Below are 224513 nucleotides of genomic sequence, written 5' to 3'. Positions count from 1 at the left end.
GGCTGGACGCTGTCCGGGCGCTGGCCCTACATCAGCGCTGTGGCGTACGCGGACTGGCTGCTGCTGTGCGGCACGCTGCCGGACGGAGCTGGGCCCCGGGTCTTCGCGGTGCCCCGGGACGCGGTGGAGGTCGTGGAGAGCTGGGAGAGCGTCGGCATGCGGGCCACCGGCAGCCACACGGTGGTCGCGTCCGACGTGTTCGTTCCCGAGCGGCGCGGCTTCGCCCGCGCCGACCTGCTGACGGGCCGCCCCACGGCGTCCGCGGCACCCTGTCACACCGTGCCGCTGGAAGCGGCCAACGGCCTCTCCTTCGCCGGGCCGCTGCTGGGCGCCGCCGAGGGCGCACTCGCCCAGTGGTCCACCTACGCGGAGGCCAAGGCACGCGCCGCGCTCGCGCGGCCCCAGGCGCCCGGCCCCAGCCGTGAGGCGCTCGCGGGCGTGCTGGCCCACTCGGCCGGGGAGACGGACGCCGCGCGGCTGCTGCTCGAACGGTGCGCGCGCGTCGCCGACCTGGGTGCCGAGGTGACGCCCGAGCAGACCCGGCGCAATCTGCGCGACACCGCCCTGTCGGTGCGGATGCTGGCCTCCGCGGTCAACCGGCTCGCGGCGAACGGCGGGACCACGGGTTACGGGGAAGGCGCCCCGTTGCAGCGCTACTGGCGGGATGTCAACACCTCGGCCACCCACGTCGCGCTCCAGTTCGAATCGGCGGCACTGGCCTACGCCGAGGGCCGGCTGTGGACCACGGAGACCGGCAGTTCGGCGGTGGCGGCGCGGTAGCGACCACGCACCGCGGAAGAGCCGGCCGGGCCCTGGAGGGCTCGGCCGGCTCTTCCGTCGGAGGGCTCTTGGACGAAGCGGCGCTCAGGCGTGCGAGAGGGGAAGTACACCGCCGTTGTACGCGACCATCTCGCCGAAGACCGACACCACGTCGAGGGCGCTGCCGAGCGCTTCGCCGGCCAGTTCCGCGTAGGCGCGGTGCAGGTTGGCCACGAGCCGCTCCGGATCGCGCAGGTCGCCGAAGGGGCCGGGCCCCGTCTCGCGGGCGAGCTGGAGCGGCGTCAGCCCCGCCGCCCTGCCCTCGGTGGCCCGCTCCGTCAGCCAGCGGAAGTACTCCTCGGTCTGCGTCAGCGACTCGGGGCCGCTGACGGGTCCGTGGCCGCCGACGACGGTCCGTGGCTCCAGCTTCCGTATGAGCTCCAGGGTGGCGAGGGACCCGGCGACGGAGCCCATCAGCACGAAGGGCGTACAGCCGGGAAGCACGACGTCGCCGGCGAACAGCACGCGTTCCTCGGGCAGCCACACCAGCGTGTCGTTGGTGGTGTGCGCGGGGCCCGGATGGATCAGCTCGATCCGGCGCTCGCCCTGATGGAGGGTCAACGACTGACGGTACGTCAGGTCGGGGAGCCGCAACTGGATGCCACCCCACTCGACGTCGGGCCACAGTCCGGTCAGTCCGAGTCCGGCGGCCTCCATCTCGGTACGGGTGTCCTCGTGGGCGACGACGACGGTCCCCGGGCCCGCCAGTGCGGCGTTGCCGAAGGTGTGGTCGCCGTGGAAGTGGGTGTTGACGATCAGCCGGGGAGACTCGGGCGTGAGCCCGCCGAGGGCGGCCCGCATGGCACTCGCCCGAGCCTGGGTGGCGGCCGTGTCCACCAGCACGGGCCCACCTCCCCGCCCCGGTTCCAGCAGGATGCCCGCGTTGCTGACGCACCAGCCGCCGTCGGGCTGTATGTACGCGAACACGCCGTCGGCCAGCTCTTCCAGCCTTGCCGGGGCAAAGGGCCGGGTTGCCCCGGTCACGGTGTGACCGCTCACTCGGCGGCCCCCTGCTCGAGATGGCTGCGGGCCGCCCGAAGGGTGCCCCGGCTGTTGGCGCCGATGATGTCCCGGGCCTTGCGGAGCGCCTCGGCCAGGGTGGTGCCCGGTCCGAACACGCTCTCCACCGCGGTGGGGTCGAGGGCCACCGTGTGCCAGGCGGTGACCCGGGTGCCCTCCGGCCGGCTACTGAAGAGCCACTCGCCGGAGTGCGCCAGCAGTCCGCGCGGCGGGGTGGTCTGCTTGTAGACGATCCGCTCGTCCGTGAAGCACAGCCGTACCGACTGGGTCAGGTGCGTACTGCCGTCCGCGGCGGAGGTCTCCATGTCCATGGTCTGCACCTCCGCGCCCGCGGTGGCGGCGTCGGCCGGGGTGGTCTCCACGTCGAGCCCGGCGACATGCGGCAGCCGCTTCGGCCACAGGTCGGCGCGGTACAGGAAGTCGTAGACCTCCGCGACCGGTGCGGCCACGAGCTCGTGGTCGCTGAAGCTGAGGATCAGCTCGTCCGGCCCCTCGGGGCGCTCCGCCCAGGTGCGGAGGGCGCCGATCTCCGCGGTGCTGTTGGAGTCCAGCGCGGCGGCGATGCGGTCGGCCGCGTGCGGATCGCCGGCGGTGGTCCAGCGGTGCCCGAGTTCCAGTCGGCCGGGGTTGTCGGGCGAGGGGTCCTCGAACCGCCAGTGACCGGTCATCTCCGTGAGCGGCGCGGCCGGGTTCTCCTGTGCGAAGTCGATGCGGTTGCTCGCCGGGTCGAGCACCCGCCGCGAGGTCCAGCTGCGTACCTCGTTGCCGACCACCGCCCACAGCCGGATGCGTTGGACATTCCCGGTGCGGTCCAGCTGCTGGGACCAGATGCAGGGCGCGAAGAGCAGCGGCCAGCGGCCGACGTCCTCGATGAGCCCGTAGGCGCGGCGGGCCGACGCGGCCAGCTCGGTCACGTGCTCGGCGGACCGGGTGGGGCCCTCCGCGGTCCTTACGTGCGTCTGCGTGTCCACGCGGTGGTTCTCCTCCATGTCGGTGATGGCCGAGGCGTCTCGGTGATGGCCTGGGCGAATCAGTAGTTCCCGAGGCCGCCGCAGACGTTGATCGCCTGTGCGGTGACGGCCGCCGCAGCGTCCGAGACCAGATACGCCACCATCGCGGCGACCTCGTCGGGGTCGGTGTAGCGGCCGAGGGGGATCTTGGCGTTGAACCGCTCGAGGACCTCGGCCTCGGTGGTGTTCCAGATGTGGGCGTAGTGCTCGCGCACGTTGCCCGCCATGGGCGTCTCCACATAGCCGGGGCAGACCGCGTTGACGGTGATGCCGCTCTTGGCCAGCTCGAGGCCCAGGGCCTTGGTGAACCCGACCACGCCGTGCTTGGAGGCCGAGTAGGGCGCCCCGAACACGACGCCCTGCTTGCCGCCCGTGGAGGCGATGCTGACGATCCTGGCCTTCTTGAGCTCACGCATCCGGCCCGTGGTCAGCACCTGCTTGGTGACCAGGAAGACGCTGTTGAGGTTGGTGTTGATGACGTCGAACCAGAGTTCGTCGGAGACCTCGGCGGTGACGCCGCCGCCGCTGCGCCCGGCGTTGTTCACCAGAACCTCCACCGGACCGAAGCGGTCGACGGCGGACTGGACGAACTGCCGCACGCTGTCGGCCGAGGTCACGTCGCACACGGTTCCGTCGGCCGTCACCCCGCTTTCCCGGAGCTCCTTGACGGTCTGGGCGAGGGCCTCCCCGTCCCGGGCGCAGAGATAGACGGGATGCCCGAGCGCGCCCAGGGAGGCCGCGACGGATCGTCCGATGCCCCGGGTCGCTCCGGTGACGACGGCGGTGCCCCGGGGGGCCTGTATCTGCTCCATGGTGTCGGCCCGCTCTCTCAGGCGGCCTGGGCCGCGGCGTGGTTGACCCGGTCGAGGAACTCCCGGGGCGTCTCGATCTCGGTGACGTCCTCGTCGGTGAGCGTGGCCCCGAACCGCTGCTTCATCAGGGCCGCCGTCTCCAGCAGCGCCAGCGAGTCGTAGCCGAGGTCGGTGAAGGGGACGTCCAGCTTCTGGGCGGTGAGCGCGACGTCCTCGTCGGCGCCGGCGCACTCGGTGAGCACACGGACCAGGTCGTTGAGGGTGATGGTCATGAGGTGAACTCCTCGCTTGTGAAAATGAGTTGGGGTCAGGTCGGGAGTGGGCGGGAGTGGGTCGGGAGTGGGGCGGGGATCGGACGTCAGGCGGCCCGGGCCGAGCGGACCACCACTGCGGCGTTGAAACCGCCGTGCCCCCGCGCCAGCACCAGGGCGGTGCGCAGCGGTGCGTCGCGGGGTGCGCCGCGCACCAGGTCGAGACGGTGCTCGGGCACCGGCCGGTCGATTCCCGCGGTGGGCGGGATGACGCCGTCGCGCAGGGCGAGCAGGGCCGCGGCCACGTCGAGCGGGGCCCCACCGCCGTAGAGCCGGCCGGTGAGGGTCTTCGGGGCGGTGACCGGCACGCCGTAGGGGCCGAACAGGGAGCGCAGTGCCGCGGCCTCTTCGTCGTCGGCGACGGGCAGCCCCGCGGCGTCGGCGAAGACCACGTCCACGGCCTCGACGGGCAGCCCGCTGTCGGCGAGGGCGAGCCGTGCGGCGCGTTCGAGACCGGGAGGGCGTCCCGAACCCGGCCGGGGGGAGAAGGTGGCGGCGTACCCGGCGATCTCGCCGTACACCCGGGCGCCGCGCGCGCGGGCCGCCGTCTCCTCTTCGAGGACGAGCATCGCGCCGCCTTCGCCGGGCACCTGGCCCGCGGCGCGGGTGTCGAAGGGCAGGTAGGCGGTGGCGGGGTCGTCGGAGCGGGAGAGCCGGCCGCTCGCGAGGTGGGAGACCAGGCCCCAGGGGTCGAGGGAGGAGTCCATGCCGCCGGTCAGGGACAGCTTGACGCCCTGGCGCAGGGTACGGCGGGACTGGCCGATGGCATCGAGGCCGCCCGCCTGTTCGGAGACGAGGACGCCACTGGGTCCGCGCAGTTTGTGGCGGATGGACAGCTGGCCGGTGTTGACCGCGTAGAACCAGGCGAACGACTCGTAGACGCTGACCTGTTGCGGGCCCTGGGTCCACAGTTTGCGGATCTCCCGGTGGGTGAACTCGAATCCACCGGTGGCGTTGGAGGTGACCACCCCGCAGCCGTACTCGCCGTATCCGTCCTGTCCGGCCAGTTCGGCGGGGTCCGCGTCGGCGTCGGACAGCGCCTCGGCCCCCGCGACGAGGGCCAGCCGGGTCACCCGGTCGGTCTGCGGCAGCAGCCGGCCCGGGATGTGTTCGGCCGCGTCGAAGCCCGCGATCCGCCCGACCAGCCGGGACGGGTAGCGCGAGGCGTCGTAGTCGACGACCGGTCCGATACCGCTCGCGCCGCTCAGCGTGGCCTGCCACCACTGTTCGGTGCCCAGGCCGTTGGGGGCGGCGACGCCGATGCCGGTGATGACGGCGGTCGGCCGTTCGGTGCGCTCGGGGGTCTCCTGGGCCGCGGAGGTGGCGAGTGTCATCGCGCGGTCTCCTCTCGGGTGAGGACCATGGCGGACTGGAAGCCGCCGAAACCGCTGCCCACGCTGAGGACGGCGTCCACGCCGTGCTCCCGGGCCTCGTTCGGCACGTAGTCCAGGTCGCATTCGGGGTCGGCTTCGTGGAGGTTGGCGGTGGGCGGGACGACGCCGTTCTCCATGGCGAGCGCGCAGGCGGCGATCTCTATGGAGCCGATGGCGCCCAGCGAGTGCCCGACCATGGACTTGATGGAGCTGATCGGCACCTCGTAGGCGTGCTGCCCGAGGGTCTCCTTGAAGGCGGCCGTCTCGTGCCGGTCGTTCTGCTTGGTGCCCGAGCCGTGCGCGTTGACGTAGTCGACGAGAGAGGGGTCGAGCCGCGCCTGGTCGAGTGAGTGCCGGATGGCCTCGGCCATCTCGTGGCCGTCCGGCCGCAGGCCCGTCATGTGGTAGGCGTTGCAGCGGGTGGCGTAGCCGCCGATCACCCCGTAGACATGGGCGCCTCGGGCCCGTGCGTGCTCCAGCTCCTCCAGGACGAACATGGCGGCGCCCTCGGCGAGTACGAAGCCGTTGCGGGTGCGGTCGAAGGGCCGGGAGGCGTGCTCGGGGTCGTCGTTGCGGGGGGTGGTGGCCTTGATCGCGTCGAAGCAGGCGACGGCGATCGGGGAGATCGGGGTGTCGGCCGCCCCGGCGATCATGACGTCGACGGTGCCCTCGGCGATGAGGTCCCGCGCGTAGCCCACGGAGTCCAGCCCGGAGGTGCAGCCGGTGGAGACCACCGTGGCGGGGCCTTCGGCGCCCACGGTCCAGGCCACCTCGGCCGCCAGGGAACTGGGCACGAAGGCGTCGAAGAGGTGCGGCGACACGTAGTCGCTGTCCACCTCCCACAGCCGGCCGCTGTCGCTGAGGACGAGGTACTCGCGTTCGAGTCCCGTGGTGCCGCCGACCGCGCTGCCGACGCTCACCCCGGTGCGGTGCGGATCGAGTTGGACGAATTCGAGGCCGCTGTCCGCCATGCACTCCCGGGCGCTGGCCACGGCGAACTGTGCGGCCCGGTCCAGCCGCCTGATCTCCCGCGGGCTGAGTCCGCTCCGCCGGGGATCGAAGTCGACTTCGGCGGCGACCTGGGAGCGGAAACGGGAGGGGTCGAAGAAGGAGATGGTGCGGGTGGCGGTACGGCCCGAGACCAGGAGGTCCCAGAAGGCCTTCTTGCCCACCCCGCCCGGCGCGACGACGCCTATCCCGGTGATTGCGACACTTCGGTTCACTGTCCTGCCCCTCGTTCGGCTGCCTCCGACTGTCGGCGCAGCTCCTCGACCACCGCTCGAATTCGGCTGGCGGCCCCATGGCGCCGGTCCAGCGGCGGTCCACTCCAGGTCGAGACGGGACGGACAGGCTCGGCCCGCCCGCCGGAGGTGCCGGCGGCCGAGGCGAGGAGGGTTCCGTGGAGCACCGTCGAAGTGTGCTGCTGCTGCCCGGACAGGGCGCGCAGCGGGAACGCATGGCCGCCGGACTGTACGGGGTGGAGGAGGAATTCACCGCGCCCATGGAGGAGTTCTTCGGCCGGCTCGGCGCGGCGGGGGCCCGGCTGCGGTCGGCGTGGCTGCGCCCGGCGCCCAATCCGGAGCTGGACGAGTCCGCGGTGGCGCAGCCGCTGCTGCTCGCCGTGGGACACGCACTGGGACGTGCGGTGGGGGCGGCGGCGGGACCTCCCGGGCTGCTGCTCGGCCACAGTGTGGGCGAGTTGGCGGCGGCCTGCCTGGTGGGCGTCTTCGATCCGGCGGACGTCGGCGCGCTGGCCGCCGCCCGCTCCCGGGCGCTGGAGGACAGCGGGCACGGCGGGATGCTCGCGGTGGCGGCGCCGGAGGGGGAACTGCCCGGGGATCTGGGCCCTGATGTGGCCGTCGCCGCGCTCAACGGACCGCGTCAGACGGTGCTGGCGGGACCCGCAAAGGCGCTGGCCGCCTTGGAGCGACGGCTGCGGGACGGCGGGTTCCTGGTGCGCGCGCTGCGTTCGGGGCACGCCTTCCACAGCCCTGTCATGGCAGGGGCCGCGCTGCGTTTCGGTGCGGCGCTGGCGGAATTCGGGCCGCGTGCTCCGCGGCCGGGCAGCACCGTGGTGTCCACCCGTACGGGGGTCGCGGTGACCTCGGAGCAGGCGCGGGATCCGCACTTCTGGGGCGGGCAACTGGCCGCCCCGGTGCGGTATTGGCCGGCTCTGCGCGCACTGCTGGACGCCTGGGGAAGGCGGCCGGGGCTGGTGCTGCTCGACGGCTCCGCGGACCGGAGCCTGAGCGCCCCGGCGCGGCACCACCCCGCGGTGCGGGATGGCGCCAGCGAGGTCGTCCCCCTGCTGGCCGCCGGCCGGGACGCCGGTGGCCCGGCCGACGCGACGGTCTTCGCCGAGGCGGTGCACCGGTTGGGGGACCAGCGCGATCACACGGCGGTGAGCTGACCTTGGACGTACTGGATGAGGGCGGCGGGGGTGGTGAGTTCGTCGAGCTGTTCGTCGGGCACGGTGACCGCGTAGTCGTCCTGAATGCGGGTCACGATCTCGTAGACGGTGAGCGAGTCGAAACCCAGGTCGGTGAACTCGGTGTGCAGCGTGGAATCCTTGATCTCCTCAGCTGTGGTTCCGTCGAAGCAGGCGTTCACGATGCCCTGGAACTCGGTGATGGTGAAGGTGGCCATGCGGCACACACTGTGCGGTCGCACTCGACGGGGGCTGGAGACCGGCTCGACGGCAGCCGGACGCCGTCGGCTCCGGCACCGCTCGATCCTGCCTCCAGTCGGCGACCGCAGCATCGGGCCATGACCACTGACGAGTTGGTGAACGGTCCCAAGCTTCCCTCCGCCGAGCTGTACGTGGAGGTGACACAGTTCTACGCCCGGCAGATGCACCGGATGGACACAGACGACTTCGGCGGTTTCGCCGCCACGTTCGTCGCGGACGCGGTGTTCGCTCTCGCGGGCGGCACCGAGCTGGTCGGCCCGGAGGCGATCGAGGCAGGCGCGCGGGCGGCGGCGGGCCGGTTCGACGGCGCGCAGCCCCGGCACTGGTTCGACATGATGACGGTCGAGGAAGCCGACGACGGCACGGTGTCGACCAGCTACTACGCGACGGTGACGGTCACTTCCGTGCAGGGTTCCGTGCTGGTGGAGCCGACCTGCTTCGTCCGGGACACCCTGGTCCGGGTGGGCGGGGTGCTGCGCAACCGCTCCCGGGTCATCGAGCGGGACGACCTCGTGCTGCGCGCCCGGGCGCAGGGCTGAGCACGTGTGGTCGGTGGTGATCCCGGTCAAGCCGTTCAGCAGGGCCAAGTCCCGGCTCGCGGCGGGGCTGGGCCCGTGGCGCCACGAACTGGCCCACGCCTTCTTCCTGGACACACTGTGGGCGGTACGCAACACCGAAGGGGTCCGTACGGTCGTGGTGGTGACGGCCGATCCGCTGGCCGCCGCGCAGACCCGCACCCTGGGAGCGGTGGTCTGCCCGGACGCACCCGGTGTCGGCCTGAACGCCGCCGTGCGCCTCGGGGCCGCCAAGTGCCGTGCGGTGGGCCCGGAAGGCCCGGTGGCGGTGCTCACCGCCGACCTGCCGGGCCTGCGTCCGCAGGAGCTGGACCAGGTCCTGCGGGAGGCACGCCACCATCGGCGGGCCTTCGTCGCCGACCACACCGGTGAGGGAACCACCGTCCTGACGGCGCTCACCACCGCCGGTCTCGCGCCCGCCTTCGGTTCCGGCTCCGGACACCGGCACGCCCTGAGCGGGGCGTTCCCCGTCGAGATGCCGAGCGACTGCGGTATCCGGCTCGATGTGGACACCCCGGAGGACCTGGCACGCGTGGCGCTGCGAGGGGTGGGGCCGTACACGGCGGCGCTGTTCCGTCTGCGGAAGGCGCGGTACCCGGTGGCCGATCCCGTTCAGGGTGCTTCCTCGACCGCTTCCTCGTAGCTCTGGATGGCGCGTACGAAGGTCGCGCGATCCTGCGGGCTGAGATCGTCGAAGACCTTGTGCCAGGCCCTGGCCCCGCTGGCCAGCCAGGCGTCGACGGCCGCGCGGGTGCCGGGGTCCTCGGAGAGCGAGACGATGCTGCGCCTGCGGTCGCCGGGATCGGAGTGCCGCTCCACGACGCCCTGGCGCTGGAGGTCGCTGACCATCAGGCTGACCGTGGTCGGCGCGACCTCTAGCCGGGCGGCGAGGTCCTTGACGGACGTGGGTCCGTCGAAGAGCAGACAGGACAGCAACGACAGGTGCCTGGGCGCCAGCCGCAGGGAGCGGAGCTGTTCGGGCACGGGGGCCCGTTTGGCGCGGGACACCAGCCGGGGCAGGCTGACCAGCATCGCCCGTACCGCCTCTTCGGTGGTGAGGCGGTTCCCCGCGTCCGGCTCCTCTGACATCGCTTCGACCTCCAGGTCAGCCACGGTACCGGACCCTGGTGCGGCGCCGTCCTACGAGGTGGGGCCGGGCGCGGTCACCCCCAGGGCGGGCAGCAGGTACGTCTCCTCGTAGACGAAGTGCTCCTCGAGGCCGGCCACCGTTCGCTCCAACTCCGCGCGCAGCCACGTCAGGTCCTGGCCGTCGTCGTTCTCCACGAGCTTGCTGAGCCGGTCGAGGCCCGCGGCCACCTGCCGGTGCTCCTCGCGCAGCCGCTCGATGACGGGGGCGATCTCGGGATAGCGCTGCTCGAAGACGGGGAAGGCGCCGTCCTCCATGGTGTGGTGGTGGTGCAGTCCCACGCAGTATTCCAGGCAGCGGGCCCGTAACTGCTGGACGAGGGAGGCGCCCTCGCCGGTGCCGCTCACGGCCGCCGTGAGCCCGTCCTCCTCGTCGAGCGCGGCCCGCAGCGCCGCGAGCTGCGCGCGCAGTTCCCGGTGTCCGATGAGCAGCTGCCGGCCGGCGGCACGGCTGTCGATGTCCTGAGGAACGGGCATGGAGACCTCCGAGAAAAGTTTGTTTTCAAAGCAAACTCATCTGTGAGGCTACAGACGTCCGCGGACTCCCGTCAATCACGTGCTGTCCCCGCCGCGGGGCTGCACGCGGGCGGTCAGTCGTGCGGGAACGAGTGGTGCTCGTGGGCGACCAGCCAGCGGCCCCGCTCCTTGCGCAGGCCGAAGGTCAGTCTCAGGCGCAGGGTGGGCTGTGCCGCGAGTTCCTCCGGTGAGGCGCAGCGCAGCAGCGCGTGGGCGTAGGCGACGTCGGTGCCGGCCGTGATGTCGAGGGTCTCGATGTCGAAGCAGGCTCCCTGGGCCTGCCACGCGAAGAACGGCGGCCAGGTCGCACGGTAGGCGGCCAGACCATGGATGCCCTCGTGGGGCGGCGGTACGTCGAACATCACGAGGTCCTCGGCATGGTCCGCGAGGACGCCCTCGAGGTCGCCCCGGTGGACGGCTTCGGCCCACTTGGTGATCAGCGTGCGGATCTGCGCCTGGTCGTCGGACATGGAGTCGGCTCCTTACTCCCCCTGGGTCCAGACTGCCCCGCACCTCCGGAGTCATCGACTCGACGCCGGGTGACACACTCGGACACGTGCCGCTGCCCTTCGACGACCTCCTCATCCGTGCCCGGGCCCTCACCCGCCGCGGCCGCCGTGCGCTCCTCGGCATCGCGGGCAGTCCGGGCGCGGGCAAGACCACGCTCGCCGAGCGCCTCGTACGGGCGCTCAACGCGGACGGTGACCCCTGGGTGGCGCACGTTCCGATGGACGGCTTCCACCTCGCCGACGCCGAACTCGACCGGCTCGGTCGACGTGACCGCAAGGGTGCCCCCGACACCTTCGACGCGGCGGGGTACGCGGCGCTGCTGCGGCGGCTGCGCTCGCCGGAGTCGGACGGCGAGGTCGTGTACGCGCCCGGCTTCGAACGGGTGCTGGAGCAGCCGATCGCGGGGGCGATCCCGGTGCCGCCGGCCGCCCGGCTGGTCGTGACGGAGGGGAACTATCTGCTCCTGGACACGGGCGTGTGGGCGCGCGTCCGGGCCGAGCTGGACGAGGTGTGGTTCTGCGACCTCGACGAGGACGAGCGCGTGCGCCGACTGGTCGCCCGGCACGAGGAGTTCGGCAAGGGGCACGACGAGGCGGTGGCGTGGGTGCTCGGCAGCGATCAGCGCAACGCCGAGCTGGTCGCCGCGACACGGGAGCGGGCGGATCTGGTGGTGCGGGGCGTCGTAGGGTGGCCGGATGGGGCTGGACATCACCGTGCTGGCGGTGGACTGGGGGCTGTTGGAGCGGACGCCGGCGGGTGAGCGGGAGGGCCTGTTGTACGAGGCCATGGACCCCGACGACGAGCCCGGCCCGCGGCCCGAGCCCGAGGCGGGCTGGGTGTTTCCCGCCTCGCCGAAGGTGCCGTGGAGCGGACGGTACGAGTTCCGCCTCACTCTTGGCTCGTACAAGCCGCATTTCTGGGCGGCGGACGGCTGGGACAAAGCCCGGGAGTTCGCGGACCCCGCCCTGCGCGAGCCCCTGGACGGCTTCCTCCGCGGCCTGATCTGGTGGGGACCGGACCCGGACGACGAGGACGACGAGGACGACGGCCGCCTCTTCCCCTCGGATCCCGAGCCCTCTGGGCCACGCCGACTGCTCGTCCGCCCGCCGGCCTCGGTACGGGCGCTCGCCGCCCACTGGACCCGGGCCGAACCGCTGGTGGCCGCGCTCCGCGAGACCTACGACGCCCACGCCTCGCACCCAGCGGGGTGGATCCCGGACTTCGACGCGTTCGACGCCCTGGTGCGCCAGTGGGCCGAGGTGGTCGCCGAGACCGCCCGGCGCGAATGGGGCCTGCTCGGTCTGACCGCCTGACGTCCAACCCCGTGGTCAGCGCCGCAGCGTCAGTTCCGGCTCCGCGTGGGCGTCCCCGGCCAGGTCCCCGATAACGGCGGTGAAGGCGTCCGTCCGCACGGTCAGCCCTTCCCCGCCGCGCTCGACCGACACCGTCGCCTCGGTCAGCCGGCGCCAGTAGCCGTGCGCCAACTCCAGGAGCTGGGTGCGCTGTTCATCGTCGACCAGGCCGTCCGCCGCGTCCAGCACGTTGACCGCGGCGAGGCTGCGGCGTACCGCCTCCGGCAGCCGCGGGTCCTTGGTGCGCTGCCAGGCGAGGGCCAGCAGGGAGGTGATGCCGAGTGAGGTGTCGCCGATGTCGTCGACGCAGTCGGGGTGTTCGAGGTTGCCCTCCGGAGTGATCCGCCGCAGGGCCTGGTCCACGACGTCCGCGAGGACGGCGTCGTACGCCTCCGGAGTGTCCGGCAGGTCGTGCAGCGGGCCGCGCTGGTGCGCAAGGTGCACGGGAGGGGGCGTGTGCACGGGGATCAGCCCTTCATGCCGGAGGTGGCCATGGTGTGGGTCGTCAGGGTCACCCGACAGGTACGGTCCGGCGGGCGTGCAGTGCGACGGTCAGTGTGTGCGGGCCGTGTCCACCGATGTAGACGCGGTTCCCGGTCGTCGCGTCGGTGCCGCCCACCACGGTGTAGTCCTGACCCGGGTCGTAGCGCAGTACGTCGCTCCGGTCCGGCCCGGCGAGCGGTTCGCCTGCCTCGACGTCGGCCTCGACCCGGATCTCGTCGTCACCGACCCGGTAGGTCATCGGCCCGTTCGTCAGGCACCAGCGTCCGTCGCCGATCGGTACGGCGCCCTCTGTCACGCCGCCCGGCCGGAAGGTCAGTTCGAGGGCCCAGGGGACCGGTGGTCCGCTGATGTCGATCCGCAGGTCGGCACCGTCTTCCCGCAGGTCCACTTCGACGCGGGTCGTCTGGGAGACCTCGTCCCGAGGCCGGTCCGGGAAGGCCATCGCGGCCGAGAAGCGTCCCTCGTCCGCCATCCGGTAGGCGCCGTCGTCCCGTCGCCGGTCCGGCGGGAGCGGCTGGTAGTACGCGGCCGTGAGGGTTTCGGTGAGCCGGTACCGGTTGTCGGCGAGCTGTTGCATGCCGGCGGCGCGGAACGGGCCCAGGTCGAAGAACCCCCGGGAGAGGCGGACCGCGTCGAGGACGGCGTCGCCGGCGAACAGGCGCAGGAAGGTGGGGTTGCAGGCGAGGCCCGAGCGGATGCGCCGGTGCCCGGGCACGTCGGAACCGCCGTACACCACCGTGTGCGCGGTGGCCGAGGCGCGTACGGCGAGGCGTGCGGTGGTGAGGTACCGGTCGCGTCGAAGGGTCTGAGCAGTCGGGGCCGGCAGGGCGCGGCACAGGTCCGGGGTGAGGAGGGTCTCGGCGAGCAGGTCGGGGTCGTCGATACCGCCGGCGGCCGCCAGCCGCGCCACCCGGGCGAAGTCGCCCCGGCCGGTGCGGATCGCGAGCAGCCGGTAGTGCGGCAGGTAGGGCGCCAGCGGGAACGGGTGGTTCTGGTCCTGCCGTCGCGAGTGGACGGTCTCCACCGTGCCGTCCGGCCTGATCAGGTCCAGGGTCGTGGCGAGATTGCGTTCGACGGCGTACAGCAGGTCGGCGCGGCCGAGCACTTCGGCCAGCAGCAGCAGAGACGGGTTGGACACGTGGGCCGCGTAGTTGGCGCTCCGTTCCGAGTACTGGCCCTCCGCGTCGATGTCGACGCCCTCGGCGAGCCACTCCTCGACGCGGTCGCGCAGCCGGTCGTCCGGGAACGACCGGTGCAGCCGGGCCAGCGCCGCGCACAGCTCCCAGCGGTGGTTCGGGGTGTGCACCCCACCGGTCAGGAGACTGCCACAGACGGCGCCGGCGATCTCGGCGAGCGCGGCCGTGACGTCCCCCAGTTCCGGCCCCGCGCCGGCGGCGAGGACGTGCGCGTCGCACACGTCGTTGACGGTGAACGCGGAGTCCGGCGGTGACTGCACGTTGTCGCCGCCGGCGAAGAGGCCGGTGGGTGTCTGTACTGCCCGCAGGGCACGGAGGTGGGTCATCGCGGCGGCGACGGCCTGCCCGCTGCCGTGCAGTGCCGAGTCCGGGGAACGGTATGCCGCGACCAGGGTCTTCACCCGGCGGGCCAGACCGCGGTGCGGCACTCCGGTGGGTTCCTCGTCGGGGCGGGCCGCAAGCGGGGCGGCCAGCCGGTCGGCGGCGCGGGCCGCCGCGCGGACGAACTCGTGGTCGAGCGGGATGGGCAAGGTCAGTCCTTCAGTCCGGCATTGATGTCGGCGTTCATGACGTAACGCTGGAACACCAGGAAGACGACGATCAGCGGAACCATGGAGATGACCGATCCTCCGAGCAGCACCGACCAGTTGATGTTCTGCGCCCCGACGAGGCTCTGGATGCCGATCTGCACGGTGAACTTCTCGGGGTCGTTGAGCATCAGCAGCGGCCAGATGTAGTCGTTCCACCGCCACTGGAACGACAGGATGGCGAGCGTCAGCATGATGGGCCGGGAGATCGGCACCATGATCCTCAGGAAGATCGACAGCTCGGGCGCTCCGTCGATCCGGGCGGCCTCGATGAGCTCGTCGGGGACCGTCAGGAAGAACTGGCGGAACATGAAGCAGCCGGTCGCGGTGAGCACGGCCGGGAGGATGATGCCGGCGAGCGAGTTGTAGAGGCCGAGGTCGCGGACCACCAGGAACTGCGGGGCGAGCATGACCTCGGACGGCAGCATCGTGGTGGCCAGGATGCCGACGAAGAAGACCTTGAGCCACTTGTTGTCGTACTTGGCCAGCGCGTACCCCGTGCAGCAGCTGACTCCCACCGTGAGGATCGTCGCGATCACACACACGATGGTGGTGTTGATGAAGTACTGGGCGAAGTTGGCGCTGCGCCACGCTTCCGTATAACCCGACAGCGTGGGGTTCTGCGGAAACAGCGTCAGCGGAAGGGAGAACAGGTCTCCCGCCGGTTTGAAGGAGCTGAGGACGAACCACAGCACCGGCACCGCGTAGAGGGCCGCCAGGACCCACAGCAGAGTCGTCGCGGGCACCGCGCGCCGAAACCCACCGCCGACCGCGCTGCGGGGCCGCTTCTTGGGAACAGCCCGTCCGGGCTCGGCGTCGACCGGGCGTGGCATGTCTGTGGTTGTCATCGGTTCTCCACCCGCCGGTTGACCATCAGCTGGATGAGCGCGACGCCCATCAGGAAGAGCATGAGCACGAACGACGCGGCGCTCGCGTAGCCGATCTGGCCTGATTTGAAGCCGGTTTGGTAGATGTACTGGACGAGCAGGTTGTTCGATGTTCCGGGTCCGCCGTTGTTGAGGGAGGCGAACAGCGGGTATTCCTTCATCCCGTGGATCGTGTTGAGCAGGATGACGATGAAGGAAGTGGGCGCGATGCTCGGCAGTGTGATGCTGATGAACTGGCGCCACGGACCGGCGCCGTCGAGCGCGGCCGCCTCGTAGTACGACGTCGGTACGTTCTTGATCGCCGCGATGAACAGCAGCATGGAGAAGCCCGTCCAGGCCCAGGATGCCGCCACCACGACCACCATCAGCGACAGGTCCGCGTTCGACTGCCACGGCACGGCGCTTCCGCCGAGCTTCTCGATGAGGTAGTTGACCAGTCCGAAGTTCTCGCCGAACAGCCACCGCCACAGGACACCCACGACGATGGGCGACAGAAGCCACGGGATGAAGAAGAAGACGCGGGCGACCGACACGCCCTTGGCGTGCTTGCTCACCAGCACGTTGGCGATGAGCAGCGAGAACACGAAGTTCAGCGGAACGAAGAGCACGGTGTACAGCAGCGTCCGGGTCCCCGCGTCGTAGAACGTGGAGTCCCCGAGCAGCTTGCTGTAGTTGTCCAGTCCGATGTACTGGAACGCCCCCACGCCCGTGTAGTTCGTGAACGAGTAGACGAGCCCGATCACCGCCGGCCAGACGAAGAACAGTGCGAAGAGCACAACATTGGCCGCGATGAGAACGAGCGGCGCAAGGGTGTACTTACTGCGTCTCCTGGGCGGGCTCACGGACACGGCGGACACGTCCGAGGCGCGTTTTGTCATCTTCCTGACTCCGTGCTGGGGGGATGGATTGCGGTGGGCTCACGCCATGAGCCCGGCATGACGTGGGCTCCCAGGTCCGGGCGGCGGAGTCTCGACCCGCCGCCCGGCCCGCCGGCCTGCGCTCAGCCGCCGACCTGCTGGTTGTAGCCGTCCACGATGTTCTGCAGGGCCTTGTCGGCCGACTGCTGGCCGTTGATCGCCTTGCCGAGCTCCGTCTTGGTCGGGTCCTCGGTGAGGCTCTTGCCCTTCAGCACCCAGTTCGTCTGCGCGCTGTTGAAGTAGCCGGAGATCGGGGCGTAGAGCGGGATCGACTCGTTGTACAGCTTGAACGCCGCCTGCGCCGCCTCGGACTTGAAGGGGTACTGCGGGTTCAGACCGCTCTCGACCGGCAGGAACCCGGACGCCTCACACAGCGCCTGGTAGTGGGCCGGCTCGTACAGCCAGGTCAGGAACTTCGTCGCGGCGGTGGCCGCGTCGGCGTTGTTGTTGAAGCCCACCGTCATGCCGCCGCTGTTGACGTCGCTGGCCTGCACCGGCTGGGCGGGAGTCGGGACGCTCGCCCACTCGAACTTCTTGATGCTCTCCGCGAAGGCAGGCACCTGCCACACGCCGGACCAGTAGGCGACGACGTCACCGCTCTGGAACATGGCCGACGGGTCGGCGCCGCTGGTCCACACCGACTTCGGCATGGTCTTGTCGTCGTTCAGTCCGACGAAGTAGTCCACGGCCTTCTTGGTCGCCGCGTCCACCGAGAACTTGCCGGAGGAGTCCGCGTGGACGTACTTCCCGCCCATCTCGTACACCATGGCGCGGAGCCGGGACGGCGACTGGTCGAACGTCAGGGAGTACTTGGCCTTGGTCTTCTCCCGGACCTCGTTCGCCGCCTTGATGAAGTCGGTCCAGGTCCAGGTCGTCTGGGGCGAGGTCGGGAAGGAGACGCCGGCCTTCTCGAAGAGTGACTTGTTGATGAACATGCCGGACGCGGTGACGTCCGAGGGGATGGACAGCACCTTCCCGGACGAGTCCTTGGCGAGGAAGTTGGCGTTGATCTTGTTGGTCTTGTTGTTGGCGATGGAGCTGAGGTCGAGCAGCTTGTTCGACCAGATCGGGTCCAGCTTCGGCACGGCCGCCACGTCGGGCAGGGAGTTCGCCTGCGCGGCGTTGCGCAGTTTCGCGTCGTAGCCGTCGTAGGGGATGTTGACCAGCTTGACGTCGACGCCGGTTTCCTTCTTGTACTGCGCCACCATCTTCTTCCAGCCCGCGTCCTGTCCCGGAACCGTGGAGATCCAGAACGTCAGCGACTTGGAGTTCCCGCCCGAGTCGGATCCCGACCCACCGCAGGCGGAGAGCAGAAGGGCACCTGCCGTGGCCACGGCAGCGAGGGGAACCAGGCGGCGTATACCGCCGCGGCCGAGTCGGCGGGAGCGCCGCACACCCACACTGGTCATGTTCGATCCCTTTTCGTCGTAGCAGAAGAAGCACGGCGCCAGCCGAGGCGGCACGGGTGCATTGTGCAGGGGATTTCGCTTCCCGGGGGCACGGCCTCGCCCGGCCGCGTCGCCTTGACGGGTGGGGTCCCCGGCCATGACGGCCGACGTCGCACAAGCACGCCCTCGTGCGGCTGCCGTACTTCGCGTACGGGCGGGAGGCTCACCCCGAGTCGGCGTCCCGGCCGACTTAGAAAGCGCTTGTCCGGACATTGGCAGACCGAGTCGGAAGCCGTCAATCCTTCGCCCGCGCGGGCTCGGTCACGGTTTGGACTCCCCGGGCGACGGCGAGCCTGGAGGCGCCGACGACCGTGCCGAGTTCCCCGACCGTGCTGCTGACCACTTCGGTGGGCCAGCTCAGCCGGTCCAGTTCGGCCCGTACACCGGGCAGGAGCTGCGGGTACGCGCCGGTGCTGCCGCCCAGCACGATCAGTCCCGGGTCCAGCACGGCGGTCACCGCGGCGGTGAGGCGGCCCACGTCCGTGGCGTGCCGGCCGACGACGGCGCGGGCCGGGGCCCGGCCCTCGGCGGCGAGGGCGAAAAGCTGCTCGGCGGTGCGGGGGCACGGTCCGTCGGTGCCCTGCCAGGCTTCCGCGGCCCGGCGCAGCAGCGAGCGGGCGCCGATGTACTCCTCCAGGGCCTCCTGGCGCGGCTCGCTGCCGTCGTCCCAGGGGTAGGGCAGCCGGGCCAGCTCTCCGGCGGCGCCGTTGGCTCCCCGCAGCACCTGGCCGCCGATCACGATGCCGAGGCCGATGCCCACGCCGATGCGCAGGTAGCCGAAGGTGTGGTGACCGCGCGCGGCGCCTTCGTGCAGCTCGGCGAGGGCGGCGCAGTTGACGTTGTTCTCGAGGTGGAGGGGAACACCGGACGGCAGTGCGACGGCCATGGCGTCGAAGACGGGGCCGGCCTTGGCGGTCGCCGGGCGCATACCGGCGCCTTCCTTCTCCCGCGCGGTGACATCGCCGACGGCGACGACGACCGTGCGCAGCGGGGCGTCGGCGGGCAGCGCGAAGAGGGCCTCACGCACGACGTCGGCGGCCTCCGCGCGGGAGCCGGTGGCCTGGGTGAGCAGGCTGCCGTCCAGGGCACAGCCGCGCACCCGGGTGAGGGCGGGTCCGAGGTCGACGGCGAGCACGGCGCCGGCCGCCGGGCCGAGACCGTATACGGCGGCGGAGCGGCCCGCGCCGCTGGAGGAGGTGCCCGAGCAGGCCGCGAGCCGGGCGCCCTCCAGTTCCGCCACGGCGGAGGACACCGTCGGCTTGGACAGTCCCGCCAGGCTCGCGAGCTGCGGCCGGGTCGCGCTGCCCGCCCCGGCGAGCACGGCGAACACCGCGCTCGCGCTCTCGGTCAGGCGGGGCGCTTTCGCCACGTCGTGTTCCACAGTTCTCCCACACAGGTCAAGGCCGCGCTCCCGGGTCGATCGTCTTCGCGGGAAGCGGCGATGGGACGCCCTGGCGTCGCGGATTTCCCCACCGCGCCGGCCGGGCGGGCCCTTGGGTGGTCGAGTGTGCGATGCCTATTGACACGCACTGTACTTCGTTAGTTAACTTCCTAACGAATGTCACGGTACTCGCCTGCCGTGGTCCGTCAGAGGCCCGTCCCGGGGCTTCCCTAGCTTTTCGATTTCCCCAACTCCCCCTGCCCCAGGCACGGTTCGCCCACCGTCGCAGCCAAGCGCAACGACGAAAGAGGATCCGTGCAGGACTCCCCCTCGTGCCCTCTCGTGGTCGGCATCGACGTGGGCGGCACCAAGACGCACCTGCGCGCCTTCGCGGGCGAGCGGGCCGTCGCCGATCACGTCCGGCCGAGCAGCGGCTGGCGGCCGCACGACCCCGTGGCCGCGGCCGGCTGGCTGGCCGCGCTGGTCGCCGAGGCGCTGCCGGCGGGCGCACGCCCGTCGGCCGTCGCCGTGGGCGGGCACGCCTGCGAGACGCCCCGGCAGTGCGCTCAGATCCGCACCGCGCTGCAACTCCACTTCGACGCGCCCGCGAAGGTTCTGGGCGACGCCGAACTCCTCGTACCCGCCGCCGGGCTGGACCGTGGTGTCGGCCTGGTCGCCGGCACCGGTTCGGTCGCGGTCGGCCGGCTCGACGACGGCAGCCCCGTCCAGGTCGGCGGCTGGGGTGCGTTGCTCGGCGACGAGGGCGGCTCGGCCGGTCTGGTCCGTGAGGCCGCGCGGGCCGTGTGGGCGGCGCACGACCGCGGCGAGGATCCCGATGCACTGGCCAAGGGCCTCATCGCCGCGTTCGGCGTCGCCGAGGTACCGGCGCTCGGGGCGGCGCTGGAGAGCGCCACGGACGTCTCCGCCGAGTGGGGCCGCCACGCACCCGTGCTGTTCGCCGCCGCCGAGGCGGGCTCATCGCTCGCCCGTAGGGTCATCGCCGAGGGCGGCCGCGCGCTGGCCTCGCTCGTCGGACGACTCGCGGCACGCGGGGTCGCCGTCGACGACGTGGTGGTCGCGGGCAGTACCGTCCTGGCCCAACCCGCCCTGTACGACGCCTTCGTGTCGTCCCTGGCCGCGGGGGTGCCGGGGGCCCGGCCGAGGCCGCTGACGGTGGCGCCGGTCGAGGGGGCGGTGGCGATGGCCCGTTCACTCGTATGACAGGTGACGGACGCCGGATCATCCCCGATCCGACACAACTCGCCCGTAGATCTTCGCTCGTACGGCTCGGGAAAGCGCATTCGGCCCTCATGTCACGCGTCGCACCGCGAGCCGCCGTCGATCGCACCACCTTCTTCCCGCGGCCGCAGGGCCGATGAACTCAAGAGAGGCAGACGCATGCCGTCACCAGCCGGGCACCCCTCCCCCTCGTCGGTCCGTGACCGCGCCGTGAACCGAAGGGGGTTCCTCAAGACGTCCCTCGGTGCCTCGGCCGGTGTGCTGGCCGCGCCCACGCTCGCCACCTGGCTGGCCGCCACGGACGCGAAAGCGGCCACCGCCTTCGCCGCGTTCGTCGACGACTACAAGACCAACATCGTCGCGAACACGACGCCCGAGACCAACGCCGTGGTCCGCGCCCTCGGCGGCTTCGCCAAGGTGTGGAAGACGGGCGACGCCTGGAACACCGGCACGCCGCTGATGCCCGAGGTGCTGCGCGCCAACATGCGCTACTGCGCCCGCGTCACGGCCGCGCGCACGGAGGAGCAGGCGAAGGAGGCGTTCGTCTACGACCGCCAGCACCAGAGCTACGCGATGATCGGGGCCCTCGGCCCGCTGGCCGACCTGTACCGGGCGGGCGCCAAGGCGGTCACCTCGATCACCAGCGCCCCCGAGGGCACGCCGGCCACCACGATCAGCGACGCCGTCCCGGCCGGCGCCCCCGCGGGCTCCGCGGTCGGCGCGGGCTCCTACGACTCGGCGCTCGGCCAGGTCGCCAAGCTGGTCGACACCGTGCGCGGACCGTTCGCCTCGGGCAACCCCGCCAAGTTCACGTTCCAGTACCCGCGCCCGTGGCGCATGAACGAGGACAGCGAGGTCGTCGACACCGGCGCGAAGGACGCACTCGGCTACCCGGTGTACGACTCCGAGGTCGTCGTCGTCACGCAGCTGCTGCGGCAGCGCAGCACCAACGCGGCGGATGACGGCGGTTTCCCCAGCGGTCACACCAACGCCTTCCACCTGGCGGCCCTGGCCTTCGCGTACGCGGTGCCCGAGCGGTTCCAGGAGCTGGTGACCCGCGCCTTCGAGCTGAGCCACACCCGGATCATGTCGGGCATGCACTCCACCGTCGACGTCCTCGGCGGCCGGATCATGGCCACCGCCCTGGCCGCCGCGGCGCTGGCCGACCCGGCGAACGCCGGCCTGAAGGCCGCGGCCCGCGCCCAGGCCCTGGCGTACTTCCAGGAGAAGACCGGTACGACGCCGGCCACGCTGTACGCGTACGCCCACTCGGACGGCTCCGACCCGTACGCCGACCGGGACGACAACGAGCGTGCCGTGGGGCCCCGGTTGACCTACGTGCTCACCCGGCGCGGCCGCAACGAACCGCTGACCGTGCCGAAGGGCGCCGAGGTGCTGCTGGAGACGCGGCTGCCGTACCTGGACGTGGCCCAGCGCCGCGAGGTGCTGCGGACCACCGCGCTGCCCTCCGGGTACGTCCTGCTGGACGGCTTCGAGCAGTGGGGGCGCCTGAACCTGTTCGCCGCGGCCGACGGTTACGGCTCCTTCGACGCCGACGTGAGTGTCACGCTCGACGCGGCGGCCGGCGGTTTCCGGGCGGCCGACAGCTGGCGCAACGACATCGACGGCGACGGCGGTCTGACCAAGGACGGCACCGGCACGCTGACCCTGACGGGCCACAACCGGTACACGGGCGGCACCGTGCTCGAGGACGGCGTGCTGGTCGCCGGTTCGGCGCACGCGCTGGGTCACGGTGATGTGCGGGTGACCGGCGGGACGCTGAGGCTGGGCAAGTCGCTGCAGGTGCACGGCACGTACGCGCAGGAGTCCGGCACGCTGGAGGTGACGCTGCGTTCGGGTCAGGAGCCGGTCCTGGAGGTGACGCGCCGGGCGGTGCTCGGCCGGGGCAGCACGCTGTCGCTGAGCCTCGACGCGAAGCGTCCGCCGGTCGCGGGCAGCACGGTCCGGGTGCTCGGCGCCCCGGTGCTGCGCGGCCAGTTCGACCGCGTCGAGCTGAACTCCGACACGCTGCGGGCCGTACCCGTCCACACGGCGGAAGGTCTGTCGGTACGACTCCTGAAGCGGTAACGCCCCCGGTGGCGGGAGCTGATGCAGAGTAGGCGCATGAGACGCCCCTGTTTCGCTCCCGCCATCGCCCGCCCGGTGTCACCGCGGGGCGGATGATGACGCGCGAACGGCACCCGGTCCTGACGCCGGCCCCTGGGGCGCCCGACGTCCGGCCGGCGTGGCGTTCACGGTCCCGCACCCGGTGGCTGGTGCCGCTCCTCGTGGTCGTGCTGCTCGCCCAGATGGCCGCCGCGATGGTGACCACCGCCGTCCAGCAGACCCCGACCATCGACGAGCCGGTGTACGTGGGGACGGCCGCCGACTATCTGCACGAGCACCGCCTGCGCTTGAACCCCGAGCACCCGCCGCTGGGCAAACTGGTCATCGCCGTCGGCGTGGCACTGGCCGACCCGCACGTCGATCCGTCCTTCACCGGCGGCCAGGGCCGCTTCGGGCAGCACCTCCTGTACGAGTCCGGCAACGACCCCTGGCAGCTGATGCTCTGGGCCCGCCTTCCGGTGATCGCGCTGACGTTGCTGTTCGGTCTGGTCGTCTTCGCCTTCGCTCGTGAACTCGCCGGTCCGGTGGGCGCGTTGGCGGCGCTCGCCCTGTACGCCTTCTCCCCCGACGTCATCGCCCACGGCTCGCTGGCCACGCTCGACGTGCCGATGGCCGGGTTCCTGCTGACGTCGGTGTGGCTGCTGTGGCGTGCGCGCCGCCGGCCTCGGCTGTATCTGCCGCTCGCCTCAGTGGCGCTCGGGGCGGCTCTGGCCACGAAGATGAGCGCGCTGGCGGCGTTTCCGGTGCTGCTGGTGCTGGCCGCCGTGTCGATGTGGTGCGCGAGTGCGGGTTCGGGCTCGGCGGATCGGCGGATACGGCTGCTGCGGGCGGCCGGGGGCGCCGCCGTCGTGGCGCTGGTCGCCGTGGCCGTCGTATGGGCGTCGTATCTGGCCGTCGATCCGCTGCTGCGCTGGTCGCCGCAGCAGTATGTGCCCGTCGTGCGCGGGCGGCGGGGGCTGCTGGTGGAGCTGCTGCCGTTCCCGGAGGCGTTCCGGGACGGGATGCGGATCCAGTTCGCTCTGGAGAACCGGCCGTGGGAGGGCTTCCTGTTCGGCCGGGTGTACACCGGGTCCCTCTGGTACTACCTGCCAGTCGCGTTGCTGGTGAAGACGCCGCTCGGGATGCTCGCGCTGTGGGCGGCCGGTGCCGTCGTGGTGGTGGCGGTACGGCGGCTGCGGCCCGTGGCGCCGTACCTGCTGCTGCCGTCCGCGGTGCTGCTGGCGGCCTCCATGGAAGGGGCGCGGGACTTCGGCACCCGGTACGCCCTGTTCCTGCCGATGTTCCTGGCGGTGGCGGCGGGCTGTGTCCTGGTCCTGCGGTGGCGGTGGGCGCCGGTGCTGACGGCGGCGCTGGTGCTGTTCGTCGCGGTCAGCTCCGTGCGGACGTTCCCCTCCTATCTGCCGTACTGCAACGAGGCGTTCGGCGGGCCGTCGAAGACCCGGCTCAGGCTGCACGACTCCAACGTCGACTGGGGCCAGGACCTCGGCCGGCTCGCCGACCGGCTGCACGAGCGGTACCGGGGCGAACGGGTCTGGCTGGTGTACAAGGGCAGCGGGGTGCCGTCGTACTACGGTATCGACGCGTCCGATCCGCTTGCGGTACCCCGCGGTGCGGTGCGCGGACTGCTGGTCGTGTCGGACTCCTCGGTTGCCAAAGCGAAGGGCCGGCTGGCCGAGTTGATCGAGAGCAGCCGTCCGATCGACCAGGTCGGCCATTCGATCACCATCTATCGCCGCTGACCTGCGCTCCTAGTGGGCCGCGTACTGGAAACCGTCGGCGCTGACATGCGACATCACGCTGCTGGCCACGCGGTAACGGCCGTTGGGCACGTACGCCGACCTCGTGATGTGCACGGCGAGCGGGCCCGCCCACTCGTAGCCCTTGTGTTCGGCGTGCCGCATCAGGCTGTCGGTGAGCGCCTGGCCCACGTTGGTGCCCCGGCGCGTGAGTTCGTCGTGGACGGAGTCGGCGAGTTCGATGTCGTAGGCGTTGGGGACCACGACCCTGCTCTCGCTGCACACGACCACGTTGCTGTCGCACTCGCGTCGCAGCGCGTCGACGAGTTCGACGGGTTCCTTGTCGAAGACCCGCGCCCACAGCGCCTCCCACCGGTTCTCCAGGGCCTGTTCCACCGCGCTGAGTGCACTCATTCGCCTCTCACCTGCCGAAGGGTCTGGTTGCGGGGTGCCGCCGGTTTCGAAGCTCGTCGCCGGTCGTCACCGAATGGCTTTCGCGGGGGGCGGGTTCCCGTACGGAACGCGCGTATCCGTCCTTTCGGCGGGTCGGTCCGTCGCCCGGGCCGGTCGTCGGGCCCTTGCGCGCAAGCCCTGGTCGCCACGGTGCGTGAGCTATGTTGAGGCACTGTGGGAGACAAAGGAGGCGCAGACGTGCCATCGCCGCAGCAGGCACGCGCCCAGGCGTCCGCGATCACCTCGGGGAAGACCGCACCGGAAGCGGAGGCCTCCCCGACTTCCCAGCTCAGGGGCCTGTTCGACCGGCCACGGCTGTCCCCCGGGCAGCGTCGCATCGCCCAGTACCTGATCGAGCACATCACCGAGGCGGCCTTCCTTTCGATCACCGATCTCGCGGAACGCGTCGGTGTGAGCCAGCCGTCGGTGACGCGTTTCGCCGCGGCGGTGGGCTTCAGCGGTTACCCCGCGCTACGGGAGAAGCTCCAGACGATCGCCCTCGGCACCCTCGCGGGCGGTCCCCCCGCGGCGGAGGAGAACGGCAGCAACGAACTCCAGGCGGCGGTCGACGCCGAGATCGACAACCTGGAGAACCTGCGACGCGACTTCGCCGACCCCGACCAGGTGATCGACATCGGCCACAAGCTGTCCCGGTCGACCCCGCTGACCATCCTGGGCCTGCGCATCTCGGCGTCCCTGGCCGAGTACTTCGCGTACGCCGCGCGCCGGGTCCACCCGGACGTGCGGCTGGTGACCCGGGGCGGCAGCGTCGCCTACGACGCCCTGCTCCAGTCCCGCGAGGCGGGCGGCACCTGGGTCCTGGCGTTCTCGATGCCCCGGCACGCCCAGGAGACCCTGACCGCCGTACGGGTCGCGCGCAGCGCCGGACTCCAGGTCGCCCTGATCACCGACCTGGCACTCGGGCCGGTGGCCGACGAGGCGGATGTCGTCTTCGCCACCGGCACCGGGTCCCGTCTGGTCTTCGACTCCTACGCCGCGCCCGGCGTGATGGCCGCCGCGCTGCTCCAGGCCATGACCGACGCCGACCCGGAACGCACCCAGGCCCGGCTCGAGGACTACGAGCACATCTCCGACCAGCACCAGTTCTTCCTGCGGGACTGAAACCCACTTCCCTCACGTGAGGGCACAAGGGGGTCATCCGTCACATATCCCGCATGAATGTTTTCATGCGTCTTGCAAACCGGACGGCATATATAAATACTGCTCAGGGATCACACCCCGGCCATTCCGGGACACACGTTCCACTACCCCGCATCCGCCCGCACAGAGACGACGGTCCGCCCATGCGCACGCTGCATCACACCTCGCGCGGGCACCGTCTGACGCCACGGGCTCCTGCACGGACACCTGAAGCCGCCGTCTCCTACCCGCGTCGGCGCCCAGGGTGTTCGGTCGGGCATCGCCTGCGCGAGCGCCCGTGGCGGCCCCGGTCATCCCCTAGACCGGGGCCGCACCAAACCGTCGGCCCCCCCCCCACGACGCCGCACACCCGGGAGCGATGACCATGCCCCTGACGACCACGCGAACCACCACGCGGATCAGCCCGGACTGGCCGTGCCAGGTCAAGAACCCCGGCAGCTACGACTGGGAGCGCTCGGCGGCCAAGTGGCTGCGCGAGCTGGTGCCGGCCCGCTACGGCAGCTACCCGGCCCTGATCCGCCACCCCGTGCTGCTCGCCCGGCACGCGCAGATCCAGGTCCAGCAGGAGGTCCGGGTCGCCCGCACCGCCCTGCAGACCGCCCGGGCCGACCTACCCGGTCTCGGCATGCCCGAGTCGGTCATCGAACACACGATCAAGCTGTACGCGGCGGAGGTCCTGCAACTGCAGCACATCGCCCGCAGCGTGCGGGCGGTCACTCAGGCCCTCATCGAGCACGGGCACGGACGCTGACCCCTCCAGGGGCATGAGGCGCGTCCGCCGTGGCACACGTGGTGAGCATGAGCACCACCGATGTACGGCATGGCGATCCGGTCACCACGGTCCTCACCTGGCGGGTGCGCCCCGGCCACGAGCACGAGTTCGAGCACTGGACGCACGGGATCACCCGCTGCGCCAGAGCCTTCCCCGGCAACGAGGGCGTCTCCTGGCTGCGGCCGGAGGACGGTCACCTCTTCCACGCGGTGCTGCGCTGGTCCGATCCGCACCGGCTGGCCGCCTGGCTGGAGTCCGAGGAGCGGGCCACGTGGCACGCACGGATCGAGGGCATCGCGACCGAGATCAGCAGTGAACGGCAGTCGACGACGGGACTGGAGACCTGGTTCGCCCTGCCCGGCACCACCGCGCAGGCCCCGCCCCGGTGGAAGATGGTGCTCACCACCTTCCTCGGCGCCTATCCGCTCACGTTCCTGATCCAGTGGCTGGCGGCACCCCACACGATGACCTGGGCCCTGCCGCTGCGCGCCGCGGTGTTCCCGGTCGTGCTGCTGCCGACCCTGACCTACCTCGTCATGCCTCGGCTGAGCCGCCTGCTGCGGCTGTGGCTGTACCCGCCGCCGGACCACTGACGGGTGCACGGGAGGACGGTGCGGCAGCGGGGGTCAACGAGCCCGCCGACGCCCGGCCTCACCGGTGCGTGCGATCTCCCTCCACAAGGCCACGATCGAAGCACGCCTGATGTGCGATGCTCAACGCGTGACGAGCGAGCCCGCCAGCCCCGCCGAGTCCGGCGCCGCGCCCGACATGGCAGCGCTGGCCAAGGTCGTCGCCCGGCAGCGTGCCGAGATGGACCGGCTGCGTGACCAGGCGGCGACATCGGCCGTCCTGGAGCGGGCCAAGGGTGCCCTGATGGCGTTGACCGGCTGCACGCCGGACGCCGCGGGCGAGGAACTGCGACAGCGCGCCAAGGCCGGGAACCGCACGCTGCTGGAGGAGTGCTGGATCACCCTCGGCTGTCTGGTGCCCCCGCTGCACCAGTCCCCACCACGGCCCGAGCCCGCCCTCTCCGAGTCCGGCGATGTTCCCGGGCCCGGCGTGCCCGCCACCCGGGACGCCCTCGAGGCGGACGGCACCGACGGACCGGGCGACGCCTTCGCCGCACTCGGCCGGCTCGGCGAGGCCCTGGTCCGCGTCGGCACCCCGCAGGACCTCGCCCGGTGCCTGCTGGACCACCTGGCGCCCGAGGCGGGCGCCGAAGCGGTCATGATCTTCCGGCGCCTGCGCGCAGGCGGGCTGGAACTCGTCGGGCACGCCGGCATCGAGGACACCCTGGCCGCCCAGTGGCGTCAGGTGCCGCCGCTGACCGGGATCGCCGCCCTGGAAGCGCTGCTGGCGCGGGAACCGCGCTGGCTGGAGGACATCGACTCGGACCGGGAGCGGTACCTGCTCATCGGGGACCCGCCCGGGCGCTGGCGCTCGCGCGCCTGGCTGCCGGTGCCGGCCGGGGACACCGCCGAGTGGTCCATCGGCGTCCTGCGCGGCCACGGCGGGCCGTTCACCCCGCCGGTCCGGCAGCTCCTGTGCGCCGTCGCCCGGCTGTGCGCGGGCCGGCTCCGGGCGTTCGGCGCCCGGCAGGAGTACGCCGCGGACGGTGCCGCCCAGGCGGTGTTCGACGCGCTGCCGGGCGCGGCGATGCTGCTCTCCCCGCTGACGGCGCCCTCGGGGCAGGTCGAGGACTACCGCATCGACGCGGCGACGGCGGACGCGGTCGACATCGTCGGCCGTACCGGCCGCGAGCTGGTCGGGCACCGGATCCTGGAGTGCTTCCCCGGCATGGCGGGCGAGGAGCTGTGGCACGGGTGCCTGCGCACGCTGCGGACCGGGGAGCCGTTCGAGGGTCCGCCGTTCGCCCACCAGGAGGTCGTGGCCGGTTCCGCGGAGCTCTCGACGTACTCGGTGCGGGTGGCGCGGCTGGGAGGCGGGCTGGTGCTCGCCTGGGTCCGGCAGGACTCCTCGGACCGGCAGGAGCAGCGGCTGGCGGACGTGCAGCGGCTGGGCAACCTGGGCTGGGCGACCTGGAACCTGGTCACCCACGAGGTCAACTGGTCGTCCCAGGTCTTCGACATCCTGGACCGGGACCCCGCACACGGCCCGGTCCAGCTCGCCGGCCTCCCGGGTCTCGCGCTGCCCGAGGACGTGCCGGCGCTGGCCCGCGCCGTCCCGGAACTCGTGCGCGACGGGCGTCCGTTCGACGTCCCGTTCCGGATCAGGACGGCGGACGGGGTCCGGCATCTGCGGGCCGTGGCCGAGGCGGTGCCGGCCGCCGACGGCACGCCCGTCGAGGTGCACGGCTTCGTCCAGGACCTCACCGCACAGCGCAGCGCGGAACTCGCCCTCGTCAAGAGCGAGCAGGAGATCCTGACCCAGCACGTCGTGCTGCGCGCCGAGCGGACGCTCGTCGCCCGGCTCCAGCACGCGCTGCTGCCGCTGCCCACCCGGCCGGTGCGGCTGGCCGGCCTGCGCGTCGAAGTGGCCTACCTGCCCGCCCAGTCGGGGATCCATGTCGGCGGCGACTGGTTCAGCGCCATCGAACTCCCCGACGGCGACGCCCTGTTCGTGGTCGGCGACGTCGCCGGGCACGGCATCGACGCCGTCGCCACGATGGCGCAGCTGCGCTTCACCGCGAAGGGCATGGTCATCACCGGCTCGTCACTGACCGGTGCGCTCGCCCGTCTCAACGCGCTGCTGCTGCACTCCCGCGACTCCCACGGCACCGCGACCATGGTCCTGGCCCGCTACACCCCCGGCGCGCGCCGGCTGGTCTGGGCGCAGGCGGGCCATCCGCCGCCGTTGCTGCTGCGCGACGGCGAGGTGCGCTATCTGGGCCGCCCGGGCGGGATGCTGCTCGGGGCGAGCTCCTCGCCGGTGTACCAGGAGGCGGAGTGCCGCCTGGAGCCCGGAGACCGGCTCATGCTGTACACGGACGGGCTGGTCGAGCGGCCCACCGAGGGCATCGACCTGGGTCTTGCGCGGCTCGCCGAGGCGGTCGTCGCCCACCACACGGACGAGCCCGGCTCTTTGAACCCGTTGCTCGCGGCGCTGCTGGAGGGCGAGCGGCGGGACGACGTCTGCGTGGTCGACGTCCGGGTGCCCACCGAGCCGGAGTGACACGCGGCGAGGGAGCGGGGAGGGGGTAGCGGCCCCGTCGTCTTTCAGCCGTGCCGCGGTGCCGGTCCTCAGTCGTCGCCGCGATGGCGCCAGTACCAGAACGCGCCCACGACGAGGGCCAGCAGGAACACCGCGGGCAGTACCAGGCCCGGGATACGGGAGGCGCTCATCGGCGTGGCCTTCGGCTCGGGGAGTGCGGGGTCCCTCGCTCAGGGAGCTGCCCATGCTGACGGCAGCCAGGCCATGGGCGCTGCCACTTTCCCGATGCGTTGCCGGGTGTTCGAGCAGCGGGGCGGAACCTCAGTCCACCGGGTGACCTGGTGCGATGGTGCGGGCGTCGTCGAGCCGCAGCAGCGGTCCGTCGGCGGCCTGCTCACGCTCGCCGCCGGCCACCGGTTCGAGGACGAAGCCGACGTGGTCGCCCCCGTCGGCGCGCAGCACGACCGCGCCCACGAACCAGGCCGCCGCGTCCTCCAGTACGAGCGCCCCGCCGTGCTCCTCCCGCACGCCGACATGCTGGAACTTGTCCGTCGTGTCGCCGGTGCGCCCGCCGAACAGCTCGGCCAGCTCCCGCTGTCCGGGGGTGAGCAGATGCACGGCGAGAAACGGAGCGTCCTGTGCGACGCGGTAGGTGTGGTTCACCTTGGACAGCCATACGACGAAGCGCACCGGCCGGATGGAGCACTGCGAGGCGAAGCCGACCAGACAGCCCGCCCGCTCCCCGTTCGCCGTGGCGGTGACCACGCACATGTCCGGGTCCAACCGGTCGATGAACGCGTCGACGCCCGCCATGCTCACCTCGCTCCCGTTCGCCGGATGTCCCGCGACGGGTACCCCGGTTTCGGACGGCCTCCCGTCAGCCGCCCGTACGGGATTCCAGTGCGAGCCGGGTGTCGTCGCCGTAGACGCCGGTCTCGTCGCCGCGGATGCCGTACCAGACCTGGAAGCGGGCCACCGCCTCGGTCAGGGTGGCGTCGTAGCTGCCGTTGGTCGAGCCGTGGTCATACACGTTCGGGATGCGCAGCAGGCGTTGCTGGAGGTCGGTCACCTCGGCGCCGGCGGCTCCTTCGCGGAGGGTGCCCGGGCCGTCGGGGTCGGTGGCGGCCGAGGAGGTGGGCGTGGGCGTGGCGGAGGTGGGCGCGGACGGGAGGGCCGGTTGGCCCGCCGCACTGGCGTCGCTGCGGTCGGGCAGCAGGAAGGCGCAGCCAAAGCCGAACAGGGCCGCCGCTGCGACGGCGCCCACGACGGCGGTGCGACGCAGGCCGGGCACACGGCCGACGGGAACGGCGCCCCGTGCGGGGTGGTGGTCGCTCGCAGTCGGGTGGCCGACGGAGGTCACCTTCCCGTTGTCCGCGACAGGAGGCAGTTCCTGCGTCTCCGCCTCGACACGAGGCAGCGGCACCACTTCATAGTCCCCGGTAGGGTCCCGGCGTTCCTGATACGCCCCGGTCTGCTCCCGGAACTCCCTGATCAGCTCCGCGAGGGCGTCGGTGTTGCGCGGGCGCAGCACCCGGACCGGTTCGAGGGGCGGGCCGTCGGGTCGCTCGGGCGGCTGCCCGCGATCGGTCGGCTTCGGCATACAGCGTCTCCTCCCGTCCCCTCCGCAGGGACCTCCGGCATCCCCCGGGGAGTGATACGCACCTGCCGCACGAGGAGTTCAGTCCGTGCGCGGTTCCGCGGCGAGGAACCGGTGCAGGGATGCCTTCATCGCCGTGACGAAGGTGTCCCTTTCCTTGTCGCTCAGGGCGTCCAGGGACAGGTAGGGGTTGAGATCCTCCAGCTCGACGAGCAGGAGCTGCCCGTCCGGGGCACGGCAGGCGTCGACCCGCTGGATGCCGTGGTCGATGCTGTTCCAGTCGATGAACCGCCGGGCGAAGGCCAGGTCCTCGGCGGTGGGTTCGTACGGTTCCAGCTGCCAGCGCCGGTCGGGGTGCGGAGCGTAGAGGGCGTACTGGACGGCGTCGTCGACGAAGTAGAAGGACACCTCGTAGGCGAAGTCGACGCACGGCTGCACCAGGACCTCCCCGTCGACCAGGTCGCGCACACCGTCCGCGGACACGATCCGCAGACCCACGGAGTCGGCACCGAGCTTCGGCTTGACGACGTACCGGTCCGTTTCGGGCAGCCGGTGCAGATCCTCCGGGCGGTCGACGGTGGGGATGACCGGGTACCCGGCGGCGCTCAGGTCGAGCAGGTACTGCTTGCCGGCCATGTCGGCCTTGCCGGAGAGCGGGTTGTAGACGCGGGTGCCGTCGGCGACCGCCCGCTCGCGGAACGCCTCGTACGCCTCCTGGTGGCCCAGGACCGGACCGCTGTTGCGGACGACGACGCCGTCGAAGGCGCCCATCAGCGCGGCCGCGTCCCGCGGATGGCACAGGGCGAGGTCGAAGTCCTCGCGCAGGCGGGAGGTGAGGAAGATGTCCTCGTCGCAGTAGCGCCGCCCGCGCGCCTGGTAGGCCAGGTCGGTGACGTACAGAAGGCGGGGACGGGCGAGTGACACGCGGGCTCCTCGGCAGTGCGGAATGCCGATCGTATGCGACGCGCGTTCGACGAATGTACGGAGGACACCGTAAGCGCAGAGAGCACTGAGTTCCCCCCAAATGATGCACTGAGTGCCATCAGCCCCGGTCAGATGCTACTTTCCCGTCCATGAGCTCCAGCAGCGCAGCGCCCACGCCCCGTCGCGGTGACAAGGCGCAGGCGGCGGCCGCTAAGCCGCCCATGCGGGACGCGCTGGTCGCGGCGGCCTTCCAGCTGTTCCTGGAGCGGGGATACGAGCAGACCACGGTCGACGACATCGTGGCGCTGGCCGGGGTCGGACGGCGGTCCTTCTTCCGCTACTTCCCCTCGAAGGAGGACGTGGTCTTTCCCGACCACGAGCGGTGCCTGGCCGACATGACGGAGTTCCTCGCGGCCGGCGACGACGGGGACGAACCGGTGGGCCGGGTCTGCGACGCGGCCCGGCTGGTGCTCCGGATGTACGCCGAGAACCCGACGTTCTCCGTGCAGCGCTACCGACTCACCAAGAAGGTGCCCGGCCTGCGCGCGTACGAACTGTCCGTGGTGTGGCGCTACGAGCGGGCCCTCGCCGAGTATCTGCGGGGCCGGTTCGCCGGCCGGCGCGACGGGACCCTGCGGGCCGACGTGATCGCCGCCGCCGTGGTCGCGGCGCACAACAACGCGCTGCGCTCCTGGCTGCGTTCGGACGGACAGGGCGACGCCGACACCACGGTCGACCACGCCCTCGGATACGTCCGGTCCGCCTTCGGCGACCCGCCCGCGTGCCCCGGCCCCGGCGGCGAGCGGCCCGAAGACGTGGTGGTCGTGGTCTCCCGGCGCGGGGCGCCGCTGTGGCGGGTCGTCCAGGAGATAGAGACCACGCTCGGTCGCGACTGAACCCGGCACCCGGACGCGCACACCCACTCGATGTTCCGAGATGAGGGGTACGGAGTGCCTTTACGAGTGGCACTGAGTGCCATACCCTGAGGGCGTGCACGGTGGCACGGCCAACCGGGCACGTGCGTGCACGGTAACCCGCGCACGCGGATTCCGGCCGAGTGCAGGGAGTTGACCAGCGTGTACCACCCCTCAGGAAGCGTTGTTCGTCAGACAGCCGGCTCCGCGACGGGCCTCCTGGATCCCGGAGTTCCGGATCGCAGGAGCGAGGACACGGACGCCATCCTCTTCCAGCGCTGCACCTGGTGCGGCACCGCCATGTACCACCGGCTGCTGTGTCCGGTCTGCCAGGGCAGCGACCTGCGCACGGAGCGCAGTGAGGGCGCCGGAACGGTCCGGCACTCCTCGGTGGTGCACCGCAACACCCCTGCTGCGCGGAACGTGTCCCTGATCGAGATGGCCGAGGGCTTCGTCGTGCGCGGCCGCGTCATGGGCCCGCCGATCGGCATCCACAGCGGGGACCGGGTCCGGCTGTCCACCGCGAAGGACCCGGTCCGGGGCGAGCCGGTCTTCCAGCTGGTCGACGAGCCCTACCGGGCCTGGAGCTGACGAGGACCGCACCTCCCCGCCTCACTCCTCCCCCACCCCGGGCACCAGCTCCCGCACCGCCACCGGCCGCCCCGTCTCGAAGCACCGGTTGGCGGCCAACCCGACCGCCAGCGCGAGCGCCCCGTCGCGCTCGGTGGCCGTCGGATGCCCCTCGGCGCCGAGGTCGGCAGGCGCACCCCCGTCCACGCTCCCGAACAGCGCGTCGAGCATGCGCGGGTCACCCCCGCCGTGGGCCTCGTGGGCGGTCTCGAGCGGGACGTCGACCGGGGGCCGCCACAGTGGGCGCAGGGTGAGGCGGGCCCCGCCCGCGTGTTCGGCGGCGGTGTCGCCGTGCAGCGCACCACTGCCGGAGGTGATCCGGATCCGGGGCGGCTGCCAGCGGCTCTCCTCCACCTCGAGTTCCAGGCGGCCGGCGCTGCCGTTGAACATGACCCGGTAGCCCTCCCACGGGGAGTAGGCGGTCAGGTGGTACGTCATGGTCGCGCCGCGGGTGTAGCGGACGAGGACCGCCATGTCGTCCTCGATGGTGACGGGGCCGTCGAAGACGTTGCGGTCGCGGAGGTAGCCGTCGTCCTGCTCGGCGTCCAGGTAGAGAGCGCGCAGGGTGTCGTCGGCCGCGAGGTCCAGGGCGAAGGGGTCGTCGGCGGCGGGGGCGGCGCCGTGGGCGCGGTCGTAGGCGCGGCGCAGTCCGTGGCGTTCGCCCGCCTCACGGCCGTAGAAGCCGAGCCGTCCGTAGCCGAAGACCTCCTGCGGCCGGTCGGCGAGCCACCAGTTGACCAGGTCGAAGTGGTGGCTCGACTTGTGCACCATGAGGCCGCCGCTGTGCTGTTTCTCCCGGTGCCAGCGGCGGAAGTAGTCCGCCCCGTGCCCTACGTCGAGCAGCCACTCGAAGTGCACGGACAGCACCTCGCCGATCGCGCCCTCGGCGAGCAGGGCCCGGACCTTCTCGTGCACCGGGTTGAAGCGGTAGTTGAAGGCGACGGTCAGGGTGTTGCCGGTCTCCCGGACCGTGTCGAGGATGCGGGCGCAGCGCTCGGCGTCGACGGTCATCGGCTTCTCGGTGACCACCCGGCAGCCGGCTTTCAGGGCCGGGACGACGTAGCGGTCGTGTGCGGCGTCGATGGTGGTGACGACGACCTCGTCGATGTCCTCCTCGGCGAGCAGGTCGGCGAAGCGGCCGGGTTCCCACTGGGTGGCGGCGGGTTCACCGGCCTCGGTGAGCAGCCGGTTGTGGAAGGCCATCCGGGTCGGGCTGGGGTCGCAGAGGGCGGCTACGCGGTGGCCGGGGCGTTCGGCGAGGGCGCGGGTGAACATCTGGGCGCGGTGGCCGGTCCCGACGACGGCCGCGCGGTGGTGGGCGGTTCGGCTCATGGAAAGCGCTTCCCCCACCACGGTCCCGACTAGTCCTGCGCGCCCTGCTGGCTTGATCGCATCGCTCGGCTCCGGTCATTTCCCCTTCACAGACAACCCACAGCCCCCTCCCTCCCGTCCTTTGTGACGCGAGAGGCGCCCGGGACCAACGAGACGCCTGCGCTTGGGTTTTGAGGAGGGGAACCATTGATCCGTGCCCGGCGAATATGTGTGACCGCCGTGGCGGTGCTGGCGGCCCTGGCGAGCTCGCCAGGACTGGTACAGGCCCAACAGCCGCCCGAGGCGGGGCGGCCGACCGCGCAAGCCGAGAACGGGCTGCCGCCGGGCTGGCGGCTCACCGGTCAGGGCGAGGCGCGTGAGCTGGTCTGGCGTGCGCCGAAGACCGTGCCCATGGGGGACGCGCGCGTCGAGTTCCATGCCGAGGGCCGGCTGCTCGGGGTGCCGCAGGCCGGGAAGGACGGCCGGACGTTCCGGCTGGACCTCGGCGAGGCCCGCTCGGAGGAACTGACCGACCTTCAAGTCCTGGCCGGAGGAAGACGGTTGGACGCGAAGGAGACCGACGGGGCCGCTCGGCCGCGGGAGCGGGACTCCCGTGCCGCCGAAGAGCCGCCAGCCCCGCTGCCGGCCGGCGGTGTCGACCCCGGCAAGCCCGGCTCGTACCGCACGGTCACCGGCGAGTACGACCTCGACCCGGTGAAACTGCCCGGGTTCCCCGCCCCGGTCGAGATGCGTGCCGAAGTGGTGGCCCCGCAGGGCGCCACCGGCAGCCGCCCGCTCGCACTGTTCCTGCACGGCCGGCACTCCACCTGCTACAAGCCGGGCGCCGAGGACGACGTGACCGGCGACTGGCCCTGCCCGGCCGGTACGAAGCCGATCCCCAGTCACAAGGGATACCTGCGCGACCAGCAGCTCCTGGCCTCCCAGGGCTATGTCACGGTGTCGATCTCGGCGAACGGCATCAACGCCCAGGACTCGGACGCCGAGGACGCCGGTGCGCAGGCGCGCTCGTCGCTGGTACGGCAGCATCTCGCCCGCTGGGCCGACTGGTCGGCCCGCCCGTCCACCGCCCCGGCCGTCGTACGCGAGGCGCCGAAGGCGGACCTCTCGCGCGTCCTGCTCGTCGGCCACTCGCGTGGCGGGGAGGGCGTGAACCGGGCAGCCATGGACAGCCTCTACCCGCCGCCCGCCGCCCAGGACGGCTATCGGGGCCCGGTGCGCTGGAAGGTGCGCGGCACCGTGCTCATCGGACCGACCATCTTCGGCCAGAATCCGGTCGCGGACGTGCCGTCGGTGACGATCCTGCCGGGCTGCGACGGCGACGTGTCCGACCTCCAGGGCGAGGTCTACGTCGACGGAACACGCGGCGTCAGCAAGGGCACCGCGCTGCACAGCGCCGTCTACATGGTCGGCGCCAACCACAACTACTTCAACAGCGAGTGGACCCCGGGCCAGGCCGAGGCGCCCGCCTGGGACGACTTCTCGGACGACGAGGAGGCGCCCGACCCGGTGTGCTCACCGAGCGCCGCGACCCGGCTGACCGCCGACCAGCAGCATCAGGCGGGGGCCACCTACATCGCCGCCGCGGCCCGGCTGTTCGTCGGCGGCGACGACCGGGTGCTCCCGTTGCTCGACGGCTCGGGCAGGCGGGCGCCCTCGGCGGACCCCGCCCGTGTCCTGACCCACGCGGTCGGTGCGCGCCGCGGTGCCGGACTCCTGCCGGACGGCCCGGTGACGGTGACCGGCGCCGAGCTGTGTTCGGCGATCGACCCCGACCCGGCCGTCGCCTGTCTGGACCCCGAGGCCGCCGGGTCCTCGCCGCACTTCGCATGGTGGGAGACGCAACGGGAGACCGGCCGCCGCGCGGTCGCGCTGAAGTGGTCGACGCCGGGTACGGCGGCGCGCGTCAGCCCCGCCGAGCCGCTCTCCCTCGCCGCTTCCAAGGACCTGGCGCTGCGGGTCTTCGTGCCGCCGAACACGACCGGCACGAAGCTCGACGTCGCCGTCACCGACGCCTCGGGACGCCGGGCCGCACTCGGGCAGGTACAGGTGGACGGGCTGCCCGGCAGCGACCGCACCTCCTCGTACTGGGCGCGCGAGGTCCGCGTCCCGCTGACCGCCGCCGCCCGGGCCGGTCTCGACCTGAAGCACGTCAAGTCCCTTGAGCTGAACCCGCGTTCGCAGTCGGGGCAGGCCTGGCTCATGGACGCCTGGGGCTGGGCCCCCGGCACTCCGGCGGTGAAGCCGGCGGCGCTGCCACGCGTCGACATCGGCCGCACGATCGTCCAGGAGGGCGACTCCGGCACCCGCACCTACCGGGTCCCGGTCGAGATCTCCGGGCGCGGCAGCGGCCAGGTCCGCGTGTACGTCCTGGACCCGGACACCGGTCTCGGCACGGACAAGCTGGTGACGGTCCGGCCGGGCAGCAACGCCATCGACGTACCGGTCGAGGTGAAGGGCGACACGCGCTTCTCCTACGACGTGCAGCACGACATCGTCGTCAAGGCGGTGCGCAACGCGGTGGTCGGCTCCCACCGGGGCGGGGTCACCGCGCAGAACGACGACCCCGAGCCCGTGGTCACCCTGACGCCGGTGACGGACCGGGTGGCCGAAGGGGAGACGCTGACCTGGCGGATGTCCGTGGCCGAGGCGGCGGACGTGGAGATCTGGCAGCCGGTGCGGGTGCTCGGTGTCCTGGAGGGCGCCGAGTTGTCCACCAAGGACGTGGATCCGCAGTGGCTCCTGGACTACTCCGGTGACTCGCCCGACCCGGAGCGCCCGCTGTCCGAGGCGAACCTGTGGGTGTGGATGGAGATCCCGGCCGGGACCACCAGCGTCGAATTCACCGTGCCGACGGTGCGGGACCAGGTGGCCGAGCCGACCGAGTCGATGCGCCTGGCGCTGACCGACTGGGACGCCGAGCCGCTGCCGGACCGTCCGGTGCTGACGGGCACGGTGCTGGACGCGTCGTAACCCGCTCACGTGCGGGGGCACGGGCCGCCCGGCCCGTGCCCCCATACGTCACAGCGTCACGCGGATCCCGACGGTCCCGTCCAGTCCCCGGCGCAGTCGGCTGCCGAGCAGGCTGAGGCGGCCGACGATGCCGTACTTGCGTGCGAGGAGCCTGCGGTAGCGGGCGGTGGTCTCCGCGTCGGTGATCTCGGCGGTGGCGGGCACCTGGTCGCCGGTCGGGTTGCCGCGCAGGTCGCAGGGGCCGACCAGGACGTCACCGCGCGCCCGGATCCGCTTCACCTTCCAGGCGTCGGCTGCCGACCAGGCGCCGAGCGTGTCCCCGTCCCGTACCACCCACACCGGGGTGGCGACCGGTGTGCCGTTCTTGCGGTAGCTGGTGAGCAGCAGGTACTTGCCCGCGCCGAGCCGCTCCAGCGGCGTGTCGTCCATGGCGGGCAGTCTAGGCAGCCCACAGCACTCCGGGGAGGGCGGGGCACAGCCCGAAATACCGCGCCGCCCCGCCGCCGAGCGTGCACGCATCAGCGCAGCGCCGCCGCCATCCGCCGTACGCCCTCCTCGATGATCTCCGACGAAGTCGCCAGATTCAGGCGTACGTGTCCGGCGCCGCCGGCGCCGAACGGGAGACCGGAGTTGAGCGCGACCCGGCCGCGCCGCAGGAAGACGTCCGCCGGGTCGTCGCCGAGATCCAGTGCACGGCAGTCGAGCCAGGCCAGGTACGTGGCCTCGCCGGGGCGGTACCCGATCGCGGGCAGGTGCTCGGCCAGCAGGCCGGCGAGCAGGCGTCGGTTGTCGTCGAGGCCGGTGAGCAGGGCGTCCAGCCAGGCGGTCCCGTCGCTGAGGGCGGCGGTGTGGGCGATGACGCCGACGTGGCTGGGGCCGTGCCCGACCTCCTCGGGCAGCCGGGCGAGGTCGGCGGCGGCCGCGGGGCCCGCGACGGCGAGCGCGGCCTTGAGACCGGCGAGGTTCCACGCCTTGGACGCCGACATCAGGGACAGGCCGCTCTCGCCGCCCGGCACGCTCAGGTACGGCACGAAGTCCACGCCCTGCGTGACGAGCGGCGCGTGGATCTCGTCGGCGACGACCCGCACGCCGTACCGGTCGGCGAGGGCCGCCACTGCGGTCAGTTCGCCGGCGGTGTGCACGGCGCCGGTCGGGTTGTGCGGGCTGCACAGGAGGTGGGCGGCCCGGCGGCCGCCCTCGACCGCCTGCCGGAAGCTGTCCTCCAGGATGCCGAGGTCGAGGCGCCCGTCCGGGCCGAGCGGGGCTTCGACGACCTGTCGGTCCATGTGGTCGACGAACTGGAAGAACGGCGGATAGACGGGCGGGTTCACGACGACCGGGTCGCCGGGTCCGGTGACCAGCTTGATCATTTCGACCACGCCGAGCATCACGTCCGGAACGATCGCGGTGCGTTCCACCGCGAGCCCGTCCCAGCCCCACCGTTTGCCGGCGAAGGCGGCGAGCGCCTCGGCGTACGCGGTACCCGCGGGGTAGCCGGTGTCCCCGAGTTCGAGGGCGTCGGTGACCGCGCGGACCACGGGCCGGGCGAGCGGGACGTCCATCTCGGCGACCCACAGGGGAAGGACGTCCTCGGGGTAGGTGCGCCATTTCATGCTCGTACGGCGTCGGAGGCGGTCGAGGGTGAGCGCGCGCAGGGGATTCGGTTCACCGGACGTTTCGTGCGGGATCCTGGTCATGGGGCACAAGATAGGGGGCTTTGGTGTGACCTGGAATCGTGAGGTGGCCTGCGACGAGTCGGGGTCGGACGGCGAGAACCTCACCGGCGGGAACACCGACGTGTTCGCGCACGCGAGTGTGCGGCTGTCCGTGGAGTCGGCCGCCGGGTATGTGGAGGAGATACGGGACCGGATCCGCTCGCCCGCCGAGGAGTACAAGGCGAACCATCTGCTGCGGGAGAAGCACCGGGCCGTACTGGAGTGGCTGCTCGCGCCCGTCGGCCCGATCCACGGCCACGCGCACGTGCATCTCACCGAGAAGACGTTCTTCGTCGTGGACCGGGCCGTCGACCTGCTGCTCGGCGAAGGCGAAGGCGAAGGCGACGGCGACGGCGACGCGTCAGGCGAGGCCGTCACGCTGTTCCGGGAGGGGCGGCGGACCTTCGGGGCCGAGCGGTGGCGCGAGTTCCTCGCGGCGGCCAACCAATTGCTGCGGGTCAGGAACGACGGCGCGCCCCAGGAGCCCGTGGACACCTTCTTCCGGAGCGTGGACGGCCTGCGGCGCGCGGAACCCCGTCCGCCCGTGGCGGGCATCCTCGACCGTCTCGCCGCGACCCGCTCCCGCGCCGACGCCTACCGGGCGGTCGTCACCGGCGGCCCCACGCTGATCCCGGTCCTCAATCCCCTGCTGCCGGCCATCGTCGCCACGGCCGCGCACTGGAGCGCGGACGGCCGGCCCGTCCGGCTGGTGCACGACCGCCAGAACATGCTGACGCCGGAGCGCATCGCGTGGATCGAGGAGACGGCCCGGCGGGCCGGGGCCGGCCTCGACGGGTTTCGGCTCGTGGTCGCGCGGGAGGATCCGCGGGTGCAGTTCGCCGACTTCCTCGCCGGTGTCGCCCGCAGGATCGCCTCGGACGAGTTGAACGGACGCGGCGATCCCGTGCTCACCGCGCTGCTGCGCCCCTACGTCGACACGGCGTCCGTGTGGGGCGACGCGCCCAGCTGGGCGCGGCTCGGGCCGGCGCCGGGTGGCGCACCGGTCGACTCCGGCGTCCGGTCCGCCGGATGACGCCTGTCCACGCGCCTGTCGACGCGTCGGTCGGCGCGCCTGTCGACGCCGGTCGGGCAGGGACCCGGCCTCGGCGGATTCGGAGAGATCGCCCGTGCCGTGAACATGCCGGTCCCCGGCCACGTATGGATGGTGGGCGCTCAACGACCGGAGGGCCCCGCGGTGTTCACACCGCGAGTTCGGGTTCGGGAGCCATGCATGAGGCACGCACGACGACGGGTCGTCCGGCGAGTGACACGGCTGGCGGCCGTCGGCGGACTCCTCCTGGGAGGCACGATGGTGACGCGGGCCATGGCGAGCGAGCCGCCCGCCGCCTCGGCCGTCCCGCGGACGTACGCCCAGGAGTCCACGGACACCGGGGCCGGGCTCGTCTCGCGGCTCGGCAGTTCCCGTACGGCGGGCACCTGGATCGGTGACGACGGCCGGCCGGTCGTCGCGGTCACCGACAAGGAGGCCGCCGCCGAGGTCCGGCGGGCGGGCGCCGAGGCCAAGGTCGTCTCGCACAGCATGAACGAGCTCAAGTCGGCGACGACGACGCTGCGTTCGGCACCCCGGGTGACCGGCACGGCCTGGGCGATGGACTACCGGACCAACCAGATCGTGGTACGAGGGGACAGCACCGTCTCGGCCGACGACTGGTCCCGGATGACGCAGGTCGCGGACGGCATCGGCACGTTCGTCCGCATGGAACGCACCGAGGGCACGTTCACCCCACGGCTCAACGGCGCGCTGCCGCTCCTGTCGACCGCCGGACGCTGTTCGGCCGGCTTCAACGTGACCGACGGGCAACGCGACTTCATCCTCACCGCCGGGCACTGCGGACCCACCGGTTCCGTCTGGTTCTCGGACACCGGCGGCAGGGAGCAGGTGGGCAAGACGGTCACGCAGAGCTTCCCGGGCAATGACTTCTCCCTGGTGCAGTACGCGAACGGCAAGGCCGGCGACGGTGCCGCCGTGGTGGCCATCGGTGACGGCAAGGGCGTGCAGATCACGGGCGCGGCCGATCCGTCCGTCGGCCAGCGGGTGTTCCGCAGCGGCAGTACGAGCGGGCTGCGCGACGGCCAGGTGACGGCGCTGAACGCGACGGTGAACTATCCCGAGGGAACGGTCACCGGCCTGATCGAGACGAACGTGTGCGCCGAACCCGGCGACAGCGGGGGGCCGTTGTTCTCCGAGGGCGTCGCGCTCGGCGTGACCTCGGGCGGCAGCGGGGACTGCCAGTCGGGCGGTACGACGTTCTTCCAGCCGATCACCAAGGCCCTGACCGACCTCGACGTCCAGTTGCTCGTGGCGGCCCCTGCCGCGGGCGGCAGCGCGGCACCCTCGCCGACACCGTCGGCCTCGGCCACGCAGAGCGCGATCGCGCCCGGTGCGGCCACCCCCGGGGCGTCGGCTCCGGTGGCGGGCGGTACGGCGGGCGAGCCGCTGCTGTCCCGGCTCACCGACCCCAGGAATGTCGGTCCCGGGCTGCTGGTCATCGCGGGCAGCCTGGTCGCGTTGGTGGCCACCCGGTACATCCGGGCGGAGCAGGACCGCAAGGCGTATCGGCGGTACTACTCGGCGACGTGGGGCTGACCGGCCGGGACTCCCGAGGGGGCTCATCCGAGGGTCAGCAGCACCGTGGCCACGGCTGCCCCCAGCAGACCGGCCGTCTGTCTCCGGGTGACCTTCTCGTGCAGCAGGGCGAGGCCGAGGACGACCGGGAGGGCCGGATAGAGGGAGGCGAGCACCACGGCGACGGCCAGCAACTGCCGTTGGGCGGCGAGCAGATACAGCACGAGTCCAAGGGCCGCCCCCGCCCCGACCAACAGCGCCTCGGCGCATCGCCCCGGCGGTATCCGCAGGCGCCCGGCATGCCGTACCGCGCCGGGCAGCAGGACGAGGACGGCGGCGACCCGGCCCGCGGCCACCGGCCACAGCCCGCTCGTCGCGTCCGCCTGGGCGAGGGCGATGTACTGCACGGCGACGCCCGCACTGGCGAGCAGGCCGTCCGCCACTCCCCCGCCGCCGTCCCCGTCACCCCCGGCCACCAACCAGAGCGCGGGCACCGTCACGGCGATGCCCACCCAGGCAAGCGGCGTCGGCCGGTCGCCGAGAAGCAGCACCCCGCACAGCACGGACAGCGCGACCCCCGTGACCGCGCTCACCGGCACCACGACGCTCATCGCGCCGCGGCTGAGCCCCCTGTTGAGGCAGTGCATGGCGGTGCCGCTGCCCACGCCGGACAGCGCACCCCACAGGAGATCCGCCGACCGGACGCCGTCGGCGGGAAGCAGGAGGGCTGCCGCGAGGGCCAGCAGCAGGCCGCCGATCTGGCCGAGGAAGGTGACCGCGGCGAAGTGGGTACGCCGGGACAGCAGCCCGCCGGCGAAGTCGACGATGCCGTAGCAGACGGCCGAGGCCAGTGCCAGAAGAGGGCCCATCCTGTCGGGGGTGCCCCCGGACGGCGCCATGAGTCATGGCGGGCTGCGTCGGGATGCCGGGCCCAGCGGCCCGGCTCGGAACGTAGCGGCAGGATTTCGGAAGGCAGCGGTGGTACTCGGGAAACGGCGGTGGGATTCAGGAGGTGACGGCGGGGTCTTCGAGGAGCGCTCAGGCTGCTTCCGCCGACTGCGGGGCCGCGGCGGCCCACTCCATGACGAGCCGCCGGTACTCCTCGCGCTGCTCGCCGTTCAGTGTCCCGCCCGACCGGAGCCACAGGGCCCTGATCTCCTCGTTGACCTCGTCAGCCGATCGTTCGGTAGCGGGTTCAACACTGGTGGACATGATGTGAAGCATACGGCTCCGGACGTGAAGGCCACGTGAGTAATCGTGAGCTAAGTGGACATTCCGGACCGTGTTGCTGATCACGTCCATCCGTCAAAACCCGTGTCCCAGTTCACACTTCGCCCGCTCCCAGCACCAGCACCTGGATCGCCAGTACGGCGGCGCCTCGTGCCCAGTCGTGAAAGTCGGACACCTTGGTCTCCAGGCCGATCGGGGCGGCGAGCGGGTGGCGGTGGGCGCGGATCGTGTCGTCGACCGTCTTGCCGGCCACGTCCATCAGTCCGACGCCCTCGCCGGCGAGCAGGATCTTCTGGGGCATGGCGAAGTTGGCGATCTGGGCGACCAGGGTGCCCAGGGCACGCGCAGCCTCGTCGATGACGCGGGCGGGCATGGACTCCCCGGCGGCGGCGAGGGCGAGGATCTCCTCGTAGGTGTGGTCGCGGCCGGTGGCGGCCTGGACCTGGTAGCGGATGTTGGGGATGGTCAGCAGGGAGACGGCGCTGCCGCGTTCGCCGTCGAGGGTGAGAGGGCCGTAGGGGTTCACGATCCAGTGCCGGCCGAAGCCGCGGTCCTCCTCGGCGTTCGGCACGCGCCTGCCGCCCAGGACGAGGCCGTAGCCGATGCCGGCGCCGATGGTGAGGACGACGAACCGGTCGAGGCCGCGTCCGGCGCCGAACCAGGTCTCGGCCTCGACGAAGGCGGCGACGTCGTTCTCGACGACCACCGGCAGACCGGTGCGCTCCTCGACGAGCTCGGCCAGCGGTACCTCGCGCCAGTGCAGGTACGGGGACTCCCCCACCACGACCCGGTCCTGGACCAGGCCACCGACTCCGATGCCGACGCCCGCGATCCGGGGGTGGACCCGGGCGAGCTCGCCGGTCATCTCGGCCAGCAGGTCGGCGACCCGGGCGGGGTCGTGGGTGGTGAGCGGCCGGTCGTGGCGGGCGACGATGTCGCTGCGGAGGGTGGTGACGACGCCGTAGACCATGTCCTCGGTGATCTTGAAGCCGAGGAAGGAGCGGGACTCGGCGACGATGCCGAGGGGTTGCGAGGGGCGCCCCTGGCGGACCTCCACCGAGGTGCCCGCCTCGGGGACCTCGACCAGCAGGCCGGACTCGATGAGCGGCTTGGTCAGCCGGGTGAGGCTGCCCGCCGAGAGGTCGAGGCGCCGGGCGAGCTCGGTGCGCGACAAGGGGCCGTGAACGAGCACCTCGATCGCCACCGAGCGTTCGCCGGAGCTCAGAGGAAGCCAGCTGGCGGCACCTGCGGTCATGTAGGTAAGACTCCCACAGAGATTTCTTTCGCCGTAAAAGCAATGGGGCCACTCTACGGCGTTCCGGGCGTCTTGGAAAAGATGTTTGCACGGCTCTTGACGGCTGGATTCTTCCGCAACAAAAGTAAGTGGCCCGAGGACGAGCCGCCGCAGACGAGGGAGTCTCCCGATGACTATCGCCTCCAGCAGCCCTCCGTCGCGCCTGCCAGTGGGCAGCGTCGAGGGGGCACGGACCAAGCCGAGGACAAAACGAGCGGGGGCCGGTGAGAACCGGGGCGACGGGCGTCTGGCCGCGGTGTTCATCGCGCCGGCGCTCCTGGGTTTCGTGGTCTTCCTGCTCTGGCCGACGCTGCGGGGCATCTACCTGAGCTTCACGCGCTACAACCTGCTCACGCCGGCGGAGTGGGTGGGCCTGGACAACTACACGCGGATGGTCCAGGACCCGATCTTCTGGGACTCCCTGACGGTCACCGTCGAGTACGTGATCATCAACATCGGTGTGCAGACGGTCTCGGCCCTCGCCATCGCCGTACTGCTCCAGCGGCTGACGCAGTCGGCACTGCTGCGCGGCATCGTGCTCACGCCGTATCTGATGTCGAACGTGGTCGCGGGCATCGTCTGGCTCTGGATCCTGGACACCCAGCTCGGCATCGGCAACGAGATCATCGCGGCGGTCGGTGCTGACCGGATCCCGTTCCTGGCGGACGAGACGTGGGCGATCCCGACGATCGCCCTGATCAATGTGTGGCGGCACGTCGGCTACACCGCGCTGCTGCTGTTCGCGGGGCTGCAGGCCATCCCCGGCGACATGTACGAGGCCGCGCGGGTGGACGGCGCGAGCGAGTGGCGGATGTTCTGGCGGATCACGATGCCGCTGCTGCGGCCGGTCCTGGCGGTCGTGCTGATCATGACGGTGATCGGATCGTTCCAGGTGTTCGACACGGTCGCCGTGACGACCGGCGGCGGACCGGCGAACGCCACCAACGTGCTCCAGTTCTACATCTACGGCGCCGCCTTCGGCCGCTTCCAGTTCGGCTACGCGTCCGCGATGTCCGTGGCCCTGCTCGTGGTCCTGAGCGCGATCACCGTCATCCAGTACCGGCTCACCCGGGCCGGCCAGTCCGACCTCGGCTGAGCGGAAGGAGTCCGACATGGCCACAGTGACCGCCCCGACGACACAGACACTGGAACGACCCCTCAGGCGCCGGCCCTCCCCCGGGCGGATCGCGGCCTGGGCGGTGATGGCCGCGATCGTGCTCATCACCCTGCTGCCGTTCTACTGGATCCTGCGCACCGCGCTGTCCTCGAACCCCGGGCTCGCCGCCAACCCGACCGACCCGCTGCCGGTCGACGTGACCACCGGCGGTTTCGAGCGAGCGCTCGGCCTGCAGTCGACCCAGGAGGCGATCGCCCAAGGCGGTGCGGGCGGCGGGCTGAAGTTCTGGCGCTATCTGCTCAACTCGCTGATCGTCTCGACCCTTGTCACCGTCTGCCAGATCTTCTTCTCCGCCATGGCCGCCTACGCCTTCGCGCGGTTGCGCTGGCGCGGCCGGGACAAGGTGTTCGCGCTGTTCCTCGCCGGGCTGATGGTGCCGACCATCTTCACGCTGCTGCCGAACTTCGTACTCATCAAGGAACTCGGCCTGGTGGACACGCTGCTCGGGATCTCCCTGCCGACGATGTTCATGACGCCGTTCGCGGTGTTCTTCCTGAGGCAGTTCTTCATGAACATTCCGAGGGAGGTCGAGGAGGCCGCCCTCCTCGACGGCGCCGGGAAGGTGCGGATCTTCTTCCGGGTGCTGCTGCCGATGGCGTCCACACCGGTCCTGACCCTGGCCGTACTGACGTACATCACCTCTTGGAACGACTACTTCTGGCCACTGATGGTGTCCTACAGCGACAGCTCTCGCGTGCTGACCGTGGCCCTGGCCATCTTCCGGGCGCAGACCCCGCAGACCGGCATCGACTGGTCGGGCCTGATGGCGGCCACGCTCATCGCCGCCCTGCCGATGCTCGTGCTGTTCGGGTTCTTCGCGCGCCGCATCGTCGGGTCCATCAGCTTCACCGGAATCAAGTAAGGGGACCGGCATGCGAATTCGTACGGTCGCGGCACTGACCGGAGCACTGGCGCTCTCCCTGGTGAGCGGATGCGCCCAGGGCGCCGGCACGGGGGCGTCGGCGAACACGGTGACGTACTGGCTGTGGGACGCCAACCAGCTGCCCGCCTACCAGGCGTGCGCCAAGGGTTTCGAGAAGCAGAATCCCGGGCTGAAGGTGAAGCTCACCCAGCTGGGCTGGGACGACTACTGGACGAAGCTGACCGCGGGCTTCATCGCCGGCACCCAGCCGGACGTGTTCACCGACCACATCCAGAAGTTCGGCCAGTTCGCCGACCTCAAGGTCCTGGAGCCGCTCGACGATCTCGGTATCAAGGACGCCGACTACCAGCCGGGCCTCGCCGCCAACTGGATGGGCCAGGACGGCCACCGCTACGGCGCCCCAAAGGACTGGGACACCGTCGCCCTCTTCTACAACCGGAAGATGGCGAACGACGCGGGCCTCACCGCCGGCCAGCTCAACGACCTGGCCTGGAACCCGAAGGACGGCGGCACCTTCGAGAAGGCCATCGCCCACCTGACGATCGACAACAAGGGCAGGCGGGGCGACGAGCCCGGCTTCGACAAGAACAACGTCAAGGTGTACGGCCTGGCCACCAACGGCGGCGGGGACGGCGACGGCCAGACCCAGTGGAGCACCTTCACCGCCTCCGCCGGCTGGTCCTACACCGACAAGAAGCGCTGGGGCACCGACTACCAGTACGACAGCGACACCTTCCAGTCGGTCATCAAGTGGTACTTCGGCCTGGCGAAGAAGGGCTACCTGGCCCCCTTCACCGACTACAACTCCCAGTCCAACCAGGCCAACACGCAGGTCGCCGCGGGCAAGGCGGCCGCCGCCTTCGACGGGGCCTGGATGGTCTCGTCGTACGACGGCTTCAAGGGGCTGGACATCGCCACCGCCGTCACCCCCGTCGGCCCGACCGGCAAGCGGGCCACCATGATGAACGGCCTCGCGGACTCCGTCACCAAGAACGCCCATAACAAGCAGGGCGCGAAGAAGTGGGTGACGTACCTGGCGTCGAACGAGTGCCAGAAGACGGTGGGGAGTTACGGCATCGTCTTCCCGGCCACGCCCGACGGCACGAAGGCGGCGGTGGCGGCGTACAAGAAGAAGGGCATCGACGTCTCGGCGTTCACCGAGCCGGTCGCCGACAAGAAGAACTTCACGACCTTCTCCTATCCGATCACCAACTACGCGGCCGACGTGTACGCGTTGATGCACCCGGCCATGCAGGACGTCTACGGCAACGGCAAGCCCGTGAGCAGCCTCGACGAGACCAACGACCAGATCAATCTGATTCTCGACCAGTGAATCGACCAGTCAATCGACCAGTGAAGGGCACGCCATCCATGACGTTCTCCCTCGGCATCGTCGGCGCCGGACAGTTCTCGGGCCAGTTCGCCAAGCTGTTCCTGGCCCACCCCGGCGTCCGCGACGTCTACGTCACCGACCTGCTCCCCGAACGGGCCGAGCAACTCGCCGCCGCCGAAGGCCTCACCGGCACCTTCCCCTCGTACGAGGCCATGCTGGAGTCGCAGGCCGTCGACGCGGTCGCGATCTTCACCCAGCGCTGGACGCACGGACCGCTGGTCGTCCAGGGTCTGAACGCCGGCAAGCACGTGTACTCCGCGGTCCCGATGGCGATCACTGCCGCGGAGATCGCGGCGATCATCGACGCGGTCAAGGCGACCGGGCTGACGTACATGATGGGTGAGACCAGCCAGTACAACCCGGCGACCGTGCACGCCCGCAACCAGATCGCCGAGGGCGCCTTCGGGCGGATCTTCTACGCCGAGGGCGACTACGTCCACGACATGGATCTCGGGTTCTACGAGGCATACCAGTACAGCGGCGGGGAGGGCTGGAAGGCGACCGCCAGCTACCCCCCGCTGCTGTACCCGACGCACTCGATCGGCGGCGTGCTGGGCGCCTGGCAGACGCACGCGGTGAGCGTGTCGGCGATCGGGGTGGTCGACGACCGCGGTGACGGGGTGTTCGACAAGGACGTCAGCCAGTTCGGCAACGACGTCTCCAACGCGACCGCGCTGTTCGAGGTGGCGGGCGGCGGGTCGTTCCGTACCAACGAGTTCCGGCGGGTCGGCTATCCCTCCCACATAAGGGAGTCGCGTTTCCGGTTCTTCGGGACGGAGGGGAGCATGGAGCAGCTCGCCACGGTCGCCCTGTGGCAGGACAAGAACGGGGTGAAGGACATCAGTGAGCTGCTCGAGCCCAAGCCGACCATGTCTCCTGACGATCCGTCACTTCAGCACATCGCGCCGGACCTGCGGGCCGCGTTCACCTCGGGATCGGCGCCGGTGCACGACCGGGCGCGGCTGCCGCGCGAGTTCGACAACCTGCACAACGGTCACGAGGGCAGCCACCACTTCCTGGTGGACGACTTCGTGACCGCCGTGAACACGCGGACGCTGCCGTCGGTGAACGCGTGGGTGGCCGCCCGCTACACCCTGCCGGGCATCGTCGCGCACGACTCCGCGCGGCAGGGCGGGGCGAGGCTGGAGATCCCGGACTTCGGGGACGCGCCGGGGGCCTGAGCGTCCCGTGCCGGCCGGGTACCTGTGCTGCGTCAGGTGCCCGGCTTGCGGCCGTACACGAAGACGTCGTCGCCCTTCTTCAGCAGCGACCAGTACTTCTTGGCGGAGGTCTTCGTCATGTTGACGCAGCCGTGCGAGCCGGGCGGGTTCCACATGCTGACGCCGACCGAGTGGAAGGCCTGGCCGCCGTCGAAGAACTGGCTGTAGGGCATCGGCACGTCGTAGATGCTGGAGACGTGGTCGATGTTCCGCCAGTAGATCTTCTTCAGGCCGGTGCGGGTCTCGTAGCCGTTGCGGCCGGTGCGGACCGGGACGGGGCCGTAGACGAGCTTCTTGCCGTCCTGGATCCAGCTCAGCTGGAGGGTCAGGTTCACGCAGGCAATGCGGCCCTTGTTGACCGGGCACTTGCCGGCCTTGTTGGGGTTGGTCCCGACGGCCTTCTGCTTCAGCATCAGGTCCATCACGCCCCAGGTGACGGGGCCCGCGTAGCCGGCGTTCGGTGTGATGCCGTGCTTGTTCTGGAAGCCCTGGATGGCCTTGCAGTCGGCGGCGGACTGCTTGCCGTCGACCGGCCGGCCGAGGAACTTCTCCACCTGCTTCTGGTAAGGGCCGGTCTGTGTGGTGCAGCTCGCCGCCTGCGCGGGCGTGGCGCCCAGCGCGAGCGTGAGCGGTACCACCAGTCCGGTGATCCCGAGTGCGACGGCGCCCCGTCTGCGTATGTCCCCCATGGCCTGGCCTCTCCCTGCGTGTGACGTTTCTTCGACTGCTAGACCGGTGTGCGGGGGTGTCGGTTGTAGGGCTGGTCAGGCTGTGACAAAACGGTGAAGTTTCGCGTCCCTTGCCCGACGCCCTCATTTCGGCTCCGGTTCTCTCAGCTTCGGCTCTGGTTCGCCGGCCCTCGGCTCCGGCTCCGTGTGCTGACGCGGGAGTTCCCGGCGGGTGCGGACCGGCGAGAGGAAGACCGGCAGGAAGGCCACCGCCAGGAAGGCTCCGCCCACCCAGAGCGTCGCCCGTACACCGGCCAGTTCACCGAGCAGGCCCGACACGGCGGCACCGATGGCCAGCGCGCCGGTCAGCAGGAAGCGGAACGTGGCGTTCATACGGCCGAGGAGGTTGTCGGGCGTCATCCTCTGGCGCAGGCTCACGCCGAGGACGTTGTCCACGCCGGTCTTGAACATGGCCAGCGTCCAGCCCGCCCCGGCGATCCACAGCCAGGGGCCGGGGCCGATCAGCGGGACCAGGAGTCCGGCGGGCGCCAGGACGAGGCCTCCGAGGCCCAGCGTTCGGCCGTGGCCGAGGCGGGCGGCGAGGGGGCGGGCACACCGGGCGCCGAGCAGGAGGCCGACGCCGCCTGCCGCCCAGTACAGGCCCAACGCGCCTGCGGAGAGGCCGAGTTCCTGCACGAACAGGATCGGCAGCATGGTGTTGACCAGCTGGGAACCGTGGTTGGTGAGGGCCCCGGTGAGAGCGAGCGCGCACAGTTCCCGGTCACCGAGGACGTGCCGCAGGCCCTCGGCGATCTGCGCGGCCAGCCCCGTGTCCCGTGCCGGGCCGGACGGGGCCTCCTTGCCCCGGACGAAGACGAGTTGGACGGCCGAGGCGAGATGGGCGACCGCGTACAGCTGGCCGAGCGTGAGCGCGTCCAGCCACCAGGCGAGCGGTATCGAGGCGAACAGCACGGTACGCGCGAGATCCGCCGCGATCAGCACCCGGCGATGCCGCATCCGGTCCACCCACGCCCCGGCCGGCAGCCCGATGAGCAGGAACGCCAGGGTGCCGAGCGTCGCCAGGGCACCGACCTGTCCCGGGCCCGCGTCCAGTGCGGCGACGGCCGACAGGGGCAGGGCGACGTAGCCGATGTTCGTGCCGAGCTGGCTGAGCGCGGTCGCGGCGAACAAGGCGCGGAAGTCGGCGGTACGCCAAGGGGATTCGGGCTGCACACGAGAACGCTGCCCCGCACGAGGCGTAAGGACAAGTGAAAAGATCTACATGGACACTTAAGCATCTCTACCTAAATGTTCTCACCTCCTTGAACAGCGCGACGGAATCCCGTGTTGACCGCCATGAGTCCGCCGTCGACCGTGAGGGTGGTGCCGGTGATCCAGGACGCGTCGCGCGAGGCGAGGAAGGCGACGGCCGCCGCGATGTCCTCGGGCTCGCCGACCCGGCCCAGGGGGTAGAGGCCGCGCACCGCTTCCAGGTCGTCGTCGCGGCCCTCCCAGGCCGAGGTGCGTACGGTGCCGGGTGCCACCAGGTTGACGCGGACGCCCCGCGCGGCCGCGTGTCCGGCGAGGGTGCGGGTCAGGGACACCAGTCCTGCCTTGGCGGCGCTGTAGGCGTGGTTGCCGAAGTCCTGGAGGCCGTTGACGGAGCCGACGCTGACGATGGCGCCGCGGCCGGAGGCGACCAGATGCGGGAGCGCCGCACGGCAGCAGCGGTAGGCGCCGGTCAGCGTGATGTCGAGGTCGCGCGCCCACTCCTCGTCCGGCTCGTCCTCGAAGAGCGGGACGTCGGGCGTGCAGCAGGCGGCGCTGTTGACGAGGACGTCGAGTGCGCCGAAGGTCCGGACGGCGTACGCGACGGCCGCCTCGACCGCGTCCCGGTCGGCCACGTCACACGGGTGGGCCTCGACGGTGAGCCCTTGTCGGCGCAGGGCGGCGGCGGTCTGCTCCGCCGCGGGCGCGTCCACGTCGGTGACCAGGACCTGTGCCCCTTCCTCGGCGAACCGCCGGGCGATGGCCGCGCCGATGCCGCGGGCCGCGCCGGTGACGAGAACGCCGTATCCCTCGAAGCGCTGTGTGTGCGTCATGGTGCCGAAGGTAGTGCCGGAACGATCAACCGGGCAGGTACCGTGCCGCCATGTCCGCGTTCCTGCGGCAACCACCGGGTCGCCGCCCACCTCGGCAACGACCCGCACCTGCATCCGATGTCCCCGCAGCAGGCGGCTCCGCTGATGGCCGAGGCGACGCAGGCCCGGGATCCGTCCGGGGAGGTGCTGATGGAACGGCAGCGCATCGGACGCGAGGGCTGTTACGCGGCCGTGCGGGAGGATCTGGCGCTGCCGCCGGGGCATGCGGCGCGCCGGCCGCTGCCCTCGGGTGACGCAACACTTCAGCGGTAACCGGTCGTGTCCGCCGGCTTGTCCGCGTCCTGCACCTCGACGAGGTAGCGCCAGGCGTCCGGGCGGCTGCCGTCGAGGTCGGTGAAGCCGTACACCTGGGCGAGCCCGCCGCTGGAGAGGGACTGGCCGTTCCATCGCGCCACGTCGGGGTCTGCGGCGAGGGCGGCCACGGCCCGGCCCACGTAGCGGGGTGTCTCGGAGATGGCGAAGTGCGGGACGCGGGTGGTGGCCTCGCGCCAGTTGTCCTCCCGTACGCCGAAGTTGTCGAGCATCATCTCGGACCGCAGCCAGCCGGGGGTGAGGGCGACGGCGGTGGCGCCGCGAGGTCCGAGTTCGTGGGCGAGGGCGAAGGCCATCCGCAGGACGGACGCCTTGGCGAGGTCGTAGAAGAAGTTGACGCGGTAGGTGTCGCGGTTGTAGTCGGCGGTGCCGTCGGTCATCTCGACCACCAGCCCGCCGGGGTGGCGCAGGAGCAGCGGCAGGGCGCGGTGGCTGGTGATCGCGTGCGTCTCGACGGCGAGCCGGAGCAGTCTCAGGCCCTTGTCGAGGTCGTGCTCCCAGACGGGGGTGTCCCAGGCGAAGAGGGTCTCGCCGCCCCAGATGTCGTTGACGAGGACGTCGAGGCGGCCCTGTTCGCCCGCGATGCGGTCGACGAGGGTGCGGACCTGTGCCGGGTCGAGGTGGTCGGTGGGTACGGCGATGCCGTGGCCGCCGGCCTCGGTGACGAGGTCGGCGGTGTCCTCGATGGTCTCGGGGCGGTCGTACTCGGAGCGGTGGGTGCGGGTGCTGCGGCCGGTGACGTACACCGTGGCGCCGGCCGCCCCGAGTTCCACGGCGATCCCCCGCCCGGCTCCCCGGGTCGCCCCGGCGACCAGTGCGACCCTGTCCTTCAGCTGTTCCGGCATGTCCGGCCTCCCGTTTCCCTGTCCCTGCGATCGCTCTCGGTACGAGGGTGTCGGGTAAGCCGGACATCTTCTGTCGTCTTTCCGGGCGAGGTCACCCGGCTTTCAGGGCGACGTCACCCAGCCGCGCGGAGCGTGGACGAAGTCCCGCAGAGCCGTGCTGCCGGAGACGTACGTCCGAACGCGTCGCCGACGAGGTCGAGCGCCGCCCGTTCGCCGTCGAGGGACGGGCCGGCGGGGGCGCAGCGCGCTTCGTCAGTGGCCACGGGCGATCCACTCCTGAAGGTGCGGGGCCTCCGCCCCGATGGTCGTCGGGTCGCCGTGGCCGGTGAGGACCTTCGTCTCGGGCGGGAGCGCCAGCAGGCGGTCGCGGATCGAGTCGATGATCGTCGGGAAGTGGGAGTAGGAGCGGCCGGTGGCGCCGGGGCCGCCCTGGAAGAGGGTGTCGCCGGTGAAGACGGTGGCGAGGCCCGGGTCGTGGAGGCAGACCGCGCCGGGCGCGTGCCCGGGGGTGTGCAGGACGCGCAGGTCGGCGCCGGCGGCCTCGATGACCTGGCCGTCCTGGAGCCAGGCATCGGGGTCCCGGTCCGGGTGGGTCTGCTTCCACAGCGGCAGGTCGTCGTGGTGGAGCCAGATGGTGGCTCCGGTGCGCTCGGCGAGGGCGGGCGCGGCGTCGATGTGGTCGTTGTGGGCGTGGGTGCACACGATGGCGGTCAGCCGGCGGTCGCCGACGGCCTCGGCGATGGCGTCGGCGTCGTGGGCGGCGTCGATGACGATCACTTCGTGGTCGTCGCCGACGATCCACACGTTGTTGTCGACGTCCCAGGTGCCGCCGTCGAGCGTGAACTGCCCGGAGGTGACGAGGCGTTCGATGCGGGCGGCCATCACAGCACCACCACCGAGCGCAGGACGTCGCCGCCGTGCATCCGCTCGAAGGCCTTCTCCACGTCGGTGAGTCCGATCGTCTCGGTGACGAACGCGCCCAGGTCCAGGCGGCCTTGGAGGTGCAGGTCGATCAGCATGGGGAAGTCGCGGGAGGGCAGGCAGTCGCCGTACCAGGACGACTTCAGCGCACCACCGCGCCCGAACACGTCCAGCAACGGCAGTTCGAGCTTCATCTCCGGGGTGGGCACGCCCACCAGGACGACCGTCCCGGCCAGGTCGCGGGCGTAGAACGCCTGCTTGTAGGTTTCCGGGCGGCCGACCGCCTCGATGACCACGTCCGCGCCGAACCCGCCGGTCAGCTCACGGATCGCCTCCACCGGATCGGTCTCGCGGGAGTTGACCGTGTGGGTGGCGCCCATCGAGCGCGCGGTCTCCAGCTTGCGGTCGTCGATGTCGACGGCGATGATCTTCGCCGCGCCCGCCAGGTTCGCCCCGGCGATCGCCGCGTCGCCGACGCCGCCGCAGCCGATGACGGCGACCGTGTCCCCGCGGCCGACCTGGCCGGTGTTGATCGCGGCACCGATTCCGGCCATCACGCCACAGCCGAGCAGGCCCGCCACCTGTGCCGAGACCGACGGGTCCACCTTCGTGCACTGGCCGGCAGCCACCAGGGTCTTCTCGGCGAACGCGCCGATCCCGAGCGCCGGGGACAGTTCCTGGCCGGTCGAGGCGAGGGTCATCTTCTGGTCGGCGTTGTGGGTGTCGAAGCAGTACCACGGCCGGCCGCGCAGACAGGCCCGGCACTGCCCGCACACCGCACGCCAGTTGAGGATCACGAAGTCGCCGGGAGCGACATCGGTCACCCCCTCGCCGACCGACTCGACGACACCCGCCGCCTCGTGCCCGAGCAGGAAGGGATAGTCGTCGCTGATGCCGCCCTGCTTGTAGTGCAGGTCGGTGTGACAGACCCCACAGGCCTGGACCTGCACCACGGCCTCACCGGGGCCCGGGTCCGGCACCACGATCGTCTCCACTCGCACCGGCTCGTCCTTGCCCGGTGCGATCACGCCGCGTACTTCCTGCGCCATGGTGCCGGCCCCTTCCATCGACTCGTGTCCGTCCCTGCTCCGACCCTACGCACAACTGATCAGTAACGGCACGACATCCTTACAAAGCAGCTGCCGGTCTCGTGCCGGGAATCCGTCCGGGGCGCCGACGTAGCCTGAATGCCCCGCCCGCCGCAGGCCAGAAGGAGTGCCGTGAGCATTGCAGAGACCGAGACCGGACCGCCCGCGTGGCGGCTGATCCTCGGATACGTACGGCCGCACCGGTGGGCGCTGCTGGCGGGCGCCGCGCTCTCGCTCGTCACGGGGGCCACGGGGCTGATGCTGCCGCTGGTGGCACGGGAGTTGATCGACGACCTGTCGCACGACCGGGCCATCACCGGCTGGCTGGTCCTCATGTCGGGGTTGGTGATCGCCAACGCGGCGCTGGGAGCGCTGGGTTCGTTCGTGCTGCGCCGTACCGCCGAGTCGGTGGTGCTCGGCGCGCGGCGCAGCCTGTCGTCGTATCTGCTGCGGCTGCGGATCACGGCCGTGGACCGCAGCGAACCGGGCGACCTGATGGCCAGGATCACCTCGGACACCACGCTGCTGCGCGAGGTCACCACGGACTCGCTGGTGGGCCTGGGCACCGGCGGGCTCACGCTGGTCGCGACGGTGGTCATGATGGGCCTGGTGGATCCGGTACTGCTCGGCGTGACGATGGCGGTGATCGCGGGCGCGGGCACGGTTCTCGGGGTGATCGTGCCGCACATCAACCGGGCGAGCCGGCAGGCGCAGGACGCGGTCGGCGTGATGGGGGCATCGCTGGAGCGGATACTCGGCGCGCTGCGCACGGTGAAGGCGTCCGGCGCCGAGCACCGGGAGGAGCGGACGCTGCACGAGGCGGCCGAGGAGTCGTGGCGGCAGAGCGTGCGGGCCGCCAAGTGGTCGGCGGCGGCGGGCAACACGGCGGGGCTGGCCATGCAGATCGCGTTCATCACGGTGCTCGCGGCCGGCGGGGCGCGGGTGGCGACCGGGGCGATCGACGTGGGCACGCTGGTGGCGTTCCTGCTGTTCGTGTTCTATCTCATGTCGCCGATCCAGCAGGTCGTCGGCGCCATCACGCAGTACCAGACGGGCGCCGCCGCCCTCACGCGCATCCAGGAGGCGATGCGGCTGCCCGCCGAACCGGCGGCCGAGCCCGCGCCGCTGCCGTCCACGGGCGCGGAACCCGCGTCCGTCGCCTTCGAGGACGTCCGGTTCCGGTACGCCGATGACCTGCCGTACGTCCATCACGGGGTGACCTTCGACGTGCCCGCGCAGGGCATGACGGCGTTCGTCGGGCCGTCCGGGGCGGGCAAGACCACCGTCTTCTCGCTCATCGAGCGGTTCTACGACCCGGAGTCCGGGACCGTGACGCTGGACGGCCGGGACCTCGCGGACTGGGATCTGCCCCGACTCCGTTCCGCCATCGGCTATGTGGAGCAGGACGCCCCCGTCCTGTCGGGTTCGCTGCGGGACAATCTGCTGCTGGGCAACCCGGAAGCCGACGCGGACGCGGTCGCCCGGGTGGTGAAGACGACCCGGCTCGACGCGATGGTCGCCAGGCTGCCCGCCGGTCTCGACACGCTGGTCGGACATCGCGGGACCAGGCTGTCGGGCGGCGAACGCCAGCGGGTCGCCATCGCCCGCGCCCTGCTGCGGCGCCCGCGGCTGCTCCTCCTGGACGAGGCCACCTCGCAGCTGGACGCGGTGAACGAGGCGGCGCTGCGCGACACCGTCGCGGACGTCGCCCGTACGACGACGGTGCTGGTGGTCGCGCACCGGCTGTCGACAGTGACGATGGCGGACCGGATCGTCGTGATGGACGCGGGGCGGGTGCGGGCCGTGGGGACCCATCGTGAGCTGGTCGCCGCCGACCCGCTGTACGCGGAGCTGGCCGCCACGCAGTTCCTGGCGACGGCCGGGTGAGAGGTCCGGTCGCTCAGCTCTCGAGTCGGCGCAGCCGTTCCGCGTCGCCGGTGCGGGGGCAGGTCACGCAGGCCTCGGCCGGGCGGATCGCGTAGAACATGCAGCAGCCGGCGCGGGTGCGGGTGACGTGCCGTCGGCCGGCGTCGCCGACCAGCTGGCGGAAGTCGGCGCCGGAGGGGTACGGCGGCACGGGGGCCGGCAGGACATCGGTGGCGGCCCGCAGGGCGTCGTCCTCCTGGCCGAGCATCCGGCCGAGGTACCAGATGCCGGAGACGAGGTCGTCGGAGACCATGCCCCACAGGGTGCGCGCGCCGCGTCGTACGGTCGGGCCGATCGCGGCCAGCAGCGGGCGCATGTGATCGGCGACCGCCATCCTCAACGCGGCCCGCAGCTGCTCCTCCTGAGGGAGCGTCAGCACGCCGGGCAGAGCGGCCACGGGGTCGCCGGCGAGACAGGCGAGCTCGCCGCCGGGGGTGATCACGAAGCTGCCGGAGGCGAGGTCCAGGCGGAGATCCTCGGGGCGGATCCGGGGCACCCGCCGGTCGAGATACCAGACCCCGCCCATCAGCAGCCCGACGGACCAGGCGTAGTCGTGCAGGGCGCGGGAGGCGGCGACATGGCGGCGCGGGACGATCCCGTAGCGGTCCTCGATCCGGGCGGCCTCGGCGTCGACGAAGGCGTCCAGCGCGCTGGGATCCGACGTCAGTTCCGCTGCGGACACGCCTACTCGAGCGGTCTCGTCGCCCGGTTCCCCGATCCGTACGGCGAGCGCCTCGCAGACGTCGGACAGTCGCCGGTACGCGTCGGCGAGGGCGTGGGAGACGGCACGGTCCGGCGGGGTCTTCAGGGCCACGGACATCGGCGCTCCAGAGCAGGAAATAGGCGGATCAAGGTAGGGAAGCCTTACCTTACCCATAAGATCATGGTGGGCCGATCAAGGGGGTTCTCCTGCCGCGACAGCAGAACCCGCACGTCACAAGGGCGCCATGGCCATTTGAGAACTAAAGCAAGCCTCACCTAAGCTCACGCCTCGTGACTGCGACCCACCCGGGCGCACCCGACACAGGTGTGCCCTTTCGTGCCCTCAGGCACATGCCTCTCTTCCCGGCCGGTTTCGGAGCCCTTGCGCGGGGTGCGGATCAGATGCTCGCGGACGCGGCTCGCCCCGGCCCCCGCCCGCTAGCGGAAGTTGTTCCTCAGTCATGCGTCTGTACCTCCTCGCCCTCAACCCGACCGACTCCGTCACCGAGGGCTTTCTGCCCGCCGCCGCCCGGCTGGGCCTGGACGTCACCGTCCTCACCGACCAGCCCGCGGCGCACCGTGCCGCGTATCCGGACGTCGAGATCCTGGAGTGCGAGGTCCGTGACTTCCGGGCCGTGACCACCCGGATCTCCCCGCACCACCGGCCCGACGCCGTCTTCACCAACAGCGACCACCTCCAGACCCAGGCCGCCCTGGCCGCCGCCTACTTCGGCCTCCCCGGCAAGGACTGGCGGGCCACGCTGCGCACCAAGGACAAGGCCGAGATGCGCCGCCGGCTCGCCGCGGCCGGCGTGGACCGCATGTGGTCGGCCGAGCTCACCGAACCCGCCGCGCTCGACGCGCCGTACCCCTGTGTGCTCAAGCCGCGCGAGGGCGTGGCCAGCGAGGACGTCGTCCTCGTCGAGAACGCCGAGGAACTGGTCGCCTGCTCCAAGGAGATCCTGGACCGGCGCCCGGGTGCCGTCCTGGTCGTGGAGGAGTACCTCCCCGGCGAGCTGTACACCCTGGAGACCCTCGGCGACGGCGCCGTCCGCCATGTCCTGGGCGGCTTCCACACCCAGCTGTCGGCGCCGCCGTACTTCGTCGAGGAGAGCATGACCTTCCTCCCGGCACACCCCGAGCCGGTCGTCACGCAGGTCCTGGCACAACTGGACGCGCTCGGCGTCGGGTTCGGGGCCTGTCACACCGAGTTCGTGAGGCACGCGGGCCGGGCGCGGATCATCGAGGTCAACTACCGTGCCATCGGCGACCAGTGCGATCTGCTGCTGGCCCGGCTGCTGGAGGTACCGCTCTTCGAGCACATCCTGCGCACCCACCTGGGCGAGCCGCTCCCCACTGACCTGGGCGCCCGCCGTGACGGGGCCGCGCGCGTGGAGTACCCGTGCGCCGACCGCGCCGGAACCCTCGTCGGGGCCCCCGCCGCCACCGAACTCACCGTCGGTGGCGTGCATCTGACGTATCGTCCGCTGCGTGCGGTGGGCGAGCGGCACGAGCTGTACCGCACCAACCGAGACTATCTCGGTGTCCTGCGGGCCACCGGCACCGACCAGTCGACGGTGGACCGCGTCTCGGCCGAGTTTATGGCCGCCCGGCACTGGGAGATCCAGCCGTGACCGCGCCGACGGCCGGTCCGGCCGCGACCGCTACGCCCCCTACGACCGCTGCGGCTTCTGCGACCGCCGATCCGCCCGTAGCTGCGCCGGCCGCCACAGACCCCTGCGCTGCGGAGCTGCTCGTCCGCGTACTGAGCGCCCTTCTGCGCGAGGACGTGGTCGGGCTGCGCACCCGGAGCACGCTCGCGCACCGGCCGGACGGCGACTGGCTGCGCCTGGCGACTCCGGAGGGCGACGCCCTGCTGCTGCCGGTCGCCGAGGACGGCTACCAGTGCGTGTACGCCGCCCGGCTGCCGCTCCTCGTGCGCGAGTCGGACGGCGGCGAGCTGACCTCGTACGACAGCGTGCTCGGCGCGCTGCGTGCCCTCGCCGAGCCCGAGGACCGGGGCGGCTTCGACGCGTTCGTCGAGGAGTGCCGGCAGACGCTGGCCACACTGCGGCTGCACGCGGCGACGCGGACGCGGGTGGCCGGGCTGCTGACCGCCCGGCACGGCGCCGACCCGGCACGCTGGACCGGCCTGACCGCCGGCCTGGCGTACGACACGCTCGCCGCCCGGCTCGACCACCCCGTCTACCCGACGGCACGCGGACGTGCGGGGCTCACCGATGCCCAACTGCGCGCGTACGCACCCGAGTTCCATCCCCGGTTCGCGTTGCGCTGGCTCGCCGTGCCCCGGGCCGCGGTCACCCTGACGGGGGCGCTTCCGGAGGTCTGGCCGTCGCCGGCGGTGCTCGGCCTGCCCGAACTGCAGAGCACCCATGTGACGTTACCGGTCCACCCGTTGACGCTCGGCGCCCCGCTCGACGAGGCGCTGCGGACCACCGGCCTCGCGGACAGCGCCGTGCTCGTCGGCCGGCCCCACCTCGACGTCGTCCCGACGCTGTCGATGCGTACCGTGGCTACGGTCGCGGATCCGGCCCTGCATCTCAAACTGCCCCTGGCCACCGCCACGTTGGGCCTGCGCAACAAGCGGTCCGTGAAACCCGGGACGCTCGTGGACGGTGCGGTGGGGCAGCGGCTGCTGGAGGCGGTGATCGCCCGTGAACCCCGTTTCCGGGACACCATCCTGCACGCCGACGAGACGACGTACGCACACGCCGGGCACGAGCTGCTCGCCGTCCTGTGCCGCCGGTACCCGGCCGGGCTCGACGACTCGGTGGTCGTACCGATGGCGGCACTCCTCGCCGAGGCCCCCGACGGACGGCCGGTCGTCGACCACCTCGCCGACCGCTTCCACGACGGGGACCCCCTCGCTCTCCTCGACGCCTGTCTCACGCTGCTGTTCGACTGGCAGACGACCCTGTTCGGGTACGGGATCGCGCTGGAGTCGCATCAGCAGAACGTCTCGCTGGTGCTGCGACCGGGCAGTGTGCGGATGCTGTTCAAGGACAACGACGGTCCCCGGGTCAACACCGAGCGGCTGGACGCCGTACTCCCCGGGCCGTGGGGCTTCGACGACGTACGGACCCTCGGCCGGGGCGACGGGCCGGTCGCCGACCTCTTCGCCACCGTCACCGTCCATCTGTGCGCGGGCGCCTACGCGTTCGGGCTCGCCCGGCGGGGTCGCGCCCCACTGACCACGCTGCTGGGGCTGGTGCGGGAGCGGCTGACGGAGGCGGTCGACAGGCTCACGGCAGAGGCAGGGGAGGCCGGGGCGGTGCTGCGCGCCCGCGTGCTGGACGCGCCGACGCTGCCGGTGAAGGCGATGGTCACGGCCGGGACCCTGCTGTCCAAGGAGCGGTCGGGCGCCGCCGACATCAACAAGCACTACACCACCGGCCCCAACTACCTGCTGACAGCCGGGGATCCGGCATGACCGCCGAGGCCCTGCACCTGCCACGGCCCTCGTTCGGCCGGGGCCAGGCGCACGAGGTGGCGGGCTGCTGCTTCGTGGCGTCCTTCGCGGCGCTGGGGCCGCCGGCCGGCGTGGCCGCGGCGGTGGGCAGTGCCCGCTTCGGTCCGGCCGCACCCGTACTGACCGGCGGTGCCGCTGCCGCCGTCACCGTCCTCGCCGTCACCTTCCCCCCGCTGAAGTTCCGCACCCGCTGGAGCCGTTGATGCCCTCGCTGACCCACTCGCCCGCGAGCTCCCCGAAGCTCTCGACCTCGTTCGAGCCCGGGGGGACGCCCGTCGCTCCCGCCGCACTGCCCACCGCCGACGAGGCGGTGGCCCACACGCTCCTCAACTGTCTGCTGCGCGAGGTGTCCGGCCCCGAACGCCAGTCCGTCGTGACCGACGGCCGGCTGCTGCTGCGGCTGCCGCGCCGCGGGGTCCTGCTGCGCGTCGCCCTGCGCCGCACCTCACTGCTGGGCGCACACCGGTTCACCGGCCCGGTGAGCGAGCAGAGCGAGGGCGGCTGGGCGGAGATGGACTGGCGACGCCTGGCCGAGTACACCCACGACGAGCTGTGGCTGCGCACCGGCGTGCGCAACGAGGAGTTCCTGGAGCAGATCGCCTTCAGCCACTCGGCGATCGCGGCCGCCCTGACCGCCGTACGGGCCGACACCGCCGTACGGGCCGACCGAGCCCCGGGGGACCGGCTGTCGGCCTACCTCGCCTCCGAGCAGTCGCTGCTGTTCGGGCACCGCTTCCACCCCACGCCCAAGGCCCGCACCGGCGACCCGCGCGCCTGGTCCGCGTACGCCCCGGAGACGGGCGCCGCCTTCCCGCTGCGCCACCTCGCGGTCCGCAGCCACCTGATCGCCGAGGAGTACGCCGACCCCGCGGCCGTCGCCCCCTTGGACCGGCAGCGCGAGGACGTCCCGGACGGCTACCGGCTGCTGCCCGCCCACCCCTGGCAGTACGAGACACTCGGCGAGCACCCCGCGCTGCGCGCCGCCCTCGCGGCCGGTGACATCCTCGACCTCGGACCCGGCGGACAGCCCTTCGCCGCCACCGCCTCCGTGCGCACCCTGTACGACGGCGAGACGTTCCTGAAGTTCAGCCTCAACGTGCGGATCACCAACTGCCTGCGCAAGAACAGCAGTTACGAGCTGTCCGGCGCGGTCGCCCTCACCCGCGCCCTGGCCCCGGCACTCGCCGACCTCGCCGAGCGTTTCCCCGGCAGCGCCGTGCTCCGCGAGCCCGCGTACCGCTCGCTCGCCCTCCCGGGTCCCGACGGGACACCGGACCGCGCCCTGTTGGAGGGCTTCGGCGTCATCGTCCGCGAAGGCCTGCCGCGCCGGCTCGCGCCCGGCACCACTCCCCTGCTCGCCGCCGCGGTCGCCGACGAGTACCCGACCGGCGCCGCCCACATCTCCCGCCTCCTGGCCGGCGCGGACGAGCGGCGGGCCCTGGACTGGTGGTCGGCGTACCTCGGCCTCCTCGTCCCGCCGGTGCTGGCCGCCTACTTCGACCACGGGCTGGTCCTGGAACCGCACCTGCAGAACGTCCTCATCGGCGTCGACGGCGACGGCATGCCCGTCCAGGTCCTCTTCCGCGACCTGGAGGGCGCCAAGCTGGTCCCCGAGCATCACGCGGACACGCTCGCCGCGTTGCCGCCCGAGGTCGCGGGTCCGATGACGTACGACGCACAGCGCGGCTGGGACCGGGTGGTGTACTGCCTGTTGGTCAACCATGCCGCCGAGCTGCTCGCCGCCCTCGCCGACCTGCACCCGCGGGCGGAGGCCGCGCTGTGGGGCCGGATGCGGGACACCCTGCGGGCGTACGCCGACCGGAGCGGCTGTCCGCCGCGCCTGGCCGCCCTGCTCGCCGGGGTGCCGCTGCCCGCCAAGGCCAACCTGCTCACCCGCTGGGAGCGCAAGGCCGACCGCGCGGCCGGATACGTCCGGCTGCCGTCCCCTCTCGCCGAGGGCATCCTGCGCGACACGACCGGGAGCATCCGATGACCGATCCGACGCCCGCGGTCCGCGACCGCGTCCTGTCCCTGCCTTCCAGTGAACTTCCCGCGTACGTCTACGATCTGGCCGCACTGCGCCCCCACGTCGCCGCCGTGCGGGCCGCGCTCCCGGAGCGGGTCGAGCTGTACTACGCCGCGAAGGCCAACCCCGAGCCGGAGATCCTCGGCGCGCTCGGTCCGTACGTCGACGGCTACGAGGTCTCCTCGGGCGGCGAACTCGCCCACGTGGCCGGGGCGGTACCGGGTCGGCCGCTCGCCTTCGGGGGTCCCGGCAAGACGCCGGACGAGGTGACGGCCGCGCTGGAGCAGGGAGTCGAACGCTTCCACGTGGAGAGCGCCTACGAGCTGCGCATGCTGGCCGAGTTGGCGCGGCGCGTCGCTCCGGGACGACGGGTGCCGGTGCTGCCCCGCGTCAACCTGCCGGTCGCCGACGGCTCGTTGGCGGGCAGCTCGCTGGCGATGGGCGGCAGGCCCACACCCTTCGGGATGGACCCCGCCCAGGCTCTCGAGGCCGTCCGCGCGCTCACCGGCGGCACCTACCCGCACCTCGAACTGCGGGGCGTCCACGCCCACTTGGCGAGCGGCCTGGAGGCGGCCGAGCAGCTGGCGGTGGCCGAGTCCGTCGTCTCGTGGGCGACGGACCTCGGTGTGCCGCTCGCCGAGGTGAACGTCGGCGGCGGCATGACCGTCGACTACACCCCGTCCCGGGCACCGCTTCGACTGGGCCGCGTACGGCAAGGGCCTCGCCCGCCTGACCGAGGCGCACCCCGAACTCACCCTGCGCGTCGAGCCGGGGCGGGCCCTGACGGCGTACTGCGGCTGGTACGCCACGGAGGTACTGGACGTGAAGCGCAGCCACGGCGAGGAGTTCGCCGTCGTCCGGGGCGGCACCCACCATCTGCGCACCCCGGCGACGAAGGGGCACGACCAGCCGTGTTCCGTACTTCCGGTGGACACCTGGCCGCATCCGTGGCCGCGATCCGAGTCCGTGGGCGACCGGATCACCCTGGCCGGACAGCTGTGCACACCGAAGGACGTGCTGGCCCGACGCGTACCCGCGCCCGGGCTGAAGGCCGGTGACCGGGTGGCGTTCTCGCTGACAGGTGCCTACGCGTGGAACATCTCCCACCACGACTTCCTGATGCACCCCCGGCCCGGCTTCCACTTCCTGGACGCCGCTCCCGCGCGATGAGACGCAGGCACGCGTCGAGGGCCGCCCGGAGAGATCCGGGCGGCCCTCGGGGAGCAGGCGGGAACGGTCAGGCCTGGACAGCGGGCAGCAGCCCGGTGACGGGGGCGACGAGGTCGGTGACCTGGTGCAGCTCGTTCAGCTTGTTCAGCTCGTTGACCCGGTTGAGCGCGGCCAGCTGCTCCGAGATCCGCGGGACCTCGCCCTTGTGCTCCGCGGGCAGGTCGCTCACGACGAGCGAGTCGAGCGTGGCGATGGGGTTCAGCTGACCGGCACCCGGGGCAGCCGCGTCGGCCGCGTTCGCGAGGGGAGCGGCGAGGCCGGTGACCCCGACGGCGAGACCCACGGCGGCGACGATACGTCGTGTTGAGACCATGCCCTCAGCAACGCGGGAGGAGCCCTGCCGGACACGAGCGGCCGCTGCCGCTCACCCGTGAGGCGCAGCGCGCGGACTGCGCTTGCCGAGCCCGCCGAGGCGGAGGAGCCTCGAAGGGAGAGGCCCCTCGCGGCCCGCACCTCGCCGGGCCGCGGCCTTTTGAAGGAGGTCACACCATGGGCAGTGCGGCACGCTCCGGCTTCGACGCCGAAACCCTGCGTCAGGCCATCGAAGGACACACCGCGGCGAATCTTCTGTCGCTCTACGCGGACGACGCGGAGATACGCGTCGTGGACCGCAACACCCAGCCCAGCCACCCCAAGGTCCTGCACGGCCGGAACGAGATCGGCGCGATGCTCGAGGACGTGTACAGCCGCGACATCAAGACGCACAAGCTTGAGCAGTGTGTCGTCCAGGAAGACCGCGTCGCCTTCACCGAGAGCTGCGAGTACTCCGACGGAGTGCGCGTGTTCTCCGAGTCGATGATGTCGCTGCGGGACGGGAAGATCGCCGACCAGACCATGGTCCAGGCCTGGGACGAGTAGTCGGAAGCAGGAGGTTAGGCTGTCGGTGGGCCGTGACTGGCGCTGAGGTGGAGCACCACCGGGGAGCGGCCCGCCGTGAACGAATGCCGTGCGCCTGGGCGATCCCGTGGACTCAGCTCAGGAGTGGATCATGTCTCAGGCCCGGCTCATGGACGGCACCGCGCTCGCCCGGCGCACCCTGGAGGACACCGCCAAGCGGGCGGCCGACCTTACGGAGCGCACGGGAGAGGCTCCTTGCCTGGCGACCGTCCTTGTGGGTGAGGACCCCGCGTCCGTCACCTACGTCCGGATGAAGCGGAATCGCTGCCGCACGGCCGGCATCGAGTCGCGGCACGTGGCGCTGCCCGCCGCCACCACCACCGAGGAACTGGTCGGCACCCTGCGGACCCTGTCCGAGGACGCCGGTGTGCACGGCATCCTGCTCCAGCATCCGGTGGGCGCCCACATCGACGAGCGGGCCGCGTTCGAGGCCGTCGCTCCCGAGAAGGACGTCGACGGCGTCACCTTCGCCTCCTTCGCCACGATGAGCTTCGGCCTGCCGGGCTTCGTGTCCTGCACTCCGGGCGGGATCATGCGGCTCCTCGACGAGTACGACGTCGACCCGGCCGGCAAGCGGGCCGTGGTCGTGGGCCGCAGCGCGATCCTCGGCAAGCCGGTCGGCATGCTGCTGCTCGCCCGGGACGCGACCGTCACCTACTGCCACTCCCGCACCCGGGACCTGTCCGCGGCCGTCCGCGAGGCGGACATCGTGGTCGCCGCCGTGGGCCGGCCGCGGCTGATCCGGGGCCAGGACGTCAAGCCCGGCGCCGTGGTGATCGACGCCGGGTACAACGCCGGGAACGTCGGCGACGTCGACTTCGACTCCGCCGTGGAACGGGCCTCTCTGATCACGCCGGTGCCGGGCGGCGTCGGTCCGATGACGATCGCCACGCTGCTGGAGCAGACCGTGGACGCGGCCACCCGGCAACTCGGGGTGTGATCAGCGCATCCAGGCGCTGTACTGCATGACGTCGCCGGCCCTGAGGCCCCACTCGGGTTCGGCGACGGTGGCGGTGCTCTCCAGCCCGAGGACGGCCCCCGTGGCCGGGTCCATGATCAGCATCCGGCCGGCGCCGGAACCGTCGTAGACATACGCCTGACCACGCCGGCCGAGGCGGTCGGTCACCTGACCGACCGGCCGCAGCCCCTCGGCGTCCGCGAGGAGCCGGACGAGTGCCGCGTTCTCGCGGGCGCCGAGGGTCCAGTGATCGAGCAACACGTCGACGGAGTCGAGCAGTTGGGGCGTGCTGAGCGGCGTATCGCTGTACCCCGCCTCCTGCAGATAGGCGCGCAGCCGCGTCGGGTCGTGCGGCGGCGCCGACTCGGGTGGCGCGTCGCTCCGGCTCGGCCCGAAGGTCTGCCTGCTGATGACGTGCCCGTCCGCCACCAGGCGGGGCTCGCCGTCCTCGTCGGACAGGACTGGCCGGCCGGGATGCCTCGGGTCGGTCGCCACGACCAGTTCCGTGTGCGTGTCGTCGGCCTTCCAGCGCACGATCCGCTCCTCGGCGAACGTGACCGGGGGCTTGTCCTCCGCCATTCCCATGCTCCACGTCAGGACGTGCGTGCCCTTGCGCAGCCGGGGCGAACCGTCTGCCGCGTCCTGCCCGGCACGCTCGGCCAGCAACTGGAGGGGTACGGGGGTGGAGTCGGCCCGCACGACCAGCGGGCGGGGGGCCGCGACCGCGGGGGGCGTGTTCGGGCCGCCGAGTACGAGGGCCAGCGCGAGGGCGGCCACGACGGCGGTGGCGACCAGGCCCCAGGCCAGCCGGGCGCGGCTGCGGGAGCCGGGGGTCTGCCCGTGCAGCAGCCGGTTCAGCTGCCGCTCGGCGTGATGGTCCAGGGGCCCGTCGCCGAAGTGGGGGGCGTCGACCGGGACCGGGTTGGCGCGGCGCAGGAGTTCCAGTTCGTCAGCCATGGCCGTGCTCCTTCGACGGGTTGGACGGGTGTGCGCCGGCGGCGAGCGCGGGGTGGACACGGTCGATCTCGGCTCTCAGCCGGCGGCGGGCCCGGTGCAGCCGCATCGACGCGGCCCGTCGGCCGCAGCCGAGGGCGACGGCCACCTCGTCGATGCCGAGTTCCTCCCAGGCCGTCAGGCGCAGTACCTCCTGGTCGGCCGCGGAGAGCCGGGCGAGCGCGTCGTGCACCCAGCCGCCCGGTGTCTCCTGGTCGGGGCCTGCCGCGATGTGCCGCCCGTGCACGGTGTCGTCGTTGCCGAGCCGGTCGACGAGCCGGCGGCGGCGTCCGTGGCCGCGTACCGCGTTGGCCAGGCAGTTGCGTGCCACGCCGTACAGCCAGGGCAGGGGGGACGCCGGAAGGTCGGCCCGGCGGCGCCAGGCGACCGTGAACACCTCCGCCACCACTTCCTCCACCTCGCTGGTACGCCCGTCCAACCGCCGCGCGACGTAGCGGCTGACCGCCCAGTAGTGCTCGCGATAGGCAGCGGCGAAGTCCTCGTCGTTGCTCATGTTCCGTTCGTGTCCGGCACCTTCGTGATCGTCACACCCGTCCTGGGTGACGCTCGTCGCTCCCGTCCCGGGGGCGAGCGCGGTCGTCAAGTTATCTTGCTCGGACACAGGCCCGTCTCTTCGGCCCGACCGGGGCGCCGCAGGCAAGGAGTTGACCATGGACGCGCAGGACACGGCCAAGAGACTGCGGGCGATCTGCGACGAGTTGTCGGACCGTTTCTACGAGCGGGCCGACGTGGTGCGGACGCTGGTGGTGACGCTGCTGGCCGGACAGCACTCGCTGGTGCTCGGCCCGCCCGGAACGGCGAAGTCCGAGTTGGCCCGGGAGCTCACGGGCCGGGTCGAGGGGGCGTCGTACTGGGAGATCCTGCTGTCCAAGTTCACCGCGCCGACCAGGATGTTCGGTCCCGTCGATGTCGCCGCGCTGGCCCGGGGCGAGTACCGCCAGGTCTACGAGGGCCGCGCCACGACCGCGCATGTCGCGTTCATCGACGAGATCTTCAAGTGCTCCACGGCGGCGCTGAACGAGACGCTGGGCTTCCTCAACGAGCGGATCTATCACCCGGAGAGCGGCGGCGAGCCGATCCGCTGCCCTCTGATCGGGGCCATCACGGCGAGCAACGAGCTGCCGAGCGGAGAGGACACGGCCGCGATCTACGACCGGCTGCTGGTGCGGATCGAGGTCGGGTACCTGGCAGACCCCTCGAACTTCGCCGCGCTGGTCCGCTCCGCCGTCAGCCGCCCCGTGGCACCGACCCGGACCACCGTCGAGCTGGCCGCGTTGCAGCACGCCGTGACCGAAGCCGTCCCGGCCGTGGACGTCCCCGAGGTGATCGTGGACGCGGTGTGTACGCTGCGGGCCGCCCTGCGCCGCAAGGAACTCGTCGCCTCCGACCGCCGCTGGCGGCAGGCGGTGGGCCTGCTCCAGGCGTCCGCGTTCCTCGACGGCCGCCCGGCGGTCGCCGAGACCGACCTGTCGGTGCTGACCCACGTGTTGTGGGACTCCCCCGCCGAGCGCCCGACCGTCGAGCGCGAGGTGCTGCACCTGGTCAACCCCGACGCCAAGGAGGCGCTCGACCTGGCCGACGCCATCGAGGAGCTGGAGGCCCAGCTCGACGCCATGGCCGGGCAGTCCCGCGAGGCGCTGAGCGACTGGGTCATCAAGAAGGCCCACAACCAGCTCGCCATGGCGGGCAAGCGGCTGGAAAAGCTGCGCGAGGAGGCGGCGGGCGCCGGCCGCTCCACCGCCGCCATCGACCGGGTCACCGGCCGCCAGCGCGCCGTCCGCGCCCGCGTTCTCACCGAGGCCCTCGGCCTGGACGCGAGCATGGTGCAGGCACAGATCTGAACACGGGGGATCAGGGCGATGGGCGGGACGGGCAGCACACCGAGCACGCTCGACGGGCCGGCGAGCCGGGCCGGGACATGGCTGAGCCTGTCCGCCGCCGCTCCCGAGCGGCACACCGGGGCCGTGGTCGCGGACCGGTTCGAACAGATCGCCTGGCGCGACACCTCCGAGCAGTCGGCCGCACTGCGCGAGCTGGCCGAGGAGCTGAACGAGCGCCACGACCACACCACCGACCTACTGACCGATGCGTTCCTGGCCGCCTACAAGGTCAGCCCGCGGTTGCGCGAGCGCGCGGAGATGGATCCCTCCCGGCTGGTCAACCACCAGGTCATCACCGCGCTGGTGGAGTCACCGGAGTTCGCCGAGCTGCACCGCGAGACGGCCGGCGACCCCTACGCCGCCGCCATGGCCGTGCTCGCCCAGGCCGCCGCCCTGCGCCGGATGCTGGAGCGCTCCCGGCATGCCCAGGAACAGGCCGAGCGGGCGAAGAAGGCCCAGCAGGACACCGAAGGCGCGGCGACCGCCGTGGGCGAGGCGCTCCAGCAGGCCGCTGACGGGGCGGACCGGTCCGACGGGGAGGGCGCCGTGCCGGCCCCGGCCGCCGACGCCGTGCAGCAGGCGATCGAGGCCGCGGAAGCCGCCGAGGCCGCTGCGCGGGAGCCGCCCAGGACGCCGCGCAGGCCCTCGCGGTGGCGGCCCCCGGCATCCGTGTCGCCGCGCGGAACGCGGCGGCGAAGGCCGCCGAGGCCGTGCGGGAGGAGGCCGCGCTGATGCGGGCCTGGGGCGTGGGTCCCGGCGAGCTGGAGCGGCTGCCGTTCGACCAGCGCGCCCGCCTCGCCGAGCGGCTGCGCACCGGCCGTCTCGCCCAGTGGGCCGAACTGATCGGCCGTTTCCGGCAGATGGCCGGCGGTGAGCGCGCCCGCAGGATGGAGAACGCCACCGGGGAGCTGGTCGGCGTCACCCTCGGCGATGACCTCTCCCGCGTGATCCCCTCCGAGCTGGCCAACCTCGGCCTGCCCGAGCTGCGTGCGGTGTTCGCGGCGCGCTACGCCGCCGGGGAGCTGATGCTCTACGACAGCCAGGGAGAGCAGACCACCGGCCGGGGTGCCATCATCGCGTGCGTCGACACCTCGCACTCCATGTACGAGGCGGGGCCCGGCGGAGTCACCCGGGAGGCGTGGGCCAAGGCGTGCGCCCTGGCGCTGCTGGATCAGGCCCGCCACGCGGGGCGTGACTTCGTCGGCATCCTGTTCTCCGCCGCCGACAAGCTCCAGGTCTTCCGTTTCCCGGCCGGCCAGCCGGCCGGCATCGCCCGGGCCCTCGAATTCGCGGAGACCTTCCTCGGCGGCGGCACCAGCTACCAGCGGCCGCTGTCTGCGGCCTGTGAACTGCTGGAGGAGGAGTTCAACGACGCCGCCCGCATGCGCGGCGACATCGTGATGCTCACCGACGACGACTGCGGCGTCACCGAGCAGTGGATGCGCGGCTGGAACGACGCCAAGCACCGGCTGGGCTTCCGTGTCTTCGGCGTGGCCGTCGGCGCCCCGCGGGTCGCCGAGGCCGATTCGGTCCTGGACGCCCTGTGCGACAACCTGCGCTGCGTCGAGGACCTCACCGACGTCCACGCGGCCGCCGATCTCTTCCGCGTGATCTGAGCAGGCGGCGCCGCCTGTTGGGCGGCGCCGCGGTGGCCGAGCTGGTGTGTCTCGTCCGGGGCGGACGTTACGTCAGCGTCCACTTCTGGTTGGCGCCGCCGTTGCACGTCCACAGCACGAGCAGGGAGCCGTTGGCCGTGCCGTTGTTGTTCGCGTCGAGGCAGAGACCGGCGTTGACGTTGACGAGGGTGCCGTCGCTGCCCACGTTCCACTGCTGGTTGGCCTGGCCGTTGCAGTCCCAGATGACGACCTTGGTGCCGTTGGTGGTGCCGAGGTTGTAGGCGTCGAGGCACTTGTTGCCGTACACCACGAGTTCCTTGCGGGAGGTGTACGTCCAGGACTGGTTCTGGCCGCCGTTGCAGTCCCACAGCTCGGCCTGGGTGCCGTTGGTGATGGTGTTGTCGTAGATGTCGAGGCAGCGCCCGGACTCCTGGCCGACGGCCAGTGTGCCGTTCGTGCCGGGCAGGGGTCTGACGGTGATCGAGTCGATGCCGGACGCCCCCGAGAAGGCGAGTGTGTTGGCGGAGCCCTTGGACAGGGAGGCCGCGACGGAGATCGTGCCCGGGCTGGATCCGGTCGGCGGGAAGGAGACCTTGGTGGGCGTCTGGCCGTTGACCTGGAGGGTGGCCGTCTGGGCGGTGGAGGTGTTGTTGGTGTAGGAGACGTCGACCGTCTTCAGGCCGGTGCTCCCGGCGACCACACCGGTGAAGCTCGACGTGCCGGTGTACGTGCTGCTCGCCGCCTCGGTGCCGCCGCTGATCTTGAGCATCACCGAGCCGCCGGCCGGGACGCTCGCCGTGTAACTCGTGCCGTACGTACCGATGTTGGACCGCGTCCACAGGTCACGGACGGTGGCGTTGGCGTTGGTCAGGCCGAGGTCCGACCAGCGCACGGTGATGTTCTTGGCGGCGGAGGTGCGGTTGAGCAGGACGACCGCGCGGTTGCCGGCGCCGGACAGGACCTTGCCGTAGACCTGCGCCCCGGTGGCGTCCTCGGCGACCTCGACACCCTGGAGGCCGCGCGGGTCCTGGTCGACCGCGATGACCTCGGGGTTCTTCAGGATCGCGGCGGTCTCCGCGGTCATGGTGGTCAGGTTGTTGCCGGCCAGGAGCGGGGCGCCGGAGATCGCCCACAGGTTCATGTGGGTGCGGTTCTGGGCGGCGGTGAAGCCGTCCATGCCGACCATCAGCATGTCGGGGTCGTTGTAGTAGCCGGTGTGCTGGGCCGTGGGGTGCAGGTTGGTGTCGTAGTTGGTCAGCAGGCTCGACATGGAGGGCTGGTTGCCCCAGTAGATGATGTCGGTGTTGGTCCGCCACATCGCGCCCTGGCCGGGGGCCCAGTTCCACGGGTTCTGGTAGCCCCAGTTGCAGAGCGAGAGGGTGAGCGGGCGGCCCGTGGTGGCGGTGGCCTTCGTGATCGCGTCGCTGATGGCCTGGTACGTGGTCTTCGCGTCGAGGCCCTCGGCGTCGCCGCCGCACCAGTCCACCTTCACGAAGTCGAAGCCCCACTTCGAGAACTGGAGCATGTCCTGGTCGTAGTGGCCCTCACTGCCCGAGCCCGGCGCGGCGGGCCGGCCCGTCGGGTAGTAGTAGCCGCAGCCGTCCTTGCCGGCGTCGGTGTAGATGCCCGCCTTCAGGCCCTTGCTGTGGATGTAGTCGGCGATGGCCTTCATCCCGCCGGGCCACTCCGTCTCGTCGATCGTGATGTTGCCGGCGCTGTCCCGGGTGCCCTGCCACCAGCCCTCGTCGATGTTGATGTACTTGTACCCGGCTGCGGGCAGGCCCGCGGCGACGAACGCGTCGACCTGCTGCTTGATCACGTTGTAGTCGATCTTCGCGGCGAAGCTGTTCCAGGAGGCCCAGCCCATCGGGGCGGTGGGCACCGGTATCTGACGGGCCGTCGCCGCGAGCGCCGGAGCCGGCTGGACGAACAGCAGGGCGGCCGTCGCGGTCAGGGCGAGGACAAGGGCGCGTACGGCCGTGGCTCTGCAGCGCTGCATCAGGCCTCTGACGGCCGATCGGGGGGAACGCGGTGGGGGGTACATGCGGCTCCTTCGTGCGGGAAGAACACCCGAGACAGTCGGGATTTCGAACGCAGATCGGTTCTTCGAACGGTGTGCGCGCCGAACGTAGAGCCACCGGAGGGGCAAGTCAACGGATGTGACAAGGGTGAACTCGCCGTCGGGCACGGGCCGTTCGCCCGGGATGGCGTGTCCCGCCGCCATACTGGCCGTCGTGCGCGTAGCGATCACGACGGCGGGATCCCGGGGCGACGTGGCCCCCTACACCGGCCTGGGGCACGGCCTGGCCCGTGCCGGACACGAGGTCACCCTGGTCACCCATGCCCGGTTCGAGCCGCTGGCGGCGCGGGCGGGGCTGCGGTTCCACCCGCTGCCGGTGGACCCACGGGCGGAGCTGGAGTCGGCTCGCGGGCGGGGACTGCACCGCAGCGCGACCGGCGTGGGCAAGCTGGTGCGGGTGGTGGCGATGGCGCGGGCGCTGGCCGGGCGGATGGCCGACGATCTGGTGGCGGCGGCCCGCACGAGCGACGCGTTGCTCCTCGCCTCCTCCCTCGGCCCGCTGGGGCACACCATCGCCGAGGGGCTGTCCCTGCCGAGCATGGGCGTCCACCTCCAACCGCTCTCTCCCACCCGGGAGTTCGCGCCGCCGATGCTGGGCGTCGGCTCCTGGGGGCCTCTCGGTAACCGGGTCGCCGGGGTGGGTGTGAGCCTGGCCGTCGAGCAGGTCTTCGCCGCGGCCGTACCGCCCGTGCGGGCCCGGCTGGGGCTGCCTCGCGCAGGTACCACCGCGGGGCTGCGGACCCGGGAGCGGCAGGGCTGGCGGGTGCTGCACGGTTTCAGTCCGCTGGTGGTCGCCCGGCCGCGCGACTGGCGGGCCGGGCTCGACGTGACGGGCTACTGGTGGCCGTACGACGGCCAGACCCGGCTCCCGTCCCGGCTGGAGGAGTTCGTCGACGCCGGACCGCCGCCGGTCTTCGTCGGGCCGGGCAGCGCGACCGTGCCCGATCCGCGGCGGCTCGGCGCCGAGATCGTACGCGCCCTGCGGGCGGCCGGACTGCGCGGGGTGATCCAGCGGGGCTGGGCCGGGCTGGAGGCGTCCGGCGACGACATGCTGACCATCGACGAGGTCCCGCACTCCCTGCTCTTCCCGCGGATGGCGGCGGTCGTCCACCACGCGGGGGCCGGCACCACCGCGGCCGGGCTGCGGGCGGGAGTGCCGGCCGTTCCGGTGCCGATCCAGTTCGACGAAGGGTTCTGGGCGGCGCGGCTGGTCGGCCTGGGCGTGGCCCCGCGCACGCTGCCGCTGCGCCGCCTCACGGCCGACGCGCTGGCCTCTGCGCTCGTACGGGCCACGCGTGAACCCGGGTACGGGGAGCGGGCGCGGGCGCTGGGGGTGCGCATCCGGAGCGAGGACGGGGTGACGCCGGTGCTCGACGCTGTGAACCGGCTGGCCGGCTAGGCGGGCTGCTGCAAGGAGCCGCCCGGCACCCACCCCGGCGGCTGCAGAATCCCCAGCAGTTGCCGGACCAGTTCGTCGACCACCTCGTCCAGGGTGGCCTCCACCCATCCCGCGTTCCAGTCGTGCAGCAGGCCGTTGACGCTGCCGATGAACGCCGTCGCGGCGAGCCGGTAGTCACGGGGCGCCGCCTCCCCCCGCGCGACGAACGCCTCCGCCTCGGCACACACGAGGTCGACCCAGCGGGCGCGGCGGGCCAGGCGCTGCTCCTCCATGCGGGGACTGACGCCGATGATCTCGACGAAGGTGATGCGTACGCGGCGCGGGTCGGCGGTGACGTTCGCGGCGTACGCGCGGAAGACGGCGGCGGCTCGTTCGGCGAGGGGCAGGTGCTGCGCGCCGGGCACCGCGGCGAGGACGGCCTCCTCGGCCCAGTCGTTGACCTGGAGGTGCAGCGCGGCCAGGACGTCCTCGAGGGTGCGGAACTCCTCGTAGAACTGGCGCGTGGAGAGCCCGGCGGCCTCGCTGAGCGCGGCGACGGTGGTGCCGCGGTATCCGGGGATGTCACCGAAGAGCTGGAGTGCGGCGTCCAGGAAACGGCGGCGCCGCTCGGCCTGCCGTTCCTCGGCCGATTTGCCGCCATAACGGCCGCTCGGCGCCTTGAGCCTGCCCGCCACCGTGCCCTCCTCACTGCCTCGCCCGTCGTGGACACCAAGTTTGTCGTGTACGCGGTCTTGCCGAGAAGGCCGCCCCCTCCTTACTTTCGAGTAAGTCAACTCTGAATGCACCCGTGTTCAGATTCGTCGCCGCTCCCGGCACCCGCCCACCCCAGAGGAGAGAGCACTCATGCCTGCTTTCAGACCCAGGCACCTTTGCTCCATGGCCGCCGCCCTGGTCCTTGCCGTCACGGCCCCCGCGACCGTCGCAGGTGCCGCCCCGGACTCCTCGGCCGCGGCCCTGCGCGAGGTGATGTTCGTGGGCAACAACTGGGAGGGCACCGCCGACGTCATCACGTCGTCCGGGGACTTCGCGAAGGTCGGCCGGATCAACGTGATTCCCGACAAGGACCAGCGGATGGCGGAGATCAACGCCGATCCGATCCGCTGGATCGCCTTCATGACCATCCGCAACAGCGTCGGCGAGGGCCACGACCAGTTCGTCGACGACATGTACTCCACGCCGGACGGCAGGTCGGTGGTGGTCTCGCGGCCCAGCTTCGCCGACGTCGTCTCGATCGACCTGGCCACCGGGAGCATCAACTGGCGTTTCCCCGTGTCGGGTTACCGTTCGGACCACATGGCGGTCTCCCCCGACGGCAAGCGGGTCGCGGTGTCGGCGTCGACCGGGAACACCGTGCACGTGCTGGACATCGTCACCGGCAAGCAGCTCGGCTCCTTCGCCACGGGCGACAAGCCGCACGAGAACATCTTCAGCAACGACGGCAAGTACATCTGGAACATGTCCATCGGCGACGTGAACACCGCGACCGACGCGCCGTGGCTGGACTGGACGAAGGGCAACCGGCTCATCACCGTCGTCGACGCGACCACGTACAAGCAGGTCAAGGTCATCGACATGCGGCAGCGGCTGGACGCCATCGGCCTCAAGGACTACTCCGACGCGGTGCGGCCCACCGTCTTCTCGCCGGACGAGTCCAAGCTGTACTTCCAGGTGTCGTTCTTCCACGGGTTCTTCGAGTACGACATCGCCACCGACAAGATCACCCGGACGAAGACCCTGCCGAAGAACCCGGCCACCAGCGACGACCGCACCACGTTCGTCAACGACTCGCGCCACCACGGCATTTCGATGAAGCCGGACGGCTCCAAGCTGTGCGTGGCGGGCACGATGGACGACTACGCGACCGTCGTGGACCGGGCCACGCTCCAGGAGGGCCCGCTCGTGCCCGTCGCCAAGCCCTACTGGGCGACCGTCAGCGGCGACGGCAAGAGCTGCGTCGTCTCGGAGAGCGGCGCCGACCAGATCACGGCCATCGACTTCGCCACCGGCAAGAAGACGGTGTCGGTCCCGGTGGGCGACCACCCGCAGCGCGTACGCCTCGGCCACGTGACCGCGGGCTGGACGGGCACGGCCTCCTGAGGCTCAACCCGTCAGCCGCTCAAGTGCCTTGACCGCCATGCCCGCCCCGTCCTCGGTCGCCATGTGCCGCGCGGCGACCGAGGCGGCGCGCGCGTAGGCCTGCCGCCTCACGACCTGGCCGAGGGCGTCGGCGAGCCGTTCGGCGCTGAGGGACGTGAAGGGGATCGGCGCGGTGGCGGCGCCGATCGCGGCCAGCCTGGCCGCCCAGAACGGCTGGTCCGCCGCCACCGGCACGGGCACCGCGGGCACCCCGGCCCGCAGCCCGGCCGCCGCGGTGCCCGCACCGGCGTGGTGCACGACGGCTGCGACCCGCGGGAACAGCAGGGCGTGCGGTACGTCCCCGATCGTCAGGACGTCATCCCCGTCGGCCTCGAGCCCGGCGCTGCCCGTCTGGAGGATCCCGCGCAGTCCGGCCGCCCGCAGCGCCCGTACGGCGACCTCGCTCAGCCGCTCACCCTGACCGCCCGCCATGCTGCCGAACCCGATGAACACCGGCCTGGGTCCGGCGGCGAGGAAGTCCTCCAGGTCCACGGTAAGCCGACGGTCCGCGTCGACGTACGGCCACCACGTGCCGACGACGTCGAGACCCGGCCGCCAGTCGGACGGACGCGGCACGAGCGCCGTACTGAAACCGTGCAGCACGGGCCAGCCGGCGCGCTCCTGGCGTCGGCGCATCACGTGCGGCGCGAGCGGCGGGAGGTCCAGACGGCGACGCAGCTCGGTGACCGCCCGGTCGTAGACACGGTCGGCCATCCGCAGGGCGAAGCGGCCGGCCATACGGTTGCCCAGGCGGCCCAGCGAGCGGGAACCCATGACCACGGGCGGGAAGTCGCCGGTCGGCGCGGTGGGCTGGAGGTAGGCGCCGACGGCCGGGGTGCCGGTGGCCTCGGCCAGGTGCCAGCCGAGCGGAGCCGTGGTGGTCGACAGGAGCAGCAGATCCGTGCCCCGGTCCACCGCGTCCACGAATCCCTGCCCCAGCTCGGTGACGAACGCGGCCGCGGTCCGCATGAGTTCCCGCTTGTCCGGCGCCCCGCCGCCCCCGGTCTCCGCGCGGGCGGGCAGACCACGGAACTCCAGTCCGGCCTCCCGCGCCGACGGTGCGAAGGCGTCCGTCGTGGCGAGGGTGACCTCGTGCCCGGCCCGGCGCAGTTCGGCGCCGAGCCCCGTGTAGGGCGCGATGTCGCCGCGCGAGCCGGCGGCGGCGATCAGGATTCTCATCTCGTCTCCGGGGAGTCGGTACGGTCGCTGTCACGACGGGACGCGTTGGCATGGACGGCCTTGCCCACGTACGCGGCGAGGCCCGGCTGTTGCTGCGACGGCGGGACGACCAGGGCGAAGGCGCGCGGGTCGGCGACGAAGTCGTCCGCGATGCGCCGGTGCATGTCCGGTGGGCAGGTGGTGAACCAGCGGGTGATGTGCTGCCGGTGCTCCTCGGCCAGGTCCATGGCCCGCTCGCCGTCGGCCGGCTCCCCCGCGTCGAAGGCCGCGAGCAGCCGTACGCGCCAGGCGGCAGCCTCGCCCATGAGCTGCCGCCAGTCCTCCTTGCTGTGCGCGGCCGCGCGGGCCATCGACTCGCGCTGCCCCTCCGAGTCGGCCCACTTGAGCTGGGCCTCGGTGGCGTAGCTGAGGTCGAAGCTGATCTCGCCGAACACCTCGAAGCGTTCCTGCGGGGTCAGGGACACTCCGGTCTGCTGGACCTCGATGGCCCGCTCGGCGACTTCGGCGAGCCGCTGGAGCCGGGCGATCTCCTCGCTCAGCTGCCGTTGCCTGGCCCGCAGCTGGTTCAGGGCGTTGGCCTGCGGATCCTTGAGGATGTCGGCGATCTCGTCGAGGGAGAAGCCGAGTTCACGGTAGAAGAGGATCTGCTGCAGCCGGGCCAGATCGGCCTCGTCGTAGAGGCGGTATCCGGCCCGGCTGCGTGCGCTCGGCATGAGCAGGCCGGCCTTGTCGTAGTGGTGCAGCGTGCGCACCGTCACTCCGGCGAAGGACGCGACCTGCCTCACGGAGTAGCTCATTCACCTGCCCTTTCGTCAGGGTCCAGCCTGAACCCTGACGTAAGGGGAGGGTCAAGCGCGGTCAGCGGACACGCTGTGCCGCCCACGCCGACAGCTCGGACCGGGCCGCCGCGAGCAGGTCCGCCGGGGGCGAGGTCGTCCCGTTGGTCACCAGCGCGTAGTGCAGAACGCCGTTGTCGGGTGCGGTGAGCAGGAGGCGGCGGCTGCCCGTGCCGCCCGGTTCGGGGGCCGCCGCGATCGGGGTCGTCCGGGTGTACGCCGGCGGGGCGTAGGACGTGCCCAGGTCGGAGACGACCGTGGTGGTCGCGGTCGGGAAGGTCGCCGGCAGGTGCAGTTCGGTGGGCGCGGACGTGCCGTCGGAGCGCCACAGCAGCAGTCCGTACTGTCCCGATCCCACCAGCCGGGAGACGTTCGGGAGCGAGCTCGGTACCGGGTTCCACGTCAGGGTCGTGGAGCCGTCGCGGGAGCGGTCCTCGTAGGTGAAGGCGACGGTCGTACCCGCGGTGGCGCTCGGGTAGAGGCGGTCGAGCAGCCGGGCGTCCTGGCGCAGCACGGCCGTCCCCGAGTCGTTCAGGCGTACGGCAGACAGGTCCTCGTCGTTCCAGGCGTCGCCGGCGGTGAGCACCTTGTCGGGGTTGCCGTTCATCAACTCGTGGTGACGTCCGTTGTAGATGTCCCACTGCCACTGCGAACCGGAGAGCACCGGGCCGGACGCCGTCGGGTTCGACCACCAACTCGACCCCGGCAGGCGGGAGTCGAGGGCCTGGTACATCGCCTTGAGGACGGTGGGTGCCTTGTCGGAGACGTTGCCCGCCAAGGGGTGGCCGAACTCGCTGATGATTCCGGCCGCGTTGGTGGCCGCGGCGCGGTCGCGGACCGTGCCGAAGTCGGTCGAATACTGACCGTCCCCGGCCTTGCCGGGCATGAAGATGCCGGAGATGGCCTTCTGGTCGTAGAAGTGGGTGTTGAACACGTAGTCCGGGCCGAGGGTGCCGGCGTCCAGCAGTCCGCCCTCCTGCTTCTGGAAGCTGATGTTGGCGTTCCAGAACAGGTTCGGCTCGACGAAGGCGGGCTTGTACTGCCAGCCCGCCGTGTCCATACGGGCGCGGAACTTCTCGTAGAACGGCCACAGCACGTCGCGTTCCCAGGCGCGGCTGGTCTGCCCGGAGTCGTACACGCCGGCGTGCGGCTCGTTGTAGGGGTCGAAGCCGACGACACCGGCGAACTGGGCGGCGCCGACGTGCTGTTTGACGTACGCCATCGTCTTCTGGGCGGTGGTGAGGAACGCGTCCTGGAGGCCGTACGCGTTGTGCCAGAAGTCGTACGACGCCTGCTTCACGGCCTCGTTCTGGGTGATGTTCTGGCCCCAGAACAGACAGATCCCACAGTTCTCGTCCGGGTAGTTCCCGGCGTCCACGGCCCACTTGGGGGCGCCGTCGCCCGTGTACCAGCTGTCGGGGTCGAAGAGGTGGCGGGAGTAGAGGTCCTGGTGGAAGTCGGGGTAGACGCGGATACCGGCGTCGAGGAAGGCCCGCATCTGGGCGGTGGCGGCGGCCAGGTAGGCCTCGTCGACCTGGCCGCGCACGGGTTCGGCATAGGCCCAGGAGAGCAGGAAGCGGACCGTGTTGCCGCCGCCGAGGGCGCGCAGTGCGGTCGCGGACTTCTTCGCGTCGGCGACGGAGGCGAAGGGCAGGCCGTTGTTCTCGGCCAGTTTCGTCTCGCCGGAGACGTTGTAGCCGCGCAGGACGACCTCGCGGCCGAGGCCGTCGGCGAAGCGGCCGTCCTGCACGGTGACGGGGGTGTCGTCGAACCAGAGGGATTCGGGGAGGGCTTCGGCGGTGGCGGGTCTCACGCCCGTCGCCGTCAGGAATCCGGAGAGGACCACCAGAACAACGAGCAGACGCGCGCGTATATTCGGCATGTCCATTACAGTCCGGTGATTTCGTGACAACGTCAACAGTTCTGACTGTTGAGTAAGTTTCTACTTTGGCGGCCGACTTGGCGACCGGCCCCTCACCCGCCGACCCGGCGCGTCACGTTCAGCAGGTACTCCTTGCGGTTCAGCGGGTTGCCGTCCGTGCGTGGCCTGCACGGCAACGTGCCCTGGGTGACGGGCGCGTAGTGCTCGAAGGCGCTCTCCAGTTCTCCCTCGCCCCGGGTGAGACCCGGAAGCCGCTGCTCCAGTTCATGTACCCGGTCAGCCGGAACGACACCCTCCAGTACGCAGGTGTCGCCGCGTGTCTCGGTGGTCTGCGGTACGGCCCGCAGGGCCGCCAGCACCGGCAGCAGGGCGCCGAGCGTGTCTGCCGGGGCCTCGACGCGGAAGCGGTGCATCGGCTCGTGCACCTGGCTGCCCGCCCGCCTGAGCGCCTCGACGAGGACCAGTGGGGTCAGCCCGCGGAAGTCGGCGCCGGTGCTCGACATGCTCTTGTCGAAGCCCTGGTGGGAGTGGCTCTGCCGGGGCCAGTAGCCGCAGTGGGTCATCGTGACCGTGCAGTCGGTGACCTGCCAGCCGTGCAGACCCTGGCCGAGGGTGTCGCGCACGGTGTCCTCGACGGCCTTGAAGAAGGCGTACGGCATGGAGCCGAGCTCCACCTCGAGGCGAAATCCGACCCCCGTGCCCGGCGACGCCGGGTCGACGCGCAGTCCGACGGTCGCGAGGAAGGGGTTGGCGTCCTTGTTGATGAACTCGGCCGCCGCCCCGGTGCCGGCCGGCCGCTCGACGCACAGGGGCGTGGTCTCGCGGAAGGTGACGTCGAGTCCGAACTCGTCGGCGAGGGTGGCCTGGATGACCTCCTTCTGCACCTCGCCGTACAGGGACACGGAGGTCTCCCGCCGTACCTCGTCGTGCCGCAGGCCGATCAGCGGGTCCTGTTCGGCGAGTCGGGTGAGCGCGAGGTGGAGGGCTCTGCCGTCGGTGCCCGGCCCGGGGACGACGACGGTTTCGAGGGTCGGCGGGGCGAAGACGTGGCCGTGGGCCTTGCGGGGTTCGCCGAGGGAGTCGCCGATCCTGATGTCGGCGAGTCCCCGGAGCTTGGCGATCCGGCCCGCGGGAACGGTGTCCCGGCGGACGTCGGTACCGTGCTCGAAGACGCTGATCGCGGTGATCCTGGCGTCCTCGCGGGCGTCGCCGAAGGGGATCCGGTCGCGGGTGCGCAGGGTTCCGGAGAACATCCGCGCGTAGGCGACCTTCTCCCCCGCCGGGCCCCGTTCGACCTTGAAGACGGTGCCGGAGAGCGGGCCGTCCGGGTCGCCGTCGGCGGCGGGCAGCAACTCCTTGATGCCCTCGATCAGTTCGTCCACTCCCGTGCCCGTGACGGCGGAGCCGAAGTACACCGGGTGGACCAGGGCCTGCCGGGTCCCGTCGACGAGAGCGGCCCGCAGCCGGGCGTCACAGACGGTGCCCTCGACATAAGCGGCGAGCAGGCCGTCGTCATGGTCGGCGAGGACGTCGAGCGCGGCCGGGCGGAGACCAGGGACGAAGTGGGCGCCGGGGGTGCCGAGTCCGCCGGCGGTGCCCATCGGTACGGCTGAGGGCGTGAGCCGTTCCGAGATCGCCCGCAGCACGCCCTCCTGATCGGCGCCCCGCCGGTCGATCTTGTTGACGAAGACGAGGGTGGGAATGCGCAGGCGCTGCAGGGTCCGCATCAGCACCCGGGTCTGCGCCTGGACGCCCTCGACGGCCGAGACGAGGAGCACGGCGCCGTCGAGGACACCGAGGACCCGCTCCACCTCGGCGATGAAGTCGGGGTGGCCGGGGGTGTCGATGAGGTTGACGGTCACGTCGTCGATCGCGAAGGAGACGACGGCGGACTTGATGGTGATGCCGCGCCGGCGCTCCAGCGCGAGGGTGTCGGTCTGGGTGTTCCCGTCGTCGACACGGCCGATCTCGTCGATCACCCCTACCGAGTGCAGCAGCCGCTCGGTCAGGCTGGTCTTACCAGCGTCGACGTGCGCGAGGATTCCGAGGTTGAGCAGGTGCACGAAGCGTCATGTCCTTTGAAGAGGAGGTCATTCCTTCCGGGGCGGACATGAACGGTGCGCGCATGGGTGCTCCTGGCTCGTGCGGTGACGCGTGACAAGGTCACCTGAAGTGCAGCAGGTCCGGGGCCGCGGCCGCAACGGATTAACGCTCAACCAGTGGCGTCCGGGAGGTTCTCGATCAGCGCCCGGCTCACCCGGGTGACAGGGTGAGAGGAGCCGACGCGGCTTGCGTGGAAGGAGCGGATCGTGCGTGACATTCTCCCGGCGCTGAGCGGCTGGTACGCGGCCCGCGCTCCGTTCGGCCTGGCCACGGTGGTGGCGGTCAGCCGCAGCGCGCCCCGCGATCCCGGTGCGGCCATGGCCGTGGGTCCCGGCGACGAGGTCGTGGGCAGTGTGTCCGGCGGCTGTGTGGAAGGGGCCGTCTTCGAACTCGCCCAGGAGGTGGTGGCAAGCGGGGAGGCCCGCCTGGAGACCTTCGGGTACAGCGACGCGGACGCCTTCGCGGTCGGGCTCACCTGCGGCGGCGAGATCACGCTGCTGGTCCGGCCCGTCACCCCGGAGTCGGATCCGTCCTTCGGCGCGGTCGCCGAATCGGTCGCCGCCGGCCGTCCGGTGACCGTGGCCACGGTGACCGACGGGCCGGCGCCACGCGGAGCCACCCTCGCGGTGTGGCCCGACCGGGTCGCCGGCACGCTCGGCACGCCGGGCCTGGACGTGGCGGTCACGGCCGACGCGCGCGGCGAACTCGCGCTGGGCGCCACGGGACTCAGACACTACGGCCCGCACGGCGAACGCCGTGAGGACGCGGTCACCGTCTTCCTGCACTCCTTCGCGCCCCCGCCACGCATGCTGGTCTTCGGCGCCATCGACTACGCCGCGTCGGTCGCCCGCATCGGCGACTTCCTCGGCTACCGGGTCACGGTGTGCGACGCCCGCCCCCTCTTCGCCACGCCGAAGCGCTTCCCCGAGGGCGTCGAAGTCGTCGTCGACTGGCCGCATCGCTACCTCCGAGCCACCGACACCGACGACCGCACAGTGATCTGCGTCCTCACCCACGACCCGAAGTTCGACGTGCCGCTGCTGGAGGAGGCGCTGCGCCGGCCGGCCGCGTACATCGGGGCGATGGGCAGCCGCCGCACCCACGACGACCGGATGCGACGGCTGACGGAGGCCGGCCTCACCCCGGGCGAGCTGTCCCGGCTGCGCTCCCCCGTGGGCCTCGACCTGGGCGCCCGTACGCCCGAGGAGGTGGCCGTGTCCGTCGCCGCGGAGATCGTCGCGCTGCGCTGGGGCGGCAGCGGCGCCCCGCTGACGGCGACGGCGGGGGCGATCCATCCGAACGAGTCATGAGCATGGCCCTACGACGGCAAGACCGTGACCGGCACGCTCGAAAGCCTCTTGACCCGGTCCGCACGGCCGGCGCACCGGTCACCGAGCGGGCGGCCGGCGTGGTGGCGGCGCAGCCGTCGTGGTGCTCGCCGTCGTGCGGATATGGCGGTGGGAGGGGCCTGAGCCGTCAGGAGCCGTGGCGGCGGTGGTCCTCGACGACCGCGTCGAGGTGACGCAGGGCGGCCGTCACCCGGGCGGGGTCCGCCTGGAAGAACGGGTCGTCCGGCACCGGCAGCGAGCCCGCGACGGCCCAGCCGCGGCCCCGTGCCCAGGTGGCGTCGTCAAGGTCGACCGCCTCCCGGAAGGCGTTCCGCGCCGGGCCCGGCAAGACCTTCCAGGCGGGCAGCAGGTCCACCGCCGGGTCGGCCACGGCCAGCGTCCCGAAGTCGATGACCGCGCTGAGCCTGCCCTCCAAGGTCAGCAGGTTGCCCGCGTCGAGGTCGCCGTGGATCCACACCGGCGGCCGGTCCCAGGCAGGGGCCGCGAGGGCGGCCTCCCAGACCTCCGTCACCGCGTCCGTGTCAACCAGGCGTGTTCTCTCCAGGGCGTCGATCCTGCCCCGTACGAGTGAATCCGCGGCCAGAGAGTCCGACGCGTCGCCCATCGGTACGCCGCGGAAGGCGTTGCTCGGCTCGGGCCCGGGACCGCCGGTGGCATCGATGGACCGCAGAGCCTTGATGAACCCGGCGAGGTCACGTGCGGTCCCGACGGGATCGACCAGTCCCTCGGTCGTCGCCGTGTCCCCCTCGATCCACCGGTACACCGACCACGGGTACGGGTAGTCCTCGCCCGGTTCGCCCACCGCCACCGGCTCGGAGACGGGCAGGGGCAGGTGCGGGGCGAGGCGCGGCAGCCAGCGGTGTTCGCGCTCCACCTGGCCCGCCCAGTGGGCGTAGCGCGGCAGCCGCACGGACAGGTCGGTGCCGAGCCGGAAGGTGGCGTTGTCCATGCCGGACTGCCGAACCGGGGACACGGGAAGACTCGCCCACCGCGGGAACTGGGCGGCGAGCAGACGGCGTACGAGGGTGGCGTCGATCAGCACACCGTCCAGTCCAGCGGGGCGAGGGCGCGGATGTCCAACGAATTGGCGGTGTGGAGCCGCTGCCCAGGGGTAGGCGCGGCCCGACGGATGACGGATGACGGAACGGTTGCCCGGTTCCTTACCGCGGGGGCAGGCGGTGCAGATGTACGTCCATGAGGCGGCCGTCGGCCACCGTGGCGGTCATGTAGGTGCAGTGCGGCTGGCGGCGGCGGTCGGTCGGCGAGCCGGGGTTGAGCAGGCGCAGCCCCGTGGGGGCGGTGGTGTCCCAGGGGATGTGGCTGTGCCCGAAGACCAGGACGTCGGTGTCGGGGAAGCGGGCGGCGCAGCGTGCCTCACGGCCCTGGGCGGCGCCCGTCTCGTGGACGACGGCGAAGCGCAGGCCGCCGAGTTCGGCGTACGCCACCTCGGGGAGCCGGGCGCGCAGCTGAGGTCCGTCGTTGTTGCCGTACACGGCGACGAGCCGGGCGCTGCGGGCCTCCAGCAGGTCGAGGGTGGCCGTATCGACCCAGTCCCCGGCGTGGAACACGACGTCGGCGCGCGGGAGTTCGGCGAGCAGCGGCGCGGGAAGCTCCTTGGCCCGCCGTGGGAGGTGGGTGTCGGACATCAACAGCAGGCGCACCGCGCCAGGTTACCCGCGCGACGACGACGGGATCCGCAGGCCCGCCGCGACCCCGCCGCCGGGACACGCCACGCGTCCTCGACGGGGGCCGGAGATGGACAAAGGGCTCGGTGGCGTTAGCATCTGCCAACGCGTACCAGCGACACCCACGGCAAGCGAACTGAGGGGGCCTGGAGCCCGATGCCGGTGAAGGTCAGCGTCATCGTTCCCGTCTACAACCCCGGGGCCTACATCGAGGACTGCATCGCCTCGTTGCTGAGACAGTCACTGCCTCCCGACGAGTACGAGGTGCTCTTCGTCGACGACGGTTCCACCGACGGCACGCCCGCCCGGCTCGACGCGGTGGCCGCCGAGCACCCCCGGGTGACGGTCGTCCACCAGGAGAACTCCGGCTGGTCCGGCAAGCCCCGCAATGTGGGCATCGCCGCAGCCGAGGGCGAATATGTGATGTTCGTCGACAACGACGACTACCTCGGCGACGAGGCCCTTGAACGGATGTACGACTACGGGGTGGCCAACGACGCCGACGTCGTCGTCGGCAAGATGGCCGGCAAGGGCCGGGGGGTTCCGGTGGAGTTGTTCCGCCGCAACCATCCGCGCGCCACCGTCGAGAACGCCCCCCTGATCGACAGCCTCACCCCGCACAAGATGTTCCGCCGGAAGTTCCTCGACGACATCGGACTGAGGTTCCCGGAAGGCAGGCGGCGCCTCGAGGACCATGTGTTCGTCACAGAAGCGTATTTGCGCGCGAGTAACGTTTCCGTGCTCAGCGACTACGTCTGCTACTACCACGTCAGACGGGACGACGCGTCCAACGCCGGGTTCCAGCGCTTCGATCCCGGCGGGTACTTCAAGAACCTCCGCGAGGCCCTCGACGTCGTCGAGGAGTACACCGAGCCGGGACCGCTGCGCGACCGGCTCCTGCGGCGCTGGCTGCGCAACGAGATGGTCGAGCGCATGCGCGGCCGACGACTGCTCAAGCTGCCCGTGGACTACCGCAGGGAGCTGTTCGACGAGATCCACAAAGTCGTCGTCGAGCGCTTCGGGCCCGGCGTCGTGGCGGGGCTCCCGCCGACGCAGCGGATCGTCGCCGCGCTGATCGCCGCCGACCGGTACGACGACGTGGTGGCGTTCGCCGAGTGGGAGGCCTCCGTCGCCCTCAGGGCCGAGCCCGCGGGCGTGCGGTGGGAGGACGGGACGCTGCGTGTCGACTTCGCCGTCGAATACACGGTCGGCGGTGAGCCGATGACGTTTCCGTCCGACCCGGCCGGTACCCCGTCGGCCGGTCCGCCCCGGGACGTCGCCGACGCCATCTCACGGGTGGCGGCCGACAGCGTCGCCCGTTTCCACACGGCCACGGCGGACCTGCTGCTGCGGGAACGTGCCACCTCCGCACAGTACTTCCAGCCGGGCGAGGTCACCCGGGAGATCGTCCCGGTCGGGGACAACGGCGAGCGCGTCCGCCTGGTGCTGCGCAACTCGGCCGTCGTCGACCCGGCGACCGCCGCCGACGGCGTCCCGGCGGGCGCCGGGCTGTGGGACTTCTTCCTCCGGGTGAAGCTGGGCGGCTGGACCAAGGACTGCCGTCTGGGTCCGGTCCGTCCGGTCCTCCGCAGGGACCGGACGGCCGCGTCCGCCGGTGTGGTGGCCGGCCGGGTCGTGCTGCCGTACTGGACCGACCCGCACGCCAACCTGGCCCTGGCCGTCGACAACGCGGACAAGCGGGTGGGTCTCGGGGGCGTGTCCGCCGAAGACGTCACCGTCACCCGCGACCGGCTGCGCGCGCCCCTGCCGCTGCACCTGCCCGGCAACACCGATGTGCTGCTGCGGCTCACCGGCCCGGCCCGCCACGAAATCCCCGGCACGCTGTCGCCGTCCCGGGACGGCTCCGGGGCGCTGCTGGAGGCCGTACTGCCCGTCGCCGACCTCCAGCGCGGGCTCTGGCGGATCGCGCTGAGCCCGGCCCCGCCCGCCAACGCCGAGCCGCGCTTCCTGGCACTCCCGCCGGCTCTGCGCGTGGGCGGAGGCGGAGTACAAGTGGTTCGCCCGGCCGGTCCCAGTGCCGTCCAGCGGCTGTCACGCGGGGCACGGCGCGTGCTGGGGCGGGTCCGCAGGAAAGCCGCCTCCCAGGTCAGGGCCTGGAGGACCTGACAGCGCACGAACACCGAAGACCGAGGGCTCCCGGAAGTCGGGGCCCTCGGTCTTCGTCTTCCCGCACAACATCGCCGAGGCGGAGCGATCCGGTCCTGCGCCCGCACGGTCCCATCGCCGTACAGCGACCGCCACGCGGGGCACGGCGCGTGCCGGGGCGGGTCCCTGGAGGGCCCGAGAACGCACGATCACTGAAGACCGAGGTTCCCAGGAGTCGGGACCCTCGGTCTTCGCCTGCCCGCACGGGCATCGCCGGGAGGGGGTCGCTCGCGGAGGCGGAGCGGTCCGGGCCGTTGACTGTCGTACCGGACCTGCTCCGCTTTCTACGAGGGCCCGTGCGGTCCGGGCGTCAGCGGCTGACGGCGACCTTCTCCAGGGCCGTGCGCAGCGGCTCCCAGCCGCGGGAGCGGCCGACGCCGAGGTTGCGGGCCTTGGCCAGCGGGCCCCAGAAGGGCGCCTGCAGCAGGTCCTTCGGCGGCACCGCCCGGACTCGTTCCAGGATCGCCTCGGGGACCTTCTGCGGGTCCGGCACGTCGAACTCGGCCATGATCTCGTCATACTTGTCGTGCAGCACCGTGTTGTCCGGGTCGGCGCCGAACACGACGAGCTGACCGGTGGGCTGGGTGTCGACGAAGACGGTGACCAGGTCGGGGCGGTAGCGGCCGAGGATCTCGGCGACCTTGTAGACGTCGCCCGTCCAGGCGCCGGTGTGCCGGTCGCGGGCGGCCTCGTCGATGTTGCGGGGCAGCATGTCGTCGAGGACGATCACGCTCGACCAGTCGGAGTGCTTCTCCACGTTCATGAAGTCGCGCAGCGCGAACTCGAACAGGTGCATGCCGTCGATGAACGACAGGTCGAGGGTGGTGCGCCGCCAGTAGCCGATCGGACTGCGGCCGCGGCGCAGGTTGCGCACCGGGTGACGGCCGCCCTTGAGGTGGCCGAGCGGGTTGTCCCGGGCGAAGAAGTCGTCGCTGGTGGCCTTCACCAGGTGGACGTCGCACCGGATCTCGGTGACCACCTTGAACGCGGGGTCGATCGCGATGCTGGGGACGCGGGACAGGGTCAGACTGCGGCCGTCGTTGACCCCGATTTCGAGGTAGTTGCGGTTGGCGCTGACCTTGTGCAGCTCCCGCAGGAACTCATGGCGTTTCACGCAGGGGACTCCTTGCGGATCCGGGGAAGGGCGTTGTTCAGGGTGATGCGGGGTGCGGGCCCGGGGGCCTCGCTGCCGACGGGGCGCACCCGGTCGGGGTCGGCGCCGAGGAGGCGGAACGCCTCACGGGCCGGGTCGTACCAGGTGGCCTCGCCGGAGTCGGTGGGGTGGGGTATGCCGCCCGCGCCGGTGAGCGGCCGGCTCATGACGCGCCCTGGAGTGCGGCTCGCCGTTTGAGCGGCTCCCACCAGGCGCGGTTGTCCCGGTACCAGGCGACGGTGGCGGCGAGGCCGGCGGTGAAGTCGTGCCGGGGGTGGTAGCCGAGTTCGGTGCGGGCCTTGGACCAGTCGACGGCGTAGCGCAGGTCGTGGCCCTTGCGGTCGGCGACCCGGTCGACGCGGTCCCGGTCGGCCCCGCAGGCCTCCAGCAGCAGGCCGGTCAGCTCCGTGTTGCTCAGTTCGGTGCCGCCGCCGATGTTGTAGACCTCGCCCGCGCGGCCCTTGGTGCGCACGAGGTCGACGCCCTGGCAGTGGTCCTCGACGTGCAGCCAGTCACGGACGTTGAGGCCCTCGCCGTACAGCGGGACGTTCTTCCCGTCGAGGAGGTTGGTGATGAAGAGCGGGACGACCTTCTCGGGGAACTGGTGCGGGCCGTAGTTGTTGGAGCAGCGGGTGACGCGGACGTCCAGGCCGTGGGTGTGGTGGTAGGCGAGGGCGAGCAGGTCGGACGACGCCTTGGAGGCGGAGTACGGGGAGCTGGGCCGCAGCAGGTCCTCCTCCGTTGCCGCGCCGGTCTCGACGGAGCCGTAGACCTCGTCGGTGGAAATATGTACGAAGGGTGCCGCGTCGTGCCGCAGGGCCGCGTCCAACAGGGTCTGGGTGCCGACCACGTTGGTGAGCACGAAGTCGTCCGCGCCGGTGATCGAGCGGTCGACGTGCGACTCGGCGGCGAAGTGGACGACCTGGTCGGCGTCGGCCAGCGGCTTGTCGACGAGTTCCGCGTCGCGGATGTCTCCCTGGACGAACTCCAGGCGGGGATGGTCGAGTTCGAGGTTGTCGAGGGTGCCGGCGTAGGTGAGCTTGTCGAGCACGGTGACACGGGGTGCGTCGGCCGCATCGGGCGCGTCGCCCGCGAGCAGCGTGCGCACGTAGGTGGAGCCGATGAACCCGGCGGCACCGGTGACGAGGAGGTTCATGAGTGGATCTGCACCTTGCTGTGGTCTCCGAGGACGAGACGGTGGGCGCTGGGCACGCTGGGTGCCGAGGTCACCCCGGTGACACGGCAGTTCTCCGCGATGGAGGTGAAGGGTCCGACGCAGGAGTCGCTGGTCTCCAGGGTCCTGCGGTTGACCTCCAGCATGTCCTCGACGTTCCCGGTGTCCTTCCAGTAGCCCTGGATGACGGTGGAACGTACGTCGGCGCGGACGTCGATGAGGTGCTGGATGGCGTGGGTGGCGGGAGTGAACCAGTACACCCCGACCAGGGCGAGATCGCTCCTGGGGTGTTCCGGCTTCTCCTGAGCAGGATCTGGGCGTCGGGCCGGTGCGCGCGGAACTCGTCGACGAGGCCGGGGGGTCTTTCCTGGGGGAGGTAGGTGATGTCCAGCCCGAACTTCGAGCCGTCGCCGACCGCTTCCCCCAGGCCGTAGAAGAGGACAGCTTTGTTAGCAACGGGCACCAGCTGTTTGGCCGACGTATGTGTGATCGGCCTCAACCGTGTACCGGCGCCGCCGGACAACACGAGAGCCTTCATCTGCGTCACCATAGCCCGGTCGAACGGACCATGGCGACCGCGTGGCGCCCGTGTCACAGCCACCGCACAGCGGTCAGTCCTCGCCCCTGAAGATGTTCCCCTCGGCTCCCGGCTGCGCCACGCGCTGGGTGCTTTCGTCCGCCAACGCGGGCAGGCAGGTTCGCAGGATGCGCTCGCCGCGCAGGCGACGGGCCCTCGACCAGCCGGTCTCGGGCCTACGGGCAACGGGTTTCTCACTGGTCTGCGCACTCACGGCGTTTCATCTTCTTTCTGCGTCCGGTACTGCCCTCACCCTCCCGCGGGGCCGGGGCGCTCCGTCCTTCCGTGCTGTGCCACCGAGTCCCCTGCGGCCGCACGGGCAAACCGGTGCCCCCCCTTGCGGGGCACCGGTTCGCACTTGCGTGCGTGTTGTCGTCCTCAGGTGTTGGGGCGGGCCGCACTGATGTCGCCCAGGGCCGAATCGGGGTCGCGTTCCATCGCCAGGTCGGCCAGGGCGACGATGCCGACGGGGCGGCCGCCCTCGACGACCGGGAGGCGGCGTACGGCGTGCTCACGCATGAGCTCGACGGCGTGGGCCACGTCGTCCTCGGGGGTCAGGGTGACCAGGTCGTCGCTGCAGGCGCCGGCCACGGTGGTCTGCTCGGGGTCGCCGCCCTCGGCGAGCGAGCGGACCACCAGGTCGCGGTCGGTGACCAGGCCGCGCAGTTCGTCGCCGTCCGTGACGATGACGGCTCCCAGGTCCTGGTCGCGCATGATCCGGGCAACCGCCGTCACGGAGGTCCGCGGTTCCACGGTGACCGGAGCGCTGGTCATGATGTCGCTGACGTGCTGGGTCATGGCATGCCTCTCTGCTCGGGGTTCCCTGCCCCGGGTACCCCGGTGAGCGGGCCGTCGTCACCCCTCCAGCGGGATCTCGCTCCACACCTGCTTGCCGCCGCTGACGGGCACGGTCCCCCATGCCGTCGACATGGCCTCGACGAGGAGGATGCCGCGGCCGCCGGTGGCCTCCCAGCCGATGCTGGTCGGCTTGACGGGGGTGCGCGCGGAGGAGTCGGCGACGGCGACGCGCAGCCGGTGGTTGATGCGCATGAGGTCCAGGCGGACCCTGCCGTCGGTGTGGACGAGGGCGTTGGTGACGAGCTCGGAGACGACGAGCAGGACGGCGTCCATGGCGTCGGCCGGGACACCCCAGCTGCGCAGGGTGCGGCGGGTGAAGCGGCGGGCCTGCCCGACGGCCTGGGGGACGCGCCACACGGTCCAGCCCTCGCGCTGCGGGCGCACGGCCATGCCGTCGTAGCGCAGCAGGAGCAGGGCGACGTCGTCGCTGCGGCGGGCGTTGCCGAGCAGGGCGTCGGCGACGAGTCCGAGGTGGGCGGGGTCGGAGACGGCCAGTTCGTGGGCGAAGCGGTCCATGCCCTCGTCGATGTCGGCGTCGTGGGACTCGACCAGGCCGTCCGTGGTCAGGGCGAGGACCGTGCCGGGTGGCAGCCGCAGCGGGCTCATCGGGAAGTCGGCCTGCCGCACCACGCCGAGCGGCGGGCCGCTGTCCGCCTCGGGGATCTCGGTGCCGCCGTCCGGGTGGCGCAGCACCGGCGGGAGATGTCCGGCGCGCACGTACCAGGCGGAGCCCTCCTCCAGGTCGACGTCGACGTAGGCGCAGGTGGCGAAGAGGTCGGTCTCCATGTCCATGAGGAGGCGGTTGGCGTGGGAGACGACCACGTCCGGGGGGTGGCCCTCGACGGCGTAGGCGCGCAGGGCGGTGCGCATCTGGCCCATGAGGGTGGCGGCGCCCGCGCTGTGGCCCTGGACGTCGCCGATGACGAGGGCGACGTGGTTGTCGGGCAGCGGGATCACGTCGTACCAGTCGCCGCCGAGTTCGAGGCCCGCCGTGCTCGGCAGGTAGCGGGCGACGGCGACCGCGCCGGGCAGTTTGGGCAGGCGGCGTGGCAGCAGCTGGCGCTGGAGCATGCCGACGAGTTCGTGCTCGGCGTCGAAGGCGTGGGCGCGCATCAGGGCCTGCCCGGCGAGGCCCGCGGAGGCGGTGAGCAGGGCGCGTTCGTCGGGGCCGAAGTCGTGCGGGGTGTCCCAGCCGATGAGACAGGCGCCGGCCATGCGGCCGACTCCGGGCAGCGGCAGCACGGCGAGGCCGCCGGGGCCGACCTCGGCGAGGGCGGGTTCCAGGGCGGTGCCGGCGGGCCAGATCTGGGCGCGGCCCTCGCGCAGGGCGGCGGCGAGGGTGGGCATGGAGCGGACGGGCGCGTCGGGCCATTCGGAGCGCCACTCGGTGCGCCACAGCTCGGGCCAGAACTCCGGTTCGGGCGGGTCGAGGACGGTGACGACGAGCCGGTCGCCCTCCAGCTCGGCGAGGGCGATCCGGTCGGCCCGCAGCGGCCCGCGCAGGGCGGAGACGACGGCCTGGCTGACGTCACGGACGGTGCCCGCGATGGCGAGGGCGGCGGCCAGGCGCTGGACGCGGGCCACGTCGGTGACGTCGGAGCGCAGTGTGGAGGCGTCGGCGAGGGTGCCCACGAGCCGTGCCGGGCGGCCGTCGCCGCCGGGCAGGAGATGGCCGCGCAGCCTGAGCCATCTGGGTGGTCCGGTGGGCTGCAGGACCCGGAACTCGAGTTCGCGCTCGCCGATGGACATGTGGTCGGCCTCCACCACGGACATCAGCGAGGGGAGGTCCTCCGGCACGGTCAGGCCGAGCAGGGTCTCGACCTTGCCGTCGAACTCGTCGGGGCCGATTCCGAACAGCTCCAGGATCTCGCCGCCGACCTCGACGCGACCGGTGTCCATGGCGAGGCTGAAGGCGCCCGCGGACAGCTCGCCGCCCTCGGTTCGCTCGCCCGGGGCGGGTACGTCGACGGCTCCGGCGTCGGCGATCAGTTCGAGGCACTTGCGGCCGTCGGTGTCGAAGCCGGCCGGGTCCTCGCTGACCGCGAGCAGGCAGGCCCCGCGGGCGTCGCCGTGCCTGGGCAGGGCCGCCAGATGGAACTCCCGCGCGGGTGCCCGCCGGGACTCGGCGCAGGCCGCGAGCTCTTCGGGGCCGAGCCACACGGGCCGTGCGTCGCGCAGGGCGACGGCCACCGGGGAACGGCCGGAGCGGGCGTAGGTGTCGCGCAGCCCGTACAGCCTCCTGGGCACGCCGGCCGACTCGACCAGGCAGAGCTGATCGCCGTCCTCGCCCGGGGTGTACACGGCGGCGAACGTCGCCCGCGCGAAGACGAGCGCCTGTTCGAGGACGCGACGGAGCCGTTCGGGTGAGTCCTGGTCGTCCATGAGCGAGGCGAGGGCGATTTCGGCGCGCAGCGTTCTTGTTCCGCGTCCCGCCGCGCCCTCACTGACCACGTCCGCCATTACAACGCTTATGGGGCACCTGCGCAGCCCCTGTGACCATTCGGTGCAGCCACGGGCCGCTGTTCCGCGCTCCACCACGAGGAGCGGGGGGCGCACGGGCAGCGCTCGTACGCCGCCTCGTGCATCGCCTGTGGAGGTATGGGCGGGGACGGACGGGGTACTCGGGCGGCTTCACCGTGCCGCGGGCATTCCTGTGCCGTACGCGAGCCGGCGCCGATGTGCCCGGACGCCGCTCGCCGTGCGGGACGGGCCTCCAGGGGGCAGATTTGAGCCCTGGGAACCGTCGCTCGGCCGGGCGAGGAGGTGGTCGGCGTGTCCGACGGGCAGACGTCCGGGCAGGCGTCGGTGACCGCGAGGACCCGCGTCGGCCGGCCCCTCCTGTCGCTGGCGCTGGCGGCGATGATGGACGAGGTCCACGCACACTCCGGGGCTGTGTATCTGCTGGCGGACGACGCCTCGGTGCTGGAGATGGCGGTGATGGCGGGGCTGCCCCGGGCGTTCGCGGCGCCGTGGGAGCGGGTGGGGGTGAGTGCGCCGATCCCGGTGGCCGAGGCGGTGCGCGAGCGGCGGCTGGTCTGGGTGGGCGGCGAGGAGGACATGGCGCGCCTCTATCCGCGGATCGCGGTCGTGCTGCCCTACCCCTTCGCGCTGGCCGCGGTGCCCGTCGCCACCAGGACCACCCAGTACGGCGCGGTCTTCGTGACCTGGCCCGGCTCGCATCCGCCGGAGCTGTCCGAGCGGGAGCGGGACCATCTGACCGCGGCCTGCGACCGGTTGGCGGTACGGCTGGAGCGGGCCGTCGAGGACAGCGTCCCGCTGCACTCCGAACCCGATCTGCTGGCCGCGCCGACGGTGGGCGGCGCGGCCGGCACCCTCGGCACGGTGGAGGCGGCGCGGATGGTGGCGCGGCTGCCGTACGGGCTGTGCTCGCTCGATCTGCACGGGCTGGTCTCCTTCGCCAACACGGCCGCCGCCGAGCTGATGGGCGTGCCGGTGAACCAGTTGCTGGGATCCACGCTGTGGGCGTCGGTTCCCTGGCTCAACGACCCGGCGTACGAGGACCGCTACCGGGCCGCGCTGCTGAGCCAGCACACCACGTCGTTCGTGGCGCTGCGCCCGCCGGACGACTGGCTGTCGTTCCGCCTGTATCCGAGCACGACCGGTCTGAGCGTGCGCATCAGCCGGGCGCGGGCGGTGGCGGAGATGAGACGGGTGGGGCCGCGGCCCGGTGACGCCCCGTCCCGGCTCGTGACCATCTCCCAGGTGCTGAGCCTGGCCGGGGCGCTCACCGAGGCGGTGAGCGTGCAGGACGTGGTGCAGCTGGTCGCGGACGAGATCGCTCCGGCCGTGGGCAGCCAGGCGCTGGTCGTCCTCGGTTCCCGGGCCGGCCGCCTGCATGTGCTGGGGCACCGCGGATATGAGGACCCGCACCTCGTGGAACGCTTCGACGGGCTGCCGCTGACCGAACAGACGCCCGGCACGCATGTCCTGACCAGCGGGGTGCCCGCATTCTTCGACTCCCGGCAGGAGCTGGAGCGGCTGTATCCGGCGCGGCACGCGACGCCGGACGGCTTCGCGTCCTGGGCGTATCTGCCGCTGATCGCCTCCGGCCGCCCGGTGGGCACGTGTGTGCTCGCCTACGCCGAGCCGCACCCCTTCCCCGCGGACGAGCGGGCGGTGCTGACGAGCCTGGGCGGGCTGATCGCCCAGGCGCTGGAGCGGGCCGTGCTCTACGACGTCAAGCACCAGTTGGCGCACGGCCTGCAGCAGGCCCTGCTGCCGCATTCGCTGCCGCGGCTGCCCGGTATCGACGCGGCGGCGCGCTACCTTCCGGCCACCCGCGGCATGGAGATCGGCGGCGACTTCTACGACCTGGTGCGGGGGCAGGGGCCGGCGGCGGCGGTGATCGGGGACGTGCAGGGCCACAACGTCACCGCTGCCGGGCTGATGGGACAGATCCGTACCGCCGTACGCGCGTACACGACCGTGGGACAGGCTCCCGAGGAGGTCATGCGCAGCACCAACCGGCTGCTGATCGACCTCGGTTCGGATCTCTTCGCCAGCTGTCTGTATCTGCGGCTCGATCCGGAGCGCGGGCGGGCCGTGATGGCCCGGGCGGGACATCCGCCGCCGTTGCTGCGCCGTCCCGACGGGCGGGTGCGGGTGCTGGACCTGGCCGGCGGGCCGCTGCTGGGCATCGACGGCTCCGCGGTGTATCCGACCACGGAGGTGGACCTGGCTCCCGGCAGTGTGCTCGTCCTCTACACCGACGGGCTGATCGAGTCGCCCGGCGTCGACATCGAGGACGCGCTCGCCGCGCTGGGCCGACGGCTGGCCGAGGCCGGGGACCGGCCCCTGGACGAGTTGGCCGACGAACTCGTCCGCCACAGCGCGGCCACGCAGGAGCGGAGCGACGACGTGGCGCTGCTGCTGCTGAGGGCGCGGGCGGAGGGCTGACGCGGGACGGACCGGTCCGGCCCTCCCGCCGGAGGGCCGGACCGGTCCGTGTCGTCGCGCGCCGGGAGCGGCTCAGTGGGGGCGAACCGCTCCCGACACGTGGTCAGTTGGTCTCGGTCAGGCCGGAGCCGTCCTCGACGCCCGTGCCGGTGTCGTCACCGGTACCGGCTTCCTCACCGCCGACCGCTTCGCCGCCGGCCTCTTCGCCGCCGACTTCCTGACCGGCGCCGGCCTCTTCGCCCGCTCCGGCTTCTTCACCGGCCCCGGCCTCTTCGCCTGCTCCGGCTTCTTCACCGGCGCCGGCTTCTTCGCCCGCTCCGGCTTCCTCGCCGCCCGCCGCGTCACCCGCGCCGAGCGTCGCGCCGACCGCCGTCAGTGCGGTGGTGACCGGCTGGAAGAAGGTCTCGCCGCCGACCGTGCAGTCGCCGCTGCCACCCGAGGTCAGGCCGATCGCGAGACCGTCCTGGGTGAACAGGGAACCGCCGCTGTCGCCGGGTTCGGCACAGACGTCGGTCTGGATGAGCCCGGTGACGGTGCCCTCCGGGTAGTTGACGGTGGCGTCGAGTCCGAGGACCTGGCCGTCGCTCAGCCCGGTGGTGCTACCCATCCGGAACACCTCGAGGCCGACCTCGGCGTCCGCGGCCTGGGAGATCTGCACGGTCTGGTCGCCGAGGTTGACCTCGCTGGGCGCCACCGTCGCGGGGTCGTCGTACTTGACGAGCGCGAAGTCGCCGTCACCGGGGAACGTGGCCTGGTCGACGGTGGCGATCGGCTCACCGTCCTGGGTGTCGGACCAGGCGGCCTCCGCGACCCCGCAGTGACCGGCGGTCAGGAAGGCGGGGCTGCCGTCGCCCGCGGTGACGTTGAAGCCCGCCGAGCAGCGTGCGCCGCCGCCGAAGATGGCGTCACCGCCGGAGAGGAACGTCTTGAACGTGCCGGCCGACTTCTTGATGGTGGCCATGCCGGAGCCGAGGCTCTCGACGGTCGACTCCAGGGTGTCCCAGTTGGCGCCGGTGACCGTGCTGTCGGCGGTGACCAGGATCTTGTTGGTCCTGGGGTCCACGGCCCACGCGGTGCCCGGAATGGTCGCCTCGGACTTGAGGGTCTGGGCGCCGGCCTCGAGTTCGCGGATGCTGTTGTCGACCTCGCGGACGGCGGCGCCCGCCTTCTTCGCCTGGACGATCACGTTGTTGTTGTCGCCGGATATGACGTTGACGACGAGCTGCTGCTGGTCGGCGTCGTAGTAGGAACCGGCGAAGGCGTCACCGAGCAGTCCGGCGAGTTGCGAGGCGAGATCCGAGGCGTCCGCCGACTTGAGGGTTCTGGGCGCGGCGGCGGTGTCGTCCGAGGAGCCGTCCTGGGAGGCGTTGGCGTTCGGCAAGAGGATCGCGGCCGCTCCGAGCGCCACCACACTGCCCGCCGCCAACGCGGCCTTGCGCTTCGGAATTCGCTTGTGACTCAAACTTCTCGACCTCCTGAGGGACCGGAGTCTGCTGCCGGTGTGCGGCAGTTGTTATGGGCGCCTGGATGGCAGTGGGTACGCACGGGGCTCACGGCGCGTTCAATTCCGTTTCCGTGCGCCCCGCGTGAAACACCGAATCGGCCACGACCGCACCCGACGGCCCGGCGCGGGGAACAATCCCCCATATGACGATGACCACCGCCGAAGCCGACAAGATCCTCGCCGACAACTTCGCCCCTTGGGTCCTCGAACTGGGGCTGCGGATCGAGGCGTTGGGCGAGGACCGCGCCACACTGCGACTTCCCTGGTCGGACCGCCTGTCCCGGGAGGGCGGAGGGCTGTCGGGGCAGGCCCTGATGGCCGCCGCCGACACGGCCACCGTGATCGCGGTGTCGGCCGCCCGGGGTGCCTACGGGCCGATGACGACGGTGCAGCAGTCCACGTCCTTCCAGCGGGCGGTGACCGGTTCGGATGTCCTGATCGAAGCGGTCCTCACCAAGCTGGGCCGCCGGATGGCGTTCGCCGACATCACGCTGACCGACGAGCGGTCCGGACAGATCGCGGCACGGGCGAGCACGGTCTACGCACTCCTGGGCTGACACGTTCAGCTATCCGTCAGCAACGGTCCGTCGCGAACACCGGGTCGAATCCTTGCTCCAGGGAATCTGCACATCGAATGCCCAACGAGGTCACCGCTCGCGAAGGATCTGCACAAGCCGGGGTGTCCCGCACGTCATTGGCGCGGAGTGTCGGATTCGCGCCGGGGAGCGCAAGAGCCTCTGCCGGCACACGGCCGTGTCAGGTGTGAAGAAGTCGCCGTCAAGCCGTGCCCACTCCTGCACGGATGGGTACTCCTGGGGCACAAGTGCCCTGGTGAGGCGGTTGGTTGATTGGATGCCCGGACCCGCAGCGTGCTTTGATCCATCGCACCGCAGGGGCCGCCAAGGGCTTTCCGGAAACGGGTGCCCGGTGCCTGCGGTCGCGGCCGTCCGTCTGTCCCCAGAGGGGTGCCGCTCCCCCCTTGTGAATATCCATATGAAGGGAAGTTCCATCATGAACTCCACCCCCCAGGTTGAGACCGTCGAGATCTCCGACGCCGACCTCGACAACGTCTCCGGCGGCCTGTCCGTGAACGCCCTGGGCACCGTCACCGGCCTGGTGGACGGCATCGCCCCGGTTTCCGGCCTGGTCAACACGGTTGTCGGCACGGTTGAGGGTGCCACCGGCCTGAACACCGCCCCGGTCACCAGCCTGGTCGCCGGTCTCTGATCGCACCTTCTGTGATCGTTGAGTCCCGGAGCCGTACACGGCTCCGGGGCTCTCGGTTGTCGTGAACCAGCCGGCTCGCGCGAGCCGGTCCTTACTCGTTCGCAGGTCTCGTTCGCAGGTGAGGGAAGTTCCGTGCAGTTCCGCCAACAGGCCCTCGCCAAGCTCCAGTCGCCGGAGGAGCTCGACCTTCCGGTGCGTTTCGCCCGCCCGCAGGGCTGGCTCGTGTTGTCCGTGACGGTCGTCGTCATGGCCGCCGCGTCCGTGTGGGCGGTGACCGGCTCGGTGGCCTCCACGGTCGGCGCGCCCGCGATCCTCACCCATGGCGAGGGCAGTTACATCCTGCAGAGCCCGGTGGCCGGCCAGGTCACGGCGGTCGTCGCCGAACAGGGCGAGCGGCTGCCCGCCAACGCCCCCGTCCTGAAGGTGCGTACGGCCGAGGGCGACACCGTCGTCCGGACGGTCGCCGCGGGCCGGGTCACCGCGCTCGCCGCCACCATCGGCCAGATCATCCAGACCGGCGCGAACGTCGCCGCCGTCGAGAAGGTCGCCCGCGCCACCGATCCGCTGTACGCCACCGTGTACGTCCCCGCCGAGAACGCGGCCTCCATCCCGTCGAACGCCGCCGTGGACCTGACCGTCTCCTCGGTGCCCACCCAGGAGTACGGCGTGCTGCGCGGCCATGTGAAGACGGTGGACCGCTCCGCCCAGTCGGCCCAGCAGATCGGCGCGTTCCTCGGGGACAGCCAGCTCGGCGAGCAGTTCACCAAGGACGGCCGGCCGGTGGCCGTGCTGGTCAGGCTGGACAAGTCGTCCGGCACGAAGAGCGGCTACCAGTGGTCCTCCGCGGACGGGCCGCCGTTCTCCCTCACCTCCATGACGACGGCCAATGCCTCGATCCGGCTGGCTGATCAGCGTCCCGTCGATTGGCTGCTGCCGTGAGTGCCGCCCAGGACACCAGAAGCAGGCGCAGGGCCGCCCCGCCCAAGCGACGCCCTGTCCCCACCGGCAAGGTCAAGACGGTCCGCACACCCACCGTGCTCCAGATGGAGGCCGTGGAGTGCGGCGCCGCCTCCCTGGCGATGGTGCTCGGCCACTACGGCAAGCACGTCCCGCTGGAGGAGCTGCGCATCGCCTGCGGTGTCTCCCGGGACGGCTCACGGGCCAGCAACCTGCTCAAGGCGGCCCGCAGTTACGGTCTGACCGCCAAGGGCATGCAGATGGACACGGCCGCCCTCGCCGAGGTGCGCACGCCGGCCGTCCTGTTCTGGGAGTTCAACCACTACGTCGTCTACGACGGCATGGGGCGCCGCTTCGGGCGCCGCGGGGTGTACATCAACGACCCTGGCAAGGGCCGCCGTTTCGTGCCGATGGAGGACTTCGACGGCAGCTTCACCGGTGTCGTCCTGGTCATGGAGCCCGGCGAGGGCTTCACCAAGGGCGGGCGCAAGCCGGGTGTGCTGGGCGCGATGCCGGCCCGGCTGCGCGGCACCGCGGGCACCATGCCGGCGGCGGTGCTGGCGAGCCTGCTGCTGGTCGTGGTCGGCGCGACGGTGCCCGCGCTGAGCCGCCAGTACATCGACATGTTCCTGATCGGGGGCCAGACCTCCCTGCTCGGCGTGCTGTTCGCGTCGATGGGCGCGTCCGTGCTGCTCACCCTGGTGCTGACCTGGTTGCAGCAGGCGAACCTGCTGCACGGCCGCATCATCTCCTCCACGCTTTCCAGCGCCCGCTTCCTGCGCCATCTGCTGCGGCTGCCGGTCACCTTCTTCTCCCAGCGCAGCCCGGCCGACCTGGTGCAGCGCCTCCAGTCCAACGACCAGGTGGCCGAGACGCTGGCCCGCGACCTGGCGGCGGCGGGCGTGGACGCCGTGGTCGTCGTCCTCTACGCGGTGCTGCTCTACACGTACGACCCGCAGCTCACCTATGTCGGCATCGGCGTGGCCCTGCTGAACGTCGTGGCCATGCGGGTCGTCATCAAACTGCGCGCCACACGTACGGCGAAGCTGCGCGCCGACAGCGCCCGGCTCACCAACACGGCGTACACCGGCCTGCAGTTGATCGAGACGATGAAGGCGACCGGCGGCGAGGACGGCTACTTCCGCAAGTGGGCCGGGCAGCACGCCACCACGCTGGAGGAGCAGCAGCGGCTCGGTGTGCCGAGCGCCTGGCTGGGCGTGGTCGCACCGACGCTGGCGGCGCTGAACAGCGCGCTGATCCTGTGGATCGGCGGGATGCGGGCGATCGAGGGCGGGATCTCGGTCGGCCTGCTGGTCGCCTTCCAGTCGCTCGTCACCCGCTTCACCGCTCCGATCACCCGGCTGAACGGCGTCGCGGGCCGCATCCAGGACTTCGCGGCCGACGTGGCCCGCCTGAAGGACGTGGAGAACTTCCAGGCCGACCCGCTCTACGGCCGTCCCGGCGCCGGCGAGTCGACGCGCCGCCTGCAGGGCCATGTCGAGCTGCAGAACATCACCTTCGGCTACAACCCGCTCGACAAGCCCCTGCTCTCCGGCTTCGACCTGACCGTCGGCCCGGGCCGGCAGGTCGCGCTGGTCGGCGGTTCCGGCAGCGGCAAGTCCACGGTGTCCCGGCTGATATCGGGCCTGTACGCGCCCTGGGAGGGCGTGATCCGTATCGATGACCAGCGCATCGACGACATTCCGCGCGGGGCCCTGGCCGCGTCCGTCTCCTTCGTCGACCAGGACGTCTTCCTCTTCGAGGGCTCGGTCCGCGACAACATCGCGCTGTGGGACCCCTCGATCCCCGACGACGCCGTGGTGGACGCGCTGCGGGACGCCGCCCTGTACGACGTCGTGATGCGCCGCCCCGGCGGCATCCACAGCAGGGTCGAGCAGGACGGCCGCAACTTCTCCGGCGGACAGCGCCAACGCCTGGAGATCGCCCGGGCCTTGGTGCGCAGGCCCAGCATCCTGGTCCTGGACGAGGTCACCAGCGCGCTGGACGCGGAGACCGAGCTGACCGTCATGGACAACCTGCGCAAGCGCGGCTGTGCCTGTGTGGTGATCGCACACCGGCTCAGCACCGTGCGCGACAGCGACGAGATCGTCGTACTCGAGCACGGCACGATCGTGGAACGCGGACGGCACGAGGAGCTGGTGGCGCGCGGTGGCGCGTACGCCGAGCTGGTCAGGGAGCGGTGAGATGACGACCGCACACGAGCCGGACCTGGTGCTGGGCGCGCTCGGGTCCATGGGCACACCCGTCGACTGCGTCGGCCTGAGCCGGATCGACCTGGAGGGGCCGCAGGTGCTGTGGCTGGTCGCGGCGGGTGCCGTGGACCTGTTCGCGGTGGACGCCGAGGGGCAGGGCCACTGGCACCACCTCGGCCGGCTGGAGGCGGGCTCGCTGCTCCTCGGCCCGGTCCCCGGGCCCCAGCACACCCTGGTGGCCCGCCCGCTCCGGGACTGCGTGGTGCGCCGCATCACCCTGCGCGAGCTGTACCAGCCCGCGAACACCCAGACGTGGTCCTACGACGAGTACGGCAATCCCCAGTACGTGCCGCCGACGACGAGCCCGCTGGAGTACGCCCTCGCCCTGGGCGTCGGCCGCAGTCTGTCCATCCTCTTCCAGGCGCCGATGGCCACGGACCGGGCGGCCGCGCCCACCGACGACGACGTCTTCTGGATGCAGGTCCCGCCGGGCAGCGTGCAGTACGGCTCGCTGTACGGGGCGGAGGCGGCGGCCGACCTGTTGATGGACCCGGCCGTGTGGCAGAGCATGGTCGACCAGCAGTACCGGCTGCTGACCACGCTGGACCGGTGGATCGAACAGCTGGAGCACACCCACGAGACGCGTACGGCCGCCGGTATCAAGGCCGGTGAGGCGGTCCGCGCCCAGGCCGACCGGACCCTGCTCGCGTCCATCGGGAAGTCGTCGAAGCGTGCGACGGCCGCCGACGCGGACGCCAGCCACGCGGCCTGCAAGCTGGTCGCCCGGGCGGCCGGGATCCCCCTTGCCGACCCCGCGCAGTCCGGCACCGAGAGCGACCGGCTCGACCCGGTCGAGCGGATCGCGCTGGCCTCCCGGGTGCGCACCAGGTCGGTACGCCTCGACGGCCGCTGGTGGCGGGACAACGTAGGCCCGCTGGTGGGCCACCGGGCCCTGTCCGGTGCGCCGGTGGCACTGCTGTGGCGGCGGAGCGGCTATGTGTCCGTGCACCCGGCGACCGGTCGCGAGACACCGATCGAGAAGGCGAACGCGGAGGAGTTCGAGCCGCGCGCGGTGATGTTCTACCGTCCGCTGCCCGACCGGCCGCTCACCCCGCTCGGGCTGCTCCGCTTCAGCATGCGCGGCACGGGCGGCGACCTGACGAACCTCGTCATCAGCGGTCTGGTGACGGTGGCGATCGGGGCGCTGGTGCCCATCGCGACCGGCAAGGTGCTCGGCGAGTTCGTGCCGAAGGCGCAGACCCACCTGATCGTGCAGGTCTGTCTGGCGGTGATGATCAGCAGCGTGGTGGCGGCGGCCTTCATGCTGATGCAGAACCTGACCATGCTCCGTCTGGAGGGCCGGATCGAGTCGACGCTCCAGCCGGCGGTCTGGGACCGCCTGCTGAGGCTGCCGACCAAGTTCTTCACCGAGCGCTCGACCGGCGAGCTGGCCAGCGCGGCCATGGGCATCAGCGCGATCCGCCGGACGATGGCGGGCCTCGGTCCGGTGATCGCCCAGTCGGTGACCGTCGGCGCGATGAACCTGGGACTGCTGTTCTGGTACAGCGCCTCGATGGCGTTGGCGGCGATCGGGATGCTCGTCGTCATCGCCGCGATCTTCCTCGGGCTCGGGCTGTGGCAGGTGCGCTGGCAGCGGCGCCTCGTGGTGCTCGGCAACAAGCTGAACAACCAGGCGTTCCAGACCCTGCGCGGCCTGCCGAAGCTCAGGGTCGCAGCGGCCGAGAACTACGCCTACGCCGCCTGGGCCTCGGAGTTCGCGCGCAGCCGCGAGCTCCAGCAGAAGGTCGGCCGCATCAAGAACCTCACCGCGGTGATGGGCGCGGTGTACCTGCCGCTGTGCACCCTGCTGATGTTCATGCTGCTGGCGGGTCCGGCGCGCGGGGCGATGTCGGCGGCCGCGTTCCTCACCTTCAACACCTCGGTGACGATGCTGCTGACGGCGGTCACCCAGCTGACCGGCTCCTTCGTCTCGGCGGTCTCCGCGCTGCCGCTGTTCGAGGAGATCAAGCCGGTGCTGGAGGCCGCGCCCGAGGTGCGGACGGCCAGCACCCGCCCCGGCCCGCTGTCCGGCGGGATCGAGGCCCGCAGGCTCTCCTTCCGTTACTCGGACGACGGTCCGCTGGTCCTCGACGACGTGTCGTTCGACGTACGGCCGGGCGAGTTCGTGGCGATCGTCGGCCCGAGCGGCTGCGGCAAGTCGACCCTGCTCAGGCTGCTGATCGGCTTCGACCGACCGGTCTCGGGGAGTGTGCTGTACGACGGCCAGGACCTGGCCGCCCTCGACCAGTCCGCCGTACGGCGGCAGTGCGGGGTGGTGCTCCAGCACGCGCAGCCGTTCACCGGGTCCATCCTCGACGTCATCTGCGGCACCGAGCCCTACACGCCGGAGGAGGCCCTCGCGGCGGCCGAGATGGCGGGGCTCGCCGAGGACATCAAGCGGATGCCGATGGGCCTGCACACGATCGTCTCGGGCAGCGGCGCCATCTCCGGCGGCCAGCGCCAACGGCTCATGATCGCCCAGGCGTTGATCCGCCGTCCGCGCATCCTCTTCTTCGACGAGGCGACCAGCGCCCTCGACAACGAGACGCAGCGCACGGTCATCGAGAGCACCAAGGCCCTCAACGCCACCCGGATCGTGATCGCGCACCGCCTGTCGACGGTACTGGACGCGGACCGCGTGATCGTCATGGAGGACGGCAAGGTCGCCCAGCAGGGCCCGCCCGCGCAGCTCCTGGCGGACACCGGCGGGCGGCTGCACGAGCTGGTGCGGCGGCAGCTGGCGTAGCACGCCTCCCGGGCGCTCCAGCGAAACGTTGCCGTTTCGCAGAAAGTGGTCTAGCCTCCACCGACGCGTTCGACTGGCGCTGTACGTCAACGTCCTCATCGCCGTCGTCGCCTTCGTCGACGGCTGGATACTCCTGTCCAACAAGCGCGACGCCGCGAACTCCAAGCTGGACGTGCCGGGCACCGTTCTGGTCGCCGCCGGTCTGTTCTCCCTGGTCTACGGCTTCTCCAACGCGGAGACGCACGACTGGGACTCCCCCGCGACCTGGGGCTTCCTGATCGCCGGCGGTGTCCTGCTGACCGCGTTCGCCTGGTGGCAGACCCGCGCCGCGCACCCGCTGCTGCCGCTGCTGCCGCTGCGCATCCTGCTGGACCGCAACCGCGCGGCCTCCTTCATGGCCGTACTGATCTCCGGCGCGGGCATGTTCGGTGTGTTCCTCTTCCTCACCTACTACCTGCAGCTGGTCCTGGGCTTCAGCCCGACCAAGACCGGCGTCGCCTTCCTGCCGATGGTCGCCGCGCTGATGGTGGCGGCGCAGATCAGCACCACGGTCCTGGTCCCGCGGATCGGGCCGAAGGCGGTCATCCCGCTGGGCTTCGTGGTCGCCGCGGTCGGCATGGCCTGGCTGACCGGGATCGGCGTCGGCTCCGACTACGCGACCGCGGTGCTGCCGCAGCTGATCGTGACCGGCTTCGGTCTGGGTCTGGTCATGCCGCCGGCCATGCAACTGGCCACCGGCGGGGTCGCCGCCGAGGACGCGGGTGTCGCCTCGGCCACCGTCAACGCCATGCAGCAGGTGGGCGGTTCGATCGGTACCGCCCTGCTGAACACGCTGGCCGCGAGCGCCGCGACCGACTACCTGGCGGGCAAGGACCCCAGCGACAAGCTGGTCCAGGCACAGACGACGATGGAGAGCTATACCACCGCCTTCTGGTGGTCGGCCGGCTTCTTCGCCGCCGGCGCGCTGATCGCCTTCCTGCTCTACCGGCGCGGGGTGCCGGAGCAGGACCCGGAGGCCGCACCGGTCGTCCATATGTGATCCGGCTCCAACCGAGCCGCCGTAAGGCCGAGGGGCCGCCGTCCGCAGGGAGACGGCGGCCCCTCCTCGCTGCCCGGGAAGGGCTGGGGTGTCGAGGTGTCGGGACCCTGGGGGCACGGCTGACGTTGGGCGATCCCGCAACGGGGTACCCACGGTGCATGCGAATCAGCGTGGTTGACGTGGGATCGAACACGGTCAGACTCGTCGTCGCGGACGCGGAGGGCGGCGTGCCGCTGCCCGTCCACACCGCCAAGTGGCGCCTGAGGCTGTCCGATCACGTGAAGCCCGGCGGCCCGGTACCGGAGGAGGCGGTCGAACGGCTCGTCGATGCGGTCGCCGAGGCGAGCAGGACCGCGGCCCGCTGGGGTGCGGCGAGCCCTCTGGCCTTCGCGACCGCGGTGGTGCGCAGCGCCCCGAACCGCCACGAAGTGCTGCGTACCGTACGGACCCGGACGGGAGTCGGGCTGTGCACGCTGCCGGGCGAGGTGGAGGCCGAGCTCACGTTCCTCGGGGCGCGGCGCTGGATGGGCTGGCGGTCGGGGCCGCTGGCCCTGCTGGACATCGGCGGCGGCTCGCTCGAAGTGGCCTTCGGCCGCGGCCGGTTACCGGACTTCGTGGCCTCGCTGCCGCTCGGCGCGGGCCGGCTGACCCACGAGTTCTTCGAGGGCCAGGACCCGCCGCCGCCGGAGCTGGTGCGGGCGCTGCGCCGCAAGGTACGCCACCAACTGCGGGACGTGGCGGCCCGGATCCGCTGGGAAGGACCGCACACCGCGGTGGCCACCTCGCGCACCTTCCAGCAGCTGGGCCGGCTGTGCGGGGCCCCGCCCGGGCGGCACGGCCCGTTCACGGAACGGCTGTTGCACCGCGAGGACCTGCGGGAGGCGGTCGCCCGCCTGGCCGTCCTGCCCGCCGCCCAACGCGCCGCGCTCCCCGGCATCTCCGCGCCCCGCGCGGTGCAGAGCCTGGCCGGCGCGGTGGTCGGGCACACGGCCATGAAGCTGACCGGGATCAGGACGCTCACGCTGTGCCCGTGGGCGATCCGCGAAGGGGTGCTGCTGCGTCACATCGAGGACGGGGCGCCCTGGTGGGCGGAGATCATCCGCCGCAACGAGGAGGCGGCTCCGCCGGATCCGGTGCCGCTGCACCTCGCGACGGCGAGCAACTGAACCGAGGAAACCGGGGGAACCGGAGAAAGGAGAGCGCCGTGTCCGACGCCAGGAACCCCGAGAAGAACGACAGGAACAGCGGCCGAACCGAGGCGCGGCCCGAAACCGCGCTCGAAGAGGTCCTCCGCGAGGTCGAGGACGCCGAGACGCGTACCCGGGACTCCGCCGAGCAGCGCCGGCACCGGGGTGAGGCCTCGGAGGCCATCACCCCGAACACCCGCGCGCAGGAGGAGTCCGAGGGCGACTGACTAGCCCGGCGGCGCGCCCACGGGGCGTGCCGCCAGAGCGCTCGCCACGCCGTACAGGTTGGCCGCCATGGCCCGGCCCGTCCGGTGCGACCAGTCCCGGCCCTGCTCGTCGTCGAGGTAGTCGGGCCCGGGCCCGAGGTGCCAGTAGGTCCACGCCTGGCCGGGGATCGTGTAGCCGAGGTCGGCGAGCGCGCCCGAGATCTCGCTGATGACGTGGTGGGCGCCGTCCTCGTTGCCGGTGACGACCACGCCCGCGACCCGGTTGTAGGCGACGGGCCTGCACTCGTCGTCGGTCTCGGACATCAGCGCGTCCATCCGCTCCAGGACCCTCCCCCAGAGGGGGTGCCCCCAGGCGACGGAGGACGGGCGGCCGAGCCAGGTCGGCGAGGCCATCACGAGGATCTCGGCGTCCAGCAGTTTGTCGTGGACACCCGGCCAGGCGTCGCCCTCGCGTACGGGCTCGCTGGTCACGCCGGGCTCGATGGTCAGGTCCACGGCCCGCAGGACCTCGACCTCCACACCGTCCTTCTCGAGCCGTTCGGCGACGACGCCCGCCAGTGCCTCGGTGTTGGAGGGGTCCGGCGACCTCTTGAGGGTGCAGTTGATCACGAGTGCCTTCATGTCGGCTCGGAGTACCCCCGCGCGCCGACTCCAGTCAGGGGTGGCAGGCCGCACGGCCTGGGTACCCGGGGCGCATGCCACACGAGAGTCAGGAACCACGCCTGCCCTCCGCCCGGGGGCCGGTCTCGGCAGCCGTGACGCAGTACCTCCGGGGTGCCGGGCCGCTGCCGCGCCCCGAGGAGGTCGCGGGCGCGACCGTGTACGGCGACGACCTCCAGCTGGCCCTGTATCTCTGCTACGAACTGCACTACCGCGGTTTCGAGGGCGTCGCCCCGGACCGCGAGTGGGACCCGGACCTGCTGCGCACCCGCGCCGCGCTGGAGCAGCGCTTCCTGTCCGCCCTGCGCGCGGACACCGTCGTGCACGAGAGCGCGGCGGACGCGCTGGCCGAGATCCTGGTCGAACCGGTCGACGGAACGGGCGTCACCCACTACCTGCACAAGGAGGGCGAGCTGTGGCAGGTGCGCGAGTACGCGGCGCAGCGCTCGCTGTACCACCTCAAGGAGGCCGATCCGCACGCCTGGGTGCTGCCGCGGCTGTGGGGCCGGGCCAAGGCGGGGATGGCGGCGGTGGAGTTCGACGAGTACGGCGGCGGCCGCCCCGACCGCGTGCACGCGCGGCTGTTCGCCGACCTGATGACGGACCTCGGCCTCGACACGACGTACGGCCGCTACCTCGACGCGGCGTCCGCTCAGGTGCTGGCCACGGTGAACCTCATGTCCCTCTTCGGCCTGCACCGATCCCTCCGGGGTGCGCTGGTGGGCCACTTCGCAGCGGTCGAGATCACCTCGTCGCCTGGCTCCCGGCGGCTGGCCGAGGCGATGCGGCGTACCGGCGCCGGGCCGGCCGCCGAGTTCTTCTACGACGAACACGTCGAGGCCGACGCGGTGCACGAACAGGTCGTACGCCATGAGGTCATCGGCGGGCTGCTGGCCGAGGAGCCGCAACTGGAGGCCGATGTCGCCTTCGGTATCGACGCCACCGGGCACGTCGAGGACCGCCTGGCCGCCCGTCTGCTCACCGACTGGCGGGCCGGACGGTCGTCACTGCGCACACCCCTCGCTTCCGAAATACCCTATAGCTCCTGATTGCCGGGGTACCCGGTCGAGGTGAATCCACTGGTACTGCCGCTGGTCCTACCGGGCGTCTACGCCCCTCAGGAGGACACCGCCCTGCTCGCCGAAGCCCTGTCGGAAGAGCCGCTGCCACCGGACGCGGACGTGCTCGACGTCGGCACCGGATCCGGTGCGCTCGCGCTGAAAGCCGCGCGCCGCGGCACCCGGGTGACCGCGGTGGACGTGTCCTGGCGGGCGGTGTGCACGGCACGGCTGAACGCCTGGCTGGCGGGAGTGCCGGTGCGCATCCTGCGCGGGAACCTCTTCGGTCCCGTACGGGACCGGTCGTTCGATCTCGTTCTGACCAACCCGCCGTACGTGCCGGCACCCCTGGGCGCGCGGCTGCCGCACGGGCCCGCCCGGGCCTGGGACGCGGGCCGTGACGGGCGGTTCGTGCTGGACCGGATCTGCCGGGAGGCGCCGCCGCTGTTGCGCCCCGGCGGTGTCCTGCTGATCGTGCACTCCGCGCTGAGCGACCCCGGCCGCACGCTGGAGCATCTGCGCTCGGCCGGGCTGAAGGCGTCCGTGACCCGGCGACAGCGGATCGACTTCGGTCCGGTGCTGCGGGGGCGGGAGGGCTGGCTGCGGGAGCGGGGGCTGCTGTCGCCCGCCGAGGAGAAGGAAGAGCTGGTGGTCGTCCGTGCCGAACTCCCCGTCTGACAAGCCCCGCCGGATCACCGTGCAGCGCCGCGGCCCCCTGCTGGTGGAGGGCCCGGTGGAAGTGGAACTGGAGGACGGCACCACGGTCGCCTCCGACCGCTTCCGTGTGGCCCTGTGCACCTGCCGCCGCAGTCGGCGGTATCCCTGGTGCGACACCAGCCACCGCGACCGCGGCTAGAAAGCGGCGATCGTCAATCGAACCGGCGGAAATTCATCCAGTTGAGTGAACCAGCTCGTGCGGGCGCCGTAGCGGGGATGGTTCGCGCCGCGGCCGGGTAGCTACCGAGATCGAATGCGCCCCTGCCGAGGTGGAGCGGACATGCCGGACGCGGACGACCGCGCCTTCGAAGCACCTGCGGCGAACCCCCATGCCCGCACCCGGGCGGGCGGACGCTTCACGGTGGTCGAGGTCGCGGGCGAGATCGACCTGGCGTCGGCCGGCTTCCTGGTGGAGCACCTGGACGCGGCGACCGCGGGCCCCGAACCGGACGTGCTGGTGGACCTGAGGCGCGTCGACTTCTTCGACTGCTCCGGGCTGCGCGTGCTGTGCCGGGCCGAGACCCGGGCCCGCCTGCGCGGCGGCCGGCTCCGCCTCGTCAGCGACCGGCCGCGCATCCACCAACTCCTGCGGGCATCCGGCCTGTTGGACCGCTTCCCTCCGCTTCCGGACGTTCCCGTGGAGAAGGGGCCGGTGAAGAAGGGGCCGGTGGAGAAAGAAGACGAATGACCGGAGGAATCGGCGGGCGGCCCCACTCCGCCCACCGACCCCCGGTGCGGGATCACAGGTCCCCGTCACAGGGGTACGCACTCCCCTACTGCGGGCCCCCCGGGACGTTCACGGGGACCATGCGATCCCGGTCCCTCAGAACGTGAAGACGCTGTTCCCGTGGAAGCTCTTCACGCACTCGTTGGCGAAGGTGCGCTCATAGGAGACGCGCTGGCCGCGCCAGACACCGTCGACGGTGACGACCACCGGGTCGTACTCCTTGGTGCACAGGACGTCGCCTCTGACCGTCAGGGCGTCGAAGTCCCCGTCGGCGGCGCGCAGTTCCGCGCAGGCGGCGGAGGCGGCCGGGTGGGTGCCGGAGGCGGTCGGGGCACAGGTGAGGGTGACCGCACGTTCCGGGGTGACGGTGGCGGCGGTGTCGCCGTGGCCCAGGGTGAGCACCAGGGCCGAGGGGGCGTAGAACGCGGACGGGGTGGTGGAGTGTTCGGCGAGGGCGGCGCCTGTCAGGGGTCCGCAGACTGCGGTGGCCGTGAGGCCCAGGGTCGCTGCCCAGCGCGCGGTGTTCCGCATTGTGTGCATCCTTCCGCTTCGGTTCGACGAGATGTCGGTACGCCGCGATCCGACTCGGTCGGTGCCGGTGCGGCGAGCGCGAGTCTGCCGAGTCCGGCACCGGAACTCACATCGACCCCACGGGTTTCAGTAACCTTGTGTATTGAATCAGTGGCGTGAAGTAACGGAATTCGAACGTTTCAACCCGGGAATCGCGCGGTTCTTGATCGCCCTTTCCGGCCGGATGGCCCGATCCCCCCGCCATTTAATAGTCCTGAAACATTCCGCTTCAGCCGTGAGCGCACTTCCGGTCCGCCCCTTGCACTGGAGGCGCAAGGGAGTAATGGTGATTACATGATTACGACTGAGCAGCAGGAGAAGCTGCGCGGCTGGTTCGCCGGCCGCGTGCCGGACGACCTCTTCGAGGCGCTGGTCGAGGTGACGGCCGACCGCGAGGAGATCACCGTGATCGGCCGCATCCCCGAACCCCGGCTCGCCGAGGACGTCTCGGCCGCCGAGCGGGAGGCGGCCGTGCAGGGCCGGGTCCAGGAGTTCCGGGAGCGCACCCGGGAGACGCGCATGGAGGTGGCACAGGAGGCCCAGCACAAGTTCCGCCGGAAGGTGTCCTGGGGCGTGGAGTGCGGCGGGGAGCGGGTCCTGTTCACCCATGTGGCGGCGCCCGTGATGACCCGGCTGCGCCAGCCCGAGCGCCAGGTCCTCGACACCCTGGTGGCCGCCGGTGTCGCCCGCAGCCGCAGCGACGCCCTCGCCTGGTGCGTCCGCCTGGTGCAGCGCCACACCGACGACTGGCTCGCCGAACTGCGGGACTCCCTCGAACACGTCCAGCGGGTGCGGGCCCAGGGACCGGACGCCGAGCCGGAGGAGCCCGCGGCGGACGGTGAGTGACCGGAAGGCGGATGAATCGTCCAGTCACGCCCCGAAGGATGGATGAACCGTCCTCTGGTGCGGATCTTTCGCACGGCCTTACGGTCGGCAGATCCCCAAGAGGACGGCATCCGTTCGCATCCCTCACCCCGGCGACAGCGAGCGGCCGTCCTCGCCCCCGCGCCACCACGCGCTCCACCGCCGTCCCCTCGCGGTGCTGTACCTGGCGATGCTGCGGCTGTTCCCCGAACCGCGGGCCGTCTACGGCCCCGAGGGCGCCCGGCTGGCCCGGACCGTCGACACCCCGGTGCCGCCGATCACCGGTCCCGGTGCGCCGGCCGGGGAGACGGCTCTGCCGGACCCCTCCACCACGTCACGGGCATGACCGACTTCGTGACCGGAGGCGGGCGCCTGGCTCCGCGTGGGCGCGGTTCGAGACGGCGGCGGACGTCGTCGACGAGGCCGCGCCCCTCGATCTGCGCGAGGCCGTCCCGGACGGAGGCCGCCTCCTCGGCGAATTCCCCGCCCCCTACGTCAGGTGCCTGCTCGGCGGCGCCGAACCGATGCCCGCGTCCCGCACAGTCTGCCGCCGGATCCTGACGCCCTCGTCCGCTCCGGCGGGCGGACCTGCGCCTACTCGCCGGTATCGTCGGGGCGACGCTGCTCGACGAGGAGAGGCGGGGCGGTACTGATGGGCAAGCACTGGGCGGACTTCCAGTACGAGATCTATCTGAACGGGATGTCGGGCGCGGTACCGCGCCTGCCCACCGATCTGACCCGGCTGGAGGAGCTGACCGAGCAGCGGCTCGGCCCCGGCCCGGTCGGCTATGTGGCGGGCAGCGCGGGCGACGGCAGTACGGCCCGCGCCAACCGGGCCGCTCTGGAGCGCCGCCGGATCGTGCCGCGCATGCTGCGGGACGTCCACGAACGGGACCTGTCCGTCGAGGTGTTGGGCCGTTCCCTGCCCGCGCCGCTGGCCCTGGCACCGGTCGGCGTGCTGTCGATCATGCACCCGGACGCCGAGCCGGCCGCCGCCCGGGCCGCCGCCGCGCAGGGCGTGCCGTACATCCTGTCCTCGGCTTCCAGCACGCCGATGGAGCAGGTCGCCGAGGCGATGGGGGACGCCGAGCGCTGGTTCCAGCTGTACTGGCCGAAGGACCCCGAGGTGGCCCGGAGTTTCCTGAACCGGGCGAAGGCGGCCGGGTTCACCGCGCTGGTCGTCACGCTCGACACGCCACTGCTGTCCTGGCGGCCCCGCGACCTCGACCAGGCGTATCTGCCGTTCCTGCACGGTGTGGGCACCGCCAACTACTTCTCCGACCCGGCCTTCCGGGCGGGCCTGGCCAAGCCGGTGCACGAGGATCCGAACGCGGCGGTGATGCACTTCGTCGGCATGTTCGCGGATCCCGCCAAGACCTGGCCGGACCTGGCGTTCCTGCGGGAGAACTGGGACGGACCGATCGTCCTCAAGGGCGTTCTGCATCCGGACGACGCCCGGCTCGCCGCCGATGCCGGGATGGACGGGGTGGTGGTGTCCAACCACGGCGGCCGTCAGGTGGCCGGGTCGGTCGCGGCGGCCGACGCGCTGCCGCGGGTCGCGGCAGCGGTCGGCGACCGCCTGACCGTCCTGTTCGACAGCGGCATCCGCACGGGCGACGACGTCTTCAAGGCCCTCGCCCTGGGCGCCCGGGCGGTCCTGGTCGGACGGCCGTACGTCTACGGGCTCGGACTCGACGGCCAGCCGGGCGTCGAGCACGTGATCCGCTGTCTGCTCGCGGAGCTGGACCTCACCCTGGCCCTGTCCGGACACGCCACCCCGGCGACCGTCGGCCCCGCCGACCTGGTGGAGGGGCCGGCATAAGGCCGGACAGACTCCGGCACTAGATACGGTCCGACAGCCCCACCACCCGCGCGCCGGGATTCTGCGTCCCGGTGTCCGACAGCGAGCCGGGGGTGGCCGTCGACGCCGGGTCGGTCAGCCAGCGTTGCCCGGGGGAGCCGTCGCGGACCTTGACGACGATGTCGGCGCCCGGGTCGTCGGTGGTGGAGGTGAGGGCGAGCTGTTCGTCCCAGCGGGGCAGCAACTCGCCCTGCACGGTGAGGTCGTAGCGCACGTCGTCGGCCCGCCTCGTCCTCTCCCCGGCGCAGGTGCCGAGGATGACCACGCCGGCGTCGGCGTGCGAGTCGAGACACAGGTCGGGCTCCGCCACGCTGCGCAGCAGCCCGTCGCTCTCGTACGTCCACTGCTGTGTCGGGGCGGACGAGCAGGCCGCCAGCTCGGTACCGGCCCCGGGTTTCGGTTCGCCCGTGATGTCGAGGCACAGGTCGGCGGCGACGTTGCGCAGTCTGGTGCGTCCCGGCACGGTGGGGAGCTGGGCGGTGCCGGAGGACGCCGTCGGCGGGGCCGGGGTGTCGGCGCCCGGGGCCGCCCCGACGCCGCCGGTCGCGCTGGTGGAGGCGGCCGGGTCGACGCCGTCCTCGTCCGACCACAGGCCGGCGACGAGCGTGGTCGCGAGCAGCCCCGCGGAGGCCAGGCCCACACCGGTCAGGAGCGTCCTGGAGGAGCGCAGCCCCACGCCCGGGAGCCGGCGGCCGGGCGTCGGGATCCCCGGCAGCAGTCGACGGCGTCCGCCGCCGTGCCGGGAGGAACCGCGTGGGCGGGGCTGCTGCTGCGTGCGGGCCGGACGGGTCTCCAGATAGCGTCGGCCGCCCCAGCCGAGCACCGCCTCGGCGAGCAGCATCCCCAAACCGCCCTCGAAATGGCTCAGTTGTTCGGCGGCGTTTCGGCAGTGGCGGCACTCCCCCAGGTGTTGCCGGACATCCGGCAGCAGGGCCCCGCCGCGGCGAATGGGAACGTCGAGGAGACGGTTGTAGAAGCGGCAATCCTTGGTCGGCGCGAGTTCCCGATGGGCATGTACACATCCTTCGCGGAGTTTTTCACGCGCTTGTTCGAGAGCCGCCGACGCGGTGTCGGTATCCATGCCGAGGAGAGCGGCGGGGACGGCAATACCCTCCGCCTCGACCTCGACGTGCCACAGCAAACACCGGGCGAGTCCGGGGAGCGTATGGAATGAACGCTCCGCCAACTTGCGATTTTCCGGCGTCAGTGACTTGGCCGCGCGCATACCACGACCTCCGGAGGGTTTCCCCAATTCCGGCAATACCGCCGATATGTACTCCTCGGCCGACCACTGTCTGACGGTGTCCCGCACTGTCACGAGTAACCGCGGGCGCAACGCCACGGCCGGCTCGCCGAGGGTGAGCCGGTCGAAGACCTGGTGGAAGGCGGCGGCGGTGACCATCGAGGCGGTGTCCTCGGGCGAGGCCAGGCAGATCGCCGCGTACTCGTGGACCGGCTGCCAGTGCCGCGCCATGAGCAGGGCGACGGACTTGCCAACCTCGACGTCCGGGCGGCCTCTGAGCGCGGCGCCGAGGCTCTCGTCGGATTCTTCGGGGACCCCGCCTGCCGGAGGATAGGGAGGGCGAGGGGGGTGGGGGGTGGGCACTGAGCGGATTCCTTCCCACGCGCATGGGGACACAGAAGTTCTGGTCGCCGGAAAGAAGCCCGGACCGGCGCTCGCCTTTCGGGCGCGAGCGTGAGGAGCGTGAATTCTCCGGCTTCCGTCCGTCCCGGTTCCCCACGGGACGAATGCGAGCCGGCCCTTACCCCCCACACCGGTTCTTCACCCTTGCACAGTCACTCATGACCAACAAGGCACTTGGGAAACATCCACACCATTGAAAGAAAGTCAGATACGGCGACGGGACGGCGGCAACTCACCGAGCCGGTACCGGCTTTCGCCCTCGCATGCGCCCCGTGTGATTCACGCGCACATACCGGAGCGGTACGCACGCTCCCGGCACACCCGGCCGCGCAGTGCACTGGAACCGGCCTTTTCCTCGGAGGCCCCGCGCAGAACGGCGGCTCTTCTGCGCGCAGTCGGCCGCCGGCCCCGTTCCTCCCGCCCTCGGCCGGCGGCCCCGGGGCGGACGGCGGATCCGCGCCCGGGAGCCTCAGATCTGCCAGGACCGCAGCCGGTCCGCCGCGCCGTACACGTCCGCCTTGCCGGAGATCAGGTCGCGGGCGAGGTCGACAAGGGCGCCGTAGGGCGGGTCGATGCCGACGCCGCTGACGAACATGTACGCCACCGCCGTCGCGCAGGCGAAGCGGGCGTTGGCCGACGGCAGCGGCTTGAGCAGGGCGAGGGTGTGCAGCAGGGCGGCGGCCCGCCAGGCCGGGTCGGAGTCCACGCCGAGGCGGGGCGGGTCGACGCGGTGCCGGGCGACGGCGGCGACTAAGGCGGAGAAGTCGTTGATCGTGGGCTGGTCGGGCAGGACCTCTTCGTGCCGCTGGAGCAGCCAGGGCACGTCGATGTGAACGACGGGAGCCATGGGTCAGGCGACCCGCCCCTCGCCCTTGGCGGCCGGTTCGTCGTCCGGGAAGGCCTCCGCGAACTCGTCGGCGTGGGCCGCGAAGAACCGGCGGAAGGCCTCCGCGCCCTCCTGCAGTGCTCGGTGCCGGGCGATGTCGGCGGCGGCCGCCTCTCGCACGAGGGCCTTCATGGACGTACCCCGCTCCTTGGCGATCTGCCGCAGGTCCTCTAGCTCGCGGTCGCTGAACTCCACGTTGAGAGCTGGCATGTCTTCACGGTACCGCGCGGGTACTTACTCGTAAATATCCCCAGGTCAAGCAAGTAGTTCAGCGGTACCGGAGGGGTACCTGGCGGCGGCCCGGGGGTGAGGCGTGGGTCACATTCCACCGGCCTCATGTCACATTCCGGCACCCGCCCGCCGTCGCAGTGGTGAGCGCGCCACCGGGGAGGCCCACACATGTCCGAGCACACCGTTTCCGACCGTTCCGAGACCGGCGGGCCGCCGGGCGATGCGACCGGTGTGTTCCTCGGGCATCGGGAGCTGTTGTTCGGCGTGGTCTACAACATGCTGGGCAGTGTCGCCGACACCGAGGACGTGCTCCAGGAGACCTGGCTGTCGTGGACGGGGCGGCGCGGCGGCGCCTCGCTCGACGGCATCGACAATCCCCGGGCGTATCTGGTCCGTATCGCCGTCAACCACGCGCTGGCCCGCCGCGCCGCGGTCAGCCGCCGCCGGGAGACGTACGTCGGTCCGTGGCTGCCCGAGCCGTTGGTCGCGGGCGAGGACGGCGGGGCCGAGGATCCGGCGCTGCGCACCGAGTCGGTGTCGCTGGCGATGCTGGTGGTGCTGGAGTCCCTGACGCCGCTGGAGCGGGCGGTGTTCGTCCTGAACGAGGTGTTCGGGTACGCCCACACCGAGATCGCGGAGATCATCGACCGCACCCCGGCGGCCGTACGGCAGCTGGCGCATCGCGCGCGGGGCCATGTGCACGCGCGGCGGCCGCTGCACCGGGCGCATCCGAGAGTGCGGCGAGAGGCGACGGAGCGGTTCGTGCGGGCCGCGCTCGGCGGGGACATCGCGGCGCTGATGGAGATCCTGGCGCCGGACGTCACGGTGTGGACGGACGGCGGGGGCCTGCGCAAACCGGCGGGACTGCGCCCGGTGCACGGCCGGGACAAGGCCGTCCGCCTCATCACCGGCTACGCCGGCCGGCGCACCCCGCAGAACCTGGACCTGCGCTACCGGCGCGTCAACGGCGACGACGCGGCCGTGCTGTTCGAGGGCGACTCGCCGTACGCGGTGATGGTCATGGACCTCACCCCCGAGGGCGACCAGGTGTCGGGGGTCTACATCGTGACCAACCCCGAGAAGCTCACGCACGTACACCGGGAGGAGACGTGACAAGCAAGGGCGAGCGGGTGGCCGACTGGTTCGACGGCCGTCTCGGCATCCACACCCTCGGCAGGCGGTACCTGCGCAAGGTCTTCCCGGACCACTGGTCCTTCCTGCTCGGCGAGATCTGTCTGTACAGCTTCGTCGTCCTGATCCTGACCGGCGTGTGGCTCACGCTCTTCTTCCATCCGTCGATGAACGAGGTGACGTACCACGGCAGTTACACCCCGCTCAACGGCGTCCGCATGTCCGAGGCGTACGCCTCCACGCTGGACATCAGCTTCGACGTGCGCGGCGGGCTGCTGATCCGGCAGCTGCACCACTGGGCGGCGCTGGTCTTCGTGGCCGGGATGTTCACGCACATGATGCGGCACTTCTTCACCGGCTCGTTCCGCAAACCGCGGGAGATCAACTGGCTGTTCGGCTGGTCCCTGCTCTTCCTCGGCCTGTTCGAGGGCCTGTTCGGCTACTCGCTGCCGGACGACCTGCTGTCCGGGACGGGCCTGAGGTTCGTCGACGGCGCCCTGCTGGCGGTCCCGGTCGTGGGGACGTATCTCTCGATGTTCCTGTTCGGCGGCGAGTTCCCCGGCGACGACATCGTGGCCCGCTTCTACTCGCTGCACGTGCTGGTGATCCCGGGCATCATGGCGGCGCTCGTGGTGGCTCATGTGCTGCTGGTCGTCTACCACAAGCACACCCAGTTCGCGGGTCCCGGGCGCAGCGAACGCAATGTCGTCGGTGCCCCGTTCTTCCCGGTGTACATGGCGAAGGCGGGCGGCTTCTTCTTCCTGGTCTTCGGGGTGCTGGCGCTGATCGCGGCCGTGGCGTCGATCAATCCTGTCTGGGCGTACGGCCCCTTCCGCGCCGACCAGGTCTCCACGGGCGCCCAGCCCGACTGGTATCTGGGTTTCGCGGAGGGACTGGTGCGGGTCATGCCGGGGTGGGAGATCACCCTGTGGGGCCACACCCTCGTCCTCGGTGTGCTGATACCGATCGTCGTGTTCCCGCTGCTCCTGTTGTTCATCGGCGTGTACCCGTTCCTGGAGGCCCGGATCACGGGCGACAGGCGGGAGCACCACCTCCTCGACCGCCCGCGCAACCGGCCCGTCCGTACGGCGATCGGCGCGGCCTGGATCAGCGCCTACCTGATCCTGCTGGCGGGCGGGGGCAACGACATCGTGGCGACCCGTCTCCATCTGTCGATCAACACGGTGACATGGGCGGTCCGCATCGCGGTGTTCGTCGTTCCCGCGGTCGTCTTCGTCGTCACCCGGCGCATCTGTCTCGGGCTCCAACTCCGGGACCGGGAGCTGGTGTTGCACGGTCGTGAGACGGGCGTGATCAAGCGGCTGCCGCACGGCGAGTACGTCGAGGTGCACCAGCCGCTCGACCAGGCCCGGCTTCACACCCTGACCGCCCATGAGCGGCCGGGGGAACTGGTGGAGCGTGAGCGCGTCAGCCTTGATCCGCCGCGAAGGACGCCATCCGGGTCAGGGCCGAGTTCCAGTTGATGGTGTGCTCGTTGGTCGACCAGGACTGGATGTCGTCGATGTAGCAGAACTGGCCGACGCAACCCTGGAGTTTGCTCTGTGCGTAGGGGTCCTGGATGCTCGAGTTCGGTCCGCCCGCGAGGGTTCCGTCGGGCGGGGCCGGGTGGCTCGGGTCGAGCTGGCGGGCGTACCAACGGCTGTGCTGGTTGTGGGCGTTGACCTCGCCGTAGCCGGTCACGTACGACATGTTCAGCGCGTTGCGGCCGAGGACGTAGTCCATGCTCTGGACGGCCCCGTCACGGTACTTCGAGGCGCCGCTGATGTCGTAGGCGGTGGCGATGACGACGGCGTTGTGCAGGATCTGGTGGTTGGAGCCCCAGTCGTAGAGGTTGTCAGCGGGGGCGTAGGGCATGCCGTAGGGATGTGACGTCAGGGTGGTCAGGTAGCGGTCCGCGCCCTTGATCACGGACTGGCGCACCTTGTCCCGGCCGGGCAGCTTGCTCGGGACCGTCGCGAGGTCGAGGCGGGCCGCTGCCGCCGTCCTGGCCCAGTCGTAGCCGAGGGGGCCGAAGATGTCGGCCGTGTGGACGGGCGAGGCGAGGACGTGGTCCGCGAAGGCCTTCTCTCCCGTGGTGAGATACAGCTCGGCCGCCGCCCAGTAGAACTCGTCGGTGGCGTCGGTGTCGGCGTAGGCGCCGCCGCCGATGCCGTCGTCCGGGTCGGCGTACCTCTCGGGGTGGGCGAGGGCGGCCGTCCAGGCCTTGCGGGCGGCGGCGAGGGCCTTCGCCGCGAAGGTCTTGTCGTAGGGCCGGTAGAGGCGGGCCGCCTGTGCCGCCGTCGCCGCCAGGTTGAGCGTCGCCTGGGTGCTCGGCGGGTGCAGTTCGCGCTTCTGCGGGTCGTCACTGGGCAGCAGCGGCAGGCCGGTCCACTGTTCGTCGTGCATCTTGTGGTGGGCCATGCCGGCCAGCGGCTGTCCGTCCGGCACCTGCATCTTCAACAGGAAGTCCAGTTCCCAGCGGACCTCGTCGAGGATGTCCGGCACCTTGTTGCCGCTCTCGGGGATGGCGAGCGAGCCGTCGCCGAGCTTCGCCGGCTGTCCGGTGCGGGCCGTCAGGGCGCGCTCGTGGGTGCTCAGCAGCTCCCAGGTGGAGATGCCGCCGTTGACGACGTACTTGCCGTGGTCGCCGGCGTCGTACCAGCCGCCGGTGACGTCGAGCGTGTAGTCGCAGACGCCGGGCTGGCAGGGGACGGCGGAGTCGCCCTGGTTGGGCGGCACGTCGACGTGGCCGGCGGGGCGGGCGTAACCCGGGCGCAGGTCGTCGCGGATCGCGATACCGCTGCGCTGCGTGTAGTAGTACTTCGCGGCGTCCAGGCGCAGCTTCTCGTAGGCGCCCGTGCCGATGTCGAAGGGCCGGCCGGTCTCGCCGTCGGCGACCAGGGTGAAGCCCGTGCCCTGCTTCTTGTAGGCGCCGAAGTCGATCGAGTGGACGTTCTGCCCGGAGGAGGCGTCGGTGCCGCGCGGCACGGTCCAGCCCCGGGCGACGACCGCGCCGGTGGAGTTCTTGAGCTGCCAGGGCAGTTTCGTGGTCGCGTCGGTGACCAGTGTGGCGTTCTTCGGGCCTGCCGGCAGATAGGCGACCTGGTTGACGCGCACCCGGGGGCCGGTGTCGGGCTCGTAGACCTCGGGCGGCACCCCGCCCAGCAGGGACACGTCGTCCATGCAGAAGCGGAACGGGTCGGCGCCGCCGCCGAGTTGGAAGCCGACCTGCCCCTGGGCGGTGTCGACGGGCGAGGTGAAGGTGTAGGAGTACGAGTTCCCCGACACGCTCAGTTGCGGGGTCACCTCGAAGTAGGTGTCGTACGGCGCCGCCGACAGGCCCACGATCGCGCGCACGGCATGTCCGTCGGGCGAACCGTTCGCCGTGAAGGCGAACCTGTACGACTCCCCCTTGACCAGGGTGAGGTCGTTCTGGCCGACGGCGGCGTCCCAGCGGTTGGCGGTGCCGCCCGGCACGTCCGCGCAGAGCTGTCCGTCGGACAGGGCCGCGGTGACGTTGCTGGTGGTCCACCAGGGGGCGGTGGTGGTGTCGAAGGTGCCGTTCTTGACCTGTTCGACCTCGTCGGCGGCGGCCCCGGAGGCGGGGAGGCCCACCAGTGCCGCCCCTATCAGGGCCGTCAGGGAGAGCAAGGCGGTTCTGCGTCGTTTCACGTCTGGGCTCCTCGGGGGAGGTGCGGGTGACGCTCGTCGTGGGAGCGCTCCCAGATGCGGACGCAGGCCATGTTTGTGCGATACATGACACCGCGTCAACGGTCCGGACGGGACTGGCACCCGTCCGGACCGCTCCGGGAGCCGCTCAGCCGGCCGGAACCTCCAGCCTGCTGATGCGCACCGCGCCCCGGGCCTCGCCCGGATGGCTGCTGGTCAGGGTGAGCCGCAGACGCGAGCCGCGTACGGCGTCGAAGGTGACGACCGTCGGTTCGCCCGAGACGGCGGCCCAGTCCACGGCCGCTCCCTCGACCGGCACATACGCCTTGCCGTCCCACACCTCGGCCACCACGGAGGCGGGCAGGCTGTGGGTCGTACTCAGGGTGAAGGAGACCTCCACGCGGTCGAAGGTGCGGGTCCGCCCGAAGTCCACGCAGACCCAGTCCTCGGCCCTGGCACCGTTGACCGCGGGCAGCAGGGCGGTGGCCGCCTTGGTGAAGGCGTTGGACCAGCCGGTGGCCGGGTCGCCGTCGAGCATCGCGGCGGGGAGGGTGTCGGGGCGGCCGGAGTAACTGGCGTCCGCGTGGGGGTGGTTCACGGGCGCCGGATGGTCGGGCCCGAAGGGGGCCGCCGGGGTGGTGGCGGCCGACCGGGCGGGCGTGGCCCGCACGCTCACGGTGTGCGACCGCAGGCCCTCCACCCGTGCGGTCACCTTCACGGGCCCCGGCTCGGTGCCGGACCGCACGATCGCGAGTGCCTTGCCGTGGAAGGCGGTCCGGGTGCTCGCCTGGTAGCGCTCGGCGCTCTCCTCGCGGCCGTTGTCGAGACCGGCGAGGGAACCGCCCCTGACCTCGAAGGAGATCAGATGCTCGGCGTCGGGCACGATCACCCCGCGGGCGTCCACGATGTCCGCGGTCACGAAGGCCAGTGAACGGCCGTCGGCGGCGAGGGACCCGCGGTCCGCGGTGAGGCGTACGGCGTGCGGCTTCCCGGCGGTGCGCAGGACGTCGGTGGCGACCACCTTGCCCCCGCGGCGGGCGACCGCCTTCAACTCGCCGGGCCTGTACGGCACTTTCCAGGTCAGGTGAAGCTTGCCCGCGCTGCCGTTCGGGCTGGTGTAACTGCCGGGGTAGGGGCCGTCGGTGAAGGTCTTGTCGTCACCGGTCGCCTCGGTGGTCTCCAGATACGCCCGGCCGTCGGTGGTCTTCTTGGTGTCGAACCGCCGCATGCCCAGCGACCTGCCGTTGAGGAACAGCTCGACGGTGTCGACGTTGGAGTACGCCCACACCTCGACCGTGTCCCCGGGCCGGTGGTTCCAGGTCATCGGCAGCAGATGGACCATGGGCTCGCTGACCCACTGGCTCTGGAACAGGTAGTACATGTCCTTCGGGAAGCCGGCCGTGTCGACCGCGCCGAAGAAGGACGCCTTCACCGGGAAGACGTCGTAGGGCGTGGGCTCGCCGATGTAGTCGATGCCCGACCACAGGAACTCCCCGGTGAACCACTTCCGGTCCCGGTCCTTCTTGTGCCCGTACTCGCCGCTCATGGTCCAGGAGGCGAGGTTGTTGTCGTACGAGGAGGTCGCCCGCTTGCCCGGGGTGTGGTTCTCGCCGGTGTTGAGGCGTTCGGGCTCCTGGTAGGTGCCGCGGGTGGAGGTCTCGGAGGACGACTCCGACTCGAAGAGGAACAGGTTCGGGTACCGGGCGTGCAGGGCGTCCACCGACTTGGCGGTGTTGTAGTTGAGCCCGAGACCGTCGAGCTTGGAGAGGATCAGGTCGCCCGGGGAGCCCACTGCGGGCACGGTGCGGTGCCGGTGGGAGCCGATCACGACCGGGCGCGTGTCGTCGGACGCCTTGACCGCGGCGATCAGCCGGTCCGCCATGGCCAGGCCCGAGGTGGAGGTGAACTCGGAGATCTCGTTGCCGATCGACCACATGATGACGGCGGGCGAGTTGCGGGCCGCCAGCACCATCTCGGTGATGTCCTTGTCGGCCCACTCGTCGAAGAACCGGCCGTAGTCGTAGCGCGTCTTGGGGCTCTTCCAGCAGTCGAACGCCTCCACCATCATCACGATGCCCAGCTCCTCGCAGACCTCGATCATCTCCGGGGAGGGCGGATTGTGGGAGGTGCGGAAGGCGTTGACGCCCATCGACTTCATGATGGTCATCTGTCTGCGGATCGCGTCGATGCTGACGGCGGCACCGAGGGCGCCCAGGTCGTGGTGCAGGTCAACGCCCTTGATCTTGGCGTAGCGGCCGTTGAGGTGGAAGCCCTCGTCGGGGTCGATGCGGAAGGTGCGGATGCCGAAGGGGGTGCGGTAGGTGTCGACCGTCCTGCCGCCGACGCGGATTTCGGTCTCCAGGGTGTAGCGGTGGGGTGAGGCGAAGTCCCAGAGTCTGGGTCGAGTGACGGTCAGTTCGTGGGTCTCGGTCGCCTCGGTGCCTACGGTGACCGTGGTGACCGTGCGGGCCACCGTGCGGCCGGCCGGGTCCTTGATCAGCGAGCGGATCTCGACCTGGCTCGCGGTGCCGGTCTCGTTCAGCACGGAGGTCCGCACCCGGACGAGCGCCCGCTCTCCGGTGATGTCCGGCGTGGTGACGTAAGTGCCCCAGCGCGCCACGTGCACCGGGTCGGTGACCACCAGGCGGGCCTCGCGGTAGATGCCGCTGCCGGAGTACCAGCGGCTGCTGGGGAGCCGGTTCTGCACCTTGACCGCGATCACGTTCTCGGTGGTGCCGTCGGTGTGCACCAGGTCGGTCACGTCGAAGGCGAAGCCGGTGTAGCCGTAGGGGTGGCGGCCCACCTCCGTGCCGTTGCAGTGGACGTACGAGTCCATGTAGACGCCGTCGAACTCCACCGATATCCGCTTGCCGGCCAGGGCGGGCGGCAGCGTGAAGGCGAGGCGGTACCAGCCGAGGCCGCCGGGGAAGAACCCGGTGCCGCTGGTGGTGCCGTGCTGCGTGGTCGGGGCCAGCTCGATGCTCCAGTCGTGCGGCACCGCGACCTCGCGCCACGCCGAGTCGTCGTAACCCGGCGCGGCGGCGTCGGCGTATTCACCGGTCGGGTCGGTGATCCCGCCCGGATCGACCAGCGCGAAGCGCCAGCCGTCGCGCAGCACGACCGTCCGGCGACCGGACACGCCCTGAGCGGCCTCGGCGGCCCAGGCCGCCGGGGTGCCCAGGAGCGCGCCGGCCGCCGGCGCTGCCGCGGAGGCGAGAAGAAGCGATCTGCGAGTGACCGTCATGGCGGCTCTCCCTCATTAGGGCCCAGAAGTACTCACAACTGATCGTGAACAAACAGATTCTGACGGGGCGCCACGCGCGCCCGTCAAGGGTGCGGTGAGCTGCTTCTGCCCCGGGCGTCACAACGGCCGGATTTCCCCCTTGACCACGGCTCGAAGGCGGCCACCGCCCGCACTGCGGTTCCCCGTCCGCGCGCGAGCGTGACGCACTAGGCTGGGACCGAAGTGGCGCGCCTGTTCACTGTGAGTGTCCGCGATGGAGTGGCGACGATGAGCCCGGTGTATCCGATCGACGATGCCGCGACGGCGCGGGCTGTCGTCGACGACGCGGGCACGGTGGTCGAGTGGAACGAGGGCGCCCGCCTGCTCCTGGGCCGGCCGGCCGCCGAGGTCGTGGGCCGCTCCGCCGTCGAGCTGCTCGCCGACCCGGGCGAGTTCCCCAAGCCGGACAAGACCCGCTGGGACGGGACCCTCCTGCTGCGGCACGGCAACGGTTCGACGGTGTCGGTGTGGCTGCTCGCACACCACAGACAGCCCGAGGCCGGCCCCGGCCACTGGCTCGTGGTCACTCCGCTGGCGGGCGACGGCCCGCACGCGCCCGACGACCCGCTGGACCGGGCCGAGCTCGTGCAGTCCCCCTGCGCCGTCGCGATCTACGACGAGCGGCTGCGGCTGCGCCGGATGAACTCCGCCATGGCCGAGGTGCTCGGACTGCCCGAGGAGCGGGTACGGGGGCTGCGGGTGCCCGAGATGAGCGGCAGACCGCAGAGCGAGGACATCGAGCAGCATCTGCACCGCGTGCTCGCCACCGGCCGGGGGCACGACGTGCGCAGCTACGTGCCGATCGGCGGCGACGGCCGGATGTACGCCTGGCTGGCCCGGATGGCGCCGATCACCGACACCAAGGGGCGGGTGCGGGGGGTGTGCGTCGCCGCCCACGACTTCACCGACCAGTACCTGGCCCGGGAACGGCTCCAGCTGGTCAACGAGGCCAGCGTCCGCATCGGCACCACCCTCGACGTCACCCGAACGGCTCAGGAACTGGCGGACGTGATCGTCCCCGCCCTCGCCGACTTCGTCAGCGTCGACCTGCTGGACCCGCCGGAGGCAGGGGGCGAGCCCTTCACCGCCCGGCTGACCGCCCCGGTCAGGCTGCGCCGGGCGGCCCACCAGTCCGTGAACCCGGGCACCCCCGAGGCAGTGGCCAAGCCCGGCCAGGTCGACCTCTACCCCGCGCCCTCGCCCCAGGCCGACTCCCTCGTGGTGGGCCACACCATCGTGGCGTCGACCCAGACCCGCGACATCGCCGAGTGGCTCGCCTGGGACCCCGCGCGCAAGGACCGCATCAAGGAGTACGGCATCCACTCCACGATGTCCGTGCCGATCCAGGCCCGCGGCCAGACCCTCGGCGTGGCCGTCCTCACCCGGTTCCGGCGGCCGGACCCGTTCACCCCGGACGACGTGCTCCTCGCCGAGGAGGTCACGGCCCGGGCCGCCGTCTGCATCGACAACGCCCGCCGCTACTCCCGCGAACGCGAGACCGCCCTCGCCCTGCAACGCAGCCTGCTGCCCCGTTCACTGGCGCGCACGGCGGCCGTGGAGGCGGCCTCGCGCTATCTGCCGGCGGCCCGCGCGGGGGTGGGCGGCGACTGGTTCGACGTGATCCCGCTGTCCGGGATGCGGGTCGCGATGGTCGTCGGGGACGTCGTCGGCCACGGCATCCAGGCCTCGGCGACGATGGGCCGGCTGCGCACCGCCGTACGCACCCTCGCCGACATCGACCTGGCCCCGGACGAGCTGCTGACCCACCTCGACGACCTCGTCGTACGGCTGTCCACGGAGGCCGGCAGCGAGGGCCGCCCGGGTGAGGTCGGCGCCACCTGTCTGTACGCGGTGTACGACCCGGTGTCCCGGCGCTGCACGATGGCCCGGGCCGGGCATCCGGCGCCCGTCATGCTCCCGCCGGGCGGCGCGCCCCAGGAGGTCGACGTGCCGCCGGGGCCGCCGCTCGGCCTGGGCGGCCTGCCCTTCGAGTCCGCGGAGCTGGAGCTGACCGAGGGCACCGTGCTCTCCCTGTACACGGACGGGCTGATCGAGACCCGGGAGCGGGACGTGGACGCCAGCCACGCCCTGCTCTGCGAGGCCCTCGCGGTCCCGTCCTCCTCGCTGGAGGAGACCTGCGACCGCGTCCTGCACGGTCTGCTGCCGGCGGGCGGCGCGCTGGACGACGTGGCGCTGCTGCTGGCCCGCACCCGGGGGCTGCCCGCGTCCCAGGTCGCCACCTGGGACATCCCGGCCGACCCGGCGCTCGTCGCCCCGATCCGCAAGCAGGTCGTCGGCCAGCTCGGCCGATGGGAGCTGAGCGAGGCGGCGTTCACCGCCGAACTGGTGGTCAGCGAACTCGTCACCAACGCGATCCGGTACGGCTCCCACCCCATCCGGCTGCGCCTGATCCACGACGACACCACGCTGATCTGCGAGGTGTCCGACACCAGCCACACGGCCCCGCACCTGCGCCGCGCCAAGACGTGGGACGAGGGGGGCCGGGGTCTGCTCCTGGTGGCCCAGCTCACCCAGCGCTGGGGCAGCCGGCACACCACCGACGGCAAGACGATCTGGTCGGAGATCAGCCTCACCGACGAGGAGTGAGCGGCGCACGCTTCAGGAGGAGGCCGACAGCCAGGGCCGGACCTGCCTGCGGGCCTCGTGCAGCCGCGACTTGAACGTGCCGAGCGGGACGCCCGCCCGTTCGGCGGCCTCCGCGTACTCCAGCTGGCAGATGTCCCGGTACACCAACGGCGCGACCAGCTGCGGGTGTTCGCGCTCCAGCCGCTCCAGCGCCTCCAGCAGGTCGACGCGGGATCCGGCGATCACGCTGGTGGTGCGCGGGTCGACGTACTGGGCGGCGTCGATCGGCGCCGGCTGTTCGGCGGCCCGCCGCCTGAGCTCGCGGTACTTCTGGCGGGCGCAGTTGGCGACGACGGTGTAGAGCCAGGTGCTGAAGCGGCTGCGGCCCTCGAACGTCCCGATCTTCCGGGCGACTTGGAGGAGCACGTCCTGCGCCGCCTCCTCCGCGTCCTCCCGGCAGGGCAGGAACCGCCCGCAGCGACGCAGGACTTCGGGCCGGATCGCCTCCAGCAGCTCGTCCAGCGCGCCCCGGTCGCCCGCGGCCGCACGCCGCGCGAGGTCCTCGGTCGGTGCCGCGTCCGGCACGGGCTGCTCCCCTCGGGACGGGTTCGGGGCGGATCCCCGGCGGTCCCGGCGTATCCCGGGCGGATCTCGGCCCAGGCATGATAGTCGTATGCACTCCGTCGAGCGGATCGGGCGCTACCGCCTCGAACGGCGCCTGGGAACCGGCGCGTTCGGCACGGTCTGGCTCGCCCACGACGACGAACTCGACGCGCCGGTGGCCGTGAAGGTCCTCGCCGACAACTGGTCGCAGCGGCTGGACGTGCGCGAACGGTTCCTGTCCGAGGCGCGGATGCTGCGCCGGGCCGGGTCCGAGCGGGTGGTGCAGGTCCACGACCTCGGTGAACTTCCGGACGGCAGGCCGTACTTCGTCATGGAGTACGCCGACGGCGGCACCCTCGCCGACCTGCTCGCCGCCGGTCCGCTGCCCGTGCCCCGGGCGCTGCGGCTGACGGCGCTGGCCGCCCTGGGCGCCGCCGCGCTGCACGAGGCGGGGATCGTGCACCGGGACATCAAGCCGACCAACGTGCTGCTGGCCGGCGCCCCGGACGGCAGCTCCCGGGTGCTGCTCGCCGACCTCGGGCTGGCCAAGAGCCTCGCGCAGGCCTCCGGCCTCACCCAGGCGGCGGGGTCGGAGGGATACCGGCCGCCCGAGCAGGCCGAGCCCGGCGCGGGCATCGACGAGCGCGCCGACGTGTACGGCCTCGGCGCGGTCGGCTACCACCTGGTCACCGGCACGGTTCCGGGCCCGCCCGGCAAGGTGGTGCGTCCGGACCGGCTGCGTCCGGGCCTGGATCCGGGTGTCCGGCGCGCCCTGATGCGGGCGCTGCACCCGGACCGGGAGCGGCGCTGGCCCGATGCCCGGGTCTTCGCCGGGGAGTTGGAGCGGCTGGCGTCCCAGGTGGGCGGCCGGCCTCGCCGCGTGTCCGCGAAGGCCGTCGCGCCGGCCTCGGTCGTACTCGCGGTGGTGGCCGCCGGGGTGACCGCCGCGCTGGTGAGCCGGTCCTCCGGGGACACCGACGTACGGGTCGAGGACGCGACCGGCCGGATCGTCGCCGAGGTACCCGGCGCGTGGGGGCGGCAGCTGCGCGACTCGGGGTGGGATCCGCGGGTGCTCGGTCTGCCCGCGGGGCAGGAGCCTGGGCTCGTCGTCGCGGACCGCCTGGACAGGTGGCAGGACCTCGGCGCGGACGTGAACGGCGTGTTCGTCGGCCTGAGCGAGCGGGGCGACGTCACCGCCCCGGTCGCCGGCCTCGCCCACCCCGGCTGCCACTACGACGGCGCCCGCGCCTACACCGGCCGCGTCTGGCACGGCAGGGTCCGCGGCTGGAGCGACTGCCCGGGCGGCGGGTCCGTCACGGAGGCCGGCCTCACGTCGGCGGACGGCGGCGGACAGCCACAGGTGTATGTGCAGATCCGGCAGAGCGGCGGTGCGACCGCGACCGACCGCGTCCTGGATTCCGTACGGCTGGGAAACCGCCGTGATTCCCTGGGATGACGGGCGAACTTTTCCGTCCCCGGCCGCATCGGACCTCAGTGACGGGGCACAGGGCGCCGTACGCACGTGTGCCACGCGTGCGAGGAGTTTCCGGGAGTGTGGACAGACATGGCGAAGACGTCCCAGGGCGTGCCGCGGGCGGCCCGGCTCGCCGGCGCGGTCGCGGTGCTCGGCCTGCTGACCGCCTGCGGCGGCGGTGACGGCACGGCGAGCCCGCCGCAGAAGGTGGCCGGCACGGCCGCGCCCGCGACTGAGGGCCGTACGACTGCTTCGGCCGCCCCCGCCGATCCCACGCCGAGTCGCGTTCCCAGCGGGTCCGCCGCCCCGCCCACCACTTCGCCCCCTGCCTCGCCCACGGCCGAGGACTCCCCCACCGCCGTGAGCACCCGCTGCCACACCTCCGAGCTGCACGCGTCCGTCGGGCGCAACGACCCGGGGGCCGGGCAGTGGAACTTCCCGGTCGTCCTGACCAACGCCTCCGACCGGACGTGCACCGTGCGCGGCTATCCGGGCGCCGCCTTCCTGGACGCGACCGGCAAGCAGCTGGGCCCGGACCCGAAGCGCTCCGCGGACACGCCCGTGACGGTCACGCTGGCGCCGGGGAAGAGCGCCTGGGCCGGGCTGTCGTTCTCCAGTCCCGAGGTCAGCGGGGCGCGGGCCGCCACTCCCGCGTCGCTGCTGGTGACCCCGCCGGACGAGCGGGACCCGCTGAAGGTGGCATGGACGGCGGGGCGGGTGCCGGTGTCCGGCAACGCGTCCTCGGTGTTCCTGACGGTGTTCGCCGCCGGGACGGCCCCCTGAGCGGCCGCCTGTCGGGATCCTCGCCCGACTCTTACCGTCGCCTGCTTCGATGGCCGGGCAGCATCTGATCACGTTCCGAAGGATCCGCCCTGAACACCCCGCTCGCCGAAGCCCTGTCCGTCGCTCTGCTCGTCGCCGTCCTCGCCTGGGCCGTCCTTCGCCCCAACGGATGGCCGGAGGCGGTGCTGGCCGTCCCGGCGGCGGGAGCGGTGATCGTGACCGGGGTGATCTCGCCGGCTCACGCGCGGGCGGAGGCCGAGCAGCTCGGGCCGGTGATCGGGTTCCTCGCCGCGGTGCTGGTGCTGGCCCACTTCTGCGACGTCGAGGGGCTCTTCCAGGCGTGCGGGGCGTGGCTGGCCCGTCGGTCGGCGGGCTCGCCCGGGCGGCTGCTGGCCGGGGTGTTCGTGCTGGCGTCGACGATCACGGCGGTGCTGAGTCTGGACGCCACCGTGGTGCTGCTGACGCCGGTGGTGTTCGCCACCGCCGCCCGCATGGGAGTCCGGGCCGGGCCGCACGCCTACGCGTGCGCGCACCTGTCGAACACGGCCTCGCTGCTGCTGCCGGTCTCCAACCTCACCAATCTGCTGGCGTTCGCGGCGAGCGGGCTGAGCTTCACGCGGTTCGCGGCACTGATGGCGCTGCCCTGGCTGGTCGCGATCGGCGTCGAGTACGCGGTCTTCCGGCGCTTCTTCGAGCGCGACCTGGACGAGGTCACCCACTCCCCCGTGACCGCCGAGACGCCGGAACTGCCGCTGTTCGCGCTCGTCACGGTCGCCTGCACGCTGGCGGCCTTCGCGGTGACCTCCGCCCTCCACGTCGAGCCGGCCTGGGCCGCGCTGGCGGGGGCACTGGTGCTGGCGGGACGTGCCCTCGTCCGGCGGCGGGCCACCCCGCTCACCGTGGTGCGGGCGGCGGCGCCGGCCTTCCTGGCGTTCGTGCTCGCGCTCGGCGTCGTCGTGCGCGCGGTGGTCGACAACGGCCTCGCCGACGCGCTGCGGCACGCGCTGCCGGAGGGGACGGGACTGGCCGCACTGCTCGGCATCGCCGCCCTGGCCGCCGTACTGGCGAACCTGATCAACAACCTGCCCGCGGTCCTGGTCCTGCTGCCGCTGACCGCCTCGGCCGGCCCGGGCGCGCTCCTCGCGGTGCTGCTCGGGGTGAACATCGGGCCGAACCTGACCTACGCCGGGTCGCTGGCCACGCTGCTGTGGCGGCGCATCGCGCACGGGCAGGGGTACGAGGTCGGGCTCAGGGAGTTCACCCGGCTCGGTCTGCTCGCCACGCCGGCCGCGCTGGTGCCCGCCGTGGTGGCGCTGTGGGCCTCGCTCCAGGTCGTCGGGGCCTGAAGCGTCCGGTCGCCGTCGCGGGGCGGGTCAGTTGCCGTAGCCGCCGTAGCCGCCGTAGCCGCCGTAGCCGTACCCGGGCCAGCCGCCGTACTGGCCGCCGTCCTGGCCGTTCCCGGAGCAGTAGTACGGGTTGTAGTAGCAGTTCCCGTTGGTGGGATACGGATACGTCGGCGTGGGGGCGGGCGTGGGCGTGGCCTGGGGCGTCGACGGAGTCGCGGACGGCGTGGGTGTGGGCTTCGGGCTCGGTGTTCCGGTCGGCTCGGGCGCCGGCCCGGGCACCCTCGACAGGGTGCTGTCCGCGCCCCAGTTGACCACCTCCATCTGGAGGTCGGTCTTCGAGGTGTCGATCACCCAGCGCTGCGCGGGGCTGTCGTCGCGGGTCTTCACGACCAGCGAGCCCGCTCCGTCGGTGGCGGAGGGGCTCAGGGCCAGATCCTGGTCCCAGCGCGGCACCAGCATGCCCTGGAGGGTGAAGTCGTAGCGGATGCTCTTGTCGGCTGCCTTTTCCGCGCCCGTGCACAGGGCGAGCCGCACCGAGTAGCCGAGGTGGGAGTCCAGGCAGAGATCGGGGGCGTCCGCGTTGCGCAGCAGCCCGTCGGCGTCGTACGACCACTGCTGCGAAGGCTCCGCGGAACAGTCGGTGAGCTCGGTCTCCGCGTCCTTGACGGCCTTCGCACCGACCACGCCGACGCACAGCCCGGACGCCACGTTGTGCAGCCGGCCGCGCATGGTGCCCTGCTCGCCCTCTCCGGAGCCGGCCCAGGACGGGTCGGAGGTCGCGGTGCCCGTGTCGGGGGCGTCGGACGTGCGGCCGTCGTCGGCCTGGGAGTTGTCGTCGGAGGAGCCGAGGGAGGACCACAACGCCAGCGGGAGGACGATCAGCCCGCTCACGGTCAGGACGGCCGCGGTGAGGTTGCGGCGGGACGAGCGGCGGGCGGCCTTGTGGGCGGAACGGCGGGAGGCGGGGCGCGGGCCGACCCGGGGTGCGGAGGTCGGACGCGCGGGCGCCTCGAAGGCCACACCCGCGACGGCGGGTGGCCGGGCGTCCGGCGCCGGGACGAAGGCCTCGCCCGGGGCGGCCGGGGGCTGGGCCGGCGTCGCGCTCATGAAGGACTCGCCCACGACGGCCGGGCGCTGGGCCTGCGCTTCCTCGGGAGCGTGGTCCACGTGTGCGCGCGCCTCCCGATAGGCGTGCGCGCCCCAGCCGAGCACCGCCTCGGCGAGCGCGCCGCCGAGGCCGTGGTTGAACTGGTGCAGCTGGTCGGCGGTGTGCCGGCAGTGCTTGCACCGTTCCAGGTGTTCGCTCAGGTCGGCGTCGAGGCCGGCACCGCCGCGCCGATAGGTCACGTCCAGCAGCCGGAGGTAGTGACGGCACTCCTGCTCGGGAGCGAGTTCGCGGTGGACCTGGAGGCACTCGTCCCGCAACCGCTCGCGGCCCCGCTGCATTTCGATGCCCGCGTCCTCCTCGCCCAGGCCCAGCAGTGCGGCGGGCATGCCGAGCGGTTCGGACTCGACCTCGGTGTGCCACAGCAGACAGCGGGCCGACTGGGGCAGCCGCTGGAACGCCCCGGACAGCAGGCGGCGGTTGGCCGGCGGCAGCAGGCGGGCGGCGATGCGGTCCCCGCCGCCCTCGGTTCTCAACTGCGGGTGCAGCAGCTCGCGTCTGCCGTCGGCGTCCCATTCCGCCGCTATCCGGCGCACGGTGACGAGCAGTTGGGGCCGCCAGGCGGAGGTCGGCCCGTTCTGGCGCAGCGTTTCCCCGAAGAGCCGGGTGAATGCGGCGGTGGTGAGCATTCCCGCGGGGCGGGCGCCGTCGGTGCACAACCGTGCGTAGGCGAAGGCCGCTTCCCAGTGCCGGTCCAGGAGTTCACCGACCGGTTGGAGCGCCGGTGTCGCCCCGCTCCACTTCTTGAGCTCGGCGCTCAGTTGCTCGTCCGTGGCGTCGGAGGGACGAGCGGGAGTCGGGGAATTCGACAGGCCTGCGTCTTTCACAGCGGCATTCCTCCGAGGGCGTTCTGCACAAAGTCCATACCAATGGGTATGCGGTGCCGCCGACGAGGCGCCGGGGTCCGTCCGCACAGGGTTCGGCATCTCGAACGCCCGCCAGGGGAAGCTCTTTTGGAGCATGAGGAGCGCACGGGAGAGGCCTCGTGCACACGGCAAAGGGAGATTGTCCGTGCGCCGACCAGGCCACCTTTGCACAGGTCAACGAGGCGTAACAAGTCGTCCCGCGGTTTTGTGCATTGTGTTCGGGTCGCCGATATTCGACAACGGGTCAATAGCGGTCCTTTGCGGCAGCTTTACCGCGCCGCGGTATCGGGGGTCGCAAACGGGAATGGTATTCACTTGCTTCGGGCGTCGACTTCGCGCCAACCATTGAACGGCCACTCCACCGCACCTGAGACCGTTCTTCGCCACTCAGCCGCCAACCATTGGGCCGACAAAACCGGAGGGCGGAGATCCGTGCGGCACGTGGTTCGCGCCGCGCGGATCCCCGCCCTGGTCCGGTCCCTCAGGAGTGACCGAGAATCGGGTGCGGGGTGTAGGGCCGCTCCAGTTCCTCGATCTCCTTGTCGCTGAGCTCGAGTTCGACGGCGGCCACGGCGTCCTCGATGTGCTGCGGCTTGGCCGCGCCGACGATGGGCGCCGCCACCGTCTTCTGATGCAGCAGCCAGGCGAGGGCCACCTGGGCGCGCGGGACGCCCCGGTCGTCCGCGATGCGGGTGACGGTCTCGACGATGGTGCGGTCGCCCTCCGGGTAGAGGTTGCTGCCGAAGTTGTCGTTCGCGCTGCGCTCGGTGACCGTGCCCCAGTCGCGGGTCAGACGACCGCGGGCCAGCGGGCTCCACGGCAGGGCACCGACGCCCTGGTCCGCGCACAGCGGCAGCATCTCGCGCTCCTCCTCGCGGTAGAGGAGGTTGTAGTGGTTCTGCATCGAGACGAACTTGGTCCAGCCGTGCCGCTCGGCCGTGTACTGCATCTTCGAGAACTGCCAGGCGTACATCGAACTCGCCCCGATGTAGCGCACCTTGCCCGCCTTCACCAGGTCGTGCAGGGCCTCCATCGTCTCCTCGACCGGGGTGTGCGGGTCGTAGCGATGGATCTGGTAGAGGTCCACATAGTCCGTGCCGAGGCGGCTGAGGCTGTGGTCGATCTCGGTCATGATCACTTTGCGGGACAGTCCGGCACCGTTGGCTCCGGGCCGCATCCGGCCGTGCACCTTGGTCGCGAGCACGAACTCGTCACGGCGGGCGAAGTCGGCGAGCGCCTTGCCGACGATCTCCTCGCTGGTGCCGTCGGAATACACGTTGGCGGTGTCGAAGAAGTTGATCCCGGCCTCCAACGCCTGCCGGATCAGCGGACGTGACGCCTCCTCGTCGAGGGTCCACTCGTGCACGCCGCGGTCCGGCAGGCCGTACGTCATGCAGCCCAGACAGATCCGCGAGACGTCCAGGCCCGTCGAACCGAGCTTCACGTACTGCATCGTTGCTGCTCCTGCCTTCGGGATGGGTACGAAAGGGAGCGTACGACTTCGCCCCCGCTCCAAGTCCCACAGTGACTCTCCTGCCCGACCGGCCGGCCGCCACCCTCCGGCTCACCCCAGCAGGTCCAGCGCCCGCTCCCACCCGAACTCCGGGCGCGCGCCGTCCTCCCCCGGCTCGCCGGAGTACGGCTCGCTGAACCGCACACCCATGGCGCGCAGCCGTATGAGGCTGTCCTGGTAGGCGGGGTGGGCGGCGAGCGCGTCGGCCACGCACGGCAGTGCGGCGACCGGGACGCCCAGGCCGTACGTCTCGCACAGGGTCGCCACGGCGAGGGTGTCGGCGAGCCCGGCCGCCCACTTGTTGACGGTGTTGAAGGTGGCGGGAGCGACCACGACGGCGTCCGGCGGCGGGAAGGGGCGCGGGTCGCCCGGGCTGCGCCAGGCAGAGCGGATCCGCCGCCCGGTCCGCGCCTCGACGGCGGCGGTGTCGAAGAAGCCGTTCATCGCGACGGGGGTGGCGATCACGCCGACCTCCCAGTCGCGCTCCTGGGCCGCGGTGATCAGCCTGCCGACGTCCGCCGCGATCCCGGCGGCGCAGACGACGACGTAGAGGAAGGGTTTCCCGTCCGGTTCGGTCATTCCGCGCACCCTACTCAAGCGGGAAGGGCCGCCCCCGTTCGGCTTCCGGCCGCGGGCCGAGGATGCGCCGCTGCTTCTCCTCGATGGGCACGTCGTTGATGCTCGCCTCGCGCCGGGTCATCAGCCCGTGCTCGTCGAACTCCCACAGTTCGTTGCCGTACGACCGCCACCACCGGCCGTCCGCGTCCCGGCACTCGTACTGGAACCGCACCGCGATGCGGTCGCCGTCGAAGGCCCACAACTCCTTGCGCAGCGCGTACTCGTGCTCGCGTGCCCACTTCGCGGTCAGGAACTCGACGATCTGCGCGCGGCCGGTGAGGAAGGTGTCGCGGTTGCGCCACACCGAGTCCGGCGAGTAGGCGAGCGCCACCCGGTGCGGGTCGCGGGTGTTCCAGGCGTCCTCGGCCGCCTGGACCTTCTGGGCGGCGCTCTCGCGGGTGAAGGGCGGCAGGGGCGGGCGGTCGGTCATGTCTTCCTCCGTGGCCGACAAGGGAGAACGAGCGCGTTCTCCGGTACGATCGTCACCGTAGGAGAACGCCCGTTCTCACGTCAAGGAGTGGTCGTCCATGGACAGCGCGGTCGCCCGGGAGCGGGTGCTGGACGCAGCGGAGGAGCTGTTCTACGGGCGGGGCATCCAGTCCGTCGGGATGGACGCCGTCCGGGGCGCGTCCGGGGTCTCCCTGAAGCGGCTCTACCAGCTCTTCCCGGCGAAGGAACAGCTGGTCGAGGCCTATCTGGAGCGGCGGGACGAGCGCTGGCGCGGCCGGCTGGCCGCACATGTGGAGCGCGAGGCGGATCCGGAGCGTCGCATCCTGGCGGTCTTCGACTGGCTGGCGGAGTGGTTCGGCGAGGAGGGCTTCCGCGGGTGCGCGTGGATCAACTCGTACGGCGAACTGGGTGCCACCTCGGACCGGGTGGTGGCCCAAGTGCGGGCGCACAAGCGGGCGTTCGGCGACTACCTCGCCTCGCTGGTGGCCGACGCGGGGCGGCCCGCCGCACTGGCCGCCCCGCTGTTCCTGCTGGCCGAGGGCGCCATGGTCACGGCGGGCATCACCGGGAGCACCCGGCCGGCCGCCGAGGCGCGCGACGCGGCGCGACTGCTGCTGGAGTCCCGCTGAGGTCGGGCAGGGCCGGCGAGCTCAGTACGCCGTGCGTCAGCCCACCGTCTCCGACACCGTGATGGCGGAGACGGGGCAGGCCCGGGCGGCCTCCCGGACCATGTGGTCGCCGCCGCCGTCCTCCCGGCCGGGGCGGAGGGTGCTGTAGCCGTCGTCGTCCTGGGTGAAGACGCCCGGAGCGGCCAGCGCGCACTGGCCCGCGCCGATGCAGACGTCCTTGTCGATGTCGATGTGCATGACCGGAGCCTCTTACCAGGTCACGGGGAGTTCCAGCATCCCCTGGATGGTGTCGCCGGGTTTGAAGGGGATCTCGTCCGCGGGGGCGGCGAGGCGGAGTGTGGGCAGCCGGTCGAAGAGCGTGTGCAGGGCGATCTCCAGCTCGGCGCGGGCCAGGTTCTGGCCGAGGCACTGGTGGATCCCGAAGCCGAAGGCCACGTGGTGGCGGGCGGACCGGTGCCAGTCCAGGGTGTCGGGGTCGGCGTACACGGTCTCGTCGCGGTTGATGACCGAGGTCGCGAAGACCACGCCGTCGCCCGCCCGGATCGTCGTCCCCGCCACCTCGATGTCCTCGGTCGCCGACCGCAGCAGACCGTCGGCGATCGACAGCATCCGCATGAGTTCCTCGACCGCGGTGGGCAGGAGCGCCGGATCGTCGCGCAACTCGGCCAGCTGCTCGGGGTGTTGGAGGAGCGTGAAGGTGCCGAGCGAGATCATGTTGGCGGTCGTCTCGTGGCCGGCGACCAGCAGGATGATCGCCAGGGCGATCGCTTCCTGGCGGTCGATCGCGCCGTCGCGCAGCTGCTGGTGGACGAGTTCGTCCAGCACGCCGTCGCCGGGCTCGTGCTGCTTCTGTTTGTGGTCGATCAACTCGCCGAGGTACACCTCGAGTTGGTCGCGCGCGTCCATGGTGTCGGCGGCCGTCGGACCGCGCAGGAGGCGTCGGGACTGCCCTTCGAAGAAGTCGTGGTCGGCGTACGGCACGCCGAGCAGGGCGCAGATCACCGTCGACGGCACGGGCAGCGCGAAGGCGCTCACCAGTTCGGCGGGCGGCCCCTGGGCGATCATCGCGTCGATCCGTTCGTCCACGACCTGCTCGATGCGCGGGCGCAGTTCGGTGGCGCGTTTGAGCGTGAAGCCGGGGATCACCATCCGCCGCTGGGTGCGGTGCTCGGGGTCGTCGACGCCCAGCAGCGCGGTCTTCCGGTTCCGTACGCCCGCGAAGCGCTCCGTGGGCGCGGGGAAGTCGGGCCGGGTCCGGTCGCTGGACAGGCGCGGGTCGGCCAGCAGGGCGCGGGCGGCGGCATGACCGCTGACCAGCCAGGCCGGGCGGCCGTCGAAGAGGGTGATCCGGGTGAGCGGCCGGGCGGTGCGCAGCGGGTCGTAGGCGGTCGGCGGGTGGTAGGGACAGGTCCGGCTCCGGGGGAAGGCGACCGGTTCCGTTTCCGTCATGGCAGACCTCGCAGACGAAGGGTGCGTCGTACAGATCCTCATTAGATGCCCCAGGCATCTATGAGGGGACGAGAAGTTCGGCCAGATCGGTGGCGAGGGCGATATGGCCGGGGATCGCCGCTGCCCGGACACGAATCGGAGGACCGGATTCACCGCCCGGCCGGGGCCGGTCGTCGCACCTCGGAAATTCGCTTGTCCCCGCACGGCCGCCACCCCCAGGATCTGGCCATGCCGAAACCCTCTGCCCCGCTGCCGCTGACCGCCACCGCCGTTCGTCCGGTGCGTGCCCAGCAGCAGCCCAGCCGTCCATGGAGGCCCGCGCCCGCGCGCTCATGAGCGCCGCGCTCGTCGCGGGACTGCTCGCGGGGTACGGCATCGCCGTCCCCGTCGGTGCGGTCGGCGCCTATCTCGTCTCCCTCTCCGCCCGTACGTCCCTGCGGACCGGTGTCTGCGCCGCGCTCGGTGTCGCTGCCGCCGACGGGCTCTACGCCCTCCTGGCCACGGTCGGCGGCTCCGCCCTCGCGGGTGCGCTGCGACCGGTGCTCGGGCCGCTGCGCTGGGCCTCCGCCCTGGTGCTGGTGGCGCTCGCGGTCCTCGGCACGGTCACCGCCGTACGGCAGTACCGCGGCCACCGGCTCGCCACCCGTGTCGACCCGCCTCCGCCGAGCCCCGCGCGGGCCTTTCTGACGCTGCTCGGGATCACCCTGCTCAACCCCACCACCGTGATCTACTTCGCCGCCCTGGTGCTCGGCAGCCGTGCCGAGGAGTCCGTACGGCCCCTGGAACAAGGGGTGTTCGTCCTGGCGGCCTTCGTCGCGTCCGCGAGCTGGCAGTTGCTGCTGGCGGGGGGCGGCGCCCTGCTGGGCCGGGCCCTGACCGGGCGGCGCGGGCGGCTGGCGACGGCGCTGCTGTCGAGTGGCGTGATGACGGCGCTGGCCGTGCGGATGCTGGTGGCCGGGTCGTGAGCGGGCCGGCGGTCACGGTGCGAAGGCGCGGGCCACCGCGAGGCTGTCCTCGTAGACGTGGTGGCGGACGACCAGTCCGTCCTCGACGGTGAGATGCAGGGCGAACCTGGCACGATAGGCGCGCCCGGTGGTGGCCGCGGTCTGCCGGATCTCACCGAGCACCACGGCATCGGCGCCGTCCACCAGGATGCGCTCGATCTCCGTCGCCGCCTCTCCCGGGACGTGGTACGCGGCCAGCTCCCGGTAGTGCGCGGCGGCGTCGGCCCGGGTGGCGCGGTGCCGGATCCAGGGGGTCGCGCCGCGGCCGTGCTCGTCCTCGGGCCAGTCGAGCCTCCAGTCGGCGGGCTCGGCGTACAGCTCGGCGATCCGCTCCGGGTCGCCCCGGCCGATCCTGAGCAGCAGTTCCTCGACCACGGCGCGGGTCGTGGTGGCGGGGGTCGTCGTGGTCATGGGGTCCTCTCCCTCGGACGGACGGTTGTCGTGCGGTGCGGTCCCGACTGTGCCGTATGCGCTGGACCGGGGCGATTACCCGTGGAGTAATGGCAGGCGACGGAATTTGGGGGCCGCCGGGGAACGTGGTACGGATGAAAGCCGTTCGTACCGATGTCAAACTCCGGTACGAGCAAGGCCTGATCAACGACGATGGGACGGATGCCATGCCTCTTGAGGGCGACTACGAACCCAGCCCGGAGCAGTGGGTGCGCGACCAGGTGGAGCTGTACGAGAGCTCCGGCGGCACCAAGGGAACAACGCTGATGGACACGGGAATGCCCGTCATCCTGCTGACGACCCGGGGCGCGAAGAGCGGCAAGCTCCGCAAGACGCCGCTGATGCGCGTCGAGCACGAGGGAAGGTACGCGGCCGTGGCATCACTGGGCGGGGCGCCCAAGCACCCCGTCTGGTACCACAACGTCAAGGCCGATCCCCACGTGGAACTCCAGGACGGGCCGACCAAGCGGGACATGACGGCCCGTGAGATCACCGGAGCGGAAAAGGCCGAGTGGTGGGAGCGCGCCGTCGCCGCGTACCCGCCGTACGCCGACTACCAGACGAAGACAGACCGGGAGATTCCGGTCTTCGTGCTGGAGCCCTCGGACGGGAACTGAACCTCCCGGAAAAAAATCTCGCCCGGGGTGGCATAGACCGGCATCGGCCGGGCACCCGAGCGTCAGGCCCCGCCGCGTTCCCCCGTCGCGGCGGGGCTTTCCCCTGCTTCGGCGGCGGGCCGGTCGGTCACGTCGAGGAAGATCTCGCCGGTCTCGGGAACGGTACTTGCGATGGACCGCTTGATCCGCACCGCGACCTCCTCGACCCGCTCGCTGTCCAGTCCGGGCACCAGGTCGATGCGGGCCGCCACCAGGAGCGAGTCCAGCCCCATCTTCATCGTGAACAGCGCCTCCACGCTGTCGATCTCGGGCTGCGCCTGAAGCAGCGCCCGGATCCTGCCGCTGGACTCCGGGTCGGCGGCCTCCCCGATCAGCTGGTCCCGTGCCTCGCGGCCGAGGCGGTAGGCCACGTACACGAGCAGGGCGCCGATCGCCAGGGACGCGGACGCCTCCCACACCACCTGCCCGGTGACCATGTGCAGGGCCATGCCGGTGATCGCGAGGGCGACGCCGAGTACGGCCGTACCGTCCTCGGCGACGACCGTACGCAGGGCGGGGTCGCGCAGACCGTCCATGCCCCGGCCCTGCAGGCGCACCTGATACAGGGCCCTGAGCAGCGAGAGTCCCTCGGCCACGAAAGCGACGCCGAGCACCACCAGGCCCGCCACATACCCGCTGAACTTCTCCTCGGCACCGTTCCTGAGGGCCTCGAAGCCCTGGAAGAAGGAGAAGCAGCCGCCCATCACGAAGATCCCGACGGCCGCGAGGAGCGACCAGAAGAACCGCTCCTTGCCGTAGCCGAAGGGGTGGCGCCGGTCGGCGGGGCGGCGGCTGCGGCGCAGCGCGGCGAGCAGGAAGACCTCGTTCATGCTGTCGGCCACGGAGTGCGCGGCCTCCGAGAGCAGCGCCGGCGATGCCGCGAGGAGCCCGCCGACGGCCTTGGCGACCGCGATCACGAGGTTGGCCGCGAGCGCCACGAGCACGGTGACGCGCGTACTCCGGTCGGGCTTCCGCTCTGCCTTCAGGTCCGCGTTCTCGTCTGCCTTCTCGTCTGCCTTGTGCTTTGAGGATGTCCCTGTCACCTCCGCCGACTGCCCCGGTCGATGAGGCTCACACCGTGCCGTCGGCGGAAAACGGGGAACGCGTTCACCAGGGAAGGCACACGAAAGCCAGCCGGACAGGCAGGGAGGAACCATGGGTGCCGGAGACGACGGCAACCGCGAGTACGGCCAGAAGGCGTTCAAGCGGTCCAAGAGCCACTTCACGGACCGGATCACCGCGGACGGCCAAGACGGCTGGCCGGTGGAAGCCGGCCGCTACCGGCTGGTGGCCAGCCGCGCCTGCCCATGGGCGAGCCGCGCGGTGGTCTCCCGGCGTCTCCTCGGCCTGGAGGACGCCCTGTCCCTCGCCGTCGCCGACCCGATCCAGGACGACCGCAGCTGGCGCTTCACCCTCGACCCCGACGGCCGTGATCCCGTCCTCGGCATCCGCTACCTCAGCGAGGCCTACGACCGGCGGGAGACCGACTACCCGGGCGGCGTGAGCGTGCCCGCGATCGTGGACGTGCCCAGCGGCAAGCTGGTCACCAACGACTACCAGCGGATCACCCTGGACCTCGCCACCGAGTGGACGGCCCTGCACCGGGAGGGCGCGCCCGACCTGTATCCGCGGGCGCTGCGCGACGAGATCGACACGGTGATGGCGGAGGTCTACGAGGACGTCAACAACGGTGTGTACCGGGCGGGCTTCGCGACGGACCAGGAGGAGTACGAGGCCGCGTGCGCGGGCGTCTTCCGGCGCCTGGAGCTGCTGACGCCCCGGCTGGCCCGGCAGCGTTATCTGGTGGGCGACACGATCACCGAGGCGGACATCCGGCTGTTCACCACCCTGGTCCGCTTCGACGCCGTCTATCACGGCCACTTCAAGTGCAACCGCTGGAAGCTGGCCGAGAACGAGGTCCTGTGGGCGTACGTCCGCGACCTCTACCAGACGCCGGGCTTCGGCGACACCGTCGACTTCGACCACATCAAGCGGCACTACTACCAGGTGCACACCGGCATCAACCCGACCGGCATCGTGCCCCTCGGGCCGGACCTGTCCGGCTGGCTGACACCCCATCACCGTCAGGAGCTGGGCGGCCGGCCGTTCGGCGACGGGACGCCGCCGGGTCCGGTACCCGTGCACGAGCAGGTCCCCCAAGACCACCGACCCACCCGCTGACCAAGGAGATTCACGTGGCCAAGAAGAAGAAACTGCCCTTCGCCTACAAGCCGGTCGGCTTCGTGCTGGGCTGGACGAGCGGAACGCTGGCGGGACTGGCCTTCCAGAAGACCTGGAAGGCCATCCGGCACGAGGACGACGCGCCCGACGCCCTGGACCGGGACCGCGGCTGGGGAGAGATCCTGCTGGCCGCCGCGATCCAGGGCGCGATCTTCGCCGTGGTACGCAGCGCGGTGGACCGCACGGGCGCCAAGGCCATCGAACGCTCGACCGGTGTCTGGCCGGCCGGCGAGAAGGGCGGCCGGGACTGACGGCGGGCCCCCGGCCCCGCTCGGGCGCGAACGCGCCCGGCGGGGCTCAGCCCTACTCCGGTGCGGTCACGCCCGCGGCGTTCAGCCCTACTCCGGCACGGAAACGCCCGCCGAGCCTCACCCCCACCCCGGCACGAACACACCCCGCAGCCCTCAACCCTGCTTCGGTGCAGTCGACGGCACGAGGCGCAGCGTGAAGGAGTGGCCGGCCGGGTCGGCGTAACCGCGTTCCTCGTACGGTCCGCCCGCGTCCTTCGTCTCCAGGGGTCGCCCGCCGAGGCCGACCACCCTGCGTTCCGCCTCGTCCATGTCCTCGACCACGAAGTCGAGGTGGGCCTGGAGGGCGTTCTCGGGCCGCGGCCAGCTCGGCGGCGTGGCGTTCACATCGCGGCGGAAGGCCATGCGGATCCCGTCGGCGCCCCTGATCTCGACCCGGTTCGCACTCTCGTGCGTCTGCTCGGCGCCCAGCAGTTCCTTGTAGAAGACGGCGAGCTTCTCGGGCTCGGCGCAGTCGAGTACGACCACACCCGTTTTGACCAGTGCCATGTCTCCTCCGAGCGTCCGGGGCGCGGAACGGAGGTGTTCCGCCGCCCTGTACCTACCGGATATCCCGGCCGGGCCGATTCAGTCGGCCGTCGGAGCTCAACTGGCGCGAGCAGTAACGGAGATCACGGGCCAGGACCCGGCGTAGATCATTTACGCTGGCAGCCTCGTACTGCTTCTCGGTTCAACTTACGGCCGTAGAAGCCCAGTTCGAGTGCGAGGGCGGTCGCGGCGACCGCCCGCTCGCAGGGGCGGGGGGCTCTGCGTCACGTCGCCCGAAAGGAAGCACATGCCTCAGGACGTCCGGTTCGATCTCCCCTTCGACACCCCTGTCAGCGAGCACCTGGAGTACGCCCGGGCACGCCATCTTCGCTGGATCTGGGACATGGGGCTGATACGCAGCCTGGCCGGGTTCGAGGAGTACAAGTCCTGGGACCTCCCCCAGGCCGCCGCGCGCACCTATCCGCACGCCACGGCGGACGACATGGTCGTCCTGATGAACTGGTTCTCGCTGGCCTTCCTCTTCGACGACCAGTTCGACGCGAACCGGCCGGACCGCGCGGACCGCATAGCGGAGGTCGCGCGCGAGCTCATCGTCACCCCGCTGCGGCCGGCCGGAATCCGCCCCCGGGTGATCTGCCCCATCACCCTGGCCTGGGCGGAGGTCTGGAACCGTCTCTCTGATGGCATGTCCCTGACCTGGCGGACCCGGTTCGCCGCCTCCTGGGGGCGCTTCCTGGTGGCGCACTGCGAGGAGGTCGACCTGGCGGCCCGTGGCCTCGCCGGAACGCTGGGCCTGGCCGAGTACGCCGAGTTCCGCCGCCGTACAGTCGGCATCCACCACAGCATCGACGCGGGCGAGCGCAGCCGTGGCTTCGAGGTGCCGTCGCAGGCGATGGCCCATCCGCTGATGGAGCGGATGCGCGATCTGGCCGCGGACACCATCGGGTTCATGAACGACATCCACTCCTTCGAACGCGAGAAGCGCCGGGGCGACGGCCACAACCTGATCGCCGTGCTGCACCGGGAGCGGGGGTGCTCCTGGGAGGAGGCGGCCGCCGAGGCGTACCGCATGACGACCGCCTGCCTCGACGAGTACCTGGAACTGGAGGCCCGCGTCCCGCGGATGTGCGACGAGCTCGCTCTCGACGAGGACGAGCGGGCCCGGGTGCACAGCGGCGTGGAGGCCGTCCAGCACTGGATCAACGGCAACTACGAGTGGGCGCTCGTGTCGGGCCGCTACGCGGCCGCCAAGGAGGGCCCGGCGGCCGCCGCCGAACTGGCCGGACGGGGCTCGGTGGACGACCTGCTGGCCGTGTGACGGGCCGGCGCTGCCCGGTCGGTGCTCCGACCGGGCAGCGGGAACGCGGGCACTACACGGGGAACTCGACCGGCAGGCTGTCCAGCCGGGACTCCCAGGTGGAGGCGGTCGAGCTGAGCTCCTCAGGCGATACGGCCAGCCGCAGACCCGGCAGCCGGTGCAGCAGGATGTCCACGCCGATCTCGATGATGGACTGGCCGATGTTCTGCCCGGGGCACTCGTGCGGGCCCGCGCTGAACGCGAGATGCGACTGGTTGCCCTGGACGGAGACCTCCGGGTCGGGCCGGACCTCCGGGTCGGCGTTGCCCGGCGCGAGCCCGAGGACGAGCAGATCGCCCTCCTTGATGAGGTGTCCGCCGAGTTCGAGGTCGGTGGCGGCGAAGCGCCCCGGCAGGACCGCCAGCGGCGGTGCGTTCCACATGACCTCCTCCACCACGGCGGAGACGTTCAGCTGACCGCCGACCAGGCCGACGAGCCGGGAGTCGTCGGTGAGGACGAGTTGCAGCACGCGGGCCAGCAGGTTGCTGGTCGTGGTGTGCGCGGCGATCAGCACCAGCCGCAGATGGCTGACGACTTCGTCCGGGTCGAGGCCGGCGGGGTGCTCGAGCAGGGCGGTCGTGAAGTCCGAGCCCGGCTCGGCCCGCCTGCGTTCGGCGAGTTCGCCGAGGATGTGGACGATGCGGTCGTTGTGGGCGAGTGCCCCTTCGCCGCCCTTGAGGACCTGGGCGCAGGACTCGACCAGGCTGCGGCCCTCCGCCGCGGGCAGCCCGAGGATGCGGGTGAGGACGAGCATCGGCAGGTACTCGGCGTAGTCCGCCACCAGGTCGGCCTGACCGGCGTCCGCGAACGCGTCGATCTGCTGGTTCGCGAAGTGCGTGGCATGGCGGCGCACCCCGCGAGCGGACGCGGCCAGCAGCCCGTCCGTGACGGCTCCGCGCAGCCTGCGGTGCGGTTCGCCGTCCTGGGAGACGCAGTCGGGGCGCCAGGCGAGCATCGGCACCAGCGGCGAGGTCTCCTCGACGCGGCCGGCCTGCCAGTCCCGCCAGATCCGGGCGTCCCGGCTGTACTGACGGGGGTTGTCCAGCACCCGCCGGTTGTCCCGGTAGCCCAGGACCAGCCAGGCGGGCACGTCGCCCTCCAGCAGAACCGGGGCCACGGAACCGTGTTCCTCGCGCAGCCGATCGTAGATGCCGTGCGGGTCGGTCGCCGCCTCCGGACCGTACAGCCGGGCGGGATCGGCCCCGCCGTGGGCGACTGGGCAGCCGCCCGGGGCGTCGGGACCGTTCGGGGTCTGGTCAGTCATCGGAGCTCCAGTGCCACGGCGGACCGTTCCATCAGGTGACCTGTCAGGGCGATGAGTACGTCACGGCTGGAGGCCCGGTCGCGGGCGTCGCAGGCCACGACCGGGATGTACGGGGAGATGTCCAGGGCGTCGCGGATCTCGTCGACCGGGTGGTCCCTGGAGTCGGGGAAGACGTTCAGGGCGACCACGACGGGGACGTTCTGCCGCTCCATCTCCTCGATCGCCCGGAAGCTGGAGGCGAGCCGGCGGGTGTCCACCAGGACGACCGCGTCGAGCGCGCCCTTGCACAGGCCGTTCCACAGGAACCAGAAGCGCTCCTGGCCGGGCGTGCCGAACAGGTAGAGCACCAGCTGCTCGTTGATGCCGATCTTGCCGAAGTCCAGACTGACCGTGCTCGCGGTCTTGTCGGTCACGCCGATGAGGCGGTCGACGCCGACGCCGGCCCGGGTGAGGGTCTCCTCGGTGGTCAGCGGCTTGATGTCGCTGACCGAGTGGACCATCGTGGTCTTCCCGGTGCCGAACCCGCCGGCGATCATCACCTTCACCGAGCGGGTGCCCCCGCCGTCCGGTCCGCCGGGATGGTCAAAGCCGTTGAAGTCCACTGAGTACCTCCTCAAGGAGCGCGAGGTCCGGCCCGCGACCGGCGTCGTGCGCCGGGATGGGGTCACGGGCCTCGACGCGGCCTGCCTCGAGCAGATCCGCCAGCAGCACCGCGAGAATGTTGAAGGGCAGTCCGAGATGGGCGCCGAGTTCGGCCACCGACAGCGGATCGCGGCAGCGCCGCAGGATCTCCTCGTGCTCGTGCTGCATACCCGGTACGGGGGCGGTACGGGAGACGATCAGGGTCGCCACGTCGAGACTCGACGCCGAACCGCCCGGTCCACTACGTCCTCCGGTCAGGACGTAGTAGCGCTCGAGACCTTGGGGATCCCCCCTGCTCGGGCGAGGGCGAGAGCTTGGGGGAGGGTCCGTGGGCCGGCGGGGAGCACTCATCCAGAGTGCTCCTCCAGGCGCACAGTGGTGCCGAGGAGCTCACCCATCCGGCGGGCCAGATCCCTCATCTGGTGTCCGAGCAGCCCCTGGTCGAGGCCTTCTCTGGCGAGGACGCCGAGGTACGTCTCCACACCCGCGCGTACGACGAAGAGATGGCCACCGTCGACCTCGATCATCGCCAGCCGCAGTTGCCCCGCGTAGGTGGGGAACTGCTCGGCGACCGGATGGGCCAGCGCCTGCAGGCCGGCCACCACGGCCGCGAAACGGTCCACGTCGTCGGGGTCTTCGGCGCCGAACGAGGTGATTGCCTTGCCGTCGCTGGAGGCCACGAGGGCGAAGCGGATCTCCGGGATGGATTCCACCAGATCGCGCAGCGCCCAGCTCACGTCGGTTCCCTGTTGCGTCATGTGGACCAGTCGCTCTCTTCAGTGCGGTGCTCTGCGGACGCGGGGCCGTCGGCCGCCCCGTCGTCCGCCTCGATGGACTCGCGCCCGGCGGTGGCGAAGGCGGCCAGGCCGGTGAAGGACGCGTCGGGCGGGACGGCCGGGACGCCGGTCTCCTCGGCCCGCTCGGCCCGCTCGGCCGGCTGGGGTCGCTCGGCCGGCTGGGGTCGCTCGGCCGGCTGGGGTCGCTCGGCCGGCTGGGGTCGCTCGGCCGGCTGGGGTCGCGCCGCTTCGCTCCGCTTGCTCCTGCGCTTGGGCAGTCCGCCGGGCGTGGTGTCCGCGGCGTCGGTCTCCTGCGCCGCGGTCTCGGCGGTGGCCGGGGCATGGGCCGTGGCCGCCGTGGCGGACTGGGCGACCGGGGTCGGGGCCGGGGGCGCGGGGACGGCCGCGGGCAGCGGGCTGAAGTACGTGTGCGGGACCACGACCACGACCGAGGTGCCGAGCCAGGGCGAGTCCGCGAAGGTGACGCGGATGCCGTAGCGGCGGGCGAGGGCGCCGACGACCCGCAGGCCGAGGTTGGCGTCCTCGGAGATGCCACCGAGGCCCGGTCCGGCAGCGCTGCCCGCGAGGGCGTTCTCGGCGTCGCGCTTCTTCTCCTCGCTCAGGCCCTTGCCGGAGTCCTGGATCTCGATGCCGACGCCGTTGGGGACCTCTTTGCCGGAGACGAGCACCGGCTCGGTGGGCGGCGAGTAGCGGGCCGCGTTGTCCAGCAGGTGGGCGAAGATCAGCGTGAGGTGGTCGACCAGACCGCCGTCGACGCCGAGTTCGGGCAGATGGCGCACCTCGACGCGGTGGAAGTCCTTGATCCGGCCGATGCCGCCGCGCACCACGCTCAGCAGACGCTGCGGCTCCTGCCACTGCCGGCCGGGCCGGTCCGAGCCGCCGAGCACGCCGATACTGGCGGCGAGGCAGTCGGCGGGGCCGATCTCCTGGTCGAGCTCCATGAGGCCGCGGGCTACGGCCGGCAGCCGGCCGTGCTCGCCCTGCATCTCGTGCAGCCGGCCGCGGAGCTTGCTGGTCAGCACGTGGATGCGGTTGCCGATGCTGATGACGGCCTGCTCGGCGGAGGTCGAGCGGTTGAACTCCTCCTCGACGCCGATCAGGGCGGTCCTGAGGATCTTGCGGAGTTCGGCCTGGAGGTCGGCGTCGACCTTCGCGCACTGGTTGGCGGTGGGCAGCAGGTCGTCGACGGCCTCGCCGGCACGCAGCCGCTTCAGCGCGTTGGGCAGCTGCTCGCTGGCGAGGCGGGCGACCGCGTCCTGCTGGTGCGTCAGCTGCTCCTTCCAGACCTCGGCCTGGTCGGCGAGCTGCGCCTCGTAGGACATGGCCTGGTCGGCGAGCCGTGCCTCGTACGCGGTGGTCTGCTCGGCGATCCGTTCCTCGTACGTCCGGGACAGCTCGGCCAGTTGTACGTCGTAGGCGACTGCCTGGTCGGCGAACTGGGCCTCCTGCGAGGCGCGTTCGGCGGAGAACTTCCGCTCCAGGCCCGCGACGTGCTGCTGCCACTGCTGGGAGTGCTCGGCCTGCGAGGTACGGAAGGAGCCCTCTGCACGGCGCAGTTGGCCGCGGGTGCTTAGCAGGAGGCGAACGCACACGACGCCGGCTGCCGTCGCGGCGGCGCCCGCGACGACGGCGGTTATTCGGTCCGCGCTCATGAACGTGGCGGCAACCGTCCCGCCTCCTAAGGCCAGCGGCATGAGCCACCAGCTGTACCAGGCGACAGGGGCCCGCGCCGCCGACGGCGGAGTGGCGAGTTCCATCTGCATCCTTCGAAGCAACACGATCGAACAGAGGGGGGTTGAGGGAGTGTTCAGGGGGTGGTCAAAGGGGACCGCGCTCATGAGTACGCACCGCGTGACGACCGGTCAGGTCGCGTCAACTCGCAGCGTCGAACGGGAGCTTATCGGGTTTGAACCCGAAAGGATCAACCTCGGCCGCCCGGCGGAGGTGAGGGTTCCGTCACTCTCCGAAACAGGAACCCACACATCGACAAATCCCTTTACGCACCTCCGGGGCCGCGCAATTTCCTGGACAGCTGTCCAGCTATAGTGGACACCCGTCCAAGAAATAGAGGCAGCTCATGGAGATCCTGGCGAACGTGCTGGTCGGCCTGGTGGCCGCGTTGCATGCGTACATCCTCGTGCTGGAGGTGTTCCTGTGGCAGAAGAAGCCCGGTAGGGCACTGCACGGGTTCGACCGGGAGATGGCCGCGGCGACCGCGCCGATGGCTGCCAACCAGGGGCTCTACAACGGGTTTCTCGCGGCGGGGCTGGTGTGGGGGCTGGTCGCCTCGGATCCCACCGGGTTCCGTGCGCAGGTGTTCTTCCTGGTGTGTGTGGTGGTCGCCGGTGTCTTCGGCGCGGTCACCGCGAACCGGCGCATCCTGTTCGCGCAGGCCCTGCCGGGCGCCCTCGCCCTGGGCGCCGTCCTGCTGGCCCGGTGAGCCGGGACACCCCGCAGGACCCGCGGGCCGCGCGCACCCGGGCGCGGCTGCGGCAGGCCCTGCTCGACGAGTGCGCCGACCGCCCCTTGGAGGAGGTCGGCGTGGCCGCGCTGGTGCGCCGGGCCGGGGTCGGTCGGGCCACGTTCTACGTCCACTACGACGGCCTGGAGGCGCTGGCCGTCGATGCCTGCGCGGACGTCGTACGGGAGGCCGTGGACGCGCTGCACGCCTGGCGCGGCCGGCCCGACCCGGTGCACGCGCCGCCCGCGCTGGCCGAGTTCTTCGACTCGCTCGCTCCGCGCGCCGCGCTGTACCGCACGCTGCTGACCCCGGGTGGCGGTGGCCCTCTGGGCCGGGTGCTGCACCGGGATCTGCGCGCCTACAGCCTGCGCGAGCGCGAACTCGCGGGCGCGGCCGACGCCCCGCTGGTCGCCTCGGCCGTCGCCGCCACCTTCGCCGGTGTCCTGGCCGACTGGCTGCACGGGCTCCTCGAAGCCGACACCCGCGATATCGCCGACCAGGTCTGGCAGTTGCTGGTCGCCCTGCACGCCAGCAGGTGAGCGGTCACATACAGCCCACCATCCGTTTCGTGACGGGCCAGGCCTCCACGCCGTCGGGTGTGCGGACGTAGGCGACGGACCGATCGTCCGTGAGCCACAACTCCTGTTCACCCAGGCGGTATCCGGTGTCGCGGGCGCCGTCGGGCATACGGACGTCCCCGTCGTACGGGGCGGTCAGCGCATCGCTCTCGAACACCGACTCGGGATCGCGGACGTACTGCCGCCGGTCCTCGCCCCGGCCCAGGTACAGGAAGTGGGCGCTCTGCCAGTCGCAGTGTTCCGGGCCTGCGTGGCTGCTGATGGTGGTGGTCGGGAGCCGGCGCCCCTGCCGGTCGGTCCAGATCTCGAATTCCTCGGAGTCGGTGAAACTCGCCGGGAGTTCGGCCGGGTCGCAGGAGGCGGTCGTCTCCGGGCCCCAACCCGGCCGGTGCTTCTGGTCCTTGGCGACGACGACCGCGACCTTGGTCCTGCCCTTCACGTCGAAGGAGAAGAGCGCGCGGTCGCCTTCCGCGCGCTCCAGGCGGTAGCCGGACCGGGGGACCTCCGGCTGCTCGATGTCGAAGTACAGCTTCAGCCCCTCCTCGGGTGTCGAACCCCCGTCCCCCTTGCCCCAGGTCTCACCCTGGCCGCCCGAGTAGACCTCCCCGTCGCACTCCAGCGCCCGTCCTGCCGCGCCCGACTCGTCGAGGGCGGCTTCCTCGCCGTCCTCGTCCAGGTCCCTTGTGGGCACGTACAGCGGTCCGCCGTAGGGCGTGGCCGGGGCTGTCCCCTCGACGACCACGTCCTGCTCGGCACCGCACCCCATGGCCGCCGTCGCCGCCAGTACCGCCACTGCCACCAGCCTTGCGCGCATCCCCACCCCTGTCCGTCCGCCGTTGTTCCTGATCTCCGACGCGGCAGCGGTACGGAACGTTCAGCGCGCCGCCGTCTGGAACGTCCGCCGGTACGCCTGGGGCGAGACACCGATGGAGGCGTGCAGGTGCTGGCGCAGGGAGGCGCCCGTGGCGAAGCCGACCTGTCCGGCGATCTGGTCCACGGACAGGTCGGTGGCCTCCAGCAGGTGGCGGGCCCGGGAAAGTCGCTGCTGGATGAGCCAGCGGCCGGGGCTGAGGCCGACCTCCTCGTTGAAGTGGCGGGCGAAGGTGCGCAGGCTCATCCGGGCGTGGCCGGCGAGGTCGGCCAGGGTCAAGGGGTCGCCGAGACGCTCCAGGGCCCAGGCGCGGGTCGCGGCGGTGCTCGCGGCGCCCTGTTCCGGGACCGGATGGTCGATGTACTGGGCCTGGCCGCCGTCCCGGAACGGCGGGACCACGCAGCGGCGGGCGACCGTGTTGGCCAGTTCGCTGCCGTGGTCCTGTCGGACCAGGTGCAGGCAGACGTCCACCCCGGAGGCGGCTCCGGCCGAGGTGAGGATCCGGCCGTCGTCGACGAAGAGCACGTCGGGGTCGAGGGCGATGTGCGGGTACCTGCACCGGAAGCGGTCGGCCAGCTGCCAGTGGGTCGTGGCCCTGCGGCCGTCGAGCAGCCCGGCCGCGGCGAGGACGAACGCGGCCGTGCAGATGGAGACGATCCGCGCGTCGGGGCGGATGAGGGCGAGGGCGGCTGCCACCTCGTCCGGGAGGTCGGTGGTCATGTGGGAGGGCGCGACGGGGGCGATCACCACGGTGTCGGCCGTGGCGAGGATCTCGGGACCGTGCCCGACGCCGATGGTGAAGTCCGCGTTGCTGCGCACCGGGCGGCCGTCGACGCTGCAGGTCAGCACCTCGTACCGGCCGTCGGCCGCGCCGAAGATCCGGCTCGGGATGCCCAGTTCGAAGGGGTACACACCGTCCAGGGCCAGCACCACGACCCGCTCGACCTGTTCACCCCGTTCGACCCGCTCCGCATGCGTCATGGCACGATCTTATCGAAGGTTGGCAATCGCGCCATTTCCCGGACGGGCGGCTCCCGGCAGGCTGTTTCACCATGAGCACTGTGAACACGATGCGAGCGATCAGCCAGGACGTCCTCGGCGGCCCCGAGGTTCTGAAGCAGGTGGAGGTCGAGCGACCGCGACCGCGCCCGAACCAGGTACTGGTCAGGGTCCGCGCCGCCGGCCTCAACCCCACCGACTGGAAGCACCGGGCGACCGGCGGCTTCCTCGGCGAGCCGCCCTTCGTGCTCGGCTGGGACGTCTCCGGTGTGGTGGAGGCGGTCGGTATCGGGGTCGCCACCTTCAAGCCCGGCGACGAGGTGTTCGGCATGCTGCCGTATCCCTTCGGCCACGGCGCGCACGCCGAGTACGCCGTCGCCCCGGTCCGCGCCCTCACCCACAAGCCGTCCGTCATCGACCACACCCAGGCGGGCGCGCTACCGCTGGTGTCCCTGACGGCGTGGCAGGCCCTGGTCGAGAACGCGGATCTCCAGCCGGGGCAGCGGGTGCTGATCCACGCGGCGGCCGGCGGAGTCGGCCACGTGGCCGCGCAGATCGCCAAGGCGCGCGGCGCGTACGTGATCGGCACGGCCAGCGCGGGCAAGCACGACTTCCTGCGCGGGATCGGCGTGGACGAGACGATCGACTACCGGGAGACGGACTTCGCCGAGGCCGTGAAGGACGTCGACGTCGTACTCGACACGCTCGGCGGCGAGACCTCCCTGAAGTCGCTGCGCGTGCTGCGGCCGGGCGGGCTCGTGGTGTCGATCCTGCCGGTCGGGTCGGAGGACCTCTACACGGAGGCCGAGCGGCTCGGCGTACGGGCCCTGAGGATGCTCGTGGACGCCGACCGGGCCGGGATGCGCGCGATCGCGGACCTCGTGGGGCAGGGGAAGCTGAGGCCCACGATCGCACGCGCCTTCCCGCTGGCCGACGCCGCCGAGGCGCATGCGCTCGGCGACACCGGCCGGACCACGGGAAAGCTGGTCCTCACGGTCGACTGACCCAGGGGTCAGGGTCAGAACGTGAGCACGGGCTTGATCGCCTTGCCCGCGCCCATGTCCCGTACCGCCTGGTCGATGTCCGCGAACGGATAGGTGCTGATCAGGCGGTGCAGCGGGAGCCGCCCTTCCTTCACCAGCTTGACCAGGGCGGGGATGAAGGTCTGCGTCTCGGCGTCGCCGAGGGTGAGGCCGACGACGCGCTTGCCGCCGAGCATCCCGTTCACGTCCAGGGCGACCTCGCTGCCGAACGGCGGGGCGCCGACGATGACGAGGGTGCCGCGGGCGGCGAGCGCGTCCACGCCCTGGCGCAGGACGCCGACGTTGCCGGTGGTCTCGACGACGCCGTCGGCGCCCTGGCCGCCGGTGATCCCGGCGAGCGCCTCGGCGAGGTCGGCCTCGGCCGCGTTGACGGTGTGGGTGGCCCCCAACTCCTTGGCCAGCGACAGGCGTTCGGCGACGCGGTCGACGGCGACGATCGTGGTGGCGGGGGTGAGGGCGGCGGCCATGACCGCCGAGAGGCCGACGGCACCGGCGCCGAGCACGACCACGGTGGAGCCGAGGGTCGGCTTCAGTACGTTCCACACGGCGCCGACGCCGGTCTGTACGCCGCAGCCCAGCGGGGCGATCGACTCCAGCGGTACGTCCGCGTCGACCTTGACCAGGCTGCGCTCGTCCACCAGGGCCCGGTCGGCGAACGAGGACTGACCGAAGAAGTGCCCGCCGAGCGGCTCCCCGGCACGGCTGATGGTGCTGCTGCCGTCGGCCCGGCGGCCCCCGATGAGGTTCATCGGCAGCCAGGTGGCGCAGTACGCGGGGTGGCCGTCCCGGCAGTTGCGGCAGTCGCCGCAGGAGGTGAAGGACAGCACGACGTGGTCGCCGGGCGCGACCCCGGTGACGTCGGAGCCGACGGCCTCGACGACCCCGGCGCCCTCGTGGCCCAGTACGCCGGGCAGCGGGAAGGGCAGACCGCCGCTCGCCACGCCGAGGTCGGTGTGACACAGACCGGCCGCCACCATGCGGACGACCGCCTCGTGCGGGCCGGGCTCGTCGAGCTGGACGTCACTGAGGGTGAAGGGCTCTCCGCCGGACTCGACGACGGCGGCGCGGGTGGTGATGGACATCGTGGGAACTCCCTGGAGTGCGCGCTCAGTCGAGCGAGACGACGACGGACTTGACCCTGGTGTACGAGGCGAGCGCCTCGGTCCCGTACTCGCGGCCGAAGCCGGAGTCCTTGACCCCGCCGAACGGGACGGCCGGGTCGAGCATCGCCCAGTCGTTGACCCAGACGATGCCCGCCTGGAGCCGGTCGGCGATGCGGTGGGCGCGGGCGAGGTTCGAGGTCTGGACCCCCGAAGCCAGGCCGTACGGTGTGGAGTTGGCGAGCTGGACCGCCTCCTCCTCGGAGTCGAAGGGCTGCACGGTCAGGACGGGACCGAAGACCTCCTCCTGGACGACCCGGGAGTCGTTCGGCAGGTCCGCGATCACGGTGGGCTTGTAGTAGTAGCCGCCGTCGAGGTCGAGGCGTTCGCCGCCGCAGACGATGCGGCCGCCCTCCTTGCGGGCGAGCTCGACGTACTCCTCGACCTTCTTGAGGTGCCGCTCCCCCGCCATCGGGCCGATGACGGTCTCGGGCTGCCGGGGGTCGCCGAGCGGTACGCCGGGGACGGCCTCGGCGAGGATGCCGAGCATGGTGCTGTACACCGGGCGGGAGACCAGCAGCCGCGGGCCGCCCATGCAGAACTGTCCGGTGTTGAAGACGAAGCCCTTGATGACGGCGCCGACCGCCTTCTCCAGGTCGGCGTCCTCGAAGACGATGTGGGCCGCGTTGCCGCCGAGCTCCATGGTGACCGGCTTGAGGTTCTCGCCGGCGACGCTCGCGGCGTGCCGGCCGACGGCGGTGGAGCCGGTGAAGGCGATCTTGTCGACGCCGCTGTGCCTGAGCAGGGCCTCGCCCGCCACCGGGCCGGAGCCGGTGACGACGTTGACCACGCCGTCCGGGACGCCCGCGTCCCGCAGCAGCCCGGCCATGTAGAGGGCGCTGAGCGGGGTCTCGTCGGCGGGCTTGTGGACCACGGTGTTCCCGGCCGCGAGCGCCGGGGCGATCTTGGAGCCGGCCAGGATGAGCGGGAAGTTGAAGGGCGTGATCGCGGCGACCACACCGAGGGGCTCCCGCTTGGTGTACGCGAGGGCGTTCAGAGGTGTGTCGCGGGTCGCGCCGTCCAGGGAATGGGCGAGGGCGGCGAAGTGCTCGTAGTCGTTGGCCGCGTTCGTCACGTCGACGGCCTGGCACAGCGTGATCGGCTTGCCCACGTCCAGGCTCTCCAGCGCGGCGAGCTCGTCGGCGTTCTCCCGGATCAGCTGGGCGACCCGGTACAGGATCCGGCCCCGCTCACGGCCGCTCAGCCCCGACCACCGGCCGTCGTCGAAGGCCTCGCGGGCGGCGCGTACGGCCGCGTCCACGTCGACCGCGCCGGCCTCCGCGACGGTGGTGACGACCGTGCCCCGGGACGGGTCGACCACCTCGGTGCGGGCGCCGTCGGCGGCTTCCCGCCACTGCCCGCCTATGAAGAGCCGTCCGGGTTCGATCTCGATGGTGGTCATCGCCACTCCTCAGCCTCATCGCCAAGATTTCAATCAACAGGATTCCTGTTGGTTCGCAGTCTCATTACGGCCAGGTTTCCTGTCAATGGTCTAACCTGAAGTCATGCTCGACACCCAGGCAGTCAAGGCACCTCCGTCTCTCCTCTACATGGTGAAGCAGCTGGAGCTGGTCGTGCGATCGCACCTGGATGACCTGGTCAAACCCTCCGGGATCACCGCACTGCAGTACACCGCGCTCACCGTGCTGGAGCGACACGACGGGCTGTCGGCGGCTCAGCTGGCACGGGACTCGTTCGTCACCGCCCAGTCCATCGCCGATCTCGTACGGTCCCTGGAGAACCGCGGACTGGTGCGCCGGGAGCGCAACCCCCGCAACCGCCGCGAGCTGCTGATCCTGCTGACCGACGCGGGCCGGGAGCTGCTCGCGCAGCACGCGGGGCCCGTGCGGGAGCTGGAGGAGCGGATGGTCCGGGAGCTCACGGCCCACCAGAGCGAGCAGTTCCGCCAGGCGCTCTCCAAGGCCTGGCACGCCTTGTCGTAAGGCTCCGTCGCATTTCGAAGACATATGTCAATCGAACATGCTCAAATTCACTCCATCGAGGGTAACTTGCAGTGCGAGGAACGGATTTGGGCGCACCCCTGCCGCTTCGGGAGCCGGTTGGAGGCGATGTCGTCGTGGAGCAGGTACCCACACCGCTCACCCGGCATCTGCGCGTTCACCAGGACCGGGGACACACGGTGCTGGAGTTCCGCGGGGAGATCGACATCGCCTCGGCGATGGAGATCATCCCCTATCTGGACCGGGTGACCGGGCGGTCCGACGCCCGCGTGGTGATCGACCTCAGCCGGGTCGAGTTCTTCGACTGCTCAGGGCTGCGGCTGCTGTACCGCGCCCGCAGCCGGATGTTGGACAACGACGGCCGGCTGCTCCTGGTCTGCACGCATCCGCTCACGCTGCGCGTCCTGCGGGTCACCGGCCTGGCGCGGCTGCTGCCGCCGATGCCGACGCTGGACGCGGCCCTGGACCAGCCCGAGGCCACGTCCGGCTCGGTGTGACCGCGACTGAGTGACTGCGGCTGGGCGACCGCGGCTGGGTGACCGCGGCTAGGTGACCGCGGCTAGATGATGATCTTCGTGACCTGCCCCGCGCCGACCGTGCGACCGCCCTCGCGGATGGCGAACTTCAGCCCCTCCTCCATGGCGATGGGCTGGATCAGCTCGACGTGCATGGTGGTGTTGTCGCCCGGCATGACCATCTCGGTGCCCCTGGGCAGGGTGACCACCCCGGTCACGTCGGTCGTGCGGAAGTAGAACTGCGGGCGGTAGTTCTCGAAGAACGGCGTGTGCCGGCCGCCCTCGTGCTTCGACAGCTCGACGTCCTCCCGCTTCACACCGCGCAACAGCAGACCGACGTTCTCGCCCGCCCGGCCCTCGTCTAGGAGCTTGCGGAACATCTCGATGCCGGTGACCGTCGTCCTCGTCTTCTGCTCGTGGATGCCGATGATCTCGACCTCCTTGTTGACGTGCAGAACGCCGCGCTCGATCCGGCCGGTGACGACGGTGCCGCGGCCGGTGATGGTGAAGACGTCCTCGATCGGCATCAGGAAGGGCCGGTCGATGTCCCGCACCGGCTCCGGCACGAACTCGTCCACGGGGCGAGGAGTTCGAGCACCGAGGCACTCCACTCGGGGTCGCCTTCAAGGGCCCTGAGGGCGGAGACCTTCACCACCGGGACCTCGTCGCCCGGGAACTCGTACTCGGTCAGCAGCACATGTTCCTTGGTCTGCGGCATCGGCCCGTCGGTGGCCGCAGACGACCAGGATCGCGCCGTCCATCTGGGCGGTGCCGGTGATCATGTTCTTGATGTAGTCCGCGTGCCCGGGACAGTCGACGTGCGCGTAGTGCCGGCGTTCCGTCTGGTACTCGACGTGGGCGATCGAGATCGTGATCCCGCGCTGCCGTTCCTCGGGCGCCTTGTCGATCTGGTCGAACGGCGTGTACGGGTTCAGGTCGGGGAACCGGTCGTGCAGCACCTTCGTGATGGCCGCCGTCAGGGTGGTCTTGCCGTGGTCGATGTGACCGATGGTGCCGATGTTCACGTGCGGTATGCCGAGCCTTGCCGCGCCGTGCTGCGAGCCGTGCCGTGCTCCTTCCTGTCTATTCGGTTCGCGGCGCGTCGAACAGGGCGCTGACGGACTCACCGTTGTGAATGCGGCGCACGGCCTCGGCGAGCGCCGGGGCGACGGTCAGGATCCGCAGCTTGTCCGTGCGCTCCTGCGCGGCGACCGGCACCGTGTTGGTGCACACGATCTCCAGTACGTCGCTCTGCTCGCCGATCCGCTTCAGCGCACCGTCCGCGAACAGTCCGTGCGTGCAGGCGACCCGGATCGAGCGCGGTCCCAACTCCCGCAGCCGGTCGAGGAGTTCGAGGACCGTACTGCCCTTGGCGATCTCGTCGTCCAGCACGATGACGTCCCGGTCGGCGACGTCACCGATGACCGAGTTGATGCTGACCCGGTCGTCCGCGAACCGCTGCTTGGCGCCGGCGGCCACCTGAGCGCCGAGCATCCGGGCGAAGGCGGCGGCCTCCTTGGCGTTGCCGAGGTCCGGCGAGACGACGGTGGTGCGGGACAGGTCGTAGCGCCGGAAGTGCGCGGCGAGCTCCCGCAGCGCGTGCAGGTGGTCGACCGGGACCGAGAAGAACCCGTGGACCTGCGGCGAGTGCAGCGTCACCGCCAGGACACGGCTGGCACCGGCCGCCACCATCAGGTCGGCGACCAGCCGCCCGCCCAGCGAGATGCGGGGCGCGTCCTTCTTGTCGGAGCGGGCGTAGGAGTAGTGCGGCATGACGACGGTGATCCGGCCGGCCGACGCCCCGCGCGCCGCGTCGCACATCAGCAACAGCTCGACCAGGTGCTCCTGGACCGGCTTGACCAGCGGCTGGATGAGGAAGACATCCCGTTCCCGGCAGTTGGCCTGGAGCTGTACCTCCAGACAGTCGTTCGCGAACCGGCTGACCCGGGTCGGGCTGAGCGGCACTCCGAGATGCGCACAGACCTCCTGGGCCAGCTCGGGATGGGCACTCCCGCTGAACACGGCGATGTCTCGCACGATCCCGCTCCTCGCATGATCATTCCGGCTGCCGGGGCTCATGCTACGCACGAAGCGAAAACCGGTTGCGGACCGTCCACGGGGGCGGGCCATGATGGGCACGTCCGTGTTCCCTCACGTCAGGACCCCCTCGCATGCGCCGACTCCTCGACAACCCCCAGCGCCCCTACTGGACGACGGTTCTCGAGGACACGACCCCGCATGCACACCCTGAACATCGGAATTCTGGCCCACGTCGACGCCGGTAAGACCAGCCTGACCGAGCGGCTGCTGTTCGACCACGGCGTGATCGAGCGGCTCGGCAGCGTGGACGCCGGCGACACCCGCACGGACGACGGGACGATCGAGCGGCAGCGCGGCATCACCATCCGCTCCGCCGTCGCCGCCTTCACCGTCAGCGACACGCAGGTGAACCTCATCGACACCCCCGGGCACTCGGACTTCATCGCCGAGGTGGAGCGGGCCCTGGAGGTCCTCGACGGCGCGGTGCTGCTGCTGTCCGCCGTGGAGGGCGTGCAGGCGCAGACCCGGGTGCTGATGCGGACCCTGCGGCGGCTGCGGCTGCCCACGCTGGTCTTCGTCAACAAGATCGACCGGGCGGGCGCCCGCTCCGACGCCCTGCTCGCCGACATCCGGCGCCGGCTGACCCCGTACATCGCGCCGCTCACCGACGTGACGGGCCTCGGCACGGCCCAGGCCCGTGCGGTACCCCTCCCGGCCGACCGGCGGCTGGCCGAGGCCCTCGCCGAGGTCGACCCGGGCGTCCTGGCCGCGGTGGTGGACGGCCCGGAACCGACGCCGGACGACCTGCGCGAGGCCCTGGCCGCGCGCACCGCCGACGGCTCCTTCCACCCCGTGTTCTTCGGCTCGGCCCTCGGCGGCCAGGGCGTCGCCGAACTGGTCGAGGGCATGACCCGGCTGATCCCGCCGGCCCCCACGCCACGGGACCGCGCACCGCGCGGCACGGTCTTCGCCGTACGGCCCGGTCCCGGCGGCGAGCGGACGGCGTACCTGCGTCTCCACGACGGTGAGGTGACCCGGCACCAGCGCCTCACGTTCCTGCGGCGCGAGGCGGACGGCCGCACCACCGAGGTCCCCGGCCGGGTGACGCGCCTGGATGTCGTCGGCGGGTCGGAGCGGCTCACCGCCGGGAACATCGCGGCCCTCACCGGTGTCGCCGGCATCCGGGTGGGCGACCGCCTCGGCGATCCCCGAGGCGACCGCGCCCCGCAGTTCGCGCCGCCGACACTGGAGACCCTCGTCAGGTCCCGCCGCCCCGAACACGCGGCCCCCCTCCGCAAGGCCCTGCTCGCCCTCGCCGACCAGGACCCCCTGATCCACGCCCGCCCCGCGGCCTTGGGCGCCACGGCACTGCTCCTCTACGGCGAGGTCCAGATGGAGGTCCTCGCGGCGACGCTCGCCGAGGACTTCGGTATCGAGGCCGACTTCGAGCCGGGCCGGGTCCGGTTCCTGGAGCGGCCGGCCGGCGTCGGCGAGGCCACGGAGGAACTGCCGTGGCACGACCGCACCCGCTACTGGGCGACGATCGGGCTGCGCGTGGCGCCGGGGCCGCGCGGCTCGGGCGGGGTGTTCACCTACGAGACGGAACTCGGCGCGCTCCCCCGCGCCTTCCACCAGGCCGTCGAGGAGACGGTCCACGCGGCCATGGCCACCGGCCTGTCCGGGGCACCCGTCACGGACTACCGGGTCACGCTGACCCGGTCCGGTTTCTGCGCGCCGGTCAGCACCGCCGCCGACTTCCGCGGACTCACACCGATCGTGCTGCGCCGGGCGCTCGAGCAGGCGGGGACCCGGCTGTACGAGCCGTACCACGCCTTCGAGGCGGAGGTCCCCCTGGACGCGCTGGCGCCGGTCGCGGCGCAACTGGCATCTGTCGGAACGGAGTTCACGGGGACCACGGGCGGGTCCACGGCCTGGCTGATCACCGGGGAGCTGCCGGCCCGGCGAGTGCGCGAAATCGAGCTGCGGCTGCCCGGGCTGACACACGGCGAGGGGGTGTGGTGGTCACGGCGGTGGGGCGACCGTGAACTGAAGCCGCATTAGGCACCAGTGCGCCCTCCGTGCCTCCGTCAGCGGTCTCAATCGGCCAACAAGACGGTCTGCCAAGGGTTTTGAGGGGCATTCGCACAGTAGGAAGGAGGGCCGTCGCCATGACTGCTCCCATCAGGCGCGTGTCCACACGCATGCCGGGCTGGGCGAAGGTGGTGAGCGCCGTAGTGCTGGTGCTCGTCGTGTTCTTCGCAGGGATCCGGCTGAGCGTGCTGCCAGGTCTCAAGGACCTGTTCGGCACGGAGACGCACGACCGTTCGGGCCCCGCACTCCTCGAGTCCATCCAGGACATCAGCCGTTACGACGCCGCCTCCGGCAACTTCCAGATCGTCGTCGACCTGGAGAAGGACACCAAGTACCTGCCCGACGCGATCCGCGGCTCCCGCACCCTGTACGTCGGGGCGGGCACCGTCGACGCCTATGTCGACCTCGGCAAGGTCGGCAAGAACGACGTGACGGTCAACGACGACCGTACGTCCGCCACCCTCCAGCTGCCGCACGCACAACTCGGCAAGGCGGCCCTCGACGCCGACCGCTCCTACGCCGTCTCCAAGCAGCGCGGTCTCCTCGACCGACTCGGCGACCTCTTCTCCGACAACCCCAACAGCGAACAGGCCGTGCAGAAACTCGCCGTACGGCACATCAGCCAGGCGGCGAAGGACAGCGAGCTGACCAAGCGCGCCGAAACGAACACCACGACCATGCTGAAGGGCCTGCTGGGTTCCCTCGGCTTCAAGAAGGTGGAGGTCAGCTACGGCACCTGATCAGGCGCCGAGGATCCCCGGCAGGGCGAGAGCGCCGAGCGCGGTGGCGCCGACCAGCACCCGGGCCACGTAGTCGCCGACGTGCCCGGACTGCGGGCGCCTGAGCGGCAGCGCCCAGTCCGGTGCGCCGAACGGCCACGGCCGGGTGACGGCCGTGGCCAGGCCCAGCAGGATGCCGGAAGGATCTGTGCCACGACCCGGCGTTGCAGCGGACCGGTCGGTACGCCCCGCGGTGCGGCTCCCAGGCCCGCGCCGAGCGTGACGGCCGCCGTGCGCGTCCAGCCGTTCACCGGCCGGTCGCCGCCCGCCGAGCTCCAGCGGGTCGACCGCGCCGTCGCACGCCGGGATACAAACACCGGCCGAAGGGCGGGCGGCGGCGGTGGCCGGGGTCTCAGCCGGAGTGCCCCGGCCGCTCGAAGGAAAACGGCGGGCGGACCGGCCCGAGGCTGCTCGGCGGCATTCTCGGCCGGTTCGCGGGTAATCGCCTTACGACGCAGGGAAGTTGAAGACTGGAGGACCGCATGGCCCGTACAGCCTCACGTCCACGTATCGCTTTACGCCTGCGTACCACCAAGTCCGGCAAGGACAGCAAGGACACGAAGCCGGAGAAGGCAGCCAAGCCCGCCAAGTCCGTCAAGGCGGCCAAGGCCAAGACCGCCAAGACCGGCAAGGGCGCCAAGGCCGAGCGCGCGTCGGCCCGGCGCGAGCGGCATTCCGTGCCCTTTCCCCTCCGCCTGCTGGCGATGCTGTGCGCCTTCGCGGTGATGGTGGCGTTCGCCGTCGTGCTGGCCCGGCTGACCCTGGAACCCTCCCCCGCCTCGGAGGCACTGACACACACCAACATGCGGCCGGGGCGCTCCCTGCGCGCCTATCTGGACCAGCCCGCGCTGCGGGACGCCGTCAAGCAGATCGGGGGGAACCTGCTGCTGGGCGTCCCGTTCGGCGTCCTGGTCCCCGTCGTCGCCCCGCGGACCCGCGGGATGCTGCGGGTGCTCCTGCTGACGGCGACCGTGATGCTCCTGGTGGAGTGCGCCCAGGGCGCGCTGGTCAACGGCCGGGCCTTCGACATCGACGACGTCATCCTCAACACGACCGGTGCCCTGGTGGGCTACCTCCTGCTGGGTCGGCGGCTGAGCCGGGCCGTGCACAGCTGAGGCCGAGAGGGGGTGGGTGGCGGAGGCCTGGCCCCGTCACCCGCTCTCCCAACTCCTGGTACGCACCAGGTATTGACGCGGCGCCCCGGACGCCGCGCCACCCGTCAGTGCCGGGTCCAGGTGAACTTGTCGCCGCCCACCCAGCGGACCACCTCCGGGTCGTCCAGGTCGTGGACGGTGATGCCGAACGCGGCGGCGGCCTCCAGGACGTCGGTGACGGCCCTCGCCTCACCGACCACCTGGCCGTCGATCTCCACAATCCGGAAGGGCGGCGTGGTCGGCTGGACCCCGAGCACCAGGATCCGCGGATGAGCGATGTGAGGTGTCGCGCTTTCGGTCATGTATCGAGCGTAGAACGCAACCCGCGGAAGGGCTGCGTTCGTGTCACCCGCCCAGCAGGTCGAGCACTGCCGCCTCGACCGCTCCTTGGGTGGCCGGCCGACCGAAGTTCCTGTGTTCGCCCAGCCGGGTGAGCACGGGCGCGATCGTCCTCCCCTCCTCGAACAGCTCGAAGACCCGCGGGTCGATGTAGGAGGCCCGGCACACCGCGGGGGTGTTGCCCAGGTAGTGGCTGACCTCGCGCACCGCCCGGCTCGTCTGCCGCCGCCGGGCCGCCGGGGTGGCGCGGGCGGCCTCGGCGGTGACGGAGAGCGCGACGGCGGCCAGGACGGTGGCGTGCCAGGTGCGGAAGTCCTTGGCCGTGATGTCGGTGCCGGCCAGCCGGCGCAGCGCCTCGTTCAGGTCCCCGCCGTGCAGCTCGCGCCAGGCGCCACGCTCCCAGTACACGAGCAGCCGGTCCCCGCCGCGCGGCCGCCGCAACGGCGCTCGTACGACGGCCAGGGCCTGGTCGTCCACGAGCGCCCGGACGATGTCGGTGCCGCCTTTGGCCGGATAGCTGAAGGTGATCTCGTCGCGGCGGCAGGTGACGTGCTCGCGCAGCATCGTGGTCAGGCCGTAGGTCTCGCTGTAGCGGGTGTGCCGGTCGCTGCCGATCCGGAAGAAGCCGAGGTCGAGCAGGCGCACCGCGCAGGCCGTGACCCGCTCACGGCTCAGCCCGCGCCCGCCGAGGTCGGCGGCGACCCGCTCCCGCAGCTGTGGCAAGGCGCGGGCGACCTCGCGGACGTGTTCGTGCTTGGCCTGATCCTGCTGGGCGCGGAACCGCTCGTGGTACAGGTACTGGCGGCGTCCGGCGGCGTCGGTGCCGACCGCCTGGAGATGCCCGTTGGGCCAGGGGCAGATCCACACGTCTCACCAGGCGGGCGGGATGGTCAGGGCGCGGATCCGGGCGAGCTGCTCGGGGTCGGTGAGCGGCTCGCCGGTCGTGTCCCGGTAGCGGAAGCCGCGGCCGCAGCGATGGGGGTCCCCCCGCTCGAGCGAAGCCGCGAGTGGGGGAGGGTGAAGCCGGGTCGGTCGCAGGAGCTGGTGCGCAGCCTCACGGGCGCGGCCTCAAGGACGCCGCCAGTCGTCGCTGCCCAGGTGCGAGCCGGCCTGGGGGCCCATGCGGAGCATGCCGCCGTCGACGCTCCAGGAGGCGCCGGTGACGTACGAGGCGTCGGGGCCGGCGAGGAAGGCGATCACCGCCGCGACTTCACGAGCGTCGCCTGGTCGGCCGAGCGGGACGCCGGGGCGTTCCTCGGTATGCGGGTCGGTGTCCTCCTGGCCGGTCATGGGGGTGGCGATCTCGCCGGGTGCCACCGCGTTGACGGTGATGCCGTACTCGGCGAGTTCCAGGGCCATCACCTGGGTGAGCAGGCCCAGGCCGCCCTTGGCCGCGCAGTAGGGGGCGGCGCCGACCCGCGGCTGGTGTTCGTGGACGGAGGTCACGTTGACGATCCGGCCTCCGCCGCCCTGCTGGATCATGTGCCGGGCCGCCTTCTGACCGCACAGCAACGGGCCGACCAGGTCGACGTCGATGACCTCGCGGACGTCGTCGAGCTCCAGGTCGAGGAACGGCGTCATGGTGCCCGTACCGGCGTTGTTGACCAGGACGTCGAGGCGGCCGAGCCGGTCGCACAGCTCGTCGACGGTGCCGGCGGCGGTGGGCAGCCGGGTGAGGTCCATCTGGGTCACGGCAGCCCGCTGCCCGTGGGCGCGGACCTCCTCGGCGGTCTCCTCGGCGCCCTTGAGGTCGCTGTGCCAGGTGATGCCGATGTCCATCCCCGCCCGGGCCAGGCGGACGGCGGTGGCCTTGCCGATGCCGGAGTCGGCACCGGTGATCACGGCCACCTTGCTGCGGGGTGCGGTGGGGGCGGACATGACAGGCCTCCTCGTGGACGCGGGCGAGGGCGATGCGGCATCGCAGTACCCGGACACGTACCGGGCAAACCGCCCGCAGGTCGGACGGCCGCGGCCTTCGGTGTGCGGCCCGCCTCGCCCTGGGGAACTCTGGAGGAGCCGATGGCGGATCTGATGCAGGAGGTGGCGATGGATCCCGTGGCGGCCCTGGAGCGGATCGGCTTCCTGCTGGAGCGGGGCCGGGCCCCGACGTACCGGGTGCGCGCCTTCCGCACCGCGGCCCGGGTACTGGCCGCGCTGCCCGAGGGCGAGATGCGCGAGCGGGCGGACGCGGGGACGCTGGAGACCGTCAAGGGCGTCGGCCCCAGGACGGCACAGGTGGTGCGCGAGGCGCTGGACGGCCGGCTGCCCGGCTACCTGGAGCAGCTGGAGAGCGAGGCCGCGGCGCCGCTGGCCATGGGCGGCGAACGACTGCGGGCGCTGCTGCGCGGGGACTGTCATCTGCATTCCGACTGGTCGGACGGCGGCAGCCCGATCGAGGAGATGGGCCGGGCGGCGGCCGAACTGGGCCACGAGTGGGCGGTGCTCACCGACCACTCGCCGCGGCTGACCGTGGCGCGCGGACTGTCGCCCGAGCGACTGCGCGAGCAGTTGGAGGTGGTCGCGGAACTCAACGAGACCTGGGCGCCGTTCCGCCTCCTCACCGGCATCGAGTGCGACATCCTCGACGACGGCTCGCTCGACCAGGAACCGGAGCTGCTGGAGCGGCTCGACGTCGTGGTGGTGTCCGTGCACTCCAAGCTGCGGATGGACGCCCGCTCGATGACCCGCCGCATGGTGGCCGCCGTACGCGATCCGCACGCCGACATCCTCGGGCACTGCACGGGACGGCTGGTGACGGGGCGGGGGCGGCCCGAGTCGGAGTTCGACGCGGACGAGGTGTTCGCCGCGTGTGCCGAGGCCGGTACGGCCGTGGAGATCAACAGCCGGCCCGAACGCCTCGACCCGCCGCGGCGGCTGCTCGGCCGGGCCTTGGAGGCGGGGGTGCTGTTCTCGGTCGACACCGACGCGCACGCGCCCGGCCAGCTGGACTGGCAGATCCACGGATGTGCGCGCGCCGAGGAGTGCGGCGTGCCCCCTGAACGGGTCGTCACCACCTGGTCCGTGGCGGAGCTGCTGGCGTGGAGCCGGCAGGGACGGGTGCCGGACCGAGTGGCGAGCACCTGAGGTGGTACTCGTGCGCTCCTCGTGCGCGCGAACACAAGAAGGAAGGACAGGCGGATGGAACGGGCGGCCGTGTTCGACGTCGACGGGACCCTCGTCGACACCAATCACCTCCATGTGACGACCTGGTGGGAGGCCTTCCGGCAGGCGGGCCACCGGGTGCCGATGCACGCCGTCCACCGGGCCGTGGGCCTCGGCTCCACCGACCTCGTCGCCCATCTGCTCGGCGACGACCGGGACAAGGACCAGGACGCGCAGCTGAGCGCCGCCCACAAGGCCCTGTACGGCCAGTACTTCGACCGGCTGCCCGCCCTCCAGGACGCCGGGCGCCTGCTGCGGCGCCTGGATCAGCGCGGCTGGCGGGTGGTGCTGGCGACGTCCGCGAGCGGCGCGGAACTCGACGCCCTGCGGCGGGCGATCGACGCGGACGACGCGATCGCCGCCACCGCGAGCGCCGACGACGTCGAGGAGGGCAAGCCCGCCCCCGAACCCGTCCAGCACGCCCTGGACCTGGCCGACGTACCCGCCGAGCGGGCCGTGTTCGTCGGTGACACGGTCTGGGACATGCGCGCGGGCTCCCGGGCCGGGGTGCGCTGCGTCGGCGTCCTGTGCGGCGGCATTCCACGCGCGGACCTGGAGGAGGCGGGCGCCGCGGCGATCTACGCCGATCCGGCCGACCTGCTGGCGTCGTTGGCCGAGAGTCCCCTGGGCTGAGCTGCCCGGATGTGAGGGGCCGCGCCGCGGGGATACCCACCCGGCATGATCCGTGTGAGAGATGGGGTACGCGTGCGCTCCGCCCGCCCGGCCGACGCCCTGCGGCGGGAGGCGCACGTCGTGAGCGGGGCCGTCCTGGCGGCCTGGCGCGGCCCCGGACGGGAACGCGACCTGGTCGTGCAGTCGCTGAAGGCCGCCGCTGCGGCGCTGCTCGCCTGGTACGTGGCGAGCGACTGGCTGAGCGACCCGATGGCATTGATGGCGCCGTGGGTGGCCCTGGTGCTGGTGCAGGCCACGGTCTACAGCTCGCTCAGGCAGGCCGCGCAGCAGTTCACGGCGATCTGTGCCGGGACGCTGCTGGCATCGGCGGCACAGTGGCTCACCGGCGACACACTGGGCGCGCTGGCACTGTCCGTACCCGTGCTGATGCTGCTCTCGAACTGGTCCCGCTTCGGCGACCAGGGCATCTACGGGGCGACCACCGCGGTGTTCACCCTCGCCACCGGCACGGTCACCGCGTCGGCGGTCGGTCACCGGGTGGGGCAGGCGGCCCTGGGCGCGGTCATCGGGGTCGCCGTCAACGCGCTCGTGCTGCCGCCGATCCATCTGCGGGACGTACGGGAGAACCTGGCGGCGCTCGCCGAGGAGACCGGCGACCTGCTGCACACCGTCGCCGCCGATCTGCGGGAGACCGAGTGGGACACGCAGTCCGCCGCCGACTGGTCGAGTGGCGCCGCACGACTGGAGCGGCGGCTGGACGCGCTGCGGTCGGCCCGCGGCTGGAGCCAGGAGAGCCTGCGCTTCACCTACGGCCCGGTCCGGGCCCTCCACCGGGTCCCGCCGAGTGTCCCGCCCCCCGAGGAGGACGAGCGCTGGAGCCGTATCACCGGGCACATCGGAGCACTGACCCGGGCGCTGGCGGTGGCGGCCGACGGCGACCGGACGCCCGCCCCGCCCGACGGCTCCGTCCTGCGCTCGTACGCCCGTCTCCTGGAGCTCATCGGGGACGCGTGCCACGCGGAGCGGGACCGTCTGGTGGGCACCGGCGAGCAAGCACGTTCGGCCGACGAGAACGAGGAGGCGATGTGGGAGCTGCACGAGCGGCTGCGCAAAGGGCTGCACGAGCACGCCGAGCAGGACCTCACTCGTACGGTCGTCCTGGGCACCCTGCTGCTGCAGGCGGAGAACCTCTGGAACGAGGCCGTTCCGGGCGCCGGGCGCTCGTGACACGGATCACCCCGCCACGCGGGGAACGACGGAACATCCACGGGTGGTTGCCCGTTGAACAGACCGTGGGTGTGGATGGGACAGTGTCCCCGGGCCTCACCTTTTGCCCACAGGGACGATCGTTCGGCTGAAGCCCTGTGGAGCCTTTCGCCGAGAGGCGACCGCCATCCGCACCCACACCTGAGCCAGCCCCGACCGTGATTCCCCCGTCCGGTCGGGGCTTCCCCATTTCCTCAGCGGGTCCGCCGACCGGGCTTGACTTCGAGAGCACTCCAATTCGTAGCGTTCCGGGCATGAGCACTGCCAGCACCGCACAGCACAAGATCGGCTCGGGCTTCGGCGCCCACAGCACCGCCGACGACGTCCTGGCCGGTATCGATCTCACCGGACAGCTCGCCCTCGTCACCGGCGGCTACTCCGGCCTCGGCCTGGAGACCACGCGGGCACTCACGAAGGCCGGCGCCCGGGTCGTGGTCCCCGCCCGGCGCCCCGCCGCCGCCCGGGAGGCCCTGGCCGGCCTCGACGGCGTCGAGGTGGACGAACTGGACCTGGGCGACCTGGAGAGCGTGCGCGCCTTCGCGGAACGGTTCCTCGCCTCGGGCCGCACCCTCGACTTCGTCATCGGCAACGCCGGGATCATGGCCTGCCCCGAGACCCGGACCGGGCCGGGCTGGGAGGCGCAGTTCGCCACGAACCACCTGGGCCACTTCGCCCTCGTCAACCGCCTGTGGCCGGCCATCGAGCCGGGCGGCGCCCGGGTGGTCTCCGTGTCCTCGCGGGGCCATCACTTCTCCGGCGTCCGCTGGGAGGACATCGACTGGCGGCGCGGCTACGACAAGTGGCAGGCGTACGGCCAGGCGAAGACGGCGAACGTCCTGTTCGCCGTCCACCTCGACCGGCTCGCCCGGGACCGCGGTGTCCGCGCCTTCTCCCTGCACCCCGGCGGCATCCTCACTCCCCTCCAGCGGCATCTGCCGAGGGCGGAGATGGTCGCGAACGGCTGGATCGACGAGGCCGGCCACCCCGTCCCGCAGCAGGGCATGAAGACCCCGCAGCAGGGCGCCGCCACCCAGGTCTGGGCCGCGACCTCGCCCCAGCTGTCCGGCCTGGGCGGCGTCTACCTGGAAGACTGCGACATCGCCGAACCGGCCCCCGCCGACGGCGAACGCACCGGCGTCAAGGACTACGCCGTCGACCCGAACCAGGCGGCCCGCCTGTGGGAGCTGTCGGCGCGGCGCACGGGCGTCGACGCCTTCGCCGACCAGGGCTAGCTAGTGTGACGCGCCGAGTTCCCGGGGCCCGTAGAGCGCGGCCGGAGCGCCGGTCGCCAGGGCCCAGTAGCGGTCCCCGTACGACCAGTGCCACCACTCGGTCGGGTAGTTGACGAGCCCGGCCGCGCTCAGGGCCCCGCCGAGCACGGCGCGGTTGGCCCTGGCCTCGTCGGTGATGCCGTCGGCCGCGGTGTAGCAGGCGCCCGCGCTCTCTTCGGGGCTGGCGTTCATGGGGGTGCCGAGGTCGAGTTCACGGCCGCGGGTGTCGGCGAGCGTCAGGTCGACGGCCGCGCCCGCGGTGTGCGGGGCGATCTCCGGCGGAGAAACGTAGCGGCTGGCCGCCATGGGGGTCCCCCCGCTCGAGCGGAGCCGAGAGTGGGGGAGGATTCGGTCGGCGGGCCAGTCCGGGTGGTCGGCTCGCAGTTCGTCCGCGTACTGCTCGAAGTAGGACCGCTGGAGGGCCGGTGGCCGGTATCCCTCGACGAAGAGCAGGCGCAGGTCCTCGGGCAGCAGGGTCTGCGCCCGCAGGAGCCGGTCGAGGACGCCGCGCCGCAGGTGGACCTCGGCGCCCCGGGAGTCCTGGTGCTTGCGGTCGTCGACGAGCAGGGACCCCCTCACGTCCACGAGAGCGTCACCGCACTCGTCGACCGGAACGGCGGCGACCCTGAGGTCGGACATCAGGATGATCTCGCTCATGACGTGATCCTCTCCCGTCCGGAATCCGGGCCGTGCGCCGCGTGCATCACCGGTGGCCGGGTACTCGGGCAGCCCCGTCGGACCCGCGGTCGAGAGGAGCCGAAGGTGAGCAGTGCAACGGGCAGCAGGATCGTGGTCACAGGAGCCACCGGGAACGTGGGCACCAGCCTGGTGCGCCTTCTCTCCGAGGACTCGAAGGTCGGGTCGGTGCGGGGGCTGGCCCGCCGGCTCCCCGACTGGGAGCTCTCGAAGACGGAGTGGTCGGCGGTCGACCTGGCGTCCGACCAGTCCGATCTGGTCAGGGAATTCGAGGGCGCCCACGCGGTGGTCCATCTCGCGTGGGCGTTCCAGCCGACGCACGACCCGGCGGCGACCTGGCGCACCAACGTGCTCGGCTCCATGAGGGTGTTCGACGCGGTGGCCACGGCGGCCGTGCCGACCCTGGTGCACGCGTCGTCCGTCGGCGCGTACTCGCCGGGGCCGAAGGATCACACGGTGGACGAGAGCTGGCCGACGCACGGCTGGCCGGACGCCGCGTACTGCCGGGAGAAGGCGTATCTGGAGCGTGCCCTGGACACGTTCGAGCGGGACCACCCCGACGTGCGGGTGGTGCGGATGCGGCCCGCCTTCCTGTTCAAGCGGGAGTCGGCGAGCGAGCAGCGCCGCATCTTCGGCGGCCGCTTCCTGCCGGGCCCGCTGGCGCGGCCCGACGTGCTGCCCTTCCTCCCGGACATCCCGGGCCTGCGCGTCCAGGCGCTGCACACCGATGACGCGGCCCAGGCGTACCACCTCGCCCTGCGCACCAATGTCAACGGCGCCTTCAACCTGGCGGGCGAACCGCCCGTCGACGCCGAGCTGCTGGGCGAGATGCTCGGCGCCCGCCCCGTACGGCTGCCGCGCACCGCGGCCCGCTCGGCGATCGCCGCCGCCTGGGGCCTGCACCTGCTGCCTGCCTCCCCGCACCTCTTCGACGCGGTCCTCAGGCTCCCCCTGATGGACTGCACGCGCGCTCACACTGAACTCGGCTGGCACCCGGAGCACACGGCCCCGGAGGTGCTGGAGGAGTTCCTGCTGGGCCTGCAGCAGGGGGCGGGGGCAAAGACAGAACCCTTGCAGGGCCGGAAGGTCGGCTGAGCTGAGCTGAGGGGCCCACCCCCGGGTCAGGCCGATCGGTTCGGTCAGGCGGTTCGGTCAGGCGGAGGATTCGTCCGGTACCGGGTGCTCCGGGTGCACCGCGCCCGATTGCGGCGCGCCCCGCCTGCCGGTGCCCGACTCGTCCGTGTCGGGGACGTCGGCGGCGGGCTCGTCGGTCTCCTCGGTCTCGTCGGTCTCCTTGGCCTCATCGGCTTCGTCAGGCCTCCCGGCGGACTCCGCGGCCTCGTTGGTGTCGACGGTGTCCCCCTGCCCGCCACCGGCGCCGACCTCCCAGGGGTCCTCGCCGTCGTGGGCCTGCTGGTCCGGCAGGTCCCGGGGTACGGGCACCCCGTTCTCACCGGGTCCTTCGTCGCGGTGCGCGGCCACGGCGTACTCCCTTCGCCTGGTTCGGGCGCCACGCGAGTACCTCCGCCGTGACCAGCGAAACGTCAGTGCGGCGCCCGTTCCTCCAGGGCCGTGCGCCAGACCGGCGTACGGCGGGCAGGAACCGCGCCCGGCCGGAGCCCGGCCCGGCCGCCGCCCGTCAGAACCGTTCGAACCGGAACGCGGCCAGGGCTTCGCCCAGGTCCTCGCCGAGCACCTCGGCCGCGACCAGGTCGCCGGCGTGCACGCTCAGGGTGGCACCGCTGTGCGAGACGGCGAAATGGAAGTTGGGCAGCTCGACCGCGCGCCCCAGGACCGGCAGGCCGTCACCGGGGATGGGCCGTTCACCTACCCGCACGCCTTCCACGGCCGCGGCTCGGATCCCTGGGTACAGCGCACTGGCCGCTTCGAGCACGCCGGTCACCGCTGATCGCTCGACGCCGACCTCACCGGTGGCGGTCACGTACGCCGCACCATCGGTCTCAGGAGAGTGCAGCAGCAGCCGTCCGGCGCCGTCCGGGCGCAGGTGGACGTGCGGGGCGTGGATGACACGGGACACCGAGACCGCGACCGGCGAGGTGTGGATCAGCACACCGCGGGTGTTGCGCATCGGCAGAACCAGGCCGGCGAACTCGGCGATGCCGGCAGCCTGCGGCCCCGCACAGTTGACGACCGCGTCCGCCGCGAGCTGCCGCCCCGAGGCGAGCCGGACGGCGCGCACCAGACCGGCGGCCGACTCCAGGCCGGTGACGGGGTCGTCGCGTACCAGCTCGGCACCGCGGGAGACGGCGCTGGAGAGCAGGTGGCCGATGAGGCGGGTCGGATCGATCCAGCCCTCGCGCGGGAAGTAGGCGATCCCGTCCGCCGGCAGTGCGGCGGGGTCGAGGTCCGGTTCGAGGCTCAGCGCCTCCGCCCGGCTGAGCCAACGCGCCTCGTATCCGTAGTCCAGGACGCCGGCGACCTTCTTGCGCAGTTCCTCGCGCTCGTCGTCGTCGGCCCACTCCAGGTTGCCGCCCTCGTGGTACCAGTCGCTGAAGGGCACTTCAGCCGCCAGTCGCCGGTGCGCTCGCATGCTCGCGACACTGAGATCGTGGTAGATCCGTGGCTGCTTGCCGCAGGAGTTGGTCCACGAGAACGTCGCACCAGAGGTGCCACTCGCGGGCGCACCGGCGTCCACGACGGTGACGCGGGCACCCCGCCGCGTCAGCGAGGCAGTCACCGCCGCGCCGTAGACGCCCGCGCCGATGACAACCACGTGCTCGACCACGCTGTCCGCCTCCCTCTTGTTGTCGCGGGGTGGGTGGCCGGGTGGTGACGGCACAGTGCGCCCGGTTCGGCGGCGCCCCGGGCAGGGCAGGGTCGGCCATCCCCCGTGGGACACAACGGGTCACCAGCCGAGCACGCGCGATGCGTGCGGTCAACAGTCCCGGGCCACGACCGGATTCCGGCACCCCCGCCGCTCTGCAACACGCGGCGGCCTCACGGCGTGTGCGGCTTCCAGGGCCCGATGGTGACGCGGGCACTGCCGGTCTGCGGGAGGTGTGCGGCTCAGTGCTCGCCCATGGCCAAGGTGCTTTGGACGTGCCTGCCCCGGATGGCCGGCGCACAGCGGGCCTGCCCGCCCTTCTCGTTCAGGGTGATGCTGACGAACGGTTCCTTGCCGAGCGTCACCTTGACCGACTTCTCCCAGGGCAGCCGGACCCCGGTGGCGGTGGCGGCCTTCTCGGAGTTCGTCACCTCCGCGCTGGGGGCGGCCTTCGGAACCGGCCTCTGCCACCGCACTGGCGGAGACGGGCGGTGCGGGTGATGGACGGACCGCTACCGGACTGATCCAGCAATCACCAATCTCCTGGAACTCGACCGGAAAGCCAGTGTTTCGATGGAGACAGGGAAGAAGTAACCCTTCGTCCGGTCGGTGATGTGAGGTATGGCGTGTCGGAAATCAGAAGACGGCAGATTCCTGGTCTGCTGCTGCGCATGGTGCCGGAGACCCGGGTTCTGCTGGAGGCTGCCGCATCAGCGCCCGCGGGGCAGGCCGTGGTCGGCGAAATGGAGTGGTTCGACCTCTACGAATTTCTTTCCGATGTTTTCTTCCGCCGTGTACTGCGGCCGGCTCTCACGGAAGAAGAGCCGAACGAAGACCTGTTGCGCAGGAGCTTCGATTTCACTGAAACGCTCCTCCGGAGCTCGAACGAATCCGTGAGTGGCGCGGCTTACTTCCAAGTCGTGGAACCACTCTTCGGGAGCGAAGAACTATTGGTCGCGGCGATTCCCCTGATGCGGGAAGAAACCCTTCGCCTCACATTGAGCGAATTGGACCCGGGCCGGCTTTCGTCGGCGTCTCGTGACGCACTGGCCAATTTCCTGGACTGACGGCTGGAAGGCCAGGTCATCGACGACGTCAACCTCTTCAACACCAAGCTGCAGGAGTGGGAGGACTACGCTAAACGCGGGCCAGCTCCTCGATCTCCTCCAGCGCCCCGACGAGCTCCGGAGCGACCACCTCCTGAACCCATCGCTCCTTGTCGGCGTCGACCGCTCGCGGAACCGTCTCGGCCAGCATGATCAGGTAGAGGTAGGCGCGGTACAGGGCGAGGCGGAGTCGCGCCGGGGCGTCGAACTCAAGCCGCCCGCCGGCTTCCCGGTAGCCCGCGAGGAACGCCTCGTCCTTCTTGATGTCGCCCAGCAGCGCCAGGGAGACGAAGTCGGCGAGAGGGTCGCCCCAGAACATGCGCTCGCCGTCGATGAGCCCGCCGATGCGCGGCTGTTCCCCCACCGGGCGTTCCAGGAGGATGTTCCCGTCCCAGAGGTCGAAGTGGACCAGGCAGGGGGTGGTGACCTCGTCGAGCGCGGGGAGGGCGGCCTGTATGGTCCGGGCCACCTCGTCGGCGGGGCGGGGCAGTCGGGCCCGGTAGCGGCGGGCGTCGTCCAGGACCGCCTCGATCATGGCGCCGAAGGCGGTCCGCCAGTCGGGGACGAGCGGTCCGAGGGCGCCCGACGGATAGCCGAAGCCCGGCCCGGTCACGCGGTGCAGACGAGCCACCTGGCGGCCCAACTCCGTGCGCAGGGGCGCCCGTTCGAGCTCGGTGAGGGATCCGTTCCAGGGGTCGCCGGGGCAGGCCGTCATCAGCAGCCGCGGTGCGGCGGCGTCGGCGCCGAACGCCACGACGTGCGGCGCCGTTACGCCGGCCTCGGCGGCCGCCCGGTAGAACTCCACCTCGGAGACCAGAAGGCGGCTCTCGTACCGCAGCCCCGGCTCGGTCGGCGCGGGGGCGACCTTCAGCACGTAACGGCTGCCGTCGGCGAGGAGGACTTCCTCGACGGTGTTGTAGGTGCCCCCGGTCAGCGGGCGGACGTGGGTGAGAAGGTCGGCGGGCAGGCCCGCCTCTTCCAGGACCTGCCGGGCCCGCTCCCAGCTCTGCGTCGGATCCCCCACCCGCACCCGCCCCTTTCCCTCCGGTCGGCCGATCGCGTACACGTCCGTCCTCGACGTAACGCCCGGCCTCCACCAGTCCGTTGAGCCACCGTTCGCCGTGTGCTCCCGGTACAGCGTACGGAACGCGTCCGGCGCACACGGTACCCATGGAGCAGCGCGGCCCTCCCCGCGCACTGACCCGACGACCCGGAAATCCGCTGGCCCCTCCCGCAACCGCCTGCCTACCCTGACCGCAACCTAATACCCCTAGGTTTCAGTGTGCGAGCCCCCAGGAGGCCCCCATGAAAGCACTCTCCGAGCACGACATCCGCAGCTCGTTCGTCAACTGCTCGAAGGGCGAGGCCAAACGCCTGGCCGTCCCCCGTGACCTCGACCAACGCCCGTGGGACGACCTGGACTTCCTGGGCTGGCGCGATCCCGGAGCGCCCGACCGCAGCTATCTCGTCACCGAGCGGGAGGGCCGGACGGCGGGCGTCACCCTGCGTTTCCCGTCCTCTCAGCGCGGCTTCCTGCACCGCAGCATGTGTTCGCTGTGCCTGACCACCCACCCGGGCGGCGGCGTCTCCCTGATGACCGCCCGAAAGGCGGGCACGGCGGGCCGCGAAGGCAACTCGGTGGGTATCTACATGTGCACCGACCTGGCCTGTTCCCTCTACCTGCGCGGCAAGAAGGCCGTGAAATCCGGGTTCCGCTTCGAGGAAAGCCTCAGCCTGGAGCAGCAGATCGCCAGGACGACGGGGAACCTGACGGCGTTCCTCGACAAGCTGTACGTCTGACGTGTAGCGGAATCAGGGAGTACGTTTCCTTGCGGACAGTTACGGTCCTCGATGAGTACCTTCGGTACATCTGTGGAAGGGGACTGCCCAAGGATGCGAGACGTACGTGAGTGGACGGCGTCCCTGGTGCGCTTTGTGAAGCGGCACCGGGACCCGGTCGTCGTACAGGCGCTGCGGTCGTCGGCCGCGGCGACGATCGCGTATGTCATCGCGCTGCGCTTCAGCCCCGAGGCGGCTCCGCTCACCGCGCCGCTGACCGCGCTGCTGGTCGTCCAGGTCACCCTCTACTCCACGCTCACCACCGGAATCCGCCGGGTGAACTCCGTGGTGGCGGGGGTCCTCGTCGCCATCGCCTTCAGTCTGCTGGTGGGTCTGACCTGGTGGAGCCTCGGGCTGCTGATCATGGCCGCGCTGGCCGTCGGGCACCTGGTCCGGGTCGACGAGTTCGTGCCCGAGGTGGCGATCAGCGCAATGCTGGTGCTCGGGGTCACAACCGTCGGGGACACCGCCTGGGCGCGGGTGCTGGAGACGCTGATCGGCGCGGTCGTCGGCCTCGGCTGCAATCTGCTGTTCGCCCCTCCGGTGTGGGTGGGCGAGGCCGGGGAGTCGATCGAGGGGCTGGCCCGCCGGCTGCGGCAGTTGATGCTGAGCATGGGTGAGGAAGCGGCGGGCCGGACGCCCGTCGAGCATGCGACGGCCCGGCTGCACGAGGCACGGCGGCTCGACCACGACATCGTCGAGGTGGACGCGGCCCTCAGGCAGGCCGAGGACAGCCTGCGGTTCAATCCCCGCGTGAAGGAGGGCCTGCTGTACCGGGTGGTACTGCGCACCGGCCTGGACACGCTGGAGATCTGCACGGTCGTGCTGCGCGTGCTCGCGCGCACCTTCACCGATCTCGCCAAGGAGCGCGAGTCCGAGCCTCTGCCACGCTCCTTCGCGTCGGAGACGGGCGCCACCGTGGAGCGGCTGCTGTCGGAGATCGCGGATGCCGTGGTCAGCTTCGCGGTCCTGGTCACCACCCCGGTGAGCCTGAACGCCGATGCGGCGGAGTCCCGGCTGACCGCCGAGTTGCGACAGGCCGCGGCCACCCGCGACAAGCTGGCCCAGCTGCTGCTGGAAGAGGTCCAGCGCGACGCCCGTCAGTGGCAACTGCTCGGTGCCGTCCTCACCGAGGTGAACCGGATCCTGGACGAGCTCGACACCGAGCACCGCTCGCGCCGCCTCCTGGAGGAACTGGACCGCGTCTCCCGCGAGCAGCGCGAACGCATGCCCCGGCTCACCCGGCTGCGGGAGAACCTGCGCGTGCCCGCGCAGCTGCGCCGGAACCGCGCGACCGCCGAGAGACGTTCAAGGTGACGAGGTCACCTTGAGGCGGCACGCCTTGGGGGGCCGGGACGAAGGGGGCGGGCCGATGACCGACACCACCGTGCGGATCGACGGGAACACACTGCGGCTGCCGGGCGGTGCGGCGGTGCGGTTCGTCCGCACGCTGCGGCTGCCCGAGACAGGCACGCATCCGCTGCCGCCGGGGCTAGGCGAGTTCCCCGTCCGCCGGGTCAGCGACTACCCGGACACCGTCCCGGAGGGATGGCGGGCGCGCGGCGGGGTGATGCTGCCGGTGTACCTGCGCGAGGCGATGTGGCTGAGCTTCTCGGGCACCAGGGAGCCGGCCGCGTTGCAGGTCGGGGTGGGCAAGGTGTGCGCGGTCTCGGGCCGGCCCTGGAGCGGGAGGCTCTCCCGCGATCCGCAGAACTACGTCGTCCTGCCGCGTCAGCCGTGGCTGGACGGCATCAACTCCGGGAAGGGCACGGTCCGCCAGTTCGTGGCGGTGCCGCTGGGGCTGGGCGCGACCGTCGAGGGGCAGGTCACGGGCGAGGAGGTCTGGGGCGGCGTACAACTGCAGTCCTTCCCGTTGAACGAGGGGCCGCTGGCCCGGTGGCGCGAGAAGGAGCGGCTTCGGGCCGAGCGGGCCAGGGCGATGCCTTCCCCGGGCAAGAGCTACGGAGCGGCGATGCCCATGGCGGCACCGGCAGCCCCTGCCGCGGCTCCGGCGGGAGGCCGGCCGCGGGCCGCGGCCGCCATGGGTCTCGGTGTGGGCGGCTCGATGCGCCAGGAGGTCTACCGGGACGACCGGCCGCCGGCGGACTGGGCCGAGCAGCCCGCGGGCCGGGTGTTCGTGCACCTGGTGACGCCTCCCGAGTGGCGCCGCATCACCGGCGAGGCTCCTCCGCCGTCGCCCGTGGACCGCGCCGCGTACACCCGCGCCGGGCTGCCCTGGTTCGACTACTACGACCAGGACGCCGCGGACCTCACCGCCACGGACACCCTCCAGGACGTCAAGCCGGTCGGCGACTGGCTCGGGGACGACCACGAACCCTGGCAGGAGCCCTCGCCGCAGCAGGTGCAGCCGCTGAAGGACGCGCCGGGGAAGCCGGTCGAGGACGGCGACTGGTAGGCGACTGGTAGCCGACAAGCCGACGGGCCTGTTGCGCCTTGCGCAACGCGGGATGCCGTTGTTGCACCTGACCGCGGATGCACGTCAAGGTGGCAGTCGTGACGGGACGAGCGACGACCTGAGGTGTGCACATGGGCAGTGAGGGCTGGAGCAGGCGCCGATTCGTCGGCGCCCTGACAGGGGCGGGTGCCGCGGCCGTACTGCCCGCGTGCAACGACGCGCCGCCGCCCACCGACCCGACGGCCGCCGAGGCTGGTACGAGCACTCCTGAGGCGAGTACGAGCGCTCCGGCGCGGAGCCGCGCGCCCTCCGGCCCCCGTCCGCTCTATGTCGGCACCTACACCTCCGTGGAGGGCGGCGGCACCGGCATCGGTCTGGCCACCTATGACGCCACGAGCGGCCGTATCACCAAGACCGGCACGCTCACCGGCGTCGGCGACCCGTCGTACCTCGCGGTGCATCCGAACGGGCGCACGCTGTACGCGGTGAACGAGCGCGAGGCGGGTGCCGTGACCGCCGTGCGGCTGTCCGACCGCAAGGTTCTGGGGAGCCGCAGCACCGGCGGCGGGGGGCCCTGTCATCTGTCCGTGCATCCGGGCGGGCGCTGGCTGCTCAGCGCCAACTACACGTCCGGCAGTGTGGCCGTGCACCCGATCGATGCTTCGGGCGCGCTCGGTGAACGCGCCGATCTGGTCACGCACTCCAGTCCGGCGCCCGGGCCGGGCCAGGAGGGGCCGCACGCCCACCAGTTCGTGACGAGTCCGGACGGCGGCCATGTGCTCGCCGTCGACCTGGGCACGGACACCGTGTACACCTACCGCCTGGACGAGCGGACCGGCCGGCTCGGCGAGGTCGCGCAGGCGCACACCCGGCCGGGCGCCGGGCCGCGGCACCTGACCTTCCACCCCGGGGGCCGGTACGCGTATCTGGCCAACGAGGTCGACAACACGGTGGCGGTCTGCGCCTACGATCCGGACGGCGGCCGACTGACCGTAGGTGACGCCCAGTCGACGGGGACCGGCTCGGGGACCAACTACCCGGCACAGATCCTGGTGACGTCGAACGGCGCGTACGCCTATCTCGCCAACCGGGGCCACAACAGCCTCACGCGTTACGCCGTGGAGGCGGACGGCGCCCGGCTCAGGCTGCTCGACACGGTTCCGGTCTCCGGCGACTTCCCGCGGCAGATCGCCTTCTCGCCGGACGGGACGCTGCTGTTCGCGGCGAACCAGAAGTCCGGCACGGTGAGCGTCTTCCACGTGGACGAGGACAGCGGTGAACTGCGGCTCGCGGGCGAGCCGTTCGCGTCACCCGTCGCCGTCTGTGCGCTGCCGCTGTAGCGCCCGGGGGCAGGTGGCGGCGCTGGCCTGGGTGAGCAGGACGTGCATGCGCTCCGTGAGCTGGGAGACGTCGTCGGCGGGCCGGTGGAAGGCCAGCCGTACGTCGCCGTTGCCGCGGGCGCGCTCGATGCGCAGCGTCAGCCCGTGCCGGTCCACCGCGAGGGGCTGGACGCGGACCGCGCCGTGCAGGCTGTCGGAGTCGACGAGGCGGGTGAGCCGCTCGACCGCGTCGGCGTGGCAGTCGGCGAGGTGCGTGAGCAGCCGGGCCTCGGCGGTGGCCAGCGGGTCGGGTGCGGCGGCCGCGAACTCGTCGAGGTCGACGACCACCGCGCCGGACGGCCGGCGCAGCACCACACGCGTGGGCCGGAACGCCAGGTGGCCGTCCTCGGGGACGAACCAGCCGGCCATCCACAGCCGGGCGCGGATCCGGTTGCGCACGGGGACGGGCGCTACGTCGGCGAACTCCAGGACGGCGGACGGCTCCCCGCGGGGCGCGCAGATCGCGGCCGCGAGCAGGGTGCTGTCCTCGGGCACGTGCAGCAGCACCCGCCCGTCCTCGGCGACGGTGTGCGCGCCGACGAACTCCTCGCGTCCGCCCTCCGCGGTCACCGCGCAGGACCATGCGGCGGCGAGCACCGAACGGGCCCACTCCGCCGTGGAAGGAGCCGCCGTCCAGGTTTGGCTGTCACCCATCCCAAAACCCCCTTAGGTAAGCCTTGCCTAACCTATCGAAGATCGGGGCCGAAGCCAACCGCGAGCGGACATGAATGTCCCGGGGACGGTTCGAACGGCCGGGCGGTCCCGGTCAGATGACGCCCAGCAGCGCCTTGGCGCACAGGTCCCGCACCTGCTCCCGGGACAGCTCCGAGCCGCGCAGCCACTCCAGGCAGACGGCGGTGGTGAACGCCAGCCAGCCCCGGACGGCCAGCCGGAGGTCGGGCCGCTCCTGTGCGAGCGGGCCGAACTCGGGGTCGGCGGCCAGTGCCGCGAGGATCTGCCGCTCCTGCGCGGCCAGCGCCGTCCGATAGACCTTGCGGACCGACTGGTCGCCCGCCGCGTCGGCACGGTGGAAGGCGCGGTAGCCGTGCGCGTGCGCCCGGACGTACTCGAGATACGTGTCGAGGCCGGCGGCGAGCTGCTCGCGCACCGGCACACCGGGCACGGCCGCCGTCATCCGCAGCATCCGCTCGCTCTCCCGCTCGACGACCGCCGCGAAGAAGTCCCGCTTGGTCGGGAAGTAGTGATAGAGCAACCCGCGCGAGACACCGGCGATCTCGGCGACCTGCTCGATCCACACCTCGTCGTACGGGCTCTCGGAGAACAGCCGCGCCCCCACCGACAGCAGCTGCTCCCGGCGCTCCTCGGTGCTGAGCCGACGGCGTGCGCGTTCGCCCTGGTTCGCGGCCATGGGCCGCACTTTACTTGACGTCGATTCAACAGCGGGACCAGACTGGAGCGCGTTGTTGAACCGACGTACAACACGCTCACCCTGCCGCCGCACCAAGGGAGACGGTCCATGGCGGACACGACGGAAGGGGCAACGCTCCCCACCGGATTCCGCGGTGCCGAGCAGGGCTGGCCGGAGCTGCGCCGCATCCCGCATCCGCCGCACCGGCTGCCCCTGCTCGGTGACGTGATCGGCGTCGACCGGCACACCCCTCTGCAGGACACCGTCCGGAACGCCCGGCAGCTGGGGCCGATCTTCCGGCGCAGGGCCTTCGGCAGGGAGTTCGTGTTCACGTGGGGCGCCGAGCTCGTGGCCGACCTGGCGGACGAGTCGCGGTTCGCCAAGCACGTGGGGCTGGGGGTCGCGAACCTGCGGCCGGTCGCCGGGGACGGGCTGTTCACGGCGTACAACCACGAGCCGAACTGGCAGCTGGCCCACGACGTCCTGGCCCCGGGCTTCAGCCGGGAGGCCATGGCGGGCTACCACGCGAACATGCTGGCGGTGGCCGGGCGGCTCACCGACCACTGGGACCGCGAGCTGGTGGCGGGCCGGGCGGTGGACGTGCCCGGCGACATGACCAAGCTGACCCTGGAGACGATCGCGCGGACCGGCTTCGGGCACGACTTCGGCTCCTTCGAACGCGACCGGCCGCACCCCTTCGTGACGGCGATGATCGGCACGCTCACCTATGCGCAGCGGCTGAACACGGTGCCGTTCCCCCAGCTTCTGCGCCGCGCCGCGCGTCGCAACGAGGCCGACATCGCCTACCTCAACCGCACGGTCGACGACCTGGTCCGTGCCCGGCGTACGGCGGGCTGGGACGGGGGCGGAGACCTGCTGGACCGGATGCTGCAGACGGCCCACCCCGAGACCGGGGAGCGGCTGTCGGCGGAGAACGTCCGGCGCCAGGTCATCACCTTCCTGGTCGCGGGCCACGAGACCACATCGGGCGCGCTGTCCTTCGCCCTCCACTACCTCGCCCGGCATCCGGGCGTCGCCGCCCGGGCCCGCGCCGAGGTGGACGAGGTCTGGGGCGGCACGGCGCTGCCCGGCTACGACCAGGTGGCCAAGCTGCGGTACGTGCGCCGGGTGCTGGACGAGACACTGCGGCTGTGGCCGACGGCGCCCGCCTACGCCCGGGAGGCCCGGCAGGACACGGTGCTCGCGGGCACGCATCCGATGCGGCGGGGCGCGTGGACGCTGGTGATCACGCCGATGCTGCACCGCGAGCGGGCGGTCTGGGGTGCCGACGCCGAGGAGTTCGACCCGGACCGCTTCGAGGCGAAGGCCGTACGGTCCCGTCCCCCGCACGCCTTCAAGCCGTTCGGGACCGGGGCGCGGGCCTGCATCGGGCGGCAGTTCGCGCTGCACGAGGCCACGCTGGTCCTCGGCCTGCTGCTGCGCCGCTACGAGCTGCGGCCCGACCCGGACTACCGGCTGCGGGTGACCGAGCGGCTCACGCTGATGCCTGAGGGGTTGCGGCTGTACCTGGAGCGGCGGGCGGGCACCACCGCGGGCCCGGCTGCCCCGGCCGCCGTCGACGAGGCTCCGTCAGAGCCGCGCTGTCCAGTGCACGGGGCGGGTGACTGACCTCGGCAGCCGGGTGCCCGCGCTGCCCCGGGCCGTGTTCAGCTGCGGCTGGGTGAGGAAGAAGGCGTCGGTCAGGTCCGCGTCCGTGAGGTCGGCGTCGCGCAGGTCGGCGCCGACCAGATCCGCGCCGCGCAGGTCGGCGCCGGTGAGGTCGGCGGCTATGAAGTAGGCGCCGCGCAGATTGGCGCCCCGCAGGTCGGCGCCCTTGAGACGGGCGCCCATCAGGTCCGCGCCGCGGCGGTTCTTCTTCTTGCCGCGGATGCCCGCCCGGGCCAGCTCGCTGGTCTTCAGGAGGAGCACGTTGACCTCCTGTCGGTGTGCGCCGACGTCCAACGCGCCGAGTTCCTCCGGGGTTTGACGGGTGAGCGCCTCGGTCCGCTCCAGCGCCCGGCCGAGGTCGGCGTGGATCGGGCGGGCGGCCGGCAGGGTGAGTGCCTCGGTGAGGTACCAGAGCAGTTCGTGGAGCTGGCGGACGACCGGGAAGACCTCGACCATGCGCCGGGCGTCCTCGGGTGGGCCCGTGCGCCGGTCCCGGCCGCCGAAGGTGATCTGCGAGACCTTCTGCCCGGCGCCGAAGCAGTCGTACACCGTGCAGCCGTTGAAGCCCTTCGTCCGCAGCTCGGCGTGGATGCCGCAGCGGTGGTCGCCGCGGAGGTTCGGGCAGGGCGTGCCGGCCGGCTTGTCGATGGCGAAGTCCGCCGAGGCGGCGAAGGGCAGAGCGACGCAGCACAGGCCGAAGCAGCGCTCGCAGTCGCCGCGCAGCTCGGCCCGGTCGGTCATATGGTCTGGCATGACCTCCAGCCTACTTTCCCGCAGGTCATGCCCCCGATCCGCGTCCCTCCGGCGTGGAGCGGACGCGGCCGTGGGCCGGAAACTCACCGATGGGTTTCCGGCCTTGTGGGGGTCCCCTCATCCAACCGAAAACAACCTCCGCTACCACTGAGGTACGAGCCGAACCAGGCAGGAGCCGTACCCGGATCGAGGAGACGCCATGTGCAGCCACCAGCCCCCGTGTCCCACCGCCGACAGCCCGGACCACCCCTGCGCCGTCATCGTGTCGGCCCACCCCGAACAGGGCTGGAGCCTGCTGTGCAACGGCACCATCGTCTTCGACGACACGGGTGAACTCCTGCCCGACGGACGGGTCGTGAGCCCGCACCGCAGCCTCGGCGCGCCGGCTCTCGCCGCCTGACTCAGCCCAACGCGCCGGGCAGTTCGAGACCTGCGAGGCGGTCGGGATCGGCCAGGATGTACATCTCGGTGATCCGGCCGTCGACGACGGTGACGCCCATGACCGACTGCAGCTGTCCGTCGGGGGCGTTGAGCAGGCCGATCTCGCCGTTGACGAGAGCGACTTGGGCGAGCGGCGCGAACTGCCGGAACATGAGCGCCTGTTCGGCCACCGCCTTCGCGCCGCGCACCAGTTTCGAGGCGGCCGCACCGGCGACGAGCGCCCCGGAGTCGACCCGCAGCACGATGTCGGGATGCAGGACGGCGAGCAGCGCCTCGAAGTCCCCGGCGCGGCTGGCGGCCAGGAAGGCGTCGACGACCTGGCGTTGCCTGCCGAGGTCGGGTTCGGCCGAGGGCGTGGCCCCCTGGACCCGGCGCCGGGCCCGGCTGGCCAGTTGGCGGGTCGCGGCCGGACTGCGCTCCAGGATCGAGGCGATGTCGTCGAACGGCACCGCGAACATGTCGTGCAGCACGAACGCGAGCCGCTCGGCGGGTTCCAGGGTCTCCAGGACCACCAGGAGGGCGAGACCGACCGAGTCGGCCTGGAGGACCTCCTGCTCCGGGTCGGTCCGCGTGAGCGGCCGGATCACCGGGTCGGGGACGAACGTGTCGTCGAGGGGGTCCTCGCGGCGCACGGTGCGCGAGCGCAGCAGGTCGAGGCAGACCCGGCCGACGACGGTGGTCAGCCAGCCGCCGAGGTTGTGGATGTCGCCCGCGTCGGTGCGGCTCAGCTTCAGCCAGGTCTCCTGGACGGCGTCCTCCGCCTCGGCCAGCGAGCCGAGCATGCGGTAGGCCACCGCCCGCAGGTGCCCGCGGTGTTCTTCGAAGCGGTCCGCGAGCAGTTCCGTCTCGTTCATGCCGTCCCCCAAGACGATCCCGGCGCCGTGTGAAGGCGTGTTGATCCAACCACGCCTGTGCCGGGCTGTGAACGTCTCGCCTCAATAGCGCTGTGCCTTGGCCAGTTTCGGCGTGAGGACCGGTTCGGCGGGCTTGCGGCTGACGGCGAAGGGCTGGGCCTTCTCGCCGGGTTCGAGGTCCTCCGCGCCGACGTACCGGGTCTCGACGGCCTTGCCGGAGTCGTCGAGGAAGTCGACCTGGACGGCGTACGACGCGGTCCGGTCGGTCTTGTTGGTGATGGTGACGACGACGGCGAGCAGGCCGCCGGTCTCGGAGCGCGGTTTGCCGGTCATGGCGACGTCGGACATCGCATTGCCCTGTCCGTCGACGTCCTTGAGCTCGGCCGCGGCGGCCTGGTTCGCCCGCTCCACCTCGGCCGACACCGAGGCCTCGAAGGAGGCCGCCGCGGCCGATGCGGAGGAGGCCGCCGCGGAGGCCGCCGCGCGCGCCGACTCGACGGCGGAGGAGGCCTTGGACTCCAGCGCGGTGGGCGGTGTGCCGGAGAAGGAGGCCGTGTCGGGGGCGGTCGGCCGCGCGGTGTTCGGCGTACCGGTGTCGTCGTCCGTGCCGCACGACACCAGCACGAGCCCGGCGGCCACCACCAGCGCGACGGCGGCCGGCCGGGACCGGACGAGAGGGACGATGGGTTCGGGCATCCGAGCCTCCTGAGCCGCCGAGCCAACGAAACGCACCTTATGCCGGAATTTCCGGCCCGGCATGTCGGCTCGGCGTGGCCTCAGGCCTCGTCGCGGGTGAGTGCCAGCAGCCGGTCCAGGACGCGCGGGCCGCCTGCCCGTACGCCGTCGTGTTCGAACTCGTCGGTCACCCAGGTGCGCAGGCCGCGGACGGCGCGGGCCGTCTGAAGGGCGTGGGAGGTGTCGACGTACATGTCGTCGTGGTAGACGGCCGCCGCGGCCGGAACCTCGTTGGCGGCGAGGCGGGCCGGGTCGTACAGGGGGGTCCAGTCGGTGCGGGCGGCGAGGAGTTCGGCGGTCTCGCGCAGGGGGCGCAGTGCCGGGTCGCAGTCGAACATCCAGGGGTGGACCGACTCGCCGGTGAACAAAAGCGGTCCGTCGCCGGCGAGGGTCTTGGCGGCGTCGAACCGGGGGAACTCGGTGCGGACGCGTTCGGCCGACCAGACGGTGGGACGCCGGTCCTGGCCGTAGATCGCCTCGTGGACCAGGGCGTACAGGGGGTGACTCGCGTACGACAGGAGGGCCTGGGCCTCTTCCTGGAACGCGTCGGACAGGGCGGGGCCCTGCGGGGTGCGCACGAAGGCGTGTTCCAGGAGGAAGTGCAGGCGATGGCTGCCCTCGCTGCCGCCGAGGATGCGACCGAGGGACTGGAAGGCCTCGGCGGTGAGCCGGTAGCCGTTCGGCAGGACCGGCTCGTGCTGCAGGACGTACTCGGCGATCTGCCGGGCGCGGTCGACGTCCTGCGGGTAGCGCTCGTAGTGCGCGGTGACCTTGCGCTCGATGCGCGGGTAGGCGGCCCGGTAGACGTCGTCGGCGTGGGCGTCGAGCGAGGGCAGGCCGCCGGTGACGACGGCGGCGCGCAGGCCCTCCGGGGCGATCGACAGGTAGGTCACCGTGCAGAAGCCGCCGAAGCTCTGGCCGAGGACGGTCCAGGGGGCGCCGCCCGTGACGGCCGGGCGGATGGCCTCGCAGTCACGGACGATGGAGTCGGCGCGGAAGCGGGCCAGGTAGTCGGCCTGTTCGACGGGGCCGCCGCGCAGCGGGAGCGTCTGGCGGTTGGCGGGGGTGGAGTGGCCGGTGCCGCGCTGGTCCAGGAGCAGGACGCGGTACTCCTTCAGGGCGCGGCCGAGCCAGGCCGGCTTGCCGACGAAGCGGTTCGCCCCGAAGCCGGGGCCGCCCTGGAGGTAGACCAGCCACGGCAGGTCCTGGCCCGCCTTGTCGCTCGCGACGACCTCGCGGGCGTAGAGCTCGATGCTCTCCCCCGCCGGGTCGTCGTGGTCGAGGGGCACGGTGAAGCGGCGGTCGGTGAGGACGACGCCGGGCTGGCGGTAGGTGAGGGACAACAGGGCTCCCGGGACGGACGGATTGCGGACCGCGTCCCAGTTCAGCACATGTTCCTGCGGCCACCGACCCCCGGGATCATGAAATCCTACTGACCCTGGAGTCAGCTGAGTCAGCGTGCCGAGAGGCTGGAGCGGCGCACCACGAGTTCCGGCTGGAGGACGACGCTTCGGTGCGTGTGACCGCGCGGCGAGGTCTCCTCCTCCGTCTCCTCCAGGAGGAGCTCGGCGGCCAGGGCGCCCATGGTGACGGCGGGCTGGCGGACCGAGGTGAGCGGGACGGCCGCCGCGGCGGCGAACTCGATGTCGTCGTAACCGACGATCGCCAGCTCGTCGGGGACGCCGACGCCGGCCGCGTACATGGCCTGCAGGACGCCCAGGGCGAGCAGGTCGTTGGCGCAGAAGACGGCGGTCGGGCGGTCGCCGAGGCCGAGCAGGCGGGCGCCGGCGTCCCGGCCGGCGGCCACGTCGAGCCGTTCGGTGGGCAGTTCGCGGAGGGCTTCGGGGCCGAGGCCGGCCTCGGCGAGGGCGTTCAGGGCGCCCGTACGGCGGTCGCGGACCTGGTTGAGGCCGGGCGGGCCGCTGACGTACGCGAGGGAGCGGTGTCCGGCGTCGACGAGGTGTCGTACGGCGAGCGCGCCGCCCGCCACGTCGTCGACGGAGACCGAGCACTCGGTGGTGCCCTCGGCGACCCGGTCGACGAGGACGAAGGGGATGCCGTGGCGCCGGAAGGACTCGATGTTGCGGCCCGTCGCATCCGCGGGCGTCAGCAGGACGCCCCGGACCCGCTGCTCGGCGAAGAGCGAGAGGTAGTCGGCCTCCTCGCCGGGGTTCTGGGCGCTGTTGCAGACCATCACGCCGAGGCCGGCCTCGCGCGCGGCCCGTTCCGCGCCGCGCGCCACGTCGACGAAGAAGGGGTTGCCCATGTCGAGGACGAGCAGGCCCATGATGCGGCTGCGGCCCGCGCGGAGCTGGCGCGCGGACTCGCTGCGGACGTAGCCGAGCCGGTCTATCGCGGACAGCACCCGCGCACGGGTCTCGGTCGCGACCGTGTCCGGACGGTTGATGACGTTCGAGACGGTACCGACGGAGACTCCGGCGGCACGGGCGACGTCCTTGATACCCACCGACTGGGCCATCTGGCGGGGACCTCCTGGAGAACGATGAGGAACGAGCGCGGCGGGAAGGGCTTCACATTACGTCATCCCGCCGCACTCCAGACCGGGTCAGGCGGGCAGTCGGAAGTCGACGACGTGGAGCGCCGAGGGGGTCGTACCGCTCGACTTCTCCTGGTAAAGGACGGACAGGACGTTGTCCTGCGCGATGCGCGTCTCGTCGATGACGACCTCGCCGAAGGCGTTGAGCCCGCTGCCGTCGAAGAGCACCGTCCAGTCGGTGTATCCGGAGGCCGCCGAGGCTCCGGCGATCCGGCCGAACGGGAAGATCGCGTACGCGTTGTCGTACTTGTCCAGGGCCAGCTTGGTGCGCTGGCTGGAGTTCAGCGGGACCGGTATCTCGGTCTTCTGCCAGGTGCCGGAGGCGTTCTTGCGGACATGGAACGCGCGGCCGTTGGCGGTGCGGTTGGCCACGTAGTCCGTAGTGCACTGCCCGAAGCGGCCCGGTACGTAGCTGATGATGGCGTGCGGCCGGCCCGCCGAGTCGGTGAACTGGCTCTCCTGGTTCATCAGGGAGTGGTCCGGGTTCAGCGGGTCCACGACGAGCCCGGCGTCGGTGACCGCCACCTTGTCGGAGCCGCCGGTGGTGCCGACCACGGCGCCCGCGTTGTTGCGCCAGGTGCGGCCGCGGTCGTCGGAGTAGACGTAGCCGGTGTCGTGGTTGGTGATGCCGCCGCTGTTGCACATCACGGCGCCGTTCTGCTCGCGCCAGGTGAAGAAGGAGTGCAGCCGGCCGTTGCGGTCGTAGTCGATGCCGTGCAGGTACATGTTGCGGGCCGTGCTGGAGCCGTGCTCGCTGGTGTAGGTGCCGGTGGAGCTGGACCACTCACCGAGGTTCGTCCACGTCGAACCGTCGTACTCGGCGAGGGCGTTGCGGCCGTTGCCGGAGATGGCGACCCGGTAGCTGAGCTGGAGCTTGCCGTCGGGGGTGGAGACGAACTGGGGATACGTGAACTGAGAGGTGAGCGCCAGTCCGTCCAGGGTGGACTGGGGTGCGCCGAAGCGGCTCGCGGTCCAGCTCAGGCCGGCCGGGTTGTCCATGAGGCCGGCCACCGACTTGACGTAGGTGAAGCCGTCGCTGTGGGAGTCCATGTTGAGGTGGAGACGGCCGTCGACCTTGGAGACGCCCATGGAGATGACGTTGTGGGAGTCGTTGACCTTGAGGGTGTGGCCGACCTGGACGGTGGACCAGGTGCTGCCGCCGAGGACGCGGCGGCCGACGACGGCGTTGCGGTCGGCGGTGTACCAGACGGCGTACTGGTAGCCCTTGTAGGTCAGCAGGCCGTTCTTCTGGAAGGAGTTGTTGTTGACCAGGCCGTCGTAGGACACGAAGAAGAGGGCCTGGCTGTCGAGGGTGGTGGTTCCGGTCCGGGTGACCGAGGGACCGGGGTCGGCGGCCCGGGCGGTTCCGGCGGCGAATACGGGGGTCATCACGGCTCCGGCGAGGGCGGCACCCAGCAGCGTACGTCTGTTCATCTCGGGGACTCCATTGTCGGCGAGGTGGAGCGGGGGGATCAGGCGAGGTGGAACACCTCGGTGAGCGGTTTCATGGCCTCGTCGGGCCGGGCGCCGTCCAACAACTCGAAGAACGGCGCCATCTCCGCCTGCCAGCGAGCGTTGACCTCGGTGGCTTCCATGCCGGCCTGGGCGGCGGCGAAGTCCTCGGTCTCCAGGTAGCCGACGAGCAGGCCGTCGTCCCGCAGGAAGAGCGAGTAGTTGTGCCAGCCGGTGGCCGAGAGTGCCTGAAGCATCTCCGGCCACACGGCGGCGTGCCGCTCTCGGTACTCGTCGAGACGGTCCGCCCGGACCTTCAGCAGGAAGCACACACGCTGCGTCAACGCCACTCCAGTGACTAGAAGTTGAACTGGTCGATGTTCTTCGCGTCGAACACGGTCGGCTTGCCGAGGCTGATCACGCCGTCCTTGCCTATGGTGTACTCGCCCATGTCGCCGGCCTTGAAGGTCTCGCCCTCCTTGCCGGTGATCTGACCCGACACCAGCGCGACGGCGGTACGGGCGGCCAGCTCGCCGAGCTTCGACGGGTCCCACAGCTCGAAGCCCTCGACGGTGCCGTTCTTGACGTACTTGCGCATGTCGTTGGGGGTGCCGAGGCCGGTCAGCTTGACCTTGCCCTTGTACTTGGAGCCCGACAGGTACTGGGCGGCCGCCTTGATGCCGACGGTGGTCGGGGAGATGATCCCCTTCAGGTTCGGGTACTCCTGGAGCAGGCCCTGGGTCTGCTGGAAGGACTGCTGGGCGTCGTCGTTGCCGTACGCGGTCTTGACGAGCTTGATGTCCTTGTACTTCGGGTCCTTGAGTTCGTCCTTCATGAACTCGATCCAGGTGTTCTGGTTGGTCGCGGTCTGCGCGGCGGACAGGATCGCGATCTCGCCCTTGTAGCCGATCTGTTCGGCGAGCAGCTGCACCTCGGTGCGGCCGAGGTCCTCGGCGCTGGCCTGCGAGACGAAGGCGTTGCGGCACTCGGGGTTGGTGTCCGAGTCGTAGGTGACGACCTTGATGTCGTTGCTCATGGCCTGCTTGAGCGCGGTGCACAGGGCGCCCGGGTCCTGCGCGGACACGGCCATCGCGTCGACCTGCTGCTGGGTGAGCGTGTTGACGTAGGAGACCTGGCCGGAGGTGTCGGTGGCGCTGGAGGGGCCGACCTCCTTGTAGCTGGAGCCCAGCTCCTTCAGGGCCGCCTCGCCGCCCTTGTCGGCGGAGGTGAAGTACGGGTTGTTGACCTGCTTCGGCAGGAAGCCGACGGTCAGGCCCTTCTTCAGTTCGGCGTTGGGATCGGCCTTGCCGGCGGAGGCGGCGGAGCCGGTGCTGTCGCTCTTCACGTCCTCCTTGGTGGTGCCACCGCAGGCGGTGGCGGCCAGGGCGAGGGAGGTGACGGCGGCGAAGGCCACACAGGTGCGGCGGAGGGTCGACTTGCGCATGGCGAGGGTTCCTTTACGAGGGTGAACTGAGGGACGAGGTCGGGGCCGAGGCGGCTCGGCGCCCCGCCCTCGCGACAGCGATCTGCCGTGCGACCCGAGGGCCGAGCACGGAGAGGACGAGCAGAACGCCGGTGACGACGATCTGCGACTGAGCGGAGACATCCTGGAGGCTCATCACGTTCTGCAGCGCGCCGAGCAGGAAGACTCCCGCGATCGCGCCGCCGAGAGTGCCCTTGCCGCCGTCGAAGTCGATGCCGCCGAGCAACACGGCCGCCACGACGGACAGTTCGAGTCCGGTGGCGTTGTCGTAGCGGGCGCTGGCGTAGTGCAGCGCCCAGAAGATGCCGGTGAGGGAGGCCATCAGGCCGGTCACCGTGAAGAGGATCAGCTTCTGCCGCTTGACGCGGATCCCGGCGAACCGGGCCGCCTCCTCGTTCGCGCCGATCGCGAACAGCGACCGCCCGAACGGCGTGGCGTGCAGGGCGACCACGGCGATCGCGAGCAGCACCAGGAAGGGCAGGAAGGCCTGCGGGACGAAGGTGTCCCCGACGCGCCCGGCCGCGAAGTCCAGGTACTGGGTGGGGAAGTCGGTCACCGCGTCGGAGCCGAGGACGATCTGTGCGATGCCCCGGTAGGCGGCGAGGGTGCCGATGGTGACGGCGAGGGACGGCAGTCCGAGCCGGGTGACCAGCAGGCCGTTGATCAGCCCGCAGACGACACCGAGCAGCAGACAGATCGGGATGATCGCCTCGATCGTCATGCCCTGGTTCCACAGGGCACCCATCACCGCGCCGGACAGTCCGGCCGTGGAGGCCACCGAGAGGTCGATCTCGCCGGAGACCACGAGAAGTGTCATCGGCAGGGCGATGAGCGCGATGGGCAGGGTGTTGCCGATCAGGAACGACAGGTTGAGGGCGTTGCCGAAGCCGTCGACGGTGGAGAAGGACAGCAGCAACAGGACGATCAGCAGGGCACCGACGGCCCCGTCCCACCTCAAGGAGGCGGACCAGCGGACGGCGCGGGTGAGCGACTCAGGCATGGCCGGCGTCTCCCTTCTTCACGGGGGCAGCGGTGGTCCTGGCCGCGGCCGACTTCTTCTTCAGGGCCGAGGCCACGCGCAGGGCGACGATCCGGTCGACCGCGATGGCGAGGATGAGCAGGATGCCGTTGATGGCGAGCACCCACACGGAGCTGACGCCGAGGGCGGGCAGCACGCTGTTGATGGAGGTGAGGAGCAGGGCGCCGAGCGCGGCCCCGTAGACGCTGCCGGAGCCGCCGGTGAAGACCACTCCGCCGACCACGACCGCGCTGACGACGGTGAGTTCGTAGCCGTTGCCGGTCCCGGAGTCGACGTTGCCGAACCGGGCCAGGTACATGGCGCCCGCGAGGCCGGCGAGGCCCCCGCAGAAGGTGTACGCGATCAGGATCCGCTTGCGGACGGGGATGCCGGCGAGGCGGGCGGCCTCGGGGTTGGAGCCGAGGGCGTACATCTCGCGGCCGCTGCCGTAGTGCTTGAGGTAGTACGCGGTCGCCACCAGCACGACGAGGGCGATCATCGCCAGCCACGGCACGGCCGAGAGGCCGCCGGAGCCGAAGTCCACGAACCCGCCGGGCAGGTCGGCCGCGGTGATCTGGCGGGAGCCGACCCAGATGGAGTCGATGCCGCGGATGATGTAGAGGGTGCCGAGGGTGACGACGAGGGCGGGCACCTGGCCGAGACTGACGAGCAGGCCGTTCAGCAGGCCGAAGCCGATGCCGAGCAGCACCGCCAAGGCGACGGCGACGACCGGGTTGCCGCCGCCCTGGAGGTAGAGGCCGGTGGCGAAGGCACTGATGCCCAGGGTGGAGCCGACGGACAGGTCGACGTTGCGGGTGATGACGACCATGGCCTGGCCGGTGGCGACCAGCACCAGGATGGTCGCGTTCAGCAGGAGGTCCTTGATGCCCTGCTCGGACAGGAACTCGCTGTTGCCCGCCTGGGTGATGGCGATCATCACCAGGAAGACGGCCAGGATGGCGAGTTCGCGCATCTTGAAGACGCGGTCGACCAGCCGGGTGCCGCTGGACTTGGGCACCTCGGTGACGGGGGCGTGGTCGGGGGCGGTGACCGTCATGCGGCGGCCCTCCAGAAAGTTGTCGGCATCATGCGGCGGCCCTCCCGGTGGCCGCGGCCATCACGGTTTCCTCGGTGGCTTCGGAGCGCGGGATCTCGGCGGCGAGGCGTCCTTCGTGCATCACGAGCACGCGGTCGGCCATGCCGAGGATCTCGGGCAGGTCGGAGGAGATCATCAGAACGGCGACGCCGTCGGCGGCCAGCTGGCTGAGCAGCCGGTGCACCTCGGCCTTGGTGCCGACGTCGATGCCACGGGTCGGCTCGTCGACGATCAGCACCCTGGGGCCGGTGGCGAGCCACTTGGCCAGGACGACCTTCTGCTGGTTGCCGCCGGACAGGGTGTTGACGGTGTCGGCGATCCTGGCGTACTTCACCTGGAGCTTGACGGCCCAGTCGAGGGAGCGGCTGCGTTCGGCGCCGCGGTCGACGAGACCGGCCTTGACGGTCGTACGGAGTCCGGTGAGCCCGATGTTGCGCTCGATGGACATGTCCATCACCAGGCCCTGGGCGCGCCGGTCCTCCGGGACCAGGGCGAGGCCCGCGGCCATCGCGGTGGACGGGGCGCCGTTGGTCAGCGTGCGGCCGTCCACGGTGACCTCGCCCGCGTCCCAGCGGTCGATACCGAAGACGGCCCGGGCCACCTCCGTGCGGCCGGCGCCGACGAGTCCGGCAAGGCCGACGATCTCGCCGCGCCGTACGTCGAAGGACACGTCGGTGAAGACGCCCTCCCGGGTCAGTCGCCGCACGCTCAGGGCGACCTCACCCGGCTTTACGTCCTGCTTCGGGTAGAGCTCGTCGAGGTCGCGCCCGACCATGCGGCGTACGAGGTCGTCCTCGGTCATGCCCTCGATCGGCTCGCTGGCGATCCAGGCGCCGTCGCGCAGGGTGGTCACCCGCCGGCAGATCCGGAAGATCTCCTCGAGGCGGTGCGAGATGAAGAGAACGGCGGCGCCCTGCTCGCGCAGCGTGCGGACGACTCCGAAGAGACGGGCCACCTCGCTGCCGGTGAGGGCCGCGGTCGGCTCGTCCATGATCAGGACGCGGGCGTCGAAGGAGAGGGCCTTGGCGATCTCGACGATCTGCTGGTCGGCGATCGACAGGCCGCGGGCGGGACGGTCGGGGTCGAGTTCGACGCCGAGGCGCTGCATCAGGGCCAGGGTCGCGTCGTGCGTGGCCTTGTGGTCGATACGGCCGAGAGCGCGTCGCGGCCGGCGGCCCATGAAGATGTTCTCGGCGATCGACAGGTCGGGGAAGAGCGTGGGCTCCTGGTAGATCACGGCGATACCGGCGTCGCGGGCGTCGCCGGGTCCGTGGAAGAGGACGGGCTCGCCGTCGAGGAGCACCTGGCCGGTGTCCGGTCGGTGCACCCCCGCAAGGGTCTTGATGAGGGTCGACTTGCCCGCGCCGTTCTCACCGGCGAGCGCGTGCACCTCACCGGGGAACAGTTCCAGGGACACGTCCCGCAGGGCGCGCACCGCTCCGAAGGACTTGGAGACGTCCTTGAGCGACAGCACCGGGGCCGGACCCGCTTCGGACGGGTGGGTCATGAGGGGCTCCTCGACAACGCCGGCGGAAGCCGTCACAGCGTCATGAAAGGTTTCAACTTGGTTGCCGGGACGTTAGGCGCGCCAGCCATGTCACGTCAATGGTCCGCCTCGAAAAACTTTCGATAGCCAAAGGTCACGGTCAGAGCACGGGCAGCAGGCTTTGCCGGAACTCTTGACACCCCTACGGGGGAGCCATAGCTTCGCGCTTTGAATCGATTCATACGACACGGCTGACAGAGGAGCCCCAAGTGACCGATCTCGCTGCGGTGAAGGCCGCTCTCAAGACCCAGGCAGTCGAGACGCCGTCGTGGGCGTACGGGAACTCGGGGACGCGTTTCAAGGTGTTCGCGCAGCCCGGTGTTCCCCGCGATCCGTGGGAGAAGCTCGCGGACGCGGCGAAGGTCCACGAGTTCACGGGCGTGGCGCCGACCGTCGCGCTGCACATCCCGTGGGACAAGGTCGACGGCTCCGACGCATACGCAGAGCTGGCGAAGTACGCCGAGGAGCGGGGCGTGAAGCTGGGCGCGATCAACTCGAACACGTTCCAGGACGACGCCTACAAGCTGGGCAGCATCTGTCACCCGGATGCGGCGGTGCGGCGCAAGGCGGTCGATCACCTGCTGGAGTGCGTCGACATCATGGACGCGACGGGTTCGCGTGATCTGAAGCTGTGGTTCGCGGACGGCACGAACTACCCCGGGCAGGACGACATCCGGGAGCGGCAGGACCGGCTGGCCGAAGGGCTGGCCGAGGTGTACGGGCGGCTCGGCGACGACCAGCGGATGCTGCTCGAGTACAAGTTCTTCGAGCCCGCCTTCTACCACACCGATGTGCCGGACTGGGGCACGGCGTACGCCCACTGCCTCAAGCTCGGTGAGAAGGCCCAGGTCGTGGTCGACACCGGGCACCATGCCCCCGGGACCAACATCGAGTTCATCGTCGCCACGCTGCTGCGGGAGGGGAAGCTCGGGGCGTTCGACTTCAACTCGCGGTTCTACGCGGATGACGACCTGATGGTGGGAGCCGCGGATCCGTTCCAGTTGTTCCGGATCATGTACGAGGTGATCCGGGGTGGCGGGTTCTCCCCCGACGTGGCGTTCATGCTCGACCAGTGTCACAACATCGAGGCCAAGATTCCGGCGATCATCCGGTCCGTGATGAACGTCCAGGAGGCTACGGCGAAGGCGCTGCTCGTGGACCGGGAGGCGTTGGATGCGGCGCAGCGGTCGGGGGACGTGCTGGAGGCGAACGCGGTGATCATGGACGCGTACAACACGGATGTGCGGCCGCTGCTCCGTTCGCTTCGCGAGGAGATGGGGCTCGAGCCCGACCCGATGGGCGCGTATCGGCGGTCCGGGTGGGCCGAGAAGATCGTGGAAGAGCGGGTCGGTGGCCAACAGGCGGGTTGGGGGGCGTGAACGGCTGCATTGCGTCTGCCGGGTAACACCGGTTGCAGGCTGCGGGCCGTATGTGCTGGTCGCGCAGTTCCCCGCGCCCCTGGAGGGGCGCTGTCCGAACCCTCGTTTTCAAGAAGGACTGAAGAGACATGGCACCCCACCCCCAAGCCGCCGCCCTCATCGCTCGTTCCCATCGGCTCGGCGCCGATCCCCGTAACACCAACTACGCCGGCGGCAACACGTCCGCCAAGGGCACCGATACCGACCCCGTCACCGGTGGCGATGTCGAGCTGATGTGGGTGAAGGGGTCCGGTGGTGACCTCGGGACGCTCACCGAGGGTGGGCTGGCCGTGTTGCGGCTGGACCGGATGCGGGCGCTCGTCGATGTCTACCCCGGTGTCGAGCGCGAGGACGAGATGGTCGCCGCGTTCGACTACTGCCTGCATGGGAAGGGTGGTGCCGCTCCCTCCATCGACACCGCCATGCACGGGCTGGTCGGGGCCGCGCACGTGGACCATCTGCACCCGGACTCCGGGATCGCGCTGGCCTGTGCGGCGGACGGGGAGAAGCTGACGGCCGAGTGTTTCGGCGACACGGTGGTGTGGGTGCCGTGGCGGCGGCCCGGTTTCCAGCTCGGGCTGGACATCGCGGCGGTGAAGGAGGCCAACCCGCAGGCGATCGGCTGCGTCCTCGGCGGGCACGGGATCACGGCGTGGGGTGACACGTCCGAGGAGTGCGAGCGCAACTCGCTGCACATCATCCGGACCGCGGAGGCGTTCCTCGTCGAGCGTGGCAGGCCCGAACCGTTCGGCCCGGTGATAGAGGGGTACGAGGCGCTGCCCGAGGGCGAGCGGCGGGAGCGGGCCGCGGCCCTGGCGCCGTACGTCCGTGCCGTCGCGTCCCAGGACAGGCCGCAGGTCGGACACTTCACCGACACCGGGGTCGTCCTCGACTTCCTCGGCGCGGCCGAGCACCCGCGGCTCGCCGCGCTCGGCACTTCCTGCCCCGACCACTTCCTGCGGACCAAGGTCCGGCCGCTGGTCCTGGACCTGCCGCCGACGGCTCCGCTCGACGAGGCGATCGCCCGGCTGAAGGAGCTGCACGCGGAGTACCGCGAGGAGTACGCCGCCTACTACCAGCGGCACGCCGAGCCCGACTCCCCCGCGATGCGGGGCGCCGACCCGGCGATCGTGCTGGTCCCGGGCGTGGGCATGTTCTCCTTCGGCAAGGACAAGCAGACCGCGCGGGTGGCCGGCGAGTTCTACGTCAACGCGATCAACGTGATGCGCGGGGCCGAGGCGGTCTCGACGTACGCGCCGATCGAGGAGTCGGAGAAGTTCCGTATCGAGTACTGGTCCCTTGAGGAGGCCAAGCTCCAGCGGATGCCGAAGCCCAAGCCGCTGGCGACGCGGGTCGCGCTCGTCACGGGTGCGGGCAGCGGGATCGGGAAGGCGATCGCCGAGCGGCTGGTCGCCGAGGGCGCCTGTGTGGTGATCGCGGACCTCGACGCCCAGAACGCCTCTCAGGTCGCCGAGGAGCTGGGCGGGCCTGACAAGGCCGTCGCCGTGACCGTCGACGTCACGTCCGAGGAGCAGATCGCCGAGGCCTTCAAGGCGGCGGTGCTCGCCTTCGGCGGCGTGGACCTGGTGGTCAACAACGCCGGGATCTCCATCTCCAAGCCGCTGCTGGAGACCTCGGCGAAGGACTGGGACCTCCAGCACGACATCATGGCCCGCGGCTCCTTCCTCGTCTCGCGCGAGGCGGCCCGGATGATGATCGCGCAGGAGCTGGGCGGCGACATCGTCTACATCGCCTCGAAGAACGCCGTGTTCGCCGGACCCAACAACATCGCCTACTCCGCGACCAAGGCCGACCAGGCCCACCAGGTGCGGCTGCTGGCCGCCGAGCTGGGCGAGCACGGCATCCGCGTCAACGGCGTCAACCCGGACGGGGTCGTGCGCGGCTCCGGGATCTTCGCGGGCGGCTGGGGCGCGAAGCGGGCGGCCGTGTACGGCGTGCCGGAGGAGAAGCTGGGCGAGTTCTACGCGCAGCGGACCATCCTCAAGCGCGAGGTGCTGCCCGAGCATGTCGCGAACGCGGTGTTCGCGCTGACCGGCGGGGAGCTGACCCACACCACGGGGCTGCATGTCCCGGTCGACGCCGGCGTCGCGGCCGCCTTCCTGCGATGAGCGCGCACGTGAAGTCGTACGCCGCGGTCGACCTCGGCGCGTCCAGCGGACGTGTCATGGTCGGCCGCGTCGGGCCCGACAGCCTGGAGCTGACGGAGGCGCACCGCTTCCCCAACCGGCCGGTCCGGGTACCGGAAGGGCTGCGCTGGGACATCCTCGGGCTGTACCGGGGTGTCCTCGACGGGCTGCGGGCGGCCGGCCCGGTCGACTCCGTCGGCATCGACAGCTGGGCCGTGGACTACGGCCTGCTCGACGCCGACGGGGCGCTGCTCGGCAACCCGGTGCACTACCGGGACGCGCGGACCGAGGGCGTCGCGGAGAAGGTGTGGGCGACCGTGCCCGCCGAGGAGCTGTACGCGGCGACCGGCTTGCAGTACGCCCCTTTCAACACCCTCTACCAGTTGACCGCGGCGCGTTCCTCCACCCAACTGGCCCACGCCCGGCGGCTGTTGCTCATCCCCGACCTGCTCACCTACTGGCTCACCGACGAGCAGGGCACCGAACTGACCAACGCGTCGACCACCCAGCTGATCGATCCACGGACGCGCGAGTGGTCGTACGACGTCGCCTCCCGGCTCGGCATCGACCTCGGACTGTTCGCGCCGCTGCGGCAGCCCGGCGATACGGCGGGCGTGCTGCGGCCGCAGGTGCTGGAGGAGACCGGGCTGAGCGGTCCGGTGCCGGTGACGGCGGTCGGGTCGCACGACACCGCGTCCGCGGTGGCGGCCGTCCCGGCGGGCAGCGAGCGGTTCGCGTACATCTGCACCGGCACCTGGTCCCTGGCGGGCCTGGAGCTGGACGCGCCGGTACTCACGGAGGAGAGCCGCCTCGCCAACTTCACCAACGAGCTGGGGCTGGACGGCACGGTCCGCTATCTGCGCAACATCATGGGGCTGTGGCTGCTCCAGGAGTGCGTACGGGCCTGGGGCGACCCTGATCTGGGAGCGCTGCTCCTCGACGCGGCCAAGGTGCCGGCACTGCGGTCGGTCGTGGACGCGGGGGACGCCGTGTTCCTGGCGCCGGGCCGGATGCCGGAGCGGATCGCCGAGGCGTGCCGGGTCTCGGGGCAGCCGGTGCCCGAGTCCCCCGCCGAGATCACGCGCTGCATCCTCGACTCCCTCGCCCTCGCCCATCGCCGGGCCGTCGAGGACGCGCAGCGGCTGGCCGACCACCCGGTCGACGTCGTGTACGTCGTCGGCGGCGGCACCCGCAACGCCCTGCTGTGCCAGCTGACCGCCGACGCCTGCGGGCTGCCGGTGGTGGCGGGTCCGACAGAGGCGGCGGCCTTCGGGAACGTGCTGGTCCAGGCCCGGGCCCACGGACTCGTCGGTGACCTGGCGGGCATGCGGCGACTGCTCACCCGTACCCAGCCGCTCACCCGGTACGAACCTCAGGGCGATCCGGGGCGGTGGCGCGAGGCGCAGGACCGGCTCGCCATGAGGTGACGGGGACTCCCCCGGGCCCCCGGGCCCGGACTACGCTTCACTCATCCGATGATCGATCACAAGGAGCCGCGATGCGTGTCGCCCTGTTCCTGACCTGTGTCAACGACACGCTCTATCCGGACACCGGGCGCGCCGTGGTGAAACTGCTGACCAGGCTGGGCGTCGAGGTCGACTTCCCGATGGCGCAGACCTGCTGCGGGCAGGCGCACTACAACACCGGGTACCGGCATGAGGCGGAACCACTGGCCCGGCATTTCTCCGATGTCTTCCGGGATTACGAGGCGATCGTCACGCCCTCCGGTTCGTGCGGGGCGATGGTGCGGGAGCTGTATCCGAGGATGGGTGAGCGGGCCCGGGCCGAGGGGCGCGGGGACACCCTCGCGGCCACCCTGGCGCCGGTGGTGCCGAAGACATACGAGCTGACCGAGTTCCTGGTGGACGTGCTCGGGGTGACGGACGTCGGCGCGTACTACCCGCACACGGTGACCTACCACCCGACCTGTCACGGGCTGCGCAGCCTCGGGCTGGGCGACCGGCCCCGGCGGCTGCTCCAGGCCGTGAAGGGGCTGGAGCTGGTCGAGCTGCCGGGCGCCGACGAGTGCTGCGGCTTCGGCGGCACCTTCGCCCTGAAGAACGCCGATGTCTCGGCGGCGATGGGCACGGACAAGGTGCGCAACGCCGAGTCGACCGGCGCCGAGGTGCTGTGCGCGGCCGACAACTCCTGTCTGATGCACATCGGCGGGACGATGACCCGGCTCAGGACGGGTATGCGGCCCGTGCACATCGCGGAGATCCTGGCAAGCACGGAGGAGGAACCGGCGGCATGAGCGGCACGTTCGTAGGAATGCCTGTGTTTCCCCCGCCCGCCCACCCGGCCTTCCCGAAGGCCGCGCACGAGGCGGTGCACAACCAGACCCTGCGCGGCAATCTGCGGCACGCCACGCACACCATTCGCGGCAAGCGGGAGAAAGCCGTCGCGGAGATGTCCGACTGGGCGGAACTGCGGGAGGCCGGCAAGCAGATCAAGGACCACACACTCCGTCACCTGGACCGCTATCTCGTCCAGGTGGAGGAGTCGGTCACGGCCGCGGGCGGCATCGTCCACTGGGCCGCCGACGCCGACGAGGCCAACCGGATCGTCGCCCGACTGGTCAAGGAGACGGGCGAGCCGGAGGTCGTCAAGGTCAAGTCGATGGCCACGCAGGAGATCGGGCTCAACGAGGCCCTCGAAGCCGAGGGGATCCACGCCTACGAGACCGATCTCGCCGAGCTGATCGTGCAGTTGGGCAAGGACCGGCCCTCGCACATCCTCGTCCCGGCGATCCACCGCAACCGGGGCGAGATCCGCGACATCTTCGCGCGCGAGATGAGCGAGTGGGGCCGCCCGGCCCCCGAGGGCCTCACCGACACGCCCGCCGAACTCGCCGAGGCGGCCCGGCTGCACCTGCGGGAGAAGTTCCTGCGCGCCAAGGTAGGCATCTCCGGCGCCAACTTCATGGTCGCCGAGACCGGCACGCTGGTGGTCGTGGAGTCCGAGGGCAACGGGCGGATGTGCCTGACCCTGCCCGAGACCCTCATCTCGGTCGTCGGCATCGAGAAGATCGTGCCGACCTGGCGGGACCTGGAGGTGTTCCTGCAGACCCTCCCCCGCTCCTCGACGGCCGAGCGCATGAACCCGTACACGTCGATGTGGACCGGTACGACGGATCAGGACGGGCCGCAGACCTTCCATCTGGTCCTGCTCGACAACGGCCGCACCGACACCCTCGCCGACGAGGTCGGCCGCCAGGCCCTGCGCTGCATCCGCTGCTCCGCCTGCCTGAACGTCTGCCCGGTGTACGAGCGGGCCGGCGGCCACGCCTACGGCTCGGTCTACCCCGGCCCGATCGGGGCCATCCTCAGCCCCCAACTGCGGGGCACGGCGAGCGAGATCGACGCCTCCCTGCCCTACGCCTCGTCGCTGTGCGGGGCCTGCTACGAGGTCTGCCCGGTCGCCATCGACATCCCCGAGGTGCTGGTGCATCTGCGGGAGCGGGTCGTGGAGGGCGGCCCGGTGACGCGGGAGGGCAACAAGGTGATCCTGAAGCCGGCGAAGGGGCATGCCGCCGAGCGGGCGGCGATGCGCGCCGCACGCTGGGCGTTCGCGAGCCCCCGGGCGCTGCGCGCCGGCCAGCGGCTCGCCTCGCGGACCCGTCGCTTCCATCCGCGTACGCTGCCGGGCCCCGGCAGCGCGTGGAGCGCGACGCGGGATCTGCCGCCGGTTCCGGCGGAACCGTTCCGCGACTGGTGGCAGCGTACGCAGGGCGGAAAAGGCGACAAGGGGGCCGCGAAGTGAGCAGCAGGGAGCGGATCCTGGGCCGGGTGCGGCGCGCGCTGGCGGACGTGGAACAGGACGACATGCCGTACGAGCAGGCGGTTTCCCGGGACTATCTGCGCGTACACGGTGACCGGGGTGTCGAGCAGACGGTAGAGCTGCTGGCCGAGAACCTGGCGGACTACCGGGCGATCGTGCACCGCTGTACGACCGCGGACCTGGCGGCGACGCTCGCCGGAATGCTGGCCGCGCGGGGCTCGCGGACCGTGGTCGTACCGCCGGGGCTGGACCCCGAGTGGCTGTCGGCGGCGGAGGCCGAACTGGTCCTCGACCGGGCGGAGAGCACCCCGTACGAACTGGACCGGGTCGACAGCGTGGTGACCGCGTGCGCGGTGGCCGTCGCCGAGACCGGCACGATCGTCCTGGACGGCAGCCCCGACCAGGGCCGCCGTCGCATCACACTCGTCCCCGACCACCACATCTGTGTCGTACGGGTGCCCGAGCAGGTCGTGGCCTCCGTGCCGCAGTCCCTCGAACGGCTCGATCCGACGCGCCCGTTGACCTGGATCTCCGGGCCGTCGGCCACCAGTGACATCGAGCTGGACCGGGTGGAGGGAGTGCACGGCCCGCGCACCCTGGAGGTCGTCCTGGTGACCGCCTGATCGAACCGGACTCGAGGCGGATCATCGTGAACGGCGACGACATCACCGGAGTCGATCCGGTGCAGCTGCGACGGCGGATCCGGTATGTCAGGAGCAGCCCGCCGCCGGTGGCCCGGCTGGACGAGCCGGCCGGGCCCGCCGAGCCGGCTGCCGAGCGGCTGCGGACGGAGGGCGCGCGCCGGGCTGTGGTCCTCAGCACGTCGGGTGACCTGCACCGATGGGCGCCCAGGTGGAGTCCGACTCGGTGGCGGACACGGGATCAGGAGTACGACAGGGGCACCCCGCAGCGCAGTGAGTGCTGGGCGGCACGGAGATACAGCGCCGCATAGAAGGCCGAGTTGAGGTCCTCGCTCCACGGTCCCGGCCGGGTGGCGGCCAGGTCCTTGGCCTGTCCGTCAAGGAACCACATCGTCAGGCCGAGGTTCGGGAACACCTGAGGCACCTCGGGCGGCAGCCCGATCGCCGACGCCAGCCGCTCGGCGGCGGCGAGTACCTGAGGCGCCCCCGCCACCACCGTCATGACCGTGTAGGCACCGCCGACGGGCAGCGTGATCTCCTCGTCGAGAGAGATCGGCACCATCTCCGACCAGCCACAGAGGGTTTCTTCCTCCTCGGGCGTCAGATGCGCACGACACAACGCGCTGAACCCGGTCATGGGAAGGCTCAGCTTCTCCTCGAACCACAGGGCCGGGCCCAGCTCCGGGACGGATTCGTACGGCGGCAGCCCGCGCAGTCTCAGTTCCTCGTTGAACGCCGAGGCGATCGCGCCCTTCCCGCCGAGACCCTCGTCGTCACTGAACCATTCCTGCCGACCGACACTGACCAGATACATCCCCATGTCCGCAACGTACAAGGCGCCACTGACAATTCGCCTTTCCATATCGGCCATATCGGGCGGTGGGTGTCACTGAGTACACCTCTCCATACGGGTCCTGCGCCCAATGTGCTCCGCCCGCCGTCTCCGTAGCTTCTTGAGCGAGGCACACGGCGTGCCGGACGGAGAGTGATGACGATGTTTCGCGCAGGCTCGCGACGTACGCACGACACGGGACCCGCCGCCGAAGCACTGCGGCTGGTCAAGGTCACCAAGACGTATGGGACGGACGAGAGTGCCGTGACCGCCCTTGACGGCGTCACCCTCACTCTCGGACGCGGCACCTTCACCGCGGTGATGGGACCGTCGGGCTCCGGCAAGTCGACTCTGTTGCAGTGCGCGGCCGGCCTCGACCGGCCGGACAGCGGCATCGTGCGGGTGGACGGCACGGAGTTGACCGGAGGCGGCGAGGCCGAGCTCACGAAGTTCCGGCGGGGCCGGATCGGGTTCGTGTTCCAGCAGTACAACCTGCTGGACACGCTGACCGTCGCCCAGAACACGGTGCTGCCGCTCAGGCTCGCCGGGCGGCGCGTGGATCGCGCGCGGGCCCGCGAGGTGCTGACGTCCGTCGGCCTGGGCGACCGGCTCGGGCACCGTCCCGACCAGTTGTCCGGCGGCCAGCGCCAGCGCGTGGCGATCGCCCGCGCGCTGGTCACCGAACCCAGGGTGATCTTCGCGGACGAACCCACCGGCGCCCTGGACACCCGCAGCGCGCGGGACGTGCTGCGGCTGCTCCAGCAGGCGGTGGGCGTGCACGGCCGGACCGTGGTGATGGTGACGCACGACCCGGTCGCCGCCTCCTACGCCGACTCCGTGCTGTTCCTCGCCGACGGCCGGCTGGCCGGGCGGATGGACGCCCCTACGGCGGACGCGGTCGCCGAGCGGCTGGCGCACCTGGGCGACGACATGACGGCGGGGGTGTGAGCGATGTTCATGCTGGCGATGCGGTCGATCCGGCAGCGGCCCGGGCGGTTCCTCGCGACGCTGCTGTCCGCCTTCCTGGGCGCGGCGATCATCATGACGTTCAACTCGATGCACGACACGGCGGCGCAGAGCGGCGTCGACTCGGTGAGCGCCGAGACGCTGACCACCGCGGCGAGCGTGGTCGGCGGCTACGGCACCCTCCTGGTGTTCTTCGCCGTCGCCTCGACGCTCACGGTCAACGTCCGTCAGCGTGCGGCCGAGTTGGAGCTGCTGCGCTGCTCGGGGGCGACTCCGGCGCAGCTCAAGCGGATGGTGGTGGGTGAGGCGGTGGCCGTGGCCCTGGTGGGGGCGGTGCTGGCGATCGGCCCGGCGATGCTCGGCGGGCAGGCGCTGCTGGAGGTGTTCCAGGACAGCGGGCAGGTCGATCGGTCCGTCGACCACTCCTTCGGTGCGATCGCGCTGCTGTCGGGTGTCGACATCACGCTGCTCGCGGCGGCGGGCGCCGCGTTCCTCGCCGTACGGCGGGCGACGCGCGGGCACGAACGGCGGGGCAGGGGGAGGACGTTCTTCGCGTACGCCGCCCTCGTCACCGGCGCCGCGGCGGTGTGCTCCACCTTCGCGATCTCGGCGACGGACGCGGCGCTGATGGCGGCGCCCGCGTACGGGGCGATCCTGCTGTCGGTGGGCTTCGCGCTGCTGTCGCCGCGGCTGCTGAAGGGCGTGCTGGACCGGCTGCCGCTGACCGGTGCGAGCGGCTGGCTGGCGGTGCGCAACCTGCGCCGCCGGGCGGACCACCTCGCCGGGATCCTGATGTCGCTGATCCTGTTCACGGCGGTCGCCACGGCCACGCTGTACATGCAGGCGGTGGAGAGCGACGCGGTCGAGGCCTCGGGGCTGACCAAGTCGGTCGACGCCAAGAACCTGGAAACGCTGAACTTCACGGTCGTCGGCATCATCGTGGTGTTCGTCTGCGTGATGCTGGTCAACTCGCTGTACGCGGCGACCACTTACCGCCGCCGGGAGTTCGGGCAGCAGCGCCTCGCGGGGGCGACTCCGGGGCAGGTGCTGGGCACGGTGGGCACGGAGGGGCTGATCCTGACGGTCACGGGTCTGTTCTTCGGCACGGTGGCCGCGCTGGCCGGGATCATCCCGTTCACCGTGGTCCGCACCGACTCGGTCCTGCCGCATCAGGGCCTCGGCATCTGGCTGGCGGTCGTGTCGGTCGCGGCGGCGGCCACGCTGGGCACGAGCCTGGCGACGGCCCGGCGGGTGCTGCGCACTCCGGCCGTGGGGGCGGTCGCGGTGGCTGCGTGAGCACGTTCGACAGCGGGCGGCCGCCCCGACGGCCGCCCGCTGTTTTCGGATCACCGGATTCCTGGTGACACAAGCGCTGAACAAGCGCTTAGATAGTGTGCTGGTCCAGGTACCCGCCGCCGAGCTGGAGGCTCCCGTTGTTCACTTCCGTCGACGACGTCTCCGCACGTCTGGCCGAAACCGGCTACCTCGCCTCGCCCGCCGTCGCCACGACGGTCTTCCTCGCCGACCGTCTCGGCAAGCCACTCCTCGTGGAGGGCCCCGCCGGGGTCGGCAAGACGGAGCTCGCCAAGGCCGTGGCGCAGGTCGCGGGGGCACGGCTGGTGCGCTTGCAGTGCTACGAGGGCGTCGACGAGTCCCGGGCGCTGTACGAGTGGAACCACGCCAAGCAGTTGCTGCGCATCAGCGCCGGCCGGGACGAGACGTGGGACGAGGCCCGCACGGACATCTTCAGCGAGGAGTTCCTGCTCCCCCGTCCGCTGCTGACCGCGATCCGCGGCGACGATCCTAAGGTCCTGCTGATCGACGAGACCGACAAGGCGGACGTGGAGGTCGAGGGTCTGCTCCTGGAAGTGCTCAGCGACTTCCAGGTCACCGTCCCCGAACTGGGCACGATCACCGCGACCCGGCGCCCCTTCGTCGTCCTCACCTCGAACGCGAGCCGTGAGCTGTCCGAGGCACTGCGCCGGCGCTGCCTGTTCCTCCACATCGGGTTCCCGGAGGAGGAGTTGGAACGTCGGATCGTACGGCTGAAGGTGCCGGGCCTCGACGAGGCGCTGGCCGAGTCGGTGGTCCGGGTGGTCGGCGCACTGCGGGCCATGGACCTGCGGAAGGTGCCCTCGGTCGCCGAGACCATCGACTGGGCGCGCACGCTCCTCGCGCTGGGCGCCGGCACGCTCGACGAGACCGTCGTACGCGACACCCTCGGCGTGCTGCTCAAGCACCAGGACGACGTCCTCAAGGCCGGTGCCAAGCTGGACCTGGGATCTCTGTGAGTACCCCGGCCGGTGTCGCGGAGCGGCTGACGTCCCTGGTCGGCGCGCTGCGTGCGCACGGCATCCGCGTCGGCACCGGCGAGACCGTGGACGCGGCACAGGCGGTGGCGGCCCTGGGGTTCGCGGACCGCGAGCTGCTGCGGGAGGGGCTGGCGGCGACGCTCCTGCACGGCACGGCCCAACGACCCGTGTTCGACCCGGTCTTCGACCTGTACTTCCCGCGAGGCGTGGGAGCGCCGGAGACGCAGGCCACGGACCGCGACGACCTGCGCGAACGGCTCGCGGCCGCACTGGCCGCCAACGACCGGGCGCTGATGGCCGGGCTGGCGGCCGAGGCGGTCGACGGCTTCGGCGGATACGGTTCCTCGCCGGCCTCGGACGGCTGGTCGTCGTACCAGGCACTCGACCGGATCCGCCCGCAGACTTTGCTCGCCCGTGTGCGCGACGACATGCGGGCGCAGGGCGGCGGTCCGGGGTTCACGGACCGGCTGCTGGAGGACGAGATCCGGCGACGCATCGAGGCGTTCCGCCGGATGGTGGGCGCGGAGGCGCGGCGGCGGGTCGCCGAGCGGCGGGGCCGGGACGAGATCGCGCGGCGGGCGGTGGCCCCGACCGCCGACCGGGTGGACTTCCTGTTCGCCGGGAAGGACCGGCTGGCCGAACTGCGCAGGACGGTGCAGCCGCTGGCCCGCAAGCTCGCCACCCGGCTGGCCGCGCGTCGGCGCCGGGCCGCGCGCGGCAGCATCGATCTGCGGCGCACCCTGCGCGGGTCGCTGTCGACGGGCGGGGTGCCGATGCGGCCCGTGCTGCGCCGGCGCCGTCCGGCCCGGCCCGAACTGGTGCTGCTGTGCGATGTGTCGGGGTCGGTGTCCGGGTTCTCGGACTTCACGATGCTGCTGGTGCAGGCGCTGCACGACCAGTTCAGCAAGGTGCGGGTGTTCGCCTTCGTCAACCGGATCGACGAGGTGACCCGGCTTCTCGTGCACGGCGCGGCCGACGCGGAAGGCCTCGGCGCCCGCATCCGCGCCGAGGCGGTGCTCACCGGCTGGCACGGCAGCAGCGACTACGGCGTCGCGCTGGGCGAGTTCGCGGAGCGTTACGGCGACGCGGTCGGCCCGCGCACCACGGTGTTCGTCCTCGGTGACGCCCGTACGAACATGAGCGACCCCAACCTGCCCGCCGTACGCCGGATCGCCCGACAAGCCCGCCGCGTCTACTGGTTGAACCCGGAGGCGCGCTCCCAGTGGGGCACGGGCGACTCCGCCGCCCCCGACTATGCCGAGGTCGTCGAGATGCACGAGTGCCGCAACGCCCGGCAGCTCAGCGCCCTCGTGGGGCGGCTGCTGCCGGTCTGACGCACGGGGCCGGCCGCGGTCGACCCTCGTGAGGACGGCGCCGGCCGCCGGCCCAGACGGCTCGACCCAAACAGGCCCTACCCGGACATGGCCGGCCAGAAGGACACACAGCCGCGAGGCCCACGTACCGCCAGGGGGTTCGCACAGCCCGGGGGACGTAGCGCCACGCCGCGATGATCATCTGGATCACTGCGGCCGAGTGCTTCCCGCCGTGCCGCCGCAGCGCTTCTGAGAAGGGACCGCTGCCGCGTCGACGTCCTCCTGGCCGACCTCGTACGAGGGATCCGAGACCCTTGGTTCGCTGCTTATTCGCTCCTCGTCGTCTACGGCGCGGAGGCGGGCCGGTCCAGAACGTGAGTGGCGGTGTTGTCACGTCACCGCGGTCAGCCTCGCATAGACCACGACATTGCCCTGGTAGCCGGTCTCTTCCGTGTATTCACCCCCACAGGTGATCACGCGCAGTTCGGGCCGGTGGGATCTGCCGTAGACCTTCTCGTCCGGAAACGCCTCCCTGTCGTAGAGCTCCACAGCGTCGACGGTGAAGACGGCTGTTCGCCAGTCTGCCCGGGTGATCTCGATGGTGTCGCCCTTGGCCAGTGCCCCGAGGCGGTAGAAGACCCCGGGGCCTTCCGGCGTGTCGACATGTCCCGTCGTGACGGCTGTCCCCACTGAGCCGGGAGGCGTGCCGTCGCCGTACCACCCGGCAAAGCCTGGCATATCGGCCGACGGCGGGCGCAGTGCCCCCGTCTCGTCGAGGGTCAGTTCCGTCATCGGGGCATTCACGCCGATGGCGGGGACCCGCAGACGGACCGGATCCGACGGGGGCAGCGCCGGCACAGAGGGGTGGGCCGAGGCGGTGCTGCTGGGACCGGGTCGTACGGAGGAGGAGAAGGACTGCGCGGCCGAAGGTTGCGGAGGCTCTTCGCCCCGGAGCGCCGTCATCACCAGCGCCATGCCCGCCACCAGAGCGCAGGCGAGAAACTTGGTGGAGGGGGCGACCGAGGGAGAAGGATCAACGGGCTCGTACCCGGGTTCCATCGCTGTGGAGCCTCCGCTTCGCGGCCGAAAGGAGTGAAGGCGGGGTGGTCCTCGAGCCCCCGGACCGACACGGGCCGGGGGCTGGGACGGCAGAGCAGAGCGTCAAGGGCGGGCGCCGGCCGGGCGCCGGCGCATCTTGATCGCGCCTCCCGCGGCGGCTCCGGCGAGCAGCATTGCCCCGAGGGCAAGCTGCGCGCCCTTGTCGTTCGCCGCCCCGAAACCAGCGTCGATCGCGCCGCTGGGGTCGCCTGTGCCGACCTGGTACGTGCCCGTGACCTTGACTCGGGGCGGGCACTTCAGGGTGACGGTGTAACCACCGGCCTCGGTTCCATCCGGCACCCTGAATTCGCCGGTCAGTACGCCCTCGCGGTCGCCCGAGAAAAGGTGAAACGAGCCTCCTGCCTCAGCCTCACCCTTCCCATAGGTCTCCGAGCCGCAGGCTGTGGTGCTGACGGTGACGGTGGAGCCCGGGGCGGCGTATCTCGTGCTGATGTGGATATTTGAATCACCGGTGGGGCCGCTCGCGGCTACGGCGGCCGGGCTCGACAGGCCGACGGCACCGAGAACCAGACCGATGCCGGCGCCTACACACTTGATACGCATGAAGTTCCTCCGAGGAAGCAGTGGCCGGCCGGAATGCGCGGCACGTTTGTTGTGCTCTGCTCCTGAGGGAACCGACAGACCGTCAGGTCTGCAACACGAGATACGGACGGATGGGTCACCCGACCAGGCCCAGCGGCCGCCTCCTTTGATCATTTAGGCAGGTGAGCGCCCCTGAGGGCGAGATGAGAAGAATGCACCGTACAGGCGACGACCGGACCAGCGAGCGACCCCAACCGGACCACGAGTCGCACGTGCTCTGGGCCATACATCAGGCCGACGCCAAGGACCGCGTGCCGCGCGGCCGCATCGACGACCGCTTCTCCGACGGCCTCGGGTTCGGCGACGGCGATCCGGGCCGCGAACGCCGGCCGGCCGACACCCGCGCGGGGCGAGTTCGGTGACGGCGCGGCATGCGCGAGCGACCGGGGCGGGGCAGGAGGCCGGCGGCGGCTTGGCAGTCGGCCGGGTCGGACAGTGCCCGGGGCGCGCGGCCCGTGCGTGCGCGAGCCAGGCGCCGACGTCGGCCTGGACGTACCCGCCCGCGCGGCGGGTGAGTTCGTCGCGGGCGGCTTTCGTCGCCCTCGCGGGGCTCGGTCTGCTCCGGGGGCCGAGTTCGCGCAGCGCCTGCAGCTCGTCGGCGGAGGCCGCGATGAAGACGGCTTCGCACAGCTTGGCGAGGCCGACGGCCCCGAACGGCGAGAACCCCTCGCCGAATCCCCGCCGGACTCGGTGGGTCCGGCGGGGATTCGGCTACGCGCGTCAGCGGAAGTTCACGTCACTGCACAGGAAGTAGGTCTGGTCCATGTGCAAGGCCTGCCAGATCGTGTAGACGACGTGGCGGCCGCTGAGCCCAAGGTGCTCACGGGGATCGAGTAGTTCTGGCTGGGCGCGTACTTGCCGGTGCGGGCCACCAGTTGGAGGTCGCTCCACTTGAGCGGCTGGGTGGTGGGGTCGTAACCCTGGCGCGTGACGTAGACCAGGAAGTAGTCGGCGCCGTGGCTGGCCTGGTCGTAGAGCTTCACGGTGAAGTCGCCGGCGATGTCCGTCGTCTTCCACGGGCCCAGAGTGTCCAGGGAGTTGTAGCGGCCGCCCTCGGTGTGGCCGCCGCTGCACAGTTGCCCGTCGGGAATGATGGCCTGGAGGTTGCCGACGGAGCCGTTGCGGTACAGGCCGTTCCAGTTCCACATGGCGTTGGGGTTGTCCAGCCAGGCCTGCCAGCACATGGGGTCTTCCTGTGCCATGGCCGGGTTCTGGAAGTCGTTGCCCCAGCGCAGCCAGCAGCCGTGGTCGTCGACCGCACGTATCCGCTGGGCGAGGTGCCCGAGGCGATGCGGTATCTGGAGGTCGAGCACGCGCGCGCCAAGGTGGTCGTCACCGTGTGAGGCGCGCGCCCTCGACGGGTGTCAGTCGGCCTTCGCGTACTCCTTCGCCATGCCTCCGGCGAAGTCGTACACCACGACCTGTTCGTCACCCACGACCCAGGCGTCGTGTCCGGGCGGGCACACGAAGGTGTCGTGCGGACCCACTTCGACCTCGCCGCCGTCGTCCATGCGGATGCGCATACGCCCCTGCACGACATAGCCGTTGTGGTGGATCTGACAGCTGTCCGTGCCCGCGATCGGGGCCACGGACTCCGACCAGCGCCAGCCCGGTTCGAAGGTGGCCACAGCGAAGTCGAGTCCACTGAGGTGGACGGCTTCGAGATGGCCCCGGGGGAAATCGCGGCGCTCGTCCGGCTTGTCGAGCGTCTTCACCTCGATCATGACGGCTCTCCCTTCCGGCCGGGCTCTATACGGCCGGGGCCGGTCTCCGCCTCCCGCCCACCGCGAGCGGCAACGACGGGGCCGCGCCCCACCACTCCATGGTCCGCCCGCCGACCGGGAACCGCCATTCGGGTGACGGCCCTTCCGTGTCAGTCCGTGCCCCCGCACAGGCGGGCGAAGCGCTCGGCGTCGACGTTCCCCCCGGAGATGATCACCCCGACCCGGCGGGGCAGGCTGCCCATCCGGCCCGCGAGCAGGGCGGCCAGCGGTGTGGCGCCGCTCGGTTCAACGACGATCTTCAGGCGCTCGAAGGCGAATCGCATCGCCTCCCGGATCTCGTCGTCCGAGACCAGCTCGATCGCGTCGACGAGCAGCCGGTTGACGGCGAAGGTGAGTTCGCCGGGTGTGTGCAGCGCCTGGCCGTCGGCGATGGTGTGCGGCACGGGGATCTCGATGCGCCGGCCCGCCTCCAGGGACCGCTTGGTGTCGTCCCCGGCCTCCGGCTCCACGCCGATCATCCGGAGGTCCGCGTACTGGCCCTTGGCCGCCGTGGCACTCCCCGCGATCAGTCCACCACCGCCGACCGGAGTCATCAGCGCGTCCAACTCGCCTACTTCTTCGAGGAGTTCGAGCGCCGCCGTGCCCTGCCCGGCGATGACATGGGGGTGTTCGTACGGCGGGATGACCGCGAGGCCCCGTTCGGCCGCCAGGGCCTCGGCGATGGCGACGCGGTCGCCGGTGTAGCGGTCGTACGTCACGATCTCGGCGCCGTATCCCGCGGTGGCGTCCCGCTTCGAGGCCGGGGCGTCGTGCGGCATCACGATCACCGCGGTGGTGCCGAGCTCGCGGGCGGCGAGGGCGACGGCCTGGGCGTGGTTGCCGGAGGAGTAGGTGGCGATGCCCCGGGCAAGCTGGTCCGGGGTCAGCCGCGAGGCCGCGTTGTAGGCGCCGCGGAACTTGAAGGCCCCGACGCGCTGGAAGTTCTCGCACTTCAGGAAGACCTCGGCACCGACGAGCGCGTCGAGGGTGCGGGAGCGCAGCACGGGGGTGCGGTGCGCGACGCCCTTGAGGCGGGCGGCCGCGTCACGGATGTCGTCGAGGGTGACCGGCGGGGTGGTGGTCGTCACGCGTGTCCTCCGGAAGAGTCGGTGGAGTCGGTGGAGTCGGTGGAGTCGGGGGTCGCCTCCGTCGCGGCCCGGGCCTGGGAGAGGTAGCTGTACGCGGAGGCGCGGGAGATGCCGAGCCGGCCGGCGACCTGTTCGACCGAGCGGCGCACCGCGAACACCCCGCGTTCGTCGAGGCTGCGGAAGAGCTCCAGGCGGGCCGCGCGGTCGAGGCCCGCCCACGCCCGGTCCTGTCTCAGGTGGTGGTCGTCGAGGATGACGTCGACGACGGAGTCGATGTCGTTGCCGAAGGTGGTGACCGGCAGTTCGGCGGGCGGCCGGTCGATGCCGGTCAGCGCTCCGAGCACGGTGTGGGCCTCGGTGAGCGCGGTGACGTCCAGGTTCACGCACAGCGCGCCGAACACCGCGCCCGTGGAGTCCCGCAGCACCATCGTGGACGACTTGAGGGTCTGGCCGGTCCGGGTCCGGGTGACGTAGTTCAGCTCGTCGGCCGCCTCCTCGCCCCGGGCGACGATCCGCATGCCGATCTCGCTCATCGCGCCGCCCACCACGCGCCCCGTCACGGAGCCGGCGATGGCGACCACCGACTGCTCCGGGCGCCGGTAGTCATGGAGCACCACCTCGCACACCGGGCCGAACGTCGCCGCGATCCCGTCGATCACCGGGACCAGGGCGGCGATGACCGCGTCCCGCTCCGCCTCCCCACTCGTCTCGCCCACCGACACCCGCCCTTCCTGCCGCAACCAGGTCTTCTAGACTACACGTCCAATCTCTGGACTGACAGTCCAATACACCCCTCGCACCGATCCCCGTCCGGGATCTTGACGGGCGTGATGTTACCGGTAACATCACAACGGTCGAAGCCAACGAGAGGTGTGCTGTGCCGGGAGAAGAACGAGTTGTCGACAGCAGCAGACCGATGCCGTCCATCGAAGTACGGCCGGACACCCCGGTCTTCAGCCCCGCCGCCGTGGTGGCCTCCTGTGTGGGCTTCGTCCTCATCGGCGTGCTCCAGGCGCTGTACGGGCCGGCCATCCCGGCGTTCCGTGACGAGTTCGGGCTGTCCCCCTCGGCCGCGGGGCTGGGGCTGAGCGCCCACTTCGTCGGCGGGGTGGCCGGTGTGCTGCTCTTCGACCGGCTCTACGGCCGCCTCGGCAACCGGCAGATCCTCGGCGCCTCGTACCTGCTCATGGCGGTCGGCGCGGCGGGCTTCGCGCTCGCTCCGAACTGGCCGGCCGCACTGGTCATGGCACTGCTGGCGGGGCTCGGTTTCGGCGGCATCGACTACGGCCTCAACCAGCTGTTCGCGGTCGGTTTCGGCCGCCGTTCGACCGCGATGCTGAACATCCTGAACGCGCACTTCGGCATCGGCGCGATCCTCGGCCCGGCGCTGATCGGCATGATCGGCGCCGAGCGCTACCCGGCGGTCTTCCTCGCTTTCGCGCTCGCCAACCTGCCGTTGCTGCTGTGCCTGAAGGGCGTACGCGACCGTGCGCCCGGGCCAACGGACGGACCCGAGACCGGTGACCGGCGGGTCCTGGGCCGCAGTCTTGGCTCGGTGCTCGCCGTGTTCGTCGCGCTGTACGTGCTGCACGTGGGCATCGAGGCGGGCGTCGGCGGCTGGGAGCCGACCCATCTGGAGACCGTGGGATACGGCGCCGGGGTCGCCGCGACCGCGACCTCCGTGTACTGGCTGATGATGACCGTCGGCCGGTTCCTGGTCGCGCCGATCGCCCTGCGCTTCTCCGCCCAGGCCATCATCACGGTCTCCTGCGCAGGCATGACGCTCTGTCTGCTGCTGGCGTCGGTCCCGGCGCTCGCACCGTACGCGTACGCCGGTGTCGGTCTGTTCATCGCCCCGATCTTCCCCACCGGCCTGCCCTGGCTGCACCGGGCGGCCCCGAGCGCCCGGCGGGCCGGAGCCCTGGTCATCGCCGCGTCCATGGTCGGCGGGGTCGCGGCGGGACCGGCGCTCGGCAAGGCGATCGAGGAGGCCGGCGTCCGGTCGGTACCGCTGCTGCTCGGCGGTGTCTCGGCGCTGTGCCTGGCCGCCACACTCTGGCTCATCCGCAGCACACGCACCCGGTGAACCGGGACCGGCACCGGCTGTCGTACCCGAACCGAAGCGACCCGAAGGGAAGCACCCGCATGCCCGCTCTGACGACCTCGTCCGACGGTTTCCTCCTGCGCGGCGAGCCGTTCCGGATCATCTCCGGGGCCCTGCACTACTTCCGCGTCCATCCCGACCAGTGGACCGACCGGCTGCGCAAGGCACGCCTCATGGGCCTCAACACGGTCGAGACGTACCTGCCCTGGAACCTGCACGAGCCCGTGCCCGGCACCCTCGTCCTCGACGGCCCGCTCGACCTGCCCCGCTTCCTGCGGCTGGCGCAGGCGGAGGGCCTGCAGGTGCTGCTGCGCCCCGGGCCGTACATCTGCGCCGAGTGGGACGACGGCGGACTGCCCGCGTGGCTGGTCTCGGACCCCGACATCCGGCTGCGCACCAGCGACCCGCGCTTCACCGACGCCTTCGACCGCTACCTCGACCAGCTCCTGCCGCCGCTGCTGCCGCACCTCGCCGCGAACGGCGGGCCGGTGATCGCCGTACAGGTGGAGAACGAGTACGGGGCGTACGGCGACGACACCGCGTACCTCAAGCACGTCGAACAGGCGCTGCGTTCCCGGGGTGTCGGCGAGCTGCTGTTCACCTGCGACCAGGCGGGCGCCGATCACCTGGCCGCGGGGAGCCTGCCCGGCCTGCTCGCCACGGCGACCTTCGGCAGCCGGGTCGAGGAGAATCTGGGCGCACTGCGCACCCACCAGCCCGAAGGCCCCCTGATGTGCGCCGAGTTCTGGATCGGCTGGTTCGACTACTGGGGCGGGCCGCACCACACCCGGTCGGCGGCCGACGCCGCGGCCGACCTGGACCGGCTGCTGTCCGCCGGCGCCTCCGTCAACATCTACATGTTCCACGGCGGCACCAACTTCGGCTTCACCAACGGCGCCAACCACAAGCACGCCTACGAGCCCACCGTCACGTCGTACGACTACGACGCCCCGCTCACCGAGAGCGGCGACCCGGGACCCAAGTACCACGCCTTCCGCGAGGTGATCGCCCGGCACGCGCCGGTCCCCGACGAGCCGGCCCCGGCGCCGGGCCCCAAACTCCCGGCGACGACCGTCGAGTTGGACCGCCGGGCCCCGCTGCTGCCGTATCTGCGCACACTGGACGGCGTAGAGCGCAGCGAGGACCCGGTGACGGCGAACGACCTCGGGGTGGACACCGGTTACGTCCTGTACCGCACCACCGTTCCCGGTTCGGGCGACGGTCTGCTGCGCTTCTCGGGCGGTGTCGGCGACCGCGCCCAGGTCTTCGTGGACGGGGCCTCCGTCGGCGTACTGGAGCGCGAACGCCACGACGAGACGCTGGCCGTGCGGGTGCCGGAGCCCGGTGCCGTCCTCGAGGTGCTGGTGGAGAACCAGGGCGGGGTCAACTACGGGCCGCGGATCGGCGCGCCCAAGGGGCTGCTCGGCCCGGTGTCCTTCCAGGGCGAGGCCCTGCACGGCTGGGAGTGCCGGGTCGTCCCGCTGGGCGACCTGGGCGCGGTGCCGTTCGTGCCGTCCGACGCGGCCACGGACGCGGTACCCGCCTTCCACCGGGGGACGTTCGAGGTGGACACCCCCGCGGACACCTTCCTCGCCCTGCCCGGCTGGACCAAGGGCCAGGCCTGGATCAACGGCTTCCACCTCGGCCGCTACTGGAACCGCGGTCCGCAGCGCACGCTGTACGTCCCCGGCCCGGTCCTGCGTCCGGGCGCCAACGAACTGGTCCTGCTGGAGCTGCACGCCACCACCGGCACCCGCGCCCAGCTCACCGACACTCCCGACCTCGGACCGGAGAACGACTGATGGCCCAACCGCACCGGCTGCGCGTCCCCTCCCCCGCCGGGCCACCGGCGGCCGGACATCTGCCCTTCTCCGACGCCCCGGGCGTGCCCGATCCGATCGAGGTCAACAGTCGTTGGCTCATCCGCGGCGGGCGTCCCTGGTTCCCGGTCTCCGGCGAATTCCACTACTCCCGCTACCCGGCGAGCGAGTGGGAGGAGGAGCTGCTGAAGATGAAGGCGGGCGGCGTGACCGCCGTGGCGAGCTACATCATCTGGATCCACCACGAGGAGAGCGAGGGCCGCGTCCGCTTCGACGGCGACCGCGACCTCCGCCGCTTCGCCGAGCTGTGCGCCCGTCACGGCCTGGACTTCATCCCGCGCATCGGCCCCTGGTCGCACGCGGAGGTCCGGGGCGGCGGCCTGCCCGACTGGTTGCTGGCCCGCGACTGCACCCCGCGCACCGACGACCCCGCCTATCTGGAGCCCGTACGCACCTGGTTCGCGGTGATCGCCGAGCAGCTGCGCGGCCTCGACCGCGCGCACGGCGGCCCGATCGTGGCGATCCAGGTCGAGAACGAGCTCTACGACCAGCCCGGCCATCTCCTCACCCTGAAGCGCATGGCCCAAGAGGCCGGAATGAGCGCCCCGCTGTGGACGTCGACCGCCTGGGGCGGGGTCCAGCTCCCGCCCGACGAGCTGCTTCCGCTGTACGGCGGCTACACCGAGACCTTCTGGACCGAGGCGGACGGCGGCTGGCCCGACACCTGCCGCAAGCACTTCTTCTTCACCCACCAGCGCGACGACGAGGGCATCGGCGCCGACCTCAGGCCCACCACCGTGCGCGGCGGCGAGCCGGACGCCTTCGCAGACCGGTTTCCCTGGGCCACCTGCGAGTTGGGCGGCGGCATGGCGGTGTCGTACCACCGCAGGCCGCGCGTGGACCCCGACGACATCGGCGCGCTCGGCCTCACCAAGATCGGCTGCGGTTCGGTCTGGCAGGGCTTCTACATGTTCCACGGCGGCACCAACCCCGCCGGTGAACTCACCACGCTCCAGGAGTCCCACGCCACCGGCTACCCCAACGACCTGCCCGTGCTGACGTACGACTTCCAGGCCCCGCTCGGCGAGTACGGTCAGTACCGGCGGACGTACCACGAACTGCGGCTGCAGCACCTCATGCTGGCGGACTTCGGGCCTGCCGTCGCGCCGATGGAGTCCGTGCTGCCCGAGTGGCAGCCTCCGGCTCAGAACGACCGGGAGACCCTGCGCTGGGCCGTGCGCAGCGACGGCACCTCGGGGTTCCTGTTCGTCAACAACCACCAGCCGCACGAGCCGCTGCCGGACCACCCGGACACGTCGTTCACCATCGAATTCCCGGATGGCTCCGACGAGTTGACCCTGCCCAGTGTCCCCGTCACCGTCCCTCGCGGCGCCTACTTCTGCTGGCCGCTGCGGCTCGACGTGGCGGGGCTGCGGCTGGAGTGGGCCACCGCCCAGCCGGTGTGCACGGTCCAGGCGGACGGCCGTACGGTCCTGGTGCTGGCCGCGACCGAGGGCATCGCTCCCGAACTCGCCCTGGACGCGTCGACGGTGGCGTCGGTCGGCTCCCCGACCGGGGAGGTCACGCCCGTCGGCGGCCGGTTGCTGGTCACCGGGCTGCGGCCCGGCACCGACGCCCTGGTCGAGGTGGAGACGACGGACGGCCGACGGGTCGGCCTGCTGGTCCTGGACGCGGCGACGGCTCGTACCGCCTACCGGGGCGAGGCGTGGGGTGCCGAGCGGCTGGTGCTGTGCGGGGACGGGGTCGTCTTCGACCACGAGGAGGTACGGCTGCACGGCTCACAGGCGCCCGTGTCGTTCGCGGTGCTGCCCGCGCCGGAGCGGGCGCCGGTGGTGGACGGGGTGACGGTGAGCCCGGAGGCGGACGGGGTGTTCACCCGTTACCGGGCGCCGTCGCGCGGAAGCGCAGGGGACGTCCCTCAGGTCACCCTGGTCCGGCCCGCCGGTCCGGCGCCCGAGACCACGACCGGTGTGCAGGGCCGGGCGAGCGCGCCCGCGGACAAGTACTTCGACACCGTCGCCGCCGAGTACCGCGTCGAGGTGCCGGACGATCTGCCGCCGGGGACCCTGCTGCGCCTGCACTGGACCGGTGACGTGGGGCGGGCGTACGTGGGGGACGTGCTCGTCGCCGACCAGTTCTTCTCGGGGCGGGTCTGGGACATCGGCCTCGACCGGCTGCCCGCCGACGCCCTGCGCGCGGACGGTCTGCGGCTGAGGCTGCTGCCCCTGCACGCGGACGCCCCGGTGTACCTACCGGGGGAGGCGGACGGCGCCGGGAAGACGGCGGCCGTGGTGCGCGCCGAGTGGGTCACCGCCCGCACCCGGACCGTCCGGGCCGGCTGACCGCCCGGCCGTACCGCCCGAGGGTCCGGCGCCGCCGGGCCCCCGGGACTCCCCCGCCTATGCTGTGGTCCTGCCGGGCAGGATCACACCGCCGCAACGACGTCGAGGAAACCGCCACCATGACCCGAAGCGCCGCCGACAGGGCCGTTCCGAAGGGGCGCAGCAGACGGAACTTCGCGGGCTCGCGTCCCGTGATGGACGACGTGGCCCGGCTGGCCGGTGTCTCCAAGCAGACCGTCTCCCGCGTGCTGAACGACCACCCCTCCGTCCGCCCGGAGACGCGCGAGGGGGTCCTGGTGGCCATGCGGACGCTCGGCTACCGGCCCAGCCGCAGCGCCAGATCCCTCGCCAGCGGCCGGACCCGGATGCTCGGGGTCATCTCCTTCGACGCCGCCCGCTACGGGCCCGCCGCCATCCTCACCGCGATCAACACCGCCGCCCAGGAGGCCGGTTACCTGATCAGCTCCATCGCCCTCGACACGGCCGACCACGACACCGTCGTCGAGGCCGTGAACCGGCTGTCGGCCGAGGGCGCGGACGGCGTGATCGCCATCGCCCCGCAGCTGTGGGTGGGCCGCGCCCTGGCCGACACCCATCTCGACACACCGCTGGTGGTGCTGGAGAACGGCCTCGACGACAGCACCGAACTGGTCACCGGCGACTCGCGGACCGGGGCCCGCAAGGCCATCGAGCACCTTCTCGGGCTCGGCCACGCGACCGTGTGGCACATCGCCGGCCCGACCGGCTGGACCTCCGCCGACCACCGCCTGGGCAGCTGGCGGTCGACCCTCGCCGCGGCCGGTGCCGAGATCCCCGAGCCGCTCGTCGGCGACTGGAGCGCCGACTCCGGGTACGAACTGGGCCGCCGACTCGCCGCGCGCCCCGACGTCACGGCCGTGTTCGCCTCCAACGACCAGATGGCGCTCGGCGTCCTGCACGCCCTGCACGACGCCGGCCGCTCGGTGCCCGGCGACGTCAGCGTCGTCGGCTACGACGACATCCCGGAGGCCGCGCACCTGCTGCCGCCGCTGACCACCGTCCGCACCGACTTCGCGGAGATCGGCACCCGCTCCCTGCGCCTCCTGCTCAACCGCATCGACGGCCCCGCCGAACCCGCGCAGCCCGAGTCGCTCGTCCCGGTCGACCTCGTCGTCCGCCGCAGCAGCGGGCCGGTGCCGCGCTGAGGTATCGGCCGCCGGGTCAGCGCACCCTGCCCCGCGGCTTCAACGCCAACGGCGGCAGTTCGGGAGCGGGCAGCGGATCCCCGTCGTACCCCTTCACCTCACCGAAGCGCGATCCGGTCATCCAGTCGGCACGGGCCTGTTCGATCTCCTCCTGGGTGCGCCCGATCCAGTTCCAGAACATGATCAGCTCCTCGTCGAACGGCTCACCGCCCAGGAGCATCAGGTCCGCGTCGGACTCGGCGCGCAGCGGGAGTTCGGTACGGCCGCAGCCGAGGTAGAGCATCGAGCCGGGCAGCATCGGCACACCGTCCACGTGTGCCTCGCCGGACATGGACAGCACGGCGTACTCGAAGTCGGGTTCCAGCGGCAGGCGTACGTCCGTGCCGCGGGCGAGGGCGAGGTCGGCGCCGACGATCGGGGTGTACGTCGTGCCGGGCGAGGTCGCGCCGTCGAGCGTGCCGAGGATGAGCGTGGCCGTCAGGCCCGGGTGCGGTGACGTGGGGCAGCTCGGCGTGGTGTTCGAAGTGCGGGTCGGTGTGGCGGTGGCCGTCCGGGAGGGCGACCCACAGCTGGGCACCATGCAGGAACCGGGCGTGGGACTTGGGGCTCTCCTCGGAGTGGCTGATCGCCCGGCCGGAGGTCATCAGGCCCAGTTCGCGCGGGCGGATCGTCTGGAGGCTGCCGGTGGAGTCGCGGTGCAGTACCTCGCCCTGGTGCAGCCAGCTGACGGTCTGCAGGCCCATGTGGGGGTGCGGCGGCACCTGCATGCCGGGGTCGTCGGCGATGTCGTCGGGGCCGTAGTGATCGACGAAGCACCAGGCACCGACCATGCGGCGGCCCAGGTTGGGCAACAGGCGGCGGACCTCGGTGGACTCGCCGAGCTTGACGTGACGAGGGCTGAGGAGTTCCCGGACGGGCTCGGCCACCACGAAGCCACGGCCGCCGCACAGGGCGGGAACCGCCTCGCGATCAAGATTGCTCATGGCGCTCAACCTAGCTCTGCGCGGGCTGACGCGTCAGGCCAACGAGCCCTCGTTTATTAGTAGCCATGGATATAGTATCCATGTACTGTATTTCTCGAGCCGAGGGCTTGAACCAAGGGGAGAAGAGGAGCAGTCATGACCACCACCACACCCACCGTCAACGGCCGCGTCATCGCGCTGGCCCACTACGCCGGACGCGCGGTCCTGGAGAGCGTCCTGGTCCGCCACGGCATGACGTTCCAGCAGTCGGTGACCCTCAGGCCCATCGCGGACGCCGGCGCCGCCGTCGAACGCGACGGAGTCGTGGCGCAGGTCGTCGACGCGCTCAAGATCGAGGCGGCGGACGTGCAGCGCGTCGTCGAGGAGCTGGCCACCAAGCAGCTGATCACCACCGAGGGTCCGAAGGTGCTGGTCACCGACGCGGGACGGGAGCTGTACACCGAGGTGAGCGCCGAGACCGGGAAGATCTCCGCCCGGATCTACGACGGCATCTCCACGCAGGATCTGGCGACCGCGGGGCGGGTGCTCGCGCTGGTCACCGAGCGGGCGAACGCGGAACTGGCCGCGCTCGCCGAGTAGCGGCAGAAGTAGCGGCAGAAGTAGTGGAATGTTTGACCATCTCGCGCGGTTGAAGGCGGCGAAGGAGGTCAGCAGTGGAAACGACGTACTACGACCACGGAACGCCGGCCGAGCGCTGGGAGCGGGCGGGGCTGTTCTTCGACGCGAAGGACTACGCCGCCGCGGCGCGGGTCCTGGGCGGGCTGGTCGAGGAGGTGCCGGAGCAGACCGGACCGCGGCTGCTGCTGGCTCGCGCCTACTACCACTCGGCCCAACTGCGGCGCGCGGAGAGCGAGTTGCGGGTGATCGTCGAGCGGGACCCGGTGGAGCACTACGCGCGGCTGATGCTGGGGCGCACCCTGCAGCGGCAGGGCCGGCACGAGGAGGCGGAGCCGCACCTGCGCCTCGCCTCGGCGCTCGCGGGCGACTTCGAGCAGCACTGATCCGAACGGACTGTGGCTCGGGCCCGGTTCCCCACAGGGAACCGGGCCCGAGCCATGTGTCACGCCGCCCTCGGTCGCGCAGGTCCGCTACGTCGCGTCGGCGCCGCTCGCCGGTGTGGACGGCTTCCGCCGATGGGCGATCTCGCCGAGCACCACGTCCACGGCGATGAACGCGGCCAGCGGAATGCCGAGCAGGGGGACGAAGTAGCCGAGCACGGCGATCACGGCCACGCACGGGAGCAGGATCTGCGGGGGCACCCGCTGCCAGGCGCCGCGCGGGATCGGCCGCCCGAAGGAGGAGCCTCGGCCGCGCTGCCACCACATGCGGTACCCCAGCACGATCAGCAGGATCAGCGAGAGCGCGAGGAGCATCAGCGCGATCTGGTTGACCAGACCGAAGAGCACGCCGGTGTGCAGGTCGATGCCCCAGCGGGTCAGCTTGGCCAGCACCGGGTAGTCGGCGAAGCGCAGGACGTCGGTGACCTCGCCGGTGGTCGGGTCGATCGCGACCGAGTCCTGCTTCTCGGGCCAGCTGCGCTGGACCTGCCTGACCACGTACGTCGACGAGGCGTCCGCGGGCGGCACGATCTCGACGGGGTCCCCGAGCCCTTCCGCGCGGGCGGCGGCCAGGATCCTGTCGAGGCCGACGCCGTGATCCGCGCCCCCGGACGAGGCGGACGCGCCGTGGCCCGAGTGCTCGCCGCCCCCGGTCGCCGTGACCGACGGGGTGGAGTGGCCGAGCGAGGTGCGCAGTTCGTCGATGTTCGCGCCGGCGTAGGTCGACCAGGTCAGGCCGGTCGCCGACAGGAAGAGGAAGCCGGCCGCGGCCCACACCCCGACGGTGCCGTGCAGGCCGAGCGTGCGGCGGCGCCCGCTGGTACCACGCACCTTGCGCAGGGCGCGGCGGCGGGACAGCCACAGCACCAGGCCGCCGGCCGCGATCACCCCCAGCCAGCTCGCGGCGAACTCGCTGTAGAGGCGGCCGTTCTCGCCGAGGTGCAGGTCGCGGTGGAACTCGTCGATCCAGGTGCGCAGCGGCAGCGCACCGGTCGAGCCGTACTGCTCCAGCGCGCCCCGCACCTTCGCGGTGTACGGGTCGACGAACACCGCGAGGGTGTGGTCCGGGCCGACACCCTGGACGCCGGACAGCAGCACCCTGGTAGTCGCGTCGTCCTCGGGCGAGGGGCGTACGGCCGAGACCGTGCCCTCGGGGTGGGCCTCGCGGGCGGCGGCCACCTGCTCGGCGATCGGCAGCTTGGCGTCGCCGACGGCCGAGACGGTCATCTCGTCGGCGTAGACGATCTTCTCGGCCTGGAACGCACCGGCGTACAGGAAGCCGGTGACGGCGGCGACGAACAGGAACGGTGCGACGAACACGCCGGCGTAGAAGTGCAGACGGAGGATCAGCGGACGCAGGGGGGTCCATCTGCTGGGGGACGGCGCCGGGGCGGCGGCGGGTTGCGGGGCCTCGTCCGATGGGGGTCCCCCCGCTGGAGCGGAGCCGGAAGTGGGGGAGGTCGAGGGAGCGGTGGACATCGGCGGGCTTCTCCCGGGGCAGGGGGATGTTTCTCGGCTGTAGCGGTCCAGAAGTCGGGGAGAAGGGGCGCCGAGTTCCCGGGGGCACGTGTGGCGTGCGTCATGCCGGACGGTGAGAGGTGCTCGCAGGCCTCGTGGCATCCTGG

Annotated in this window: 202 protein-coding genes, 13 pseudogenes and 1 riboswitch (1 of these 216 cut by a window edge); of the genes and pseudogenes, 104 read left to right on the top strand and 111 right to left on the bottom strand. The window is 71.6% G+C overall.

Annotation, left to right across the window (positions count from 1 at the left end; translation table 11 throughout):
• Window positions 1-780, top strand: partial view of an acyl-CoA dehydrogenase family protein gene (locus QFZ76_RS44710; protein ID WP_307679063.1) — the 3' portion only. 357 nt of this gene lie to the left of the window's left edge; 780 of the gene's 1137 nt are visible here — the last part of the coding sequence; the start codon falls outside the window, past its left edge; it ends in the stop codon at window positions 778-780.
• A gap of 84 nt (window positions 781-864) precedes the next feature.
• Here the strand turns inward: QFZ76_RS44710 and QFZ76_RS44705 are convergent, their stop codons facing one another.
• From QFZ76_RS44705 to QFZ76_RS44680, 6 genes are all read right to left on the bottom strand, one after another.
• Window positions 865-1803: an MBL fold metallo-hydrolase gene (locus tag QFZ76_RS44705; protein ID WP_307679062.1), complete on the bottom strand. Its 939-nt coding sequence runs from the start codon at window positions 1801-1803 to the stop codon at window positions 865-867.
• Between the two features lie 11 nt (window positions 1804-1814).
• Window positions 1815-2810 carry an aromatase/cyclase gene (locus QFZ76_RS44700; RefSeq protein WP_307679061.1) on the bottom strand — a complete coding sequence of 332 codons (996 nt, stop codon included), beginning with the start codon at window positions 2808-2810 and terminating at the stop codon, window positions 1815-1817.
• A 59-nt stretch (window positions 2811-2869) separates the two neighbouring features.
• Entirely contained in the window at window positions 2870-3661 is a 792-nt protein-coding gene (locus tag QFZ76_RS44695) for an SDR family NAD(P)-dependent oxidoreductase (protein ID WP_307679060.1), read from the bottom strand.
• 17 nt (window positions 3662-3678) lie between these two features.
• Window positions 3679-3933: an acyl carrier protein gene (locus tag QFZ76_RS44690; RefSeq protein WP_266451343.1), complete on the bottom strand. Its 255-nt coding sequence runs from the start codon at window positions 3931-3933 to the stop codon at window positions 3679-3681.
• An 86-nt stretch (window positions 3934-4019) separates the two neighbouring features.
• A complete protein-coding gene (locus tag QFZ76_RS44685) occupies window positions 4020-5306 on the bottom strand; it encodes a ketosynthase chain-length factor (RefSeq protein WP_307679059.1) in 1287 nt (428 codons plus the stop codon).
• Window positions 5303-6568, bottom strand: a complete 1266-nt coding sequence (locus QFZ76_RS44680) for a beta-ketoacyl synthase (RefSeq protein WP_307679058.1) — start codon at window positions 6566-6568, stop codon at window positions 5303-5305. The genes QFZ76_RS44685 and QFZ76_RS44680 overlap by 4 nt, the downstream gene beginning before the upstream one ends.
• Window positions 6569-6744: 176 nt before the next feature.
• Between QFZ76_RS44680 and QFZ76_RS44675 the strand changes: the two genes are divergently transcribed.
• Window positions 6745-7755, top strand: a complete 1011-nt coding sequence (locus tag QFZ76_RS44675; RefSeq protein WP_307679057.1) for an acyltransferase domain-containing protein — start codon at window positions 6745-6747, stop codon at window positions 7753-7755.
• Here the strand turns inward: QFZ76_RS44675 and QFZ76_RS44670 are convergent.
• Window positions 7737-7991 carry an acyl carrier protein gene (locus tag QFZ76_RS44670; RefSeq protein ID WP_266451339.1) on the bottom strand — a complete coding sequence of 85 codons (255 nt, stop codon included), beginning with the start codon at window positions 7989-7991 and terminating at the stop codon, window positions 7737-7739. The genes QFZ76_RS44675 and QFZ76_RS44670 overlap by 19 nt on opposite strands.
• 120 nt (window positions 7992-8111) lie before the next feature.
• Between QFZ76_RS44670 and QFZ76_RS44665 the strand changes: the two genes are divergently transcribed.
• Window positions 8112-8573 carry a nuclear transport factor 2 family protein gene (locus QFZ76_RS44665; RefSeq protein WP_307679056.1) on the top strand — a complete coding sequence of 154 codons (462 nt, stop codon included), beginning with the start codon at window positions 8112-8114 and terminating at the stop codon, window positions 8571-8573.
• A 4-nt stretch (window positions 8574-8577) separates the two neighbouring features.
• Window positions 8578-9252, top strand: coding sequence for a 2-phospho-L-lactate guanylyltransferase (gene cofC / locus QFZ76_RS44660; protein ID WP_307679055.1), 675 nt, complete (start codon window positions 8578-8580; stop codon window positions 9250-9252).
• Here cofC and QFZ76_RS44655 read toward each other — a convergent pair.
• From QFZ76_RS44655 to QFZ76_RS44645, 3 genes are all read right to left on the bottom strand, one after another.
• Window positions 9222-9698 (bottom strand): MarR family winged helix-turn-helix transcriptional regulator, encoded by a 477-nt coding sequence (locus QFZ76_RS44655; protein ID WP_307679054.1) that lies wholly within the window; start codon window positions 9696-9698, stop codon window positions 9222-9224. The two genes, cofC and QFZ76_RS44655, sit on opposite strands and share 31 nt — an antisense overlap.
• Before the next feature lie 51 nt (window positions 9699-9749).
• Complete coding sequence (locus tag QFZ76_RS44650; protein ID WP_307679053.1) at window positions 9750-10232, bottom strand: hemerythrin domain-containing protein; 483 nt, start codon at window positions 10230-10232, stop codon at window positions 9750-9752.
• 113 nt (window positions 10233-10345) lie between these two features.
• On the bottom strand, window positions 10346-10741 hold the full coding sequence (locus QFZ76_RS44645; protein WP_307679052.1) for an SgcJ/EcaC family oxidoreductase: 396 nt from the start codon (window positions 10739-10741) through the stop codon (window positions 10346-10348).
• An 86-nt stretch (window positions 10742-10827) separates the two neighbouring features.
• Between QFZ76_RS44645 and QFZ76_RS44640 the strand changes: the two genes are divergently transcribed.
• Complete coding sequence (locus tag QFZ76_RS44640) at window positions 10828-11541, top strand: nucleoside/nucleotide kinase family protein (RefSeq protein ID WP_307679051.1); 714 nt, start codon at window positions 10828-10830, stop codon at window positions 11539-11541.
• Entirely contained in the window at window positions 11477-12094 is a 618-nt protein-coding gene (locus QFZ76_RS44635) for a hypothetical protein (RefSeq protein ID WP_307679050.1), read from the top strand. The genes QFZ76_RS44640 and QFZ76_RS44635 overlap by 65 nt, the downstream gene beginning before the upstream one ends.
• A 132-nt stretch (window positions 12095-12226) precedes the next feature.
• Here the strand turns inward: QFZ76_RS44635 and QFZ76_RS44630 are convergent.
• The 6 genes and pseudogenes from QFZ76_RS44630 to QFZ76_RS44605 all read right to left on the bottom strand — a co-directional run.
• Window positions 12227-12577 (bottom strand): annotated as a pseudogene (locus QFZ76_RS44630) (hypothetical protein); the annotation flags it as partial.
• A gap of 67 nt (window positions 12578-12644) precedes the next feature.
• Window positions 12645-14363 (bottom strand): hypothetical protein, encoded by a 1719-nt coding sequence (locus QFZ76_RS44625; RefSeq protein ID WP_307679049.1) that lies wholly within the window; start codon window positions 14361-14363, stop codon window positions 12645-12647.
• A gap of 2 nt (window positions 14364-14365) precedes the next feature.
• Window positions 14366-15268 carry a carbohydrate ABC transporter permease gene (locus QFZ76_RS44620; protein ID WP_307679048.1) on the bottom strand — a complete coding sequence of 301 codons (903 nt, stop codon included), beginning with the start codon at window positions 15266-15268 and terminating at the stop codon, window positions 14366-14368.
• The gene (locus QFZ76_RS44615) at window positions 15265-16185 is read right to left on the bottom strand and encodes a carbohydrate ABC transporter permease (RefSeq protein WP_307679047.1); all 921 of its coding nucleotides are present in this window, start codon (window positions 16183-16185) and stop codon (window positions 15265-15267) included. The genes QFZ76_RS44620 and QFZ76_RS44615 overlap by 4 nt, the downstream gene beginning before the upstream one ends.
• A gap of 122 nt (window positions 16186-16307) precedes the next feature.
• A complete protein-coding gene (locus QFZ76_RS44610) occupies window positions 16308-17633 on the bottom strand; it encodes an extracellular solute-binding protein (RefSeq protein ID WP_307679046.1) in 1326 nt (441 codons plus the stop codon).
• A gap of 274 nt (window positions 17634-17907) precedes the next feature.
• Window positions 17908-19041 carry an ROK family transcriptional regulator gene (locus tag QFZ76_RS44605; RefSeq protein WP_307679045.1) on the bottom strand — a complete coding sequence of 378 codons (1134 nt, stop codon included), beginning with the start codon at window positions 19039-19041 and terminating at the stop codon, window positions 17908-17910.
• Window positions 19042-19368: 327 nt separating this feature from the next.
• Here QFZ76_RS44605 and QFZ76_RS44600 point away from each other — a divergent pair, with 327 nt between their 5' ends.
• From QFZ76_RS44600 to QFZ76_RS44590, 3 genes are all read left to right on the top strand, one after another.
• Complete coding sequence (locus QFZ76_RS44600) at window positions 19369-20274, top strand: N-acetylglucosamine kinase (RefSeq protein ID WP_307679044.1); 906 nt, start codon at window positions 19369-19371, stop codon at window positions 20272-20274.
• 177 nt (window positions 20275-20451) lie between these two features.
• Window positions 20452-22380 (top strand): phosphatase PAP2 family protein, encoded by a 1929-nt coding sequence (locus QFZ76_RS44595; RefSeq protein WP_307679043.1) that lies wholly within the window; start codon window positions 20452-20454, stop codon window positions 22378-22380.
• A gap of 92 nt (window positions 22381-22472) precedes the next feature.
• Window positions 22473-24158, top strand: coding sequence for a phospholipid carrier-dependent glycosyltransferase (locus tag QFZ76_RS44590; protein WP_307679042.1), 1686 nt, complete (start codon window positions 22473-22475; stop codon window positions 24156-24158).
• A 9-nt stretch (window positions 24159-24167) separates the two neighbouring features.
• Here QFZ76_RS44590 and QFZ76_RS44585 read toward each other — a convergent pair whose 3' ends face one another.
• Window positions 24168-24569, bottom strand: a complete 402-nt coding sequence (locus QFZ76_RS44585) for a DUF3662 domain-containing protein (protein WP_266451324.1) — start codon at window positions 24567-24569, stop codon at window positions 24168-24170.
• Between the two features lie 237 nt (window positions 24570-24806).
• Between QFZ76_RS44585 and QFZ76_RS44580 the strand changes: the two genes are divergently transcribed.
• The 4 genes from QFZ76_RS44580 (at window position 24807) to QFZ76_RS44565 (ending at window position 29673) form a co-directional block, all read left to right on the top strand.
• Window positions 24807-25730, top strand: a complete 924-nt coding sequence (locus tag QFZ76_RS44580) for a MurR/RpiR family transcriptional regulator (RefSeq protein WP_307679041.1) — start codon at window positions 24807-24809, stop codon at window positions 25728-25730.
• Window positions 25731-26127: 397 nt separating this feature from the next.
• Entirely contained in the window at window positions 26128-26520 is a 393-nt protein-coding gene (locus tag QFZ76_RS44575; protein WP_307679040.1) for a hypothetical protein, read from the top strand.
• Window positions 26521-26567: 47 nt separating this feature from the next.
• Window positions 26568-27134, top strand: a complete 567-nt coding sequence (locus QFZ76_RS44570) for an antibiotic biosynthesis monooxygenase (RefSeq protein ID WP_307679039.1) — start codon at window positions 26568-26570, stop codon at window positions 27132-27134.
• Between the two features lie 175 nt (window positions 27135-27309).
• Complete coding sequence (locus tag QFZ76_RS44565; RefSeq protein ID WP_307680311.1) at window positions 27310-29673, top strand: SpoIIE family protein phosphatase; 2364 nt, start codon at window positions 27310-27312, stop codon at window positions 29671-29673.
• Window positions 29674-29973: 300 nt separating this feature from the next.
• Here QFZ76_RS44565 and QFZ76_RS44560 read toward each other — a convergent pair whose 3' ends face one another.
• The 3 genes from QFZ76_RS44560 to QFZ76_RS44550 form a co-directional block, all read right to left on the bottom strand.
• Window positions 29974-30465 carry a flavin reductase family protein gene (locus tag QFZ76_RS44560; protein WP_307679038.1) on the bottom strand — a complete coding sequence of 164 codons (492 nt, stop codon included), beginning with the start codon at window positions 30463-30465 and terminating at the stop codon, window positions 29974-29976.
• A gap of 64 nt (window positions 30466-30529) precedes the next feature.
• Window positions 30530-31252, bottom strand: a complete 723-nt coding sequence (locus QFZ76_RS44555; protein ID WP_307679037.1) for a peptidoglycan-binding protein — start codon at window positions 31250-31252, stop codon at window positions 30530-30532.
• A gap of 78 nt (window positions 31253-31330) precedes the next feature.
• Window positions 31331-32173, bottom strand: a complete 843-nt coding sequence (locus QFZ76_RS44550) for a hypothetical protein (RefSeq protein ID WP_307679036.1) — start codon at window positions 32171-32173, stop codon at window positions 31331-31333.
• A gap of 149 nt (window positions 32174-32322) precedes the next feature.
• Here QFZ76_RS44550 and QFZ76_RS44545 point away from each other — a divergent pair, with 149 nt between their 5' ends.
• Together QFZ76_RS44545 and QFZ76_RS44540 are read left to right on the top strand one after the other, a co-directional pair.
• The gene (locus tag QFZ76_RS44545; protein ID WP_307679035.1) at window positions 32323-33069 is read left to right on the top strand and encodes a TetR family transcriptional regulator; all 747 of its coding nucleotides are present in this window, start codon (window positions 32323-32325) and stop codon (window positions 33067-33069) included.
• Between the two features lie 180 nt (window positions 33070-33249).
• Window positions 33250-33678 carry a Zn-ribbon domain-containing OB-fold protein gene (locus QFZ76_RS44540; RefSeq protein ID WP_307679034.1) on the top strand — a complete coding sequence of 143 codons (429 nt, stop codon included), beginning with the start codon at window positions 33250-33252 and terminating at the stop codon, window positions 33676-33678.
• 21 nt (window positions 33679-33699) lie between these two features.
• Here QFZ76_RS44540 and QFZ76_RS44535 read toward each other — a convergent pair whose 3' ends face one another.
• Window positions 33700-35049 (bottom strand): Gfo/Idh/MocA family protein, encoded by a 1350-nt coding sequence (locus QFZ76_RS44535; protein ID WP_307679033.1) that lies wholly within the window; start codon window positions 35047-35049, stop codon window positions 33700-33702.
• Window positions 35050-35235: 186 nt separating this feature from the next.
• Between QFZ76_RS44535 and QFZ76_RS44530 the strand changes: the two genes are divergently transcribed.
• Entirely contained in the window at window positions 35236-38019 is a 2784-nt protein-coding gene (locus QFZ76_RS44530; RefSeq protein WP_307679032.1) for a hypothetical protein, read from the top strand.
• A 48-nt stretch (window positions 38020-38067) separates the two neighbouring features.
• Here the strand turns inward: QFZ76_RS44530 and QFZ76_RS44525 are convergent, their stop codons facing one another.
• Together QFZ76_RS44525 and QFZ76_RS44520 are read right to left on the bottom strand one after the other, a co-directional pair.
• Window positions 38068-38448, bottom strand: coding sequence for a PPOX class F420-dependent oxidoreductase (locus tag QFZ76_RS44525; protein WP_307679031.1), 381 nt, complete (start codon window positions 38446-38448; stop codon window positions 38068-38070).
• A gap of 89 nt (window positions 38449-38537) precedes the next feature.
• Window positions 38538-39716, bottom strand: a complete 1179-nt coding sequence (locus QFZ76_RS44520) for a MalY/PatB family protein (protein ID WP_307679030.1) — start codon at window positions 39714-39716, stop codon at window positions 38538-38540.
• A 25-nt stretch (window positions 39717-39741) separates the two neighbouring features.
• On the opposite strand from QFZ76_RS44520, the gene QFZ76_RS44515 reads away from it, so the two are divergent.
• Together QFZ76_RS44515 and QFZ76_RS44510 are read left to right on the top strand one after the other, a co-directional pair.
• Window positions 39742-40767: a hypothetical protein gene (locus QFZ76_RS44515; RefSeq protein WP_307679029.1), complete on the top strand. Its 1026-nt coding sequence runs from the start codon at window positions 39742-39744 to the stop codon at window positions 40765-40767.
• Between the two features lie 198 nt (window positions 40768-40965).
• Complete coding sequence (locus QFZ76_RS44510; protein WP_307679028.1) at window positions 40966-42342, top strand: S1 family peptidase; 1377 nt, start codon at window positions 40966-40968, stop codon at window positions 42340-42342.
• A 23-nt stretch (window positions 42343-42365) separates the two neighbouring features.
• Here QFZ76_RS44510 and QFZ76_RS44505 read toward each other — a convergent pair whose 3' ends face one another.
• The 3 genes from QFZ76_RS44505 to QFZ76_RS44495 form a co-directional block, all read right to left on the bottom strand.
• A complete protein-coding gene (locus tag QFZ76_RS44505; protein WP_307679027.1) occupies window positions 42366-43190 on the bottom strand; it encodes an EamA family transporter in 825 nt (274 codons plus the stop codon).
• 169 nt (window positions 43191-43359) lie between these two features.
• A complete protein-coding gene (locus QFZ76_RS44500) occupies window positions 43360-43545 on the bottom strand; it encodes a hypothetical protein (protein WP_307679026.1) in 186 nt (61 codons plus the stop codon).
• 100 nt (window positions 43546-43645) lie between these two features.
• The gene (locus QFZ76_RS44495) at window positions 43646-44806 is read right to left on the bottom strand and encodes an ROK family transcriptional regulator (RefSeq protein ID WP_307679025.1); all 1161 of its coding nucleotides are present in this window, start codon (window positions 44804-44806) and stop codon (window positions 43646-43648) included.
• 169 nt (window positions 44807-44975) lie between these two features.
• Between QFZ76_RS44495 and QFZ76_RS44490 the strand changes: the two genes are divergently transcribed.
• The 4 genes from QFZ76_RS44490 to QFZ76_RS44475 are packed head-to-tail and all read left to right on the top strand — an operon-like array spanning window position 44976 to window position 49479.
• The gene (locus QFZ76_RS44490; RefSeq protein ID WP_307679024.1) at window positions 44976-45941 is read left to right on the top strand and encodes a carbohydrate ABC transporter permease; all 966 of its coding nucleotides are present in this window, start codon (window positions 44976-44978) and stop codon (window positions 45939-45941) included.
• 16 nt (window positions 45942-45957) lie between these two features.
• Window positions 45958-46884: a carbohydrate ABC transporter permease gene (locus tag QFZ76_RS44485; protein WP_307679023.1), complete on the top strand. Its 927-nt coding sequence runs from the start codon at window positions 45958-45960 to the stop codon at window positions 46882-46884.
• Between the two features lie 10 nt (window positions 46885-46894).
• The gene (locus QFZ76_RS44480; protein ID WP_307679022.1) at window positions 46895-48238 is read left to right on the top strand and encodes an ABC transporter substrate-binding protein; all 1344 of its coding nucleotides are present in this window, start codon (window positions 46895-46897) and stop codon (window positions 48236-48238) included.
• A 38-nt stretch (window positions 48239-48276) separates the two neighbouring features.
• Window positions 48277-49479, top strand: coding sequence for a Gfo/Idh/MocA family protein (locus QFZ76_RS44475; RefSeq protein ID WP_307679021.1), 1203 nt, complete (start codon window positions 48277-48279; stop codon window positions 49477-49479).
• Between the two features lie 32 nt (window positions 49480-49511).
• Here the strand turns inward: QFZ76_RS44475 and QFZ76_RS44470 are convergent, their stop codons facing one another.
• From QFZ76_RS44470 to QFZ76_RS44460, 3 genes are all read right to left on the bottom strand, one after another.
• Window positions 49512-50207, bottom strand: a complete 696-nt coding sequence (locus QFZ76_RS44470; RefSeq protein ID WP_266451303.1) for a L,D-transpeptidase — start codon at window positions 50205-50207, stop codon at window positions 49512-49514.
• Window positions 50208-50330: 123 nt separating this feature from the next.
• Complete coding sequence (locus tag QFZ76_RS44465; RefSeq protein ID WP_307679020.1) at window positions 50331-51419, bottom strand: MFS transporter; 1089 nt, start codon at window positions 51417-51419, stop codon at window positions 50331-50333.
• A gap of 71 nt (window positions 51420-51490) precedes the next feature.
• Window positions 51491-52288 carry an SDR family NAD(P)-dependent oxidoreductase gene (locus tag QFZ76_RS44460; RefSeq protein WP_307679019.1) on the bottom strand — a complete coding sequence of 266 codons (798 nt, stop codon included), beginning with the start codon at window positions 52286-52288 and terminating at the stop codon, window positions 51491-51493.
• A 72-nt stretch (window positions 52289-52360) separates the two neighbouring features.
• On the opposite strand from QFZ76_RS44460, the pseudogene QFZ76_RS44455 reads away from it, so the two are divergent.
• Window positions 52361-52600, top strand: a pseudogene (locus QFZ76_RS44455) (hypothetical protein); the annotation flags it as partial.
• Here the strand turns inward: QFZ76_RS44455 and QFZ76_RS44450 are convergent.
• The 4 genes from QFZ76_RS44450 to QFZ76_RS44435 form a co-directional block, all read right to left on the bottom strand.
• Window positions 52591-53505, bottom strand: coding sequence for an SDR family oxidoreductase (locus QFZ76_RS44450; RefSeq protein WP_307679018.1), 915 nt, complete (start codon window positions 53503-53505; stop codon window positions 52591-52593). The pseudogene QFZ76_RS44455 and the gene QFZ76_RS44450 sit on opposite strands and share 10 nt — an antisense overlap.
• 113 nt (window positions 53506-53618) lie before the next feature.
• Window positions 53619-53768: a hypothetical protein gene (locus QFZ76_RS44445; protein WP_307679017.1), complete on the bottom strand. Its 150-nt coding sequence runs from the start codon at window positions 53766-53768 to the stop codon at window positions 53619-53621.
• A complete protein-coding gene (locus QFZ76_RS44440) occupies window positions 53758-54387 on the bottom strand; it encodes an MBL fold metallo-hydrolase (protein WP_307679015.1) in 630 nt (209 codons plus the stop codon). The genes QFZ76_RS44445 and QFZ76_RS44440 overlap by 11 nt, the downstream gene beginning before the upstream one ends.
• The gene (locus QFZ76_RS44435) at window positions 54387-55475 is read right to left on the bottom strand and encodes an S-(hydroxymethyl)mycothiol dehydrogenase (protein WP_307679013.1); all 1089 of its coding nucleotides are present in this window, start codon (window positions 55473-55475) and stop codon (window positions 54387-54389) included. Before QFZ76_RS44435 ends, QFZ76_RS44440 begins: the two co-directional genes overlap by 1 nt.
• Before the next feature lie 171 nt (window positions 55476-55646).
• Here QFZ76_RS44435 and QFZ76_RS44430 point away from each other — a divergent pair, with 171 nt between their 5' ends.
• Window positions 55647-57401 carry an ABC transporter ATP-binding protein gene (locus tag QFZ76_RS44430; RefSeq protein WP_307679012.1) on the top strand — a complete coding sequence of 585 codons (1755 nt, stop codon included), beginning with the start codon at window positions 55647-55649 and terminating at the stop codon, window positions 57399-57401.
• A gap of 13 nt (window positions 57402-57414) precedes the next feature.
• Here QFZ76_RS44430 and QFZ76_RS44425 read toward each other — a convergent pair whose 3' ends face one another.
• Window positions 57415-58260, bottom strand: a complete 846-nt coding sequence (locus QFZ76_RS44425; RefSeq protein WP_307679011.1) for a (2Fe-2S)-binding protein — start codon at window positions 58258-58260, stop codon at window positions 57415-57417.
• 343 nt (window positions 58261-58603) lie between these two features.
• On the opposite strand from QFZ76_RS44425, the gene QFZ76_RS44420 reads away from it, so the two are divergent.
• The 5 genes and pseudogenes from QFZ76_RS44420 (at window position 58604) to QFZ76_RS44400 (ending at window position 64828) form a co-directional block, all read left to right on the top strand.
• Entirely contained in the window at window positions 58604-59776 is a 1173-nt protein-coding gene (locus tag QFZ76_RS44420) for an acetyl-CoA carboxylase biotin carboxylase subunit family protein (RefSeq protein ID WP_307679010.1), read from the top strand.
• Window positions 59773-61593 carry an IucA/IucC family protein gene (locus QFZ76_RS44415; protein ID WP_373464450.1) on the top strand — a complete coding sequence of 607 codons (1821 nt, stop codon included), beginning with the start codon at window positions 59773-59775 and terminating at the stop codon, window positions 61591-61593. The genes QFZ76_RS44420 and QFZ76_RS44415 overlap by 4 nt, the downstream gene beginning before the upstream one ends.
• Entirely contained in the window at window positions 61590-61835 is a 246-nt protein-coding gene (locus QFZ76_RS44410; protein ID WP_307679009.1) for a hypothetical protein, read from the top strand. Before QFZ76_RS44415 ends, QFZ76_RS44410 begins: the two co-directional genes overlap by 4 nt.
• Entirely contained in the window at window positions 61835-63625 is a 1791-nt protein-coding gene (locus QFZ76_RS44405; protein ID WP_307679008.1) for an IucA/IucC family siderophore biosynthesis protein, read from the top strand. Before QFZ76_RS44410 ends, QFZ76_RS44405 begins: the two co-directional genes overlap by 1 nt.
• Window positions 63622-64828: pseudogene (locus QFZ76_RS44400) on the top strand (type III PLP-dependent enzyme). The gene QFZ76_RS44405 and the pseudogene QFZ76_RS44400 overlap by 4 nt, the downstream one beginning before the upstream one ends.
• 67 nt (window positions 64829-64895) lie before the next feature.
• On the opposite strand, the gene QFZ76_RS44395 reads toward QFZ76_RS44400, so the two are convergent.
• Entirely contained in the window at window positions 64896-65201 is a 306-nt protein-coding gene (locus QFZ76_RS44395; RefSeq protein WP_307679007.1) for a hypothetical protein, read from the bottom strand.
• A gap of 176 nt (window positions 65202-65377) precedes the next feature.
• Here QFZ76_RS44395 and QFZ76_RS44390 point away from each other — a divergent pair, with 176 nt between their 5' ends.
• Window positions 65378-65746: a nuclear transport factor 2 family protein gene (locus QFZ76_RS44390; protein WP_307679006.1), complete on the top strand. Its 369-nt coding sequence runs from the start codon at window positions 65378-65380 to the stop codon at window positions 65744-65746.
• 22 nt (window positions 65747-65768) lie between these two features.
• Window positions 65769-65853: riboswitch (ZMP/ZTP riboswitch) on the top strand.
• 23 nt (window positions 65854-65876) lie between these two features.
• Complete coding sequence (locus tag QFZ76_RS44385) at window positions 65877-66725, top strand: bifunctional 5,10-methylenetetrahydrofolate dehydrogenase/5,10-methenyltetrahydrofolate cyclohydrolase (RefSeq protein ID WP_307679005.1); 849 nt, start codon at window positions 65877-65879, stop codon at window positions 66723-66725.
• Here QFZ76_RS44385 and QFZ76_RS44380 read toward each other — a convergent pair whose 3' ends face one another.
• Both QFZ76_RS44380 and QFZ76_RS44375 read right to left on the bottom strand, forming a co-directional pair.
• Entirely contained in the window at window positions 66726-67700 is a 975-nt protein-coding gene (locus tag QFZ76_RS44380) for a CU044_5270 family protein (protein ID WP_307679004.1), read from the bottom strand.
• Window positions 67693-68250 carry an RNA polymerase sigma factor gene (locus tag QFZ76_RS44375; RefSeq protein ID WP_307679003.1) on the bottom strand — a complete coding sequence of 186 codons (558 nt, stop codon included), beginning with the start codon at window positions 68248-68250 and terminating at the stop codon, window positions 67693-67695. Before QFZ76_RS44375 ends, QFZ76_RS44380 begins: the two co-directional genes overlap by 8 nt.
• Window positions 68251-68407: 157 nt before the next feature.
• On the opposite strand from QFZ76_RS44375, the gene QFZ76_RS44370 reads away from it, so the two are divergent.
• Both QFZ76_RS44370 and QFZ76_RS44365 read left to right on the top strand, forming a co-directional pair.
• Entirely contained in the window at window positions 68408-69598 is a 1191-nt protein-coding gene (locus tag QFZ76_RS44370; RefSeq protein ID WP_307679002.1) for an AAA family ATPase, read from the top strand.
• Between the two features lie 18 nt (window positions 69599-69616).
• A pseudogene (locus QFZ76_RS44365) lies at window positions 69617-71253 on the top strand (VWA domain-containing protein).
• 67 nt (window positions 71254-71320) lie between these two features.
• Here the strand turns inward: QFZ76_RS44365 and QFZ76_RS44360 are convergent.
• Window positions 71321-73252, bottom strand: coding sequence for a ricin-type beta-trefoil lectin domain protein (locus tag QFZ76_RS44360; RefSeq protein ID WP_307679001.1), 1932 nt, complete (start codon window positions 73250-73252; stop codon window positions 71321-71323).
• A 205-nt stretch (window positions 73253-73457) separates the two neighbouring features.
• On the opposite strand from QFZ76_RS44360, the gene QFZ76_RS44355 reads away from it, so the two are divergent.
• Complete coding sequence (locus tag QFZ76_RS44355) at window positions 73458-74732, top strand: glycosyltransferase (protein ID WP_307680309.1); 1275 nt, start codon at window positions 73458-73460, stop codon at window positions 74730-74732.
• Here QFZ76_RS44355 and QFZ76_RS44350 read toward each other — a convergent pair.
• Complete coding sequence (locus QFZ76_RS44350) at window positions 74729-75406, bottom strand: TetR/AcrR family transcriptional regulator (protein ID WP_307679000.1); 678 nt, start codon at window positions 75404-75406, stop codon at window positions 74729-74731. The genes QFZ76_RS44355 and QFZ76_RS44350 overlap by 4 nt on opposite strands.
• Window positions 75407-75575: 169 nt before the next feature.
• On the opposite strand from QFZ76_RS44350, the gene QFZ76_RS44345 reads away from it, so the two are divergent.
• Window positions 75576-76829, top strand: a complete 1254-nt coding sequence (locus tag QFZ76_RS44345; RefSeq protein WP_307678999.1) for a YncE family protein — start codon at window positions 75576-75578, stop codon at window positions 76827-76829.
• Window positions 76830-76832: 3 nt separating this feature from the next.
• Here QFZ76_RS44345 and QFZ76_RS44340 read toward each other — a convergent pair whose 3' ends face one another.
• The 4 genes from QFZ76_RS44340 to QFZ76_RS44325 form a co-directional block, all read right to left on the bottom strand.
• Window positions 76833-78047, bottom strand: coding sequence for a glycosyltransferase (locus QFZ76_RS44340; RefSeq protein ID WP_307678998.1), 1215 nt, complete (start codon window positions 78045-78047; stop codon window positions 76833-76835).
• Window positions 78044-78844 carry a MerR family transcriptional regulator gene (locus QFZ76_RS44335; RefSeq protein ID WP_307678997.1) on the bottom strand — a complete coding sequence of 267 codons (801 nt, stop codon included), beginning with the start codon at window positions 78842-78844 and terminating at the stop codon, window positions 78044-78046. Before QFZ76_RS44335 ends, QFZ76_RS44340 begins: the two co-directional genes overlap by 4 nt.
• Before the next feature lie 61 nt (window positions 78845-78905).
• Window positions 78906-80771, bottom strand: a complete 1866-nt coding sequence (locus QFZ76_RS44330) for a cellulase family glycosylhydrolase (protein ID WP_307678996.1) — start codon at window positions 80769-80771, stop codon at window positions 78906-78908.
• Window positions 80772-80857: 86 nt separating this feature from the next.
• Window positions 80858-82828, bottom strand: coding sequence for a translation factor GTPase family protein (locus QFZ76_RS44325; RefSeq protein ID WP_307678995.1), 1971 nt, complete (start codon window positions 82826-82828; stop codon window positions 80858-80860).
• Between the two features lie 246 nt (window positions 82829-83074).
• On the opposite strand from QFZ76_RS44325, the gene QFZ76_RS44320 reads away from it, so the two are divergent.
• Window positions 83075-84178, top strand: a complete 1104-nt coding sequence (locus QFZ76_RS44320) for an XdhC/CoxI family protein (RefSeq protein WP_307678994.1) — start codon at window positions 83075-83077, stop codon at window positions 84176-84178.
• A gap of 166 nt (window positions 84179-84344) precedes the next feature.
• Here QFZ76_RS44320 and QFZ76_RS44315 read toward each other — a convergent pair whose 3' ends face one another.
• Both QFZ76_RS44315 and QFZ76_RS44310 read right to left on the bottom strand, forming a co-directional pair.
• Window positions 84345-85259, bottom strand: a complete 915-nt coding sequence (locus QFZ76_RS44315; protein WP_307678993.1) for an aminoglycoside phosphotransferase family protein — start codon at window positions 85257-85259, stop codon at window positions 84345-84347.
• A gap of 118 nt (window positions 85260-85377) precedes the next feature.
• Window positions 85378-85878, bottom strand: a complete 501-nt coding sequence (locus QFZ76_RS44310) for a metallophosphoesterase (protein ID WP_307678992.1) — start codon at window positions 85876-85878, stop codon at window positions 85378-85380.
• 180 nt (window positions 85879-86058) lie between these two features.
• Between QFZ76_RS44310 and QFZ76_RS44305 the strand changes: the two genes are divergently transcribed.
• Window positions 86059-88029, top strand: coding sequence for a glycosyltransferase (locus QFZ76_RS44305; protein ID WP_307678991.1), 1971 nt, complete (start codon window positions 86059-86061; stop codon window positions 88027-88029).
• A gap of 349 nt (window positions 88030-88378) precedes the next feature.
• Here QFZ76_RS44305 and QFZ76_RS44300 read toward each other — a convergent pair whose 3' ends face one another.
• The 7 genes and pseudogenes from QFZ76_RS44300 to QFZ76_RS44270 form a co-directional block, all read right to left on the bottom strand.
• On the bottom strand, window positions 88379-89182 hold the full coding sequence (locus QFZ76_RS44300; protein WP_307678990.1) for a class I SAM-dependent methyltransferase: 804 nt from the start codon (window positions 89180-89182) through the stop codon (window positions 88379-88381).
• Window positions 89169-89355, bottom strand: a pseudogene (locus tag QFZ76_RS44295) (dTDP-4-dehydrorhamnose reductase); the annotation flags it as partial. The gene QFZ76_RS44300 and the pseudogene QFZ76_RS44295, both read right to left, overlap by 14 nt.
• A gap of 29 nt (window positions 89356-89384) precedes the next feature.
• The gene (rfbB, locus tag QFZ76_RS44290; protein ID WP_307678988.1) at window positions 89385-90377 is read right to left on the bottom strand and encodes a dTDP-glucose 4,6-dehydratase; all 993 of its coding nucleotides are present in this window, start codon (window positions 90375-90377) and stop codon (window positions 89385-89387) included.
• Window positions 90374-90933 (bottom strand): annotated as a pseudogene (locus QFZ76_RS44285) (sugar phosphate nucleotidyltransferase). Before QFZ76_RS44285 ends, rfbB begins: the two are co-directional and overlap by 4 nt.
• Before the next feature lie 73 nt (window positions 90934-91006).
• Window positions 91007-91186 carry a hypothetical protein gene (locus QFZ76_RS44280; RefSeq protein WP_266451202.1) on the bottom strand — a complete coding sequence of 60 codons (180 nt, stop codon included), beginning with the start codon at window positions 91184-91186 and terminating at the stop codon, window positions 91007-91009.
• Window positions 91187-91350: 164 nt separating this feature from the next.
• Window positions 91351-91770 (bottom strand): CBS domain-containing protein, encoded by a 420-nt coding sequence (locus tag QFZ76_RS44275; RefSeq protein WP_307678987.1) that lies wholly within the window; start codon window positions 91768-91770, stop codon window positions 91351-91353.
• A gap of 57 nt (window positions 91771-91827) precedes the next feature.
• On the bottom strand, window positions 91828-94290 hold the full coding sequence (locus QFZ76_RS44270) for a SpoIIE family protein phosphatase (RefSeq protein WP_307678986.1): 2463 nt from the start codon (window positions 94288-94290) through the stop codon (window positions 91828-91830).
• Between the two features lie 303 nt (window positions 94291-94593).
• Here QFZ76_RS44270 and QFZ76_RS44265 point away from each other — a divergent pair, with 303 nt between their 5' ends.
• The gene (locus tag QFZ76_RS44265; protein ID WP_307678985.1) at window positions 94594-96747 is read left to right on the top strand and encodes a SpoIIE family protein phosphatase; all 2154 of its coding nucleotides are present in this window, start codon (window positions 94594-94596) and stop codon (window positions 96745-96747) included.
• Window positions 96748-96850: 103 nt separating this feature from the next.
• Here the strand turns inward: QFZ76_RS44265 and QFZ76_RS44260 are convergent, their stop codons facing one another.
• Window positions 96851-98209, bottom strand: a complete 1359-nt coding sequence (locus tag QFZ76_RS44260; RefSeq protein ID WP_307678984.1) for a S1 family peptidase — start codon at window positions 98207-98209, stop codon at window positions 96851-96853.
• A 185-nt stretch (window positions 98210-98394) separates the two neighbouring features.
• Between QFZ76_RS44260 and QFZ76_RS44255 the strand changes: the two genes are divergently transcribed.
• From QFZ76_RS44255 to QFZ76_RS44220, 8 genes and pseudogenes are all read left to right on the top strand, one after another.
• Entirely contained in the window at window positions 98395-98808 is a 414-nt protein-coding gene (locus QFZ76_RS44255) for a PaaI family thioesterase (protein ID WP_307678983.1), read from the top strand.
• Window positions 98809-99262: 454 nt separating this feature from the next.
• The gene (locus tag QFZ76_RS44250) at window positions 99263-99478 is read left to right on the top strand and encodes a type A2 lantipeptide (RefSeq protein WP_266451191.1); all 216 of its coding nucleotides are present in this window, start codon (window positions 99263-99265) and stop codon (window positions 99476-99478) included.
• Window positions 99479-99610: 132 nt separating this feature from the next.
• The gene (locus tag QFZ76_RS44245; RefSeq protein ID WP_307678982.1) at window positions 99611-100417 is read left to right on the top strand and encodes an HlyD family efflux transporter periplasmic adaptor subunit; all 807 of its coding nucleotides are present in this window, start codon (window positions 99611-99613) and stop codon (window positions 100415-100417) included.
• Window positions 100414-102639: an NHLP family bacteriocin export ABC transporter peptidase/permease/ATPase subunit gene (locus QFZ76_RS44240; protein ID WP_307678981.1), complete on the top strand. Its 2226-nt coding sequence runs from the start codon at window positions 100414-100416 to the stop codon at window positions 102637-102639. Before QFZ76_RS44245 ends, QFZ76_RS44240 begins: the two co-directional genes overlap by 4 nt.
• A gap of 1 nt (window position 102640) precedes the next feature.
• Window positions 102641-105454, top strand: a complete 2814-nt coding sequence (locus QFZ76_RS44235; RefSeq protein ID WP_307678980.1) for an NHLP bacteriocin export ABC transporter permease/ATPase subunit — start codon at window positions 102641-102643, stop codon at window positions 105452-105454.
• A gap of 70 nt (window positions 105455-105524) precedes the next feature.
• Window positions 105525-106493, top strand: a pseudogene (locus QFZ76_RS44230) (MFS transporter); the annotation flags it as partial.
• A gap of 158 nt (window positions 106494-106651) precedes the next feature.
• Window positions 106652-107659 (top strand): Ppx/GppA family phosphatase, encoded by a 1008-nt coding sequence (locus QFZ76_RS44225; RefSeq protein ID WP_307678979.1) that lies wholly within the window; start codon window positions 106652-106654, stop codon window positions 107657-107659.
• Window positions 107660-107697: 38 nt separating this feature from the next.
• Window positions 107698-107907 carry a hypothetical protein gene (locus QFZ76_RS44220; protein WP_307678978.1) on the top strand — a complete coding sequence of 70 codons (210 nt, stop codon included), beginning with the start codon at window positions 107698-107700 and terminating at the stop codon, window positions 107905-107907.
• Here QFZ76_RS44220 and QFZ76_RS44215 read toward each other — a convergent pair whose 3' ends face one another.
• The gene (locus QFZ76_RS44215) at window positions 107908-108528 is read right to left on the bottom strand and encodes a flavodoxin family protein (protein ID WP_307678977.1); all 621 of its coding nucleotides are present in this window, start codon (window positions 108526-108528) and stop codon (window positions 107908-107910) included.
• A gap of 74 nt (window positions 108529-108602) precedes the next feature.
• Between QFZ76_RS44215 and QFZ76_RS44210 the strand changes: the two genes are divergently transcribed.
• The 4 genes from QFZ76_RS44210 to QFZ76_RS44195 all read left to right on the top strand — a co-directional run bounded on the left by QFZ76_RS44210 (window position 108603) and on the right by QFZ76_RS44195 (window position 111030).
• Window positions 108603-109616, top strand: coding sequence for an iron-containing redox enzyme family protein (locus QFZ76_RS44210; protein ID WP_307678976.1), 1014 nt, complete (start codon window positions 108603-108605; stop codon window positions 109614-109616).
• A gap of 21 nt (window positions 109617-109637) precedes the next feature.
• The gene (locus QFZ76_RS44205) at window positions 109638-110303 is read left to right on the top strand and encodes a HemK2/MTQ2 family protein methyltransferase (protein ID WP_307678975.1); all 666 of its coding nucleotides are present in this window, start codon (window positions 109638-109640) and stop codon (window positions 110301-110303) included.
• Entirely contained in the window at window positions 110284-110481 is a 198-nt protein-coding gene (locus QFZ76_RS44200) for a CDGSH iron-sulfur domain-containing protein (protein ID WP_307678974.1), read from the top strand. The genes QFZ76_RS44205 and QFZ76_RS44200 overlap by 20 nt, the downstream gene beginning before the upstream one ends.
• 141 nt (window positions 110482-110622) lie before the next feature.
• Complete coding sequence (locus QFZ76_RS44195) at window positions 110623-111030, top strand: STAS domain-containing protein (protein WP_307678973.1); 408 nt, start codon at window positions 110623-110625, stop codon at window positions 111028-111030.
• A 135-nt stretch (window positions 111031-111165) separates the two neighbouring features.
• Here the strand turns inward: QFZ76_RS44195 and QFZ76_RS44190 are convergent, their stop codons facing one another.
• Window positions 111166-111600, bottom strand: coding sequence for a protease inhibitor (locus QFZ76_RS44190; protein WP_307678972.1), 435 nt, complete (start codon window positions 111598-111600; stop codon window positions 111166-111168).
• A 333-nt stretch (window positions 111601-111933) separates the two neighbouring features.
• Here QFZ76_RS44190 and QFZ76_RS44185 point away from each other — a divergent pair, with 333 nt between their 5' ends.
• From QFZ76_RS44185 to QFZ76_RS44175, 3 genes and pseudogenes are all read left to right on the top strand, one after another.
• Entirely contained in the window at window positions 111934-112485 is a 552-nt protein-coding gene (locus QFZ76_RS44185) for a hypothetical protein (protein ID WP_266451178.1), read from the top strand.
• A 190-nt stretch (window positions 112486-112675) separates the two neighbouring features.
• Window positions 112676-112849: pseudogene (locus QFZ76_RS44180) on the top strand (cytosine permease); the annotation flags it as partial.
• A gap of 306 nt (window positions 112850-113155) precedes the next feature.
• Window positions 113156-114325 (top strand): lactate 2-monooxygenase, encoded by a 1170-nt coding sequence (locus tag QFZ76_RS44175; RefSeq protein ID WP_307678971.1) that lies wholly within the window; start codon window positions 113156-113158, stop codon window positions 114323-114325.
• Between the two features lie 19 nt (window positions 114326-114344).
• On the opposite strand, the gene QFZ76_RS44170 is transcribed toward QFZ76_RS44175, so the two are convergent.
• The 3 genes from QFZ76_RS44170 to QFZ76_RS44160 all read right to left on the bottom strand — a co-directional run bounded on the left by QFZ76_RS44170 (window position 114345) and on the right by QFZ76_RS44160 (window position 117105).
• Entirely contained in the window at window positions 114345-115970 is a 1626-nt protein-coding gene (locus QFZ76_RS44170) for an RICIN domain-containing protein (RefSeq protein WP_307678970.1), read from the bottom strand.
• Window positions 115971-116478: 508 nt separating this feature from the next.
• Window positions 116479-116856: a toxin Doc gene (locus tag QFZ76_RS44165; protein ID WP_307678969.1), complete on the bottom strand. Its 378-nt coding sequence runs from the start codon at window positions 116854-116856 to the stop codon at window positions 116479-116481.
• A gap of 3 nt (window positions 116857-116859) precedes the next feature.
• Complete coding sequence (locus QFZ76_RS44160; RefSeq protein ID WP_307678968.1) at window positions 116860-117105, bottom strand: hypothetical protein; 246 nt, start codon at window positions 117103-117105, stop codon at window positions 116860-116862.
• Between the two features lie 189 nt (window positions 117106-117294).
• Here QFZ76_RS44160 and sigJ (QFZ76_RS44155) point away from each other — a divergent pair, with 189 nt between their 5' ends.
• Both sigJ (QFZ76_RS44155) and QFZ76_RS44150 read left to right on the top strand, forming a co-directional pair.
• Window positions 117295-118239 (top strand): RNA polymerase sigma factor SigJ, encoded by a 945-nt coding sequence (gene sigJ / locus QFZ76_RS44155; RefSeq protein WP_307678966.1) that lies wholly within the window; start codon window positions 117295-117297, stop codon window positions 118237-118239.
• On the top strand, window positions 118236-119741 hold the full coding sequence (locus QFZ76_RS44150; protein WP_307678964.1) for a cytochrome bc complex cytochrome b subunit: 1506 nt from the start codon (window positions 118236-118238) through the stop codon (window positions 119739-119741). The genes sigJ (QFZ76_RS44155) and QFZ76_RS44150 overlap by 4 nt, the downstream gene beginning before the upstream one ends.
• On the opposite strand, the gene QFZ76_RS44145 is transcribed toward QFZ76_RS44150, so the two are convergent.
• Both QFZ76_RS44145 and QFZ76_RS44140 read right to left on the bottom strand, forming a co-directional pair.
• The gene (locus QFZ76_RS44145; protein WP_307678963.1) at window positions 119686-121929 is read right to left on the bottom strand and encodes a glycoside hydrolase family 9 protein; all 2244 of its coding nucleotides are present in this window, start codon (window positions 121927-121929) and stop codon (window positions 119686-119688) included. The two genes, QFZ76_RS44150 and QFZ76_RS44145, sit on opposite strands and share 56 nt — an antisense overlap.
• A gap of 145 nt (window positions 121930-122074) precedes the next feature.
• Window positions 122075-125170 (bottom strand): glycoside hydrolase family 2 TIM barrel-domain containing protein, encoded by a 3096-nt coding sequence (locus tag QFZ76_RS44140; protein WP_307678962.1) that lies wholly within the window; start codon window positions 125168-125170, stop codon window positions 122075-122077.
• A gap of 267 nt (window positions 125171-125437) precedes the next feature.
• On the opposite strand from QFZ76_RS44140, the gene QFZ76_RS44135 reads away from it, so the two are divergent.
• On the top strand, window positions 125438-127816 hold the full coding sequence (locus QFZ76_RS44135; protein WP_307678961.1) for a SpoIIE family protein phosphatase: 2379 nt from the start codon (window positions 125438-125440) through the stop codon (window positions 127814-127816).
• A 12-nt stretch (window positions 127817-127828) separates the two neighbouring features.
• Here the strand turns inward: QFZ76_RS44135 and QFZ76_RS44130 are convergent, their stop codons facing one another.
• Window positions 127829-128380, bottom strand: coding sequence for an RNA polymerase sigma factor (locus tag QFZ76_RS44130; RefSeq protein WP_307678960.1), 552 nt, complete (start codon window positions 128378-128380; stop codon window positions 127829-127831).
• Window positions 128381-128468: 88 nt separating this feature from the next.
• Here QFZ76_RS44130 and QFZ76_RS44125 point away from each other — a divergent pair, with 88 nt between their 5' ends.
• From QFZ76_RS44125 to QFZ76_RS44115, 3 genes are all read left to right on the top strand, one after another.
• Window positions 128469-129854: a serine/threonine-protein kinase gene (locus QFZ76_RS44125; protein ID WP_307678959.1), complete on the top strand. Its 1386-nt coding sequence runs from the start codon at window positions 128469-128471 to the stop codon at window positions 129852-129854.
• 108 nt (window positions 129855-129962) lie between these two features.
• Window positions 129963-130655 (top strand): DUF4232 domain-containing protein, encoded by a 693-nt coding sequence (locus QFZ76_RS44120; RefSeq protein WP_307678958.1) that lies wholly within the window; start codon window positions 129963-129965, stop codon window positions 130653-130655.
• Window positions 130656-130744: 89 nt separating this feature from the next.
• Window positions 130745-132001 (top strand): SLC13 family permease, encoded by a 1257-nt coding sequence (locus QFZ76_RS44115; protein ID WP_307680308.1) that lies wholly within the window; start codon window positions 130745-130747, stop codon window positions 131999-132001.
• A 27-nt stretch (window positions 132002-132028) separates the two neighbouring features.
• Here the strand turns inward: QFZ76_RS44115 and QFZ76_RS44110 are convergent, their stop codons facing one another.
• The 4 genes from QFZ76_RS44110 to QFZ76_RS44095 form a co-directional block, all read right to left on the bottom strand.
• Window positions 132029-133993 carry an RICIN domain-containing protein gene (locus tag QFZ76_RS44110; protein WP_307678957.1) on the bottom strand — a complete coding sequence of 655 codons (1965 nt, stop codon included), beginning with the start codon at window positions 133991-133993 and terminating at the stop codon, window positions 132029-132031.
• Window positions 133994-134513: 520 nt separating this feature from the next.
• Complete coding sequence (locus QFZ76_RS44105) at window positions 134514-135485, bottom strand: aldo/keto reductase (RefSeq protein ID WP_307678956.1); 972 nt, start codon at window positions 135483-135485, stop codon at window positions 134514-134516.
• 111 nt (window positions 135486-135596) lie between these two features.
• Window positions 135597-136124: a flavoprotein gene (locus tag QFZ76_RS44100; RefSeq protein WP_307678955.1), complete on the bottom strand. Its 528-nt coding sequence runs from the start codon at window positions 136122-136124 to the stop codon at window positions 135597-135599.
• 10 nt (window positions 136125-136134) lie between these two features.
• Window positions 136135-136593, bottom strand: coding sequence for a nuclear transport factor 2 family protein (locus tag QFZ76_RS44095; protein ID WP_307678954.1), 459 nt, complete (start codon window positions 136591-136593; stop codon window positions 136135-136137).
• A 97-nt stretch (window positions 136594-136690) separates the two neighbouring features.
• Here QFZ76_RS44095 and QFZ76_RS44090 point away from each other — a divergent pair, with 97 nt between their 5' ends.
• Window positions 136691-137242 (top strand): TetR/AcrR family transcriptional regulator, encoded by a 552-nt coding sequence (locus QFZ76_RS44090; RefSeq protein WP_307678953.1) that lies wholly within the window; start codon window positions 136691-136693, stop codon window positions 137240-137242.
• A 36-nt stretch (window positions 137243-137278) separates the two neighbouring features.
• On the opposite strand, the gene QFZ76_RS44085 is transcribed toward QFZ76_RS44090, so the two are convergent.
• On the bottom strand, window positions 137279-137479 hold the full coding sequence (locus tag QFZ76_RS44085) for a ferredoxin (protein WP_307678952.1): 201 nt from the start codon (window positions 137477-137479) through the stop codon (window positions 137279-137281).
• Window positions 137480-137491: 12 nt separating this feature from the next.
• Window positions 137492-138691, bottom strand: coding sequence for a cytochrome P450 (locus tag QFZ76_RS44080; protein ID WP_307678951.1), 1200 nt, complete (start codon window positions 138689-138691; stop codon window positions 137492-137494).
• Between the two features lie 332 nt (window positions 138692-139023).
• Here QFZ76_RS44080 and QFZ76_RS44075 point away from each other — a divergent pair, with 332 nt between their 5' ends.
• Window positions 139024-139656 carry a LysE family transporter gene (locus QFZ76_RS44075; protein WP_307680307.1) on the top strand — a complete coding sequence of 211 codons (633 nt, stop codon included), beginning with the start codon at window positions 139024-139026 and terminating at the stop codon, window positions 139654-139656.
• A 12-nt stretch (window positions 139657-139668) separates the two neighbouring features.
• Here the strand turns inward: QFZ76_RS44075 and QFZ76_RS44070 are convergent, their stop codons facing one another.
• Window positions 139669-140106, bottom strand: coding sequence for a nuclear transport factor 2 family protein (locus tag QFZ76_RS44070; protein ID WP_307678950.1), 438 nt, complete (start codon window positions 140104-140106; stop codon window positions 139669-139671).
• A 206-nt stretch (window positions 140107-140312) separates the two neighbouring features.
• On the opposite strand from QFZ76_RS44070, the gene QFZ76_RS44065 reads away from it, so the two are divergent.
• Entirely contained in the window at window positions 140313-140762 is a 450-nt protein-coding gene (locus QFZ76_RS44065; protein ID WP_307680306.1) for a nitroreductase family deazaflavin-dependent oxidoreductase, read from the top strand.
• Between the two features lie 62 nt (window positions 140763-140824).
• Here the strand turns inward: QFZ76_RS44065 and QFZ76_RS44060 are convergent, their stop codons facing one another.
• Complete coding sequence (locus QFZ76_RS44060; protein ID WP_307678949.1) at window positions 140825-141844, bottom strand: cation diffusion facilitator family transporter; 1020 nt, start codon at window positions 141842-141844, stop codon at window positions 140825-140827.
• Between the two features lie 112 nt (window positions 141845-141956).
• On the opposite strand from QFZ76_RS44060, the gene QFZ76_RS44055 reads away from it, so the two are divergent.
• Both QFZ76_RS44055 and QFZ76_RS44050 read left to right on the top strand, forming a co-directional pair.
• Window positions 141957-142982, top strand: coding sequence for a glutathione S-transferase family protein (locus QFZ76_RS44055; RefSeq protein WP_307678948.1), 1026 nt, complete (start codon window positions 141957-141959; stop codon window positions 142980-142982).
• A 14-nt stretch (window positions 142983-142996) separates the two neighbouring features.
• The gene (locus QFZ76_RS44050) at window positions 142997-143293 is read left to right on the top strand and encodes a DUF4235 domain-containing protein (RefSeq protein ID WP_266451151.1); all 297 of its coding nucleotides are present in this window, start codon (window positions 142997-142999) and stop codon (window positions 143291-143293) included.
• A gap of 153 nt (window positions 143294-143446) precedes the next feature.
• On the opposite strand, the gene QFZ76_RS44045 is transcribed toward QFZ76_RS44050, so the two are convergent.
• Window positions 143447-143839 (bottom strand): VOC family protein, encoded by a 393-nt coding sequence (locus QFZ76_RS44045; protein ID WP_266451150.1) that lies wholly within the window; start codon window positions 143837-143839, stop codon window positions 143447-143449.
• A 286-nt stretch (window positions 143840-144125) separates the two neighbouring features.
• Between QFZ76_RS44045 and QFZ76_RS44040 the strand changes: the two genes are divergently transcribed.
• Window positions 144126-145157: a 7-epi-alpha-eudesmol synthase gene (locus QFZ76_RS44040; protein WP_307678947.1), complete on the top strand. Its 1032-nt coding sequence runs from the start codon at window positions 144126-144128 to the stop codon at window positions 145155-145157.
• Between the two features lie 52 nt (window positions 145158-145209).
• Here QFZ76_RS44040 and QFZ76_RS44035 read toward each other — a convergent pair whose 3' ends face one another.
• The 5 genes from QFZ76_RS44035 to QFZ76_RS44015 are packed head-to-tail and all read right to left on the bottom strand — an operon-like array spanning window position 145210 to window position 149656.
• Window positions 145210-146460 carry a cytochrome P450 gene (locus QFZ76_RS44035; protein WP_307678946.1) on the bottom strand — a complete coding sequence of 417 codons (1251 nt, stop codon included), beginning with the start codon at window positions 146458-146460 and terminating at the stop codon, window positions 145210-145212.
• Entirely contained in the window at window positions 146457-147062 is a 606-nt protein-coding gene (locus tag QFZ76_RS44030) for an ATP/GTP-binding protein (protein WP_307678945.1), read from the bottom strand. Before QFZ76_RS44030 ends, QFZ76_RS44035 begins: the two co-directional genes overlap by 4 nt.
• Window positions 147043-147453, bottom strand: coding sequence for a DUF742 domain-containing protein (locus QFZ76_RS44025; protein ID WP_307678943.1), 411 nt, complete (start codon window positions 147451-147453; stop codon window positions 147043-147045). Before QFZ76_RS44025 ends, QFZ76_RS44030 begins: the two co-directional genes overlap by 20 nt.
• The gene (locus QFZ76_RS44020; protein WP_307678942.1) at window positions 147450-147860 is read right to left on the bottom strand and encodes a roadblock/LC7 domain-containing protein; all 411 of its coding nucleotides are present in this window, start codon (window positions 147858-147860) and stop codon (window positions 147450-147452) included. Before QFZ76_RS44020 ends, QFZ76_RS44025 begins: the two co-directional genes overlap by 4 nt.
• Window positions 147857-149656 (bottom strand): sensor histidine kinase KdpD, encoded by a 1800-nt coding sequence (locus tag QFZ76_RS44015; RefSeq protein ID WP_307678941.1) that lies wholly within the window; start codon window positions 149654-149656, stop codon window positions 147857-147859. The genes QFZ76_RS44020 and QFZ76_RS44015 overlap by 4 nt, the downstream gene beginning before the upstream one ends.
• Window positions 149657-149976: 320 nt before the next feature.
• Here QFZ76_RS44015 and QFZ76_RS44010 point away from each other — a divergent pair, with 320 nt between their 5' ends.
• Together QFZ76_RS44010 and QFZ76_RS44005 are read left to right on the top strand one after the other, a co-directional pair.
• Window positions 149977-150339 carry a DUF1304 domain-containing protein gene (locus QFZ76_RS44010; RefSeq protein WP_307678940.1) on the top strand — a complete coding sequence of 121 codons (363 nt, stop codon included), beginning with the start codon at window positions 149977-149979 and terminating at the stop codon, window positions 150337-150339.
• Entirely contained in the window at window positions 150336-150899 is a 564-nt protein-coding gene (locus QFZ76_RS44005) for a TetR/AcrR family transcriptional regulator (RefSeq protein WP_307678939.1), read from the top strand. The genes QFZ76_RS44010 and QFZ76_RS44005 overlap by 4 nt, the downstream gene beginning before the upstream one ends.
• Window positions 150900-150903: 4 nt before the next feature.
• On the opposite strand, the gene QFZ76_RS44000 is transcribed toward QFZ76_RS44005, so the two are convergent.
• The gene (locus QFZ76_RS44000) at window positions 150904-151752 is read right to left on the bottom strand and encodes a hypothetical protein (protein WP_307678938.1); all 849 of its coding nucleotides are present in this window, start codon (window positions 151750-151752) and stop codon (window positions 150904-150906) included.
• Window positions 151753-151812: 60 nt separating this feature from the next.
• On the bottom strand, window positions 151813-152790 hold the full coding sequence (locus QFZ76_RS43995) for a GlxA family transcriptional regulator (RefSeq protein WP_307678937.1): 978 nt from the start codon (window positions 152788-152790) through the stop codon (window positions 151813-151815).
• A 71-nt stretch (window positions 152791-152861) separates the two neighbouring features.
• Here QFZ76_RS43995 and QFZ76_RS43990 point away from each other — a divergent pair, with 71 nt between their 5' ends.
• The gene (locus QFZ76_RS43990; protein ID WP_307678936.1) at window positions 152862-153812 is read left to right on the top strand and encodes an NADP-dependent oxidoreductase; all 951 of its coding nucleotides are present in this window, start codon (window positions 152862-152864) and stop codon (window positions 153810-153812) included.
• Window positions 153813-153826: 14 nt separating this feature from the next.
• Here QFZ76_RS43990 and QFZ76_RS43985 read toward each other — a convergent pair whose 3' ends face one another.
• Both QFZ76_RS43985 and QFZ76_RS43980 read right to left on the bottom strand, forming a co-directional pair.
• Entirely contained in the window at window positions 153827-154933 is a 1107-nt protein-coding gene (locus QFZ76_RS43985) for an NAD(P)-dependent alcohol dehydrogenase (RefSeq protein WP_307678935.1), read from the bottom strand.
• A 25-nt stretch (window positions 154934-154958) separates the two neighbouring features.
• Window positions 154959-156413, bottom strand: a complete 1455-nt coding sequence (locus QFZ76_RS43980) for an aldehyde dehydrogenase (RefSeq protein WP_307678934.1) — start codon at window positions 156411-156413, stop codon at window positions 154959-154961.
• A gap of 103 nt (window positions 156414-156516) precedes the next feature.
• Here QFZ76_RS43980 and QFZ76_RS43975 point away from each other — a divergent pair, with 103 nt between their 5' ends.
• Window positions 156517-156954 (top strand): MarR family winged helix-turn-helix transcriptional regulator, encoded by a 438-nt coding sequence (locus tag QFZ76_RS43975; RefSeq protein ID WP_266451136.1) that lies wholly within the window; start codon window positions 156517-156519, stop codon window positions 156952-156954.
• A 134-nt stretch (window positions 156955-157088) separates the two neighbouring features.
• A complete protein-coding gene (locus tag QFZ76_RS43970) occupies window positions 157089-157469 on the top strand; it encodes an anti-sigma factor antagonist (protein WP_307678933.1) in 381 nt (126 codons plus the stop codon).
• Window positions 157470-157531: 62 nt separating this feature from the next.
• Here the strand turns inward: QFZ76_RS43970 and QFZ76_RS43965 are convergent.
• A pseudogene (locus QFZ76_RS43965) lies at window positions 157532-158521 on the bottom strand (elongation factor Tu).
• Between the two features lie 49 nt (window positions 158522-158570).
• The gene (locus tag QFZ76_RS43960) at window positions 158571-159524 is read right to left on the bottom strand and encodes a ribose-phosphate pyrophosphokinase (RefSeq protein WP_307678932.1); all 954 of its coding nucleotides are present in this window, start codon (window positions 159522-159524) and stop codon (window positions 158571-158573) included.
• 201 nt (window positions 159525-159725) lie between these two features.
• On the opposite strand from QFZ76_RS43960, the gene otr(A) reads away from it, so the two are divergent.
• The 3 genes from otr(A) to QFZ76_RS43945 all read left to right on the top strand — a co-directional run bounded on the left by otr(A) (window position 159726) and on the right by QFZ76_RS43945 (window position 163512).
• On the top strand, window positions 159726-161588 hold the full coding sequence (gene otr(A) / locus QFZ76_RS43955; RefSeq protein ID WP_307678931.1) for a tetracycline resistance ribosomal protection protein Otr(A): 1863 nt from the start codon (window positions 159726-159728) through the stop codon (window positions 161586-161588).
• A 107-nt stretch (window positions 161589-161695) separates the two neighbouring features.
• Window positions 161696-162358: a DUF4230 domain-containing protein gene (locus QFZ76_RS43950; RefSeq protein ID WP_307678930.1), complete on the top strand. Its 663-nt coding sequence runs from the start codon at window positions 161696-161698 to the stop codon at window positions 162356-162358.
• Between the two features lie 521 nt (window positions 162359-162879).
• Window positions 162880-163512 carry a VanZ family protein gene (locus tag QFZ76_RS43945; protein ID WP_307678929.1) on the top strand — a complete coding sequence of 211 codons (633 nt, stop codon included), beginning with the start codon at window positions 162880-162882 and terminating at the stop codon, window positions 163510-163512.
• 104 nt (window positions 163513-163616) lie between these two features.
• Here QFZ76_RS43945 and QFZ76_RS43940 read toward each other — a convergent pair whose 3' ends face one another.
• From QFZ76_RS43940 to QFZ76_RS43930, 3 genes and pseudogenes are all read right to left on the bottom strand, one after another.
• Window positions 163617-163853 (bottom strand): hypothetical protein, encoded by a 237-nt coding sequence (locus QFZ76_RS43940; protein ID WP_307678928.1) that lies wholly within the window; start codon window positions 163851-163853, stop codon window positions 163617-163619.
• 43 nt (window positions 163854-163896) lie between these two features.
• Window positions 163897-164948, bottom strand: a pseudogene (locus tag QFZ76_RS43935) (DNA topoisomerase IB).
• A gap of 10 nt (window positions 164949-164958) precedes the next feature.
• Window positions 164959-165768, bottom strand: a complete 810-nt coding sequence (locus tag QFZ76_RS43930) for an SDR family oxidoreductase (RefSeq protein WP_307678927.1) — start codon at window positions 165766-165768, stop codon at window positions 164959-164961.
• Between the two features lie 168 nt (window positions 165769-165936).
• On the opposite strand from QFZ76_RS43930, the gene QFZ76_RS43925 reads away from it, so the two are divergent.
• From QFZ76_RS43925 to QFZ76_RS43910, 4 genes are all read left to right on the top strand, one after another.
• A complete protein-coding gene (locus QFZ76_RS43925) occupies window positions 165937-166974 on the top strand; it encodes a PHP domain-containing protein (protein WP_307680305.1) in 1038 nt (345 codons plus the stop codon).
• A 54-nt stretch (window positions 166975-167028) separates the two neighbouring features.
• Entirely contained in the window at window positions 167029-167685 is a 657-nt protein-coding gene (locus tag QFZ76_RS43920; protein ID WP_307678926.1) for an HAD family hydrolase, read from the top strand.
• Window positions 167686-167730: 45 nt separating this feature from the next.
• Window positions 167731-168912 (top strand): aromatic acid exporter family protein, encoded by a 1182-nt coding sequence (locus tag QFZ76_RS43915; protein ID WP_307678925.1) that lies wholly within the window; start codon window positions 167731-167733, stop codon window positions 168910-168912.
• 293 nt (window positions 168913-169205) lie between these two features.
• Complete coding sequence (locus QFZ76_RS43910; protein WP_307678924.1) at window positions 169206-170183, top strand: SDR family NAD(P)-dependent oxidoreductase; 978 nt, start codon at window positions 169206-169208, stop codon at window positions 170181-170183.
• Here the strand turns inward: QFZ76_RS43910 and QFZ76_RS43905 are convergent, their stop codons facing one another.
• On the bottom strand, window positions 170184-170879 hold the full coding sequence (locus QFZ76_RS43905) for a M15 family metallopeptidase (RefSeq protein WP_307678923.1): 696 nt from the start codon (window positions 170877-170879) through the stop codon (window positions 170184-170186). It abuts the gene before it with no gap.
• A gap of 105 nt (window positions 170880-170984) precedes the next feature.
• Between QFZ76_RS43905 and QFZ76_RS43900 the strand changes: the two genes are divergently transcribed.
• A complete protein-coding gene (locus tag QFZ76_RS43900; protein WP_307678922.1) occupies window positions 170985-172013 on the top strand; it encodes an SDR family oxidoreductase in 1029 nt (342 codons plus the stop codon).
• 57 nt (window positions 172014-172070) lie between these two features.
• Here the strand turns inward: QFZ76_RS43900 and QFZ76_RS43895 are convergent, their stop codons facing one another.
• From QFZ76_RS43895 to QFZ76_RS43885, 3 genes are all read right to left on the bottom strand, one after another.
• A complete protein-coding gene (locus QFZ76_RS43895; RefSeq protein WP_307678921.1) occupies window positions 172071-172400 on the bottom strand; it encodes a hypothetical protein in 330 nt (109 codons plus the stop codon).
• Between the two features lie 157 nt (window positions 172401-172557).
• On the bottom strand, window positions 172558-173664 hold the full coding sequence (locus tag QFZ76_RS43890) for an FAD-binding oxidoreductase (protein WP_307678920.1): 1107 nt from the start codon (window positions 173662-173664) through the stop codon (window positions 172558-172560).
• Window positions 173665-173945: 281 nt separating this feature from the next.
• Window positions 173946-174134, bottom strand: a complete 189-nt coding sequence (locus tag QFZ76_RS43885; RefSeq protein ID WP_307678919.1) for a hypothetical protein — start codon at window positions 174132-174134, stop codon at window positions 173946-173948.
• A 195-nt stretch (window positions 174135-174329) separates the two neighbouring features.
• Here QFZ76_RS43885 and QFZ76_RS43880 point away from each other — a divergent pair, with 195 nt between their 5' ends.
• Window positions 174330-174770: a hypothetical protein gene (locus QFZ76_RS43880; RefSeq protein WP_307678918.1), complete on the top strand. Its 441-nt coding sequence runs from the start codon at window positions 174330-174332 to the stop codon at window positions 174768-174770.
• Window positions 174771-174840: 70 nt separating this feature from the next.
• Here QFZ76_RS43880 and QFZ76_RS43875 read toward each other — a convergent pair whose 3' ends face one another.
• Window positions 174841-175833, bottom strand: a complete 993-nt coding sequence (locus tag QFZ76_RS43875) for a phosphotransferase family protein (protein WP_307678917.1) — start codon at window positions 175831-175833, stop codon at window positions 174841-174843.
• A 281-nt stretch (window positions 175834-176114) separates the two neighbouring features.
• On the opposite strand from QFZ76_RS43875, the gene QFZ76_RS43870 reads away from it, so the two are divergent.
• The 4 genes from QFZ76_RS43870 to QFZ76_RS43855 all read left to right on the top strand — a co-directional run bounded on the left by QFZ76_RS43870 (window position 176115) and on the right by QFZ76_RS43855 (window position 180404).
• On the top strand, window positions 176115-176609 hold the full coding sequence (locus QFZ76_RS43870) for an FBP domain-containing protein (RefSeq protein ID WP_307678915.1): 495 nt from the start codon (window positions 176115-176117) through the stop codon (window positions 176607-176609).
• A gap of 93 nt (window positions 176610-176702) precedes the next feature.
• Window positions 176703-177965 (top strand): aromatic acid exporter family protein, encoded by a 1263-nt coding sequence (locus QFZ76_RS43865; protein WP_307678914.1) that lies wholly within the window; start codon window positions 176703-176705, stop codon window positions 177963-177965.
• Window positions 177966-178020: 55 nt separating this feature from the next.
• Window positions 178021-179064, top strand: coding sequence for a hypothetical protein (locus tag QFZ76_RS43860; protein ID WP_307678913.1), 1044 nt, complete (start codon window positions 178021-178023; stop codon window positions 179062-179064).
• Between the two features lie 131 nt (window positions 179065-179195).
• Entirely contained in the window at window positions 179196-180404 is a 1209-nt protein-coding gene (locus QFZ76_RS43855) for a lactonase family protein (protein ID WP_307678912.1), read from the top strand.
• On the opposite strand, the gene QFZ76_RS43850 is transcribed toward QFZ76_RS43855, so the two are convergent.
• Together QFZ76_RS43850 and QFZ76_RS43845 are read right to left on the bottom strand one after the other, a co-directional pair.
• On the bottom strand, window positions 180372-181097 hold the full coding sequence (locus QFZ76_RS43850; protein ID WP_307678911.1) for a DUF2470 domain-containing protein: 726 nt from the start codon (window positions 181095-181097) through the stop codon (window positions 180372-180374). The genes QFZ76_RS43855 and QFZ76_RS43850 overlap by 33 nt on opposite strands.
• Before the next feature lie 112 nt (window positions 181098-181209).
• Complete coding sequence (locus QFZ76_RS43845; protein ID WP_307678910.1) at window positions 181210-181812, bottom strand: TetR/AcrR family transcriptional regulator; 603 nt, start codon at window positions 181810-181812, stop codon at window positions 181210-181212.
• A gap of 108 nt (window positions 181813-181920) precedes the next feature.
• Between QFZ76_RS43845 and QFZ76_RS43840 the strand changes: the two genes are divergently transcribed.
• Window positions 181921-183441: a cytochrome P450 gene (locus QFZ76_RS43840; RefSeq protein ID WP_307678909.1), complete on the top strand. Its 1521-nt coding sequence runs from the start codon at window positions 181921-181923 to the stop codon at window positions 183439-183441.
• Here the strand turns inward: QFZ76_RS43840 and QFZ76_RS43835 are convergent.
• Entirely contained in the window at window positions 183403-184233 is an 831-nt protein-coding gene (locus QFZ76_RS43835) for a pentapeptide repeat-containing protein (RefSeq protein ID WP_307678908.1), read from the bottom strand. The genes QFZ76_RS43840 and QFZ76_RS43835 overlap by 39 nt on opposite strands.
• 199 nt (window positions 184234-184432) lie before the next feature.
• Between QFZ76_RS43835 and QFZ76_RS43830 the strand changes: the two genes are divergently transcribed.
• Window positions 184433-184633 (top strand): DUF5999 family protein, encoded by a 201-nt coding sequence (locus QFZ76_RS43830; RefSeq protein WP_266451112.1) that lies wholly within the window; start codon window positions 184433-184435, stop codon window positions 184631-184633.
• 1 nt (window position 184634) lies between these two features.
• Here QFZ76_RS43830 and sigJ (QFZ76_RS43825) read toward each other — a convergent pair whose 3' ends face one another.
• The 10 genes from sigJ (QFZ76_RS43825) to QFZ76_RS43780 all read right to left on the bottom strand — a co-directional run bounded on the left by sigJ (QFZ76_RS43825) (window position 184635) and on the right by QFZ76_RS43780 (window position 195376).
• Window positions 184635-185528 carry an RNA polymerase sigma factor SigJ gene (gene sigJ, locus QFZ76_RS43825; RefSeq protein ID WP_307678907.1) on the bottom strand — a complete coding sequence of 298 codons (894 nt, stop codon included), beginning with the start codon at window positions 185526-185528 and terminating at the stop codon, window positions 184635-184637.
• A gap of 81 nt (window positions 185529-185609) precedes the next feature.
• Window positions 185610-186224, bottom strand: coding sequence for an FxLYD domain-containing protein (locus QFZ76_RS43820; protein WP_307678906.1), 615 nt, complete (start codon window positions 186222-186224; stop codon window positions 185610-185612).
• A gap of 80 nt (window positions 186225-186304) precedes the next feature.
• Window positions 186305-187606, bottom strand: coding sequence for an alpha/beta fold hydrolase (locus QFZ76_RS43815; RefSeq protein ID WP_307680304.1), 1302 nt, complete (start codon window positions 187604-187606; stop codon window positions 186305-186307).
• A 110-nt stretch (window positions 187607-187716) separates the two neighbouring features.
• Window positions 187717-188742 carry a LacI family DNA-binding transcriptional regulator gene (locus QFZ76_RS43810; RefSeq protein ID WP_307678905.1) on the bottom strand — a complete coding sequence of 342 codons (1026 nt, stop codon included), beginning with the start codon at window positions 188740-188742 and terminating at the stop codon, window positions 187717-187719.
• Window positions 188743-188829: 87 nt separating this feature from the next.
• Entirely contained in the window at window positions 188830-190254 is a 1425-nt protein-coding gene (locus QFZ76_RS43805) for a BNR repeat-containing protein (protein ID WP_307678904.1), read from the bottom strand.
• 38 nt (window positions 190255-190292) lie between these two features.
• Window positions 190293-190616 (bottom strand): L-rhamnose mutarotase, encoded by a 324-nt coding sequence (locus QFZ76_RS43800; protein ID WP_307678903.1) that lies wholly within the window; start codon window positions 190614-190616, stop codon window positions 190293-190295.
• A 14-nt stretch (window positions 190617-190630) separates the two neighbouring features.
• Window positions 190631-191716, bottom strand: coding sequence for a rhamnose ABC transporter substrate-binding protein (gene rhaS / locus QFZ76_RS43795; protein ID WP_307678902.1), 1086 nt, complete (start codon window positions 191714-191716; stop codon window positions 190631-190633).
• A gap of 13 nt (window positions 191717-191729) precedes the next feature.
• Window positions 191730-192755, bottom strand: a complete 1026-nt coding sequence (locus tag QFZ76_RS43790; protein ID WP_307678901.1) for an ABC transporter permease — start codon at window positions 192753-192755, stop codon at window positions 191730-191732.
• Window positions 192748-193830 (bottom strand): ABC transporter permease, encoded by a 1083-nt coding sequence (locus QFZ76_RS43785; protein ID WP_266451103.1) that lies wholly within the window; start codon window positions 193828-193830, stop codon window positions 192748-192750. Before QFZ76_RS43785 ends, QFZ76_RS43790 begins: the two co-directional genes overlap by 8 nt.
• A 28-nt stretch (window positions 193831-193858) precedes the next feature.
• Window positions 193859-195376: a sugar ABC transporter ATP-binding protein gene (locus QFZ76_RS43780; RefSeq protein ID WP_307678900.1), complete on the bottom strand. Its 1518-nt coding sequence runs from the start codon at window positions 195374-195376 to the stop codon at window positions 193859-193861.
• Window positions 195377-195624: 248 nt separating this feature from the next.
• Between QFZ76_RS43780 and rhaI the strand changes: the two genes are divergently transcribed.
• The 7 genes and pseudogenes from rhaI to QFZ76_RS43745 form a co-directional block, all read left to right on the top strand.
• The gene (gene rhaI / locus QFZ76_RS43775; RefSeq protein WP_307678899.1) at window positions 195625-196794 is read left to right on the top strand and encodes an L-rhamnose isomerase; all 1170 of its coding nucleotides are present in this window, start codon (window positions 195625-195627) and stop codon (window positions 196792-196794) included.
• A 128-nt stretch (window positions 196795-196922) separates the two neighbouring features.
• On the top strand, window positions 196923-198962 hold the full coding sequence (locus QFZ76_RS43770; RefSeq protein ID WP_307678898.1) for a bifunctional aldolase/short-chain dehydrogenase: 2040 nt from the start codon (window positions 196923-196925) through the stop codon (window positions 198960-198962).
• Entirely contained in the window at window positions 198959-200407 is a 1449-nt protein-coding gene (locus QFZ76_RS43765) for a rhamnulokinase family protein (protein WP_307678897.1), read from the top strand. The genes QFZ76_RS43770 and QFZ76_RS43765 overlap by 4 nt, the downstream gene beginning before the upstream one ends.
• 71 nt (window positions 200408-200478) lie before the next feature.
• Window positions 200479-201234, top strand: coding sequence for a (Fe-S)-binding protein (locus QFZ76_RS43760; protein WP_307678896.1), 756 nt, complete (start codon window positions 200479-200481; stop codon window positions 201232-201234).
• A complete protein-coding gene (locus QFZ76_RS43755; RefSeq protein ID WP_307678895.1) occupies window positions 201231-202742 on the top strand; it encodes a LutB/LldF family L-lactate oxidation iron-sulfur protein in 1512 nt (503 codons plus the stop codon). Before QFZ76_RS43760 ends, QFZ76_RS43755 begins: the two co-directional genes overlap by 4 nt.
• Complete coding sequence (locus QFZ76_RS43750) at window positions 202739-203383, top strand: LUD domain-containing protein (RefSeq protein ID WP_307678894.1); 645 nt, start codon at window positions 202739-202741, stop codon at window positions 203381-203383. Before QFZ76_RS43755 ends, QFZ76_RS43750 begins: the two co-directional genes overlap by 4 nt.
• A pseudogene (locus tag QFZ76_RS43745) lies at window positions 203374-203472 on the top strand (ABC transporter ATP-binding protein); the annotation flags it as partial. The gene QFZ76_RS43750 and the pseudogene QFZ76_RS43745, both read left to right, overlap by 10 nt.
• Window positions 203473-203642: 170 nt before the next feature.
• On the opposite strand, the gene QFZ76_RS43740 reads toward QFZ76_RS43745, so the two are convergent.
• Entirely contained in the window at window positions 203643-204221 is a 579-nt protein-coding gene (locus tag QFZ76_RS43740) for a hypothetical protein (RefSeq protein WP_307678893.1), read from the bottom strand.
• A gap of 168 nt (window positions 204222-204389) precedes the next feature.
• Here QFZ76_RS43740 and QFZ76_RS43735 point away from each other — a divergent pair, with 168 nt between their 5' ends.
• The 4 genes from QFZ76_RS43735 to QFZ76_RS43720 all read left to right on the top strand — a co-directional run bounded on the left by QFZ76_RS43735 (window position 204390) and on the right by QFZ76_RS43720 (window position 208845).
• A complete protein-coding gene (locus QFZ76_RS43735; protein ID WP_373464448.1) occupies window positions 204390-205181 on the top strand; it encodes an ABC transporter ATP-binding protein in 792 nt (263 codons plus the stop codon).
• A 3-nt stretch (window positions 205182-205184) separates the two neighbouring features.
• Complete coding sequence (locus QFZ76_RS43730) at window positions 205185-206495, top strand: FtsX-like permease family protein (RefSeq protein ID WP_307678892.1); 1311 nt, start codon at window positions 205185-205187, stop codon at window positions 206493-206495.
• A gap of 137 nt (window positions 206496-206632) precedes the next feature.
• Window positions 206633-207490, top strand: coding sequence for a MoxR family ATPase (locus QFZ76_RS43725; RefSeq protein WP_307678891.1), 858 nt, complete (start codon window positions 206633-206635; stop codon window positions 207488-207490).
• Entirely contained in the window at window positions 207487-208845 is a 1359-nt protein-coding gene (locus tag QFZ76_RS43720) for a VWA domain-containing protein (protein ID WP_307678890.1), read from the top strand. The genes QFZ76_RS43725 and QFZ76_RS43720 overlap by 4 nt, the downstream gene beginning before the upstream one ends.
• A 369-nt stretch (window positions 208846-209214) precedes the next feature.
• On the opposite strand, the gene QFZ76_RS43715 is transcribed toward QFZ76_RS43720, so the two are convergent.
• The gene (locus tag QFZ76_RS43715) at window positions 209215-209799 is read right to left on the bottom strand and encodes a class F sortase (protein WP_307680303.1); all 585 of its coding nucleotides are present in this window, start codon (window positions 209797-209799) and stop codon (window positions 209215-209217) included.
• A 186-nt stretch (window positions 209800-209985) separates the two neighbouring features.
• Window positions 209986-210486: a sortase gene (locus tag QFZ76_RS43710; protein ID WP_307678889.1), complete on the bottom strand. Its 501-nt coding sequence runs from the start codon at window positions 210484-210486 to the stop codon at window positions 209986-209988.
• Window positions 210487-210677: 191 nt separating this feature from the next.
• Here QFZ76_RS43710 and QFZ76_RS43705 point away from each other — a divergent pair, with 191 nt between their 5' ends.
• Window positions 210678-210887, top strand: coding sequence for a hypothetical protein (locus QFZ76_RS43705; RefSeq protein WP_307678888.1), 210 nt, complete (start codon window positions 210678-210680; stop codon window positions 210885-210887).
• A 358-nt stretch (window positions 210888-211245) separates the two neighbouring features.
• Here the strand turns inward: QFZ76_RS43705 and QFZ76_RS43700 are convergent.
• Window positions 211246-211790: pseudogene (locus QFZ76_RS43700) on the bottom strand (lytic polysaccharide monooxygenase).
• On the opposite strand from QFZ76_RS43700, the gene QFZ76_RS43695 reads away from it, so the two are divergent.
• Window positions 211770-211868 (top strand): zinc-binding dehydrogenase, encoded by a 99-nt coding sequence (locus tag QFZ76_RS43695; RefSeq protein WP_373464447.1) that lies wholly within the window; start codon window positions 211770-211772, stop codon window positions 211866-211868. The pseudogene QFZ76_RS43700 and the gene QFZ76_RS43695 sit on opposite strands and share 21 nt — an antisense overlap.
• Window positions 211869-211889: 21 nt before the next feature.
• On the opposite strand, the gene QFZ76_RS43690 is transcribed toward QFZ76_RS43695, so the two are convergent.
• The 3 genes from QFZ76_RS43690 to QFZ76_RS43680 all read right to left on the bottom strand — a co-directional run bounded on the left by QFZ76_RS43690 (window position 211890) and on the right by QFZ76_RS43680 (window position 214098).
• Entirely contained in the window at window positions 211890-212249 is a 360-nt protein-coding gene (locus tag QFZ76_RS43690; protein WP_307678887.1) for a cupin domain-containing protein, read from the bottom strand.
• A gap of 149 nt (window positions 212250-212398) precedes the next feature.
• Window positions 212399-213376 carry a threo-3-hydroxy-L-aspartate ammonia-lyase gene (locus QFZ76_RS43685; RefSeq protein WP_307678886.1) on the bottom strand — a complete coding sequence of 326 codons (978 nt, stop codon included), beginning with the start codon at window positions 213374-213376 and terminating at the stop codon, window positions 212399-212401.
• Window positions 213373-214098, bottom strand: a complete 726-nt coding sequence (locus tag QFZ76_RS43680; RefSeq protein ID WP_373464569.1) for a transcriptional regulator — start codon at window positions 214096-214098, stop codon at window positions 213373-213375. Before QFZ76_RS43680 ends, QFZ76_RS43685 begins: the two co-directional genes overlap by 4 nt.
• Window positions 214099-214292: 194 nt before the next feature.
• Between QFZ76_RS43680 and QFZ76_RS43675 the strand changes: the two genes are divergently transcribed.
• The 4 genes from QFZ76_RS43675 to QFZ76_RS43660 all read left to right on the top strand — a co-directional run bounded on the left by QFZ76_RS43675 (window position 214293) and on the right by QFZ76_RS43660 (window position 220847).
• On the top strand, window positions 214293-215462 hold the full coding sequence (locus QFZ76_RS43675) for a sugar MFS transporter (protein ID WP_307678884.1): 1170 nt from the start codon (window positions 214293-214295) through the stop codon (window positions 215460-215462).
• Between the two features lie 59 nt (window positions 215463-215521).
• Window positions 215522-217282, top strand: a complete 1761-nt coding sequence (locus tag QFZ76_RS43670; RefSeq protein WP_307678883.1) for a beta-galactosidase — start codon at window positions 215522-215524, stop codon at window positions 217280-217282.
• The gene (locus QFZ76_RS43665) at window positions 217282-219663 is read left to right on the top strand and encodes a beta-galactosidase (RefSeq protein WP_307678882.1); all 2382 of its coding nucleotides are present in this window, start codon (window positions 217282-217284) and stop codon (window positions 219661-219663) included. The genes QFZ76_RS43670 and QFZ76_RS43665 overlap by 1 nt, the downstream gene beginning before the upstream one ends.
• 119 nt (window positions 219664-219782) lie before the next feature.
• Window positions 219783-220847, top strand: a complete 1065-nt coding sequence (locus QFZ76_RS43660; protein ID WP_307678881.1) for a LacI family DNA-binding transcriptional regulator — start codon at window positions 219783-219785, stop codon at window positions 220845-220847.
• A 16-nt stretch (window positions 220848-220863) separates the two neighbouring features.
• Here the strand turns inward: QFZ76_RS43660 and QFZ76_RS43655 are convergent.
• Window positions 220864-221830 (bottom strand): annotated as a pseudogene (locus QFZ76_RS43655) (pirin family protein).
• Window positions 221831-221965: 135 nt separating this feature from the next.
• On the opposite strand from QFZ76_RS43655, the gene QFZ76_RS43650 reads away from it, so the two are divergent.
• A complete protein-coding gene (locus QFZ76_RS43650) occupies window positions 221966-222409 on the top strand; it encodes a MarR family winged helix-turn-helix transcriptional regulator (RefSeq protein WP_307678880.1) in 444 nt (147 codons plus the stop codon).
• 74 nt (window positions 222410-222483) lie between these two features.
• The gene (locus tag QFZ76_RS43645) at window positions 222484-222831 is read left to right on the top strand and encodes a tetratricopeptide repeat protein (RefSeq protein ID WP_307678879.1); all 348 of its coding nucleotides are present in this window, start codon (window positions 222484-222486) and stop codon (window positions 222829-222831) included.
• 87 nt (window positions 222832-222918) lie between these two features.
• Here QFZ76_RS43645 and QFZ76_RS43640 read toward each other — a convergent pair whose 3' ends face one another.
• Window positions 222919-224367: a PepSY domain-containing protein gene (locus QFZ76_RS43640; RefSeq protein WP_307678878.1), complete on the bottom strand. Its 1449-nt coding sequence runs from the start codon at window positions 224365-224367 to the stop codon at window positions 222919-222921.
• Window positions 224368-224513 lie beyond the last annotated feature (146 nt).

The sequence above is a fragment of the Streptomyces sp. V4I2 genome, assembly GCF_030817655.1.
Classification (GTDB): Bacteria; Actinomycetota; Actinomycetes; order Streptomycetales; family Streptomycetaceae; genus Streptomyces; species Streptomyces plumbiresistens.
Note: the sequence above shows the minus strand (reverse complement) of the source record. Positions and strands in the feature narration are given on the sequence as shown.

What these genes read in the sequence shown, in the direction of transcription:
- QFZ76_RS44695 (WP_307679060.1), bottom strand. Translation starts at nt 3,661, where the DNA reads ATGGAGCAGATACAGGCCCCCCGGGGCACCGCCGTCGTCACCGGAGCG.
- QFZ76_RS44690 (WP_266451343.1), bottom strand. Translation starts at nt 3,933, where the DNA reads ATGACCATCACCCTCAACGACCTGGTCCGTGTGCTCACCGAGTGCGCC.
- QFZ76_RS44685 (WP_307679059.1), bottom strand. Translation starts at nt 5,306, where the DNA reads ATGACACTCGCCACCTCCGCGGCCCAGGAGACCCCCGAGCGCACCGAA.
- QFZ76_RS44670 (WP_266451339.1), bottom strand. Translation starts at nt 7,991, where the DNA reads ATGGCCACCTTCACCATCACCGAGTTCCAGGGCATCGTGAACGCCTGC.
- QFZ76_RS44665 (WP_307679056.1), top strand. Translation starts at nt 8,112, where the DNA reads ATGACCACTGACGAGTTGGTGAACGGTCCCAAGCTTCCCTCCGCCGAG.
- QFZ76_RS44655 (WP_307679054.1), bottom strand. Translation starts at nt 9,698, where the DNA reads ATGTCAGAGGAGCCGGACGCGGGGAACCGCCTCACCACCGAAGAGGCG.
- QFZ76_RS44650 (WP_307679053.1), bottom strand. Translation starts at nt 10,232, where the DNA reads ATGCCCGTTCCTCAGGACATCGACAGCCGTGCCGCCGGCCGGCAGCTG.
- QFZ76_RS44645 (WP_307679052.1), bottom strand. Translation starts at nt 10,741, where the DNA reads ATGTCCGACGACCAGGCGCAGATCCGCACGCTGATCACCAAGTGGGCC.
- QFZ76_RS44635 (WP_307679050.1), top strand. Translation starts at nt 11,477, where the DNA reads ATGGGGCTGGACATCACCGTGCTGGCGGTGGACTGGGGGCTGTTGGAG.
- QFZ76_RS44620 (WP_307679048.1), bottom strand. Translation starts at nt 15,268, where the DNA reads ATGACAACCACAGACATGCCACGCCCGGTCGACGCCGAGCCCGGACGG.
- QFZ76_RS44615 (WP_307679047.1), bottom strand. Translation starts at nt 16,185, where the DNA reads ATGACAAAACGCGCCTCGGACGTGTCCGCCGTGTCCGTGAGCCCGCCC.
- QFZ76_RS44610 (WP_307679046.1), bottom strand. Translation starts at nt 17,633, where the DNA reads ATGACCAGTGTGGGTGTGCGGCGCTCCCGCCGACTCGGCCGCGGCGGT.
- QFZ76_RS44595 (WP_307679043.1), top strand. Translation starts at nt 20,452, where the DNA reads ATGCCGTCACCAGCCGGGCACCCCTCCCCCTCGTCGGTCCGTGACCGC.
- QFZ76_RS44590 (WP_307679042.1), top strand. Translation starts at nt 22,473, where the DNA reads ATGATGACGCGCGAACGGCACCCGGTCCTGACGCCGGCCCCTGGGGCG.
- QFZ76_RS44585 (WP_266451324.1), bottom strand. Translation starts at nt 24,569, where the DNA reads ATGAGTGCACTCAGCGCGGTGGAACAGGCCCTGGAGAACCGGTGGGAG.
- QFZ76_RS44575 (WP_307679040.1), top strand. Translation starts at nt 26,128, where the DNA reads ATGACCATGCCCCTGACGACCACGCGAACCACCACGCGGATCAGCCCG.
- QFZ76_RS44570 (WP_307679039.1), top strand. Translation starts at nt 26,568, where the DNA reads ATGAGCACCACCGATGTACGGCATGGCGATCCGGTCACCACGGTCCTC.
- QFZ76_RS44565 (WP_307680311.1), top strand. Translation starts at nt 27,310, where the DNA reads ATGGCAGCGCTGGCCAAGGTCGTCGCCCGGCAGCGTGCCGAGATGGAC.
- QFZ76_RS44560 (WP_307679038.1), bottom strand. Translation starts at nt 30,465, where the DNA reads ATGGCGGGCGTCGACGCGTTCATCGACCGGTTGGACCCGGACATGTGC.
- QFZ76_RS44555 (WP_307679037.1), bottom strand. Translation starts at nt 31,252, where the DNA reads ATGCCGAAGCCGACCGATCGCGGGCAGCCGCCCGAGCGACCCGACGGC.
- QFZ76_RS44545 (WP_307679035.1), top strand. Translation starts at nt 32,323, where the DNA reads ATGAGCTCCAGCAGCGCAGCGCCCACGCCCCGTCGCGGTGACAAGGCG.
- QFZ76_RS44535 (WP_307679033.1), bottom strand. Translation starts at nt 35,049, where the DNA reads ATGAGCCGAACCGCCCACCACCGCGCGGCCGTCGTCGGGACCGGCCAC.
- QFZ76_RS44525 (WP_307679031.1), bottom strand. Translation starts at nt 38,448, where the DNA reads ATGGACGACACGCCGCTGGAGCGGCTCGGCGCGGGCAAGTACCTGCTG.
- QFZ76_RS44520 (WP_307679030.1), bottom strand. Translation starts at nt 39,716, where the DNA reads ATGACCAGGATCCCGCACGAAACGTCCGGTGAACCGAATCCCCTGCGC.
- QFZ76_RS44510 (WP_307679028.1), top strand. Translation starts at nt 40,966, where the DNA reads ATGAGGCACGCACGACGACGGGTCGTCCGGCGAGTGACACGGCTGGCG.
- QFZ76_RS44505 (WP_307679027.1), bottom strand. Translation starts at nt 43,190, where the DNA reads ATGGGCCCTCTTCTGGCACTGGCCTCGGCCGTCTGCTACGGCATCGTC.
- QFZ76_RS44500 (WP_307679026.1), bottom strand. Translation starts at nt 43,545, where the DNA reads ATGCTTCACATCATGTCCACCAGTGTTGAACCCGCTACCGAACGATCG.
- QFZ76_RS44495 (WP_307679025.1), bottom strand. Translation starts at nt 44,806, where the DNA reads ATGACCGCAGGTGCCGCCAGCTGGCTTCCTCTGAGCTCCGGCGAACGC.
- QFZ76_RS44490 (WP_307679024.1), top strand. Translation starts at nt 44,976, where the DNA reads ATGACTATCGCCTCCAGCAGCCCTCCGTCGCGCCTGCCAGTGGGCAGC.
- QFZ76_RS44485 (WP_307679023.1), top strand. Translation starts at nt 45,958, where the DNA reads ATGGCCACAGTGACCGCCCCGACGACACAGACACTGGAACGACCCCTC.
- QFZ76_RS44480 (WP_307679022.1), top strand. Translation starts at nt 46,895, where the DNA reads ATGCGAATTCGTACGGTCGCGGCACTGACCGGAGCACTGGCGCTCTCC.
- QFZ76_RS44475 (WP_307679021.1), top strand. Translation starts at nt 48,277, where the DNA reads ATGACGTTCTCCCTCGGCATCGTCGGCGCCGGACAGTTCTCGGGCCAG.
- QFZ76_RS44470 (WP_266451303.1), bottom strand. Translation starts at nt 50,207, where the DNA reads ATGGGGGACATACGCAGACGGGGCGCCGTCGCACTCGGGATCACCGGA.
- QFZ76_RS44460 (WP_307679019.1), bottom strand. Translation starts at nt 52,288, where the DNA reads ATGACGCACACACAGCGCTTCGAGGGATACGGCGTTCTCGTCACCGGC.
- QFZ76_RS44450 (WP_307679018.1), bottom strand. Translation starts at nt 53,505, where the DNA reads ATGCCGGAACAGCTGAAGGACAGGGTCGCACTGGTCGCCGGGGCGACC.
- QFZ76_RS44440 (WP_307679015.1), bottom strand. Translation starts at nt 54,387, where the DNA reads ATGGCCGCCCGCATCGAACGCCTCGTCACCTCCGGGCAGTTCACGCTC.
- QFZ76_RS44435 (WP_307679013.1), bottom strand. Translation starts at nt 55,475, where the DNA reads ATGGCGCAGGAAGTACGCGGCGTGATCGCACCGGGCAAGGACGAGCCG.
- QFZ76_RS44425 (WP_307679011.1), bottom strand. Translation starts at nt 58,260, where the DNA reads ATGTCCGTGGCCCTGAAGACCCCGCCGGACCGTGCCGTCTCCCACGCC.
- QFZ76_RS44420 (WP_307679010.1), top strand. Translation starts at nt 58,604, where the DNA reads ATGCGTCTGTACCTCCTCGCCCTCAACCCGACCGACTCCGTCACCGAG.
- QFZ76_RS44410 (WP_307679009.1), top strand. Translation starts at nt 61,590, where the DNA reads ATGACCGCCGAGGCCCTGCACCTGCCACGGCCCTCGTTCGGCCGGGGC.
- QFZ76_RS44405 (WP_307679008.1), top strand. Translation starts at nt 61,835, where the DNA reads ATGCCCTCGCTGACCCACTCGCCCGCGAGCTCCCCGAAGCTCTCGACC.
- QFZ76_RS44395 (WP_307679007.1), bottom strand. Translation starts at nt 65,201, where the DNA reads ATGGTCTCAACACGACGTATCGTCGCCGCCGTGGGTCTCGCCGTCGGG.
- QFZ76_RS44390 (WP_307679006.1), top strand. Translation starts at nt 65,378, where the DNA reads ATGGGCAGTGCGGCACGCTCCGGCTTCGACGCCGAAACCCTGCGTCAG.
- QFZ76_RS44385 (WP_307679005.1), top strand. Translation starts at nt 65,877, where the DNA reads ATGTCTCAGGCCCGGCTCATGGACGGCACCGCGCTCGCCCGGCGCACC.
- QFZ76_RS44380 (WP_307679004.1), bottom strand. Translation starts at nt 67,700, where the DNA reads ATGGCTGACGAACTGGAACTCCTGCGCCGCGCCAACCCGGTCCCGGTC.
- QFZ76_RS44375 (WP_307679003.1), bottom strand. Translation starts at nt 68,250, where the DNA reads ATGAGCAACGACGAGGACTTCGCCGCTGCCTATCGCGAGCACTACTGG.
- QFZ76_RS44370 (WP_307679002.1), top strand. Translation starts at nt 68,408, where the DNA reads ATGGACGCGCAGGACACGGCCAAGAGACTGCGGGCGATCTGCGACGAG.
- QFZ76_RS44360 (WP_307679001.1), bottom strand. Translation starts at nt 73,252, where the DNA reads ATGCAGCGCTGCAGAGCCACGGCCGTACGCGCCCTTGTCCTCGCCCTG.
- QFZ76_RS44355 (WP_307680309.1), top strand. Translation starts at nt 73,458, where the DNA reads ATGGCGTGTCCCGCCGCCATACTGGCCGTCGTGCGCGTAGCGATCACG.
- QFZ76_RS44345 (WP_307678999.1), top strand. Translation starts at nt 75,576, where the DNA reads ATGCCTGCTTTCAGACCCAGGCACCTTTGCTCCATGGCCGCCGCCCTG.
- QFZ76_RS44340 (WP_307678998.1), bottom strand. Translation starts at nt 78,047, where the DNA reads ATGAGAATCCTGATCGCCGCCGCCGGCTCGCGCGGCGACATCGCGCCC.
- QFZ76_RS44335 (WP_307678997.1), bottom strand. Translation starts at nt 78,844, where the DNA reads ATGAGCTACTCCGTGAGGCAGGTCGCGTCCTTCGCCGGAGTGACGGTG.
- QFZ76_RS44330 (WP_307678996.1), bottom strand. Translation starts at nt 80,771, where the DNA reads ATGGACATGCCGAATATACGCGCGCGTCTGCTCGTTGTTCTGGTGGTC.
- QFZ76_RS44305 (WP_307678991.1), top strand. Translation starts at nt 86,059, where the DNA reads ATGCCGGTGAAGGTCAGCGTCATCGTTCCCGTCTACAACCCCGGGGCC.
- rfbB (WP_307678988.1), bottom strand. Translation starts at nt 90,377, where the DNA reads ATGAACCTCCTCGTCACCGGTGCCGCCGGGTTCATCGGCTCCACCTAC.
- QFZ76_RS44275 (WP_307678987.1), bottom strand. Translation starts at nt 91,770, where the DNA reads ATGACCCAGCACGTCAGCGACATCATGACCAGCGCTCCGGTCACCGTG.
- QFZ76_RS44270 (WP_307678986.1), bottom strand. Translation starts at nt 94,290, where the DNA reads ATGGCGGACGTGGTCAGTGAGGGCGCGGCGGGACGCGGAACAAGAACG.
- QFZ76_RS44255 (WP_307678983.1), top strand. Translation starts at nt 98,395, where the DNA reads ATGACGATGACCACCGCCGAAGCCGACAAGATCCTCGCCGACAACTTC.
- QFZ76_RS44250 (WP_266451191.1), top strand. Translation starts at nt 99,263, where the DNA reads ATGAACTCCACCCCCCAGGTTGAGACCGTCGAGATCTCCGACGCCGAC.
- QFZ76_RS44235 (WP_307678980.1), top strand. Translation starts at nt 102,641, where the DNA reads ATGACGACCGCACACGAGCCGGACCTGGTGCTGGGCGCGCTCGGGTCC.
- QFZ76_RS44225 (WP_307678979.1), top strand. Translation starts at nt 106,652, where the DNA reads ATGCGAATCAGCGTGGTTGACGTGGGATCGAACACGGTCAGACTCGTC.
- QFZ76_RS44215 (WP_307678977.1), bottom strand. Translation starts at nt 108,528, where the DNA reads ATGAAGGCACTCGTGATCAACTGCACCCTCAAGAGGTCGCCGGACCCC.
- QFZ76_RS44210 (WP_307678976.1), top strand. Translation starts at nt 108,603, where the DNA reads ATGCCACACGAGAGTCAGGAACCACGCCTGCCCTCCGCCCGGGGGCCG.
- QFZ76_RS44195 (WP_307678973.1), top strand. Translation starts at nt 110,623, where the DNA reads ATGCCGGACGCGGACGACCGCGCCTTCGAAGCACCTGCGGCGAACCCC.
- QFZ76_RS44190 (WP_307678972.1), bottom strand. Translation starts at nt 111,600, where the DNA reads ATGCGGAACACCGCGCGCTGGGCAGCGACCCTGGGCCTCACGGCCACC.
- QFZ76_RS44185 (WP_266451178.1), top strand. Translation starts at nt 111,934, where the DNA reads ATGATTACGACTGAGCAGCAGGAGAAGCTGCGCGGCTGGTTCGCCGGC.
- QFZ76_RS44175 (WP_307678971.1), top strand. Translation starts at nt 113,156, where the DNA reads ATGGGCAAGCACTGGGCGGACTTCCAGTACGAGATCTATCTGAACGGG.
- QFZ76_RS44165 (WP_307678969.1), bottom strand. Translation starts at nt 116,856, where the DNA reads ATGGCTCCCGTCGTTCACATCGACGTGCCCTGGCTGCTCCAGCGGCAC.
- QFZ76_RS44160 (WP_307678968.1), bottom strand. Translation starts at nt 117,105, where the DNA reads ATGCCAGCTCTCAACGTGGAGTTCAGCGACCGCGAGCTAGAGGACCTG.
- sigJ (WP_307678966.1), top strand. Translation starts at nt 117,295, where the DNA reads ATGTCCGAGCACACCGTTTCCGACCGTTCCGAGACCGGCGGGCCGCCG.
- QFZ76_RS44140 (WP_307678962.1), bottom strand. Translation starts at nt 125,170, where the DNA reads ATGACGGTCACTCGCAGATCGCTTCTTCTCGCCTCCGCGGCAGCGCCG.
- QFZ76_RS44135 (WP_307678961.1), top strand. Translation starts at nt 125,438, where the DNA reads ATGAGCCCGGTGTATCCGATCGACGATGCCGCGACGGCGCGGGCTGTC.
- QFZ76_RS44125 (WP_307678959.1), top strand. Translation starts at nt 128,469, where the DNA reads ATGCACTCCGTCGAGCGGATCGGGCGCTACCGCCTCGAACGGCGCCTG.
- QFZ76_RS44120 (WP_307678958.1), top strand. Translation starts at nt 129,963, where the DNA reads ATGGCGAAGACGTCCCAGGGCGTGCCGCGGGCGGCCCGGCTCGCCGGC.
- QFZ76_RS44105 (WP_307678956.1), bottom strand. Translation starts at nt 135,485, where the DNA reads ATGCAGTACGTGAAGCTCGGTTCGACGGGCCTGGACGTCTCGCGGATC.
- QFZ76_RS44100 (WP_307678955.1), bottom strand. Translation starts at nt 136,124, where the DNA reads ATGACCGAACCGGACGGGAAACCCTTCCTCTACGTCGTCGTCTGCGCC.
- QFZ76_RS44095 (WP_307678954.1), bottom strand. Translation starts at nt 136,593, where the DNA reads ATGACCGACCGCCCGCCCCTGCCGCCCTTCACCCGCGAGAGCGCCGCC.
- QFZ76_RS44090 (WP_307678953.1), top strand. Translation starts at nt 136,691, where the DNA reads ATGGACAGCGCGGTCGCCCGGGAGCGGGTGCTGGACGCAGCGGAGGAG.
- QFZ76_RS44085 (WP_307678952.1), bottom strand. Translation starts at nt 137,479, where the DNA reads ATGCACATCGACATCGACAAGGACGTCTGCATCGGCGCGGGCCAGTGC.
- QFZ76_RS44080 (WP_307678951.1), bottom strand. Translation starts at nt 138,691, where the DNA reads ATGACGGAAACGGAACCGGTCGCCTTCCCCCGGAGCCGGACCTGTCCC.
- QFZ76_RS44075 (WP_307680307.1), top strand. Translation starts at nt 139,024, where the DNA reads ATGAGCGCCGCGCTCGTCGCGGGACTGCTCGCGGGGTACGGCATCGCC.
- QFZ76_RS44070 (WP_307678950.1), bottom strand. Translation starts at nt 140,106, where the DNA reads ATGACCACGACGACCCCCGCCACCACGACCCGCGCCGTGGTCGAGGAA.
- QFZ76_RS44065 (WP_307680306.1), top strand. Translation starts at nt 140,313, where the DNA reads ATGCCTCTTGAGGGCGACTACGAACCCAGCCCGGAGCAGTGGGTGCGC.
- QFZ76_RS44055 (WP_307678948.1), top strand. Translation starts at nt 141,957, where the DNA reads ATGGGTGCCGGAGACGACGGCAACCGCGAGTACGGCCAGAAGGCGTTC.
- QFZ76_RS44045 (WP_266451150.1), bottom strand. Translation starts at nt 143,839, where the DNA reads ATGGCACTGGTCAAAACGGGTGTGGTCGTACTCGACTGCGCCGAGCCC.
- QFZ76_RS44040 (WP_307678947.1), top strand. Translation starts at nt 144,126, where the DNA reads ATGCCTCAGGACGTCCGGTTCGATCTCCCCTTCGACACCCCTGTCAGC.
- QFZ76_RS44035 (WP_307678946.1), bottom strand. Translation starts at nt 146,460, where the DNA reads ATGACTGACCAGACCCCGAACGGTCCCGACGCCCCGGGCGGCTGCCCA.
- QFZ76_RS44025 (WP_307678943.1), bottom strand. Translation starts at nt 147,453, where the DNA reads ATGAGTGCTCCCCGCCGGCCCACGGACCCTCCCCCAAGCTCTCGCCCT.
- QFZ76_RS44020 (WP_307678942.1), bottom strand. Translation starts at nt 147,860, where the DNA reads ATGACGCAACAGGGAACCGACGTGAGCTGGGCGCTGCGCGATCTGGTG.
- QFZ76_RS44015 (WP_307678941.1), bottom strand. Translation starts at nt 149,656, where the DNA reads ATGGAACTCGCCACTCCGCCGTCGGCGGCGCGGGCCCCTGTCGCCTGG.
- QFZ76_RS44010 (WP_307678940.1), top strand. Translation starts at nt 149,977, where the DNA reads ATGGAGATCCTGGCGAACGTGCTGGTCGGCCTGGTGGCCGCGTTGCAT.
- QFZ76_RS44000 (WP_307678938.1), bottom strand. Translation starts at nt 151,752, where the DNA reads ATGCGCGCAAGGCTGGTGGCAGTGGCGGTACTGGCGGCGACGGCGGCC.
- QFZ76_RS43995 (WP_307678937.1), bottom strand. Translation starts at nt 152,790, where the DNA reads ATGACGCATGCGGAGCGGGTCGAACGGGGTGAACAGGTCGAGCGGGTC.
- QFZ76_RS43990 (WP_307678936.1), top strand. Translation starts at nt 152,862, where the DNA reads ATGAGCACTGTGAACACGATGCGAGCGATCAGCCAGGACGTCCTCGGC.
- QFZ76_RS43985 (WP_307678935.1), bottom strand. Translation starts at nt 154,933, where the DNA reads ATGTCCATCACCACCCGCGCCGCCGTCGTCGAGTCCGGCGGAGAGCCC.
- QFZ76_RS43980 (WP_307678934.1), bottom strand. Translation starts at nt 156,413, where the DNA reads ATGACCACCATCGAGATCGAACCCGGACGGCTCTTCATAGGCGGGCAG.
- QFZ76_RS43975 (WP_266451136.1), top strand. Translation starts at nt 156,517, where the DNA reads ATGCTCGACACCCAGGCAGTCAAGGCACCTCCGTCTCTCCTCTACATG.
- QFZ76_RS43950 (WP_307678930.1), top strand. Translation starts at nt 161,696, where the DNA reads ATGACTGCTCCCATCAGGCGCGTGTCCACACGCATGCCGGGCTGGGCG.
- QFZ76_RS43945 (WP_307678929.1), top strand. Translation starts at nt 162,880, where the DNA reads ATGGCCCGTACAGCCTCACGTCCACGTATCGCTTTACGCCTGCGTACC.
- QFZ76_RS43940 (WP_307678928.1), bottom strand. Translation starts at nt 163,853, where the DNA reads ATGACCGAAAGCGCGACACCTCACATCGCTCATCCGCGGATCCTGGTG.
- QFZ76_RS43930 (WP_307678927.1), bottom strand. Translation starts at nt 165,768, where the DNA reads ATGTCCGCCCCCACCGCACCCCGCAGCAAGGTGGCCGTGATCACCGGT.
- QFZ76_RS43925 (WP_307680305.1), top strand. Translation starts at nt 165,937, where the DNA reads ATGGATCCCGTGGCGGCCCTGGAGCGGATCGGCTTCCTGCTGGAGCGG.
- QFZ76_RS43920 (WP_307678926.1), top strand. Translation starts at nt 167,029, where the DNA reads ATGGAACGGGCGGCCGTGTTCGACGTCGACGGGACCCTCGTCGACACC.
- QFZ76_RS43915 (WP_307678925.1), top strand. Translation starts at nt 167,731, where the DNA reads ATGATCCGTGTGAGAGATGGGGTACGCGTGCGCTCCGCCCGCCCGGCC.
- QFZ76_RS43910 (WP_307678924.1), top strand. Translation starts at nt 169,206, where the DNA reads ATGAGCACTGCCAGCACCGCACAGCACAAGATCGGCTCGGGCTTCGGC.
- QFZ76_RS43905 (WP_307678923.1), bottom strand. Translation starts at nt 170,879, where the DNA reads ATGAGCGAGATCATCCTGATGTCCGACCTCAGGGTCGCCGCCGTTCCG.
- QFZ76_RS43870 (WP_307678915.1), top strand. Translation starts at nt 176,115, where the DNA reads ATGAAAGCACTCTCCGAGCACGACATCCGCAGCTCGTTCGTCAACTGC.
- QFZ76_RS43865 (WP_307678914.1), top strand. Translation starts at nt 176,703, where the DNA reads ATGCGAGACGTACGTGAGTGGACGGCGTCCCTGGTGCGCTTTGTGAAG.
- QFZ76_RS43860 (WP_307678913.1), top strand. Translation starts at nt 178,021, where the DNA reads ATGACCGACACCACCGTGCGGATCGACGGGAACACACTGCGGCTGCCG.
- QFZ76_RS43855 (WP_307678912.1), top strand. Translation starts at nt 179,196, where the DNA reads ATGGGCAGTGAGGGCTGGAGCAGGCGCCGATTCGTCGGCGCCCTGACA.
- QFZ76_RS43850 (WP_307678911.1), bottom strand. Translation starts at nt 181,097, where the DNA reads ATGGGTGACAGCCAAACCTGGACGGCGGCTCCTTCCACGGCGGAGTGG.
- QFZ76_RS43845 (WP_307678910.1), bottom strand. Translation starts at nt 181,812, where the DNA reads ATGGCCGCGAACCAGGGCGAACGCGCACGCCGTCGGCTCAGCACCGAG.
- QFZ76_RS43840 (WP_307678909.1), top strand. Translation starts at nt 181,921, where the DNA reads ATGGCGGACACGACGGAAGGGGCAACGCTCCCCACCGGATTCCGCGGT.
- QFZ76_RS43835 (WP_307678908.1), bottom strand. Translation starts at nt 184,233, where the DNA reads ATGCCAGACCATATGACCGACCGGGCCGAGCTGCGCGGCGACTGCGAG.
- QFZ76_RS43830 (WP_266451112.1), top strand. Translation starts at nt 184,433, where the DNA reads ATGTGCAGCCACCAGCCCCCGTGTCCCACCGCCGACAGCCCGGACCAC.
- sigJ (WP_307678907.1), bottom strand. Translation starts at nt 185,528, where the DNA reads ATGAACGAGACGGAACTGCTCGCGGACCGCTTCGAAGAACACCGCGGG.
- QFZ76_RS43820 (WP_307678906.1), bottom strand. Translation starts at nt 186,224, where the DNA reads ATGCCCGAACCCATCGTCCCTCTCGTCCGGTCCCGGCCGGCCGCCGTC.
- QFZ76_RS43810 (WP_307678905.1), bottom strand. Translation starts at nt 188,742, where the DNA reads ATGGCCCAGTCGGTGGGTATCAAGGACGTCGCCCGTGCCGCCGGAGTC.
- QFZ76_RS43805 (WP_307678904.1), bottom strand. Translation starts at nt 190,254, where the DNA reads ATGAACAGACGTACGCTGCTGGGTGCCGCCCTCGCCGGAGCCGTGATG.
- rhaS (WP_307678902.1), bottom strand. Translation starts at nt 191,716, where the DNA reads ATGCGCAAGTCGACCCTCCGCCGCACCTGTGTGGCCTTCGCCGCCGTC.
- QFZ76_RS43790 (WP_307678901.1), bottom strand. Translation starts at nt 192,755, where the DNA reads ATGCCTGAGTCGCTCACCCGCGCCGTCCGCTGGTCCGCCTCCTTGAGG.
- QFZ76_RS43785 (WP_266451103.1), bottom strand. Translation starts at nt 193,830, where the DNA reads ATGACGGTCACCGCCCCCGACCACGCCCCCGTCACCGAGGTGCCCAAG.
- QFZ76_RS43780 (WP_307678900.1), bottom strand. Translation starts at nt 195,376, where the DNA reads ATGACCCACCCGTCCGAAGCGGGTCCGGCCCCGGTGCTGTCGCTCAAG.
- QFZ76_RS43770 (WP_307678898.1), top strand. Translation starts at nt 196,923, where the DNA reads ATGGCACCCCACCCCCAAGCCGCCGCCCTCATCGCTCGTTCCCATCGG.
- QFZ76_RS43765 (WP_307678897.1), top strand. Translation starts at nt 198,959, where the DNA reads ATGAGCGCGCACGTGAAGTCGTACGCCGCGGTCGACCTCGGCGCGTCC.
- QFZ76_RS43760 (WP_307678896.1), top strand. Translation starts at nt 200,479, where the DNA reads ATGCGTGTCGCCCTGTTCCTGACCTGTGTCAACGACACGCTCTATCCG.
- QFZ76_RS43755 (WP_307678895.1), top strand. Translation starts at nt 201,231, where the DNA reads ATGAGCGGCACGTTCGTAGGAATGCCTGTGTTTCCCCCGCCCGCCCAC.
- QFZ76_RS43740 (WP_307678893.1), bottom strand. Translation starts at nt 204,221, where the DNA reads ATGGGGATGTATCTGGTCAGTGTCGGTCGGCAGGAATGGTTCAGTGAC.
- QFZ76_RS43735 (WP_373464448.1), top strand. Translation starts at nt 204,390, where the DNA reads ATGACGATGTTTCGCGCAGGCTCGCGACGTACGCACGACACGGGACCC.
- QFZ76_RS43730 (WP_307678892.1), top strand. Translation starts at nt 205,185, where the DNA reads ATGTTCATGCTGGCGATGCGGTCGATCCGGCAGCGGCCCGGGCGGTTC.
- QFZ76_RS43715 (WP_307680303.1), bottom strand. Translation starts at nt 209,799, where the DNA reads ATGGCGCTGGTGATGACGGCGCTCCGGGGCGAAGAGCCTCCGCAACCT.
- QFZ76_RS43710 (WP_307678889.1), bottom strand. Translation starts at nt 210,486, where the DNA reads ATGCGTATCAAGTGTGTAGGCGCCGGCATCGGTCTGGTTCTCGGTGCC.
- QFZ76_RS43705 (WP_307678888.1), top strand. Translation starts at nt 210,678, where the DNA reads ATGCACCGTACAGGCGACGACCGGACCAGCGAGCGACCCCAACCGGAC.
- QFZ76_RS43690 (WP_307678887.1), bottom strand. Translation starts at nt 212,249, where the DNA reads ATGATCGAGGTGAAGACGCTCGACAAGCCGGACGAGCGCCGCGATTTC.
- QFZ76_RS43675 (WP_307678884.1), top strand. Translation starts at nt 214,293, where the DNA reads ATGCCGTCCATCGAAGTACGGCCGGACACCCCGGTCTTCAGCCCCGCC.
- QFZ76_RS43670 (WP_307678883.1), top strand. Translation starts at nt 215,522, where the DNA reads ATGCCCGCTCTGACGACCTCGTCCGACGGTTTCCTCCTGCGCGGCGAG.
- QFZ76_RS43665 (WP_307678882.1), top strand. Translation starts at nt 217,282, where the DNA reads ATGGCCCAACCGCACCGGCTGCGCGTCCCCTCCCCCGCCGGGCCACCG.
- QFZ76_RS43660 (WP_307678881.1), top strand. Translation starts at nt 219,783, where the DNA reads ATGACCCGAAGCGCCGCCGACAGGGCCGTTCCGAAGGGGCGCAGCAGA.
- QFZ76_RS43650 (WP_307678880.1), top strand. Translation starts at nt 221,966, where the DNA reads ATGACCACCACCACACCCACCGTCAACGGCCGCGTCATCGCGCTGGCC.
- QFZ76_RS43640 (WP_307678878.1), bottom strand. Translation starts at nt 224,367, where the DNA reads ATGTCCACCGCTCCCTCGACCTCCCCCACTTCCGGCTCCGCTCCAGCG.